Origin of the sequence: Bradyrhizobium shewense, from assembly GCF_900094605.1 — a bacterium.
Lineage (GTDB): Bacteria > Pseudomonadota > Alphaproteobacteria > Rhizobiales > Xanthobacteraceae > Bradyrhizobium > Bradyrhizobium shewense.
The window spans coordinates 764566-956776 of sequence record NZ_FMAI01000001.1; the positions used below are offsets into that span (position 1 = coordinate 764566).

Sequence of the window (192211 nt, forward strand, 5' to 3'; positions counted from 1 at the left end):
CTCGTCGCCGAGCGCGACGCGCGCGCCTGAGGCGACGACGACATGGTCGATCGCGACATCATCCCCTTCCGCGAGCAGCGGCAGCAGGCGCCTCGCCAGGGCCACCGCATGGGCGTGGACCGCCGCCGCGGACAGGCCGTCTCCGATCACGAGCGCAAGCCGGCATGGCGCCGAGGCCGCTCGCGCCAAAACCTCGGCCGAGCCGGGGTCGAGCCGTCGTCCCAGATCCGGCCGCCGCAGATAGTCCCTGCGATCGACCGCCTGGCTCCTCACCTCGGTGACGGCAAGGCCTAGCGCGCCGAGATCGGCGACCAGACGCGCTGCATCGAAGGCGGCATGCACGGCATCGCGGGCCCGGGCATGATCGAGCGTGAAATCGAGCAGCGCCTTGGTCGGCACGCTCGCGCCGCTGCGCCCGAGCGCCACGCGCGCGGGCGTGAACGCCCGCAGATCGAGGGTCGGACGGCGCGGCAGGGCCGGATCAGACATGTCGCATCATTCGGCGGGAACGGCGGCCTCGCGCAGCCGGATCGAGTAATTCGAGGCGTTCTGCCTGCCGCTGGAGGCCGCGCGCGCAAAGGTGATGAGGTGGTGCGCGATCAGGGTGCATCCGATCAGGCCTTCGACATCGCCGCGCTTGATGCGCCCCAGCGCGAACTTCCAGAACACGCGCTTGTAGTCGCCGAGCACGCCGACCTTCCAGAAGATGTTGCGCAGCATGACGAGACCACGCCTAATGTTGGCCCAGGTCTTCATCTCGTCCGGGGTCGGCACCTTGAGGCGGTGAACATAAACGTGGTCGCATTGATACTGGAAGCGCGCATAGACCTTCTCGGGCGCATACGCGACCGCCATGGCGTGCTTCCAGGACGCGACGACGTCGTCATAGGGCAGTAGGAAGTCGACGTTGGAATCGCGGCCGTCGTCTTCGACCAGGCGCCCCTCACGCTCCAGCCGGTCCCACAGCGGCGTCTTCGGCAGCGCCTGAAGCAGGTTGATCGTCAGCAGCGGAATCCGGGACTCCTCGACGAAGCCGAGCAGCGCCTCAGACGTATTCGGCTTGTCGGTGTCGAGTCCCATGATGATGCCGGAGACGACCTCCATGCCGTAGGAGTTGATGGTGCGCACGCCCTCCAGGATCGGGACCATCATGTTGTGGTCCTTCTGCATCGCCTTCAGCGCGTCGGGATCGGGCGTCTCGATTCCGCAGAAGATGGTGATGAAATAGGCCTCGCGCATCTTTTCGAGGATCTCGGGCCGCTTGGCGATGTTGAGCGTCGCCTCGCAGGCGAGCCGCACCACGTAGCCGGTCCGCTTCTGCCATTCGATCAGATGCGGCAGCAGGTCCATCGCCGCCTTACGGTTGCCGATGAAATTGTCGTCGACGAAATAGACCGTGTCGGTCATGCCGCATTCGCGCAGGCGGTCGAGCTCGGCGATGATCTGCTCCGGCGACTTGAGTCGCGGGTTGCGGCCGTAGAGGCCGGGGATATCGCAGAACTCGCACTGATAGGGACAGCCGCTGGAATACTGGATACTGCCGAGGAAGTATTTCTTCACGTCGGCAAGCTCGTAGGCCGGGATCGGAAACTCCGTCATCGGCACGCGGTCTTTGGTGGTCAGCACCACCTGGGCCTCGGGACGCGAGGTGTCGCGCGACAGGATCTCGATCAGCTGGTTGGTGGCATCGCCGAGCTCACCGACATGGAGATAGTCGAAGGACGGATAATAGTCGGGACAGGCGCTGACGGAGGGACCGCCGAGCGCGACCGGCAGATTGAATTCATGAGCGCGGCGGCAGATGTCGTTCATCTGCTGGCGCTGGATGTGCATGCCGCTGACGAAGACCGCCTCGGCCCACTCGAACTCTTCCCTGGTCGCGCGACGCAGGTTCTCGTCGACGAATTTGACCTGCCACTCCCGAGGCAGATAGGCCGCGAGCAGCAGCAGCCCCTGCGGCGGCATGAAGGCACGGACACCATCGGTCAGGGGATAGGAATGCTCGAACGTCCCGAACGATGAGGTGTAGCGCGGAAACACGCAGAGAATCCGCCGGGACGTTCCGTTACTTTCAGCTCGCATCAAAGCTCCCCCGCCACGCTCGACCTGGTTGCGGAAATAGCCAGCCAGACACATAGCGTAATGCCGTCGCCGGAATTTCTCAATATTGTGGCACAACCATAATTCGGAGAGGGACCAATGGTTTCCTGAAGGCCTTAGGGAGCTTCCAGCCTCAGGCGATCAGCCGCGAGGCAAAATCGGGCAGCAGGCCTGCATCGCCGGCAAGACGGAAATCGGCGCCCGTAATCCCTGCCTGCACCAGCCAGTCGTCGAATTCCGGCGCGCGGCACAGACCGAAGACGTCCCGGACATAGAGCGCGTCGTGAAAAGACGTCGACTGGTAGTTCAACATGACGTCGTCGGCGCCGGGGACACCCATGATGAAGGTGACGCCGGCGGCTGCGAGCAGCGTCAGCAGATTGTCCATGTCGTCCTGGTCCGCCTCGGCGTGGTTGGTGTAGCAGATGTCGATCCCGAGCGGCAGGCCGAGCAATTTGCCGCAGAAATGATCCTCCAGCCCGGCGCGGATGATTTCCTTGCCGTCATAGAGATATTCCGGGCCGATGAAGCCGACCACGCTGTTGACCAGCAGCGGGGCAAAGGCGCGGGCGACCGCATAGGCGCGCGCCTCGCAGGTCTGCTGGTCGACGCCGTGATGGGCGCCCGCCGACAGCGCCGAGCCCTGGCCGGTCTCGAAATACATCACGTTCTGCCCGACCGTGCCGCGCCCCTGCGACAACCCGGCCTGCTGCGCCTCCTTCAGGAGCGCAAGGTCGATGCCGAAACTGCGATTGGCGGCCTCGGTGCCGGCGACCGACTGGAAGACGAGGTCGACCGGCACGCCCTGCCCGATCAGCGACAGCGTCGTCGTGACATGGGTCAGCACGCAAGCTTGCGTCGGGATCTTCAGCCGCGTGATGATCTCGTCGAGCAGTCGCAGCAATTGCGCGATGACGGCCGGATCGTCGCTGGCGGGATTGATGCCGATGCAGGCATCGCCGGCACCTAGCAGGATGCCGTCGAGGATCGAAGCGGTGATGCCCCTGGCATCGTCGAACGGATGGTTGGGCTGCAGCCGCGTGCTCATCCGCCCCTTTAGGCCGATGGTGTTGCGGAAGGCGGTGGTGACCTCGCATTTCCGCGCCGCCAGAATCAGATCCTGATTGCGCATCAGCTTCGACACTGCGGCTGCCATCTCCGGCGTGATGCCGCCCGCCAGCTTGCGCAGGACCTCCGGCGTCGCCGCATCCGACAGCAGCCAATCGCGGAAGCCGCCGACCGTCAGGGACGCCACCGGCGCGAAGGCCTTCGCGTCATGGCTGTCGATGACGAGGCGGGTGACCTCGTCGGCCTCGTAGGGGATCACGGCTTCCTGCAGGAATTGGCCGAGCGGAACGTCTGCGAGCGCCATGCGCGCCGCGATCATCTGCTCGGCAGTGTCGGCGGCGATCCCGGCCAGCCGGTCGCCGGAGCGCGGCGGCGTCGCCCTGGCAAGGAGGTCGCGCAGGTCCGCGAAGGTGTGGGTCGTGGCGTCGATGGTATGGCGGTAGACCAAGGGTCTCTCCGGGGTGCGTCGGCCGGTGGCCGACCTAAGACTATCCTGAAACTCTACCTTCGGATCAAGACGCTGAAATAACTTGCCTTTCCTACGACCAAGGACGGAGGCAGCCAACGGCCGTGTTAACGCCGCATCCATCTTCGTTCTGCATAGTTTTGCATCAAATTCAAACCACCCCGCTCACCGGCCGCCTCAGGCCATTCCGGGCCCCCGAACACCATGACATCAGACCGATCTGGGAATGCCGCCAAGCTGGCCGGCCGTTTCACGCTTGCCACCAAGCTCTATGCGATCTTCGCGCTGTTCGCGCTGCTGACGGCCGCGATCGCGATGCTGTCCGACTACAACAGCCGCCGCGGCGCCGACCTGACCAGCGCGATCGAGACGGCGAACGCCGCCGCGCTGAACGTCGAGCGCGTCAACTCGTTCGTCTATGCGGTCGTGATGGAATCGCGCGGCGTCTACATGTCGACCGAGCCCGCCGTGGTGAAGAAATACGGCGAGGGCCTGCTCAAGTTCAACGCCCAGATCCTCGATGTCGTGAAGCGCTGGGAGACCATCGTCAAAGCCGACGATGCCGAGCAGTTCGCCACCTTCAAGAAGCGCATCGAGCAGTTCGTCGAGTTCCGCAAGGAGCTGGTGCGCCGCGGCGTCGAGATCAATGCGGCCGCGGGCCGGGAATGGGGCGACAACGATGCCAACCGCACCGTGCGCTCGGCGCTGAACAAGGATCTCGAGGCGCTGTCCAAGGTCTATGCCGAGCGCGCCAAACAGATCGCGCGTGAGACGGAGACCAATCGCACCCTCTCCTTCGTCCTGACGTGCCTCGGCGGCGTGGCGCTGGCCCTGGTCGTGATTGGCATCGTCATCATCGCCCGCTCGGTCGCCCGGCCGCTCGCCGCGATCACCGCGACCATCAAGCAGGTCGCCGACGGCACTGAGGATGTCGTGGTGCCGCACTCCGACCGCGCCGACGAGATCGGCGCACTGGCGCGCGCGATCCAGGTCTTCCAGGACGCCATGGGTCGCAACCGCAACCTCGCCTCGCAGGTCTCGCAGGGCTCCGCCGCGCGCGAGGAGCGCGCGCGCCACATCGAACAATCCGTCGAGGAGTTTCGCGGGGCGATCGGCGCGATCATGCGCGGCCTCAGCGACAACGCCTCTACCATGCGCGAGACCGCGCAGACCATCACGCGCGTCACCGCGGATGCCTCTAGCCGCGCCGGCACGGCGGCGAACGCCACCGAGCAGGCCTCGAACAACGTCACGGCGGTGGCGGGCGCGGCCGAGGAACTGTCGGCCTCGGTGGTGGAGATCGGCCGCCAGGTGCGGCAGAGCGCCGGCGCGGTCGAGCAGACCGGCCAGCGCACCGAGAAGTCGATCTCGGAGATCGAGAGCCTGGCCGCGGCGACGCAGCGCATCGACGGCGTGCTCAATCTGATCCAGGCGATCGCCGAGCAGACCAATCTGCTGGCGCTGAACGCGACCATCGAGGCCGCGCGCGCCGGCGACGCCGGCCGCGGCTTTGCCGTGGTCGCTCATGAAGTGAAGGCGCTCGCGGGCCAGACCGCCAAGGCCACCGCCGAGATCAGCGAGAACGTCTCGATGATCCAGGCCTCGACCCGCAACGCGGTCGATGCCGTGCGCGAGATCGGCAGCGCGGTGCGCGAGATCAACGAGGTCACCTCGGCGATCGCGGGCGCCATCGGCCAGCAGGACGCCGCCACGCGCGAGATCTCGTCCAACGCGCAAAGCGCGGCGCAGGGCAACGAGACGCTGGTCGCCAACATCACCTCGCTGCGCGATGCGATCGGCGAGACCGATACCGCCGCATCCTCGGTGTTGACGGCGGCGGGCAGCCTGACCGAGACGGCAGAAACGCTGTCGCGCGAAGTGGAGAAGTTCTTCCAGAACCTGCGCACAGGGTCGGCGGACGGCCGCATCGCCAAGGCGGGGTAACGGCGCGTCCACCGCTGCAGGGCCTTCGGTGGGGTCGCTCCGACAAAAAACTGAAAAACAACCCCATGCACAGTAGCCGGGGACAGCTGAATCAATGGCTTAGCTACCGGCGCAAAATCATTCTGATTTTACGAAATAGATTTGACTCGTCGGGCAAGACACCGGCATGATGTCATCATGGCGATGGCGGTCTGCTCGGGATCCTAGTCGCCCCACCCGGGGGCGTCCCGTTCGCCGCGCCCTCAGGCGCGCCGGACGTAACCATTGAAGCTGAGGAAAGCACCTATGGCGCCAGTTATCAGCGCTACCACGACGGTAGCGGCCCGGCCGCTGTAGACGGTCGAACCGATCGCCACCGCGACCTGCGGCAAGACGATACGCATGATGCCGCCGAGGGTCATCAGCCAGCCCATTACTGTGATGATCGAGCGCCAGTCCGCCTGCCATCTATTGTGCAGATTGATGATCGCGAGGCCCGCAAGCAACGACAGCAAGCCGGACAAATAGAACAGGATGCCCGTGTGGAGCGCCTCCACGATCATGCTTTGGTACATGCCGAGGTTGATCAGTATGCCGAGCGCGATCGCGACAAATGTTGGCCCCATCAGCCTGGCGAGAAATAGCGAGCGGTCCATTGTGCGTCTCCGCCGCGCGAGCTGCCCGACCAAGGGACAATTCGGTCATCGGGCAGGCGCGCTATGCGGCAACTCATTGTTGCCGAGTACCGGCTGGCCTGGTGCTCGGTCCAGTGGCGGATGCGGCCTTGCGAGGCCCATCGTACCGGGCGGCGTCTCGTTGCTCGCCGTCCTCGTGTCGACCCGATCAAGCGTCGTGACGAACGCCGCGAGTATTGCGACGATCACCGCAGCAGCGAAAAGAACGACTGAGGTGCGGTGGCTATTCCACTCGTTACTCATGAGGGGCCTCCACAACTAACAGAAACGTAATACGACTGGGATGGTTCCCAGCGCCGCTACCGCCGGGTGCCGCCATTATCCCCGTCCGCCCTGCCCTTGTGAGCGGACATGGACAGCCATGCTGAACTTGTCTCGCTTCGCCACGCCGAGCGTTCGCGACAGCTCACAGCATTTAACAACGCCTAACGAGCCATTGGCGAGCTTCCAGGCCATATTGCAGGGACAGACGAAGGACTATCCTGCCCCGCAGGCACCGATCGCCCGAAGCCAGGAGGCCATCCCATGCTGGTATCATCCAATTCGTCATCCGATTCCGGGATCATCATTGACAGAGATCGGCGCGCGCTTCTGAGCACCGCCGTGCTTGGAATTGCAGCAGCGATTTCCGCGAGCGTGTTCCCGGCGCACGAAGCGTCGGCGGCCGGCGAGAGCGCAATTCGCCCCTTCCGGATCGATGTCCCCGAGGCCGATCTCGTCGAGCTTCGCCGCCGCGTGCTGGCGACACGGTGGCCTGACCGCGAGACCGTTTCCGATCAGTCCCAGGGCATCCCGCTGGCGAAGCTCCAGACGCTCGTGCGCTATTGGGGCACGGGCTACGACTGGCGGAAGATCGAAGCAAAGATGAACGCGCTTCCCCAATTCGTCACGACGATCGACGGGATCGACATTCATTTCATTCATGTGCGCTCCAGGCACCCCAATGCGCTCCCTGTCATCATCACCCACGGCTGGCCGGGATCGGTGTTCGAGCAGCTCAAGGTGATCGATCCGCTCACGGATCCAACGGCCCATGGCGGGCGGCCTGAAGACGCGTTCGACGTGGTGATCCCCTCGATGCCCGGCTACGGATTCTCAGGCAAGCCGCTCGATACCGGCTGGGGTCCTGAGCACACGGCGCGCATCTGGGCAGAACTCATGAAGCGACTTGGTTACACCCATTACGTCGCCCAGGGCGGCGACTGGGGTTCGCCCGTCTCCAGCGCGATGGCGCGACTGGCGCCGGCAGGCCTGCTCGGCATTCACATCAATTTGCCGGCGATCGTGCCGCCCGAGATCGCCGCGATCCTCGCCGCCGGCGGGCCGGCCCCGGCGGGACTGTCCGAGAAGGAACGCACGGCGTTTGACGCATTCAGCGCGGCGGCCAGGATGGGCAACCGATCGTATGCGGTGATGATGGGAACAAGGCCGCAGACGGTCGGCTACGGCTTGACGGATTCTCCCGCGGGACTGGCGGCCTGGATGCTCGGTCATCCAGGCTTCTCGCATTGGAATTACGATGGCACCGACCCCGAGAAGTCCCGCGACGAGGTGCTGGACGACATCACGCTCTACTGGCTGACGAACAGCGCGGTTTCGTCGGCGCGACTTTACTGGGAATACAGCGGGCGCAGTCCCGCTCTCGCCGCCCCCGAGAAGACCGCGGAGATCTCGCTCCCGGTGGCCATCACCGTCTTTCCCGGCGAGAGCTATCAAGCCCCGGAGACGTGGGCCCGGCGCGCCTATCGCAACCTCACCTACTTCCATGAGGTCGACAAAGGCGGTCATTTTGCGGCTTGGGAGCAGCCCGAGCTTTTTTCGGCGGAGCTACGCGCCGCGTTCAAACCGCTTCGGCCCGCGATCTGACGCGCTCAGCGGCTCGACATGTCGATCAACGCATGACGAAGCCGCCGTCGACCGAGATGGACTGGCCGGTCACATAGCTCGCAGCATCGCTGCATAGCCACAGAACTGCATTCGCGATCTCCTCGGGACGCCCGACACGCCCCATCGGAATGCTTTTTTCCATGGCCTTGAGCGCATCGCCTTGCCCGTCGGTCACCATCTGGTCCACCATCGGCGTCCATATCAATCCCGGGCAAATGGCATTGACGCGGATGCCGCGCGTTCCATATTCGAGCGCTGCGCTCTTGGTGAACCCATGGATGCCGTGCTTGGCGGCGTGATAGATCCCGCGTTCAGCACCTCCGACGAGACCGCCGAGAGACGAGCAATTGACGATGGCGCCGCTGGCCTGCTTGCGCATGTGCTGCAATTCGAACTTCATGCAGCTCCATACGCCCTGCAGATTGACTCCCATGACACGGTCATAGTCCTCGCGAGTGGTGTCGGCTGTCTCCGCGAGCACATTCTGGACGCCGGCGTTGTTGTAGGCGGCATCGAGCCGACCGAAAGTCTCGACCGTCCTTGAGACCATGGCTTCGACCTCGGCATCATCGGCCACATTGCAACGGATGCCGATCGCCTTGTGACCTCGAGCATTGAGTTCGTCGGCGGCAGCGCGCGCCGCATTCTCGTTCCAGTCGGCTAGCGCGACAGACGCCCCCGATTCCGCAAAAGCTTTCGCGGCCGCGAGGCCGAGACCGGAAGCTGCGCCGGTCACCAAGGCGACCTTGCCTTCGAATGAAATGTTCATGTCACGATCTCCTTTATCAATAGACGCGTCGGGCTGCCGATCGGGAGCTGCAAAGCTGTCCCGATAGACAGCACCCTGCCCGCCGTCACACCGTCAGCAGCGTCTTGATCGCGCGGCGCTGGTCCATCGCCTTGTAACCTTCGGCGACCTGGTCGATCGGCAGCGTGAGGTCGAACACCCTGCCCGGCCGTATGCGTCCATTGAGGACGCGGTCCATGAGATCGGGCAGGAACCGCCGCACCGGGGCAGGACCGCCCATTATGCGGCGCTGGCCGAAGAACAAGGCCTGGCCGTCGAACGTCACACCGTGGGGAACACCGACATAGCCGATGCTGCCGCCGGGACGCGCGCATTCGAGGGCTTGCGACATCGCTTCCTGGGTGCCGACACATTCGAGCACCGAATCGGCGCCGATGCCTTGCGTCAGCTCCTTGACGCGCGCGATGCCTTCTGTGCCGCGCTCGACGACGATATCGGTCGCGCCGAACGCTTTGGCCAGATCCTGCCGCGTCTTGTGGCGGCTCATGGCGATGATGCGCGAGGCACCCATCTCTTTCGCCGCAAGCACGCCCATGAGGCCGACCGCGCCGTCACCGACCACCGCGACCACGGAGCCCTGTTTCACATTCGCAGCGTCGGCCGCGTACCAGCCGGTCCCGAGCACGTCGGAGGTCGCGAGCAGATGCGGGATGAGATCGCTGCCCGGCACTTCCCTGGTCGCGACAAGCGTGCCGTCCGCAAGGGGGACACGGGCGTAAGGCGCCTGCGCGCCCGACATAAACTCGCGCTTTTCGCATGACGATTGAAAGCCGAACTTGCAGTGCGGGCAAGTATTGTCCGACAGGCAGAACGAACCAACGACGAACTGGCCGGGCCTGACGGTCCGCACCGCACTGCCGATCTCGACGACCACGCCGCAATATTCGTGACCCATATGCGCAGGGCCGTCACTCGGCTGCAGGCCGCGATACGGCCAGAGATCGGAGCCGCAGATGCACGTCGCCGACAGCTTGATGATGGCGTCGGTCGGGCGGACGATTTTGGGATCGTCGACGGTTTCGTAACGGACATCGCCGGGTCCGTAGAGGATTGTCGCTTTCATTGCTTTTCTCCTTCGAGTCACAAAGCCGGACTCGCCGACACACAGGCCGCGCGTCGCGTCGAGGCACAAAGCGACAGCGCAAAGACCCCGCTCCAAGCGACCGCGGGGTGCGAAGCCCAGCCCGCGCGTTTACGACATCATCTAGGGTCCCGGGCGGCGGCCGATTAGTCGATATAATTTGCTTGCATTAATCGATACGGGCCATGAATAGTGGCGGCCATGGCAAGCTAGGATTTCAACGATTTGCTGGCTTTCGTGGCCGTCGCCCGCGAGCGCAGCTTCACCAAGGCCGCAGCGAAACTGGGCGTGGTGCAATCGACGCTCAGCCATACGATCAAGCGCCTGGAATCGCAGATGGGGCTGCGGCTGCTCACGCGCACGACCCGAAGCGTCGGCCTGACCGAGGCGGGCGAGCGCCTTCAAAAATCGGTGGCGCCCCGCATCGAAGAGATCGAGCGCGATATCGCCGCGCTGATGTCGCTGCGTGACAAGCCGTCGGGCACGATCCGGATTACGCTCTCGGACCATGCGCTGGACACGGTCGTCTGGCCGAAGCTGTCGCCCGTCCTGACGAAATACCCCGACCTCAAGGTCGAGTTCAGCCTCGACACGGCCTTCCGCAACATCGTCGAAGACGGCTTCGATGCGGGCATCCGCCTCGGCGAGAGCGTCGAGAAGGACATGATCGCGGTGCGCATCGGTCCGGACTGGCGGCTCGTCGCGGTCGCCTCGCCTGCCTATCTGAAGGAACATCCGAAACCAAGACATCCGCAGGACCTGCTGAGGCACGTCTGCATCAAGCGGCGCGCGGCCGCAGGCGGCCATTACGTGTGGGAGTTCGCCAGGAACGGTCCCGACCTCCGGGTGCGCGTCGAGGGACAACTGACCTTCAACGATTCCCGGGCGATGATCGACGCCGCCGTCAAAGGTTTCGGCATCGCCTATGTCCCCGAGGACATGGTGACACGGCACGTCCGATCCGGTGAGCTCGTCATCGTGCTCGACGACTGGTCGCCGAAATTCGACGGCTACTATATCTATTATCCGACCTCGCGGCAGAACTCGGCTGCATTCAAGGTGATCGTCGACGCGCTCCGCCATCGCGAAACGCGAGGAAGACGCGGCTAGTTTGCCTCGGCGGCTTCGGCGCGGCGGTCGTGCGCCCACCTTCGCGTTCCGCAAACAAACGATGCTTTCCGTATTTGAACGACACTGTCGCGCCAACTCGCGCTTATGGCATCACGCGAGCTTGTCGGCGGGCTATGTCGATCCACATCTGAGCGCACCGGCAGCGTGCTGCGCCGGCTGATGATGGAGATCGACCATGAACGGACCCAAAATTCTCGCTGCCGTCGCCGTGTTGTCGGGCCTGACCGCAGGTACCGCCTACGCCCAATCCGGCTTTGCAGGCAGCCATCCCGATACGTACGAGGCCGAGAACCCCAATCGCAACCTGGATGGTACGCTGACGCCCGCAGGCAGGCTGGGTCTCGAGCTGCCGGATGGCGCAGCGCCTGCGCAAGGCGCGGACAACGCCCTGGCCCGCATGGACGGCGCCGCTTCACGTTCCTGCGCGGAACGTTATCGATCCTACGATTCAGCAACGGGCACCTATCTCGGTCAGGACGGCATCCGCCGCGCTTGCAGATAGGGCGAGGCCGCACATCAACGGATCAAGCGCCGGTGGTCTATCCCATCACCCCGCCGCGCTTGATCAGCTCCTTGCCGACAGCGGCCAGATGCACCTGGTCCGGTCCGTCGCCGATGCGGATGAAGCGGGCGTAGACGTAAGCACGCGCCAGGAACGTATCCTGCGAGACGCCGGCGGCGCCGTGGATCTGGATCGCGCGGTCGATGACGCGGGCGGCCATGCTGGGCACCACGATCTTGGCCGCCGCGATCAGGTCGCGCGCGGCCTTGTTGCCTTCGCGGTCCATCTTGTCGGCGGCTTGCAGCGTCAGGAGCCGCGCCTGCGCGATCTCGCAGAACGAGTTTGCGATGTCCTCGCGCACGGAGCCCTGCTCGGCGAGCGGCCTGCCGAAGGCCACGCGGGAGACGGCGCGCTGGCACATCAATTCGAGCGCACGCTGGGCGCAGCCGATCAGCCGCATGCAATGGTGGATGCGGCCGGGCCCGAGCCGCCCCTGCGCGATCTCGAAGCCGCGGCCCTCGCCGAGCAGCATGTTTTCCGCGGGCACGCGGACGTTCTCGTAGACGATCTCGGGATGGCCGCTAGGGGCGTCGTCATAGCCATAGGTGAGCATGTCGCGGACGATGCGCACGCCCGGCGAGTTCCTGGGCACCAGGATCATGGATTGCTGGCGGTGGCGGTCGGGATCGTCGGGCGCGGTCTTGCCCATCACGATCAGGATCTCGCAATCCTCGTTCATCGCGCCTGAGGTGAACCACTTCCGGCCGTTGATGACGTAATCGTCCCCGTCGCGCTTGATGGCGCACTGGATGTTAGTGGCGTCGCTGGAGGCGACCTGCGGCTCGGTCATCGAGAAACCCGAGCGGATGCGCCCCTCCAGCAGCGGCTTCAGCCAGCGCTCCTGCTGTGCCGGCGTGCCGTAATTCGCCAGCACCTCCATGTTGCCGACATCGGGCGCGGAGCAGTTGAAGACCTCGGGCGCCCAGAGGATGCGGCCCATGATCTCCTTCACCGGCGCATAGTCGAGATTGGTCAGACCCGGGCCGTGCTCGCCGGAGAGAAACAGATTCCAGAGCCCCTGCTCCCGCGCCAGCCGCTTCAGGTCCTGCAGCACAGGCGGCGTCTTGTAGCGCGCGCCCTCCGGCTTCACCTGCTCGTAATAGAGCTCCTCGACCGGCTCGACATGTGTCCGCATGAACTGCCGAACGCGGTCCTGAAGCTCCAGCGAACGGGCGGAGTGTTGAAAGTCCATGGTGGGTCTCCTTCTTCCTTCTCCCCTTGTGGGAGAAGGTGGCGCGAAGCGCCGGATGAGGGGTTCTCTCCGCCGGCAACACCGTTCGTGAGGAGAGAGACCCCTCACCCGGCTGCGCTTCGCGCATGCACCCTCTCCCACAGGGGGAGAGGGTGCACCGCCTCCTCGCTCGCCCTCACGTCCCTTTCAGCAATTCGCTCGCGACCACCCAGTCGTTGCCGTCGAACTGCAGCATATAGCCATCCTTGATCGGGCGAAAATCCTGCGGCGTAGTGTTGAGCGTGATGCCGGGCATCAGCAGCGACAACGGCACGCTCTTCAGGTTCGCCGCCTGCGCCATGATGTTCTCGCGCGTCAGATTGTCCTTGCACTGCTTCAGCAGCACCACCAGCGCCTCGGCGACGGTGTAGCCGTAGAGGCCGGCGACGTTGTTGACGTCAGCATTGGGCAGGCGCTTCTTCATGAAATCGATATAGGCCGTCATCGCCGGATCGTTCTTCGGCGCTTCGACGAACGGCTTGAGCGCGCCGAGCGAGAGCACACCTTTGCCGGCCTCGAGGCCCGCAGGGACCATCACGGTAGCCTTGTTGGCGCAGCCGCTAGCGAGGAAGCGCGTGGGCTGCCAGCCGACCTCGTGGGCCTTGCGGATCGCCTGCGCGCAGGCGCGCGGCGTCACCGAATAGATCATGAAGACGTCGGCCTTGGTGTTCGCCAGCGTCAGCACTTGGGAATCGACGGTGGGATCCGCGACCTCGAAGCTCGAGGCCATCGCGATCGCCTTGTCGGCGTCGGCGCCGAGCGCCTCCTTGACGCCGCGCAGATATTCCTTGCCGGCATCGTCGTTCTGATAGAGCACGGCGAAGCGCGCATTCGGGTTCTTGGCGCGGGCATAGGCGACGTCGATCGCGGCCTCGCTGGTGTAGTTCGGCGCCCAGGGCAGCGCCATCGACCAGGGCATGTTGGCCGGATCGTTCCACTTCGAGGCCGAGCTGATCAAAAGCAGCTGCGGCACCTTGTTGCTGTTGAGGTATTTTGCGATCGCCGAACTCGGCGCCGTGCCCATGGTCGCGAAGATGAAGGCGACGCCGTCGCCTTCGACCAGCCGCCGCGCCGCCTCCATGGTCTTCGGCGGCGAGAACGCGTCGTCCAGCGAGATCAAATTGAGCTTGCGGCCGGCAACCCCTCCCTTCTCGTTGACCTCGTCGAAATAGGCCGCAATGACCCTGCCCGTGATGCTGAGGGGCGAGGCCGGCCCGCTATAGGGCATGGTGTTGCCGATCTTGATCTCGGTGTCGCTGACGCCGGGACCGTAGGATTTTTGCGCGGAGACGGATGTGGACAGGCAGGCGGCAGCGAGCGCTGCGGCCAGGGCCAAGGCGGCTTTCATGGTTTCTCCCCGGTGATCTCCGCGCGAGGCGGCCGCGCGGCGTGCTGCTTTTTGTCAGCGTGTCAGATCAGCGGAGTTCCGCAACATGGTCTTGCGTCGAGTTGCTGATGGCTTAGCCGCGCCGCTTCAAGCTGAAGCCCAGGCTGATCCAGCCCGCTCCCGCCATGATCAGATCGATGCCGAGGAACAGGCCGAGGATATAGACGCTGTTCACCGGCCAGCGTGCCACGATCAGCAGGCCGAGCAGCAGCGTGATGACGGCCGACAGCGCCACCCAGACCCACGGGCTCTCGCGCTTCATGCTGAAGGCGAGAAACAGCCTGACGGCGCCCGAGGCGATCAGCGAGGCGCCGAGAAACAGCGTCAGCAGGACCGCCGCGAACAGCGGATTCTCGAAGGTCAGGAAGCCCGCGATCACGTAGAGCACGCCGAGCAAGGCCCAGATCAGGAACTTGCCCCAGCTCTTCATCTGGAACGCGCCGATGATCTCGGTGACGCCCGCGACGATCATCATGGCGCCGACCACGATCACGCTCGCCACCGTCGCCATCACCATGCTGCCGAGTGCAATGAAGCCGGCGATGAGATAGACGACGCCGAGCGCGACGATCCAGCCCCATTTGGCATGCAGCGCCGCGATGCCGGAGCCGAGACTTGGGTGATGTGACGTATCCGAAGCACTGGTCATGACGGCCACTCCTGCTTGCGTAGCCCGGGGGCACGCGCCAGAATAGCACGCATCGTGCCGGGACGACAGCCAGCAGATCACCCGTACCGGCAGTAACATTGACGCAAATCAAGATCGACTGCGGCGCATCAGCCGCGCGAGCGCTCCATCTCGAGCTCGGCCTTGAGGTTGTCGAGATCGCGGTAGATCGACGCAACCGCCAGCACGCGGCCGTCCTTGCGGTACTTCAACAGGCAGTCCTTGCCTCCGATGCTGCCGTCGATCGCGATCTCGTCAAAGCTTTCGGCGTGGCCGACATAGTTGATCGGCACGTCGTAGTGCTGCGACCAGAAGAACGGCACCGCGTCGAAGCGCTCGCGCTTGCCGAGCATGTTGCGCGCCGCGGTCTGGCCCTGGCGTTCGGCAACGACCCAATGTTCGACGCGGATGTTTTGCCGGGAGTGCGGATCGGGCCAGCGCGCGATATCGCCGGCCGCGAAAATGCCGGCGACACTGGTTTCGAGATATTCGCTCACGCTGACACCGCGATCCGCCACAAGACCGGCGTGCTCGGCCAGCGCAAGGCGCGGCTTGACGCCGATGCCGACCACGACGAGGTCGGCTTCGATGACAGCTCCGCTCTTCAGCGTGGCGCGGCTGCCGTCGAGCTTTTCGACTGTGTCCCTGAGGTGAAAGATCACGCCGTTCTCTTCATGGAGCGACCGGACGAAGTCGCCCATCTCGGAGCCGAGCACCTTCTGCATCGGCCGCTCTTCCGGCGCGACCACGTGCACCTCGATCTTGCGTGCCCGCAGGGACGCCGCGACTTCGAGGCCGATGAAACTGGCGCCGATGACCAGAGCGCGCCCGGCACTCCCCGCGGCCTTGATGATGGCGCGGCTGTCGGCGACGGAGCGCAAGGTGTGGACATGCGGCTGGTCGGCGCCCGGGATCTGCAGTTTGACCGGCTCGGCGCCGGTCGCGAGCAGCAGCCGGTCGAACGGAAGCCTGTCGCCATTGCCGAGCGTGACGTTGCGCGTCTTCGCATCGATGGCGGAGACGCCGGTGTTGAGCCTGAGATCGATGCCCGCGTCCTGATAATAGTCCTCGCCCCGCAGCGGCAGCCAATCCTCCGGTGCGCTGCCCGCGAGATAATCCTTGGAGAGATTGGGCCGGTCGACCGGCATCGCGCCGTCATCGCTGAGCATGGTGATGGCGCCGGCAAAGCCCTCGCGCCGGAGCGTCTCGGCGGCCGCGAAGCCGGCTGCGCCGCCGCCGACGATGACGAATTTCTCCGGCGTCGGCGCGTTGCGATGAACGGCGAGCGGCTTTGGCGCCTCGCGCTTGCGCCGAACGATGATGTTGTCCCGATCGCGCGCGACCTCCCACACCGTCAGCGCATTCAATGCCGGCGGTCGCGTGGCTTCGCCCGTGCGCAAGGAGAAGCAGGCATGATGCCAGGGACAGCGGATGGTGTCGCCCACCACCAGGCCCTCGGCGAGCGGCCCATGGTAATGGCTGCAGGCCGGCTCGATCGCAAAAATCTCGCTGCCGGCCTGCACCAGCAGGACGTCTTCCTCGCCGACATGACCGAGCAGCTTGCCATCCCTGAACGCGGTCAGCGACACGCCTTTGCTCAGGTCGGGTCCGCTCGGCTTGTTGTTCTCGGTCATGGCGCCGTCTCCTTGAGCAGCCGCGGGTCAATCGTCCGAATTGGCGAGCCCCAACAGTTCCTGGCGCGTCAGCGCATTGTCGCGGAACACGCCCAGCATGCGGCTGGTGACGAGATCGGTCCCGGGCTTGTGCGCGCCGCGCGTGGTCATGCAGTGATGCGTCGCCTTGATGATGACGCCGACGCCTTCAGGCTTGAGCACGTCGTTGATGGTATTGGCGATCTGCGCGGTCATCTTCTCCTGGATCTGGAGGCGCTTGGCGTAGATGTCCACCACCCGCGCAAGCTTGCTGATGCCGACGACACGGCCCTGCGGGATGTAGGCGACCCAGGCGCGGCCGACGATCGGCGCGATGTGGTGCTCGCAATGGCTCTCGAAGCGAACGCCGCGCAGGACGATCATCTCGTCATAGCCTTCGATCTCCTCGAAGGTCTTTTGCAGGATTTCCGTCGGATCCTGCGCATAGCCGGAAAAATACTCTTCGAAGGCGCGTGCGACCCGGTCCGGCGTCTCGCGTAAACCGTCGCGCGCGGGATCGTCGCCGGCCCAGCGGATCATGGTCCGGATCGCCTGCTCGACCTCCGCCCTGTCGGGCCGTTCGACCGGCGCCTGCGCCACCGCGACACGTTCCAGCTTGCGCACTTGTGACGTCATCGAGATCCTCCCTGCAACGAGCCGCATATAGAAGCGGCTCCTCAGCTTGGACGGCTGCAATCGCAAAAGGTTCCCAGGATCAGGAAAAATCGGAGGTACCGCAGACAAGCCAGCCGGCCGGACGAGAAAGGGCCTTTATGAGGCGCCTTTCTGGACCTCGACCACCGCCTGCGCCCATTCGGCCGGGCGCTCCTGCGGCAGGTTGTGGCCGGCATCGATGAAGACGCGCCGCTCGAATGGGCCCTCGAATTTGCGCGCGTGATGGGCGGTGCCGGGATTGACGCCGTCGCTGTCGCCGTCGATCGCGATGGTCGGGACGCGGATCGGCGGCTGGCCCGCGAGCTTCGCCTCGATCGCGGCATAGGCGGGGTCGCCCTCGACCAGCGCGTAGCGGTGGCGGTAGGAGTGGATCACGACATCGACGAAGTCAGGATTGTCGAACGACACCGCGCTCCGTTCGAACGTCGTGTCGTCGAACGCCCATTTCGGTGACCACATCGCCCAGAGCTGGCGCGCAAAGCCGCGCCGGTTGCGCTCCAGCGCGCGGTGGCCGCGCTCATTGTGGAAGAGATATTGATACCAGAGCGCCGCCTCCTCCGGCGGCGAGGCCGGCTCCATGGCGCGGGCGATGTTCTGGATGTTGTAGGAATTGCCGGAGACGAGCCCGACCACGCGTTCCGGATAGAGCGCCGAGACCACGCAGGCCGCGCGCCCGCCCCAGTCATAGCCGCCGACGACGGCACGCTTGATGCCGAGCGCGTCCATGAAGGCCAGAAGATCGGCGCCGAGCGCCGCCTGCTCGCCGGAGCGCGGCGTCTTCGCGGAACGAAATCGCGTCGGTCCATAGCCGCGCAGCCAGGGCACCAGCACGCGCGCGCCGGCCTCGGCAATGATCGGGGCGGTCTCGGCATAGGCGTTCACGTCGTAGGGAAAGCCGTGGCCCATGATGCAGGGCCAGCCGTCGGGCGCGCCGTATTCGCGATAGGCGATGTCGAGGATGTCCGTGGTGATCGTTTTTTGTTGCATGATTGTTTCACGGATTGGGGATTTCGTAGCCCGGATGGAGCGTAGCGCAATCCGGGAACGCCAGCACCCGAGAATCCCGGATTTCGCTGCGCTCCATCCGGGCTACAGGAGGTCTACCTCTGCGGCCCCGACAGCGAGATGTCGCGCTCGGCGCGGAACACGTTGCTGTAGAGATTGGCGATCCACTGCCGGCCGATCTCGGTCTTGTTGAGATAGCCGATCTCGGTCTGGATGTGCGGTGCGACGCTATTCCAATAGAATTGTGGATAGCGGTTCACGATGTCGGCGGGCGAATCGTAGCCGAGCTGGCGGTTCATGCCGACCTCTTCGAACTCGTAATAGAGCGCGTTGGCCTTGCGCAGATAATTGGGATCGCCGAGCTGGCCGATGAAATCGGCGGCGCGCAGGATCGAGGCTTCGTCGTCATAGTCCTGGCCTTCGCGCGCCGGAAAGCGCGTCCCCTCGATGGCGCGGGCAACTCGCTCCGGATCGACTCCGGGAATATGCCGCAGCCGCCGGGTCACGTAGAGCTTCGAGCGATCGACGTGATACATCATCAGACTTGCATCCGATGCACCGCGCGGTAACGAGACCTTGGTGTCGGCCGCGTCGATGACGAAGCCGTCCGCATCGTCCTCCTCGAACAGCCCGCGCACATAGCCGATGTCGTGGGCGAGGCAGGCAATCAGGACATGGACATAATCCTCAGCCGACAGATGGGTATGAAGACTTCGGCCGCCGAGGATGGCCTGAGCTGCCAGCGTCACCAGCATCGTATGTTCGATGTTGTGGTAGAGCGCGTCGCTGTTGCCGATGCATTCCATCGCGGTGCGGGTCGCACTTTCGATGATGTTGGCAGAAGTCTCATCGTACCGGCGACGCATGAACTTACCGAGGAAGCCCTCGAGGGATTCAGCCGCCAGTCTCGGTAAGGTTATCATGGCTGCAGCCCCGTCCGCCGCTGGTGTCCCATGCCATCTCCCGACGTCTCATTCTTGTCCGCGACGCAAGGACCAGCATAGCCCATCTTGGGCCGGCTGACCAAACCCTTGGGAAAGCGATTACGGAAATATGTTACCGTTGTGCTATGCAAGATCACGGTTGCGGTGAAGAGGCGGCACACCCGGGCGGCGAGCCCGGCCGACGAGGCCGCGTTTATTCCACCATCACCACGTCCACGGCGACGCCGAGCTTCTGCTTGGGCGAGCCGACGATGATGCCGTCGACCGGCGAGACGTCGGAAAAGTCGCGCCCGACCGCAAGCACGATATGGTCGTTGGCAATCAGCAGATCGTTGGTCGGGTCGAAATCGACCCAGCCAAGCTCTGCCCCGCACCACAGCGACACCCAGGCATGGGTGGCATCGGCGCCTTGCAGGCGGGCCTGGCCCGGCGCCGGGATGGTGCGTAAGTAGCCGCTGACATAGGCCGCCGGCAGACCGAGCCCGCGCAGCCCTGCGATCATCACATGGGCAAAGTCCTGGCAGACGCCGTGTCGCTTGTCGAAGACCTCGTTCAGCGGCGTCGAGATCACCGTCGCCTTGGGGTCGTAGCGAAACTCGGTGCGAATGCGATGCATGAGATCGACCGCGCCCTCGAGGATGCCCGCGCCCGGCGCAAAGCTCATCCCCGCATAGGCGCTGACCGGACGCAGCACCGGCACCAGCGGGCTCGCGAAGACATAACCGACCGGCGAAGACGGCCCGAGGCTGGTCGCCTCGAAGGCGATGTCGCGGATGGTCTCCCAGCTTGGGCTGTCGGCATCGCGCGCCGGCGGCTTGCGTGACACGGAGACACGCGAACGCGAGTCGATGCGCAAATTGCGATGCGCGGCCTCGATCACGATGCTTTCGGTCAGCGTGCCGAAGAAATCGCGCCGGACGTTGCGCTCGGACGGCCGCGGACGGATCTCGACCTTGTGCGAGATCAGCTCCTGGCCGTTGCCGCTCCTCGGCTCCAGCCGCAGCGTGCAGCGGGCGAAGTTGACCGGATTCTCGTACTCGTAGGTGGTGACGTGACGGATGTCGTAGATCACGCCAGCCCCGTCAGCTTTTCCGGCCGGGCGGCATTGGGGCCGTGCGGGAAGTAGTGCTGACCGATCGCCTCGGCGAGGCTGAGCAGGTCCTGCTCGAGTGCGAACAGCGTCTTGACCTCGAGCTTCTCGGCTTCCGCGGTCGCAAGCATCGCCTGCATCGCCACCGCAAGGCGCTGCGGCTTCTCGATCAGGCCGTGCTCCTTCAGGCTGGGCAGCGCGGCGATGTGCTCGTTCAGCGTCGTCACCTGGAACGCCACCGAACGCGGATTGTAGCCGTCGAGCACGGCAAGGTCGCGCACCGGCGCCAGGATCGGCGCCAGCAGATAGCGCGAGCGGTAGGTGATCTGGCAATCCACCAGCGTCAGCAGGATGTCGAGATCCTCATCGCCAGCCTCGTCATAGGCGAACTGACGGGTGAAGCGCGTGGTGTTGATGGCGCGCTCGGTGCGGCGGCCGATGTCGAGAAAGCGCCAGCCGGCGGCGCGGTTCATGTTCTCCTGCGCCAGCCCTGCGAGGCTGGCGAGTTCCTGCAAGGTCAGCTCGGCCGCGCTCAGCACGCCGTCGTCGCCCTCGACCTGGTAGGCCAGGCGCTCGGCCATCTCGGTGATGACCTGCCAGGCATCGGGCGACAGCCGCTCGCGCAAGGAGGTCGCCGTGCGCTGCGCCGCGCGCACCAGCGACAGCGCCGAGCCGAAACGTTCCGCGCTCTGCAACGCTTCGGCGGTGATCCGCCAGGGCGCGGCGCGCGAAGTCTGCGAGATCGCGCCCCAGGCCACCAGCAGGCGCTGGATGCGTTCGCCCGATTGCAGCGAAGCCGCGGTGCCCTTGTTGGGCCCGCTCGGCGAGCCCAAAGCGCGCACCAGCCGCAGCGTCGCCTCGGCGCGTTCGAGATAGCGGCCGAGCCAGAACAGATTGTCGGCGGCGCGGCTCGGCAGCACGCCGGCGATACGGCGGATGCGGACCTTGTCGGTCGCCGGCAGCAGCGTCGCGGTGGAAACTTGCTTGTCGGAAACGACCCAGACGTCGGCGGCACGCGCGCCGTCGCCCATCGACACCGCGCGCGCATCCGCCTGCTCGGCGATGCGGCAGAAGCCGCCGGGCATGATGGCCCAGCCGTCGGGCGTCGCCGCCGCGAACACGCGCAGCACGAAGGGGCGCGGCGTGATCTGGCCCTGCTCCCACACCGGCATGGTCGACAGCCGCACCACCTCCTGGCCGACATAGTCCATGCCGCGCGCGGCGATGGCGTCGATCAGGCGCTGGCGGTCGCTCGTATCCAGCTCGCTCGCGAGCACCGGTCCCGCGCTGTCGAAACCGGGCACGCCGCGCCGATAGGCGCCTTCGATCGCGACCTCGTCGAGCCGCGACAGCACCTCCTCGCGCGCGCTGCGCTGGCCGCACCACCAGGTCGCGATATGCGGCATCTTCAGCTCTTCGCCGAGCAGGCGCCGGCTGAGCGCCGGCAGGAAGCCGAGCAGCGCCCGCGCCTCCAGCACGCCCGAGCCCGGCATGTTGGCGACGACGACGCCGTCCTTGCGCAGCACGTCGATCAGGCCGGGCACACCGAGATGCGAGGAGGCATCGAGCTCGAGCGGATCGAGCGAATTGGAATCGACCCGGCGCAAGAGCACGTCGAGCCGCTTGAGGCCCGCAACGGTGCGGATGTGGATGCGGTTGTCGCTGACCGCGAGATCGTCGCCCTCGACCAGCAGGAAGCCGAGATAGCGCGCCAGCGTCGCGTGCTCGAAATAGGTCTCGCTGAAGCTGCCGGGCGTCAGCACGCCGATCCTGGGCTCGTCGCGGTCGGCGCGCGCGCGAAGACTGTCGCGGAAGGCCTCGAAGAACGGCGCGACGCGCGGCACGTTCATCGACTTGTAGAGGTCGGAGAAGGCGCGCGAGAGCACCAGACGGTTCTCCAGCGCGTAGCCCGCGCCCGACGGCGCCTGGGTGCGGTCGCCGAGCACCCACCAGCGGCCATCGGGTCCGCGGCCGACATCGGCGGCATAGATCGACAGATAGCGCCCGCCCGGCGGCGGCACGCCGCAGACGGGACGGAGATATTCGGGACTGCCGGCGATCGCGGCCGCCGGCAGCGCGCCTTCCGCGACCAGCCGGCCCTCGCCATAGATGTCGGCCAGCACCAGCTCGAGCAGCTCGGCGCGCTGGGTGATGCCGGCGCAAAGCTGCTGCCAGTCGGCCTCGTCGATCAGGAGTGGCAGATGGCTGATCGACCACGGCCGGTCGGCGCTGTCGCCGGGCGCACGGTAGGTGACGCCGGCCTCGCGCAGATGGCGGTCGGCCATGCCGAAGCGACGCTCGATCTCGTCGGGCGCGAGCGCGCCGAAGGCATCGAAGAAGCGGCTCCAGACCGCGCGCGGGGCGCCGTCGGGCCCCAGGAACTCGTCGGGAATGCCGGGCAGGCGGCGATAGTCGCGGACCCATTGGGCAAGGCGGCGCTGGCCTTCACGCTGGCCTTGCGCCCTACCCGCCTTGTCCTGCTCGGCTGCGCCCTCGCTCATGCGCCTCTCCCTGCCCCACCATCATACTCATTGCAGGAGCGGGGTCCGCAAGTCGAGGGTCAGCGGAAACTCATTTGTGCGTTCCTCGGGCGGTGGCTGGACCGGCCCCGGCGTATGGCCGTGGTCCTGGAAGCGCGCCAGCCGCCGCGCCTCGGCCTCGTAGGTGTTGACCGGCTTGGTGTCGTAGCTGCGGCCGCCGGGATGGGCGACGTGGTAGACGCAGCCGCCGAGCGAGCGGCCGTTCCAGGTATCAATGAGATCAAAGGTCAGGGGCGCATGGACCGGGATGGTCGGGTGCAGGCCGGAGGCCGGCTGCCAGGCCTTGAAGCGGACCCCGGCGACAGCCTCGGCGGAGCGGCCGGTCGAGGTCATCGGCAGGCGGCGGCCGTTGCAGGTGACGATGTGGCGGCCCTCGACAAAACCCTCCGCCTTGACCTGAAGCCGCTCGACCGATGAATCGACATAGCGCACGGTGCCGCCGGCCGAGCCCTCCTCGCCGAGCACGTGCCAGGGCTCCAGCGCCTGACGCAGCTCCAGCGTCACGCCGCCATGATGGACGCGGCCGAAGGCGGGAAAGCGGAATTCGAGCTGGGCCAGATACCATTCCGGCTCGAACGGATAGCCGAACTGCTTCAGCTCAGTGAGAACGTCGAGAAAATCCTCCCAGATGAAGTGCGGCAGCATGAAGCGGTCGTGCAGCGCCGTGCCCCAGCGCACGAACTTGCCGGCCTGCGGCTCGCGCCACATCTTCGCGATCAACGCGCGGATCAAGAGCTGCTGCGCCAGCGACATGCGCGGATCGGGCGGCATTTCGAGCGCGCGGAATTCGACGAGGCCGAGCCGGCCGGTCGAGCCCTCCGGCGAATAGAGCTTGTCGATGCAGATCTCGGCGCGGTGGGTATTGCCGGTGATGTCGACCAGCAGATGCCGGAACAGCCGGTCGACCAGCCACAGCGGCGTCTGATAGCCCGGCGGCGGCACGTGCGAGAGCGCGATCTCGAGCTCGTAGATGCTGTCGTGGCGGGCCTCGTCGATGCGCGGCGCCTGGCTGGTCGGGCCGATGAACAGGCCGGAGAAGAAATAGGACAGCGACGGATGCCGCTGCCAGTACAAGACCAGACTCTTGAGCAGATCGGGCCGGCGCAGGAATGGCGAGTCCTGCGGCGAGGAGCCGCCGACCACGACGTGGTTGCCCCCGCCGGTGCCGGTGTGGCGGCCGTCGACCAGGAAGCGGTTGGCGCCGAGGCGAATCTTGGCGGCATCCTCATAGAGCCCGACGGTGATGTCGACCGCCTCACGCCAATTCTTTGCCGGCTGGACGTTGACCTCGATCACGCCGGGATCGGGCGTCACCTTGATGACCTCGACGCGCGGATCGAATGGCGGCGGATAGCCCTCGACATGGACCTGGAGCTGCATCTCCTCCGCTGTGGCTTCGAGCGCCGTGATCATTTCGAGATAATCCTCGATCCGCTCGACCGGCGGCATGAAGGCGCAGAGCACGCCGTCGCGGACTTCGATCGACAGCGCAGTACGCACCGGAACAGACGTGTTGAGATGCTCGGGCTCGACCCGCGGCGGCGATTCCGGGCGCGCCGGAAGGCTGAACACCGGCAGCTTGCCCCGCGCCTCCATCGGATCCCGCTCGATAATGTAGGGATATTGATCGGGCGGGACGTAGCCGAGCGAGCCGAGCGGCAAGCGCAGGCCCAGCGGGGAATCGCCGGGCATCAGGAACAGATGATTGCGCCGGAGAGCCCAACGCTCGCTGCGCCAGCGTGGCGGCGCGTTCCAGCGCTGCACCGGCAGCACGAAGCCGCGCGGCGTGTTGAGGCCGTCGTCGAACACGCGCGCCATCCGCGCGCGCGCTTCCGGATCGGACAATTTCGGGTCGGACGGATCGACGTTGACGGGCAGCTCGGCTTCCTTCTGGAGCCAGTAGGCAGTGTCCTCGTAAGCCGGGATGATGTAGCCGGGATCGAGCCCGAGCCGCGCCACCGTGCCCTCCATGAAGGCCTCAGCATCCTTCGTCTCGGCGCGCCGCGGATTCTCGATCTTGGCGATGAGGTCGGCGTTCTTCCAGATCGGCACGCCATCCTTGCGCCAATACAAGCCAAAGGCCCAGCGCGGCAAGGTTTCGCCGGGATACCATTTGCCCTGGCCGTAATGCAGAAGGCCGCCGGACGCGAAGCGCGTGCGCAGGCGGCGGATCAGATCGTCGCCCAGTGCGCGCTTGGTCGGGCCGACGGCCTCCGTATTCCACTCCGCAGCTTCCAGATCGTCGACCGAGACGAAGGTGGGCTCGCCCCCCATGGTGAGCCGCACGTCCTGCGCGGCGAGATCGCCGTCGACCTGCTCGCCGAGATCGTTGAGCCGCGCCCAGGATTCGTCGGAGAAAGGCTTGGTGATGCGCGGCGCTTCGCGGATGCGGCGGACGCTCATATCGAAGGCGAACTCGACCTCGGCAAAGCCGGCGCTGCCGGAAATCGGCGCAGCCGAGCGATAATGCGGCGTGGCGGCGACCGGGATGTGACCCTCGCCCGCGAGCATGCCGGAGGTCGCGTCAAAACCGATCCAGCCGGCGCCGGGCAGATAGACCTCAGCCCAGGCATGCAGGTCGGTGAAATCGTTCTCCACTTCCGGCGGACCCTCGATCGGGTCGATGTCGGGACGGATCTGGATGAGATAGCCGGAGACGAAACGCGCGGCGAGGCCGAGATGACGGAAGGTCTGGATCAGGAGCCAGGCGGAGTCGCGGCACGAGCCTGCGCCCGAGGCGAGCGTCTCCTCCGGCGTCTGCACGCCGGGCTCCATGCGGATGATGTAGCGGATCTTGTTCGAAAGCTCGCGGTTGAGATCGACCAGGTAGTTGACCGTGTTCGGAGCGTCCTGGGGGATCGAATCGAGATATTTCGCAAACAGGCGATCGGGCTTGATGGTCTCCAGATAAGGCGCCAGTTCGGTCTTCAGGTCGTTCGGATAGTCGAACGGAAAACTGTCGGCATAGGGCTCGACGAAGAAGTCGAACGGGTTGACCACGGTCATCTGCGCCGTGAAGTCGACCTCGATCTTCAATTCGGTCGTCTTCTCCGGGAAGACGTAGCGGGCGAGCCAGTTGCCTTGCGGATCCTGCTGCCAGTTCACGAAATGGTTGGATGGCGTGACCTTGAGCGAATAGCTCATGATCGGCGTGCGCGTATGCGGCGCCGGCCGCAGGCGGATGGTCTGCGGGCCGACATCGATCGGGCGATCGTATTTGTAGTGCGTGACGTGGTGTAATGCGACGTAGATCGACACGGGGTGCGATGCTCCAGCAGCTTTTTTGAGCAGAACACCTGATGTCAGCGCGATCAAGCACTAACAACGGGCAGACCGTGCCTAGGTAAGATGCGGGCCGAGTGCTTTCTTCCTTCTCCCCTTGTGGGAGAAGGTGGCGCGAAGCGCCGGATGAGGGGTATGTCTCCGCAAATCCGATGCAGGAGCGTCTCGACTTCGCCGTGGACGCGTTCGGAGGCGCTGTTGACGCGCTGCCTCGCGCGCGAAGCGCGGCTACATCGTCGCGCCGAGCACCCAGGGCGCGAACTCGGCACCTCCGAAATCAAAACTCTCGCTCTTGGTCGGCTGTCCCGAGGCTGTCTTGAGGATGAGATCGAAGATGCGCTGGCCGCATTGCTCGACGCTCTCCTCGCCTTCGAGGATGGTGCCGCAATTCACGTCCATGTCCTCTTCCATGCGCTTGTACATGGGCGTGTTGGTGGCGAGCTTGATCGAGGGAGCCGGCTTGCAGCCGAACACGCTGCCGCGGCCCGTGGTGAAGCAGACGAGATTGGCACCGCCGGCGACCTGCCCGGTTGCCGCAACAGGGTCGTAGCCGGGCGTGTCCATAAAGACAAAACCCTTCTTGGTGATGGGCTCGGCGTAACGCAGCACCTCGACGAGATTGGTGGTGCCGGCCTTCGCCATCGCGCCGAGCGACTTTTCCAGAATGGTGGTGAGGCCGCCGGCCTTGTTGCCGGGGCTCGGATTGGCGTTCATCTCGGCGCCTTCGCGCTCCGTGTATTCGTCCCACCAGCGCATCAGGTCGACCAGCTTCTCGCCGACCTCGCGGCTGACGGCGCGGCGCGTCAGCAGATGCTCGGCGCCATAGGTCTCCGGCGTCTCCGACAGGATCACGGTGCCGCCGTGACGCACGATGAGATCGCTGGCTGCGCCCAGCGCGGGATTGGCCGACACGCCAGAATAACCGTCGGAGCCGCCGCATTGCAGGGCGACGGTCAGTTCGCTTGCCGGCACCGTTACACGCTTGACCTTGTTGGCATCGGCCAGCGCCTCGCGCACGAAGGCAATGCCTGCCTCCACCGTCTTGCGGGTGCCGCCGACCTCCTGGATGTCCATCGCGCGCAGGCGTCCCGCGAGCTTCTGCTCCTCCATCAGACCACCGATCTGGTTCACCTCGCAGCCGAGGCCGAGCACGATGACGTGGGAGAAATTGACGTGGCGCGCATAGCCGCCGAGCGTGCGGCGGAGCAGCGCCAAGGGCTCGTTCTGCGTCATGCCGCAGCCGGTCTTGTGGGTCAGCGCGACCACGCCGTCGACATTGGGGAAGTCAGCGAGCGGATTGTCGCCGGTGAAGGGATTCTTCTTGAAGACGTCGGCGACGAGGCTTGCGACATGCGCACTGCAATTCACCGAGGTGAGGATGCCGATATAGTTGCGCGTGGCGACGCGGCCGTCCGGACGGCGGATGCCTTCGAAGGTCGCCGGCAGGTCGAAATTCGGCGTCGGCTTGACGTCGGCGCAATAGGCATAGTCTTTTGAAAAGTCGCCCATGCCGATGTTCTGCACGTGCACGTGCTGGCCCGGCGCGATCGGAATGGTCGCAAAGCCGATGATCTGGCCGTAGCGGATGACAGGCTCGCCCACCGCGATCGGCTTGATCGCGACCTTGTGCCCGGAGGGGATGCGCTCGACCGTGGTCACGCCGTCGGCAACGACGGTGCCGGGCGGCAGGCTGACGCGCGCGATCAGCACGCCATCATCGGGATGCAGGCGGATGACGGGGCTGATGGTCATGGCAGGTCTCCTTGGGCGAATAGTGAGTAGCGAGTGGCGAATGGAAAAAGGGGAGCAGCACCTATTCGCTACCCCCCATTCGCCATTCGGGAGTTCTTAGGCCTTCCCGCCCGAGTCCTTGCGGGTCGCGTTGACCTGCATCTTGGCGTAGGTCGTCATCAGGCCGACCTCGTTCGACAGCGTCACCAGCTTGAAGCCCATGTTGATGGCGCGCGCCGCGCCTTCGGCGCCGCTGCAATGGATGCCCGGGTTGAGGCCGCGCTTGCCGCATTCCTTGATGATCTTCTCATAGATCGCGAGGATCTCGGGCTCGCTGCGGTCGAGCTTGGGCTCAAGGCCGTAGGAGAAGCCGAGGTCGGACGGTCCGATATAGACGCCGTCGATGCCTTCGACGTCGAGGATCGCCTCCATGTTCTCGACCGCGGTCTTGGTCTCCATCATCGGCAGCAGGATGGTGTCGGCATTCGCGGTCTTCTGATACGAGCCCGCGGTGCCGTACATGCCGGCGCGGATCGGGCCGTTGGAGCGCACGCCCTGCGGCGGATATTTGGAATAGGAGACCAGGTTCCTGGCTTCCTGCGGCGTGTTCACCATCGGGCAGATCACGCCATAGGCGCCGCCGTCGAGCACCTTGCCAATGATGCCGGGCTCGTTCCAGGGCACGCGGACCATCGGGGTCACGGGGTGCTTGTCCATGGCCTGGAAGCACTGCACCATCGAGAGATAGTCCTGCACGCCATGCTGCATGTCGACGGTGACGCTGTCGAAGCCGCATTGCGCGATCATCTCGGCCGAGAAGCCGGAGGGTATAGCGAGCCACGCGTTGACCACGGCCTTGCCCGACTTCCAGATTTCCTTGACCTTGTTCGCCACGTTGCCTTCCTTCTTTGTTGTTTGGACCTTCGTCACCATGACGAGCGCCGCGACAGCACGACCCGCTGTTAGCGCGAACCGGAGCGCCGCGCTACGCTCGCAATGACGCAACGCCTATGCGCTCGCGCTGGATACTGACTTCGCTGACACCGACCTCGCAGGCGGCGCCCACTATTGCCGCCCGGGGTGTCATCCGGCAAGGGACGCCCTTTCGGGTCCGCGCTGTCACGATTTTCCGCCCCGGATCGCCCGGAATCGGCACCTCCCGATCCCCGCATCGGCCTGGCCGCGTGCATGGGCAGTTTAACCTCCCCGGCATCGACACGGCCAGCGTCAACCACCTTCGAATCGACGTCAAACCATCGCCCGACGCCCCCGGTTCCGGCCATCACGCGCTCACTCCTCCGCACTTGCCTCCTCGCTTGCGCCAAGCTCTGCAAGACTTTGTTCGAGCGCGCCGAGCATCTCCTGCAATTCGGCGAGCTTGCGTGCGCCGAAGCGTCGCGTGATCTCGGCATAGATCGCCTCCGATGTCGGCGCCACCGAGGCCATCAGCTTCACGCCCTCTTTCGAGATCGAGACCATGCTGCGGCGCTGGTCCGCCTTTGCCGTCTTGCGCTCGACCAGATTGCGCGCCTCGAGATCGCGCAGGATGCGCGACAGGCTCGGGCCGAGCAGGAACGCCGTGCGCGCGAGTTCCGTCACCTCGACCGCCTCGATCGCCGCCAGTGCACGCAGGATGCGCCATTGCTGCTCGGTCAAGCCGTGCTCGCGCAGCGAGGGACGAAACTGCCGCATCACCGCTTCGCGGGCCCGCAACAGCGACATCGGCAGCGAGCGGGAGAAATCGCGCATCGGCACCTGCCGGGCGGCAGGCGCGCTTCCGTTGGCTGGATCAGCCGGTCTCTTCACCATGATGCCCTTTCAAACCGCAAAACGTTTGCAGTGCAGCAAGCCGAAATTGTGTTTGACGCATTCACTTAACATGTTAAGTATCTCCCGGCACCCCAATTTGTAAGATCACAAATGGCGCTTTCCAACGACGATATCCAAGCTTGCGCGAGGCGTCTGCATCAGGCGGAGAAGACCCGCACGCAGATCCGGCAGCTGTCGCAGGATTTCCCTGGCATCACCATCACCGATGCCTACGCGATTCAGAAGGCCTGGGTCGACGTCAAGATCGCCGAGGGGCGCATCGTCAAGGGCCACAAGATCGGTCTGACCTCGAAGGCGATGCAGAGCGCGCTCAATATCGACGAGCCTGATTCCGGCGTGCTGCTCGACGACATGTTCTTCGCCGATGGCGGGATCATTCCGACCGAGCGCTTCATCGCCACGCGGGTCGAAGCCGAGCTCGCCTTCGTCATGAGCAAGCGGCTCGCAGGGCCGGACTGCACGCTGTTCGACGTGCTCAACGCCACCGACTTCGTGGTGCCGGCATTGGAGATTCTGGATACGCGGATCGAGCGCGTCGATCCCAAGACCAAGGCGACGCGAAAGATCTTCGATACCATCGCCGACAATGCGGCGAATGCCGGCATCGTGCTCGGCGGGCGGCCAATCCGCCCGCTCGACGCAGACCTACGCTGGATCGGCGCGCTGTGCTTTCGGAACGGCCAGCTCGAAGAGACCGGCCTTGCCGCCGGCGTGCTCAATCATCCGGCGACCGCCGTCGCCTGGCTCGCCAACAAGATCGCGCCGCTCGGCCTTGCGCTGGAGCCTGGACAGGTCGTGCTTGCGGGCTCCTTCATCCGTCCGATCGAGACCCGCAAGGGCGACACAATTCAAGCCGATTATGGCGCCTACGGCTCGGTCAGCTGCTACTTCGCTTAGGCGCATAAGAATACAGGGAGTGAAACCGCGATGCCGCATTTCACGGTTGAATATTCGGCCAATCTCGATGGCCGCCTCGATATCGCGGCGGTGTGCGAGATCGTGCGCAAGGCTGCGGTCGAGACCGGCATCTTCCCGCTCGGCGGCATCCGCGTCCGCGCCATCAGGTGCGAGCACTATGCGATCGCTGATAACAGGCAAGACTATGGCTTTCTCGACATGGTCCTGCGCATCGGCGAAGGCCGCGACCTTCCCACGCGCAAGAAAGCCGGCGAGCACGTCTTCCAGGCTCTCTCCCGCCATCTCGATCCCGTCTTCGCCACCAGCAAGTTCGCTCTGTCGTTCGACATGCAGATCAACGACAAGGACACCAGCTGGAAGCGCAACAACATCCACGACGCCCTGAAAGCGGAAGCCGCCCATGGATAAGCCCAGCCCGAAAGCCGATATATTCCAGGCCAACCGCGACCGCGTCGCGCCGCTGCTGAAGAAGCTGCGTGCCGACGGCATCGGTCACATGATCGACGGCAAGACCGTCGCCTCGATCTCCGGCGAGACGTTCGAGACGAAGTCGCCGGTCGACGGCACAACGCTCGCAAGCGTCGCGCGCGGCACTGCCGAAGACATCGACCGCGCCGCAACGGCCGCTTCGCTCGCCTTCAAGTCCTGGCGCGACATGGGCCCGGCGATGCGGAAGAAGCTGCTGCATCGTGTCGCCGACGCGATCGAGGACAACGCCGACGACATCGCGGTGCTCGAATGCATCGACACCGGCCAGGCCTACCGCTTCATGGCCAAGGCCGCGATCCGCGCCGCCGAGAATTTCCGCTTCTTCGCCGACAAATGCGCGGAGGCGCGCGACGGCCTCAACACGCCGAGTGACGAGCACTGGAACATCTCGACGCGCGTGCCGATCGGCCCGGTCGGCGTGATCACGCCGTGGAACACGCCGTTCATGCTCTCGACCTGGAAGATCGCCCCGGCGCTTGCCGCCGGCTGTACCGTCGTGCACAAGCCGGCGGAATGGTCGCCGGTCACCGCGGACATGCTCAGCAAGCTCGTCAAGCAGGCCGGCGTTCCCGACGGCGTGCTCAACACCGTCCACGGCTTTGGCGAAGAGGCCGGCAAGGCGCTGACCGAGCATCCCGCGATCAAGGCGATCGGCTTCGTCGGCGAGAGCGCGACGGGCTCGGCGATCATGGTGCAGGGCGCGCCGACGCTGAAGCGCGTGCATTTCGAGCTCGGCGGCAAGAACCCCGTGATCGTGTTCGACGACGCCGATCTCGACCGCGCGCTCGATGCCGTCGTGTTCATGATCTACTCGCTCAACGGCGAACGCTGCACGTCATCGAGCCGCCTCTTGGTTCAGGCCGGCATTGCGGACAAGTTCACGGAGAAGCTCGCCGCGCGCGTGAAGGCGCTGAAGGTCGGCCATCCCCTCGATCCCGCCACCGAGATCGGGCCGCTGATCCACGAGCGGCATCTGGCAAAAGTCTGCTCCTATTTCGACGTCGCGCGCCAGGACGGCGCTGTGATCGCTGTCGGCGGCAAGGCCCATGACGGCCCGGGCGGCGGACATTATGTCGAGCCCACCTTGGTCACCGGCGCGCACGGCAAGATGCGCGTGGCGCAGGAGGAGGTGTTCGGCCCGTTCCTCACCGTACTGCCCTTCAAGGACGAAGCTGAAGCCATCGAGATCGCCAATGATATCCGCTACGGCCTGACCGGTTATGTCTGGACCAACGATGTCGGCCGCGCACTACGTGTCGCCGACGCGCTGGAGGCCGGCATGATCTGGCTGAACTCGGAGAATGTCCGCCATTTGCCGACGCCGTTCGGCGGCATGAAAGCCTCCGGCATCGGCCGCGACGGCGGCGATTACTCGTTCGATTTCTACATGGAAACCAAGCACGTCTCGCTGGCGCGGGGCACGCACAAGATTCAGAAACTGGGAATTTAACGCTTCGTCGTTCCGGGGCGCGAAGCGAATCCGGAACCTCGAGATTCTCAGGTGCGCAATTGCGCACCATAGTTCGGCTCTTCGAGCCGCCCGGAATGACGACCGAGCCGAGGGGAAACGCAAATGCCCGTACCGCAACACATCTTCGAGCCGCCGTTCAACATCATCCGCTCCAGCCACGTGGTGCTTGACGTCACCGACCTGAAGCTGAGCCGCGAGTTCTACGAGACCATTGTCGGCCTGCATGTCGAGGACGCCGACGACAAGGTCGTGTACTTGCGCGCCGCCGAAGAGCATCAGCATCACTCCCTGGTGCTGCGGAAAGCAGCAGCGCCGGCGTGCGCGCGGCTCGGTTTCAAGCTCGGCAACGACGGGGATCTCGACAAGGCCGCCGCGTTCCTGTCCGAGAACGGCCTCGCCTACGCTTTCGTCGACCAGCCGTTCCAGGGCCGGACCCTGCAGTTCACAGATCCCTTCGGCTTCCAGATCGAGCTCTATGCGTCGATGGACCGCCGGCCGCATCTGCTCCGCCGCTACGATCTCTACCGGGGCTGCCATCCACAGCGGCTCGATCATTTCAACGTCTTCGCCGCCGAGGTGCAGGACACCGTCGAGTTCTACGCCCGGCTCGGCTTCCGTCTCACCGAATACGCCGAGGAGGATGGACCGAACGGCCGCATCGCCGCAGCCTGGATGCATCGCAAGGGCAATGTCCACGACTTCGCGATCACCAACGGCAAGGGCCCTCGCCTGCACCATTTCGCCTACTGGACGCCGACGGCGATGAACATCATCCATCTCTGCGACGTCATGGCGTCCCAAGGCTTCGTCAAGAACATCGAGCGCGGCCCCGGACGCCACGGCATCTCGAATGCATTCTTCCTCTATGTGCGCGATCCCGACGGACACCGGCTCGAGCTCTATACCAGCGACTATTTCACGGGGGATCACGACCACGAGCCGCTGCGCTGGTCGCTGCGCGATCCGCGCCGCCAGACGCTGTGGGGCGCACCCGCGCCGCGCTCCTGGTTCGAGCAGGGCTCGCTGTTTAGCGGGCAAGTCGTGCGCGAGCCGAAATTTGTCGCGGACGTGCTGGTGGCCGACTGATGAAACTTCCTCGCCTCGCCACCTATTCCGTCAAGGGCGATGTCAGCTACGGTGCTGTCCTGCAGGGCGGCATCGTCGATCTCTCCGCACGTTACGCAAAACACTATCCGACGCTGCGCGAGGTGATCGCGGCCGGAAAGCTCGCGAGCTTTGCCGAGGAAGCCGCCGGCCGCACGCCGGATCACGCGCTCGCCGACATCACCTGGCTGCCGCCGGTGCCCGCGCCGGAAAAGATTATCTGCATCGGCGTCAACTATCCCGACCGCAATGCTGAGTACAAGGATGGCCAGGACGCACCGAAATATCCGAGCATGTTCATGCGCTCGCCCCGCTCCTTCGTCGGCCACGACACGCCACTGGTGCGCCCGCGGGCGTCCGCGCAGCTCGATTATGAAGGCGAGATCGTGCTGGTGATCGGCAAGCACGGCCGGCATATTCCGGAAAGCGCTGCGCTCGATCATATCGCCGCGCTGACGCTGTGCAACGAAGGCTCGGTGCGCGACTGGCTGCGCCACGCCAAGTTCAACGTCACGCAGGGCAAGAACTTTGATTCCAGCGGCAGCCTCGGCCCATGGCTCGTGCCCTACGTGCAGGAATCGCAGATCGCCGACATCAGGCTGACCACGCATGTCAACGGCGAGCTCAGGCAGGACGATCGCACCAGCCGACTGATGTTCTCCTTCCGCTATCTCATCAACTATATCTCCACCTTCGCAACGCTCGTCCCCGGCGATATCATCGTCACGGGCACGCCGACCGGCGCCGGTGCCCGGTTCGATCCCCCGCGGTACCTGGAGCCCGGCGATGTCATCGAGGTCGCGGCCGAAAGCATCGGCAGCTTGCGAAATGGCGTCGTCGACGAAGCCTGAACAAGATTGGAATGATGCAATGACCACCCTCACCGGCGGCGAAGCGATCGTAAGCGGCCTGGTCGCCCACGGCGTCGACACCGTGTTCGGCCTGCCTGGTGCGCAGGTTTACGGCCTGTTCGACGCCTTCCATCAGGCCCAGCTCAAGGTGATCGGCGCGCGGCACGAACAGGCCTGCGGCTACATGGCGTTCGGCTATGCGCGATCCAGCGGCAAGCCCGGCGTGTTCAGCGTGGTGCCCGGCCCCGGCGTGCTCAATGCCAGTGCGGCGCTGCTCACCGCGTTGGGCTGCAACGAGCCGGTGCTGTGCGTCACCGGCCAGGTGCCGACGCAGTTTCTGGGCAAGGGCCGCGGCCATCTGCACGAGATGCCGGACCAGCTCGCGACCTTGCGCACCTATGTGAAATGGGCCGACCGGATCGAATACCCCGGCAATGCGCCGACGGTCGTCGCGCGCGCCTTCCAGGAGATGATGTCGGGACGGCGTGGCCCCGCCTCGGTCGAGATGCCCTGGGACGTCTTCACCCAGCGCGCGGACACCGCCGCTGCCCGGGTGTTGGAGCCGCTGTCCCCGCCGCAGCCCGATCCGGATCTCGTGAAGCAGGCCGCCGCGCTGATCGAGGCGAGCAAGGCGCCAATGATTTTCGTCGGCAGCGGCGCGATCGAGGCGGGCGAGGAGATCCTCGAGCTCGCTGAGATGATCGATGCGCCCGTGGTCGCCTTCCGCAGCGGCCGCGGCATCGTCTCCAACGCGCACGAGCTTGGGCTGACGATGGCAGCCGCCTACAAGCTGTGGCCGACGACCGATTTGATGATCGCAATCGGGACCCGCGCGGAGCTGCCGACATCGGGCTTCCGCTGGCCCTATCAACCGAAGGGGCTGAAATCCGTTCGGATCGACATCGACCCGACCGAGATGCGCCGGGTCCTCGCCGATGCTGCCATCGTCGCTGACGCCAAGGCCGGAACGGCCGATCTCGTCGCGGCCGTGAAGAAAGCCGGCTTTGCGCGGACCCGCGGCCGGCGGGAGGACATCCGCGAAGCGACCGCGACCGCGCAAGCCGAGATCCAGCGCATCCAGCCGCAGATGGCGTATCTCAACATCCTGCGCGAGGTGCTGCCGGCGAACGCGATCGTCACCGACGAATTGTCGCAAGTCGGCTTCGCCTCCTGGTACGGCCTTCCGATCTATCAGCCGCGCACCTTCATCACCTCGGGCTATCAGGGCACGCTCGGCTCGGGCTTCCCGACCGCGCTAGGTGCCAAGGTGGCGAACCCGGATAAGCCGGTGGTGGCAATCACCGGCGACGGCGGCTTCATGTTCGGCGTGCAGGAGCTGTCCACCGCCGTGCAGTTCAACATCGGCGTGGTGACGCTGGTGTTCAACAACAACGCCTATGGCAATGTCCGCCGCGACCAGCGCGAACGTTTCGACGGCCGCGTGGTGGCGTCCGACCTAGTCAATCCGGATTTCGTCAAGCTCGCGGAGTCCTTTGGCGTCGCGGCTGCGCGTGTCACGGCGTCCGATCAGTTCAAGGCCGTGCTGGAAAAGGCGCTGGCGCACGGCGGGCCATATCTAATTTCGGTGGAGGTGACACGCGATTCGGAAGTCAGTCCGTGGGCGTTCATTCACCCGCCGAAGCCGTGATGTCGTTCCGGGGCGGCTCGCAGAGCCGAACCCGGAACCTCGAGATTCCGGGTTCGCGCTAGTGCGCGCCCCGGAATGACGGGCCTCTATCCCGTCCTGCGAAACGTCAGATTGATCCGCTTCCGGCCCAGCAGCGCGTGCTCACCTTCCGCGAGCGGCGCGACGCCGTGATAGGCGAGCCTGCTGGCCCCACCCCAGACCACGACGTCGCCATGCACCAGGCGGAAGCGGCGCGGCTTGTCGGCGCGCGCCAGGCCACCGAACAGGAAGGTCGCGGGCAATCCGAGCGAGACCGAGACGATCGGCGCCGCATAATCCAGCTCGTCCTTGTCCTGATGCAGCGACAGCCGCGTGCCGGGCTCGTAGCGGTTGACGAGGCAGGCATCGGGCGCGAAGTTTTGAAAGCCGCCCTGCTCTGCTGCATGCAAAGCTAGATCACGCAACACCGGCGGCATCGCCGGCCATGGCGCGCCGGTGCGCGGGTCGATCGGATCGTAGCGATAGCCGGTGTGATCGGTGATCCAGCCACGCTCGCCGCAATTGGTCATCGCCACCGACATCAAATGGCCGCCGGGCGTGGTCATCCGGCGGAACGGCGATTGCGCCACGATGGCGCGCACGGCGGCGATCAGCTCGGTTTCGATCGGCTTGACGAAGCCGCGCAACAACACGGCACCGTCCGCGATCTCTTCGCGCGACGGCTGCGCTTCCGCAACGCTATCGAACAAATCAGCCGTCAACGCTCCGCTCATTTGGCATCGTGAAAAATTACACCCAGTGTGTGGCGCTGGCCGGACCTGATGCGGCTGACGCCATGGCGCAGATTAACGCGGTAAGTGCCGCGTGTCCCCTGCACCGGGCGGTGATGCACAGCGAAGGCGACGGCGTCACCCTGCGCCAGCGGCACCACCTCGGCCCGCGACTGCATGCGCGGCCGTTGCTCGGTCAGCACGAATTCGCCGCCGATGAAATCGCGGCCCGGCTCGGAGAGCAGGATCGCGACTTGCAGCGGGAACACGTGCTCGCCATAGAGGTCCTGATGCAGGCAGTTGTAATCGCCCGCCTCATATTGCAGCAGCAGCGGCGTCGCCCGCGCCTGCCCCGCCTCGTGGCAACGCTTCAGGAACGCGGCATGCGCGGTGGGATAGCGAATGTCGATCCCGATCGCCTCGTTCCAGCGATTGGCGACGCCTTGCAGATGCGCGTAGAGCGCCGGGCGCAGCTGCGCGATCAGATCCGGCAGCGGATAGGAGAAATATTTGTATTCGCCGCGGCCAAAGCCGTGGCGGCCCATGACGATGCGGCTGCGGAAGTGCGCGTCGTCCGGATAAAGTGTGGCGACGGCGCGGCACTGGTCCGGCGTGAGCAGGCCCTTGAGGACAGCGCAGCCCTGGGTGTCGAGTTCGCTGGTGATTTGCGGCCAGTCGAGGGCGTCGACGTGGGTCGTGAGATCGGGAGCGGATCGTTGGTCTGATTTTCGTGCGGTCATTGTCATAGCAATCACCTTTGCAGTCCGACGTTCACCCCGCCACCCGATTTCCGATGACTGTCTCCCGTCATTGCGAGCGAAACGAAGCAATCCAGGATCCCGCCACGGAACCAGTCTGGATTGCTTCGTCGCAGGAACTCCTCGCAATTGTGCGAGTGAAGAGCGACAGCGGAAGTCAAGCAGACCAGTTTCGTAGGGTGGGCAAAGGCGCTCTTGCGCCGTGCCCACGTCTTCGCAAGACGTGGGCACGGTTTCGCCGTCGCTCTTCGAGCTATGGCGGACAAGTCGCTTTGCCCACCCTACGGGACCCGTCGCTTATGGACCGACTATCCTCCACCCCCCACTGGGTGTGGAGCGAGTTAACCCCTCACCGGCAACGTCACCACATCGTAAGCGTGCTTGATCGTCCGCTTCAGCACGGGGTCTTCCAGCTCGAACTCGAACCGGTCGGCGGGGCGGATGCCGCCCTTGGCTGCGAACGTGCCACCGAACATGACGCAGCCGTCGGGGAATTTTCCTCCTTCGAAGCCGCGCGCGATCAGATCGTTCACCGGCAGCATCGCGTCCAGCGTGCCCTCCTGGTAGAGCACGCGCTCGCCCTTGATGGTGGCGTAGGAGCGCAGGATCATCCTGTCCCAGTGGCCGATGACGTCCTCGAGCTCCCACAGCGTCGCGGCGATCGGCTTGTCGCACATCTGCTTGGACACGGTGACGTTGTAGGCCTCGACCTTGCGGTCGGTGTGGTCGGAGCCGCAGCCGACGAAGATGCGGCCCTGCCAGCCGATCAGCACGAACTCGACCTCGCCGGAGGAGTCCCCGCCGGTGCATTCGATGCTGTCCTCCTGGGTCAGCCGCCGCGCCGAGGCACGGTAGTAGATCGGCGTCGAGGCCGGCGGGGCGATGCCCATCTCCTGCAGCTCGGCTATGTGCTTGTCGCGCGCGACGGGGTCGCGGCCGGTCCATCCGGCGATGACCATCTGGTCGATCGCGAGCGTCAGCGGCGTGGTGGTGTCCTGGGCATCGACAGTGAAAGTCAGGTCAAACACGAATGACGGCCTCCATGCCGGCAGCAAGTTCAAAGATACGATGGTCGGAGCCGCCCGCGCCCGCCAGCATCAGGCCGACGGGAACGTCGCCCTGGCGATGTGCGGGCAGCGAGATGGCGCAGCCGTCGATCATGTTGATCAGGGTGCAGTTGCGCAGTGCGCGGATGTTCTCGCGCGTGAATGCCTTGTCATCGGCAAGGTCGGCGATCTTCGGCGGCGTGTTGGGCGTGGTCGGCAGCACCAGCGCATCATAGGGCGCAATGCGCGCGTTGACGCGGGCGATCAGCGAGCGGCGCTCGTTGAGGAGATCGATGTAATCGGCCGCGCTCTGCGCTTCGCCGCGCATGATCCGTACGGAGACGCGGGGGTCATAGACATCGCCCTTGGAGGTGATGAGATAGCGGTGCCAGGCGTAGCTCTCGGATGCGGCAAAGCCGCCCTTGGCGTTCATCGGACCGATGTCGTGGAATTCGGCCATCTCGATGCGCTCGATGATGGCGCCATGATCGGAAAGCGTCCTCAGGGCGCGTTCGAACGTGCCGGCCACCTCAGCGTCGAGGTCGTCGAGCGCGATCGTGGTCGGCACCGCCAACCGCATGCCCTGGATCGGACGCGGCTTCAGCGGGGCGATCGGCTCGTTCGCGAGCACGGCGTCCAGTATGGCACAGCAACTGACTGATCGTGCCAGCGGCCCGATGCTGTCGAGCGAGAACGAGAGCGGCACGGAGCCATCGAGCGGGACGCGCCGCTGCGTCGGCTTGTAGCCGACGATGCCGTTATAGGCCGCCGGAATCCGGCAGGAGCCGCCGGTGTCGGTGCCGAGCGCGCCGTGTGCCATGCCATCGAGCACGGATACCGCCGCGCCCGAGGACGAGCCGCCGGGCACATGGCCCACGGCCCGGTTCCAGCCGCCCTTCGGCGTGCCGTAATGCGGATTGATGCCGATGCCGGAATAGGCGAACTCGGTCATGTTGGTGCGCCCGATCACGACGAAGCCGGCCCTGCGCAGCCGCGCCACCGTCGCCGCATCCTGCTCGGCCGGCGGCGAATCGTCGAGCGCGCGCGAGCCGGCGCGCGTCACCTGCCCCTTGATGTCGAACAGATCCTTGATCGAGATCGGGATGCCGGCATAGCGCGATGGCGCCGCCTTGGCCTTGCGCAAGCCGTCCATCGCGTCAGCCGCAGCGAGCGCGGCGTCCTTGTCGACACGGAGGAAGGTGCGCTGGCCCTCCCCGGCGGGATCGGCGATCCTGGCGATGCAGGCCTCGACCAGCTTGCGGGCGGTCGTGCGGCCGCTTTCGAGGTCTTCGGCGAGCTTCGCCAGCGTCGGAAATTCGGGCATGTCTGTCTCACGGAATATTGTCGCGCGCAATCTATAGCGCTGCCTCAGTTCGACACAAGCATTGTGCGCATGATGGCATGCATGCGTATTGCTGGACCGTTGACGCACCATGGTCGATTGTCGCATCAAGATCGAAACGGGCGGGCGTGAAGCCTGCCCTATCAAGATTTGCTTTCTGGGAGGGCGTTCCGACATGGCCGAACCGCAGCGCGCGCGACCGAAACCGACGCCGGAGACCCAGCATTTCTGGGACGGCACGAAGGCCGGCGAATTGCGCCTGCAGCGCTGCGACGCCTGCGCGCATGTCTACTTCCCGCCGCGCCCGTTCTGCCCGTCCTGCGCCTCGCGCAAGGTCAGCATCTTCAAGGCGAGCGGCAAGGGCTTCCTCTACAGCTACGTGATCAATCACCGTCCCGCCGCGCCCGGCTTCACGCCGCCTTACGCGATCGCCGTGGTCGAGCTCGCCGAGGGACCGCGAATGATGAGCAACATCATCGACTGTCCGCAAACGCCCGAGGCGCTCGAGCTCGACATGAAGCTCGAGGTCGCCTTCCAGGCGCTCGACGACAAGATCACCCTTCCCGTGTTTCGTCCGGCGAAGGGATAAGCCATGCGCAAAAACCAGGTTGCCGTCGTCGGCGCGGCCGAGACCACCGAGCTTGGCGTCATTCCGAACGCCTCGCAGCTCCAGCTGCACGCGGATGCCGCGCTCAATGCCATCGCCGATGCCGGACTGAAGCTCTCCGACATCGACGGCTTTGCCACCGCGGTCGAGACGCCGCAGCAGGTCTGCCACTATCTCGGCATCAAGCCGACCTGGGTGGATGGCACCTCGGTCGGCGGCTGCTCGTTCATGCTGCACGTTCGTCATGCCGCGGCGGCGATCGAGGCCGGGCTGTGCAAGACGGTGCTGATCACCCATGCCGAAAGCGGCAAGTCGATGATCGGCAAGGCGCCGCGCTCGATCCCCGCCGACAGCTTGCAGGGCCAGTTCGAGGCGCCCTACGGCGTCTACGGTCCGCCCAGCATGTTTCCGATCCCCGTGCTGCGCTTCATGAAGACCTACGGCATCACGCACGAGCAGCTCGCCTCCGTGGCGGTGGTGCAGCGGGAATGGGCCGCGAAGAATCCGCGCGCGATGATGAAGGACCCCATCACGGTCGCCGACGTCCTCAATTCGCGCATGATCGCCTATCCGTTTCGCCTGTTGCAGTGCTGCCTCGTCACCGACGGCGGCGGCGCGCTGATCATGACCTCGGCCGATCGCGCCAAGGATTTTCCGCGCAAGCCCGTCTACATCATGGGCACCGGCGAGAGCGTGGAGACGCCGATGGTCAGCCAGATGGAGACCTTCAACTCCTCGCGCGCGTTCAAGACCGCAGGCTCCCTCGCGTTCAAGGAGGCCGGCATCGCCCACAAGGACGTCGATCACCTCATGATCTACGATGCGTTCGCGCATCTGCCGCTGTTCGGTCTCGGCGATCTCGGCTTCATGCCGCATGAGGAGACGGGTAAGTTTATCGCGGACGGCAATACGCGTCCCGGCGGCAAGCTGCCGCTCAACACCAATGGCGGCGGCCTCTCGTACATGCACTCCGGGATGTACGGCATGTACGCGCTGCAGGAGAGCGTGCGCCAGATGCGCGGCATCGCGCCGGCGCAGGTCCCGAACGCGAAGATTTCGGTGTGCCATGGCGTCGGCGGCATGTTCGCGGCGAGTGGCACGATCGTGTTTACGAACGAGAGGTAGCGCACCGTCATTCCGGGGCGCGCGCAGCGCGAACTATGGTGCGCAATTGCGCACCTGAGAATCTCGAGATTCCGGGTCTGGTGCTTCGCACCATCCCGGAATGACGGGCACAACAGGAGGCACCCACATGAGCAAATCACTGCAAGACAAGGTCATCATCGTCACCGGCGCAGGCCGCGGCATCGGGCGCGAGATCGCGCTGCTCTGTGCTGCCGAAGGCGCCAAGGTCGTGGTCAACGATCCCGGTGGAGCCTCGGACGGCGCCGGTTCGAACGCGGCGCCTGCCGAGGAGGTGGTCGAGGAGATCAAGAAGCGTGGCGGCACCGCGGTCGCCAATTTCGAGTCGGTGGCCGAAGCCATCCCCGCCAGCAAGATCGTGAAGACCGCGACCGATCATTTCGGCCGGCTCGACGGTGTCGTCAACAATGCCGGCATCCTGCGCGACATGATCTTCCACAAGATGAGCGTGGAAGCGTTCGAGGCCGTCATCAAGGTGCATCTGATGGGCTCGTTCTATGTCAGCCACGCCGCCGCGCGGATCTTCCGCGAGCAGGAGTCGGGCTCCTTCGTGCACTTCACCTCGACCTCGGGCCTGATTGGCAATTTCGGCCAGGCCAATTACGCCGCCGCCAAGCTCGGCATCGTCGGCCTGTCCAAGTCCATCGCGCTCGACATGGGCCGCTTCAACGTCCGCTCCAACTGCGTCTCGCCGTTCGCCTGGACGCGCATGATCGGCACCATCCCGACCGAGACTGAGGCCGAGAAGGCGCGGGTCGAGAAGATCAAGCAGATGGGACCGGAGAAGATCGCCCCGCTCTGCGGCTATCTGATCTCCGATGCCGCCAAGGACGTCACCGGCCAGATCTTCGGCGTGCGCATGAACGAGATCTTCCTGTTCAGCCAGAACCGTCCGATCCGCTCGGTGCAGCGGAGCGAGGGCTGGACGCCGCAGTCGATCGCGGAACACGGCATGCCGGCGCTGAAGGGCTCGTTCTACAAGCTCGACCGTTCCGCCGACATCTTCACCTGGGATCCCGTCTAGCCGCATTTCCAGCATCCCTGCCCTGCGATCTCCGGTTGTCTTGGCCAGAGATCGCTCCGTTTTACGCCCGAATGCAGGCGAATGGTGTCCTCCCAACGAAACCTTGGGAGGAAACCATGACAAGAACACTGACCAAGTCCGACGATACCTCTGTAACGGGCGGCCTCGGCCGCCGCACCTTGCTCCAAGGCGCGGCGGCACTCGCCGCCTCCGCCATCCTCGCCTCGCGAGCCGACGCCCGCGACTTCGGCGCCAATGCCGAGCCGCAGCGCTACCCCGACCCCGACATCATCGCCATCGACCCCAAGCGCTTCAAGGCTAAGGTCGGCAACACCGCGATCAAGCGGCTCTACACCGGCTGCCTGTGGGCGGAAGGGCCGGCGTGGAATTCGCAGGGACAATATCTCGTCTGGAGCGACATCCCCGCCAACCGGCAGCTGCGTTATCTCGACGATGACGGCCATATCTCCGAGCAGTTCCACAAGCCGTCGAACGAGGCCAACGGCAATTCGTTCGACACCGAGGGCCGCCAGCTCAGTGCCGAGCGCACCCGCCTCGTCCGCTACGAGCACGACGGCTCGGTGACGGCGCTGGCCGAGCAGGCCGGTGGCAAGCCGCTCAACGGCCCGAACGATATGGTCGTGCATCCCAACGACAAGGCGATCTGGTTCACCGATCCCGGCTACGGCGCGATCAGCATCTACGAGGGTAAGCTCGCCAATACCGGCTCGCTGCAGCCGCACCAGAAGGAAGCCGTCTATCGCCTGGACACCCAGACCGGACAGGTTGCGAAGGTCGCGGACGAGCCGTTCAAGCCGAACGGCATCGCCTTCAGCCACGACTACAAGAAGCTCTATGTCTGCGACACCGGCATCACGCATTACCCTGAGGCCAAGAACGTGGTGTGGTCCTACGACATCGACGGCGCGAAACTGTCGAACCCGAAGAAGCTGATCGACATGACGCTCGACGGCAAGTCGGGCTTCCCCGACGGATTGCGCGTCGACACTGAGGGCAACATCTGGGTCGGCGCCGGCTGGGTCGGTCCCGGCTATGACGGCGTGCAGGTGTTCGCGCCGACCGACGGCGCGCGGATCGGCCAGATCCTCCTGCCCGAGACCTGCGCCAATGTCTGCTTCGGCGGCAAGAAGCGCAACCGCCTGTTCATGACCGCAAGCCAGTCGCTCTATGCGGTCTATGTGGAGACGCAAGGCGCGCATTTCTGTTGAGTGCCCCGCTCTCTCCTCGTCATGCCCGGGCTTGACCCGGGCATCCACGTCTGTCCGCGATTGCTGAAGCGCGTGGATGGCCGGGTCAAGCCCGGCCATGACGACCGAGGGTGTAGCCCCTACCCCGTATTCCTCAGCCCCGCCGAAATCCCGTTGATCGTCAATTGAATCCCGCGCAGCACCTGCTCGTCGGGGTTCTGCGCGCGGTGCTCCTTCAACAGCTCGACCTGCACGTGGTTGAGCGGATCGAGATAGGGGAAGCGGTGGCGCACCGAGCGCTCCAGCAGTGGATTGCCCTGCAGCAGCCGGTCCTGCCCCATGATGTCCAAAAGCGTCTCGATGCAGGAATGCCATTCGCGGCGGATGCGCCCAAAAATCTTCTCGCGCAACGCTTCGTCCGGCACCAGCTCGGCATAGCGCGAGGCGATCGCGATCGAGCTTTTGGCGAGCACCATGTCCATGTTCGAGAGCAGCATGCGGAAGAACGGCCATTCCCTGTAGAGCTCTTTCAGGAACGGCATGCCCTTGTCGGGATGCTCCGCGATCCACTGTTCGACCGCGCTGCCAAAACCGTACCAGCCCGGCAGCATCAGGCGGCACTGCGCCCAGGAGAACACCCACGGGATCGCGCGCAGATCCTCGATCGCACGGGTTTTCTTGCGCGAGGCCGGACGGCTGCCGATATTCAGCGTCGCGATCTCGTTGATGACGGTCGAGGCCCAGAAATAATCGACGAAGCCGTCGGTCTCGTAGACGAGGCCGCGATAGGCTTTGAAGGCGAGGTTCGACAATTCGTCCATCGCGGTCAGATATTCGCGGCGCGGCGCGCTCTGGCGCGGATTAAGCAGGCTCGCCTCCAGCGTTGCGGCGGCGAGGATCTCCAGATTGTTGCGGCCGACTTCGGCGTTGGAATATTTCGACGAGATGATCTCGCCCTGCTCGGTGATGCGGATCTGGCCGTTCACGGCGCCGCCGGGCTGCGCGATGATGGCGTCATAGCTCGGACCACCGCCGCGGCCGACCGAGCCGCCGCGGCCGTGGAACAGGCGCAGCCGCACGTGATGCCGCTCGAACACTTCGACGAGACCGATCTCGGCCTTGTAGAGCTCCCAGCCCGAGGTGACGAAGCCGCCGTCCTTGTTGCTGTCGGAATAGCCGAGCATGACCTCCTGCACGCTGCCGCGGCTGTCGACGAGGCGGCGGTAATCGTGCAGCGACAGCATGCGGTCCATGATGCCGCTGGAGGCCTGCAGATCCTCGATGGTCTCGAACAACGGCACGATGTTGATGGCGCTGCGGCCGGAGGGATGGACGAGGCCGACCTCTTTCAAGAGCACCGCGACCTCGAGCATGTCGGACATGCCCTTGCACATCGAGATGATGCATTGGGGAATGGCGTCCGAGCCGAACATCGCATGCGCTTCCGCGGCGGCATGGAAGACGTTGAGCTCGCCCATGGTCTCGTCGCTGTACTTGACGAAGGGCGAGACCAGCGCGCGCGTCGAGCGCAACTCGTTGGTGAGCAGCGAGATGCGCGCCTCCTCGCCGAGCGCGAGATAGGACATGCCGGGATTGGCGGCATCCATCAGCTCGGCGATGGTGCGTTCGTGCACCGCCGAGTTCTGACGGATGTCGAGCCGGGCGAGATGGAAGCCGAAGCAATCCACCGCGCGCCGGAGCAGCCGCAGCCGGCCGCGGGCGATGACGCGGGCATTGTTGGAGATCAGCGAACGGTGCAGCACATCGAGATCGGCCTGCAGCTCCTTCACGCTCGCATATGGCGCGCCCTTGCCGACCGGCCGGCGCGTGATCTCGACCGCGAGCTTTTCGGCCGTCGCGGTCAGACGCGCATAGATGCCGGAGACCGCCAGACGATAAGGCTCGCCGCTCCGGTGCGGCGAGGTATCCGGCGAGCGTTCCGCCAAGTTGCGCAGCTCTTCCGAGACGTCGGCGAGATGCGCCGCGATCGACAATTCCGAGCCGAGCACGTGCAGCTCGTTCAGATAGAACTGCATCACCCGGCTCGACTGCAGTCGCAGCGTGCCGCGCATCACGTCGGCGGTGACGAAGGGATTGCCGTCGCGGTCGCCGCCGATCCAGCTGCCCATGCGCAGGAACGAGGCGAGCTCCGAGGCGGCCTGCTCGCCGCCCTCCTCCAGCCGGTCTTCCAGCGCGTTGACCAGCCGCGGCACCTCGCGCAGGAAGGTGTAATCATAGAACGACAGGCCGTTGGCGACCTCGTCGAGCACGTTGAGCTTGGTCCGGCGGAGCAGATTGGTCTGCCACAGCGTCAGCACCTCGCGGCGAAGCTGCTCGTCACTGGCATCGGCCTCCTCCGCAGTCAGCGCGACGCGCTCGCGGCGGTCGAGCAGGCCGGCGACCTCCATCTCGCGATCCATGGTACTCTTGCGGCGGACTTCGGTCGGGTGCGCGGTCAGGACCGGGCTGACCAGCGCGGACTTGAAGAAGCTGCGCAAGGCGTCGGCACCGATGCCCGCCGCCTTGGCATGGGCCAGCGTCTCGGCCAGCACGCCGGTGCTCTTGCCTGCGCTGCGGGCGCGCATCTGGCGGATGTTGTTCTGGTCCTCGGCGATGTTGGCGAGGTGGGAGAAATAGCTGAAGGCGCGGACGATCCGCACGGTTTCCGACGTCGACATACCGTCGAGGATCTGCTCGAGCTCGCGGCGGGCGAGCCGGTCCTCGTCGCGGTGGAACCGGATCGAGGTCTGGCGGATGCGCTCGACCAGGTCGAACAATTCGGCGCCCTCTTGGTCCCGCACGGTGTCGCCGAGGATACGCCCGAGCAGGCGGATATCGTCCCGCAGGCGGGCTTCCGCTTCCGTCACCTGAACGTCCTCGGGACGGTTGGGGCGATGCTCAGTGGCGTCGGATGGTATGGTCTGGAGGGACATGGCTCGCTCCTCTTCAAGAGCTCCCTACGGCTCCTCAGTCTGGTGGAGTGTGCGATATTTTTCTACCGCAGTGCAAGACGAAGTTGGGGGCGGTGCAAACTGCCGGCCACGCTCGTGTCCCGGACGCGCTGCAACGCCCTTAGCGTTGCTGCGCAGAGCTGGGACCCAGAAAGCCACGACTTCCGTTGCCTTAGGTCTGGGCCCCGGCTCTGCAGCGCACCGCTGAACCGGACGATGCTTCGCATCGCCGGGAGAGCGCTGCGCTGCGTCCGGGGCACGAGAGCTCTCCCATTTATCTCTATAGACACGCCTTCGCCTTCCCGCGGCGTATTCCGCCCGAGCTTTGCTGTCCGTTTCGCCCTCATCGAAGAGAAAGGGCGCAGGGAAGGCCGGGCGCCGGCTGGCACCCAGGGTCCGCACGCGGAAGACGCACGCGGGGTGACCACAGGTGACGCCGGGACATCCCGGCCTTCCCTGCGCAATGGTTTTACGGCTTATGGCGCGCTCTCCCCGGGGAGCGATGCACTATTGCCCCCGTCGCCTTGCAGATCACCGATGCGCGCACCCGGTCGGGCCGCTCCATCACCGCAAGCCTTGACGCACAGACCCCGGGCGTCAGGACCACACGCTTTTGCCGTCCGCGGACGTCCCTCCCCGGACAGTGAAAGCTCGCGCGTGCTCGCTTCCAACGCCGTAAAGAAACGCTGTGACCGCGCCGTGTCGTGCCGCGGATCGCGATGGCTCACAGGGGTCGCCCGCCCTGCCATCCCGTCACGCGCCGGCGCTGCCGCGTCCATCGCATCCCGGCCTACGTATCGTGACGATCGCGAAACGTCCCTTTGACGGGCCGGAATGTCTTGCGGTTTACCCGAAAGAGCGAATTCGGTCAATCAGAATATTTTGCGACCCTGTCCCTTGACCTGCATGGGGCGTGTTTTGCCCGTCGGCACCGCGAGGGATTGGGGGCGAAGGCGGCTGAGCTGCGCGTAGAATGGGTAGAGCCCTTGCGAAACCCATCATGCCTCGTCAACGGTCGGGTTGATGGGTTTCGCTCGCGCTCTACCATCCTGCGAGCTCAATCTGTTCGCCGTCTCAATGGCTCTTGGTACAGCCGAATTTTGCAATCTTGGTACTGGTTTCATGACCGGGCGTAACGCATCTAACTGCTAGCACCACGACCGAAGCGATCCCGATCGGCTCAGTGGGAGCCCGGTCAATGCAGATCGCGGACACTTGCACTGTCTGGCAGTTTGTGGATAGCCGTCGCGCTCACGCTGACTGCAATCGTTGCATCAAGAGACAATGACTGAGGAGATGATCCAATGAAGGCGATCGTTGTAACGGAACAGGCCGCGGGAACGGCGGGGATGAAGCTGGTGGACCGGCCCGAGCCGCAGGCTGCGATAAACGACGTCGTGGTTCAGGTTCACGCGTCGGGATTTGTCCCGACTGAGCTGACGTGGCCTTCGACCTGGACTGATCGCCTCGATCGCAACCGAACACCATCGATCCCTGGACACGAGCTGGCCGGAATGGTCACTGCTCTTGGCTATGGAACGACAGGGCTGGTGTTAGGACAGCGGGTGTTCGGCCTGGCGGACTGGTATCGCGACGGCACGCTGGCCGAGTACGTGGCGATCGAGGCGCGCAATCTTGCGCCGCTGCCGGGCGACGTCGACTTCACAGTGGGGGCGAGCCTGCCGATCTCGGGGCTGACCGCATGGCAAGGGCTGTTCCAGCATGGCCGTCTCAAATCGGGGCAGAGCATCCTCGCACACGGCGCGGCCGGCGCGGTCGGATCGATGGTGACGCAACTCGCACGAGAGGCCGGCGCCTACGTCATCGGCACCGGACGCGCCGCCGACCGTCAAACGGTGCTCGACCTGGGCGCAAACGAGTTCGTCGACCTCGACAAAGCCTCGCTGCAAGACGTCGGCAAAGTCGATCTGGTGTTCGATGTCATCGGCGGTGACATACAGAAGCGGTCGGTAGAACGCATTCGAGCCGGAGGAACACTGGTGACCATCGTCGGGCCGGCCGAGGCGCGGCCCTCCGATGGATTGGCGGTCGACTTCGTCGTCGAGTCGGATCGCGCCCAACTCAGTGAGATCGTCCAGCGGGTGCGGGATGGACGACTGCGGACGAACATCGGCAAGGTCTCGACCTTCGACGATGCGGTCGCCGCCTTAAATCCGACCGGGCGACGCAAGGGAAATACGATCATTCGCATTCGTCCCTGAGGGAGCATGCTCATTGATGTCCGCAGCGCGAAGGATGAGGTGCACTTGCGAAACCCATCCTACGAGCCACGAGTTAGCCTCACGCCGGCACGATCACCTTGCCGATCGGCCAGAGCGCGATGCCTGCGAGCTTGAGATGGGCCCAGGCGAAGGGAATGCCGATGATCGTGATCGCGAGCGCCAGTGCGGTCAATAAGTGGCCGAGCGCCAGCCACCAGCCGGCGAGCACGAACCAGATGATGTTGCCGATCACCCCGAGTGGGCCGGTGCCGATGTCCTCAATACCGGTGACGTCGTAGCGGTTGACCGCACGCGAGCCGAACGGCAGCAGCGTGTAGACGGCTATGTTGAACGCCGCCCGCGCCCAGGGCAGGCCGAAGATGGTGACGGCCATGATGACCGCGGCGATCACCCAGCCGAACGCCATCCAGGCGCCGCCGAAGAGGATCCAGAGCAGGTTGAGCAGGATGGAAACGGGAGCCATGGGATGATCCGCAGGTGGATGGTCCCGTCCATATAGGCACGAAATCTGTCTCTGCTAAGACGGTAAGGTAGCCCGGATGGAGCGCCGCGCAATCCGGGATTCTGTCACAAGCACCGTCCCGGATTACGCTTGCGCTCCATCCAGGCTACGAACCGGCGGCTACGGGCGGCTACCGCCCCTCGAATTTCGGCTCGCGCTTTTCCATGAAGGCCTTCATGCCCTCGGCCATGTCCTGGGTTTTGAATAACGGCAGGAGCTGGAGATAGACGTGGTGGACATGGTCGTGGAAATTCTCGTTGAGACCCATCCGCATCATGCGCTTGGAGGCCTGCACCGCCAGCGGCGCGTTGGCGGCGATCTCGCGGGCGACCGCCGTGGCGCGGTTCATCAGCTCGGCATCCGGCACGACCTCGTTGGCGAGGCCCCATTCCAGGCACTCGCGCGCGCCGAGCGTGCGGCCGGTGAAGATCAGCTCGGAGGCCTTGGCCCAGCCGAGCATGCGCGGCAGCAGCCAGGTGCCGCCGGATTCCGGCACCACGCCGCGCTTGACGAAGGCGGCGGCGAGCTTTGCGGTTTCCGCCATGATGCGGATGTCGCAGCCGAGCGCGGTGTCCATGCCGTAGCCGGCGGCACCGCCGTTGACGGCGCAGATGGTCGGCTTGTCCATTGCCTGCAACACCGTCGGCGGCGTGTTGCGCAGATTAATCGTGGTCGGCGAGGACGCGGCGCTGAGGCCGTTGCCGTCGCGCTCCTTGCGCAAGTCGAGGCCCGCGCAGAACGCCCTGCCCTTGCCGGTGAGGATCACGACGCGGACGTCCTTGTCCTCGTTGGCTTCGGTCAGGAGCCGCGCCAGATCGTTGAGCATCGGGCCGGAGATCGTGTTCATCCGCTCCGGCGCGTTCAGCGTGATGGTCGCGATGTGATCGGCGACTGTGTAGAGGACTTCGTTCGCGGCGTCGCTCATGACAAATGTTTCCTTGTCCCTGATCTCGTAGGGTGGGCAAAGGCGCGTTTGCGCCGTACCCACGATCTGTCTCCGTAAGCGAATTTCGTGGGCACGCTTCGCTTTGCCCACCCTACAGGTCCTCGTCGAATTGTCAGATCTTCCGCCCCGCCTGCTCCCAATAGGGATCGCGCAGGCGGCGCTTGAAGATTTTGCCGGAGTCCTCGCGCGGCAGGCCGGTGCGGATCTCGATGTGCTTGGGCACTTTGTAGTCTGCCAGATGCGCCTTCAGCGCGGCGCGAACACCTGCGGCCTCGAGCATGACGCCTGCTTGCGGCTCCACCACCGCCATCAGCGCCTCGCCGAACTCGGCATCGGGGATGCCGAACACGGCGCAATCGTGCACGCCTGATACGGCGTGCAGCACGGACTCGATCTCGGCCGGATAGATGTTGACGCCGCCCGATATCACCATGTCGCGTTTGCGGTCGCAGATGAAGACATAACCGTCCGCGTCGATGTAACCGACATCGCCCGAGGTGATGAAGCCGTCGCGGTCGATCTCCGCGCGCTTCTCGGGCTTGTTGTGGTAGGTGAAATCGGCAAGCCCGGCCATACGGGAATAGATCTCGCCGATCTCGCCGACGCCGAGCACGCGGCCGTCCTCACCGAGGAAGCGCAGCTCCGCACCGGGCGAGATTTTGCCGACGGTGCCGGGCTTCTTCAGCGCGTCCTCGGAGGTCGCGAACGTCACCGCGCTGGATTCAGTCGATCCGTAGAATTCGTAGATCACCGGCCCCCACCATTCGATCATGGCGCGCTTGACGTCGGCCGGACAGGGCGCGGCGGCGTGAATGACGTGGCGCAGCGAGGAGACGTCGTACTTCTTGCGCACCGCCTCCGGCAGCTTCATCAAGCGGATGAACATTGTCGGCACCATGAAGATGGTGTCGATCCTGTAGCGTTCGATCACTTCCAGAAATTCTTCGGCTTCGAACCGCGGCATCAGCACCAGGGCGCCGCCGAGCGTTCCGGCGCGGATGCCGAACGAGTTCGGCGCGGAGTGATAGAGCGGCCCCGGCAGGATCGCGCGGGCGCCGGGCTTGAGGCCATAGATCATCGCGCGCATGCGCTCGCCAGCGGCCTGCTGCTCCGGCGTCGGCGCATTGCGCCGCACGCCCTTGGGATGACCTGTGGTGCCCGACGTATAGATCATGTTCATGGGCTGCGGCACGACCGGGCCATCATAGGGCTGGAATTGCGCGAGCCAGGATTCGAAATCGATGGCGAAGTCCGGCGTCTTCAGATGATCGGGATCGATCTTGTAGTTGGACAGGATCTCCGGCGGCGTCGGCACGCTGAGCACGGTGACGCCCTCAGGGATCGCATCGCGCAAGGCGTGCAGCATATCGGCATGTCCGATCAGGACGGCGGTGCCGGTGTCGTTCAGGATGTAGGTGATCTCTTCCGGCTTGAAGTGCCAGTTGATGGGAACGCCATAGGCCCCGAGGCGCATCGCGGCGTAGGCGGCCTCCAGGAAGGCGATGTCGTTGCGCATCAGCATGCAAACGCAATCACCTTGGCGGACGCCGATCTTGGCGAGGCCTGAGGCGATGCGGTCGGCGCGGGCTGCGACCTCAGTGTGGGTGCGGCGGCGCTCGCCGGAGACGATGCCGAGGAAGTGGGACGTTTCGCTCATTGTTGTTTTTCTTTGTTGTTTGACGACGATGTCAGTTTGTCGCCATCACCGGGCTCGTCCCGGTGATCCACGTTCTATTCGTCGCCTCGGCAAGAACGTGGATGGCCGGGACAGGCCCGGCCATGACGGAGAACGTTAGTCAACATACTTTGCCGCGCGCTTCTCCAGATTCGAGCGCACCGCTTCGGTCTGGTTCGCGCTGCCGATCAGCTTCTGCTGCTCCACCGACTCCGCCAACAATGCCGGACCCGGATCGACCGAGAGATTGTTAAGCAGTCGTTTTGCCGCGCGGACCGCATCGGGGCTCTTGCCGGCGATCTCGCGCGCGACTTCGAGCGCCGCGGCGCGCGGGTCGTCGCAGATGCGCGTGGCGAGGCCGTAACTCATCGCCTCCTGCGCGGAGAAGATGCGGCCGGTGTAGGTGAGATCGCGCAAAATGTCGTCGCGCACGAGGCTTGCAAGGATCGGCGTCCCCGCCATGTCAGGCACGAGACCCCATTTGATCTCCATGATCGACATCCGCGCGTCCGCGGAGAGGAAGCGCATGTCGGCGCCGAGCGAGAGCTGGAAGCCGCCGCCGAAGGCGACGCCGTGCACGGCCGCGATCACGGGAACCGGAAGCTGACGCCAACCCCACACCGCCTGCTGCGGAAAATTCGCCTGGCCGTGGGTCCGCTTGGTGAGATCGCGATTTTCGCCACCCGGAATTCCATTGCCGCCCTTCTCCTCCATGGCGGCAAAACGGCCCATGTCGAGACCGGCGCAGAAGGCGCGGCCTTCGCCTGACAGCACGACGACGCGCACGCTCTTGTCCTTCGAAAGCCGGTCGGTCGCGGCGACAAGGGCCTCGAACATCGCCTGATCCAGCGCGTTCATCTTGTCGGCGCGCATCAGGCGCACATCGGCGACGCCTTCCGAGATCGAGATCGAGACGCGCTCTTCCATGGATGAATTCTCCCCTAGTTCTTGCCTGTTCTTGTTCAGTGCCGCTTTACAGGAAGCCGGCGGCCGGATTTAGTCAATCGACCAATTAACTGACAATCCGTACGGGAGAAACAGCCATGTTCAAGGAAAATCTTCTGGCCGGACGGCGCATTCTCGTGACCGGCGGCGGTACTGGGCTCGGCAAGTCGATGGCGGCGCGCTTCCTCCAGCTCGGCGCCGAGTTGCATATCTGCGGCCGGCGCAAGATCGTCTGCGACGAGACCGCGACCGAGCTGATGGCCGAGTATGGCGGCCGCGTCACCAGTCACGGTGTCGACATCCGCAACGCGCTCGCGGTCGAGGAGATGGTGGAGACCATCTTCCGCGACGCGCCGCTGACCGACCTCATCAACAACGCCGCCGGCAATTTCATCTCGCGCAGCGAGGACCTGTCGCCGCGCGGCTTCGATGCCGTCGCCAACATCGTCATGCACGGAACGTTCTACGTGACCCAGGCGATCGGCAAGCGCTGGATCGCGGCCAGGCAACCCGGCAACGTGGTCTCGATCACCACGACCTGGGTGCGCAACGGCTCGCCCTACGTCGTGCCGTCGGCGATGAGCAAGTCGGCGATCCACGCCATGACGATGTCGCTCGCGGCCGAATGGGGCCGATACGGCATCCGCCTCAACACCATCGCGCCCGGCGAAATCCCGACCGAGGGCATGAGCAAGCGCATCAAGCCCGGTGACGAGGCTGGCGCGCGCACCAAGGCGATGAACCCGATGGGCCGCGTCGGCACAATGGAGGAATTGCAAAACGTCGCCGTGTTCCTGATCTCCGGCGGCTGCGACTGGATCAACGGCGAGACCATCGCCATGGACGGCGCGCAGGCGCTGGCTATGGGCGGCAATTTCTACCAGCTCCGCGACTGGAGCGACGACGACTGGAAAACCGCGCGCGAGAGCATCATGGTGCAGAACGAGAAGGACCGGGCGAAGCGGGGGTAGCACACTCTCGTGCCCCGGACGCAGCGCAGCGCGCCGCACTTGCGGCGTGGTGCGCTGCTGAGCCGGGGCCCAGAACGCTTCGGATAAAAGAGAAGAATGGGTCCCGGCTCTGCGCAGCAGCGCTATGCGCTGCAGCGCGTCCGGGACACCAACCGCCGTCTCCCACCTTGTCTTCCCCCGCGGATGACGCCACACTCCCGGGCATAAAAACAAGACGCCACGGGAGAAACATGTTCACACAGCCATTGGCAACTCTCGCCGACATGGTGCGCGAACGCGCCAAAAGTCGCGGCAACGCCATCGCCTACGAGTTCGAGGGCCGCCTCACCAGCTTTGCCGAATTCGACGCGAGGACCAACAAGGTCGCCAACGCGCTGATTGCGATGGGCGTGAAGAAGGGAGACCGCATCGCCTATCTCGGCAAGAACAGCGACCTCTATTTCGAGCTGCTGATGGGCGCGATGAAGGCCGGCGTCGTGACGGCGCCGGTGAACTGGCGGCTCGCGGGGCCCGAGGTCGCCTTCATCGTCGAAGATTGCAAAGCCGCGGTGCTGTTCGTCGGGCCGGAGTTCATCACGCAGGTCCGCCAGATCAGGGATCAGCTGCCGGGCGTGCGCACGGTTATCACCACGGAAGGCGGCGCGCCGGAATGGCAGGATTTTGCGGCCTGGCGCAATGCGCAGAGCGGCGACGATCCCGGGGTGCCGATCAACACGAAAGACATCGCGATCCAGCTCTACACATCGGGCACCACGGGCAAGCCGAAGGGCGCGATGCTGAGCCACGCCAACTTCCTCAACCTCGTGCAATCCGGCAATGCCGAGGACAAGCCGGAGTGGAACCGGTGGTCGACCGACGACGTCTCGCTGGTGGCGATGCCGGTCTTCCACATCGGCGGTTCCGGCTGGGGCGTGATGGGCCTCTATCACGGCGCCCGCGGCGTGATCGCGCGCGAGTTCGATCCGACCAAGGTTCTGGATTTCTTCGAGCTATCAGGCATCACAAAACTGTTCATGGTGCCGGCGGCGATGCAGTTCGTGGTGCGGCAGCCGCGTGCCAGGACGGTGGACTTTTCACGATTGAAATACATGCTCTATGGCGCCTCACCGATACCGGCGGCGCTGCTGAAGGAGTGCATCGAGGTCTTCAAATGCGGCTTCGTGCAGCTGTATGGGATGACCGAAACCACGGGCACCATCGTCGCGCTGCCGCCGGAGGATCACGTCGAGGGGCTGGAGCGGATGCGCTCGGCCGGCAAGGCGCTGCCGGGTATCGAGATCGCAATCCTCGACGTCGACGGCAAGCCGTTGCCGCCACGAGAGGTCGGCGAGATCGCGACGCGCTCGGGCTCCAACATGGCGGGCTACTGGAATTTGCCGGAGGCGACGGCGTCGACGCTGCGCAGCGACGGCTGGCTGCGCACCGGCGATGCCGGCTACATGGACGAGGACGGCTATCTCTACATCCACGACCGCATCAAGGACATGATCATCTCGGGCGGCGAGAACATCTACCCCGCCGAGGTCGAGAGCGCGCTGTGCGATCATCCTGACGTCGCCGAAGCCGCCGTGATCGGCGTGCCCGACGACAAATGGGGCGAGGCGGTGAAAGCGGTTGTGGTGATGAAGCCCGGCAAACAGGCGAGCGCCACCGACATCATCAACTTCACCCGGACGCGGATCGCCGGCTACAAGACGCCGAAGAGCGTGGAGTTCTTGCCGGCGCTGCCGCGGAATCCGAGCGGCAAGATCTTACGGCGGCAATTGCGGGAGCCGTATTGGGCGGGGAAGGACCGGCGGGTGAATTGATCCGCAGTGCCGTAGGGTGGGCAAAGGCGCGAAGCGCCGTGCCCACCATTCTTCAACAGTCGCGAGCGAGGTGGTGGGCACGCTTCCGCTTTGCCCACCCTACGAGAGCGGTGCAGGCCGCTAGTGCTTCCCCGGGCCCATATAGCCGAACAGGAACCCCGCGACCTTCCGCATCTGGATCTCTTCGCTGCCCTCCGTGATACGATAACGGCGGTGGTGGCGGTAGATGTGCTCGAACGGCTTGTGGCGCGAATAGCCCATGCCGCCATGGACCTGCATGGCGCGATCGGCGGATTCGCAGCAGAGGCGGTTTGCCCAGTAATTGCACATCGAGACGCGGTCCGAGAGCGTACGCTCGATCTGCTCCTCGGTGAGCTGATCCATCTCCCAGGCGGTCTTGCGGATCAGAAGGCGCAGCATCTCGGCCTGCGTCGCAAGCTCGACCAGTGGGAACTGGATCGCCTGGTTCTCGGCGAGCGCCCGGCCGAAAGGCTTTCGGTCGCGCGCGTATTTCACACTCTCGTTGATGCAATAGACCGCCGCGCCGAGCGAGCTCGCAGCCTGACGGATGCGGTTCTGATGGACAAAACACTGCGCCAGCGACAGGCCGCGGCCGACCTCGCCGAACAGCGCATCCTCAGGCACGAACACGTCGGTAAAGCTGACGCGGGGGTGGTCGGTCGGCATGTTGAAGGTCCACATGTATTCCTCGACCTTGACGCCATGGCTCTTGGCCGGAACCAGGAAGCAGGTGATGCCGCGGGCATCGCCGTCATTACCGCTGGTACGCGCGAACAGCGCACAATGCGTCGCGACGTGCATGCCTGTGGTCCACATCTTCTCGCCGTTGATGATCCAGCCCTTGACGTTGTCGCGGGTGGCCGGCACCGCGCGCGTCTCCATGTGGGTGGCGTCCGAGCCGTGATGCGGCTCGGTGAGACCGAAGGTGATGCGGTACTTGCCCTTGATCGAGCCGTCGATCATCGCCTTCTGGTCGTCGCGGCCGTAGCGGTCGAGCATGGTGACAACGGGGAAGTTTCCGACGACGGAGTGCTCGTTCTGCAGATCGTTGTGCAGGCCGAGACCCTTCGCGGCAAAGTGCTCGCGGATCACGGCCATCCAGAGGTTGGAGCCATCCTTGCCGCCATACTGCTTCGGCACCGGAAAGCGCAGGTGGCCGGCGGCGTCGGCGAGATCCTTGGCCTTGCGCAGCAACGCTTCCCATTCATGCCGCGGCAGGCCGCCATTCTCGAAATCGGTGCGCGCCCATTCGCGGCGGTGATCGAAGAAGCGGATGTTGTCGTCGGCCTCTTCCAGCGGCTTGATCTCGCGTTCGATGAAACGGTCGAGCTCTCCGAGATAGGCGACGAGATCGGCTGGCAATGAGAAATCCACAGGTTCTCTCCCGGATTGATTTTGTCGTTTTGCGTTAAGGCGCTAGGCGCGTTTTGCTTCGCACGATTAAGCGGAGAAGAGCGCGTGCAAGTCAAGCAAAGCGAGGCGTGTGAGGCACGCAAGGCGCACCAGCGCAATTCGATGGTGCTCCAGCGCCGACGCGCGGTACTATGCCGTCAATATTCCTTCACGAGAAAATGCGGGAGCGCGCGATGGAGCTGAAATTTGGTGGAACGCAAGGGGCCGATCACGATCGTCACGCTGTCGCGTCCCGAGGTCTACAACGCGCTGCACACCGATGCGCATTTCGAGCTGCAGAAGGTGTTCGACGATTTCTCGGCGGATGCCGAGCAGTGGGTCGCGATCGTCACGGGCGCCGGCGACAAGGCGTTCTGCGCCGGCAACGATCTGAAGTGGCAGGCGGCGGGAGGAAAACGCGGTTGGGACAAGGGCGGCTTTGCCGGCCTCACCGCGCGCTTCGACTGCGACAAGCCGATCATCGCGGCGGTGAACGGCGTCGCCATGGGCGGCGGCTTCGAGATCGCGCTCGCCTGCGACCTCATCATTGCCTCGGAGAATGCGACCTTCGCCCTGCCCGAGCCGCGCGTCGGCCTTGCCGCGCTCGCCGGCGGCCTGCACCGGTTGCCGCGGCAGATCGGGCTGAAGCGCGCCATGGGTATGATCCTCACCGCACGCCATGTCAGCGCCAAGGAAGGCCATGAGCTCGGCTTCGTCAACGAGGTGGTGCCGCAGGGCGAGGCGCTGTCGGGCGCGCTGCGCTGGGCGGACATGATCACCAAGAACTCGCCGATGTCGATCCGCGCCTCGAAGCAGGCCATCCAGAAGGGGCTCGGCGTCTCGCTGGAGCAGGCGATCGAGGAGCAACGGGATTATCCGGCGGTGAAGGCGATGGTGGCCTCGCAGGACTACATCGAGGGCCCGAAGGCGTTCTCGGAGAAGCGGCCGCCGAAATGGGTGGGGAAGTAGGCGGTCTTTCCGCCGTCATTGCGAGCGCAGCGAAGCAATCCAGAAATGCATCCGCGGAAAGGCTCTGGATTGCTTCGTCGCAAGAGCTCCTCGCAATGACGGGGAGAGGTCTAGCCGCCTCGCGACAGCTGCGTAGGATGGGTAGAGCGCAGCGAAACCCATCGATGGCAGAGCGAAACCTGAGATGATGGGTTTCGCTGCGCTCTACCCATCCTACGAATCGCGCCCCAGCTCCCTTTTGTACGACGCGTAGTTCGGCTGATCGACGGCGAGCTTGTCCATCGTGGTCGCCCACAGGTGCTCGGCTAGGCCCGGCGTTGCGAGGTCAACCTCGTCGTTGGCGATGCGCTCGGCGAGCGCGTGGTTGAGCTCGGTTACCGATCCGTCCATGCCGAGCAGCGCGCGCAGGCGCACCACTTCCGCAGCATCACTCCCCTCCTCCCGCGTCAGCTGCCGCGTCACGAGATCGAGGATGTTGACGGCCACCCGCAACTTGAAGGCCTGGTGGCCGGAGATCAGCGGCGTGATGTCATTGCGCAAGAAATCGGCGACCGATTTGGTCAGCTCGATCGGGGTCGGTTCGTCCTGCATGCGTCAGCTCCCGCGCGGCGCCAAGAGCCGCAATAGATCGATCTCGGTCTCGCTCGCACGGCGGCCGATCATGGCGCGTTCCATGGAATGGTCAGGGCCCTCGCGAAAGCGCTGCATCATGCCGCCGCACATGATGCCCCAGCGCAGCGTGCCCATGACTTCCCAGAATTTCACGCGCGCGGGATCGACCTGGCGGCCCGCGGCCTCATAACCCGCGAACAACTCCTCGCGCGAGCCAAAGCCGCCGACGGGCTTGTCGATTTCTCCGAACCGCCAGGAGTTGACGCAGACCCAGCCGAGATCCTCCATGGGATCGCCGAGATGGGCGAGCTCCCAGTCGAGCACCGCGCGCACGCCATCGCGGCCGATGATAAGATTGCCGTTGCGGAAATCGCCGTGCACCAGCGTCTCCTCGGCCGACGGACCCGGATCGTTGTCGCGCAGCCAGCGCAGCGCCAGCTCGAACACCGGCTTGGGCCAGTCCAGGCTGCGATAATCGCGCTCGAACTCGGAAATCTCCTGGGTCGCCGACCTGCTGCGAAGCTCAGGCAGCTTGTCCTTTGGCAGGCGATGCAGGCCCGCGAGAATGCCGCCGATCTGGCGCGCGAGATGCGGCCGCGCCGCCGCATATTCGTCATCGCGAAGAATCTTGCGCGCGATGGTCTCGCCCTCGACCCGCTGCATGATGAAGCCGGTGCCGAGACCATCCGCCGGCAGGAGCACATGCATCACGCGCGGCGACGGCACGCCGGCTTCATAAGCGAGCTGCATCAGCTGCGCTTCTGCGGCAAGGCCGGCCGCGCGCGTGGGCGCCGCGCCATAACCCTTCGGCGAGCGGCGCAAGATCGCGCCGATCACACAATCGGGATGCGTGATGTCGAAGCGCCAGGTTTCCTGACTGGCACCGCCCGACAGTTTGGCCGCGCCAGTGACGCCGGTCGCGCCCTTGCACCAGCGCCGGACGCTGCGGGAAAGCTCGGCCTCGATCATTTGCCTTTGAACTGCGCGGGCCGCTTTTCCAGGAACGCGCCGACGCCCTCGTGGAAATCCTGGGTGTCGCCGGCGCGGAGCTGGCACTGGAATTCGAGATTGAGCTGATCCTCGAAGGAATTTTCCGGGCTGTCCCAATAGAGCTTGCGGATCAGCGACAGCGCCACCGTCGGGCCGCTGGCGAGATCGCGCGCGAGCTTCATCGCCTCCTCCATCAGCACGCCGTCATCATAGACGCGGTTGACGAGGCCCCATTCCAGCGCCTTCTCGGCCGGCAGCCGCTCGCCCATCAACGACAATTCGATCGAGCGCGCGCGGCCGACGAGGCGTGGCAACAGCCAGGTCGAGCCGCAATCCGGCACGAGGCCGATGCGCCGAAAGGCCTGCAGGAAGTAGGAGGACCGCGCGCACAGGATCATGTCGCCGAGCAGCGCGAAGCTCATGCCGGCGCCCGCCGCCGGGCCGTTGACGGCGGTCACGATCGGGCAGTGCAGATTGCGGATGCGGCGCAGGAACGGATGAAATCCGGTCTCCAGCGTCAGGCCGGCCTTGGTCTTCTTCGACTGGTTGTTGCGGCCCTGGAGATTCGCACCGGTGCAGAAGGCGCGGCCCGCGCCGGTCAGCACCACGCAACGCACCTCGTCCTTCTTCTCCTCGATCGCATCGAGCGCCTCGGCAAGGCCACCCAGCATATCCACGGAGACCGCGTTCATCACCTCCTGATGGTCGAGCTTGAGGATCGCGACCGAGCCATCGAAATCGAGCGTGACGTGTTTGAACTGCATGGTTTCCTCGTGAGTTGCGGCCTGCGTCAGTTTCGCAGACCGGAATTACTTTTGCCGGGGCGCATATTTGATTTTTGGCGCGGTCTTGTCCATGGTGATCAGAGTATAGCAAGCAATCTTGCGCGCAGCGGCTGATGCGCCGCATACCCAAAAACAGGAAACGCGCCATGAACCTTTTCGACCTCTCCGGCCGCGTGGCCGTGATCACCGGCGGCAATGGCGGCATCGGCCTCGGCATCGCGCAGGCGCTCGCCGGCCAGGGCTGCAACGTCTCGATCTGGGGCCGCAATCCCGACAAGAACAAGGCTGCTACCGCGAGCATGGCGGCGCTATCAGGCAAGGTCGACAGCCGCGTCTGCGACGTCACCGATCCGGCCTCGGTCAACGCCGCGATGAAGGCCACGCTCGACACCTTCGGCAGGGTCGACGGCTGTTTCGCCAATGCCGGCATCGGCGGCGGCGGCCGGCGCTCCTTCATCGAGCGCACCGAGGAGGAATGGCGCACGATGTTTGCGACCAATCTCGACGGCGTGTTCCACGCCTTCCAGGCCGCGGCGAAGCATATGACCGACCGCGCCAATGCGGGCGATCCCTTCGGCCGGCTGGTCGCGACCTCGAGCCTCGCCTCGATCTTCGGCACCGCGCGCAACGAGCATTATGCCGCGACCAAGGCCGCGATCAACGCGCTGGTCCGCGCGCTCGGCGTCGAGCTCGCCCGCCACGGCGTCACCGCGAACGCGATCCTGCCTGGCTGGATCAAGAGCGACATGACCGCGGGCATCATGGCCAACGAGAAGTTCGTCGCCAACGTCATGCCCCGCATTCCGGTGCGCCGCTTCGGCGAGGCCAGCGATTTCGGCGGCATCGCGGTGTATCTGATGAGCAAGGCGTCGTCGTATCACACCGCCGACACCTTCGTGATCGACGGCGGCTATACGGCGTTTTGAGTCTCGTAGGGTGGGCAAAGGCGCTCTTGCGCCGTGCCCACGGTTAGCATTTTCGAATGTCGTGGTGGGCACGCTGCGCTTTGCCCACCCTACGGCTTCTCGTTTTGTCAGCGCAGAAGGGAATGGGCAAATGTTCTCACACATCATGATCGGCACCAACGATCTCGACAAGGCCAAGACGTTCTACGACGATTTGCTGAGCACGCTCGAAGTGCGGCCGGCCAGGGTCGACGGCCACCGCATCTTCTACATCACCAAGACCGGCGTGTTCTCGGTGTCGAAGCCGATCAACGGCGAGCCGGCGACGTGCGCGAATGGCGGCACCATCGGCTTTGCCTGCAATTCGCCGGAGCAAGTCGATGCGTGGCACGCGGCGGGCCTCGCGGCGGGCGCAAAAACGATCGAGGATCCGCCCGGCATCCGCCAGGGCCCGGGCGGCAAACTGTATCTCGCCTATTTGCGCGACCTCGACGGCAACAAGATCTGCGCGATGCATCGGATGCCGGCGTGATCTAGCCACACCCTCGATGTCATTCCCCGCGAAAGCGGGGAATCCAGTACGCCGCGGCTTTCTCGATTCAATCACTGCCGCCTCTGGGATACTGGATCGCCCGATCAAGTCGGGCGATGACGGCGGAGAGTGAGGCGCGCACCTGCCGCCTCGCCACCCCCATTCAAACAACATTTCAAACGCCCTCGCGATATTCCATCGCGTGGCATGGCTGCGCGTGAAAAATGCGCGCTCGCACTTTGGCCGCGCTGCGACTATTCTTGCGCCCAGAACGATCTCAGCGTCCCCGGGAGGAACAATGACAAAACACACTTATATTCCCCGCACCACCAACTACACCCTCAATCCCGGCGACGAGCTCAACGACCTCCGCATGTCGGACCAGGTCCGGCCGCTCTACGATCACGTCAAGAAGTTCATTCGCGACACCGTCGAGCCGATGTCGATCGAGTTCGCCAAGGCGGGCGAAGGCAAGGAGGATCGCTGGAGCTTCACGCCGAAGCAGCTCGAAGTGCTGGAAAAGGCCAAGAACAAGGCCAAGCAGGAAGGCCTCTGGAACTTCTTCCTGCCCGATGACGAGACCGGCCAGGGCCTGAAGAATCTCGACTACGCCTATATCGCCTCCGAGCTCGGCAAGAGCCCGCTGGCGTCCGAGAGCATGAACTGCTCGGCGCCTGATACCGGCAACATGGAGGTACTGGAGCGCGTCGGCACCAAGGAGCAGAAGGAGAAGTGGCTGAAGCCGCTGATGAACGGCGAGATCCGCTCGGCCTATGTCATGACAGAGCCGAACGTCGCTTCCTCCGACGCCAAGAACATCTCGACGACGGCCAAGCTCGTCGGCGACGAATGGGTGATCAACGGCGAGAAGTATTACATCTCCGGCGTCGGCGATCCCCGCTGCAAGATCCTGATCGTGATGGTGAAGACTAATCCGGATGCCGCGCCGAGCAAGCAGCAGTCGCAGATCCTCGTGCCGCGCGACACGCCCGGCGTCGAGGTGCTCGGGCCCATGTATGTGTTCGGCCAGGACCACGCCCCGCGCGGCCATATGCACATGCGCTTCAACAATGTCCGCGTCCCCAAGGAGAACATGCTGCTCGGCGAAGGCCGCGGCTTCGAGATCTCGCAGCTCCGCCTTGGCCCCGGCCGTATCCATCACTGCATGCGCACCATCGGCAAGGCCGAGAAGGCGCTCGACCTCATGGTGCAGCGTGGCCTCACCCGCGAAGCCTTCGGCAAGAAGATCGCCCATCTCGGTGGCAACATGCAGATCATCGCGCAGGCCCGCTGCGAGATCGAGGCCATGCGGCTGATGGTGCTGAAGGCGGCCAAGGCGATGGACGTGCTCGGCAACAAGGAGGCCCGCGTCTGGGTCTCCATGGTCAAGGCCATGGTGCCGGAGCGCGCCTGCAAGATCATCGACCAGGCGATCCAGATGCACGGCGCCACCGGCATCTCGCACTGGACCCCGCTGGCCGAGATGTACCAGGACGTTCGCCATCTGCGCTTTGCCGATGGCCCGGACGAGGTGCACTGGATGGTGGTCGGTCGCCACGAACTGAGCATGGCGTGACCAGATGCCGTAGGGTGGGCAAAGGCGTGCTCTTCGCGCGCCGTGCCCACGATTGCGGCTTATACGAGAGGTGGTGGGCACGCTTCGCTTTGCCCACCCTACGAAGATCGTAGGGCGGATTAGCGAAGCGTAATCCGCCGACTTTCGCGTGACGAAGATGGCGGATTACGCCTGCGGCTAATCCGCCCTACGCTTGGACTCGCGGAGAGTGAGCACCGCCTACGTCGCCGCCTCGACCTTGTCCTGCGTCTTCGTCTCGAAATCACCCGCATCATGCCGCTCGTGGAGCTGGCTGGCGGGATCGCCGGAGACGCGGTTGACCATGCGGCCGCGCTTCACGGCAGGGCGCTGCGCGATCTGGTCGGTCCAGCGCTGCACGTTCTTGTAATCCTGCACCGAGAGGAATTCGCCGGCGCCATAGACCAGCCCCTTGGCGAGCGCGCCGTACCAGGGCCACACCGCCATGTCGGCGATCGTAAACTCCTTGCCCGCGAGATATTCGTTGTCGGCAAGACGCCGGTCGAGCACGTCGAGCTGGCGCTTGGTCTCCATCGCGAAACGGTCGATGGCGTATTCGATCTTGGTCGGCGCATAGGCGTAGAAATGGCCAAAGCCGCCGCCGAGATAGGGTGCGCTGCCCATCTGCCAGAACAGCCAGGACATCGCTTCGGTGCGGCTCTTGATGTCCTTCGGCAGGAAGGCACCGAACTTTTCCGCGAGATAAAGCAGGATCGAGCCGGACTCGAACACCCGGATCGGCTCCGGACCGGAGCGATCCATCAGCGCGGGGATCTTGGAGTTCGGGTTGATGTCGACGAAGCCGCTGCCGAACTGGTCGCCGTTGCCAATTCTGATCAGCCAGGCGTCGTATTCGGCCCCCTTGTGGCCGAGCGCCAGAAGTTCCTCCAGCATCACCGTGACCTTCACCCCGTTCGGCGTCGCCAGCGAATAGAGCTGGAAGGGATGCTTGCCGATAGGCAGTTCCTTGTCGTGGGTAGGACCGGCAATCGGGCGGTTGATGCTGGCGAACTGCCCGCCATTTTGCTTGTTCCAGGTCCAGACTTTGGGCGGCACGTAGGCGGGAGTGTCGGTCATGCGAGGAGCTCCGGCGGAAAGATGCGCCTGCATTAATTAGACCCCGCTTGGCCGATGGCAAGCCCTCTGAGATGCATTGCCGGGCGGGGCGTCTCACCGTTTCGTCATGGCAAGCTCCCTCCCCGTCATTCCGGGGCGCCCGCAGGGCGAGCCAGGAATGACGGCGTCACCTGGGACGCCGCGGCCTGCGAGTAGAGCACGACGTCTACACACAAGATGCCTCGCCGAATCCGGCCTGTCATCGTCAGTGACGATCGGCTAGCGTCACCTTGCTTCGCGCGCGTAAGCAACGAGAACGCGAAGACCGCCTGGAGAGAGCCATGAAATCGCCGATCTGCGACATGCTGGGCATAGAGTTCCCGCTGCTGGCCTTCAGCCATTGCCGCGATGTCGTCGCTGCCGTCAGCCGCGCCGGCGGCTTCGGTGTGCTCGGCGCCACCGTGCACACGCCGGCTACGCTCGAACGCGAGCTGAAATGGATCGACGATCACGTCGACGGCAAGCCCTACGGCATCGACGTGCTGATCCCCGAAAACATCTCGACCTCGGGCGAAAAGGACGTCACCTGGAAGAGCCTGGAAGCGCGCGTGCCGCAGGAGCACCGCACCTACACGCGCGAGCTCCTGAAGAAATACGACATCGAGCTGACGACCACGGAGGTCGCAGCCGATCAGCCGCAGCCGTTCGACGGAAAGACGGCGCTGCAATTGCTCGAGGTGTCCTTCAATCATCCGATCCGCCTGATCGCCAATGCGCTGGGCGTGCCGCCGAAGGCGATGATCGAGATGGGCAAGAAGCACGGCGTGCCGGTCGCAGCGCTGGTCGGCGCCAAGGAGCACGCGCTCCGCCAGGTCGCGGCCGGCGTCGACATTCTCGTGGTGCAGGGCACCGAAGCCGGCGGCCATTGCGGCGAGGTCTCGACCATGGTGCTGGTGCCCGAGGTGATCAAGGCGATCAAGCCCATCCGCGACGTGCCGGTGCTGGCCGCCGGCGGCATCATGACGGGGCGGCAGATGGCGGCGTGCATGGCGATGGGCGCGGCCGGCGCCTGGACCGGCTCGGTGTGGCTGGCCACCGTCGAAGCCGAGACCACGGAGATCTTTCGCGAGAAGATGATCGCCGCCTCTTCCCGTGATGCAGTCCGCTCGAAAGGCCGCACCGGCAAGCCGGCGCGGCAGCTCCGCTCGGTCTGGACCGATGCCTGGGACCGTGCGCCGGACAGCCCTGGCGCACTGCCGATGCCGCTGCAAAGCGTCATCAGCCGCGATGCCTTCAACTCGATCGACCGCGCGGCGGCGGGCGGCAACGCCAAGGCGCGCGATCTCGTCAGCTATTTCGTCGGCCAGGGCGTCGGGCTGGTCGACAGCGTGAAGTCGGCGGGCGCGGTGGTGCAGGAGTTCAAGGAAGATTTCGCCGAAGCCGTCGAGCACATGAATGCGCTGGTGTCGGAGTGATTGCTCTTGGCCGGCATGTTGCTCGCGGCCCATCCTTCGAGGCTCGCGGCGCGATGCTAGCGCATCGTGCCACTCGCACCTCAGGATGACGCTGTATCCGTAGCCGTCATCCTGAGGTGGCCGCTTCTTCAGCGGCCCTCGAAGGACGACGGCGTGCCCCAAGATTTAAAATGAAAAGCAAGAAGAAATGACCAATATCCCCGAAGACCGCATCCCCGTCATCGTCGGCATCGGCGAGATCGTCGATCGCCCGAAAGACATCACCGAGGGCCTCGAGCCGCTCGATCTCTTGGAACAAGCGCTACGGCGCGCGGAGGCTGACGCCGGCGCAAAGTTGCTCGGCGAGGTGCAGTCGCTCGATGTCGTCAACTTCCTGAGCTGGCGCTACCGCGATCCGGAGAAGCTGTTGGCGCAGCGGCTCGGCATCACGCCTCCGCATTGCTATTACGGCCCGGTCGGCGGCGAGAGCCCGATCCGCTACATCCACGAAGCCGCCAAGCGCATCGCACGCGGCGAATGCACCGTGGCCGCGGTCTGCGGGGCCGAGGCGCAGTCGACTGCAACCAAGGCGGAGCGCGCCGGCGTCACGCTGCCGTGGACGCCGTTCGCCCATGATGTCGAGGAGCCCAAGCGCGGCGCGGCATTCCAGAAGCCGCTGGCGGTGAAGCTCGGCGTGTTCCGCCCCGTCACGGTCTATCCGTTCTACGAGGCCGCCTCCTCCGCGCATTGGGGCCAGACACCGCGCGAGGCGATGGCGGAATCAGGAACGCTGTGGTCGCGCTATTCGGAAGCCGCCGCGCAAAATCCCAATGCCTGGCTGAAGCGGCGTTATGCGCCCGACGAGATCACGACGCCGACCGCGGACAATCGGCTGATCGCCTGGCCTTACAACAAGCTGATGGTCGCCAACCCCAGCGTCAACATGGGCGGTGCGCTGCTGTTCACCAGCCTCGCCAGGGCGCGTGCGCTCGGTATCGCGGAGAGCAAGCTGGTCTATCCGCTCGGCGGCGCCTCGGCGGAGGAGCCACGCGACTATCTGTTGCGCGACCAGTTCTACGAGAGCCATCCGCAGAACGCGGTGCTGAAAGCGGTGGTGGACCTTGCCGGCGGCGACGGCAAAAACTTCGACGCGATCGAGCTCTATAGCTGCTTCCCCTGCGTGCCCAAGATGGCGCGGCGAACGCTGGGTCTCGGCGCCGACGTGCAGCCGACCGTGACCGGCGGCCTCACCTTCTTCGGCGCGCCGCTCAACACCTACATGACCCATGCGGCCTGCGCGATGGTGCGGCGTGTGCGTGACGGCGCAAAGCTTGGCCTGCTCTATGGCCAGGGCGGTTTCGTCACCAAGCATCACGCACTGGTGGTGGCGAAGGCGCCGCCGGGTGAGGCGCTGGCGCAGGAAACGAGTGTGCAGGGCGAGGCCGACCGCAGCAAGCGCGGGGTGCCGGAGTTCGTGACTGACGCCTCGGGCAAGGGCAAGGTCGAGAGCTTTACGGTGCTCTACGGCCGCGGCGGTGATGCCGAGCACGGCGTGGTGATGCTGCGGACGGAAGATGATAGGCGCACGCTGGCGCGAGTGCCGGCGAGCGATAGCGCGACGTTGGGACACTTGCTCGACATGGATCGCACGCCGATTGGCTCGCTCGGCGAGATCAAGATGGCGGGGGACGGCGTGCCGGAGTGGCGGGTGGCGTGATCTCGTAGGGTAGGCAAAGCGGAGCGTGCCCACCGTCTTCATGTAATCAAGAAAGATTGGTGGGCGCGGCGCAAGAGCGCCTTTGCCCACCCTACGAGAGCTGCGTCCGGGGCACGAGACCGCCCTACCCCTTCGGCGCCTGGTTCTCCGACGCCGTCGCCGGCTTGGCCTTGGCGCCAACCACGCGCACTGCATCGCCGTCGGAGAGGCCATCCGGCGGCGCCGTGATGACGCGATCATCCGCTGTAATGCCCGAGGCCAGCTCGATCTCGCGGCCGAGATCACGGGCGATGGTCACCGGCTTGAACAGGACCTTGTCATCAGTCCCGACCGTCGCCACCCGCAGGCCACTGCTGTTGAAGATCAGCGCGCTGGCGGGGATGCTGAGCGGCGCGGAATCGCGCTGGAGGTTGAGCTTCACGCTGGCATAGCCGCCGGGCATCAGCTCTCCGTTCGAATTGTCGAGCCCGAGCTGCATGCGCGTGGTGCCGGAGGCGACGTCGACGGCCTGCGAGGACGCCTCCACCGTCGCCTGGAAGGTCCGGTTCGGGTATTCCGGCAGCGCGATCGTCGCCTTGGCGCCGATCTTGATCGCCGGCACGTAGTTCTGGGGCACGTTGACATAGACGCGCAGCTTGGTGATGTCGGAGATCACGAACATCGCCGGGCCCGAGCCGCCACCGGCATTGATCAGCGCTCCGACATCGGTGTCGCGCGCGGTGACGACACCGTCGAACGGCGCGGTGATCTTCTTGTAGCCGGCCAGCGCTTCCAGCCGCTCGACATTGGCCTTGCCCGAATTGACGGCGGCATTCTTGTTGGAGAGATCTGCAGTGCGCTCGTCGATCTCCTGCGCCGAGACGAAGTTGGAGGCGACCAGCGTCTTGCGCCGGTTCAGCGTTGCTTCCGACAACCGGGCACTGGCCTGCTGGCTGGCGAGGTCGGCTCTCGCCTGAAGCAGTTGCTGATCGAGGTCCGGCGCCTCGATCTCGGCGATCGCCTGTCCGGCCTTGACGCGAGCACCGATATCGGCGCTCCAGCTCTTCAGATAGCCCGACACGCGCGCGAAAATCGGGGCGCGATAATAGGCTTCCAGCCGGCCCGGCAGATCGATGGTGGCGTTGAGCGCCTTGGCGCTGGGCTGGGTCACCGCGACGCTGGGAACGGCCTGATCGTCGGTCCATTCCCTCAACCTGGAGCCCTGCTCCTCACGGGCGCGAATCCCGGTGCCGACGACGAGGCCGGCCGCGATCAGCGCCACCACGCCGAAGATGCCCAGTTTCCGGTGCGAGACCGGGGAGCGGGGTTCAGTGGGCGACATGCGGGGTCTCCAATGGGGCGGCGGCTTTGGCGCCTTGCTTCTTGTGTACCATGCTGAACACCACGGGAACAAACATCAGCGTGGCGAAGGTTGCAAAGATCAGGCCGCCGATCACGGCGCGGCCGAGCGGCGCATTCTGCTCGCCGCCCTCGCCCAGCCCCAGCGCCATCGGCGCCATGCCGATGATCATGGCGAGCGCGGTCATCAGCACGGGACGGAACCGGACGAAGCCGGCTTCGAGCGCCGCGGCGACGGGATCACCGAGCTCCTCGTAGCGCTCGCGCGCGAAGGAGATCACCAGCACGCTGTTGGCGGTGGCAACGCCCATGCACATGATGGCGCCGGTGAGCGCGGGGACCGACAGCGTGGTCCCGGTCGCGAACAGCATCCAGACGATGCCGGCGAGCGCGGCCGGCAGAGCCGTGATGATCACGAACGGATCGGACCAGGACTGGAAGTTCACGACGATCAGAAAATAGATCAGCACGACGGCACCGAGCAGGCCGAACAAGAGGCCGGTGAAGGCGCTGTTCATGGTCTGCACCTGCCCGAGCAGCACCACGGAGGAGCCCTTCGGCACTTCCTTGGCGGTATCGGCGATCACCTTTCGGATATCGGCGGAGACCGCGCCGAGATCGCGGCCCGAGGTCGTCGCGAAGATCTGCACCATGGACTGGATATCGTATTGCGAGACCACCGCACTCGAGGCCGAGCGCTTGATGTCTGCGATGCCGCCGAGGATCGGCGACTGCGCATTGCCGGCCGCGGTGATCGGCAGCGTCTGCAGCGCGCTGAGCGAGTCGATCTGGTATTGCGGCGTCTGCATCACGATCGAATAGGACACGCCGTTGTCCGGGTTGAGATAGTAGGTCGGCGCCACCTGCGAGGAGCCGGCGAGATTGACCACGAGGCTGTTGGTGACGTCGCGCTCGGTCAGGCCGACATATTGCGCGCGGGTGCGGTCGACATCGATATTGAAGGTCGGCGCGTTCGGCGATTGCTGGATGCGGGCATCGGCAACGCCCGGAATCTTGCGCACCTTGGCCAGCAGGCTGTTGGCATAGGCGAAGTTGGCGGCGAGATTGGCGCCGCGGATCTGCAGGTCGATCGGCGCCGGCGCGCCGAAGTTCAGGATCTGGCTGACGATGTCAGCCGGGAGGAAAGCGAAGCTCACGCCGGGGAACAGCCGTGGCAATTGCTCACGCAGCACGCGCACATGCTCTTCGGTTGGCTTGTGACCTTCCCTGAGCTTGATCTGGATGTCGCCGTCCTGCGGGCCGATCACGCCGGTGTTGTTGTAGGTCATGTTGATCCCGGAGATCGGCATGCCGATGTTGTCGGTCATGGTCTCGATCTCGCCCGGGATCAGCTTGCGGACCGCCTTCTGCACGTCGGCGAGCTGGTTGGCGGTCTCCTCGACGCGGGTGCCGACCTGGGTGCGGACATGCATCAGGATGTTGCCGGCATCGACCGCGGGAAAGAAATTGCGACCGAGGAACGGCACCAGCGCGAAGGATACGCCGACCACACAGATAAAGCCGATCACGAACACCGCGCGGTGCGCCAGCGCCAGCCCGAGGAAGCCATGGTAGCCGCCGCGGATGCGCTCGAACCGTGCCTCGAAGCCGCGCTGAAACCAGACGAGCGGATTGCGCGATTTCGGCGGCCCGCCCTCGTGATGGACATGCGCCTGCAACAAATAGTTCGCCATGGTCGGCACCAGCGTGCGCGACAGGATGAACGACCAGATCATCGCGAACATCACCGCTTCCGCCATCGGCACGAACAGGAAGCGCGCGACGCCCGAGAGGAAGAACATCGGCACGAACACGATGCAGATGCAGAGCAGCGACACGAAGGCTGGCGTCACGATCTGGTTGGCGCCGTCGAGGATCGACTGCTCGACCGGCTTGCCCTGCTCCAGATGGTAATTGATGTTCTCGATCGTGACGGTAGCGTCGTCGACCAGGATGCCGACTGCGAGCGCAAGACCTCCGAGCGTCATGATGTTGAGCGTCTCGCCGATCGCCGAGAGCATGATGATGGCGCCCAGCACCGACAGCGGGATCGAGACCGCGATGATGATGGTCGAGCGCCAGCTGCCGAGGAACAGCAGGATCATGACACTGGTGAGCAGCGCCGCGATCACGCCCTCGACGGCGACGCCTTGAATTGCGCCGCGGACGAACACCGACTGGTCGCCGATGAAGCCGATCTTCAGCGCGTCCGGCAACTGGTCCTTGACCTCAATCACCTTCTGCTTGATGCCGGCGATGATGTCGAGCGTGGAGGTCGCGCCCGCCTTCAAGACCATCATCAGCACCGAGCGGTTGCCGTCGACATGGACGATGTTGGTCTGGGGCGGATTGCCGTCGCGCACGGTGGCGACGTCGCGCACATAGACCATCGCGCCGTTGACCGTCTTGATCGGGAGGTTGCCGAGCTCGTCGATCCTGAGCGGCGAGTTGTTGAGCTGGATGTTGTATTCGAACTGGCCGATCTTCTGCGTGCCGACCGGGGTGATCAGATTCTGGGCGGCGAGCGCGTTGGCGACGTCCTGGCCGGACAGGCCGCGAGCCTGCAGCGCGGTGGGATCGAGGTCGATCTGGACCTGGCGCTGCTTGCCGCCGAACGGATAGGGGATCGCTGCGCCGGGCACGGTGACCAGCGGCGTGCGCAGATTGTTGATGCCGATGTCGGCGAGGTTCTGCTCGGTGAGCCCGTCGCCCGACAGCGCCACCTGGATGATCGGCACGGTGGAGGCCGAGTAGTTCAAGATCAAGGGCGGCGTCGCGCCCGGCGGCATCTGCTTGATCAGCGTCTGCGAGATCGCGGTGACCTGCGCGTTGGCGGTGCGGATGTCGACGTTGGGCTGGAAGAAGATCTTGATGATGCCAAAGCCGTTATAGGAGTTGGCCGTGATGTGCTCGATGTCGTTGACCGTCGTCGTCAGCGCCCGCTGGAACGGCGTGGTGATGCGGCCGGACATCTGGTCGGGCGGCAGGCCGGTGTACTGCCAGACCACGCCGATGACGGGAATGCGGATGTCCGGGAAGATGTCAGTCGGGGTCCGCAGCGCCGCGAGCGGTCCGATGATCAGCAGCAGGAGCGCCAGCACGACGAACGTATAGGGCCGGCTCAGGGCAATACGGACCAGAGCAATCATGCGCCAGGCAAATCCGGGTCAGATGAGAATACGGAATCTGCCCCCACGGCGATCCCCCGTTTCCCTTTACCCGAGCACCGCCGGAAACGCTAATAACCAGAACTATCCTGCATTCACTTCCCTGCTACTGCACTGCGAAATCGACATCACAGCCATGCGGCCGGGCCCATGCGGCGCGGACGAGTTCAGGAACATGCCGATTTCGATGATGCCACAGGTCAAACAAAACGAGCGGCGCCTTTGGCGCCGCTCGTCGTTCGATAAACAGGTCGCGCGAGGATTTACGCCGCGCGGACGTTGGTCAGGAACTTGCTGACCTCATTCTTCAGCCGGCCCGAGTCGTTCGACAGCATTTGCGCCGCCGACAGCACCTGTGAGGAGGCCGTGCCGGTCTCGGTCGCGCCGCGCTGCACATCGGTGATGTTGGAGGAGACCTGCTGGGTGCCTTGCGCGGCCTGCTGCACGTTGCGGGCGATCTCCTGGGTCGCGGCGCCCTGCTCTTCCACCGCCGCTGCAATCGCCGACGAGATTTCCGAGAGGCGCTCGATGGTCGAGGAGATCTCCTTGATGGCGCCGACGGAGTCGTTGGTCGCCGCCTGGATGCCGGAGATCTGCTGGCCGATCTCACCGGTCGCCTTCGCGGTCTGCTCGGCGAGCGCCTTCACCTCGGAGGCCACTACCGCAAAGCCGCGGCCGGCTTCACCGGCACGTGCTGCCTCGATGGTGGCGTTCAGCGCCAGCAGGTTGGTCTGACCGGCGATGGTGTTGATCAGCTCGACGACATCGCCGATGCGGGACGCCGCCTTGGAAAGCTCGCTGACCCGCTCGGTGGTGGCACGGGCCTGGCCGACGGCGTCGCCCGCCATCCGCGCCGATTCCTGCACCTGACGGCTGATCTCGCCGACCGACGAGGCCATCTCCTCGGTGGCCGAGGCCACCGACTGCACGTTGGTCGAGGCTTCCTCCGAAGCGCTGGCAACGGTGGTCGCCAGCCTCTGGGAACGGTCGGCGGTCGAGGTCAGCGTCGAGGCGGAGGCCTCTAACTGGGTCGAAGCCGACGACACGGTCTGGACGATCTCGCCGATCATGGTTTCGAATTCGCGGGTGATGTTGTCGACGCGGCGGCCGCGCTCGATCTTGGCGTCGGCATCCGTGGCCGCAGCCTCGTCGGCGGCCTTCTTGGCGATCAGCGCCTCTTTGAAGATCTGGAGCACGTCGGCCATGGCGCCGATCTCGGTCTTCTCGCCCCGGTGCGGGACTTCGGCGGAGAGGTCGCCCTTGCCCAGCGCCTGCATCGGCTCGATGATCGAGTTGATGCCCTTCGAAACGTCCTGGACGAGATAGAAGCCGACGCCGATGCCGATGATGACGGCAGCGCCGAGAATGATCGAGACCAGCATGAAAGCATAGGAATAGCTGTCCGCAGCATCCTGAGCCGCCTGGTCGCCGCCCTTGGTGTTGAGCTCGATGTCCTTCATCAGGACCTCATCCGAGGCAAGACCGATCTTGTTGACCGTCTTGGTGTTCAGCTCCTGTGCTTCGTGCGGGACCTTGCCGGCCTCCTTGCGCGAGAGCGCCATCACCTCCTCGGTGCCCTTCTTGTAGTCGTCCCAGAGTTTTGCCCACTGGTTGTAGAGCGCCCGCTCCTCCGGCGAGGTGATCATCGTCTCATATCGACTACGAATCTTGGCCAGCGCCTCGATCACTGTCACAGCCGTTTTCTCGTTGGCGAGCTTCTCGTCCAGCGTTTCGGACAGCATGTGCTGGCGGACCACGTTGCGATAGGTGATGACGCTCGCCCGAAGCTCACCGAGCACCCGCACGCTGGGCATCCAGCTCGTGGTGATGTCGATCGTGTTGGCGTTCATCGACCGCATTTTCATGACGGCCAGGAGACCCATGCCGGCCATTGCGACCAGCAGGAACGCCACGACACTGATGATCTTGGCGCGGATGGAAATGGTGGCAAGCATAATCGGGTCTCTTTGTGCTGGCGCGGTGCGCGTCCGAAAGTTTTACGAATCAATTAAAGGGAGCAGCACCAACATCCAACACCAGAGCACCTGCGCAGATGTTAACTACGACTCCGTACGAGTACGGAGCCTCAAAGAGATGAACAGGCCGCTAAAAATGCTCTGCGCTCAGCGCATGAGCCTAAGCGCCTCGGAGAAAAATTCAGCGCCGCCGAAGTTTCCGGACTTCAGAGCGAGCAGCATGTTTTCTTGCGCGCCCACCGAGTGGAGCACCGGGACACCTGCTGCGATCTCTACTCCGACGAGAAATCCGGGGATCTTCAACCGATCGACCACCGCACCGGAAGTCTCGCCGCCGGCGACGATCAGTCGCCGCACGCCTGATTTTACGAGGTTTTCCGCGATGTCGGCCATGGTCTGCTCGATCGCGTGGCCGGCCGCGTCGCGACCGTGGCGCGCCTGCAGTGCGGCGACCTGATCGGGCGTCGCGCTCGAGGCGATCAGCACCGGACCCTCTGCAAGCCGCGGCCTCGCCCAATCCAGTGCGCGCTGTGCTTCGCCGCCCCCCGTAATGATACGGTCCGGATCGAGATGGTGCACCGGCATGACCCGTTCGGCGTTGGCGATCTGCTGAAGCGTTGCCTGAGAGCAGCTCCCGGCGAGGCAGGCCGCCGGTCCACCGACGGCAGTGCCGGTCTCGCCCTTCGCCCCGGCTGATTTGACTTTACCCGTCGACACCAGCGCACGCGCGAGCCCGAGGCCGATACCGGAGGCGCCGACCGACAGCCGATGTTCGGCGGCGACGAGGCCGATGGTCTCGAGGTCGCGGTCAAAGACCGCGTCGATGATGGCAGCGCCGATGCCCTTGCCCGCCAGCTCGGCCAGCCGTGCCCGCACGGCATCCGCGCCGCGCGTGACGGTGGCGAGGTCGACGAGACCGATCTGCGTCCTGCTCTGGCGCGCCAGCACGCGCACCAGGTTGGAATCGTGCATCGGGTTGAGCGGATGGTCCTTCAGCGGGCTCTCATTCAACGGCACCGCGCCGACGAAAAGGTTGCCCTGGTAGACGGTGCGGCCGGTCTCCGGGAAGGCCGGAGTCACCAGCACAGCACCCTCGCCGCCGTCGGCGCGCAGCGCGTCCATCACGGGGCCGATATTGCCGGCGTCGGTGGAATCGAAAGTCGAGCAGATCTTGAACAACACGTGGCCCGCGCCGCGGCCGCGCAGCCACTGATCCGCCGCACGCGAACGCGATACGGCAAGGCCGGCCTCGATCGAGCGGCTCTTCAGCGACACCACGACGGCATCGACCTCGGGCAGTGCGAGATCGTCCGCGGGGACGCCGATGGTCTGCACGGTGCGCAAGCCCGCGCGTGTCAGCGTGTTGGCGAGATCGGAAGCGCCGGTGTAGTCGTCGGCGATGCAGCCCAACGCAAGTGTCACGGCTTCACTCCAGCGTAAGGCTTGAACCAGGCAAGACCGTCGGTGGTCTTGCCGCGCGGATTGTACTCGCAGCCGACGAAGCCGGCATAGCCGAGGCGGTCGAGCTCTTCGAACAGGAACGGATAGTTCAGCTCCTCGCCGTCGGGCTCGTTGCGCGACGGAATACTGGCGATCTGGATGTGGCCGATGATCGGCATCATCTCGCGAAGCCGCATCGTCACGTCGCCATGAATGATCTGGCAGTGATAGATGTCGAATTGCAGCTTCAGGTTCGGGAGCCTCAGCTCCTGGATCAGGTCGCGCGCGAAGCCGAAATCGTTGAGAAAGTAGCCGGGCACGTTGCGCGCATTGATCGGCTCGAGCACGATATCGATACCGTGCGGGGCGAAGAACTCCGCAGCCCAAGCCACCGATTTGTAGAACGCCTCGATCGCGACGCGCTCGCCACGGTTGGCGATGCCGGCCATCAGGTGCAGGCGCTTGACGCCGGTCGCCTTGGCGTAAGGCAGCGCCGTCTCCAGGCCCGCCTTGAGATCGGAGAAGCGCGAGGGGAGCGCCGCAAAGCCCTTCTCGCCGGCGTTCCAGTCGCCCGGCGGCAGGTTGAACAGCGCCTGGGTCAGGCCGTTGCGCTTGAGGCGCTCGCCGACCGCCTCGGCGGGATGCTCATAGGGAAAGAGAAACTCGACCGCGGTGAAGCCGGCTGATGCGGCGGCATCGAAGCGATCGAGGAACGGCACCTCGGTGAACATCATCGAGAGATTGGCGGCAAAACGGGGCATTGGAGTCCTCTTCGTTACTTGTCGCCGGGCAGCTTGACGCCGGTGACCTGCGCATACATCCGCGCCACCGAGGCGTCGTCGTCCCGGCCCATGCCGGCGGCTGATGTCATCAGGAACATCTGGAGCGCGGCGGCGGAGACAGGCACGGGGAATCTTGCCGACCGCGCCATATCCTGGATGATGCCGAGATCTTTCACGAAAATCTCGACCGCGCTGCGCGGTGTGTAGTCGCCGTCCAGCACGTGCGGCATGCGGTTCTCGAACATCCAGGAATTGCCGGCCGAGGCCGTGATCACCTCATAGACCTTGCGGATGTCGAGGCCCTGCTTGGCGGCAAATGCCATCGCCTCCGAGGCGGCGGCGATGTGCACGCCGGCGAGCAGCTGGTTGATCATCTTAAAGGCGGCGCCCTGGCCGGCGGCATCGCCGAGCTCGTAGAGCTTCGCGGCCATGGCATCGAGCGCGGGCCGTGCCTTCGCGAACGCTGTGGGGCTGCCGGAGGCAAGGATCGTCAGCTCGCCTTGCGCGGCGCGCTGCGCCCCGCCGGAAATCGGTGCATCCAGATAATGCCGGCCGGTCGCCTCAAGCTGCTTGGCAAGGCGTCGCGCCACGTCGGGGTCCATCGTGGCGGAGGATACGAAGACGCTGCCTTCGGGCATGGTCTCGGCGGCACCATCCTTGCCGAACAGGACAGCTTCAGTCTGCGCGGCATTGACGACGACGCTGACGACGATGTCCGCGCCCTTGGCCGCCTCGGCCGGCGTTTTGGCACCCGCACCACCATCCTTGACGAAACGCGCCACCGCCTCGGCCGAAACGTCGCAACCGGTGACGGCGTGGCCGGCGCGCTTCAGCGAGGTCGCCATGCCAAACCCCATCGAGCCGAGCCCGATGACCGCGATGCGCTGATTTTGTGACGTGGAGGCGGACATGCAACTAACCCTTGCGAACGTTTCCCGGGCGGCCGGCTTTTGCGGCGGCTCGGCGAACCGATAACACGGCTTGGCCGCGCTGCCAAAGCGTGAGACAAGCGGGCATGACGGCCATGAGAACCGAAACGAGCAACGAGACAAGGCTGCGCGAGGATATCTGCCGCTTCGGACGGTCCCTGTTCGAGCGCGGGCTGACGCCCGGCTCCTCCGGCAATATCAGCGTCCGGCTGGACGGCGGCGGCTGGCTGGTGACGCCGACCAATGCCTCGCTCGGTTTCCTCGATCCTGCGAGGCTGTCGCGGCTCGACGAGCAGGGCCGGCTGGTGTCGGGCGATGCCCCGACCAAGGAAGTTCCGCTGCACACCGCGCTCTATGACACGCGCGGCAGTGCACGCGCCATCGTGCATCTGCATTCGACACACTCGGTCGCGCTCTCGATGCTGCCCGAGATCGACCCGCGCGCCGCGCTGCCGCCGATGACGGCCTATTATCTGATGAAATGCGGCGCCACCGCGCTCGTGCCGTACTACCGCCCCGGCGATCCCGCGGTCGCCGATGCGATCAAGGGCCTGGCGGGGAAATATTCATCGGTGCTGCTCGCCAATCACGGCCCGGTCGTTGCCGGCGACACGCTGGAAGCCGCGGTGTTCGCGACGGAGGAGCTGGAGGAAACGGCGAAGCTGTATCTGCTACTGCGCGGGATGAACCCGCGTTATCTGTCGCCGGAGCAGGTGACGGATCTGGTGAAGGTGTTCGGGGTGACGCTGCCGGAGCATGGGCACGACGATTGAGCCCCGCTCTAACCTCGTCATAGCGCAACGAGGCAAGAATCCCTCGCGGAAAGACTCTGGATTGCTTTGCTACGCTCGCAATGACGCAGGGTGTGGCGACGGAGTAGCCCGCATGAGCGGAGCGATATGCGGGACCAGCGGACCGGAATTGATTTGCATTGCCGGGATCGCGAGCACATGATCCCCCTGTAATTGACTGAAGGAGTTGTTTCATCGATCGCTGGGAGAATTGTCATGGATTTTAAAGTATCCTGCGCCTTCCTCTCTGCCGCCTGCTTTATTGTCTTGTCACTTTCCGCCAACGCCCAGACGTCCGGGCGCGGCGGCGTCCCCGATCTCAAGGTCGAGGCCAACTGCAAGGCAACTCAGGAGATCGACAAGTCGCTGACCGAGCCGCAGTCCTACGAGGCCTGCATGAGCGACGAGCAGACCGCACAGCAACAGCTCGCGTCCATCTGGACGACAACGCCGGAGACAATTCGCATCCAATGCTACACCGAGGCCTCCGCCGGTGGCATCGAAAGCTATGTCGACCTGCTCTCTTGCATTCAGATGAATGGCTTCGGGCAACCCTCGGCACCCGCGCCGACCCTGCGCGGCGCAAGCAAGAACCGGAACAAGAAACAATCAGGATAGGGATCGTAGCGAGCAGCTACAATCCGAGATACGCCTTCCTCACGTCGGGATTGCCCCTGATCTCAGCCGCAGGGCCCTGCATCAGCACGCGGCCGGTTTGCAGGATGTAGGCGCGGTCGGCAATCTCCAGGCACTCGGCCATGCGCTGCTCGACGATCAGAACGGTCATGCCGGCATCGCGGATGCGCTTCACGGCCTGAAAAATCTCGTCGACAAGCTTTGGCATGATGCCCTGCGAGGGCTCGTCCAGCATCAACAGACGCGGGCGCGTCATCAACGCGCGGCCGATCGCGAGCATCTGCTGCTCGCCGCCGGAGAGCGTTTCGGCGCGCTGCTCCAGGCGCTCGGCCAGGCGGGGAAACAACTGGAAAACGAGATCGAGCGGTCCCTCGCGGTTCGCGTCACCGCGGTAGAGATAGCTGCCGAGACGCAGATTGTCGCGCACGGACAGACGGGGGAACAGGCGGCGATTCTCCGGCACGTAGGCAATGCCGGTCGCGGTGATGTGGTGCTGCGCCATGCCGTCGAGGCGCTTGCCGTCGAAGGTCACCGTGCCGGAGCGCGGACGCTCGGCGCCGGCGATGGATTTGAGCAGCGTCGATTTGCCCGCGCCATTGGCGCCGGCAACGCAGACGATCTCACCCTTCTGAACCTCGATCGAGATCGCGGAGATCGCGACCAGGCCCTGATAGGCGGTCGTGACTTCACGCACCGACAGCATGACGATCTCCCAGATATGCGCTGATCACCTTGGGATCGCGAACGACATCGGCGGGTTTGCCCTCGACCAGCACCTTGCCGAGATCGAGCACGATGGCGCGGTCGACCAAGGGCATCACGATCTCCATGACATGCTCGACCATCAACACGGTGATGCCGGCATCGCGCACCTTGCGCACCAGCGCGACACCGGTCTGCGCCTCGGTCGGCGTCAGGCCGGTGAGGACTTCGTCGAGCAGTAGCAGTTTTGGCTCGGTCGCGAGCGCACGGGCGACTTCGAGACGGCGCTTCTCGGCGGGCACGAGGTCGCTGGCGAGCACGTCGGCGCGCGCGGCGAGGCCAGTGAACTCCAAGACCTCATGCGCCTTGCGACGGGCTTCGCGCATCACGGTGTTGCGCACCAGCGCACCGACGATGACGTTGTCGATGACCGTCATGGTCTCGAAGCTCTTGACCACCTGGAAGGTGCGCCCCACCCCGCGCTGGCAGCGTTCGGCCGCCGGCATGTGGGTGACGTCTTCGCCGTCGAATAGAATCGAGCCTTGCGTCGGTGGCAACACGCCGGCGATGAGATTGAACAGCGTGGACTTGCCGGCGCCGTTGGGGCCGATCAGGCCGACGATCTCGCCGCGGCCGACCGAGATCGAGACGTCGCTGTTGGCGACGAGGCCGCCGAACCGCTGCCAGACGCCGCGGGTTTCAAGAAGTGCGGTCATCGTGCGGCCCCCGTCTTCTTCGGGCGAGAGAACAGGCTGAGCAGCCCCCGCGGCAAGGCCAGCGAGATCAGGACGATCAGCGTGCCATAGACGATGAGGTCGACGCCGCGCCCCGAACCGCCGAACTTGAAGCGGGTCAGCTCCGTCAGCGGGATCAGAATGGCGGCGCCGAGCACCGGCCCCCACAGGGTGCCGATGCCACCGAGCACGGCGGGCAGCGCCATCAGCAGCGAAAACTGGAAGCCCATGACGCTTTCAGGATCGATGTAGGAGACGAACTGGGCGTAGAAGCTGCCACCCACGGCGACCAGGAAGGCGGAGACGGCGGCCGCGCCCATCTTGGAATTGAACACGTCGACACCGAGGCTCTCGGCCGCGTCCGGATTGTCCTTCACCGCACGCCACCAGAATCCCCATTTGGAGTTCTCCAGCCACCAGGTGACGAACCAGGCAAGGCAGCACAGCGCCAGCGCGAAATAGAAGTATGGCAGCTTGGTGCGCAGGAACTGGAATTTCAGCCAGCTGTCGCCGCGGATTGGAATGGTGATGCCCATCGCGGCGCCGGCCCATTCCCAGTTGTGGAACAGAAGCAAGCCGATCTCGGCGATGACGATGGTGGCGATCACGAAGTAATGGCCACGCAGGCGGAAGAAGGGATAACCGAGCCCCATCGCGATCAGCGCCGACACCACGCCGCCCGCCAGCATGCCGAACCAGGGCAGCACGCCGAACTTCGTGAACAGCAGCTCGGTGGTGTAGGCACCCAGGCCGAAATACAGCGCGTGCCCGAGCGAGATCTGCCCGCAATAGCCGGACAGGATGTTCCAGCTCTGCGACAGGCCCGCATACATCAGCGTCAGGATCAGGATGTTCTGGACGACGACGTCCTTCACGAACAACGGCGTCAGCGCGGCAATCACGGCGAGCACCGCGGCGATGATGAGGTCGCGGCGACGCCGCGCTGCAAAATCCTTGTCCATCAGATCGATCCGAACAGGCCGCGCGGCCGGATGAAGACGACCAGCAGATAGACCGCGTAGATGCCGACCGATTTCAGCGAGGGCGGCAGCACCAGCGCGGTGGTCGCTTCGACCAGGCCGACGATGATGCCGCCCGCAAAGGCGCCGAACACGCTGCCGAAGCCGCCGAGCGCCACCGTGACGTAGGCGATCAGCGCAAAGGACGCGCCGACATCGGGATAGATATAGAAGAAGCTTGCCATGATCGCTCCGGCGAGACCGACCAGCGCGGCACCAAGGCCCCAGCCGAACGCGAACACGCGGTTCTTGTCGATGCCGACCAGCGCGACCGCTCCGGGATCTTCGCGGGTGGCTTCCAGCGCGCGGCCGAAATCCGTGCGATGGATGAAGAAGTAGAGGCCGGCGAAGGCGAGGATCGAGACCAGCGCGCCAACCAGCTGCGGCTCCGGCAGGAAGATGCCGGCGACCGAGATGGTTTTGCCGCCGAGCCAGGATTGCGGAATGCTGCGATAATCAGGCGTGAAGAAGAACTGCGCCAGGCCCCGCATCACGATGGCAAGGCCGAAGGTGGTGAAGATCTGCACCATGCCGGCGTTGGCCTTGGCCCGCATGGCGAAGCGTACAATAAGTAAGTAGACCACCGCTCCGAAGATGAAGAGCGCCGCGGCGACCAACGGCGCCGACAGCAAGGGGTCGATCGCGAAGAACGCGAACAGGAAGAAGGACAGGTACATCGCGATCATCAGGAACTCGCCATGGGCGAAGTTCGTGACGTCCATCAGGCCGAAGATCAGCGCGAGGCCGACCGCGATCAGTCCGTACAGCAGCCCCATCAGGAGACCGCTGGCGAGACTTTGGATAATGGCTTGGGCTGTCAAAAGTCTGTCCCCCGAAATAGATCCTCATCCCGAGGAGCGCGCACAGGCGCGCGTCTCGAAGGATGGCCCAGCCCTCGTCCTTCGAGACGCGGGCTGCGCCCGCTTCTCAGGATGAGGGCGGGAGCTGCATCTGGCTCCCGCGTCCCAGTCTTACTTCATCGGCCAGACCGCCTCGGCGATCGCGGCCTGCGGCGGGAAGATGGTGACGAACTTGCCGCCGATATACTGCAGCAGCACCGGGTCGGCGTCGTTATTCTGGCCCATCTCGTCGAACTTGACGCGCTTCCAGGGCATGATGGTCTGCTCGCCCGGGATGTCAGTCGCTGCCAGCGCATCACGGATCTTCTCGCCGTCGGTCGACTTGGCGCGGCTGATGGCGTCGGCGAGAATGATCAGGCCCATGAACTGGCGCGAGGTGAGGTCGTTGAAGTCCTTGCCCGACCGCGTCTTGAACATCTCGTTGATCTTGCCGACCATCGGGCGCTTCTGCGCGAGATCGAGCGAGAAGGTGCCGCGCGAAATCACGCCTTCGAGCTTGTCGCCGACGGCATCATAGAGCGCCTTCTCGGAGAAGCCGGCGTCCTGCGCCACGATCGCGTTCGGCTTGTAGCCGAGCTCGGCCATGGTCTTGACCAGCAGAATGCCGTCGGTGGTATAGCTCGAGGGCATCAGCACGTCGGCATTCGCGGATTTGAGCTGCTGCACCTCGGCCGAGAGCGAGGGCGAGTTGGCGCGATACTTGATGTCGGTGACGATCTTGTAGGCGCGCTCGCCGGCGATCTTGGCCTGGGCGTTGCCGGAATCGGTGCCGAAGATCGTGTCCTCGTGAAACAGCGACAGCGTCTCGATCTTGGTGCCCTTCTTCTTCATGGCGTCGAAGAAGTCGAACATCGCGGCCGAATACATTTCGTCATGCGGCGCGGCACGGAAATAATACTTCAGACCGCGGCGGTGCAAGCTGGGCGAGGAGTTGTCGGCGGACACGAACGGGACCTGGTAGCGTTCGCAGATCTGGCTGACGGTGACGGCGACCGCGCTCTGATAGGTACCGATGATGGCGGAGACCTTTTCCTGCGTGATCAGGCGCTCGGCTTCGGCGCGGCCCTTCTGCGGATCGGCCTGGTGATCGGCGAACACGAGGCGGACCTTGGCGCCGCCGAGGCCCGGCAGGCCCTCGCCCTTCGCCAGCGGCAGGTCGAAATCGGTGTCCTTGTTGATGACCTCGAGCGCGGTCTCATAGGCCTTCTGCGCATCGACGCCTTGCTGCGCGCTGCCGCCGGAGAACGGATAGATGACGCCGATCACGACTTCCGAAGTCTGTGCGCGCGCCGCGAGCGGCACCAGTGCGGCAGTCGCGGTGGCTCCCAACAATACGTCGCGGCGAGTGATCGTCATGGCAAAGTCCCCTGTTACTGTATTTCGGCTGATCGAATGAAGCGATTGATGGATGCGGTAAAGCCCGAAGAAGCAGCAAGCGCTGCCCACTAAATCACGGCCATGGTCCTGTTCTTGAGATCCGTCACCAGCATCAGCCCGGGCGAATGCGTGATCGCGAACGGGAGCTTGGCGGCGTTGATCACCGATTGCGGCGTCACGCCGCAGGCCCAGAACACCGGGATCTCGTCGGCGGCAACCGGCACCGGATCGCCGTAGTCCGGCTTGGCGATGTCCTTGATGCCGATCAGATGCGGATGGCCGAGATGGACGGGCGCGCCGTGCACGGCGGGATAACGCGAGGTGATCTGCACCGCGCGGATCGCATCCGCCGGCTTGAACGGACGCATCGACACCACCATGGGACCGGCGAACGGACCGGCCTCGCCACAGGCGATGTTGGTACGATACATCGGCACGCGCACATTGCGCTCGATGTGCCGGATCGGCATGCCCTCGTCGAGCAAGGCTTCTTCGAACGAGAAGGAGCAGCCGAGCACGAAGGTCACGAGATCGTCGCGCCAGTAGCTGGTCACATCGGTCGGCTCGTCGACGACCTCGCCATCGCGCCAGACGCGGTAGCGCGGCACGTCGGTGCGGATGTCGAGATCGGCGCCGAGCGAAGGGATGTGCGGACTGCCGACATCGGACATGCCGATGATCGGGCACGGCTTCGGATTGAGCTGGCAAAAGCGATGAAAGGCGCTGGCATATTCCGCCGGCAGGATCGCCAGATTGCCCTGGACGAAGCCGGGGGCGACGCCGGCGGTGGAGGCGACCAGCCCTTGCCGGTAGGCAAGCCGCGCCTTGCGGCTCGGGAGGGCGTCGGGCGTTTCAGTTTGCTGCACTGCCACCAAAACAGTCATGTAATCGACCTGCCTATAAACTCGACAAAGACAGCCAACACCAAGCGTGCTATAAAGTCTAATCGTCCTTTCTAATCGATATCGATAAATCCATTTTATCGACGAGGAAAATCTTTCAATGCTGGACTTCAGGTCGATCGAGACTTTTCTCTGGGTCGTAAAGCTCGGCAGCTTCCGCGGCGCTGCAGCACGGCTCAATACGACCCAGCCGGCGATCTCCCAGCGCATCGCCCAGCTCGAGCGCGAGATGGGCGTCAAGCTCCTCAACCGCGACCACCGCGTCGCCTCGCCGACGCCGAGCGGCCGGCAGATGATGGTCTATGCGGAGAAGCTGATCGGCCTGCGCGCGCAGATGATGGCGGAGATCGGCGACCGTTCGGCGATGCGGGGCGTGATGCGGCTCGGCGTCGCCGAGACCATCGTGCACACCTGGCTGCCGCGCCTCGTGAAGAGCGTGAACCAGGTCTATCCGAACCTGTCGCTCGAGATCGAGGTCGACATCACGCCCAACCTCACCGCGCGCCTGCTCGCGCAGGAGATCGAGCTTGCCTTCGTGGTTGGACCGCTGTCGGCGTCCGGCGTGCACAATCGCGTGCTCGCCGATTATCCGATCGGCTTCCTCGCAAGCCCTTCGCTCGGCCTCGGCAAAGGCCGGGTGACACCGGCGGAGCTTGCGCGGTTTCCGATCATCACCTTCCCGCGCAAGACCAAGCCTTACGAGGTCGTGCGCGAGGTATTCGACCGGCCGGAGCTGCCGCCGATCCGGCTGCACGCATCCGCATCGCTCGCGACCGTCATCCACATGGCGGTCGAAGGCCTCGGCGTCGCCGTGATCCCCGACGCGATCGTCGAGAACGAACTCGCCGACGGGCGGCTGCAACTGCTCGACACCGATCTCGCGATCGCACCGCTGACGTTCACCGCGAGCTGGCTCGCCTCGCCCGACGTCGTCGCCGTGGAGCGCGTCGCTGAGCTTGCACGGCAGATTGCGCAGAGCAGCCTCGCAGTTGACGCGCCCGCGCTGGCGCGTCATTGAAAAAGGCGCCGGATTTCTACTGTCATTCCGGGGCTCGCGCAGCGAGAACCCGGAATCTCGAGATTTCCGGGTTCGGCTCTTCGAGCCGCCCCGGAATGACAGCGATCAATGGAAGAGACGCATGAGCCGAGCCGCCACCAATCTGCAAATCGATTCCGCCCGCCTCTGGGGCTCCATCCACGAGACCGCGCAATTCGGCGCGACGGCCAAAGGCGGCGTGCGGCGGCTGACGCTCAGCAACGAAGACAAGCAGGTGCGCGACTGGTTCCGTAGGGCATGCGAGGATGCCGGTCTCGAAGTGCACACCGACGCACTCGGCTCTCAGTTCGGCCTGCGCAAGGGCCGCGACATGTCGAAGCCGCCCGTCGGCATCGGCTCGCATCTCGATACCCAGCCGACCGGCGGCAAGTATGACGGCATTCTGGGCACGCTTGGCGCGCTGGAAGTGATCCGCACGCTGAACGATGCCGGCATCGAGACCGAAGCACCGATCTGCGTCGTCAACTGGACCAACGAGGAAGGCTCGCGCTTCGCACCCGCGATGATGGCCTCCGCCGCCTATGTCGGCGACTTCACCACCGACGACATTTTGTCGCGCAAGGACGCCGAGGGCACGACCGTCGGCCAGGCGCTGGACAGCATCGGCTATCGCGGCGACAAGCCGGTCGGCTTCCAGAAGCTCGGCTGCTTCGTCGAATTGCACATCGAGCAAGGCCCGATCCTGGAGGCCGAGGGCAAGACCATCGGCGTGGTCGATTCCGGTCAGGGCGTGCTGTGGTACGACGGCAAGATTTCCGGCTTCGAGAGCCATGCCGGATCGACGCCGATGCCGCTGCGGCGCGACGCGCTGGCGACGCTGTCGGAGATCGTGCTGGCGATGGAGTCCATCGCGAAGAAGCACGGACCGAACGCGGTCGGCACCATCGGCGAAGCCGTGATCGCAAACCCCTCGCGCAACGTCATTCCCGGCGAGATCGCCTTCACCATGGATTGCCGCAGCGCGGACGGCGCCATCATGGACGCGCTGGATCGCGATCTGCGCGCCGCGATTGCGGAGATCGCCGCGCGCCGCAGGGTCGAGGTCAAGATCGACCTGGTCTGGCGCAAGCCGCCGACGCATTTCGATCCCAAGCTGATCTCGGCGGTCGAGAACGCGGCAAAGACGCTCGGCTATTCCTCGCGCCGCATCACCTCCGGCGCCGGTCACGACGCCTGCAACCTCAACACGATCATGCCGGCGGCGATGGTGTTCGTGCCCTGCAAGGACGGCATCAGCCACAACGAGTTGGAGGATGCGACGCAGCCGGACTGCACTGCTGGCACCAACGTTCTCATGCATACCGTGCTGGCGATCGCCGGCGTCGCGTCCTGACCGGAGAGAGCCATGCGCGGAGTATTCGTCGACGCCAATGAAGCGCTTGCCGTGATCATGGAACGGCTGGAAAAGCCGGGGGATCCCAAGGTGCGGATCCACCGGGATCCCGACATCAAGCCCGAGCAATATCCTGAAATCCTCGACGGCGCCGAGATCGCGATCGTCGACCACACCGCGCTGCCGACTGAGGTGGCGAAGAAGTGCGCGGGGCTGAAGCACGTCGTGTTCCTCGGCACGGGTGCGCGCAGCTACATGAACCCGGAGGAGCTGGCTGAACTCGGCGTCTCCGTACATCTGATCAAGGGCTACGGGGACACCGCGGTCGCCGAATCCGCGATCGCGCTGATGTGGGCCTCGGCCCGCGTCATCGCCATGATGGATCGCGAAATGCGCGGCGGCAACTGGCTGCGCGAAGACGGCATGCAGCTCACCGGCAAGACGCTCGGCCTGATCGGCTTCGGCGGCATCGCCGCCGAGGTCGCGCGCATTGCGTCCGGCAGCGGCATGAAGGTGATCGCCTGGAATCGCTCGCCTAAGAACCATCCGGGCGTGGAATTCACCGATCTCGACAGCGTGCTGGCAAGGAGCGACGTCGTGTCGCTGCACCTGCTGCTCAACGACGAGACGCGCGGCATGATCACGCGCGAGAAGATCGCAAAAATGAAGCGTGGTGTCATCCTCATCAACACCGCCCGCGCCGCTGTCGTCGACGAGACCGCCATGATCGATGCGCTGAAGTCGGGCCACATCCGCCATGCCGGCCTCGACGTTTTCAACATCGAGCCGCTGCCCGGCGATCATCCGCTCACAAAGCTGCCGAACGTCACGCTGTCGGCGCATTCGGCGTTCCGCACGCCGGAGGCGAGCGAGAACCTGATTGGCGCGGCGTGGGAGCACTGCCGCCGGATCGTGAAAGGATAAGAGCAATAACAATGGCCGACTATCGCACCATCAAGGCAGAGCCGCTCACCAACGCCATCCGCGCTATCGTCAAGGCCGGCGGCTCCTCGGACCGCGAGGCCGAGCTGGTGTCCACCAATCTGGTCGAGGCCAATCTCAAAGGGCACGACTCCCACGGAGTCGGCATGATCCCGCGCTATGTCCAGAGCGTCGTCAATGGCGGCCTCGCTGTGAACGCGCACGTCAAGACCGTGCTCGACACCGGCCCGCTTCTCACCCTCGACGGCGTCACCGGCTACGGTCAGGTGATCGGCCATGAAGCGATGGAGCTGGCAGCCGAACGCGCCAAGCAGAACGGCGTGTGCCTCGTCGGCCTCTCCAACTCGCACCATATCGGCCGCATCGGCCACTGGGCCGAGCAGTGCATCGACCACGGGCTGGTCTCGATCCACTTCGTCAACGTGATCTCGCGCCCGATCGTGGCGCCCTGGGGCGGCAGCGATGCGCGCCACGGCACCAACCCGTTCTGCGTCGGCATCCCGCGCGCCGGCAAGGACCCGATCGTGCTCGACTTCGCCACCAGCAGGATCGCGCAGGGCAAGACCCGCGTCGCCCACAACAAGGGCGTCGCGCTGGAGCCAGGCACCATCATCGACAATGAAGGCAAGCCCACCACCAACCCGCGCTACACCGTGATCCCGCCGCATGGCGCGATCCTGCCGTTCGGCGAGCACAAGGGTTCGGGGCTCGCGCTGGTGTGCGAAATCCTCGGCGGCGCGCTCTCCGGCGGACAGGTGGTCAAGGGGCCGTCCGACGGCAAGTACAACGTCCTCAACGGCATGCTCTCGATCGTCATCGACCCGAACAAGCTCGGCACCGGCGAGAACCTGGCGAGCGAAGTCGAAAGCTTCGTCGCCTGGCACACCGGCTCGCCTCCCGGCCCCGGTGTGGAGAAGGTGAAGATCGCCGGCGAGCCTGAGCGCGAGACCAAGAAGAAGCGCCTCGCCGAAGGCATTCCGGTCGATCCGACCACCTGGCAGGAGATTCTCGCAGCCGGCCAGAAGTTCGGGCTGGACCAGGCGGCGATCGAGAAGATCGTGAGCTAACCGGACGCGCATCCTTCGGACTTGCCGCGGCTGAGTGCACTATCGCGCACCCGGGTCTGGACTAAAGCGCATTCATGGAGCGGATTTGAACCGGCCCGTGTCGTCTCGCGACAACGCGGATATCCCGGTCCACATCCGCCCCAGAGGTTCAAATGTTCTCCCGTCTCGCGAAGCTCGTGTCCGGCTCAAACGGGCCGTCGCCTGCAGCTGACTTCTACCTGCAACGGTTCGCGATCTATGAGAGCGAGCTTGGCGAGCCCGAGCACAGCTTCACGGACAGCGCCGAGCGCCGCATCGATATCCACGCCTTTGGCCGCGATTTCGTGCCGGTATGTCAGGAAGGTTCTGATGAAGGCTATGTGCTTCTGACCAACGGCATGAGCCAGCAGCGGATGCATGGGTCACATGGCGACGCCAAGCCGCGTGCCGAGCTGATGTGGTACGTCCGCGAGCCGACCGAGGAGATCTGCGCCAATCTGCGCTGGCTCGCGAATCTGCCATTCATCGACAAGACCTGGTTCGGCTTCGGTCATCGCGTCGCGCTGCCGATGCCGCCGGTTGCGGGCACGGACTTCGAGACGTTTTTGTTTCTGACGCCGATCATCGGCCCCGATAAGGAGATCGCCGAGGCGCTGGAGATCGCGGGCGATCCCGTGGAGGTCCTGACCGTGAACCTGATCTCGCATCAGGAGCTCGCGCTGATCAAGTCCAGAGGGCTTGATCCGTTTCTCGATCTGCTCGATGAGAACGACTATCCGCCGATCTTCGATCCGGCGCGGAAGTCGTATGTGTAGGGCGCTCTTCCTTCGCCCCTTGTGGGAGAAGGTGGCGCGAAGCGCCGGATGAGGGGTTCTATCGGCGCGCTGTTCCGTGAATGAAGGCCTGTCTCCGCGGAGACAGACCCCTCACCCGTCTTCGATGCTTCGCATCGAAGCCACCCTCTCCCACAAGGGGAGAGGGTAAAGAGCCTCAATCCACCATATCCGCGACGGCCTTGCCGCAGGCCGTGGTGTCGGCGTTGCCGCCGAGGTCCTTGGTGCGGAGCGTGCGTTCGGCCAGCGTGCGCTCGATCGCCTCGACGATCGATTGGCCGGCTTCCTTCTCGCCGAAATGCTCGAGCATCATGGCGCCCGACCAGATCGCGCCGATCGGGTTGGCGATGCCTTGGCCGGCGATATCAGGCGCCGAGCCGTGCACCGGCTCGAACACCGAGGGGAAATCGCCCTCGGGGTTGATGTTGCCTGACGGCGCGATGCCGATCGTGCCGGTGCAGGCCGGGCCGAGGTCGGAGAGGATGTCGCCGAACAAATTGGAGCCGACCACGACGTCGAACCAATCCGGATGCAGCACGAAGTTCGCGGTGAGAATGTCGATGTGGTACTTGTCCCACTTCACGCCCGGAAACTTCTTGGCCATCGCCTCCACGCGCTCGTCCCAATAGGGCATGGTGATGGAGATGCCGTTGGACTTGGTCGCGGACGTCAAATGCTTCTTCGGCCGCGACTGCGCGAGCTCGAAGGCGAACTTCAGGATACGGTCGACGCCGGTGCGGGTCATCACCGTCTGCTGGGTGACGAACTCGCGGTCGGTGTCCGGGAACATGCGGCCACCGACGGAGGAATATTCACCTTCGGTGTTCTCGCGCACCACCCAGAAATCGATATCGCCGGGCTTGCGGCCCGCCAGCGGCGACGGCACGCCGGGCATCAGCCGCACCGGGCGCAGGTTCACATACTGGTCGAACTCCCTGCGGAATTTGATCAGCGAGCCCCACAGCGAGACGTGGTCCGGAATCTTGGCCGGCCAGCCGACCGCCCCGAAATAGATCGCGTCGTGCTTGCCGATCTTGTCCTTCCAGTCATCGGGCATCATCTGGCCGTGCTTCTCGTAATAGTCCCACGACGAGAAGTCGAAATGGTCGAAATGCAGGGAGACCCCGTGCTTCTTCGCCGCCGCCTCCAGGACGCGCAGGCCCTCCGGCATCACTTCCTTGCCGATGCCGTCGCCGGGAATGACCGCGATCCGGTATTGTTTCTTGCTCATCGAGAACGTCCTTGGTTGGTCCGGCAGTCGCCGCCTTTTGACCGCATTGCAATGGACCAAACGCAGCGGCAGTGCAACGCTGCACTGCAATGTTGACCATGGCGCGGCCAAGCGCCTACTGATCTCATCCAGTTCCCACCGAGCGAGTAACCTCATGGATCTGCATCTGCGTGGCAAGCGCGTCCTGATCACGGGCGCGTCCAAGGGCATTGGCGCCGCCGCTGCCGAAGCGTTTGCCGAGGAAGGCGCGCACCTCCTGCTCGCCGCCCGCAACGGCGACCAGCTCAAGGCGCTGGCCGAGCGCCTGCGTTCCGCCCACCAGATCGATGCCGCAACGAGCATCGTCGATCTTCGCAAGGCCGAGGATCTGGCGCGGCTCGCGAAGGAAGCGGCCGACATCGACGTGCTCGTCAACAATGCGGGCGACATCCCCGGCGGCTCGATCGACAAGATCGACGAGGCGACCTGGCGTCACGCCTGGGAATTGAAAGTGTTCGGCTATATCAACCTGACGCGGCAGATCTACGCGCAGATGAAGGCGAAGGGCGGCGGCGTCATCGTCAACGACATCGGCGCGGCCGGCGAAAAGTTCGACGCCAACTACATCTGCGGCAGCGCCGGTAATGCCGCGCTGATGGCCTTCACCCGCGCACTCGGGGGAAAAAGTCTCGCCGACAACATCCGCGTGGTCGGCATCAATCCCGGGCCTGTCGGCACCGACCGTCACGTCACCCTGCTCAAGACGCGGGCAAAGCACCAGTTCGGCGACGAGAGCCGGTACAAGGAATTCCAGAAGAGCCTGCCGCTCGGGCGCCCTGCGCATGCGCGCGAGATCGGCGATCTCATGGCGTTCCTGGCGTCGGACCGCGCCGGGTATACGTCGGGCGTGATCTACACCGTGGATGGCGGCATCAGCGCTGGCTGGGGCTAATTGCCGGGATGTTTTAGGCACCGTCGTTCCGGGGCGATGCGAAGCATCGAACTACGGTGCGCCCCGGAATGACAATCAAGAGGTAGGAGTAAAGTAATTGTCTCAAGACCTGATCCGTGAAACCGCCTGCGCCGTCGTCGACAAGCTGCGGTCCGGCGATGTCTCGCCGCTCGAGCTCCTGGATGTCGTGGAGAAGCGCATCGGTGAGGTCGACGGCAAGGTGAACGCGCTGCCGACCCTGTGTTTCGAGCGCGCGCGGGACAGCGCCAAGGCGCTGATGCGGAAGCCGGCCGGCGCGCGGGGGCTGCTCGCGGGCCTGCCAGTGCCGATCAAGGACCTGACCGACGTTGCAGGCGTGTTGAACACGCAGGGCTCGCCAATCTTCAAGGACAACATCCCCGCCAAGTCCGACCTCATGGTCGAGAACCTCGAAGCCAATGGCGCGGTGGTCTACGCCAAATCCAACACGCCGGAATTCGGCGCCGGCGCCAACACCTTCAACGAGGTGTTCGGCGCGACCCTCAATCCCTGGGATACTTCAAAATCCGCGGCGGGCTCTTCCGGTGGCGCGGCCGTGGCGCTGGCCACCGGTATGGCCTGGCTGGCGCAGGGCTCCGACATGGGCGGCAGCTTGCGCAGCCCCGCGGCTTTCTGCGGCGTCGTCGGCATGCGCCCGAGCATCGGCCGCGTCGCGCATACCCCCAAATCCGGCATCGATCGCAATCTCGGCGTGGTCGGCCCGATGGCGCGTAACGTCGAGGATCTCGCGCTGCTGCTGGATGCGATGAGCGGCGACTACGCGGACGATCCGCTTTCGCTGCCGGCGCCCACGACCTCGTTCCTGTCGGCGGCTCAGGCCGGCAAGAAGCCGAAGCGCATCGCCTATTCGCCCGATCTCGGCATCACGCCCGTCGATCCCGAGGTGAAGGCGATCACGCGCAAGGCGGCGGAGCGCTTTGCCGAGGCCGGCGCCATCGTCGAGGAGGCGCATCCGGACTGGCGCGAGGCGCATGAATGCTTCCACGTGCTGCGCGCCTTCGATTTCGCGATCACCAAGGCCAATCTGCTGCGCACCAAGCGCGACCTGCTCAAGCCCGAGGTGATCTGGAACATCGAAGAAGGCCTCAAGCTCACGGTCGAGCAGCTCGAACGCGCCGAGGCCCAGCGCGTCGGCATGACTGCGCGGGCGGTCGAATTCTTCAAGACCTACGATTTGTTGCTGACACCCACCACGATCGTGCCGCCCTTCCCGATCGAGCACCGCTACGTCGCCGAATGCGCCGGCAAGAGATTCGACAATTACGTCGAGTGGCTCGGCATCGTCTACGCCATCACGCTCGCCTGCTGCCCCTCGCTGTCGCTGCCGTGCGGCTTCACGGCGTCGGGCCTGCCGGTCGGCGTGCAGGTCGTCGGCGCACCAAGGGGCGATGCGCAGGTGCTCGCGGGCGCGAAGGTGCTGGAGGATATTTTGGGCCTGCGCGGCACGACGCCGATCGATCCGAAGGTGCGGAAGTAATCCCACTCTACACCGCGCGCTCCGTAGCACCCTCTCCCCTTGTGGGAGAGGGTGGCTCGCCGCATAGCGGCGAGACGGGTGAGGGGTATCTCTCCACAAGGGCCTCCCTCACCGTCTGAATTCGACGATAGAACCCCTCATCCGGCGCTTTGCGCCACCTTCTCCCACAAGGGGAGAAGGAAGATCACCTCCCGCTCGCCGCCTCCAGGCCGCGGCTGTACCGCGACATTGCAAAGCAGAACATAAAGTAGATCGCGGCGACGAAGATGTAGACTTCGACCGAGAACTGCTGCCACGCCGGATCGATGATCGCCGTCTTCGCCGTCGTCAGCAGATCGAAGATGCCGATGATCAGGACGAGGCTGGTGTCCTTGAAGAAGGCGATGAAGGTATTGACCAGCGGCGGGATGACGTGGCGGATCGCCTGCGGCAGAACGATCAACCGGTTCTTGCGCCAGTAGGACAGCCCGAGCGCATCGGCAGCTTCATATTGCCCGCGCGGCACGGCCTGAAGGCCGCCGCGGATGACTTCGGCGAGATAGGCCCCCGCAAACAGGATGATCGCGATCTGTGCGCGGAGCAGCTTGTCGATATTGAATCCACTGGGCATGAACAGCGGAAACATCACGCTTGCCATGAACAGCAGGCTCACCAGCGGCACGCCGCGGATCAGCTCGACATAGAGCACGCTGAGCGAACGGATCGCCGGCAGCTTTGAGCGCCGGCCGAGCGCGACGAGAATGCCGAGCGGAAACCCGAATGCAAGGCCGAACGTCGCGAGGATCAGGGTCACCGGGAGGCCGCCCCAGCGATCCTGCGAAACGAAGGAAAGCCCGAGCACGCCGCCCCACATCAGCATGCTGATGAGCGCGAGTGCGCCGACCCAGAGAAGGACCAGCTCGCGCCGCCACAGGGCGCGGCGGGTGGAGAGGTAGAACAGCGCGATGAACAGCAGCACCGACAGCGCCGGCCGCCACTGTTCGTCGAACGGATAGGTGCCGAACAGGATGAAGCGGTACTTTTCGGGAATGATCGCCCAGCAGGCGCCGAGGCCACGCACCGCGCGGCAGGCACTGGAATCGTTCGCCGGGGTCAGCCACACGGCATTGGCGATGCCCCACTGCACGAAGCTGAAGATGCCCTTGGCGAGCACCGCCAGCAGCACGACAGTGAGGATGCCGTTCGGGATCGACGAGAACAGATTGGCGCGCAGCCAGCGCAGCGCCGGATTTCCCGTCTGCGGGCGGCGGGCGGCGCGCGGCACTTCCGGCATGTCGGCGATCGCGGTCATGTTCAGCGCTCCACCAGCGCAATGCGCGCATTGTACCAGTTCATGAAGAAGCTGATGGAAAGGCTGATGGTCAGGAACACCGCCATGATCAGCGCGATCGCCTCGATCGCCTGCCCGGTCTGGTTCAGCGTGGTGTTGGCGATCGAGACCACGTCCTGGTAGCCGATCGCGACCGCGAGCGAGGAGTTCTTGGTCAGGTTGAGATACTGGCTTGTCATCGGCGGCACGATGACACGCAGCGCCTGCGGCAGGATGATCTGTCGCAGCATGAAGCTGCGGCGCAGGCCAAGCGCGTTGGCGGCATCCCACTGTCCGCGCGGCAGGGACTGGATGCCGCTGCGCACGATCTCGGCAATGAAGGCCGAGGTGTAGGTGACGAGTGCGATCAGCAGCGCGAAATATTCCGGGGCAAGCGTCAGCCCGCCGACGAAGTTGAAGCCGCGCAGCTCCGGCCACTCGATTGTCCATGACACGCGAAGCAGTACGGACACCAGCACGGGCAACGCGAGGATGAAGCTCACCGCAAAGGGCCATACCGGCCGCGGTTTGCCGTCGCGCATCTGCTGCACGATCAGCCATCGCCGGATGAGATAGACCACGGCAAGGCCGAACACCGCCGTGCCGAGCACCCAAAGCTGCGGCGGGCCAAGCGGAATGGCCGGCAGGATCAGGCCGCGATTGGACAGGAACATGCCCTCGACCGGCCGCCATGCCGCGCGCGCGGCCGGCAGCGCCTGCATCAGCACGTACCAGAACAGGAGTTGAAGCAGCAGCGGGATGTCGCGGAGCGTTTCGACATAGACGGCGGCGAGGCGCGACAGCAGCCAGTTGGCCGACAGTCGCGAGATGCCGATCAGCGTGCCCAGGATGGTCGCGAGCACGATGCCGATCACGGCGACGCGCAAGGTGTTGCCGACGCCGACAACGAAGGCCCAGAGATACGTGTCTCTCGGGTTATAGGCGAGCAGACTGTCGGCGATGGGCATGCCGGCCTCGCGGCCGAGGAAGGCAAAGCCGGTCGTGATGCGGCGCGCCGAGAGGTTGGTGACGGTGTTGGACCAGAGAAAGCCGATGACTGCGAGCGCAATCCCGACCACCAGCACCTGCCAGAACAGGCCCTGCAGCTCGCGGCGTCCCCATGCCCCGAACAGGCGGCGGCGCGGTGGCGGTCTCGGCGTGTCCGATGTCACGGCACAAAAACCCTTCTCGAGAGGCAGCGATTTCCGGCGGCGCACGTCAACTGTTGCACCAATCTATATTTCGTGCAACAAATGTTTCATGGCCGAGCCCGCGAAATCCTCGCCGCTGAGCGAACTGCGCATTGCATTGCCATCGCTGCCGATGCGGCTGCAGGAAGTCGGGCGCTTCGTCGCCGCCAACGATTACGACGCCACCACCCGTTCGATGCGCGACCTCGCGGCCGAAGCTGGCGCCGATCCCGCCGCGTTCACGCGGCTCGCCAAGGCGATCGGTTATTCGGGCTGGGACGAATTGCGCGCGGCGCTGACCGAGGCGCGGCGTCCGTCGCAGACCTCGCCCTTCTCCGGCCGCGCCAGAGGCCGCCGGCCCGGCCCGAATGCCGATGTCGCGCTCGTCACCGACAAGCTCGAGGCCGAGGCCGCCGGCCTTCCGCGCATCCCGGCTCAGCCGATTGCGGAGGCCGCACGCTCCCTGCATGAGGCCAAGCGGATCTGGATCGCAGGCTATCGCAGCTGCCGCAGCGTTGCCGAACTCCTGAACTACGAGTTGCGGCTGTTCCGCCCCGAGCAGGTGCAGCTCGTCGGCGTGTCCGGCCCCGACGATCTCGATCTCGGCGCCTTCCGCCCCGGCGAGGCCGTCATCGTCATCGGCTTCCTGCCGTACACGCACGCGAGTGTCCGCGTCGCGCAAGCCGCCCACCACAGCGGCGCAACGCTGATTGCCATCGCGGACAGCCTCTCTGCGCCGATGGCCGAGGGCGCCGACCACGTGCTGCTGTTCGAGGCGGCCTCCTCTCCCGGCTTCTTCCCGAGTCTCACCGGCGCGATCGCGATCGCGCAGTCGCTCGCTGCGGTGACGTTCTCGCTCGGCGGCATGGCCGCGAAGAAGCGCCTGGAGCATACCGAGACGCGGCTCACTGCTGCCTCCATCTACGTCTCAGAGAAAGGTTGACCCATGGCCGCTCGCACCAGCCGCGTGCTGCACCGCTCGTTGCGCGAGACGCCGCCCAAGGCGATCGGCGGCGAAGGCGTCTATCTCTTCGCCGAGGATGGGCGGCGCATCATCGACGCCTCCGGCGGCGCGGCGGTCTCCTGCCTCGGCCATCAACATCCACGCGTGATCGCGGCGATGGCAAAGCAGGCCTCGACGCTGGCCTATGCGCACACCGCTTTTTTCTCGTCCGAGCCGGCCGAAGCCCTCGCCGACACACTGGTCGGCCATGAACCTGGCGGCCTCGCTTATGCCTACTTCGTCAGCGGCGGGTCCGAGGCGATCGAAGCGAGCATCAAGCTCGCGCGGCAATATTTCATCGAGCGCGGCGAGCCGCAGCGGCAACATTTCATCGCACGGCGGCAGAGCTACCACGGCAACACGCTGGGCGCCCTCGCCGCCGGCGGCAATGCCTGGCGACGCGCGCCCTATGCGCCGCTGCTCTCGGCCGCCTTCAGCCATGTGACGCCGGCGTTTGCCTATCACGAGAAGCACGACGGCGAATCCGACGCGCAGTTCGTGGCGCGCTTGGCGGCGGAGCTCGAAGCGGAATTTCAGCGGCTCGGTCCCAACACGGTCGCGGCGTTCCTCGCCGAGCCCGTGGTCGGCGCCACCGCCGGCGCGGTGACGGCACCGGACGGCTACTTCAGGGCGGTGCGCGAGATCTGCGACCGGTACGGTGCACTGCTCATCCTCGACGAGGTCATGTGCGGCATGGGCCGCACCGGCACCACGCATGCCTGGGAGCAGGAAGGCATCGCGCCCGACATCCAGGCGATCGCAAAAGGGCTCGGCGGCGGCTACCAGCCGATCGGGGCGATGCTCGCGAGCGGCAAGATCATCGACACCATCCGCGCCGGCTCGGGCGCCTTTCAGCACGGCCACACTTATCTGGCACATCCCCTCGCCTGCGCCGCCGCACTGGCGGTGCAGGAGGTGATCCGCGAGGACGGCCTGCTCGAGCGCGTGAAGGAGCGCGGCAAGCAGCTCGAACAGCGCCTGACCGAGCGCTTCGGCAATCACCGCCATGTCGGCGATATCAGGGGCCGTGGCATGTTCTGGGCGATCGAGCTCGTCGCCGATCGCGCCAGCCGCGCCTCGTTCGATCCCGCGCTCAAGCTCAATCAGAAGATCAAGGCGGAGGCCTTCGCCAATGGGCTCGGCTGCTATCCCGGCGGCGGCACCGTGGACGGCGTGCGCGGCGACCACGTGTTGCTGGCGCCGCCCTATATCGCCTCCGCAGAGGAGATCGACCTGATCGTCGACAAGCTCGGCACGGCCGTCGATAACGTATTGCGTAGTGTCAATCACTGAGGGGAGTAGCATGATGAGGAAAGTGGTTATCGCGGCGAGCGTGCTCGCTGCATCGACGGTTGTCGCATCCGCCGCGACGCTCGATACGGTGAAGAGCCGCGGCACGCTGGTGTGCGGCGTCAGCGCCGGCTTTGCCGGCTTCTCCGCGCCCGACTCGCAAGGCAATTACAAAGGTCTCGACGTCGATTATTGCCGCGCGCTCGCGGCCGGCGTGCTCGGTGATGCCAGCAAGGTGCGCTACGTCTCGCTGACCGCGCAGAACCGCTTCACCGCCCTGCAATCGGGCGAGATCGACGTGCTCTACCGCAACTCGACGCAGACCTATCTGCGCGGTGTGACGCTCGGCCTGCGCCAGGGTCCGATCAACTTCTACGACGGCCAGGGCTTTGTCGTGAAGAAGGACCTGGGCGTCAAGGACATCAAGGACCTCAAAGGCGCCACCGTCTGCGTGGCGCAAGGCACCACGCACGAGGTGACGCTAGGCGATTACGGCCGCGCCAATGGCATCGACTGGAAGCCGCTGGTGTTCGACCGCGTCGACACCATGTACCAGACCTTCTTCGGCGGCCGCTGCGATGCCATGACCCAGGATGCCTCCGCGCTCGCCGGCGCCGTGACCACCGCGGCGCCGAATCCGGCCGATTACGTCGTGCTGCCGCAGACCATCAGCAAGGAGCCGCTTGGGCCCTTCACCCGCAACGGCGACGAGGTCTGGAGCGACATCATCACCTGGCTGCATTACGGCCTGATCGAGGCCGAGGAGCTCGGCGTGACGCAGGCCAATGTCGACGAGATGGCGAAGTCGCAGACGCCCGCGATCCAGCGCCTGCTGGGCGCCTCCGGCGACCTCGGCTCGCGGCTCGGGCTCGACAACAAATGGCTGGTCACCGCGATCAAGGTCACCGGAAATTACGGCGAGATCTACGAGCGCAATGTCGGCAAGGCGAGCCCGCTCAAGCTCGATCGCGGCCTCAACGGCCTCTGGAGCAAGGGCGGCTTGATGTACGCGGTGCCGTTCAAGTAAACGACTGCCGTGTCCCGGACGCGCTGCAGCGTGCAACGCTACAGCGCAGAGCCGGGACCCAGCGGCCACAATGGGCCCCGGCTCTGCAGCGCAATACTGCGCATTGCGCTGCGTCCGGGGCACGAGACCCATGGATAGCCACCTTAGATGACGACGTCCCCTCGCATCGCCCTGATCCACGCCCTCAAGCATTCCATCGCCCCGATCGAAGCGGCGTTCGCCAAGGCCTGGCCGGAGGCGCGGCTGATGAACCTGCTTGATGACAGCCTCTCGGCGGATCTTGCCCGGGACGGCGCGCTCAACGATGCCATGACCGAGCGCTTCCTCGCACTCGGCGATTATGCGGCGGCGACCGGGGCGAACGGGATCCTGTTCACCTGCTCGGCCTTCGGCCCCTGTATCGAGGCGGTCGCACGCGCGCATGCGCCGATGCCGGTGCTCAAGCCGAACGAAGCGATGATCGCGCGGGCGGTGACGATGGGCACACGGATCGGCCTGTTGTCCACCTTTCCGCCGACCCTTGTGTCGATGCCGCCGGAGTTTCCGGCCTCCGTCCAAATCGTGCCGAAGCTTGCCGAAGGGGCCCTGACGGCGCTCGACCGCGGCGACCGCGCCACCCACGACCGGCTGATCGTCGAAGCGTCTAAGGACCTGCGCGATTGCGACGTCATCGCGCTGGCGCAGTTCAGCATCGCAGCAACGGCACCGCTGGTCTCAGAAGCCACTGGCCGTCCCGTCGTGACCACACCTGACAGCGCGGTCGACAAGCTGATGACACTGCTGAAAGCGAAGGCTTAGGCACCTGTCGCTTTTCGACGCCGCTCGCCCTTGATCGCAGCCGCGAGCGCGGCCTTCGTTTCGCTGACGAAATCCTCGACCAGATCCTCGCGGGTGGTATGGGCGGCCTCACCGGTGAACAGGCCCTGCTCGGCCAGCATCACCACGCCGTGCAATGCCGCCCAGATCTTGAGCGCCTGGCGTTCGCGCAAATAGCCGACGGCAGGCACTTCCAGAGCTTCGATCACGAGCGAGAAGGTCTCGCGCGTGGCCTCGTGCAGCTCGCTTCCCTTGGCGGCGCATGCCACGGTGCGGGACGCGAACATCAGGCGGTAGATGCCGTTGCGGCGCAGGCCGAACTCGAGTGTCGCCTGCGCCAGCCGCGACAGCTTGGATTGCTTCGACGGCCTCGCCATGGCCTCACGCAAGATCGCGCTGAGCTGCCGGAACGCATCCGCCGTCACCGCTGCAAGCAGCGCCTCGCGGTCGGCAAAATGGCGGTAGGGCGCCGGCTGTGACACGCCGAGCTGCTTTGCCAGCGCCTTGATGCTGATGGCCTCGGCGCCGCCCTGTTCCGCCTCGCGCAGCGCCGCCTTGATCAGGGCATCGCGAAGATCGCCATGGTGGTAGGTGTTCGCAGGCTTGCGGGCGAGTTGTGAGCGCATGGTGTGGCGAACCTATAAGTTTGCGCTTGACAGGGAAAGCCTGCCGCGAATGTAATAGCATATAACTTAAAGCCCACGGCAAATGCCGCGGATAAAATCGACATGAGGAACGCGCCGCCCTGCGGGCCCCGCGCATACGACCGAGGATGCCGCCATGACAGAGCGACTGAGGGTTCACGTGGATCCCGACAAATGCCAGGGCCACGCGCGCTGCAAGGCACTCGCGCCGGAACTTTTCGAGCTGGACGAATACGGCAACGCCCACGAAGCCGGCGACGGCACGGTCCCGCCGGGGCTCGAGGACAAGGCGTGGCTTGCCAAATCCAACTGCCCGGAAATCGCGATCGATGTGATCGAGGAGTAGCGCGGCCCCTGCCGCCCCGCGTCCTTTCAGCGAACACGAGCCAAGGGATTCCCAGCCATGTCCGACGCCAGTCCGCCCGCCGCCCATCCGCCCGTCACCGACTGGGTCCATGATTTCGACCATACCGATCCGCAATGGACGGAGGATCCCTTCCCGATCTGGGACGAGCTGCGCGCAGCGAGCCCGGTCGTGCACACCGAGCGGTTCCTCGGCTGCTACATGCCGACGACTTATGAGGCCGTGCGCGAGATCGCCAACGACACCGAGCATTTCTCCTCGCGCCGCATCATCGTGCGCGACGTCCGTCCCGAGGTCGCGAGGAACGCCGCCCCGCCGATCACCTCAGATCCGCCCGTGCACAAGCCCGCCAAGCAGCTGTTGCTGCCGCCCTTCACGCCGGACGCGATGAAGAAGCTGGAACCGCGGATGCGCGCGATCTGCAACGAGCTGATCGACGGCTTCATCGCCGATGGCAAGGTCGACGCCGCCGCACGCTACGCCAAATATATCCCGGTTCGGGCCATCGCACATATGCTCGGCATCCCCGAGAGCGACAGCGATCTCTTCATCAACTGGATCCACATGATCCTCGAGCTCGGCATCAAGGACGAGAGCAAGCTGCTGCAGGCCGTGCAGGAGATGAGTGCCTATTTCAGCGCGCATATCGAGGCGCGCAAGGACAAGCCGACCGACGATCTCATCTCCTACCTGATGAACGCCAAGGACAAGGAGGGCAACCCGCTCGAAGACTCGCACGTCCTGGGCTCGCTGCGCCTGCTCCTGATCGCCGGCATCGACACCACCTGGAGCGCGATCGGTTCCTCGCTCTGGCACCTCGCGAAGACGCCGGGCGACCGCGAGCGACTGATCGCCGAGCCAGGACTGATCCCGACCGCAGTTGAGGAGCTGCTGCGCGCCTATTCTCCGGTGACGATGGCCCGCGAGGTGGTCAAGGAGACCACGATCTCGGGCTGCCCGGTCAAGGCGGGCAACATGGTGCTGCTGTCCTTCCCGGCCGCAAATCGCGACCCCAAGATGTTTCCCGACGCTGACAAAGTCGTGATCGACCGTCGCGAAAACCGGCACGCCGCCTTCGGCCTCGGCATTCACCGCTGCGTCGGTTCCAACCTGGCGCGCATGGAGATGCAGGTTGCGCTGGAGGAATGGCTGAAACGCATCCCAGATTTCCAGCTCGATCCGGCAGGCGCCGTGACCTGGTCACAGGGCACGGTGCGGGGGCCCCGCCAGTTGCCATTCTTGCTCGGAAAGGCGATGTAGGCCTTTCCAGACAACGGAGAGGCCGGGCGTGACTGAACAAGCAATCGAGCCGGCCTCCGACCACATCGACATCGCCGACGCCAAGCGGCGGATCAAGGCGATCTTCATCGGCTCCATCGGCAATCTGGTCGAGTGGTACGATTTCTACGCCTATACGGCGTTCGCGCTCTATTTCGCTCCCGCCTTCTTCCCCGGCAACGACCCCGTCGTGCAGCAATTGAACGTCGCCGTCGTCTTCGCGGCGACGTTCCTGATGCGGCCGCTGGGCGGCTGGTTCTTCGGCTATCTCGCCGACCATTTCGGACGGCGCATCTCGCTCACGCTCTCTGTCGTCTTCATGTGCTTCGGCTCGTTGATCATCGCGCTGACGCCGACCTATGCCACGATCGGATTCGCCGCGCCGGTCATCCTGGCGCTTGCACGCGTCATCGAGGGCCTGAGCCTCGGCGGCGAATACGGCGCCAGCGCCACCTATCTCAGCGAGGTCGCCGATCCCAAGCACCGCGGCTTCTATTCAAGCTTTCAATACGTCACCCTGATCGGCGGCCAGCTCACCGCGATCATCGTGCTGCTGCTCCTGCAAAAGGTCTTCCTCACCCCACAGGAGCTGAAGGACTGGGGATGGCGTATCCCCTTCGCGATCGGCGCAGCGCTCGCGATCTTCGCAGCGGTGATGCGGCGCGGCCTGCACGAGACGGAGGCGTTCGAGGAAGCCAAGAAGGTGGTGAAGCCGAGCGGTTCGATCACCAATTTGCTGCGTTATCCGCGCGAGCTCCTACTCGTGGTCGGCCTCACCGCCGGTGGCACCGCGGCGTTCTACACCTTCACCACCTACATGCAGACCTTCGTCAAGCTTTCGGTCGGGCTGACCGAGGACCAGACCACTTTCGTGATCTTCGGCACCTTGGTCTTCGCGACCATCCTCCAGCCGATCTACGGCGCGATCTCCGACAAGATCGGACGCAAGCCGCTCTTGATCTTCTTCGGTGTCGCCGGCACGCTCGCGACCGTGCCGCTGTTGATGACCCTGAAGGAGACCAAGTCGCCCTTCGTCGCGTTTGTCCTGATCTGCTGTGCCTGGCTGTTCGTCGCCGGTTACACCTCGATCAACGCCGTGGTGAAGGCCGAGCTGTTCCCGACCAATGTCCGCGCGCTCGGCGTCGGCCTGCCCTATGCCATCACGGTGTCGGTCTTCGGCGGCACCGCGCCGGCGATCGCGCTCTATTTCAAGAGCATCGGGCACGAGGAATGGTTCTACTTCTACCTCAGCGGCATCATCTGCCTGTCCCTGGTGATCTATGCTACCATGCGCGACACCAAGCACACTTCGGCAATGCATCGGCACGAGTAGACCATGGCTGACGAGACGCCATCCGACAGCAAGCTGACGCGCACCAAGGAGAAATGGGCGCGCGAGGGCCGCTTCCTCACAGGGAAGATCACGCGGCCGGAGGACCAACGGCTGCCGCCCGGCCAGCACCTCACCAAGGACTGGCCTGTGCTCGATCTCGGAGTCGTGCCGCCGGTGTCACGCGAGCGCTGGCGGCTCGACGTCTATGGCGCGATCGAGAGCCCCGTGTTCTGGACCTTCGACGAATTCATTGCGCAGAAGCAGGCGCGGTTCACCTCCGACATCCATTGCGTCACCACCTGGTCGCGCTACGACAATGAGTGGGACGGGCTTGCCACGCGCGAGCTGCTCGCGGCCTGCCAGCCGCGCGAGGATGCACGCTTCGTGACGCTGCATTCCCATGACGGCTACACCACCAACCTGGCGCTGGAAGACTTTGCCGCCGAGGATGCGCTGCTCGCCCATAGCTGGTCCGGCCAGCCGCTGACGGAGGAGCATGGCGGCCCGGTGCGGCTGGTCGTGCCGCATCTCTATTTCTGGAAGAGCGCGAAATGGCTCCAGGCCATCGAATTCCTGACCGAGGACGCGCCGGGCTTCTGGGAAGTCCGCGGCTATCATAATCGCGGCGACCCCTGGGCCGAGCAACGCTATTCCGACGATTAGAATTCAAGCAGGAACGAAGGGAAGCCCATGTCGACGGAGCGCTTTCAATTCACGGGCGAAGGCGGCCATCAGCTTGCCGCCGCGCTGGAGTTGCCGGACGGCGAGCCCGCGGCCTACGCGCTGTTTGCACACTGCTTCACTTGCGGCAAGGATACGCTCGCCGCCAAGCGCATCTCGGTCGCGCTGGCAGCCAAGGGCATCGCGGTCCTGCGCTTCGACTTCACCGGGCTCGGCTCGAGCGAAGGCGATTTCGCCAATTCGACGTTTTCGTCCAACGTCGCCGATCTCGTCCGCGCAGCCGACCATTTGCGCAACGCCCGCAAGGCGCCGTCGCTCCTGATCGGCCACAGCCTCGGCGGCGCCGCGATCCTCGCAGCGGCTGGAAAGATTCCCGAGGCCAAGGCTGTTGTGACCATCGCGGCGCCATCCGATCCGGCGCACGTGACCGGCCTCTTCAGGGAGCATCTCGACACCATCCGCGCGCAGGGCGAGGTCGAGGTCTCGCTCGCAGGACGCCCGTTCCGGATCAAGCGCGAGTTCCTCGAGGACATCGCCGAGCACGAGCTGATGAAGGACATCACAGGGCTGCACAAGGCGCTGCTGGTGATGCACTCGCCGGTCGACGACACCGTTGGCATCGACAATGCGACCAAGATCTTCGTTGCGGCCAGGCACCCCAAGAGTTTCGTCTCGCTCGACCATGCCGATCATCTGCTCGCCAAGCCCGCCGACGCGCTCTATGCGGCCGATCTGATCGCGGCCTGGTCGAGCCGCTACATCGACACGGCAAAGCCCGCGAAGGCGATGGATCTGCCCGAGGCGCCGCGCCAGGTCGTGGTGCAGGAGACCCGCAAGAGCAAGTTCAACCAGATCGTCACGGTCGGACCACATCGTCTGGTGGCGGACGAACCGGTCGCCGCCGGCGGCGAGGATGCCGGTCCTGGGCCCTATGATTTCCTGCTCGCTGGCCTCGGCGCCTGTACCTCCATGACCATGCGTCTTTATGCCGACCGCAAATCGCTGCCGCTCGGCCGCGTCACCGTCAGATTGAAGCATTCCAAGATCTACGCCAAAGACTGCGCGGAGTGCGAGACGCGCGACGGCATGCTCGACCAGATCGAACGGGACATCGCGATGGATGGCGCGCTCGATGCCGAGCAGCGCAAGAAGCTGATGGAGATCGCGGACAAGTGCCCGGTGCACCGGACATTGACGTCGGAGATCCGCATCGTGACGAAGGCCGTGGACTAGCGCGACTGCGCTAGAAGCACGATGCCATCGTCCGCAATGCCGCGCTGATCTCGTTTTCGTGCCAGGCCGCAAAGCCGAGCAGCAGGCCATGATCGCGCGGCCGGTCCAGCGCCAAGCCGGACAGCGCCCGCGTTTCAACGCCCGCGGCAGCCAGCCGCTTGACCGCCGCCCGATCGGCGGTGCCGCGTTTGAGACGGGCGACGAGCTGGATGCCGCCCGCGGGCACTTCGATCGAGAGCATCTCGCCCAGATGGAGCTCCAGTCCTGCAACGAGGTGATCGCGGCGCGCGTGATAGAGCCGGCGCATCCGGCGCAGATGCGCGAGGAAATGCCCGCCGGCGATGAACTCGGCCAGCGCTTCCTGGATGTGGCTGGACGCGATCAGCCCGATGTGCCGCTGCGCGATCTCGAAGGTGCTGACCAGCGCCGGCGGCACGACGAGATAGCCGAGCCGGATATCCGACGTCATCACCTTCGAGAAGGTACCGACGTAGAACACGCGGCCATGGGCATCGAGCCCTTGCAAGGCCGGCACCGGCCGGCTGTCATAGTGGAATTCGCCGTCGTAATCGTCCTCCGCGATCCAGCTCTTGCCGGGCCTGCACACACCAAGAAATTCGGTGCGGCGCGCCAGCGACATCAGCCGTCCGGTGGGATGCTGGTGCGATGGCGTCATGAAGATCAATTTCGGGGCCGCGAGACCCGGCATCCGCTGCATGCCCTGCGCGTCCAGCCTCATGCCGATCACGTGCGCGCCGGAGGCGCGGAGGGCTGCGGCCGCGCCGGGATAGCCGGGATCCTCGACCCAGACCTCGTCGCCGGGGGAGATGAGAACAGCCGCGATCAAGGTCAGCGCGGCCTGCGCGCTCGGCAGGATCATGATCTGCTCTGGCGTGGCGCGAACGCCTCTGCTCGCGGCCAGATAATGCGCGAGCGCCTCGCGCAGGCGCGTTCGGTTGACCGGTCCGAGTTCGCGTTTGGCCGCACGCACGGCGCTGCGGCGCAGGCAGCGAGCCCAGATCTCGTTCGGAAACTCCCGCGCATCTCCAAGCCCTGGCCGCAACGGTCTGAGCGGCACCTGATAGGACATCGGCCAGTCGGTCTGCTTGAGCTGCGAGGCCCAGGGTGAAAGCCGCAGCTTGCCGGAGCGCACGCGCGCCGCAACGGCATCCGCTCCTTGACGTCGTTCGCCGCCGTCGACGGTGACCACCGGACGGCGGCCGTGCGACGCCGCGAGATATCCCTCCGCGGCGAGCTGCTCGAACGCATAGGTGACGGTGTTGCGGGAAACGCCAAGATCGCTGGCGAGCCGGCGGCTCGATGGCAGCGCGCGGCCTTTGCCGAGGCGGCCGGTTGCGATCAAGCCTCGGAGCTGGCTCGTCAGTTGAGCCACCAGCCCGTCGTCGCCGGCCCGCTTCAGGTCGATCAGGGCCGAGATCATCGTTTCTGAAACTGGCACCTTGTTCCTTTCTGATCTGGCGCTTTTATGGGTACCAGCGCGGATGCTATCTGCCGGACCGGACTGCTTCAAGGATGTTGCGATGAACTCCCTGTCACCCCGCGCGGCCGTCGGCCTGTTCCTCATCGTCGTGCTGGCCTGGGGCGTGAACTGGTCGGTGACGAAGCAATTGGTGCAGCTCGTCCCGCCGCTGTGGAGCTCGGCGATCCGGAGTTGGATCGCGCTGGCAGGATTGTTTGTGATCCTCGGGCTGAGCAACAATCTCGTGATTCCGGAGCGGCGCGACGTGCCGGTGGTCCTCAGCGTCGCGCTGCTGCACATGACGCTCTTCTCCATTCTGGTCGCGGCCGGCCTGCGCTTCCTGCCCGCGAGCAAGGGCATCGTGCTCGGCTACACCACGCCGCTCTGGGTCGCGATTGCGGCACCTTTGCTCGGGAAGGACACCCTGACCGCACCCAAGCTTGCCGGCGCCGTGCTTGGACTGCTCGGCCTTGCAGTGATCCTGAATCCGTCTTCAATCGACTGGAGCAATGCCAACGTCGTGCTCGGCGCCGGCATGGTCATCCTGGCCGCGATCTCCTGGGCAGCGAATATCATCTATGTCCGCGCGCATCGCTGGATCGCCTCCCCGCTCCAGCTCCTGTTCTGGCAGGTGCTCGTGGCCACGGTCGTGCTCTCGACCCTGGCGATGGTCATCGATGGGCTGCCGCACGTGGAATGGTCGTGGAGGCTGGCTATGCTTTTCCTGTACTCCGGCCTGATCGGAAGCGCGCTGGCCTATTGGGCGATGTCGATGGTCAACAAGAGCATCTCGGCGCTAACGACGTCGCTTGGCACAACCGGGACGCCGCTCGTCGGCATCGCGAGTGCTGCGATCCTGCTGGGCGAGCCCCTGGACTTGAGCCTCGCTGTCGCGGCCGGATTGATCGTCACCGGCATCGGACTTGCGACGCTCGGCGACCGGCTGTTGCGCAGTCAGGCCACCGCGAGCGGTTGAACCCGCAGCGCGCCACGCAAACCTGCGGTCGTGCCGAGCAGGATGCCGGCGAGCGCGACGAACGAGCCCAGCGCCAGCGTCGACACGCCCGTGAGCCCCTGCCCGATCGAACAGCCGAACGCCATCACGCCGCCGATGCCCATCAGCGCGGCGCCGCTGCCCGAGCGCAGCATGTGGCGCGGCGAGGAATAGCCTTCAAGCTTGAAGCGGCCTGTGGCGAGTGCGGTGATCAGGCTGCCGGCGAAGACGCCGGCAACCGTCGCAATGCCGAAATTGAGCGTCAGGCCGGTCGAGAGCATGGCGTATTGCAGCGCGTCTGCGATCGGCGCGATGAAGGTGAGCGAGGTCACCGGCACCGGATTGAAGTCGTCGGCACCGAGATAGCCGGTGACGAACCAACCGGCGGCGACGAGCAGGCCGACGACGACGCCCGCCGCGATCTGGCCCGGCGAGCGCCGGAACATCGGATGCGCGAAGGCAAACAGGATCAGCGCGACGACGATCACGGCCGCCGCCAGCGCACGCGAGAGCGCTTCACCGGGGCCAAGCGATGCCAGCAACGAAGGCAGCGAATTGACATTGACGGTGGTTTGCGAGGCCTGAACCAGCGCGATGCGAGCCGGCGCGATCAACCCCTTGAGGGTCATTTGCGCAGCGATGGCGAGCACGATCACGACGACGAAGGAGCGGAGATTGCCGCGGCCGAGCAGCACCAGGGCGCGCGAGCCGCAGCCGTTCGACAGCACCATGCCGTAACCAAACAGCAGGCCGCCGAGGAACAGCACCGGCACCGAGAACGTTTGCTGCAGGTAGATCGACTTGCCCAGATCGGCCATGCCGTTGCCGGCAAGGAACTGGCTGGCGGCGATCGCGACGGCGATCGCCAGCGCATAGGTCCGCACCAGCCGCCCGTCTCCTTCCGCGAGCCAGCCGCGCATGCTGCTCATCAGGCAGAAGCCGCTGAGCAGGCCGACGGCGCCGTAGACAAGGCCGATGGCAAGGCCAACGAAGATGACGATTGCTGCGGACGAGTCCATGATTACGGCTTCAGGACCACGCGATCCCGCGAGGAGCCGGCGACCGCGACATACGCCTCCTTGGCGCGCTCCAGCGGATAGACGGCATTCGCCTTGACCGGAAACGGTTTCAGCTGCCCGCTCGCAAAGCCCGGGCCGAGGTCGCGCAGCACCGCGCCTGTCGCTGCCGAGGGGAGGCCGAGCGTGTCGATGCCGACATAGGTGTGCTGGCCCCGATAGAATTCGAGGATGTTGAACTGCACGATCCGATCGATCGCGGCGATCAGGATCTGACGGCCACGCAATGCGAGCGACTTGTGCGCGGCCTGGAAGTAGGGATCGCCGACGGTATTGAAGACGATGTCGGCTCCCTTGCCGCCGGTCAATTCGCGCACGCGCGTGGCGACGTCCGTCGCGGAGGCGTCGACCACCTCGATGGGGGCGTTGGTGTGGCCTTCGTAAGCTTCCGCCTTGCGCACCACGCCGATGACGCGCGCGCCCTGCCAGGTCGCGATCTGCACTGCGGCTTGGCCGACCTTGCCATTGACGCCGAACACCAAAACGGTCTCACCGTTCTTCGGCACGCCCGCGCGGCGAAAGCCTTCCATCGCGGTGACGAAGGGCACGCCGATGCCAGCGGCCTCCTCCCAGGACACCGTCTTTGGCTTATCGACGACGGCGTCAGCTTCGACCACGAGATGGGTTGCGTGGGTGCCGTCGCGGCGGATGCCGAGATCGCCGGAGGAGCCGAACACCTCGCGGCCGACCGTGCCGGCCGGTCCGTCGATCACCACGCCGGAATAGTCGCGGCCCGGCGTGCGCGGGAACACGGCATAGGGCATCAAGCCGGTCGCGGCCTTCACGTCGGAGGGATTGACGGCGGCAGCCTTGACCTCGATCAGGAGATCGTTCGGACCGCGCGTCAGCGTGTGACGCTCGACCACCGGCGCAACCGCGGCGGCGTTCTCGGCCTTGGCATTGAGGCGCACGCAGCGCGCTTCGATGGTTTTGGTATCGGCTGGCGACATGAAAGACCCGCGATTTCTCGCCGGCCTTGTCGCCTTTGGGGCCGGTCAAGTCAATCGGTCAAGTCAGTCCTTCAAGTCAATCCTTGGGCCGCTTGTCGTAGAGGCGCTTGGCCTTGCCGAGCGAGCGTTCCAGCGTGGCGGGCGCGACCACCTGCACCCTGGAGGTGATGCCGATGGTGTTCTTGATGTGGGTCGAAATCCGGTCGGCATGGTCGAGAAGACCGCGGCCGTCCCAGCTTTCGGATCGCGCCTCCGCGATGATGGTGAGCTCGTCCATACGGCCTTCGCGGGTGAGTTCCAGGATGAAGTGCCCACCGCACCAGTCGGTCGCGAGCAGCACCTCCTCGATCTGGGTCGGGAACAGATTGACACCGCGCAGGATGATCATGTCGTCCGAGCGGCCCGTCACCTTCTCCATCCGCCGCATGCCCGGCCGCGCCGTGCCCGGCAGCAGCCGCGTCAGGTCGCGGGTGCGATAGCGGATCACCGGAAAAGCTTCCTTGGTGAGTGAGGTGAAGACCAATTCGCCCTTCTCCCCGTCGGGCAGTACCGCGCCCGTTTCAGGATCAATCACTTCGGGATAAAAATGATCCTCCCAGATGTGCAGGCCATCCTTGGTCTCGATGCATTCCTGGGCGACGCCGGGGCCGATCACTTCGGACAGACCGTAGATGTCGGTCGCGTCCATGTCGAAGGCCTCTTCGATCTCACCGCGCATCGCATTGGTCCAGGGCTCGGCCCCGAAGATGCCGACCTTGAGCGAGCACTGGCGCGGGTCGAGCTTCTGACGCTTGAACTCGTCCAGGATCGCCAGCATGTAGCTCGGCGTCACCGTGATGATGTCGGGCCGGAAATCGTTGATCAGCTGCACCTGCCGCTCGGTCATGCCGCCCGAGATTGGCACCACGGTGCAGCCGAGTTTTTCGGCACCGTAGTGCACGCCAAGGCCGCCGGTGAAGAGGCCGTAGCCATATGCATTGTGGATGATCATGCCGGTACGGCCGCCGGCCGCGCGGATCGAGCGCGCCATCACGTCCGACCAGGTGTCGATGTCTCCTTGCGTATACCCCACCACGATCGGCTTGCCGGTCGTGCCGGAGGAGGCATGCACGCGCACCAGCTTTTCGCGCGGCACGGCGAACATGTTGAAGGGATAGTTGTCGCGCAGATCCGTCTTCACCGTGAACGGGAATTTCGCGAGATCGGAGAGCTCGCGAAAATCGGACGGATGTACGCCGGCCTCGTCGAAGGCCTTGCGATAATGCGCGACGTTGTCATAGGCGTGCTTCAGCGACCAGGACAGCCGCTGCTTCTGCAGCGCCATGATCTCATCGCGCGAGGCACGCTCATGCGCGTCCATCTCGGCGCTATAGGCGCTGCCACCTTCCTTGAGTCTCGTCAGAGCCATCCTCGTTTCCCATCATTGATTAGTTTTTTCTTGATCGATTATTGGTCCTGCGTCGGCAGCCACGTGCCGGGAATGACGCGCGAGTGCCCGCGGAATTCGGCGATAACGGCATCGCCTGCGGTAACTCGCACGTCATAGATACCGGAGCGGCCGCCGCGCGTGATCTCGCGCGCCTTCGCAACAAGATGGTCGCCGAGCTCGCCCGGCTTGATGAAGGTGATCTGCCCCTGTGCGGCGACCACGCGTTCGTTGTGCGAGTTGCAGGCAAAGGCGAAGGCGGAATCGGCGAGTGTGAAGATGAAGCCGCCATGGGCAATGCGCTGGCCGTTGACCATGTCCGGCCGCACCGTCATCGCGAGCGTCGCGAAGCCGGGGCCAATCTCGACGATCTCCATGCCGAGCCCTTTGGAGGCATCGTCCTCCGCCCACATCGCCTCGGCGCAGGCGCGGGAAATATCCTCGGGCGACAGGGCAGCTTTGACGTTCACGCGCTTCTCCCGGCCAGATGGTTGACCATGATGTTCTGCTGGTTGGCCAAAACTGTCAAATAATGCGACGCATTTGCATTGTCGGGTTCTGATGCGCCCGGTCAGACATGGTCATAATCGACCACGACGCGCTCCGACGACGGCTTGGCCTGGCACGTCAGAACGAAGCCCGCCTTCAGCTCCCAGGGCTCCAGCGAATAGTTGATGTCCATCGGCGCCTCACCTTCGACCAGCTTGGCGCGGCAGGTCGAGCACATGCCGCCCTTGCAGGCGAAGGGCAGATCGACGCCGGCGCGCAACGCGGCATCGAGGATCGCCTCGTCCTCGGCAACCGGCACGTCGCGACGCTTGCCATCGATGATCAGCGAGGCGATCGCCTTCGGCGGCGCGTCGGGAGCCACCACCTTCTTCGGCCGCGGCTTGCCGCCGAACTCGGAGACGAAGCGCTCGACGTGGATGCGCTCTTCCGCGATGCCGAGCTCGCGGCAGGTGGTCTCGATGTCCTCGCTCATGCCAAGAGGGCCACAGATGTAGAGATGATCGACGCTAGCCGCCGGCACCAGCGAGCGCAGCAGCACCCTCACCTTGTCGCCGTCGAGCCGGCCATGCAGGATCGGGATGTCCTGCTCTTCGCCGGAGATAACGTGGAAGATGGAGAGGCGGTCGATGAAGCGGTCCTTGAGCTCCTCGAGCGCCTCGAGAAACATGATGTTGTCGGTCGTGCGGTTTCCGTAGAACAGGAAGAAGCGGCTGTCCGGCTCGCGCGCGAGCACGCCCCTCACGATCGACAGGATCGGCGTGATGCCGGAGCCCGCAGCGAAGCCGACATGAATGCGTGCGCTATCCGCCGGCGGGACTGCACCGAAGCGCCCGGTCGGCGTCATCACGTCGAGCTGGTCGCCGCATTTCAGCTCGTCCGCCGCCCAGTTCGAAAACGCGCCGCCGTCGATCTTCTTCACGGCGATACGAATCTCGCCGTCATCAGGGCCGGAGCAGATCGAATAGGAGCGGCGCACCTCCTCTCCCTCCAGCGTGGTGCGGAGCGTGAGGTACTGGCCGGGCGTGAAGGCGTAGTCGCGAGCGAGTTCGGCGGGAATGGTGAAGGTCATCGAGATGGCGTCCGACGCCTCGCGGCGGAGGTCGTTGACGGCGAGGCGATGGAAGCGAGGCGCGGCGGCTGACATGGTCAATGACACTTGAAATAATCGAAGGGTTCGCGGCAAGACTTGCAGCGCCACAGCGCCTTGCAGGAGGTCGAGCCGAATTCAGACAGCAGCTCGGTATTTTCCGAGCCGCATTGCGGGCAGGCCACTGCCTGCTCACCAAACAGCGTCCGGCGCGAGCTTGAAGCCTGCGGCGGCGCGATGCCGTAGGCGCGCAGCTTTTGGCGGCCCTCCTCGCTCATCCAGTCGGTGGTCCAGGCTGGCGACAGCACGGTGCGGACTTTTGACCGGCGAAAACCGGCGCGCTCCAGCGCCAGCTCGACTTCCAGCGCGATCATGTTCATCGCCGGACAGCCGGAATAGGTCGGGGTGATCGCGACCTCGACGTGATCGCCGTCGAGCGCAACCTCGCGCAGCACGCCGAGGTCGGCGATGGTCAGCACCGGAATTTCGGGATCGACCACGCTCGCCGCAGCGTCCCAGGCGCGCCGGCGCAGCTCGCTGTCACGGTCGAGCAGGCTCACCATGTCAGCCCCGGAAAGGTGCGCTGCATCGATTGCAGCTCGGACAGGAGATGGCCGAGATGTTCGCTGTGCCGGCCCACGCGGCCGCCTTGCTGCATCCAGTCATTCTGCGGCAAGACCAGCGTGGCTTCACTGGCGACATCGGAAAGCGTCTGCAACCAGCGACCACGCAAGGTGCCGGGATCGATCGCGATACCGGCATGGATCAGCACGCGCTCGCCGTCGTCGACGGCAAACATCTCGCCGGTAAAGGCCCAGAGATGATCGATCGCGGCTTGCGCGCGGGCGTGGCTCTCATCGGTGCCGTCGCCCAGCCGGATGATCCATTCGGATGCGTGGCGCAGATGATAAGCGCTCTCTTTCTCCGACTTGGCGGCAATCGCGGCCAGCGTCGTGTCGCACGAATTCATCATCGCGCGCCAGTAGAGGTCGGCAAACGCGGAATAGAAGAACTGCCGCACCAGCGTCTGGGCAAAATCGCCGTTCGGCTGCTCGACCAGAAGGAGGTTTCGGTACTGCCTGACGTCGCGCAGATAAGCGAGCTTGTCCTCGTCGTTGTTCTTGCCTTCGGCCTTGGCGGCATAGCTGTAAAGCTCGCGCGCCTGACCAATGAGGTCGAGCGCGATGTTGGAGAGCGCCATGTCCTCTTCCAGCATCGGTGCGTGCCCGCACCATTCCGACAGCCTGTGGCCGAGGATCAGCGCATCGTCGGCACGGCGTAACGCGTAGAGCACCAGCGGCGTTTCGGAGACCTCGATGTTGGCGGTCGCCATCACATGTGTCCCACTTCCTCGGGCACCTCGTAAAAGGTCGGATGCCGGTAGATCTTCGATTCCGCCGGCTCGAACATCATGCCTTTTTCGGTGGGATCGCTCGCGGTGATCGCGGTCGACGGCACGACCCAGATCGACAGGCCCTCGCCGCGGCGGGTGTAGATGTCGCGGGCGGCTTGCAGCGCCATGGTGGCATCGCTCGCATGCAGCGATCCCACATGCTTGTGCGCGAGCCCGTTGCGGCTGCGAATGAAGACTTCCCACAGCGGCGTGTTCGGCGTGGCCATATTGATCTCCCTACTCGGCGGCTTGCGCAGTCTGGCGATGCGCACGTTTGGCGGCATAGCTAGCTGCGGCTTCGCGTACCCAGGCCCCCTCCGCATGCGCCTTGCGACGCGCGGCTATGCGGTCGCGATTGCACGGGCCGTTGCCGGCGAGCACCTGCTTGAACTCGGTCCAGTCGATCTCGCTGTAACGCCAGTGCCCGTCGGCATCCTGCGTCATGCCGGGATCGGGGATGGTGAGGCCGAGATATTGCGCCTGCGGCACAGTGGCATCGACGAACTTCTGGCGCAGCTCGTCGTTGGAGAAGCGTTTGATCTTCCACTTGGTCGAGGTGTCGCTATGCTGGCTCGTGCTATCGGGCGGGCCGAACATCATCAGCACCGGCCACCACCAGCGGTTCAGCGCATCCTGCGCCATCGCCTTCTGCTCCTCGGAGCCGCGGCACAGCGTCAGCATGATCTCGTAGCCCTGACGCTGATGGAACGACTCCTCCTTGCAGACCCGGATCATCGCGCGCGCATATGGTCCGTAGGAGCAGCGGCACAGCGGGATCTGGTTCATGATCGCGGCGCCGTCGACCAGCCAGCCGATGGTGCCGATATCAGCCCAGGTCAGCGTCGGATAGTTGAAAATCGAGGAGTACTTGGCTTTGCCCGCGAGCATGGCATCGACCAGCTCTTCCCGCGAGGTGCCGAGCGTCTCGGCCGCGGCATAGAGATAGAGCCCATGGCCGCACTCGTCCTGCACCTTGGCGAGCAGCGCGGCCTTGCGGCGCAGGCTCGGCGCGCGGGTGATCCAGTTGCCCTCCGGCAGCATGCCGACGATTTCGGAATGGGCGTGCTGAGAGATCTGGCGCGTCAGCGTCTTGCGATAGGCCGCCGGCATCCAGTCGTTCGGCTCGATGCGCTCCTCCGCATCGATGCGGGCCTGGAACTGCGCAGCTCGGCCTGCGTCCTCAAGACCGCGGTCGTCGGTCTCGGCCGTATTCAGCGCCTGGGTATACATGCGCATCCTCCCGATTTATTGGGAAGCAATATATAACAAAAATCACGCCATGCAAGATATTTCTGTAACATAAAACTCAGGCCCCGAACCTCCTTTCCAGCAGCTTTCGCGCCGGCGGCAGTGGCCCCTTCTCGTTGGTTCCATGTCCATCAAGCCATTGTTCGGAGGAGGCAAGCAGCGCGCGATAGATTTCGCCGCACAGGTCCCGTGCGGCCCTGCCCGGCCAGTTCGTCGGCAGCAGGCTTTCGGGCAATAGCGGATCGCGCAGCACGACGCGGCGATAGTAGTGGATCAGAAGGATGCGCGCGGTAAACGCGTCGGCCTCGGACAGATCGGCGCCGCGGCCGATCGCGGCGCGCAACGGCTCGAACGTCTTCATGAATTTCAGATAGGCATCCGCGGTGCGATCCAGCGGCCAGCTTGCGCTGAGCAGGCGACGCCCGCTGTCATCCTCAGCCGAGACTTCGAGACGGATCGCGCCCGAGGCTTCATCCGGCACCGGCAGGCCCGACGGCGCGACCCAGACCCCCGGCAGCGGACTGCCGAAGCCGGCGTTACGGAGCGCTTCGCGCGAGACGTCGCGATCTCCGCCATTGCCGATCAGGAGCAGCTCGAAGCGTCCGGTCCAGTCGGATGGCGGCGGATCGTAGATGTGGCGCGTCGCGGCCTCGAACGTCTGGCGCCCCTTCTCGGCCAGCCGATAGAAGCTGTTGCGGCCGACCTTCTCGCGCGTCAGCCAGCCATCGGCGGCAAGCCGCGACATTGCGGTGCGGACAACCCCGCTGTCGATGTCCAGACTCTCGAAGAATTCCAGCAGCGTGCCGAGCCACACCACACCGCCGCGCGGCACGATGGCATCGCCGAACACGGTGATGACGATGGAACCGGTGCGCGACGGTTCACGCTTGAGCTGGTCGATGATGCGGGACAACGGATGCGCCATGCGCGAGGCATAGCGCGTTTGATGCGGGCGCGACAATGGACGGGAGCGACGCTCTTTCTCCCTCTCCCCGTTCTTACGGGGCCGCGACGAGCTTCGCTCGCGCTGAGAGGGTCGGGGTGAGGGGCTGCATCCACAAACTCAGAGGCGGACGGGCTCGCGGAGAGCCCCCCTCACCCGGATTGCATCTCCGATGCAATCCGGCCTCTCCCGCACGCGGGCAGAGGCGAAGAGACTACCTGTGCGGATCGGGATAGGCCAAGCTGCGCCAACCGCTACGGTCGAACGGCCGCCACTGGCCTTCCTTCTGTGCGAGCCGGTCGGCGACCGCGTAGACCACGGCCGGATGATGGCCCATGCCGCAATGGCTGCTCTCGACCTCGATGCTCTCGGTCTGTGCGCCCGACTTCTCCATGCAGCCCTGCCAGGCGCAGACGCCGTCGGTGCGGCTGAAGATGGCGGTGGTCGGCACCGGCGGTGGCACCGCGAGCTCGCCGCCGAACCGCGGATCGACCTCGTCGGACTTCCGCCCGCTCGCCCATTCATAGACGCGCCAGGCATTGGTCGAGCGGGGATTGCCGGCAAAAGGACTGCCGAGCGTGATCACCTGCCGCACGCGCTCGGGCATCATCTTGGCGAGCTGGCGCGCATAGAGGCCGCCAAGGCTCCAGCCGACCAGGCTGATCTTGCGGCCATGGGTGTCGCTGAGCTCCTCGACCAGATCGACCATCGCATGCTGCACGCCCTCGCGCAGGCCATAGTTGCGGCCCTGGCGCCAGCCGCTTACCGCATAGCCCTTGCTGGTCAGAAACGTCCGCAACGCACGCGTGGATGCATCCGAGGCCACGAGGCCCGGCAGCACCAGCACCGGATGCCCATCGCCGCGCGGCGCAAGGCTCAGCAGCGGCAGCGCGCCGAGAAATGCGCCGAACTCGTGGATCGCGCGCCCTTCCAGAAACATCAGTGTTCTCGACGGCGGACGCAGCGTCTGGGCAGTAGCGGTCATCAATGTTTCCCCTGAGAAGACGCCGGGCGCGATGCCGGCAAATGGGCATGAATTCCAATACGCCGGCTTCTTGATCGTTCCGCAGCGCAACATGAATCAGCTAGGCGGCCGGTTCCCGACATTCAAGCGGGAGAGTCGCGGCGCGACAATAGGCCCGCGCGTTAATGCTAACGGCCGTGACGCAAAAGTCACAGCAATCGGAGCAGGAATTCTACGGAGTAGAGCGCGAGCCCGGCGAGCCCACCGATCAGCGAACCGTTGAAACGGATGTATTGCAGGTCGCGCCCGATGTTGATTTCGATCAGCGAAATCAACTGCGCCATATCCCATGCCTTGACCTGGTCGGAGATGAAGATGGAGACGCCGCTCTTTTGGTCGGCGACGAAGCTGCGCAACACCGTCACCAGACCCTTGTTGATCTCGCCGCGCAGCTCGGCATCGCCAGCAAGGGCTTCTCCAGCAGCGGCGAACATGCCGGCGAGGTGATGCTGAAGCACCTGTGTCTCACCGCTCGCGCTGCGTTCGATGAACGAGCGCGTGTTGGCCCAGACGGTGCGGGCGAGATCGGCGAGCTCCGGCCGCGCAAGCAGATCGCGCTTCAGGCCGTCGATCCGGTCGATATAGGCCTGGTCGGTGCCGAGCCGGTCGACGAAGCTCAGCACCATGCGGTCGAACTCGCCGCGGAACGGATGTTTGGGATCGCTGCGCACTTCATTGAAGAAGGCGGTGGCGGACGCCACGATCTTGTTCACCAGAAACTTGTCCGCGCGATAGAGCCGCAGCAGGGTCGGCAGTTCCGCGCGCACCTTCTCGCGGATCATCCCCATCGTCTCTTTCTGGTTCAGCGTCTCGTGCATCACGCGCAGGAGATCGTCGAACAGGATCTGATGGCGCCCCTCCGCCACGAAGCCGCGCAGCGTACCGGCGGCAAGCGGCGCAAGATCTATTGCCTCCAGCTGCGATGACATACGGCGGATGATGAAGGTCATCAGCCCCGAGCTCTCCGTCGCCGAGACGGCCTCCGGCAACAGGCGGAGCGCGAAGCGCGCGAGATCGTCGCTGCGCTTGCGGTCGCGGAGCCAGTCGGCAACGAAGGAGCCGAAATCGATCTCCTTCAGCTTGGCCTCGACCGGACCGGCCTCGAGGAAATGCACCTGAATGAATTCGCCGAGCTTGTCGGCGATCCGCGCCTGGTTGCTCTGGATGATCGCAGTATGCGGGATCGGCAGGCCAAGCGGCCGCTTGAACAGCGCGACCACGGCATACCAGTCGGCGAGGCCGCCGATGGTCGCGGCTTCCGCGAAGGCGGCGATGAAGCCGAACACGGGATGCACCGGCAGCAGCCATTTCGCGACGATGAAGAGCAGAAGCGTCGCGGCCAAGACCAGTGTCGCCAGCTCTTTCACACGGCGCAGCTCGGCCGCACGTTCGGCATCGCCGGGGGTGTCGAAGGAGAAGGTGGCGGGTGCATTCATGACGGATGGGAGATTACGTCATTCCGGGGCGATGCGAAGCATCGAACTCTGGTGCGCTCTTGCGCACCAGAGTTCGCCCTTCGGGCGCCCCGGAATGACGGTCAGTCACAATGACGGCAGCGTAGAAACAAAAGGCCCGCCGGAGCGGGCCTCAAATTTCAGTTTCGCTCAGGGCGCCGGATCAGGCGGTCTTGTTGTAGACCTTGGCAAAATTGTCCTGAGCGGACTTCGCACCGTTGGCGGCGAGCTGGCCGAAATAGTCGGCGGTCGCCTTGGCACGCGAGACGAACACTTCGCCGCGGGCGCGGAGCAGGCTCGACTGGATCTCGACGGCTTCGCTGACCGACTTGGCGGAAGCAAGCTTGTCGATGCCGGCGAAGAACGCCTGGGCGTCGTCGTAGATCGCCTGCTGGATGTTGCGGCTGATCTTGCCGGCCTCAGTGACGGACTCGGTCACTGCGCTCTCGACGGCGGCGGTCACGCGCTCGGAGCCAGCGAACACCTCGGCAGCACGGTCCTTGGCGGTGTTGGCGGACTTCTTGACGAACTCGCGGGCGGCCTCGGGAACTTCCAGGTTCTGGATGTTCTTGAAAGCGTCCTTGAAGCCTTCGAAAGTGGTGTTGGTCTCGGTGGTCATGGGGTTCTCTCCATCCTCATTGTTTGAGCTATGGGCTCACCCCGTCCGCATTGGCCCGAGGCACGGCTTATATGGCATAGTTAATTGTGCGATGCAATATTCTTGTTGCACTGCGATATCACGAAACTGTGAACAGCCTTAACAGAAGGCAATATGATGCCTCCCTGGCCAAACAGGTTCCCGGAAAGCGGTTGGGACCTCTCCCCGGTGCTGGACGGCGGTCCTAGTGCTGGACGGCGCCTGGCAGCCCGTAGGCCTCCATCTGGGCCTGGACCTGCGCGATGTTGTGGCCGAGCACAACGATGTCGTGGGTCTTGCCGTCGACGTCCCGGACATGGTCGCGCAGCAGCGCCTCGGCCTTGAAACCGAGGCTCTCGAACACGGCGATCGCGGCCTGCTGGTCGACCGTCATCTGGACCGAGAGTTTTTCCAGGCCCGCGCCGAGCGCGAGCGCGAAGGTCTCCTGCGACAGCGCCCGCCCTACCCCCTTCCCGCGAACGTCGAGCGAGACCACCATGCGGATCTCGCCGACATGGGGCGACCAGGAATGCGGATCGCGCACCAGCGTGCCGCAGCCGACGACCTTGCCGTCCCTGACCGCAAGCAGGCTCGTAATCGCGCCACGCTCGATCTCCTTGACCCAGGCCGACAGCACCTTCGGCTCGCTGATGTTGCGCGGCAGAAACAACAGGTCGTGGGTCGGCAGGCCTTTGCCGAAGGCGAGCACCGCGGCTTCATCCGCGGGCGACATCAGGCGAATCTCGATATCGCCGGCGTCGGTCTTGACGTGGCGCGGATAGGAACGCTGCTCGCTCATGTCGATCTCTTCCCTAGCCAGGAATCCAGTTTCGGCCATAGCCGCTTCACGGCGTTGGCTCCCGCGACGAGCGAGACGTGACCGCCCTTCAGCATCACCTCTTCCTTGTCCGCAGATCCAATCTTCGCGATCAGGTGCTTGGCGGCGTCATACGGCACGATGTGATCATGCTCGGCGACCGCATGCAGAATCGGCACCTTGATGTTGTCGAGCTTCGCAGGCCGGCCGCCGACCGACATGGTGTCGTTGAACAGCTTGTTGTCCCACATCAGGTCTTTGGTGATGGCGCGGAAATACTCGCCCGCCAGCGGCAGCGTGTCGGTCGCCCAACGGTCGAACATGCGGTAGGACTTGACGAACTCGTCGTTCCAGATGTTTTCCCAGAGCTGGATCTGGCTCACCGTGCGCGAGGCCGGACGCAGCATCTCGAACGAGGACAGGATCATCTCCGGCGGCACGTTGCCGACACTGTCGACGAGTCGGTCGACGTCGAAATAGCGACGGTCGGAGAAATTCGAGAACAGCTTCATCTCGCGGAAGTCAATCGGCGTGGTGAAGCAGATCAAGTTCTTCATCGGCCCATCCTTGTGGATCGCGCCGTAGAGCAGTGACAGCACGCCGCCGAAGCAATAGCCGATGACGGAGACGTCCTGCTCGCCGGAATCCGCCTGTACGCGGCGGACGCAGTCCGGGATGAAGTCGAGGACATAGTCTTCCATCCGCAAGGTCTTCTCCTCCGGCCGGGGCGCGCTCCAGTCGAGCATATAAACGTCGTAACCACGCTTGAGCAGGAATTCGATAAAACTCTGGCCGGGGACGAGGTCGAGGATGTAGCCGCGGTTGGTGGTGGCCATCACGATCAGCACCGGCACGCGGTAGATCTCGTCCGACATCGGCCGATAATGATAGAGATTCATGGTGCCGCGTGAATGCAGCACGTCCTTGGGCGTCGATCCAAGTGATGGACCCGAGGTCGAGAAATATTCGACGCCCTTGATGCTGCGCTGGATGGCGCGCTGCACCTCGCTCTGGATGCGTTCCGGGATAGATGCGAAATCAAGTCCGGGAGCTGCATTCATGCCTGCTCTCCGCCCTCAGACGGCGGACGCTTGGTGCGCGGCGGCCGCAATGCGGAATCGGCCCCCTGAGACACGCCGGCACTTGCAGCCATCTGGCTCAGCAGCGACTTGATCTCACCGATCTGGCCTTCGATAGCTTGCAGCCTTTCGGCAAGGCCTGTGACCTGTTCCCGGCTCGGCAGGTTCATGGAGACCAGGTACTTCTCCATGAGTTCGCCGAGCTGCTTCTGAGCACCTGCAGCAACTCCCCCCGCGCGGTTCATCGCCTGCGAAAACTCGGGCGACGACATGGCCTGGTTGGCGAAGGAGTTGAACCCCTTCTCCATCTCACCAACCATCTTTTGCCACATGGCGACCGGGTCATTGGTCTTGTCGGTCATCGGCGTCCTCCAGATGTCGAGAGCTTCGATGCCCTTCTTTTTTCGCCATACCACACCGTTGCGCCGTGCCGGTCAACCGGCAAGCAGCGGCTCGGTGCCGCGCGCGGCTTTCATTGCAACGGGAAACCGTGCGATACACAATCGAGCAAAAGCCAAGGGAAAGCGCCCGTGAACGCCCATCAGCCGCCTCAGACCGTCCGCGCCAACGGCATCGACATCTGCTACGAGATCTTCGGCAGCGACAATGCCGAACCGCTGCTGCTGATCATGGGGCTCGGAGCGCAGATGATCCATTGGGACGATGCGTTCTGTGAGCAGCTTGCCGCGCGCGGCTTCCGCGTGATCCGCTTCGACAATCGCGACATCGGCAAGTCGAGCCATCTGACGGGCGGCAAGCGGTTGACGCCACTCGAGCTACTGAAGCTGCGCTTCTTCAAGATTCCCGTCGCGGCAACCTACAGGCTGATCGACATGGCGAAAGACACGGTCGGGCTGATGGATGCGCTCGGCATCAAATCGGCGCATCTTGTCGGTGCCTCCATGGGCGGCATGATCGCGCAGGAGGTCACGCTGTCGTTCCCGCAGCGCGTGCGCTCGCTGACCTCGATCATGTCGACGACGGGCAGTCCGCGCGTGCCGCCGCCGACGCGCGAGGCCGCCGCAATGCTGATGGCGCCGCCACCGCGCAGCAAGGAGGAGTTCATCGTCCGCTACGGCCAGACCTGGAAGGTGTTGCGCGCCGGACATTTTCCGGAGGAGGAAGCGCTCGATCCCGAACGTGCCGAGCGCGTGTTCGCGCGCGGGCTCAATCCGGCCGGCGTCGGCCGCCAGCTCCGCGCCGTGCTGGCGTCGGGCAGCCGCAAGGAGCGGCTGCATGCCGTGCAGACGCCGACGCTCGTGATCCACGGCACCGTCGATCCCCTGGTCCGTCCCGAGGGCGGCAAGGACACTGCCGAGTCAATTCCGGGCGCAAAACTGCTGATGATCGACGGCATGGGCCACGCGCTGCCAATGCGGTTCTGGCCTGAGATCATCGGCGCCATCGACAAGCACGCGCATGGCGCGGCGGCGCAGGCGGCTTAACTCTTCTTCGCCATCCAGATTACGTGGCGCGCGCCGCCGCCTCTGCCGGTGGCGCGGACGGCGACTTCATTGACGCCGAAGCCCGCGCGCTTAAGGCGCTTGGTGAAGGCGGGATTGGGTCCCGACGACCAGACGGCGAGCACGCCGCCCGGCCGCAGTGCTGTCTTCGCCGCCGCCAACCCACTTGCGCTGTAAAGCGCGTCATTGCCCTTCCGGGTCAGTCCTTCGGGGCCATTGTCGACGTCGAGCAGTATAGCGTCGAAGGCCGCGCTCTTGGCACGGATGACTTCACCAACATCGGTTTCCCGGATGCTGACCCTGGCATCATCGAGGCTGTCGCCGAACACCTCCGCCATCGGACCTCGCGCCCACGTGACCACCGCGGGGACCAGCTCGGAGACCACGATCTTCGACTTGGCTCCAAGCACGGTAAGCGCCGCACGCAGCGTAAAGCCCATGCCCAATCCGCCGATCAGGACAACGGGCTTGGCGACCGTCTCGATCTGCTTCGCCGCGAGCGTTGCGAGCGCGGCTTCCGAGCCCGACAGGCGGTTGTTCATCAGCTCGTTGGTGCCGAGCTTGATGGAAAACTCCTTGCCCCGCCGCATCAGGCGAAGCTCTTCGTCGGAGCCGGGGATTTTGGCGGTGTCGATTTTTTCCCAGGGAATCATCCCTGATGTTTAGCATGAATAATTCATAGCCCGGGTGAGCGAAGCGATACCCGGGACCGCTCGTGCCGCGAGATCCCGGGTATCGCTTCGCTCATCCGGGCTACAAGGGTGATCTCTGCCTACCCTCCCGCCCAGACGTCCAGCACATAGCGGTTCTTCGTCCCCATCTCCTCGATCCAGCGCGCACTGACGGCCGCGTCGCTGCCGCTCTTCTCGCGGTGGATCGCGACCAATGCCGCCTTCACGTCCGGCTCCATCTTGCCGCCGTCGCCGCAGATATAGATGATCGCGCCCTGCTCGATCAGCGGCCAGACCTTGTCCTTCTGCGCGGCGAGCAGGTGCTGCACATAGGTCTTCGGTCCGTCCGCGCGCGAGAACGCAGTGAAGAGTTCCATGATGCCGCTCGCCGCCAACGCCTTCAGCTCGTCCCCGTAGAGAAAATCCTGGTCAGGATGACGACAGCCGAAGAACAGCATCGCGGGTCCGAGGCTGGCGCCCTTCGCCTTGCGCGCGGCGCGTTCCTGAAGGAAGCCGCGGAACGGCGCGAGGCCCGTGCCGGGGCCGATCATGATGATGGGCACCGAGGGATCGTCGGGAAGCCGGAAGCCGGCCTTGGTCTCGCGTACGGTGGCGTAGATCGCATCGCCCGCGCGACGGTTGCCGAGATAGTTCGAGCAGATACCCTTGTAGGTGCCGCGGCCGGAGGCGGCCGGCCCTTCGACCACGCCGACCGTGACACTGCAGTGCGCCGGGTCGACCGACGGCGAGGACGAGATTGAGTAATAGCGCGGCGCCAGCAACGAGAGCATTTCGAGATAGACGTGGAACGGCAATTCGCAGGCCGGATATTCGAGCAGCAGGTCGAACACTGATTTGCGCCTGGCCAGGATCTCGCTGCGGTAACGCTCGAGCGGCTCAGCCTCCTCGCCGACGAAGGCGAGCAGCTTCGGCTTGGTGACCGGACAGCGGGTGTGCTCGGCCATGATCTGGATCTGCTTCCGCGTCGCGACCTGCTGCAGCTCGACGAATTCGCTGAGCAGGCGGCCGACGGACACGGCATCCCCCACCGGCAATTGCGCGCGGCGGCCCTCGGCGACCTGAAGCCTGATCTGGTCGGCAGGCAGGAAGCCGAAGCGGCGGGCGACCGAATCCACCAGCGTCGGATCGTTGCGCGGCACGACGCTTAGGTGATCGCCGACGCGGTAAGTGACGTTGGACGGCAGCTGCACCTCGATGTGGCGCGTCGAACGCTCGGAGGGATTGGAGCCGCCCTTGTTCTGAAGCTCGTCATTGACCAGCACCTTCATCGCAACAGCACCGCCCTGGGCGACGATGGTGTTGACCGCGCTCACCGCGACCGGCTCGATCGCATAGAGCGGATCGTCCTCGGCGGTGCGGGTGAAATTCCAGTCAATGCCGAATTCCTTGGTTGCGACCTGGGCCGCCGCCGGGAACCATTTCTGGAATTGGCCGTCGAGATCGCTGCGCGCATCGCCCTCGCCGCGCGGATAGACCGCGCGCGCGCCATGCGCCGACAACTGCTCGTCGATCAGGCGCGGCACCGATTGATAGGTCGCGGCCCAGTCGCTGTTGCCGCAGCCGAACACGGCGTAACGCACGCCGGAGAAGGCATCCTTCGGCAGATCGCCGCCGAGCCATTTGACGAACTGCGTCGCGTTATCAGGCGGCGCGCCGTTGTAGGAGGCGCAAATGATCAGAACGCCGCCCTCCTGCGGCAACTTGCCGACGTAATCGTCGAGCGGGCCGAGATGCACGGCAAAGCCATTGATCTCGGCGAGATCAGCCATGCGCGTCGCGAGCTCCTCGGCGGTGCCGAGATTGGAGCCGTAAAGCACCAGCATCGGCGTGTTATGGCCGGGCCGGGCCGTCGGGTGGCGCGGCGCCTTCGGCGCTGAAGTAGCGGCCGCGACTGGCCCGCCATAGGCGCCACGCTCGCGATCGGCGCGCGGGCGCACCTTGATCTTGAAGCCTTCCGGCTTCATCGTCAGGGTTTCCTTTAAATGCATCTGGTAGCGCTGGTGATCGACCAGCTTGAAGCGCTGCAGGATCATGCCGAGCGCGAGCGCGGCCTCGTGCATGGCAAAGCCGCGGCCGATGCAGGCGCGCTGGCCGTTGCCGAACGGCTTCCAGGCATTGACCGGCCGCTTGGCTTCCGCCTCACGGCTGAAATTCTCGGGATCGAACGCATCCGGATTTGGCCCCCAGACGCTGGGATCGCGATGCAGCGCGGTCACCAGGATGGTGGTGAAGGTGCCCTTGCGGAGCTTGTACTTGCCGCCGCCGAGCGTCTCGTCCTTGAGCGGCGAGATGCCATAGGCCGGCGCCGGCGGCCACAGCCGCAGCGCCTCTTTCAGAATCTGCGTGATGTAGGTGAGCTGCGTCACCTGCTGGTAGGTCGGCTTCGCGTTGACGTCGGGGCCGAAGACACGATCGACCTCGTCATAGGCCTTCTTCAGGATCTCCGGATGCTTGAGCAGCGCATAGAGCGTGTAGGACAACAGGCCGCTGGTGGTCTCGTGGCCCGCGATCAGGAAGGTGTTGATCTGGTAGCGGATGTTGACGTCGTCGAGCTGCTCGCCGGTCGAACGATCGACGCCGGTCATCATCGCGGCGAGCATGTCCTTCTTGTCGTCGATCCCCTCGGCGCTCTTGCGGCGCTCGGCAATGATCTCGTCGACCATCTTGTTCATGAAGGCGACGTCTTCGGCGAGCGTCTTGCGCCGCTTCTGCATCCAGATCTGCTCGAACGGCAGGCCGCGGGTCATCATGATGGTTTCGAGCGAGCGCACCAGCGACTCGACGAAAGGATGGTAGTCGCGCCGGTAGAACGAATTGAAACGGTACTCGAAGCCGCACAGGCCGATCGTGTCCAGCGTCAGCGCCGTCATGTCGTGGACGACGTCGATCTCGTCGTCGGCGTTGAGCCGCTCCCATTTCTGGACGAGCTGCTCGGCGATATCGACCATGCTCGGATGATAGGACTGCATGGCTCGGTTGCCGAACGGCTGGAGCAGGATGTTGTGCGCCTTGCTCCAGTTCGGCTCGCGGGTGTCGGCCGTGAACAGCCCGTCCCCGCCGACCGCGCGTACGCGCCGCAATGCACCGCGCACCGTCTTGTCGAAGCGCTTCTCGTCGGACAGTTCATCGACGAGATCGTGGCCCGAGACGACCACGATCGGCGAGCCCATCATGTCGAGCCAGAAGATCGGACCGAGCTCCTTGGCGAGCCGCGTCAAATGCTGCACGGGGGCGGCCGAGTCCAGCGACAGCATGTTGCCGACCACCGGCTTGGTCGGCGGATGCGGAATCGGATCCAGACGGTTCTTGGATGACATTGACGTGCGTTTCCCCCTCAGTAACCCTCGTCATTGCGAGGAGCCCTTGCGACGAAGCAATCCAGATTGCCTCTGCGGATACATTTCTGGATTGCTTCGCTCCGCTCGCAATGACGAGCGCTAGCCAAACCGCCTTCTACGCCATTCGATCAGCTTGGCGCTGACCTCTTCCGGCTTCTCCTGCTGCGTCCAATGGCCGCTGTCCTTCACCAGATACTTCTCGAGATCGGGGATCAGCTTGTCCATGCCGTCGGCGGAAGACGGCGGCAACACCGCGTCGTTCTCGGCCATGATCATCAGCGACGGCACCCGCACCGTATGATCGAGCCCTTCGGCGCGCGTCCAGTTGCGCGACATGTTGCGGTACCAGTTGATGCCGCCGGTAAAGCCGGTCCTGGTGAAATTGTCGACGAACACCTTCTTCTCTTCCGGCGACAGGATCGGCGTACGCGGATCATGCTTTGCGTCATAGCTGGCGATCATCTGCGGAAACGCCAGATTGACCCGCGGAGAAGCGCCGACGCCGGCAACCACCTCCTCTGCCGGCGCGTCGGCCGGGCGCGGCGCCGGCTTGCGCATGAACGCGTCAAAAGTCTGTTCGACGCGACTTCCGAAAATCCTGTCGGGCTCACGCGCCGGGTCCTGGAACTGCACGATGTACATCTTGTCGCCGAAGCGCGCGCGCAAGAGCTCGATCGGATCAGCCCAGGCACGGTTGGTATGCGGCGTGTTGATGCCGACCACGCCAGCCACCCGGTCGATGTGCCGCAACGGCATCTGCCAGACGATGAAGCCGCCCCAGTCGTGACCGACGAAGACTGCCTTGTCGATCTGCAAATGGTCGAGCAGCCCGACGAGATCACCGGTCAGGTGCTCGATGTCGTAATCCTCGACCGCCTCGGGCCGGTCGGTCGCGCCATAGCCGCGTTGGTCGGGCGCGATCACGCGGATGCCGGCCTCGCTCAGCGCCTTGATTTGGTGACGCCAGGAGAAGGCGAGCTCGGGCCAGCCGTGGCACAGCACGATCGGCGGCGTGTCCGTGATCGGGCCCGCCTCGTAATAGCCCATGCGGATTCCGTTCGTCTGGACGAACTTGAGCTGTGGCATTTCAATCATCGAACCATTCCTACTCAGCGGCACCCTTGATGTCGGTCGCCGGCGGCGCGTAGGCCGCCTCCAAAGCGGCGAACTCCTCCGGCAGCATGTCGCACATCACCTGCACATGCGGAATGATGTTGGCGCCGACGATGAAGCCGAAATCGAGCTGGTCGCGATAGCTCTGCACGGTGATGTTGAGCGCCTGCCCGTGCGTCGAGATCGACACCGGGAAGATGTGCAATAGCTCCGCACCGGCGGCGTAAAGAGTCTGCCGCGGCCCGGGCACGTTGGACACGGTGATGTTGGCGGCCGGCGGCAGCACGTCCGACAGGTTCGAGCGGCTGTAGAGCAGCGCCAGGATCTGCACCATGATCGGCGCGCCCAGCATCGAGATGTTGGAGACCTGGGGCATCAGTGCGCGCAAGGGGTGCGACATCTCCTTGGACTTGGTCGATTGCGCGATGATGGCTTCCAGCCGCGCCTTGGGATCGTCGATGTTGGTCGCGATGGCGCAGATCATGCCGAACACCTGGTTGTTGGCCTCGGTGTTGCCCTCCTCGCGCAGCGAGATCGGCACCGCCGCGGTCAGCGATTTCGCAGGCAGCGTGCTGTACTCCTTCAGGTAACGCCGGACCACGCCGGAGGCGAGCGCCAGCACGACGTCGTTGAGCTTGCCGCCGGCCTGCTTGGCCAGCGCCTTGGCCCGCGACAGCGGGATCGACACGCCGGCGAAGCTCCGCTCCGAGGAGATGGTCTTGTTGAGCATGGTCGGCGGCGACACCATGCTGGCGAGACTCTCGCGCGACTTGGGATCGGCAACCTTGCCAAGCACCTCGGAGACGCTCTTGACCATGGTCGGGATATTGCCCGCGAAGCGCACCGCGCTCTCGATCTGATACATCGCGTTGTCGAACAGAATCGAGCCGATGTCGCTCTTGCCAGTGCGCGGCAGTTGCAGGTTCTGGGCGGCCTTGCCGGCGTCGAGCGGCTGGTTAAACAGCTGCTGGTAGGAATCGAGCAGGTTCGCCGCGATGTCGCGCGGCTCCTGTCCGGGCTTGCTGCCAACCGCCGGCGGATCGACCTTCCGCGGGATCGGCGAGATGTCGTAGATCATGTTGGTCAGCGCCGCACCAGCACCGCCGTCGATGGCGGCATGGTGCATCTTCGAATAGAGCCCGACCTCGTTGTTCTTCATGCCCTCGAACACGTAGAACTCCCAAAGCGGGCGAGCGCGGTTCAAGAGCTTGGCGTGCATCCAGCCGACGATGCGCTCCAGCGTGGCGCGGTCGCGCGGCTGCGGCAGGCTGGCGCGGAAGATGTGGCGGTCGATGTCGAACTGATCGTCCTCGACCCAGGAGGGGTGATCGATGTCGAGCGGCGCCTTCTCCAGCCGCGCTTTCAGGATCGGCGCGATGTGCAGGCGCGAGACGATCATCGCCTTGAAGTCTTCGAAGAAGTCGCCCTTGTAGTCGTCAGGCAAGCGAAAGATCGCCATGCTCCCGACATGCATCGGCATTTCCGGCGTTTCCAGATAGAGAAACGACGCGTCCAGCGACGACAGCTTCTTACCGTCAGCCATAGTTCCCTCCCGCAAGATTTGACGGGCGCCTTGGCCAGCGCTTCTCGTCAGGCCGATACTGCCTGTTCCGGCGGGGCATATGCAATGGCAAACGGCCCTGCCCGGTCAAATGGCGAGAATTCCCCCTCCGGTTGCGCCAGCCGGTCGGCCACGGCCCACAATGCCGCGGGGTTCACCCCCAGCCCGATATGGCTCGCCAGATACACCTCGATGTTCTCGGCGCGGTCGGAGGGACGGAGCAGACAGGTCCGCCAGTTCACGACACCGTCGGCCCGCGAATAGATCGACGTCGCCGGCACCGGCAGATCGCCGGCGATCGCCTCGCGCAGTTCGGCGAAATCTTCGACCCGTTCGCCGGACAGCGCCTCGTAGAGCCGCGTGGCGTTAGTCGCCCGCACGTCATTGGCAAAAGGGCTGCCGAGCGTGATGACATAACGGACCATGTCGGGCGCCTGGAGCGCGAGATCGCGAGCATAAACGCCGCCAAGGCTCCATCCGACCAGGCTGACCTTGCGTCCGCTCGCAGCATGGATTTCGGCCAGACGCGCGCGCAGCGACTCCCGCATCCGCCCCAGCCCGCCGAGATTGCGGCCCATCCGCCAGGCATGTGCCTCATAGCCGAGCTCGCTGAGATAGCGCCGGATCGGGGCCATCGAGAGGTCACTGGCCAGAAAGCCCGGCAGCGCCAGCACCGGATGACCGTCACTCCTAGGCGCGCGCATCAGGACTGGCGACAGCAGCAGGCTCGCAAGAATTCGAACAGGCCGCGCGCCTCCGCAAGCAGTAGGGCGAGGCTCGGCGGACGAAGCCCGCCCGGCGCCTGCCGCCCGTCCGGCCCGGACGGCATTATTTCTTCTTGTCGCTGCTGCGCGTGCCGCCGAGGCCCGCCATCGTGACGAACATGTCCTGAAACCGCTCGGCGATCTTGGGATCGAAGGTGAACCAGCTCTGGATCAGCGATTCCGGCGAGACCTTCTCGATGTTGCTGAGCACCTGCTGCTGCAGCTTGTCCATCACCGCCGTCTGCATCGGCCCCACGTCAGGCAGACCGAAGAACTGGCGGGCCTCGAGGGGGGTGCAGTCGATTTCGATATTAACTTTCATGTCCCCTCCGGATGAGATTCGAGTGGCCTGTCGGCAGTATCGCCGCGAGTTGTGGTGCGACGCAAGCGACCTGATGCCGGCGCGACATGCCCCGTCCCGCAATCGGCCGATATAGTCAACCAAAGTCGAAAGACGCGGTCCTCCATGCCAGGCGGCACGGTCAGCATTGCTGCACAGCGGTGCAACTTGGCGCGTTCCTTGCTGGAATGGCGCTTGCACCGGTCGAGAACTCTGGGCAACATGGATCAATCAGCCCTGCCGAACAATCAAAAATCATCGGCAGGGCAGAGTGGAGAGGGTCAAGAATGTCAGTCGGTCGAAGTCTGTTTGCGGCGACGCTCGCCGGTACGCTTGCGTTGACGGTCGCGCCGGCGTCGAGCCAGACGCTGCGTTATGCCAACCAGGGTGACCTGAAATCCCTTGATCCCTATACGCTCAACGAAAGCACCACCCACGCCCATCTCGGTCACGTCTATCAAGGCCTCACCGCGCGCGACAAGGACCTCAAGATCATTCCGGCGCTGGCGGAAAGTTGGGAAACTCCGGAGCCGACCCGCTGGCGCTTCCATTTGCGCAAGGGCGTGAAATTCCACAACGGCGACCCCTTCACCGCCGACGACGTCGTATTCTCCGCCGATCGCGTCCGCAAGAAAGGGTCCAATATGCAGACCCGCCTTGCGCCCGACGTCAAGGTCGTGAAGGTCGACGACTACACCGTCGACTTCATCCTGCCTTCGCCCAATCCCATCCTGCATAACTCGTGGGATGTCTGGTACATCATGGACAAGAAATGGGCCGAGGAGAACAACGTCGTCGATCCGACGCCGGTGGCGGCGACCACGCCGAGCTACGCCTCGCTCCACGAGAACGGCACCGGTCCGTTCACCATCGAAAGCCATCAGCCCGGCGTGAAGACGGTTTTCAAGGCCAACCCCAACTACTGGGGCAAGGTCGAGGGTAACCTGAAGGAGATCGTCTTCACCCCGATCGCTTCGGACGCCACCCGTGTCGCTGCGCTGCTCTCGGGCGAAGTCGACGTCATCGAGCCGGTGCCGATCCAGGACATCTCCCGCGTCGATTCCAGCCCCAACGCCCAGGTGCTGAAGGGGCCGGAGCTGCGCACCATCTTCATCGGCTTCGATCAGACCCGCGACGAGCTGCTCTATTCCAACATCAAGGGCAAGAACCCATTCAAGGACGTCCGCGTCCGCGAGGCCTTCTACAAGGCGATCGACATCGAGCTGATCAAGAAGCGCGTGATGCGCGAGCTGTCGACGCCATCGGCGCTGATGATCGCTCCGGAATTGTTCGCACTGTCGAAGGAGTTCACGCGGCCAAAATTCGACCCTGATGGAGCCAAGAAGCTCCTGACCGAAGCCGGCTATCCCGACGGCTTCGAGGTCACGATGGATTGTCCGAACGACCGATACGTCAACGACGCCGCGATCTGCCAGGCCGTCGTCGGCATGCTTGCCCGCATCGGCGTCAAGATCAACCTGCTGGCGCAGCCGAAGGCGCAGTACTTCGCCAAGGTGTTGAAGCAGGGCGGCTACCAGACCTCGTTCTACCTCCTGGGCTGGACGCCGAGCACGATGGACTCCCACAACGTGCTCTACGACATCATGGGCTGCCGCGACGATGCGAAATCCTCACGCGGCGAGGCCAATCTCGGCGGCTACTGCAACAAGGAGTTCGACGCCATCACCGACAAGGTGCTGGTCGAAACCGATACTGCCAAGCGCAACCAGCTGATCAAGCAGGCTTACGAAATCGGCAACAAGGACTGGTCCTACATCCCGCTGCACCAGCAGGCGCTGGCCTGGGGCGTGTCGAAGAAGGTCAACCTGCCGCAGCGCGCCGACAATCTGGTTATGTTCCATTGGGCGACCAAGAAGGAATAGCACCAGTTGAACACGAGGTCCCGGCGGCGTCAGGCATCCGGGACCTTTCCTTTTCCGGCTGACAAAGACGTCGACCGCACGCACACCCAAGGATAGTGGAAGGCATGCTCGCTTTCACTCTTCGCCGCGCCGTTCAGGCCATCGGCGTCATGTTCGCCGTCGGCATCATCGCCTTCTCGATGTTCCGTTTCGCCGGCGACCCCGTCAATCAGATCGTCTCGATCGACACGTCGGCGGCCGAACGCGAAGCCGTGCGCAAGTCGCTCGGCCTCGACGATCCCGTGCCGGTGCAGTTCGTGCGTTATTTCGCCGACGCCGCGCAATTCAAGTTCGGCGTCTCCTACCAGTTCCGCCAGCCGGTCTCGACCCTGTTGATGGAACGTATGCCGGCCACGCTGGAACTTGCGATCTGCGCCACCGTATTTGCGATGGTGTTCGGCATCCTGATGGGCGTCTATTCGGCGCTGAGGCGCGACACCGTGCTCGCCAAATTATTCCAGGCGGTTTCGCTGATCGGCATCTCGTTGCCGACTTTCCTGATCGGCATTCTCCTGATCTATCTATTCGCGGTGACATTGGGCTGGTTGCCCTCGTTCGGCCGCGGCGAGGTGGTCAAGCTCGGCTGGTGGAGCACAGGCCTGCTCACGCTGTCGGGACTGAAGGCATTGATCATGCCCTCGATCACGCTCGGCCTGTTCCAGATGACCCTGATCATGCGGCTGGTGCGCGCGGAGATGCTGGAAGTGCTGCGAACCGACTATATCCGCTTCGCCCGCGCCCGCGGGCTGACCACCCGCGCCATCCATTTCGGCCACGCGCTGAAGAACACGCTCATTCCCGTCATCACCGTGGCCGGACTTCAGTTTGGCTCGGTTATTGCATTTTCGATCATCACCGAAACCGTGTTCCAGTGGCCGGGCATGGGACTGCTGTTCGTGCAGGCCGTGCAAAACGTCGATATCCCGATCATGGCGGCCTATCTGCTGATGGTCTCGCTGATCTTCGTCACCATCAATCTGGTGGTCGACATTCTCTACACCGTGGTCGATCCGCGCCTGCGCGCGACCGTCGGCCGCGCTACATAAGGCCCCTGCATGTCCGACGCCGTCGCCTCCAATTCCGACAAGCAGAGCGCGCCGCCCGCGCATGCCGGTCGCAGCTGGCTCAGCCGCGCGCTCGACAGCGACATCTTCTACTCATTCCGCCGTTCCAAGCTGACCATGGTGGCGGCGGCCATTACCGTGCTGCTTTTCCTGCTCGCGATCTTTGCATCCGCGCTCGCGGTGCAGAACCCATTCGATCCGGCGCAGCTCCAGTTGATGAACTCGCGCATCTCGCCGCTCTGGACCGCCGACGGCCAGAGCCCGTTCCTGCTCGGCACCGACGAGCAGGGCCGCGACGTGTTCTCCGCCATTCTCTACGGGATGCGCATCTCGCTCGCCGTCGGCGTGGCCGGCGTGATCTTCGCCGGCGCGCTCGGCATCGCGCTCGGCCTGATCGCCGGCTATTTCGGCGGCGCGATCGATGGCGTGATCATGCGGATCGCCGACGTGCAACTGACCTTTCCCGCTATTCTGATCGCACTGCTGGTCAATGGCATCGCGAAATCGATCCTCGGCAACCGCCTTGATGCCACCAGCATGCTCGTGGTGCTGGTGATCTCGATCGGCCTCAGTTTCTGGGTCGGATATGCAAGGACGGTGCGCGGCTCCGTGATGGTCGAGAAGAACAAGGACTACGTGGCCGCCGCGCAGCTGATCGGCCTGCCCGCGCCAAAGATCATGCTGCGGCACGTGCTGCCGAACACGATGGGCCCGATCCTTGTGATCGCTACCATCAACCTCGCGCTGGCCATCATCACCGAGGCAACGCTGTCCTTCCTCGGCGTCGGCCTGCCCGACACCATGCCCTCGCTGGGCACGCTGATCCGCATCGGCAACAATTATCTGTTCGCGGGCGAATGGTGGATCGTCGCTTTCCCCGGCCTCGCGCTGGCCGGGCTGATCCTGTCGATCAACCTGCTCGGCGACTGGCTGCGCGACGCGCTCAACCCGAAGCTCCGATGAGCAAAACCTCGACAAGAGCGCCTCACGCATGACCGAGCCCATCCTCTCCGTCCGCAACCTTCAGGTGGAGTTCGCCTCCCGCCGCGGCACGCTGCGCGCCATCGACGGCGTCTCCTTCGACATCGCCAAGGGCGAAGTGCTGGGCGTGGTCGGCGAATCCGGCGCCGGCAAATCCGTCACCGGCCTCGCCGTGATCGGCCTGATCGACCCGCCCGGCCGCATCGCCGGCGGCGAGGTTCGCCTGGCCGGCCTGCGCATCGACAATCTGCCGCCGGAGGAGATGCGCCGCATCCGTGGCAAACGGATCGGCATGATCTTCCAGGACCCCCTCACCTCGCTCAATCCGCTCTACCGGGTCGGTGACCAGATCATCGAGACGATCCGAACCCACCTGAACCTATCCGAGACGGCCGCCCGCCGACGCGCCATCGACCTGCTTGCCGAGGTCGGCATTCCCGCGCCGGAAAAGCGCATCGACGGCTATCCGCACGAATTCTCCGGCGGCATGCGTCAGCGCGTCGTGATTGCGCTCGCGATCTGCGCCGAGCCCGAGCTGATCATCGCGGACGAGCCGACCACCGCGCTCGACGTCTCCGTGCAGGCACAGATCATCTCGCTGATCAAGCGGCTTGGCCGCGACCACGGCACCGCCGTGATGCTGGTGACGCACGACATGGGCGTGATCGCGGAGACCTCCGACCGCGTCGCCGTGATGTACGCCGGCCGTGTCGCCGAGATCGGTCCGGTGCAGGATGTCGTCAGAAATCCGCTGCATCCCTATGCCAAGGGCTTGATGGGCGCGATCCCGACGCTGGCCGGCGACGACAAGCGTCTCATGCAGATCCCCGGCTCGATGCCGCGGCTGTCGGCGATCCCGCGCGGCTGCTCGTTCAACCCGCGCTGCGCGTTCGCGTTCGACCGTTGTCGCGTTGATCGACCGGAGCCGCTGCCGCGCGGTGCGCAATCGGTCGCCTGCCATCTCTATGACAGCGTGCCGGCGGAGAGCGCGGCATGAGCGCTTCCTTCGTCCAGGCCACAAATCTGCGCCGGGTGTTCGACGTCTCGAAGCCCTGGCTCAACCGCGTGCTCGAAGGCGGGCATCTCGAATATCTCAAGGCGGTCGATCACGTCACCTTCGACATCAGGAAGGGCGAGACCTTTGCGCTGGTCGGCGAGTCCGGCTCGGGCAAGACCACGGTGGCGCGGATGGTCGTCGGCCTGTTGCCGCCAAGCTCGGGCGACGTGCTGATCGACGGCGTCTCGATGACGGATCCGCGGCAGGCGCCGGCGCGCCGAAAGCTGCGCCGCCGCATCCAGATGATCTTCCAGGATCCCTATGCGAGCCTGAACCCGCGCTTCCGGGTGGATGCCATCATCTCCGAGCCGATCCGCGCTTTCGACCTGATCCAGGGCGAGCGCGACATCCAGGCCCGCGTCGGCGAGTTGCTCAGCCTCGTCGGCTTGCATCCCGACGACCGGCTGAAGTTTCCGCACGAGTTCTCCGGCGGCCAGCGCCAGCGCATCGCGATCGCCCGGGCGCTCGCATCGGATGCCGAGTTCATCGTCTGCGACGAGCCGACTTCGGCGCTCGACGTTTCCGTACAGGCGCAGATCCTGAACCTGATGCGCGACCTGCAGGACAAGTTCGGCCTGACCTACATGTTCATCAGCCACAACCTTGCCGTGGTCCGCCACATGGCGAGCCGCGTCGGCGTGATGTATCTCGGCCGCATCGTCGAGATCGCGGAGGGGCGCGAGCTGTTCGCCCGTCCGCGTATGCCCTACACCAAGATGCTGCTGGGCGCCGTGCCCGACCTCGCCATGAGCGGCCGCCAGCGCATTCCGGTGAAAGGCGAGATCCCGAACCCGATCAATCCGCCGCCCGGCTGCGCCTTCAATCCCCGCTGCCCGCTGGCGTTCGATCTCTGCCGCAAGGAAACGCCGGAACTGATTGACGGCGTCGCCTGCCACGCCGTCAACACCGCGCCGGTCCCGGCGTGACGCGCGCGTGCCATGCTGGCAGCCCATTGGCGGCGCGGCATCGCCTGTGATCAATTGCGCGCGTCGCAAATGAGGTAATCCATGGCCAGCAATGTCAATCCCGATCCGTTCACGACCCGCCCCGAGATCGAGGGCACGTTCGGGGTCGTCGCCACAACGCACTGGATCGCGACCGCCGTCGGCATGGCCATCCTGGAAAAGGGCGGCAATGCCTTCGACGCCGGTGTCGCCACCGCCTTCACGCTGCAGGTTGTCGAGCCGCATCTCAACGGCCCCGGCGGCGACGTGCCGATCATCGTCCATGACGTCAAGCGCGGCCGCACCGAGGTGATCTGCGGCCAGGGCCCGGCACCGGCACGCGCCACCATCGCGCATTACAAGAGCGAAGGCCTCGACATGGTGCCCGGCACCGGCCTGCTCGCGGCCTGCGTCCCCGGCACCTTCGAATCCTGGATGATGCTGTTGCGCGACTATGGCACGATGCGCGTGCGCGACGTGCTGGAGCCCGCTATCTCCTACGCGCGCGACGGCTATCCGCTGGTCGAGCGCGCCTGCGCCACGATCCAGACCGTCGAGCAGCTATTCCGCAAGCATTGGCCAACGTCGGCCGCCGTCTACCTGCCGAACGGCGAGGTGCCGAAGCCCGGCACACTCTTTACCAACAAGACGCTGGCCGCGACCTACGCACGAATTCTCAGCGAAGCCGAGAGCGGCGGCGGTGGCCGCGACGCCGAGATCGAGTGCGCGCGCAAAGCCTGGTCGCAAGGCTTCGTCGCGGAAGCCATCGACAAATTCTGCCGCACCCAGGAGGTGATGGACGTCAGCGGCTCGCCGCATCGCGGCGTGCTCTCTGCCGACGACATGGCGCGCTGGCAGCCTACGGTCGAGGCGCCGCTCACCTACGACTATGGCCGCTATACCGTCTGCAAGGCCGGCGTCTGGAGCCAGGGTCCGGTGACGCTGCAACAGCTCGCGCTGCTGAAGGGCTTTGCCCTCGACGGGCTCGACCCGACCGGGCCTGAGTTCATCCACCTCCAGATCGAATGCGCAAAACTCGCCTTTGCCGACCGCGAGAAATTCTACGGCGACCCCAAGTTCAGCGAGATCCCGATCGCGACGCTGCTATCGGACGCCTATAACGACGAACGTCGTAAGCTGGTTACCGAGAAGGCTTCGCTCGATCTCCGGCCCGGCGCGATCGAGGGCTTTGGCGGCGTCGTCAAGCTGCGCCGCGCTGAAGGCCAGCGCGAGGCCGTTGGCGCGCTCGGCGCCGGTGAACCAACCGTGGGGCGCTTCGGCGAGGTGCGCGGCGACACCGTGCATTTCGACATTATCGACAAAGCCGGCAACATGGTGTCCTCGACGCCGTCGGGCGGCTGGCTGCAATCCTCGCCCATCATTCCCGAGCTCGGCTTCTGTCTCGGCAGCCGCGCCCAGATGTTCGATTTGGAGGAGAACCAACCCAGTTCGCTCGCACCGGGCAAGCGGCCGCGCACAACGCTGTCGCCGACCATGGCGCTGCGCGACGGCGATCCTTACCTCGCCTGGGGTTCGCCCGGCGGCGACCAGCAGGACCAGTGGATCACCCAATTCTTCCTGCGCCACGTCCATTGCAATCTCAATCTCCAGGAAGCGATCGACGCGCCGGCCTGGCATTCCGAGCATTTTCCGATCTCGTTCTGGCCGCGTACCGCGCGCCCCGGCGTGCTCGTGGTGGAGAATCGCGTACCCAAGGCGACGATCGAGAACCTTCGTGAGCGCGGACACATCGTGGAAGTCGGCCCCGACTGGTCCGAAGGCCGCCTCACCGCGGCCTCGCGCGTGGGTCGGCGCCGGCGCGCCGCCGCCAATCCGCGCGGCATGCAAGGTTACGCCGCGGGACGCTGAAGGCAGCACATGACCTGGTCGATCATCGCGCGAGACCCTTCCACCGGCCAGTTCGGCATCGCTGTTGCGACACGCTTCTTCGCCGTCGGCGCACGCGTGCCGTATATCGCGGCCGGCGTCGGCGCCATCGCGACGCAGGCCTTCGTCAATCCCTACTACGGCATCGACGGCGTCAAGCTGTTGCGGGAAGGCCTCAATGCGCGCGACGTGCTGGCCGCGCTACTCGCGACCGACGATGGCCGCGAGAGCCGTCAGATCCACATCATGGATGCAAGCGGCGAGATCGCCGCACATACCGGACGCGACTGCGTCGACTGGTGCGGGCACATCGCAGGCAGCGGCTTCTCCATCGCCGGGAACATGCTGGCCGGCGCCGACGTGCTCGACGAGACCGCAAAGACCTATATCGCCAACGACAGCCTGCCCTTCCCGCGCCGCCTGCTTGTGGCGATGCGCGCAGGGGAGGCCGCCGGCGGCGACAAGCGCGGCAAGCAGTCCGCCGCGCTGTTGATCCACGGCGAGGAGGAATGGCCGGCACTGGACATTCGCGCCGACGATCATCCCGATCCGCTCGGCGAGCTCGAACGGCTCGAACACGTCAGCCACGAGCTCTGGGTGCATTTTCGCGATTCCATGCCGACGCGACGGAACCCGGCCGGCAACACCGACCGCAGCGTCGTCGACGCCAGCATCCAAGCAGCGCGCGCAAGGCAATCATGAGCGCGGCTCCTCTCATCGAGATCAAGGATCTGCGCATCTGCTTTCACGGCGACGACGGCCGCATCACCCACGCGGTCGACAGTGTCGACCTCAGTGTCGCCAACGGCGCGACGCTCGGCCTCGTCGGCGAATCCGGCTGCGGCAAGAGCGTGACGTCGCTGGCCATCATGGGCCTGCTGCCGAAACAAAGCGCGGAGATATCGGGCGCGATCCGCTTCGACGGCCTCGACCTCCTGCAGACTCCGGACCAGACCCTGCGCAATCTGCGCGGCAACCGGCTCGCGATGATCTTCCAGGAGCCGATGACCTCGCTCAATCCGAGCTTCACCATCGGCGACCAGATCATCGAGACCATTTTGCGCCACCGCGGCGGCTCGCGGAAAAGCGCGCGCGAGCGGGCGATCGAGCTGCTGCGCCGGGTCCACATCCCCTCGCCCGAGCGGCGCGTCGACGAATATCCGCACAAGCTCTCCGGCGGCATGCGCCAGCGCGTGATGATCGCGATGGCGCTGGCCTGCGACCCGCGCCTGCTGATCGCCGATGAGCCGACCACTGCGCTCGACGTCACCTTGCAGGCGCAAATCCTGGAGCTGATGCGGGAGTTGAAAGCGGCAAGCGGCGCCGCCATCATCCTGATCACCCACGATCTCGGCGTCGTCGCCGAGGTCTGCGACGAGGTCGCGGTGATGTATGCCGGCGAGATCGTCGAGCGCGCGCCGGTGGACGAATTGTTCTCGGCGCCACAGCACCCCTACACCGTCGGCCTGCTCGGCTCGATCCCGCGGCTCGACCATCGGGCCGAACAGCTTGCGACGATCGAGGGTATGGTGCCGAACATGGCGCAGCCGCCGGCAGGCTGCCGCTTCGCCGCGCGCTGCCCGTTCGTGCTGGATGCCTGCACCACGGCGCCGCCACCGCTGATCGAAGTCAGCCCCGGCCACCTCTCGCGCTGCATCCGCGCGCCGCTCGAACGCCTGGTGTCGTGATGGCGCTGCTCGAGGTCGATGGCCTAGTCAAGCATTTCGTCGCCGAGCGCTCGCTGTTCGGCCGGGCACTGGCGCACGTCAAGGCGGTCGATGGCGTCAGCTTCTCGCTCGAGGCCGGCAAGACGCTGGCCCTGGTCGGCGAATCCGGTTGCGGCAAATCCACCGTCAGCCGCCTCGTGCTGCGGCTGATCGAGCCGGACTCAGGCACGGTCCGGTTCGACGGCCGCGACCTGCTTGCGCTCGATCCCAATGCGCTCCGGGCCTTCCGCCGCGAGGCGCAAATCATCTTTCAGGACCCCTATGCCTCGCTCAATCCGCGCATGACGGCCGGCCAGATCCTGACCGAACCGCTGGCACTGCACGATCTCGTGCCGCCTGCGCAGCGGCGCGCGCGCGTCGCGGAACTGCTGCGGCTGGTCGGACTGGAGCCGCGGCTGGCGCGGCGCTATCCGCATGAATTCTCCGGCGGCCAGCGCCAGCGCATCGCCATTGCTCGCGCGCTCGCGGTCGAGCCGAAGCTGATCATCTGCGACGAGCCGGTCTCGGCGCTGGACGTCTCGATCCGCTCGCAGATCCTCAATCTGCTGCGCGAGCTCCAGGACCGGCTCGGCCTCGCCTATATTTTCGTCTCGCACGACCTCGCCGTGGTCAAGCACATCGCCGACCACGTCGCGGTGATGAATCTCGGCCAGATCGTCGAGACGGCGGAGGCGGACGCGCTGTTCGCCTCGCCGCGCCATCCCTATAGCCGGGCGCTGCTGTCCGCGATTCCGCTGCCGCAGCCGAAGGCGAAGCGCACGACCGTCCTGCTGGAGGGCGAGATCCCGAGCGCGCTCAATCCGCCCGCTGGCTGCCGCTTCCACACCCGCTGCCCGTTCGTGATCGAGCGCTGCCGCAACGAGGCGCCGGCGCTCTTGGCCGACGGCTCGGGCCACGCCACCGCCTGTCACCGCACGGCGGAGCTGCCGTCTGCCGACGCCATCCTGCCGGCGGCCGGCGGGTTTTCGCCGGCGCTTGCAAAATTGGTCGCCGCCTTCAGCCAAAAGACGGAAGGCGCTGCCACCGCCGGGGTTGGTATACAAGGCACCGCGCCCACAACGACATAGCCGAAGCAATGGGGATTGTCCGATGAAGATGTTTCGCCTGGCCGCAACGGCCGCCGCTGTCCTGCTGTCGCTTGGAGCCGCGCAGGCCCAGACCACGCTGCGCATCGGCCTCGCCGAGGATCCTGATATCCTCGATCCCACGATGGCGCGCACCTATGTCGGCCGCATCGTATTCTCCGCCTTCTGCGACAAGCTGTTCGACATCGACGAGAAGCTCAACATCGTGCCTCAGCTCGCGCTGTCGAGCGAAACCGCCGACGACGGCAAGGCGCTGGTCATCAAGCTCCGGCCCGGCGTGAAATTCCACGACGGCGAGCCATTCGACGCCGAAGCCGCAAAGTTCTCGCTGGAACGGCATCTGACGTTCCCCGGATCCTTCCGCAAGCCCGAGCTTGCCTCGGTCGATCACATCGACATCGTCGATCCCCTCACGGTCAAGCTGGTGCTGAAGTCGCCGTTCTCGCCGCTGCTCGCTCAGCTCACCGACCGCGCCGGGATGATGGTGTCGCCGAAGGCGGCGAAAGAAGCCGGCGACAAGTTCGGCCTGCGCCCGGTCTGCGCCGGCCCGTATAAATTCGTCGAGCGCGTGCAGCAGGACCGCATCGTGTTCGAAAAGTTCGCGGACTATTGGAACAAGGACAATGTCTTTATCGACAAGATCGTGTTCCAGCCGATCGTCGATGCCACCGTGCGGCTTGCGAACTTGAAATCCGGCGGCCTCGATCTGATCGAGCGCGTGCTCGCCACCGATCTGAAGGAGGTGCGCGCGGATTCACGGCTGAAGGTCGCGACCGCCATCGAGCTCGGCTATCAGGGCGTCACGCTCAATATCGGCAAGGACAAGGCCAAGGGGCCGCTCAGCCAGTCCGCCAAGGTGCGGCAGGCGCTCGACCTTGCGATCGACCGCGACGCCATCAACCAGGTCGTGTTCAACGGCGAGTTTCAGGTCGGCAATCAATGGGTCAATCCTGATCATCCATACTATCAAAAATCCCTTCCGGTCCGTCCCCGCAACGTCGAGAAGGCCAAGGCACTGCTGAAGGAGGCCGGCGTAACGCCGCCGGTCAGCGTCGATTTCCTTGTGCCCAAGGGCGCGGAGACCGAGACGCCGGCCCAGGTAATCCAGTCGATGGCGGCCGAGGCCGGGTTCGACATGAAGATCCGTGTCACCGAATTCGCGACCGGACTGAAGCAGGCCGAGGCCGGCGATTACCAGGCCTATATGCTTGCCTGGAGCGGGCGCGTCGATCCCGACGGCAACACCTTTGTATTCCTGCACAGCGGTGCGCCGCAGAATTACGGCGCGTGGAACAACCCGCAGGCCGACAAGGCGCTGGAGGACGCGCGATCGGTCACCGATCCCACCAAGCGCAAGGCCAGCTATGAGGCCTTGGCCAAGCTGGTCCAGGACGAGGAGCCGCTGCTGTACCTCTACCACCGCCGCATCATCATCGCGCACACGACCAAGCTCGAAGGCTACAAGCAGATGCCCGACGGCCTCGTGCGCGTGATCGGGCTCAAGCTGAAGTGACGCCGCCAGAATGCTGAACTTCCTCGCCCGCCGCCTTACGCAGATCGTGCCGACGCTGTTCTTCGTCTCGGTGCTGATCTTCTCGCTGCAGCAATTGCTGCCGGGCGATCCCGCACTGGTGATGGCGGGCGAAGAGCGCGATCCCGCCGTGATCGAGCAGATCCGTCATCAGTACCGGCTCGATCAGCCGGTCCCGGTGCAGTACGCCTACTGGATCAAGGGCGTGCTCTCAGGCGATTTCGGAGAGTCGCTGCGCAACAAGATGCCGGTGCGCGAGCTGATCGCTCAGAAGCTGCCGGTGACGCTGCAGCTCGGCGGCATGGCGATCGTGATCGCGTTCCTGATCGGCATCCCCGCCGGCATCGTCGCCGCCGTGAAGAAGGGCTCGGCCTGGGACTACGGCGCGAACCTGTTTGCGCTGTGGGGCATCTCGACGCCGAACTTCTGGCTCGGGATCATGCTGATCTTCCTGTTCTCGATCGAGCTCGGCTGGCTGCCGGCGTCCGGCTACGTGCCGCTCACCGAGAACTGGCGCGCGAGCCTGGCGGCCACCATCATGCCGGCTTTCGTGCTCGGCAATGCCATTGCCGCGGTCCTGATGCGGCATACCCGCAGCGCCATGCTGCAGGTGCTGGAAAGCGACTACGTCCGCACCGCCCGGGCCAAGGGACTGTTGGAGCGCTCGGTGATCCTGAAGCACGCCATGCGCAATGCGCTGACGCCCGTCATCACGCTCGGCGCACTCGAGCTCGGCACGCTATTGTCAGGTGCAGTCTTGACCGAGCAGATCTTCTCCATCCCCGGCTTCGGCAAGCTGATCGTGGATGCCGTCTTCAACCGCGACTACGCCGTGGTGCAAGGCGTCGTGCTGGTGACGGCCACGATCTATATCACGCTGAATCTCGTTGCCGACATCGCCTATATCCTCGTCAATCCGCGGCTGCGGGGTTAGAGCATGACCGACGCCGCGCTGCCGGGCCCTCTCACGCAAGCCGACGAGCTGGATAGCCCGGCCCGCCGCGCGCGCCGGCGGCTGTTCAAGCGCAAGGCGGCGATATTCGGGCTCGTCGTGCTCACGATGTTCATCGTGCTCGCAATGCTGGCCCCGCTGATCGTGCCCTATGATCCCATCGCGACGAGCTGGAGCCTGGTGCGCAAGCCGCCCACCGCGGCGCACTGGTTCGGCACCGATGAGCTCGGCCGCGACATCTTCAGCCGGATCGTCTACGGCGCGCGGGCTTCGCTGCTCGCGGGCCTCATCTCGGTTGCGATCGCGCTCGGCATCGGCGTGCCGCTCGGCCTCGTCGCCGGTTATCGCGGCGGCTTCGTCGATGCACTGATCAGCCGGATCACGGATGCGATGCTGGCCTGCCCGTTCCTGATCCTGGCGATCGCGCTGGCGGCGTTCCTCGGGCCGAGCCTCGGCAATGCCATGATTGCGATCGGCATCTCCGCAACACCGATCTTCATCCGCCTGACCCGCGGCCAGGTGCTCGTCGTCAAGGCCGAGGACTATGTCGAGGCCGCGCGCGCGCTCGGCAATCCGCCATGGCGGATCGCGCTGTCGCATATCCTGCCGAACATCCTGCCCGCGCTGCTGGTGCAGGCGACACTGTCGATTGCCGCCGCCATCATCGCCGAAGCCGCGCTGTCGTTCCTCGGCCTCGGCCAGCAGCCGCCGGCGCCGTCCTGGGGCAGCATGCTCAATGCCGCGCAACGCTTCCTGACCCAGGCGCCGTGGATGGCGATCTGGCCAGGGCTTGCGATCTTCCTCGTGGTGCTGTCGCTGAACCTGCTCGGCGACGGCCTGCGCGACGCGCTCGATCCAAGGCAGCGCTGAGATCTGAAGAAAGAGACCTCGCCTGGCGCGCCGACGGCGGTAGCGTTCCCTCCCCCACAAGGGGGAAAGGAACGGAGAGAGCGTTGCCGTCAGAAAGTCTAGATCACCACTTCCCGCAACACCCGGCGGCAATCCATCTCATATTCGAGATCGACGACGGGCGGGCGGGCGAAATGCCAGGTCAGACCGGAGCGCAACGCGCCGCGGCGAACCAGTTCGTCGACGAGTGCGTGGTGGAAGTCGTGCACGGAGTAGGCCTGCACCGCGGTGGTGTCGCTCCAGCCGAAGCCGAAGGCTGCCATCCGGCTTTCCATCTGCGACGTCGTCGTGAAGCGCACCTTCTCCCGCAGCCCCTCCGGGCTGAGGTCGCGGTAGCGCACGGTGCGCTCGACATAGGTGCCGCTGCCCTCGCGCGCCTCGGCACCGCCTGATATCACGAAGGACGGCGCTTTCGAGCGGGTCGGACGCGTGAACGAGAACGCATAGAACGACGGCTCGGACGGCGGATCGATCTCGGGACAGACATTGCTGCGCGCCACCGGATTGGTGGTGCCGTCGAAGATGCCCCATTCGGACAGCGTCTTCACATAGTGCAGGTTGAAGGCGCGAAAGCCTTCTTCGCTGAAGGCCGCCGGTGAACGCAGCTCGCAGGCGCAGAACGCCGTCAGCGGACGCCCTGCCTCCTGGATGAATTTCGCCGCCAGCGCAAACCCTTCCGCGAGCGGGACCACACGGTCGAAGCGGACGCGTTCGATTTCGTGGCCGTCGTCCGCGGCCGCGCCCGCCGAATACTGGAACACGGACGGAATGAAACGATAATTGCCAGCGGAGAAGTCACGCATCATGTCGAACCCCTATTCCAGTTGCATGCGAATGCCCTTGGCGCCGTTGAGCAGGCGCTTCAGGTGAAAGCCGGCCAGAGAATCGTCGGCGTGCATGCCGACCAGCGCGGCAAAGGCCGGCATGGCTGCGGCATCGCCGGCCTCCATCTTGGCGAAGGCCTCCGAATATAGCGCCGTTTCCGGCGCTTCGAACTTGCCCGGTGGCAGCGGCTCGAAGGCGCGCAACGGCTCGCTGCGCCCGCGCAGCATCAGTTCACCCACGGGGCGGCCTTGAAAATTCTCGGCCGCCTCGGCGACGCTGGCGCTGACGCAAATGCGGGTGCCCAGATGCTTGTTGGCGGCCTCCAGCCGCGCCGCAATGTTGATGGAGTCCCCATAGGCGGTGTAGTCGAAGAAGCGATTGCCACCGAAATTGCCGACCAGCGCGGGACCGGCGTGAATGCCGATGCGGGTGGCACCGAAGGTCACGCCCATGGCGCTCTGGCGCGCGCGAAAGTCCTGCGCCCAGGCATCGAGCTCATGGGCGCAGGCGACCGCACGCGTGGCATAATCCGGCTGATCGCCGGGCGCGTTGAAGAGCACCTGGATCGCGTCGCCGATGATCTTCGCGACCGTGCCCTCATGGTCGAAGACGATTTCGGTCATGCCGCCGACATACTCGTTGAGCAACTTACCCAACGTCTCGGGTGGCGCGCTCTCGACCAACGAGGTGAAGCCGGTAATATCGGTGAAGATGGTGGCGACATCGCGCCACTGTACTTCGATGCCCTCGCCGTCGCCGCTGGCGGCCAAACGCTTGGCAAGCTCGGGCGAGAAATGGCGTGACAGCGCGGCGTGGGCGCGCTCGGCTTCCATCTGGCGCCGCCGCACCTCGCGCAGCATCTCGATATGGCGGATGGTCTTCCCGATCGTGGCCTCCAGATCGGCGAAGTCGATCGGCTTGGTCAGGAAGTCGAACGCGCCGCGGTTCATGGCGGTGCGGATATTGCTCATGTCGCCATAGGCAGAGACGATGATGGTCGACTTCTTGTCCTCGGCCTCCTGGAGTTTCGCGAGCAGCGATAGCCCGTCCATCCTGGGCATGTTGATATCGGAGACCACCATGTCGACCTGCGGATTCTGCTCGAGCGAGGCCAGCGCCTCGAGACCGTCGCGAGCGAATATGATGGCGACCTGTCCGTCGCGGATCTGCCTGCGAAATTTTTGCAGGACCAGCGCTTCGAGATCCGGCTCGTCGTCGACGAAGAGGATGGTCGCGCTCATGCGGCTTGCTCGAGCCTCGTGTCGATCTCCTGCCGCAGCAGCGCGAAGTCGATCGGCTTGGTGAGGAGCCCAACGGCGCCGCGCTCGATCGCCTTCCGCCGCGTCTCGGCGTCGCCATAGGCCGTGATCATGATGACGGGAACGTCCGGATGCGCGGCACGCACCTTCGGCAGCATGTCCAGCCCGCTCATGCCCGGCATGTTGATGTCGGACAGGATCAGGATCAACGAGGGATCGCGAACCTCGGCGGCCCGCTTCAGCGCATCGGGCGCGGAGGAGGCGAATTCCATCTGGAAGCGGCCGGCGCGCAGCTCGCGCCGGAATTGCTGCCGGAACAGCGCCTCGACGTCGGGCTCGTCGTCGACGACCAGGATGTAAACGTTCACGACTTGCCTCCGGAAGTGCCGTCCGCCGCCATCGTGCGCGGCAGGGTGATGATGAACTCGGTGAATACACCTTGTGTGGTGTTCACGTCGATGGTGCCGCCGTGCTGCTTCACGACGATATCGTGGCTCATGGACAGGCCGAGCCCGGTGCCCTCGCCTACGGGCTTGGTGGTGAAGAAGGGATTGAACATCTTCTCCTTCACCTCGGGCGGAATTCCCGTGCCATTGTCACGGATCCGGATCTCGACCCCGCCGCCGAGATCCTTGGTTGCCGCGCTCAAGGTCGGCTCGAAGGCCTCACCCCCGCTCTCCTTGCGTTTGGCGGTGGCATAGAAGCCGTTCGAGATCAGGTTGAGCAAGACGCGCGTGATCTCCTGCGGATAGATGTCGACCATGCCGGCAGCGGGATCGAACGAGCGCTGGAGCGTGACGTTGAAGGAGGGACGTTCTGCGCGCGCACCGTGATAGGCGAGATTGAGGCTCTCCTCCACGACCGCATTGATGTCGACCGCCCGATGCTCGCCGGAGCCCTCGCGCGAATGCAGCAGCATGTTCCTGACGATGGAATCGGCGCGCTTGCCGTGCTGCACCACCTTCTCGAGATTGCTCCTGAGCATGCCGGTCAGCTCGCCGACCTCCTCCCTGGTCTTGTCGTCGAGCGCAGCCGATTGCAAGGCCTCCTTGAGCTCGTCAATCAGCTCGGTGGAGACCGCGGAGAAATTGTTGACGAAGTTGAGCGGATTCTTGATCTCGTGCGCGATGCCGGCGGTGAGCTGACCGAGCGAGGCAAGCTTCTCGGTCTGGATCAGACGATCCTGGGCGGCGCGCAGCTCGCTCAGGGATTGGGACAGTGCCTCGGTGCGCTCACGCAACTCTCGAAGCAGCCGCGTGTTCTCGATGGCGATGACCGCTTGCCTGGTGAAGTTTTCGACCAGCGCGATCTGCTTGTCCGTGAAGAGCCGTACCTCCTTTCGAAAGATCGTAATCGCGCCGATCAATTGATCTTCCTTAAGCATGGGGACGACCATGAGCGTGCGGGCTCCGGCAACCTCCACCATCGGAATGACATTGGGAACGCGAGCCAGGTAAGCCGGGCTCTCCCTAAGGTCGGAAACCTGCGAAGACTTGCGTGTCTTGACGACAGTTTCAAGCGAGGTGCCGGGATAAGGACGCATCGGTGTGCGTCGCCTGAAATCAGAGAACTCGGACGGGAGGTTGTAGTCCGCAGCCAGATTGAACTCTTCACCATCCCAAAAATTCATCGTTCCAAAGGACGCGCCGCACACGCGCGTGGCATTCTCCAACATTTTGCGAAACACCGGCTCCAGCTCGCCCGGCGAGGAGCTGATCACCTCCAGCACTTCGGACGTTGCGGTCTGCTGTTCCAGCGATTCCCGCAATTCCGCAGTGCGCTGCTCGACCTTGTTTTCGAGGTTGGCATAGGATTCCTGCAAGCGCGCGCCCATGTCGTTGAACTGGTCGGCGAGCCCTTCGAGCTCGTCGCCCGTCCGGATCGAGATGCGCTGGGAGAAGTCGCCACCGCCGATCCGTTCGGCGCCGCTGCGCAGCGCCTGGATCGGCCCGACCATGCGGCGCGCCAAAAATATCCCCGCAAGCACCGCGAAGATCGACGCCGCGAGCAGCACGATCGCAAGCCGCTGCAGCGAGGCGTAGAGCGAGGCATAGGCCTCTTCGACCGGCAGCTCGACGAACATGGTCCAGTGCAGCGGCTCGATCGGCGCCGATGCGGTCAAGACCTTCTGGCCCTGGATGTTGCGCGCTTCCTCGAGCGCGTTCGGCATGGTGCCGCCGGCGGCCTGCGCGGCGCGCACCTGCGCGAGGCCGGACATGTCGGTGTTGCGCAGTACGAGACTGATATCGGGATGCGCGATCAGGCGCCCTTCCGGGCCGACCACATAGGCATGCCCGTGCTGGCCGACCTTGATCTGCGAGACCACGTCCCAGATCAGCTTGAGATTGACCTCGGCAATGCTGACGCCGGCATCCCTGCGCGCGCCGGCCAGCGCCAGCGTCATGTAGGGTTCGGACTCCCGGCGGAAATAGACCGGGCCGTAATAGACCTTGTGCGCGACCGCCTCGGTGAACTTCGGATCATTGGATAGGTCGATCCCGCTCTCGATCGCGTCCATCGCCAGCCGCGAGACCCGCAACCGTTCCTTGCCGGTCGAGTCCACCTGGGCAAGCTCGGTAATCCCGGGCACCTGGCGCAGCAGCCGCAGCGCGTCGAACCGGCGCTGCTCGATCGAGCCCGCCGACCACGACAGTTGCGTCGTCCATCCGAGCTGGCTCTCGATCTCCTTGACGAACTGGCCGATCTTGGCCGCGGCCGCCTCGGCCTGCTCATGCTGGACCCGGATCAACGAAGCCTTGTGCTCGCGATAATAGAAGAAGACCTCGAACAGGCCGTTGGCCAGCAGCGCGATGGCGACGACAGCCACGAACAGCGCGACATATTTGGTGAACAGCCGGGTCCTGATCCCCCGCCCCGCGGCCGCGCCGGAGGCAGCGCCAGCCGTAGCCGCGCTCGGCAGCGTCCTGGCTTGCGGGGCGTCGGGATGAAGGGAAAGGCTCATGCCCCCAAATCTAGCAAGAAGGCGGCACCTTGTCTTTCGCTAGCACGGGGCAAGGCCCTGTCCATTGGACCCCGCGCCAGCGCCCCCGGGCACAACGAAAAAGGCGGCAGCGGATTGACCGCTGCCGCCCTCTGGTTCGCTTGCTAGTTAACGGCGTCAGGTCGGCCGCAGCGCCTTGGAGCCGAGGTCGAGCTCGTTGACCTGCTTGTTCCGCTCGGAATCGGCCGCCGCGCGATGGTCGGTCGCCAGCACCACGTAGACCGCGGGCAGCACGAACAGCGTGAACAGCGTGCCGATCGACATGCCGGCGACGACGACCAGGCCGATCGAGAAGCGGCTGGCCGCGCCCGCGCCGGTCGCGGTCAGCAGCGGGATCAGGCCAGTCACCATCGCGGCCGTCGTCATCAGGATCGGCCGCAGGCGGATGCGGGCCGACATTTCGATGGCGGAGCGGCGGTCGAGCCGCTCGTTGACCTGGAGCTCGTTGGCGAACTCCACCATCAGGATGCCGTGCTTGGTGATCAGGCCGACCAGGGTGAGCAGACCGACCTGGGTGTAGATGTTCATGGTCGCCACGCCGAAGAACAGCGGGATCAGCGCACCGACGATCGCCATCGGCACCGAGATCATGATCACCAAGGGGTCACGCAAGCTCTCGAACTGCGCGGCCAGCACCAGGAAGATGATGATCAGCGCGAAGCCAAAGGTGATCGCAAGCTGATTGCCTTCCTGCACGTACTGCCTGGAGTCGGCGAGATAGTCGTGGCTGAAACCTTGCGGCAGCTTCTTGGCCTCGCTTTCGAGGAAGTCGACCGCCGCACCGACGGTCACGCCGGGCATCGGCACGGCCGAGAACGTCGCCGAATTGAGCTGATTGTAGTGCGTCAGCGAGTTCGGATCGGTCTTGGTCTCGATCGACACCACCGTCGACAGCGGAAGCTGTTGGCCGGTGTTGGTCGTCACATAGAAGCCACCGAGCGATTCCGGCGAGAGCCGCTTGGCGCGCGGAACCTGCGGGATCACCTGGTAGGACCGGCCCTCCAGATTGAAGCGATTGACGTAGTTGCCACCCAGCAGGACCGCGAGCGTGGCGCCGAGGTTCTGCATGTTGACGCCGAGATCCTGTGCCTTGGTGCGGTCGATCGTCACCTTCACGTTCGGCTGGTTGTAGGCAAGATCGCTGTCGGAGACGATGAACATGCCGCTCTTGCGCGCAGCGTCCTTCAGCTTCTCCATCTGCTCATAGACCGTCTGGAACCCGGCGGTGGAATTGATCACCATCTGCACCGGAAGACCGCCCGGCCCGCCCGGCAGCGGCGGCAGGTTGAATGCGAAGGCCTGCACGCCCTCGATCTTGGAGAGCTCGGCCTGCACCAGCGGCTTCAACTGGATCGACGAGCGCTTGCGCTCCTCCCAGGGCTTGAGCAGCATGCCGGCGATGCCGCCCTGCGGGCCGTTGATGCCGTTCAGCACGAAACGCAGATCGGTCTCGGGGAATTTCGAAAATTCGTGGTCGAGCTTGTCGCCGTAGAAATCGACATAGTCGATGTTGGCGTATTTCGGCGCCTTGGTCACCGCGAACACGATGCCCTGGTCTTCCTCAGGCGCCAGCTCCTTCGACGTGTGCATGTAGAGGAAGCCGACGAGTCCGAGGATCGTCACCGCGAACAGCCCCGTGATCGCCTTGTAGTCAAGCGAGCGGTCGAGCCTGCGGCCATACCAGCGTGTCAGCGCACCGAACACCTTGTTGACGGCCTTGGCGAAGCGGCCCTCTTCGGTGTTCTTCAGCAGCACCGAGCACATCATCGGCGACAATGTCAGCGCGATCACGCCCGACACGATCACCGAGCCCGCCAGCGTGAATGCGAATTCGCGGAACAGCGAACCGGTGAGGCCGCCAAGGAAGCCGATCGGCGCGTACACCGCGGCGAGCGTGATGGTCATCGAGATGACCGGGCCGACGATTTCACGCGCGCCTTGCAGCGACGCCTGGACCGGCGTCTTGCCCTCCTCCAGATGGCGATGGATGTTTTCCACCACGACGATGGCGTCGTCGACCACGAGGCCGATCGCGAGCACCATCGCAAGCAGGGTCAAAAGGTTGAAGCTGAATCCCAGCGCCAGCATCAGGGTGCAGACGCCGATCATCGACAGCGGGATGGTGACGACGGGAATGATGACCGACCGCAGCGACGCCAGGAACAGGAAGATCACCACGATCACGATGATCACGGCTTCGCCGAGCGTCTTCTCCACCTCATCGATCGAGGATTGGATGAACTTGGTCGAGTCGTAGGCGACCTTCATCTTCATCGACGGCGGCAGATTGCGCTCGAGCTCGGGGAACAGCGCGCGCACGCCCTTGACCAGTGTCAGCGGGTTGCCCTGTGGGGTTGCCTGCACACCGATGAAGATCGCGTGCTCGCCGTTGAAGGCGACGCTCGCGTCCGTGCTTTGGGCGGCAAGCTCGACGGTGCCGATGTCCTCCATCCGCACGAAGCCGCCGTCCTTGGCCTTGACGATCATCTTCTTGAACTGGTTGACGTCGGTCAGGCCCGTGTTCGTCGAGACGTTCGAGACGATGAGATAGCCCTTGGTCTGGCCCGCCGCGGACTGGAAGTTGTTGGCGGTGATCGCCGCAGCGACGTCAGCCGGCGACACGTTGCGGCCGGCCATCTTCTCGGGATCGAGCCACAGCCGCATCGCGAAGGTCTGGCCGCCGAGAATGTCGGCGGAAGCCACGCCGTCGACGGTCGACAGCACCGGCTGCACCACGCGCGTCAGATAATCCGAGATCGCCGAGCCCGAGAGCTCCTCGGACGAGAAGCCGAGATACATCACGGCCGTGGTCTGGCCCGTGGTCTTGGTGACGATCGGGTCGTTGGATTCCTTCGGGATCAGGTATTTGACCGAATTCGTCTTCGCCAGCACCTCGGTGAGAGCCTGGTTCGGATCGAAGTTCAGCTTGATGTAGACCTGGATCGTCGAGGTGCCGAGCACCGAGGACGAGGTGATGTAGTCGACGCCCTCGGCGGACGCGACCGCCTGCTCGATCGGCGTCGTGATGAAGCCCTGGATCAGGTCTGCGGACGCGCCGGGATAGACGGTCGTGATGTTGATGACCGTGTTCGACAGCTTGGGATATTGCCGGATCGGCAGCACCATCGCCGCGCGCAGGCCGATCAGCAGGATCAACAGGCTGACGACGACCGACAGGACCGGGCGTTTGATGAAAATGTCGGTAAAGCGCATCGCGGCGATCTCGATTTATATGTCTCAAGAAAAGTGATCCGGCCGAGCCGGATCACTTGAGTGTCAATGGATCAGTAGCGCGGCGGCTGCGCCGGGATCTGCGGAGCCGGGTCGGTCGAAATCGACACCGCCGCGCCCGATTGCAGCTTGAGCTGGCCAACGGCGACGACCTTGTCGCCCGCCTTCACGCCCTTGATGATTTCGACGCGACCTTCGACCCGGTTGCCGGTCTGCACGAAGGTGCGCACCGCGGACAGGCTGGTCTTGCCGTCGGCTTCCTTCTTCTCCGTGATCACGAACACCGAGTCGCCGTACAGTGTGTAGTCGACCGCCGTCTCTGGAACGGTGATCACGGCCGGCTTGTCCGGCAGCACCACCGTGGTGGTCACGAACATGCCGGGCTTCAGGATCTTCTCCGGATTGGCGATCGTCGCCTGCACGCGGATATTGCGGGTGTCGGTCGAGATTTGCGGTTCGATCGTGGTGATCTTGCCTTCGAAGATGCGGCCCGGATAGGCATCGACCTTCAACTTGACCGTCTGGCCGACCTTGAGGTTGCCGGAATCCTTTTCCGTCACGGTGAAGTTGGCCCACAGCTCCGACAGATCGGTCAACGACACGATCGCCGTACCCGCCGTCAGATACTGACCAACCTCGACCTTGCGGACGCCGAGATCGCCGGAGAACGGTGCGCGCACCAGCTTCTGCGAGATCAGCGCCTCGGTCTTGGCGATGCCGGCCTGCGCCTGGTCGTAGGCGGCCTGCGCGTTATCGACGGTCGCCTGCGGACCGAACTGGCGCGAGGCCAGCTGCTTGGCGCGATCGAGTGACAGCTGTGCCACGGTCGCCTGGGCCTTGTAATTGGCAAGATCGCCCTGCTCCGGCGCGTCGAACAGCTGGACCAGCGGCGTGCCGGCTTCGACCCGCGTGCCCGGCGCGAACTTGATCTCGGTGACGCGGCCGTTGACGTCGGCGCTGACGTCGACCTGGTGCACGGCGACGAGGCCGCCGACCGCGGTGAGCAAGTTCGGCACCACCTCGGACTTGGCCTCCGCCGCGCTGACCGCGGTCGGCGGGGGCTTGTTGTTGGCGAAGAACTGCTTGATCATCTGGCCGCGGAAATAATTGAACCAGACGAGGCCGCCGACCAGCACCGCCAGGAGCGTGCCGACGATGATGAACCAGAGCACCGGCCGGACCGGACGCTTGGGAGCCTTGTTGTCGATCGGTTCGCCCGAAATCTTGTGTTCGGTTACGATGTTCATGTCATGCACTTTCTGCAATCGCCGCCTTGCCGGCATCCGCGGCCTGATTGTGGCCCAGATGCGAAGCAATTGCGGCGTCGTTAAGTCCGATACCCCTCAGGAGAAACTCACACAGCTGCCGCTCGAGGTCTTCAGCCTTGCCGTAAGCGAGGCAAGGCGTGGCCGGCAGCCTGGTCAGCGCCGCAGTCATCACCGAGTGATGCGCAAACCAGAACAGATTGAGCGGATCGCCGCTGCATAGCCGCGCGTCCCCGGCGGCAACGGCACGTTCGAGCGAGGAGACGAAGATCGCCCCGATCAGCGTCTCGATCTTGGCATACAGCAAACGGGCGAATTCGCCATCATCCAAATGGCTGGTGGCCATCAGCCGCAGGCGCTGGGCCTCTTCCTGATCGGGACCATCCGCGATGTGCAGGAAATGCTCGACCATGCCGCGGATCACCTCGACCAGCGTGGCGGTCGAAGGCTCCCGCTCGAGAAGCTCGGTGAGTGCCGGGTCCGCCTCGCATTCGTCGCTGAGGATTTCGGCGTAGAGGGCCGCCTTGGACGGGAAATGCTTGAACAGCAACGCCTCGGAAATGGCAGCGGCGGCCGCCACGCTCTTGGTCGTGGTGCCGGTATAGCCATGTCGGGCAAAGCAGCGTTTCGCGGCTCCGAGGATCAATTGACGCCTCAGGTCGCTCGTCATACGCAATGAGCTCATGCTAGTGAGTAAGCACTCACCCACGCAAAAGTCAAGCACTATGTTGCATCGCAACCTGAGTGCGTCGTTAATTCAGTGGAAATTGGCCCCGCCTGCACGGCTTCCGTGCAGGACCTGGGCGCCGGTGGGAATGGACAGGCCCGCCCTAGATCGGCTGGAAGCCGAGGTCGCCGCGGATCCGGTTGACGATGTAAGTCCCGTCCCGAATTGGCAGAATCCGCTCCAGGCTGGCGCTGTCGATCTTCATATTGGCAAAGCGTGGCCCCGCAGAGACGTCGTGGACGGCTTTGGCGAAGGCCTCGACCTCGGCCATGGTCGTGACCGCCCGGCTATCCCCGATGCCGCAGGCCCTGGCGACGCCGACGAGGTCCGCGGCGGCCGAGGTGTGGCTGGTCTGGCCGCCCGTTTCGCCATAGGCCTCGTTGTCGAGCACCGCGATCGAGAGGTTGGACGGTTTTTGCAGGCCGATCGTGGCAAGGCTGCCCATGCCCATCAGCATCTCGCCGTCGCCGGTGATGACCAGCACCGGCAGTTTTGGCTGCGCCAGGGCGAGGCCGAGCCCGATCATCGCGGCGCCGCCCATGCCACCCCAAAGGTAGAAATTGCGGGCGTGGTCGCCGGCCGCGCACATGTCGTTGGTCGAGGCCCCGAGGCCGCCGATCGCGACGACGTCCTTGCGGTTCGCGAGCAACGTGGACACCACCTGCCGGCGGTCGAGGAGATTGGCCTTGCTCATTTGGTGAAAACCTTGGCGCCGATCAGGCGCTGCGACAGAAGGACGGCGGTGGGCGTCAGCGCGTTGTAGGCTTGCGACGCAGCGGCTTCGAGGACGGCCGGCACCTCGGCTGCGTTCGAGGCCCGCAGCACCTGGACACCCGACAGTTCGAACACGCCCTGCGTGGTCGATCCCATCGGCACCTGCCACGGATTGAACTCGCCCCACTCGCCGCGCATGGTCACCAGCGTCAGGAACGGGAAGCGCAGGATCGGGATCAGCGACAGCATGTTGATGCAATTGCCGACGCCGCTCGACTGCATCAGCAAGACGCCGCGCTGTCCGCCGGCCCAGGCGCCGGCAAGAAGCGCCACGCCCTCCTCCTCCGTCGTGAGCGGAATGCCGCGCATGGTGGAGGAGGCCAGCACGCGCTGGATCAGCCTCGAATGGCCGGCATCCGGCACGTAAGGCACCTGCCTGATATCGAAGCGTTGCAAGGTCGCGAAAATATCGTCGGGCCAATTCGGCACCGTGTCGGCAGCGTCAGCGCGTGCGTGCATTTTCCTGTCCGGTCGGCTAGCAAGGTGCACAGACTGTAGACGCATGCATGCGCCGACCAGAACAACAAAAACGGCATAACGGCTTTAACCGGCGAGTATAACGGGATGAACGCAGATGCGAAGGCGCTGGCGGCAAGCTTCGACCTCGAGAAGCTGACGCCGGAGTTTTACGACGACCCTTACCCGACCTATCGTGCACTGCGGGAGAACGAGCCGGTCAAGCGCCTGCCGAACGGCACCGTGTTCCTGACCCGTTATGACGATCTCGTCACCACCTACAAGAACACCAAGTCGTTCAGCTCGGACAAGAAGCGCGAGTTCGCGCCGAAATACGGCGACACCCCGCTCTACGAGCATCACACCACCAGCCTCGTCTTCAACGATCCGCCGGCGCATACCCGCGTGCGCCGCCTGATCATGGGCGCGCTGTCGCCGCGGGCGATCGCCGGCATGGAGTCTGACATCGTCAAGCTGGTGGACGGCTTGCTCGACGCCGTCGCGGCCAAAGGGGCTTGCGAGCTGATCGAGGATTTCGCGGCGTCCATTCCCATCGAGGTGATCGGCAATCTGCTCGACGTCCCTCATGAGGAACGCGGACCGCTGCGCGACTGGTCGCTGGCGATCCTTGGTGCGCTCGAACCTGTGGTGTCGCCCGAGGTCGCCGCGCGCGGCAACAAGGCGGTGACGGATTTTCTCAGCTATCTCCAGACGCTGGTGGCACGCCGGCGCGACAAGCCGGGCAATCCCGAGCGCGATGTGCTGACGCGCCTGATCCAGGGTGAGGAGAATGGCGAGCGGCTGACCGAGAAGGAACTGCTGCACAATTGCATCTTCCTGCTCAATGCCGGCCACGAGACCACCACCAATCTGATCGGCAACGGCCTCGTCGCGCTCGACCGCAATCGCGACCAGAAGCAGCGGCTGATCGGCAATCCCGACATGATCAAGACCGCCGTCGAAGAGATGCTGCGCTACGAGAGCTCCAACCAGCTCGGCAACCGCATGACCACGGAAAAGGTCGAGCTCGGCGGCGTCATGCTCGATGCCGGCACGTCGGTGACCCTGTGCATTGGCGCGGCCAACCGCGATCCCGCGCAGTTTCCGGACCCCGAAAGCTTCGACATCGCCCGCACACCGAACCGGCATCTCGCCTTCGCCACCGGCGCGCATCAATGCGCCGGCATGGCGCTGGCGCGGCTGGAGGGCGCGATTGCGATCTCGCGCTTCCTGGCGCGCTTCCCGAACTATGCCGTGAGCGGCCAGCCGGTGCGGGGCGGACGGGTGCGGTTTCGGGGCTTCTTGAGCGTGCCGTGTGCGCTTCGCTGAGGGCTCGACACCAAAAACTGCGAAAACAACCCCATGCACAGTAGAGAACCCTCTGATACTTTTGGCAAATCAGATCGGGCTACACCATCGGACGCATGAAGACTTCCAAGGTGGCAAGTTGATACCCAGATCAAGCTGAGGCCGCCGGTGCAGTCGGTTGGTACCGCCGCGCGCAGCAATGGAGTGACGACAGATGAGCTCGTCGGTCATTGATTTCGTCGCAACGGAAGCACGCTTTGGGGCCCATAATTACGAGCCGATCGGGGTCGTCCTGTCGCGCGGCGAAGGTGTCTGGGTCTGGGATACCGAGGGCAACCGCTATCTCGATTGCCTCTCGGCCTATTCGGCGGTCAGCCAGGGCCACTGCCACCCCAAGATCCTGGCGGCGATGGTGGAACAGGCGCACAGGCTGACGCTCACCTCGCGCGCTTTCCACAACGACCAGCTCGCCCCCTTCTACGAAGAGATCGCGGCACTGACCGGGTCCCACAAGGTGCTGCCGATGAACAGCGGCGCCGAGGCGGCCGAAAGCGCGATCAAGTCGGTGCGCAAATGGGGCTACGAGGTGAAGGGCGTTCCGGACGGCCAGGCCGAGATCATCGTCTGTGCCAATAATTTCCACGGACGCACGCTGGGCATCGTCGGCTTTTCAACCGACCCCGACACACGCACACATTTCGGGCCGTTCGCGCCGGGCTTCAAGATCATCCCGTTCGGCGACGCCGCGGCACTGGCGGAGGCAATCACCCCATACACGGTCGCCTTTCTGGTCGAGCCGATCCAGGGCGAAGCCGGTGTCATCCTTCCTCCAGCCGGCTATTTCACTGAGGTGCGGGAGCTCTGCACCACCAACAATTTGATGCTGGTGCTCGATGAGATCCAGACCGGGCTCGGCCGCACCGGCAAGCTTCTCGCTGAACAGCACGAGGGAATCGAGGCGGACGTGACGCTGCTCGGCAAGGCCTTGTCCGGCGGCTTCTATCCGGTGTCGGCCGTGCTCTCGAACAACGACGTGCTCGGGACATTGAGGCCCGGCCAGCACGGTTCGACGTTCGGCGGCAATCCGCTTGCTTGCGCGGTGGCGCGCGCGGCGCTACGCGTGCTGACCGAGGAAGGCATGATCGAGAACGCGGCCAGGCAGGGCGCGCGCTTTCTGGAAGGTTTGAAAGACATTCGTGCCAACACGATCCGCGAGGTGCGCGGACGCGGCTTGATGCTGGCGGTCGAACTGCATCCCGAGGCTGGCCGCGCCCGCCGCTACTGCGAGGCGCTTCAGGGCATGGGCATCCTCGCCAAGGATACTCACGAGCAAACGATCCGCATCGCTCCGCCGCTGGTGATCACAAGCGACCAGGTCGACTGGGCGCTGGAGCGGCTCGCCACCGCCCTGACGCAGGATTTCTCCTGAGCGGCCTGCGTCGGAAGATCGCAATGCCGGCCGCGGCCAACGGCGAGTTAGCGGCCCGGCCAGAACCGGACTCGTGCAGCGCAGCAAATAGTGCCGCATGGTCATAAGGCAAAACTCTGCATGATCCCGGCAACCGGATGAACGGGGTGCGTGGAACCTATCGGAGCGACGGACGTTTGTGTCCGCGAATGAGCAGCGCCGTCCCCGGCGCAGCAAGCGCCGAGGCCGGAGGCGCTGAGCTGCGCTGATCGGAGAAATGCTCATGAGACTCACTCTTTCAGTCATCAAAGCTGACGTTGGCTCCATTGGCGGCCATACGAAACCGTCTTCACGCATGATCGCGGCTGTCGAGGGCGAGGTTGCCAAGGCGATCTGCAATGGTCTGCTGATCGACGGCTTCGTCTGCCACACCGGCGACGACATTGCGATCATCATGACGCACACACGGGGCGAAGGAAGCTCCGAGGTCCATCAACTCGCCTGGAAGACGTTCCTCGCGGCCACCTCGGTCGCGAAAACCTCCGGGCTCTATGGCGCTGGCCAGGATCTTCTCGCCGACGCGCCTTCCGGGAACATTCGCGGCGCCGGCCCGGGCGTCGCCGAGCTCAGCTTCGACCACATCCTCTCCGGCGTGCGACCCGCGGAGTCCTTCATGGTGTTCGCGGCCGACAAATGCGGCCCCGGTGCCTACAACCTGCCGCTCTATCTCGCCTTTGCCGACCCCATGTACTGCGCTGGGCTGATGCTGCCTCCGATGATCAAGGGATTCCGTTTCCACATCATCGACATGGACAACACAGCCGGCGACAGCCTACTCGAGCTCGACGCACCCGCCGACAGCTACCACATTGCCGCCCTGCTTCGCGACAACGAGCGCTTCGGCATCGATCGCATCATTTCTCGAACCCATGGCGAGGTCGTCGTGGCCGTTTCGGCACAGCGCCTCCACGCGATCGCGGGCAAGTACACCGGCAAGGATGATCCAGTCGCGATCGTCAGGAACCAGGGGATTTTCCCAGCTCCGGAGGAAATAATCTCGCCGTTCGCCAAAGCGCACTTCGTGGGCGGCGATGCACGCGGCTCGCATGTGATGCCGCTCATGCCGGTGCCACTTAACACGCCCGTTACCGGCATGTACTGCCTGCCGATCGTTTCTTGCGTCGGCTTTTCGATCGACAGGGAAGGCCGCTTTGCCGAGTCCTACACCGATTTCTTCGACAACCCGGCATGGGATGAGGTCCGCCGGCGCGCCCAGCGCAAGGCCATCGAGATGCGCAGCCAAGGCTGGTCTGGCGCCGCCATGCTACCCTATTCCGAACTGGAATATGGCGGCTTCCGCGACACCGTGTCCGGACTGCTGAAGCGTTTTCGACTGCGCGACGAGCGCAAGCCGGAAGCGGCCGAGTAGCGACCGCCTCCAATCAGAAACCGGAGCGACGTTCACCGTTCAATCGACAGATGCAGGCGCTATGACGACATGCCGATCCGGGAGGTGGATATGGCCAAAAAACGCATCGGCATTCTCACGGGCGGCGGCGACGTCGCCGGCCTCAATGCAGTCATCAAGAGCGTGACTTATCGCGGCAGTGAGGACGACATCGAGGTTGTCGGCCTGCGCCGTGGTTGGGAGGCCCTCACGCACCTGAACCTCGACGACCCGAACAGCAGGTCCCACTACGTCATCCCGCTGAACCGTGAAAACACTCGAACCATCGACCGGCGCGGCGGCACCGTGCTGCACTCGAGCCGCGTCAATCCCTCCAAAATAAAGAAGCTGCCCGATCATCTCGTCGGCAATGATGTTCCGGTCTCGCTGAGCACCAACGGCGGCATCGCGACAAAGACGTGGGACCTCACCAGCCGGGTGCTCGCCAACCTTTCGGGACTTGGCATCGAACACCTGATCGCCATCGGCGGCGACGACACGCTCAGTTATGCGGCCAAGCTCAACGAACTCGGCGTCAAGATCATCGCCATCCCAAAGACGATGGATAATGACGTCCACAACACCGAGTACTGCATCGGCTTCTCGACCGCGATCACCCGCGCCAGCGATGCCATCCAGCGGCAGCGCACCACCGTCGGCTCGCATGAGCGAATTGGCATTTTCCGCGTCTTTGGCCGCGATGCCGGATTTACGGCACTCTACACCGCCTATGCGACCTCGATACGATGCGTCATACCGGAGTATAAGGTCGACCTCGACAAGCTGATCCAGTTGCTCATCGAGGACAAGCGCGCCAATCCAAGCAACTACGCGCTGATCGTGCTCAGCGAGGGAGCTCAGTGGGAAGGCTTCAAGCTGCGGGAATACGGCGAGCCTGACGCCTACGGTCACCGCAAGAAGGCCAACGTGGCGGAATCGCTTGCCGATGAGATCAAGCAGCGCACCGGCGAGGAGACGATCACCTCCGATCTCACCTACGATTTGCGATCGGGCGATCCGGACTTCATCGACAAGCTTGTGGCCCTGACTTTCGGTAACATGGCCTACGATGCCATGCTGGAAAGCAAGACCGGCCTCATGTCGGCGCTGGTCGAGGGCCGCTACGACCTCGTGCCCATCCCTGACGCCAAGCTCGGTCCGCGCAAATTGGACGTTGCGAGCAGCTACAACACGGAGCGCTACCGCCCCATCTACGCCAACAAGCAGGGGCTGCCGATCTTTCTCAACCGTGCGTCTTAGGGTGCCGGACCGGGCGAGCCAGCAGCAAGTCCGACCAATGTCCGTGAAATCGACTGGGCGCTGGAGCGGCTCGCTACCATCCTGACGCAGGATTTCTCCTGAGCGGCCTGCGTCGGAAGATCGCAATGCCGGCCGCGGCCAGCAACGAACGATTCCGCCAGCTGCGCGTTGAACGTCGTGGGCGATTACGAGCTGGGAGCGACAATCATGCTTCCGCATGGCGCTTGCCTTACGGCTGCTTTAGTTGGTGTCTCGATGCTGGCGACGAGCGTCGGCGCGTTCGCCCAAGGACCCGGCCAGGGACATGGAAGGGGCGGACCTGCCGGTCCAGCCGCAGCGCCGGCAGCACGGCCAGCAGCACCACCGGCCATGGCCCGTCCGGCGGCGCCGCCAGCCATGGCACGTCCCGCCGCCCCGGCGTTCCATCCACCGGCCATGCCGCAGCGACCGGCCATGGCGCCGCACCGCCCGGCGCCCCACATCGCCGCACCGCCGCCGCGTCCGGCCCCCCGCTTTGCAGCACCACCGCCGCGAGCAGCCCCGCACGTGGCGGCGCCGCGACCTGAAATCCACCGGGCGCCGGCAGCACCACAACGTCCGGCGATGGCGCCGCGGCCGACGCCGCATATCGCCGCCCCCTCGCGCCCAAGCGCGCCACCGGGTGTGACCGCGCGGCCGTCGCGACAGGAGGGGATAGAGCAGCGCGCGCAGCAACATCAGCAGCAGATCCAGCAGCGACAGCAAATCGTGCAGCAGCGGCAGCGCGAGATGCTTACACGTCAGAGCTCGGAGCGGCAGAGCCGCATCGATCGGATGCAACAGCGCGTGCAGCAATTGCAGTCGCAGAAGCCGGAAGGCGTGCGGGCCCAACGTGCACAGGAGCGGACGCTGCAGACGCAGAACCGCCTGCTCCAGCGCGAACAGGGCATGCAGCAGCGCGATCAGGCGCGCCTGCAGCGGTTGGGCCCCGAGTCCACCACAGTTGGGCGAGCCGCCACTGCCGCCGCCGTACAGGCGGCCCAGCGCGGGCGATTTGCCGAGCGCTTCCGCGAGCAGGCCCCTGCGCAAGCCCAGGCAGCGCTCACCACCCGCCAGAGCGGCTGGGCTCCCCGGCAGGCCTGGCGACACCGCCATCCCGCGGTGTTCGTGGCGTGGCTTGGGCCCGTGTTCTGGCCTTACGCTTATTCCGACATTTTCAACTACACGTTCTGGTCCTATGGCTACGAACCCGGTTATTGGGCATACGCCTATGACGACTTCGTCGACACCGTGTTCTGGGGTGGCGACGGCCCCTATTCCGCCTATGCCAGCACCAACCCTTATGACTATCCGCAAGCCGGTGGCAGCAGCCGCGCCCGTCCGCGCGCGAGCGTGAGCCCGCAAACGCTACAGCAATTGTGCGGCACACCGGACAAGGGCGTCACCGCCTGGCCGCTTGCCGATATCGCGAAAGCGGTGCGGCCGGCGCCGGAGCAACGCGCACTGCTCGACGAATTGAAGACCGCGGCGGCCAACGCTGCCGGCGTGTTCAAGGACTCCTGCGCGGAGACTTATGCATTGACTCCCCCTGGTCGCTTGCGCGCGATGATGAACCGCATCAGCGCGACGCTGGAAGCCGTCAAGATCGTGCGACCGGCACTGGAGAATTTCTACAACTCGCTCAGTGACGAGCAGCAGGCCAGCTTCAATGCGCTCGGTCCGAATGTCGGCGAACGCTCGCCGCAGCAGCAAGCCAACGTCGAGGGCTGCGGCGATCCGAAATCCGGCCTGACTCAACTGCCGATCCAAAGGATCGAGGCTGTGCTCCACCCAGCCGGCAAGCAGAAGGAGGCGCTCGACCGCCTCAGTGAAGCGACAGCCAAAGGCGTTGAAGGCCTGCAAGCGGCTTGCCCGAACGATGTGCCGCTGACGCCGGTCGGACGGCTGGAGGCGATGCAGCACCGGCTCGAGGCGATGCTGACGGCCGCCAAGCTGGTAGAGCCTGCGCTGGACGAGTTCTATGCCACGCTGAGCAGCGAGCAGAAGGCGCGCTTCAACACGCTGCAACAGGTCGCGGGGCCGTGAGGACGGCATCGCGTTCTCTCGTTGCAATTTGCGCCGCGGTCGAACGAAGCGGGGTGACGTAATCGTCCTGCTTCGCCTCGTTTCCGACCTCACGAGGAAATCGTCTTCCGCCCAGCCTAGTTCGCGCTTGGGATCGCGTTGCATTGCTCGAAGTGAGAAGACAACTCGAGATTAGCCAGATGATCCCAGTATTCCGCTTCTGCGAGCAGCTTCCATTTGTTCATGCTGTTGTACGCGGCCTGTTGGCGGCACAGTGAGCTCATCGCACGCAAACGCTGCACCTTATCCACTGCGACCCTCCTTCACGCTTGCTTGTTTGCAAGCGCATTTGTGTTGTCACAGCTTCGCAGATCGAATTGACGAGTGATAGTCCGGTGTTTGACGGTGAATCAATGATAGCGCAATCGTCCGACTTTTCAGCGGATGGCCGTGCCCGGCAAATTCGATCGCAAAACTAGTTTGGGCCCGGCGCATTGAATTGCAGATCGTCCTTGGCGGTCTTTCGCCGCAATAAAGCACGCCGGCCTTCGGCAAAGCTCGCCAGCCTTGTCACGCTGATCACGGCAATGGCCCCGACGGTTGCACGTCGGGGCCATTCAAGATCAACAGGCATGGGTACATCCGCCGTCCCTGCTGATCGTTGATGCCACTGATTACCGCATCCGATCTGGCACAGACTGTGGCGAGGCTGCGGCATCGGCATGATGACATTCTGCCTGAAAGCTGATGGTAGTCCACCACATCTTTGGTGGTACTCCGACCAGCTCGCTGCTTCGCCAGCCCGAACTTGCGCTGGACGAGTTCTATGCGACGCCGAACAGCGAGCCGAAGGCTCGCTTCAACACGCTGCAACAGCTCGCAAGCAGGGGCCGCACTCGTGGTAACTCTACACCACCGCCTTATGCCGCGCGATGCAGGTCTGCAGCACCTCGTCCATCGGCTTGCCCCACCAATCGTGGGAGAAGATCTCGATCTCGGAATAGCCGGCGAACCCCTGCGCTTCGACCTCTTCACGCACCGATTTGATGTCGATGACCCCGTCGCCCATCATGCCGCGGTCGTTGAGGATGTCTTTTGTCGGCACCAGCCAGTCGCAGACGTGGAAGGCGAGCAGGCGATCCTTGCCGGCGCGCGCGATCTGGCTCATCAGCTCCGGGTCCCACCAGATGTGATAGACGTCGAGCGCGACGCCGAGCATGCCGCTGCGAGCAGGATCGAGCCGGTCGCAGATATCGAGCGCCTGCTTCGTGGTGTTCACACAGGCGCGGTCAGCCGCATAGGCCGGATGTAGCGGCTCGATGGCCAGCGGCAGGTTTGCCTGCTTGGCATAGTCGAGCATATCGGCGAGAGCCTCCTCGACCTGCCCGCGCGCCGTCACGATATCCTTCGAGGCCTCGCTGCCCGGCCTGGAATATTGCGGCAGGCCACCGACGACGAGGACGATGCAGGGCGCGCCCAGCGCCTTGGCTTCGTCGACGCAGCGCCTGTTGTCGTCGCGCACCTCGCCTCTGCGCGATGCGTCCGAGGTGAACATGCCGCCGCGGCAATAGCCTGAGAGCTCGACGCCGGCATCGCGCACCGCGCGCGCGGCGCGCTCGAGACCGACGGATGCGACCTGGTCGCGCCAGGGGTCGATGGCGCGGATGCCTTGCTTTGCACAGGCGTTGATGATCTCGACGAGGTCACCCTGCTTGCGGACGGTCGCCGTGTTGAGCGACAGCCAGCGATGGTCGGACGAAAAATCGCGCATCAGGATTCGATACCGTGGGTGGCGAGCACGGTCTTCATCCGCTGCGTCGCGAGTTCAGGGTTGGCGAGCAGGCCGGCCTTGTCGGCCAGACGGAACAGCTCGGCCAGATGCAACGTGGAGCGCGTGCTCTCCTGCCCCCCAACCATGGTGAAATGGTCCTGGTGGCCATTGAGATACGCCATGAACACCACGCCGGTCTTGTAGAACCGCGTCGGCGCCTTGAAGATGTGACGCGACAGCGGCACTGTCGGCCCCAGCACGTCGTGGAATCCGGCTTCGTCGCCGGCCGCCAGCCGTGACAGTGCGTAGGATGCCGCCGGCGCAATGGCGTCAAAAATGCCAAGCAGCGCGTGTGAAAAACCCTGCTCGTCGCCGGCGATCAGCTCCGCATAATTGAAGTCATCGCCGGTGTACATCTTGATGCGCTTGTCGAGGCGCCGGCGCATGTCGATCTCGCGCTGCTTGTCGAGCAGCGAGACTTTTACGCCATCGACCTTGGCGGCATTGCCGTTGATGATGGCGACCGCGGTGTCCATCGCCTTGTCGATATCCCCGGTGCCCCAATAGCCCGCCAGCGCCGGATCGAACATGTCGCCGAGCCAGTGGATGATCACGGGCTCGCGGACCTGCGACAGCACGCGATCATAGACCTTGGCGTAGTCATCGGCGTTGCGGCCGAGTTTCGCCAGCGCGCGCGATGCCATCAGGATGATGCGGCCACCGACCTTCTCCACCGCCGAGATCTGCTCCTCATAGGCGCGGATCACGTCGTCGAGGCTCCTGGCATCCTCGACCGCGAGATGGTCCGTGCCGGCGCCGGAGAACACCAGCGCGTTGCGGCGCTTGGCGGCGGCGACCGAGCGCGTAATCAGCTCCAGCGAAGTCGGCCAGTCCAGCCCCATGCCGCGCTGAGCGGTGTCCATGGCTTCGGCAACGCCAAGACCGAGGTCCCAGACGTGCTCGCGGAAGGCGATGGTCTTGTCCCAGTCGACGGCAGCCGACAGCCAGGGATCGTTGTCCGCGAAGGGATCGACGACCGTGTGCACGGCCGAGAAGGCTATGCGGTTCAGCGGTCCTTCGAGCTTTGCGGGAAACGTACGGGAGGCTGCGAGCCGGTAGGTCTCGATCGACCGGTCGGCCTTCGGCAGCTTCAGCGACAATGACGATATCGGCTGGACGGGCTTGTTCATACGTCCCTCCTCAGGCCTTGATCGGCGCGACGTCGATCCAGCGCCGCTCCTTCCAGCTCTTGAGCGCACATTCGGCGAGCTGCACGCCCTTGACGCCTTCCAACAGCGTGAACTTGTAGGGCGCTTCCTCGTAGACGTGGCGGATGAACATCTCCCACTGCTCCTTGAAGCCGTTGTCGTAGCTGACGTTGTCGGGCACCCTCTGCCAGTCGCCGTAGAAATCGTGCAGCCGCTTCTCGTCGGGATTCCAGACCGGCCTCGGGGTCGCCTGACGCGCCTGGATCATGCAGTCGCTGAGCCCCGCGACTGCCGAGCCATGCGTGCCGTCGACCTGGAAGGTGACGAGGTCGTCGCGATAGACGCGCGTCACCCAGGACATGTTGATGTGCGCGATGACACCGCCTTCGAGCTGGAAGGTCGCATAGGCGGAATCATCCGCGGTCGCCTTGTACTTCTTGCCCTGCTCGTCGAAACGCTCGGGGATGTCGGTGTTGCCGATGCAGCTCACGCTCTGCACATTGCCGAAGAGGTTGTCGAGCACGTAGCGCCAGTGGCAAACCATATCCAGAATGATGCCGCCTCCGTCTTCGTCGCGGTAGTTCCAGGACGGCCGCTGCGCTTCCTGCCAACCACCTTCAAACACCCAATAGCCGAACTCGCCGCGCACCGAGAGGATGCGGCCGAAGAAGCCGCTATCGCGCAGGAAGGCGATCTTCTTCAGGCCGGGCAGGAACAGCTTGTCCTGCACCGTGCCGTGCTTGACGCCCTTGGCATTGGCGAGCTTGACGACTTCGAGCGCCTCCTCGAAATTCGTCGCGATCGGCTTCTCGCAATAGACGTGCTTGCCGGCGTTGATGGCCTGGGTCAGCAGGCCGGGGCGGGCCTGCGTGGTCGCGGCATCGAAGAACATGGTGTCGTTCTTCTCGGCGAGCGCCGCATCGAGATCGGTGGTCCAGCGTGTAATGTTGTAGCGCTTGGCGAGCGCCTCGACCTTCTCGGCACTGCGGCCAACCAGGATCGGATCTGGCATCACGCGGTCGCCGTTCTTCAGCCGTACACCGCCCTGCTCCCGGATCGCGACGATCGAGCGGATCAGATGCTGGTTGAGCCCCATGCGGCCGGTGACGCCGTTCATGATGAGGCCGAGGCGTTGGGTGGTCATGTCAAATGCTCCTGAAGTGTTCTTGGCTGTTCGAGCGGGCGGAGCGCCGACCAGTCCGGATGGACCGACGTCGCAAAGCCCACCGTGTTGAGCGATCCCGTCAGGAGATCGCCGTCGTGAATGGAGAGGCGAATGCCCTGCCCGGTATCGGCATAGAGATCGGGATGCGCCGCGGCGAAGGCCCGCGCTTCAGTGGCGGGCGTCTCGCCAAAGCCGTCGACATAATGATGGCCGTTGCGTTCGGCATGGGTGACGCCGATGAAGGCGCCGAGCGCGAGGTCCTGCTGCACGGCGAGGCCGGCCTGGCAGGTGAGGTCCTCGCCGGTGACGAAAAACCTCTCGCCGTCCGCGCTCCACTTCGCGGCGCGCGTCGCGTTGATGATGGACTTGTAGAGTCCCTTGCAGGATTTCGAGGAAATGCCGCAATAGCCGAGCGCCCGCGCTGCCGGGAACGCATCGTAGGAATCATCGGCCTCGTCGATGATGAAACCGTGCGCGACCAATGCGCCAAGCGGCGATTGCCTCGTGATGTCGCGCGGCATCGGCTGCTCGACATAGAGCAAGCGCGTGGCGATCGGGCGTAGCGCTGCGTCGTGATCGAGCCGGCCCATCAGCGCCCGCAACGCAGCGAGGTCGGCATATTGCTCGTTGGCGTCGAGCGTCACCTTGTAGTCGTGTCCCAGCGTAGCGAGCTCCTTGCCGATGCGGGCGAGCCGCGCCGCGTCGGCTGCGGGATCGCCCGACAGCTTCAGCTTGAAGTATCTCGCACCGGAGTTCTCGCGGGCATCGGCGACGCCGCCCTCGCCTTCGACGGCATCATCAAGGCCTACGGTATGCCTGATGGCAACACGCTCCAGCGGTACCCGGCCGGAGAGAAAGGTGGTGATGTCCAATCCCACGAGGTCAGGCGAGAGTCGCGCATCGATGCCGGCTATGTTGCCGGCCATTCCATCGAAGAAGCTGGTTTCGGCGGCGCGCAGCAACGCATCGAGGATGGCCTTGTCGATCTCCGCCGGACCGTAAGCCGCGGCAAGCGGCGGAATGTTCTTTTTCGCACACGTCGCGACCTGCGCACCGAGGCACGAGGCATGCAGATCGAACGCGGTCTGGTATCCGGTGCGCGCCAGATAGAGCCCCCGCGCAATCTCGAGCGATCGTCGCAGCCCATCCACCGTCTGCGCCGGTGAGAGCTCCGGCCGCTTGTCAAACCACTTTGGCACCAGCAGCTCGGCACTGGCACCGACCGCAACGCCCCTGCCCTCGACCTCGATCTCGGCGCGCACGAACAGCTGCGGCGTCGCGTTGATCGTGATCGCGCCGAAGCGGAACGGCCGCGCGAACTGCACGGGACGTTCGAAGAAGGCGATGTCTCGCAGCTTCAAGCGGGGTGACATAGTGCTAGTTGGTCCCGACGATTTCGCCACGGCGGCGGTGCACCTCTCCCGCTTGCGGGAGAGGTCGGCGCAACGCGTCGGGTGAGGGTTTTCTCCTCTTAGGGGTCCTCGCGAGCGGAGACACCCCCTCCCCACCCCTCCCCCGCAAGCGGGAGAGGGAGCGCACCATCGTCGTGGTTGCAGCCGAGATCAATCGCATTGCCTCAGTCCAATGCCCCTTGCGAGAAGAAATGCTTGCGGATGCGCTGCACGAGTTCGGTGAAAACCGGGTCGGCCATTACGTCGAGCGAGCGCGGGCGCGGCAGCGGTACGTCGTAGATCGCGGCGATTGCGCCGGGGCGCTCGGTCATGACCAGCACGCGGTCGGCCAGGAACACGGCCTCCGGAATCGAATGCGTGATCAGCAGCACCGTCTTCCTGGTCTCGCGCTGGATCCGCATCAGCTCGACATTCATGCGCTCCCGCGTCAGCGCATCGAGCGCGCCAAACGGCTCGTCCATCAGCATGATCTTGGGATCGTGCACCAGTGCGCGACAGATCGAGGCGCGCTGCTGCATGCCGCCGGAGAGCTGCCACGGCAGCTTCTTCTCGAAGCCTTCGAGGCCGACCAGCTTCAGCAGCGCCTTGGCGCGGGGAAGATATTTGTCCCGGGGCAGCCGCTTCATGTCGATCGGCAGCATGACGTTGGACAGGATGTTGCGCCAGGGCAGCAGCAACGCGTTCTGGAAGACGATGCCGACATTGCCGTGCGGCGTCGTCACCTTCTCGCCCTCGACCAGGATCTCGCCTGATGTCGGCGGCAGCAAGCCGGAGATCAGCTTGAGCAGCGTGGACTTGCCGCAGCCGGATGGCCCGACCACGACGAAGAACTCGCCGTCGTTGATGTGGAAGTCGAGCGGACGCAGCGACGGCACATCGCCATCGCGCGTCCGGTAGGTCTTCGACACGCCGGACAGTTTGATGCCCGAGGCATCGCCCGCGGCCCGGTCGCTCACCAGTCTCAGATGGGCGGCCGGCTGGACATCGATTGGTTTGGTCGCAGGGTTCATCGCAGCGCTCTCCCCCCGTCGTCCCTGCGAACGCAGGGACCCATACGCCGCGCCGGCGCGTCCGGGCACGCGGAGTGAGACCTTTCGTAACAATCGAGGCCGGTGGTAATGGGTCCCTGCGTTCGCAGGGACGACGGCGGATATTGATCGCTCACGAGCCACTCTTCGGCAGATAGTCGTTGGTGTAGAAGGCTTTCGGGTTGTCCTTGGCCTTGGCATCCAGTCCGCCATATTCGACCATCAGATTGACGGAGTCCGTCATGTTCTGGTCCGTGACCTGGAACGGCCGCTTGCTCTTGGTCTCCGCGGTCCGGTACAGCGGAATGGTCAGCTCAAAACCCTGCGTCAGCGTGTCGATCTTGCCGCCCTTGGAGTTGGCATCGAGGATCGACTGCGCGGCGGCCTTCGGCTCCTTCTCGGCGGCTTCGACCGCCTTGGTCGTCGCCGACATAAAGCGGCGAACGAGATCGGCATTGGCCTTCACATAGTCGGCATTGGCAATGATGCCCGAGGAGACCATGTTGATGCCGTAGTCGGCAAACTTGATCGGGTAGACGTCTTTGCCGGTGGCGTCCTTGATCTTCATCGACTGATCCATGACATAGCCGAGCAGCAGATCAGCCTGGCCGTTGATGACCGCGTTGAGCTTGGTCTGGCCGTCGCCGGCAACGGTCTGGAAGTCGCTCTCCTTCAGACCCGTCTTCTTCAGGAACAGCGGCCAGATCTGGGTCATGGAATCGGCCGGCGTGATCGCCACCGTCTTGCCCTTGATGTCTTCGGGCTTTTTGATGTTCTTGTCAGCAAAACCCATGGCGGACATCGGTGAGGTCTGCAGCAGCACACCGGTCGCAACCACGGGCGCGCCCTTGATCGCGGCGCGCATCATGGTGGGAACGTCGACATAGCCGAAATCGGCGGTCTTGGCAGCGACGGCTTGCGTGGTCGCAGCCGAGCCGCGGCCTTCCTGGATTTCGAGCTCGATGCCTTCGGCGGCGTAGATGCCCTTGGCCTTGCCGTAATAGAACGGCGCATGCTCGCCGTAGACGTACCAGTTCAACATCAGCACGACCTTGTCGGCCGCTTGCACCGGCATGGCCGCAAACACCATCAGCACCGCTGAGACAGCCCCAATCAACCGCTTCATCGTCACTCTCCCTTGCCGTTGTTGTTTCGGCCGTTGGTGGCCGTTTGTGCTAGTTAAGAAGCGAAAATCACGTCCTCGCGCTGGCTGACATGCCAGGGAATGACCAGCTTCTCGATCCGGTCCACGATCCAGAACAGGATCACGCCGAGCAGCGCGAGAATGACGAGGGCCGCGAACATGGTCGGCAGGTCGAAGGTGCCGATCGAGCGCTGCATCACGTAGCCGATGCCGGAATTGGACCCCACGAACTCGCCGACGACGGCGCCGACCACCGCGAGCGTCACCGACACTTTGAGACCCGAGAAGATCGCAGGCAACGCGTGCGGCAGATTCACCGCACAAAACACCTGGAAGCGGCTGCCCTGCATCGCGCGGGCGAGATCGACCATGTCAGGATCGACCGATTTGAAGCCCTGCACGGCCGAGACCACCACCGGGAAGAAGCCGAGCAGGAACGCCGAGATCACCTTTGGAATGATGCCGAAGCCGAACCAAACCACGAACAGCGGCGCAATCGCGATCTTGGGCACGGATTGCGAGAACACCAGCAGCGGATAGACGTAGCTCTCCACCGTCTTCGAGCCTGCGATCAGCATCGCGACGGGAATGCCGAACAGCGCCGACAGCGCGAAACCGCAGACCGTCGCATAGGTCGTCGGCCAGGACTGGCGCAGCAATTCCGGCCAGTCGGTACGCAGCACCGCGACGACGTCGAGAGGCGACGGGATCTGGTAGGCGGGGATCCTGAACAGCCGGATGGCAAGATCCCAGGCAACGACGATGAAGACGAGGAACAAGAACGGCCGAACCCAGGCCGCATTCAGCACCTTGGACACCGCACCTTGCGGCTTCAGCTCAGCCAATTTTCACTCCCGGCATTCTTCTTCGTTGTGGCGAGAAATTAACCCGTTGGATAAATACTGTCCAGAGCTTTCCCTGTGACGTTTTGCGGCGGGTTCCGGATGGTTTTGGCGTCATCGGGATCGAAGAGCGCGCCCAATCCTCGGTGTCATTCCCCGCGAAAGCGGGGAATCCAGTACGCCACGGCCTCTCCGTGTCCCCCTCACCGTCTCTAGAATACTGATCGCCCGCCTGCGCGGGCGATGACACTGAGATTGTGGAAACGGACGGGCCGTCTACCAGCGCGCTGTACGCCGCTACACCGTCTGCGCCACCGCGGCGCGCGACTTCGGCGCCTTCGCGATCTCGAACAAGGCCACGGACTGCCCGGTCAGCGCGGCCAGGACCAGGCCGACCATGTGCGCCAACCGCTCGTCCTTGGCCTTTTTGTCCAGGAGGTCGCGGCCGAAGATCACGCTGAGCGTCGCCGAGTTCGAGAGGTAGAAGAAGCAGAGCCCTGCGATCGAGATGTAGAGCTGCACCGGATCGACCGCGACCTGGAAGTCGCCGCTGTCGACGCCGCGTCGCACCACGGTGCGGATCATCTCGACGAAGGGCGAGTGCATCGACTTGACCTTGGTCGATTTCTTCAGGTGCTTTGCGCGCGCGAGGTTCTCGGTCTGGAGCAGCGACAGGAATTCGGGATTGCGCAGGAAGTAGTTCCAGGTGAACTCGATCAGCCGCCTGATGGCCTCGGGCGGATCGAGATGCTCGAGATCGAGCCCGCGCTCCTCGCTGCGGATCTTGTCATAGGCGCCTTCGAGCACGGCAAGGTAAAGCTCGTCCTTGTTGCCGACGTGGTAGTAGAGCATGCGCTTGTTGGCGCCGGCCTTGGCCGCAATGCGGTCGACGCGCGCGCCGGCGAGCCCGTGAGCGGAAAACTCCTGCTTGGCGGCTTCGAGAATGCGCAGCCGCATCCCCTCGGGATCGCGCTGCCATTTCAGAGTTCGCTTTGCCTTCGCCAAACCGGGTGCTCGCTGGGTGCTGTCGGTACGCGTGTAACACGCGGGCAGCCCGCCGCATAGTTTTCGCGACAGTGAAAGCCAAGCAAACCGGTTTCGTAGGGTGGGCAAAGGCGCTCTTGCGCCGTGCCCACGTCTTCTCATCGAGCAGCCAAGACGTGGGCACGCTTCGCTTTGCCCACCCTACGAGAGTCTTCGAGTGGAAAGACCGCTTTCACTCCACCGGCTTGGGCGAGCGCTCCAGCAGAACCGTCTGAATGCCGCAGGTGCCGTTCCGCACCGTCATGATTCGCGTGCCCGGCTTGCGGCCGTTGCGAACCTCGGTGACGTCGAGGCCGGCGGCGATCAGGCGGGCGCGCGTGGCGTCGATGTCGGCGACCCGCCAGCTCAGGCCCCAGAGCCGGTCATGCGCAAGGTCACCGCCGGCGACCGGCCGGCGGACCACCTCGACGATCAGATCGCCGCAGCGGAAGAACATCAGCTGGCCCCAATCCTGGTGCGAGCGGTCGAGCGCCAAATCGAGCCCGAGCCGTGCGCCATAGAGCGCGGCAGCGCGTTCGGAATCCTCGGTGGTGACCACGACATGGTCGAGTGCGTCGATCGGCGCGATGTCGGTCGCGGGGGAGAGCGGACGCTCGTCGGCCAGTTCGAGGAAGAACATGCGCACGCCGCGCGTGAGTTCCGTGGCGGCGCGCGTGCGCTTCCAGTGCAGGACGGCGCCCGACTCGTCGTCGCTGCTTTCGACCTCGGCAACCGGATCCGGGCTCAAGGCCACCCGCTGCAGCCGCCGGTGCATCCTGCTCATGTCTGCGACACGAAAGCACAGGCTGGCGAGCACGCCCTCCTGGTCGTCGAGCAGCGCGCGCATGCGATCGGCCGTCACGCTGAAACCGCTCGGCGCCATCAATTCAATCGTCATGTTCTCGAGGGTGAACAGCACGCGGTCGGCACCCTCGCCGGAGTTCTGCCAGGCCGGCGCGCGGGCGAGCAGCGTTTGGTAGGCCGCCTTGGCTGCACCGATATCCCTGACCAGAGCGACGACGTGATCGAGGCCGGTGATCATATGTCCCCCTTTTGATCGACTCATTTATTGACTTGGAACCAATGCGCCGAAACACGGCGTTTGTCCGGGCTTGGCATTGCCCGGTGATGGTCGTATTCCGGCCTCATGCTGACCTCAAGCGCTTGGGGCGGCAGATTTGCGAATAATTTCAGCGATCCCTGAGCGGAACCGGTGCTACAGTAAGCGCGCCGGCCTGGACCACAAAGCGCATGACGGACAAGCAATGCAGGCTCTCTTCATCGGACAGACCTATATCGACGTCGTCTTCATCACGGACCACATGCCGACCGGGGACGAGAAGCACGTGGCCTCGGACTACGCGGTCTCCTTCGGCGGCAACGCGGTGACGGCGGCGTTCTGCTGCGCCAAGCTCGGCATCGTGCCGGATCTTATCGCCACCGCGGCCAATGACTGGCTGGGACGCATGTTCCAGGACATGTGCGCGAAATACGCGATCTCGCTGCACGGGCGGAAGGTCAACCAGTCCTCGCTCTCCTTCATCATGCCCAAGGACGGCAAGCGCGCCATCGTCCGCTGCCGCGACGACGAGCACATCCATCCCTTTCCGATGCTCAATCTCGGCGGCTGCCGCGCGCTGCATGTCGACGGCCACCAACCGGACGCCGCGATCCACTACGCAAAAGTCTGCCGCGAGGCCGGCATCCTGACCTCGCTCGACGGCGGCGGCCTCCGCACCAACACGCATGAGCTGCTGGAATATATCGACGTCGCCATCGTCGCCGAACGCCTGTGCGAGCAGATGGACCTGACGCCGGAGAAGATGCTCGACTATCTCAAGAGCCGCGGCTGCAGGATCGGCGGCATCACCATGGGCGAGAAAGGCCTGCTCTGGTACAACGAGACAGGCGCGGTCGAGATCATGCCGGCGATGCCAATCCCGCGCGAGCGCGTGATCGACACCAATGGCGCCGGCGACGTGTTCCACGGCGCCTATGTCTATTCCTACCTCGCCCATCCCGGCAAAAGCTGGCGCGAGCACTTCGATTTTGCCCGGGCCGCCTCGACCTTCAAGATCCAGCGCCTCGGCAACGAGGCCGGCTTGCCGACGCTGGTCGATATCGCCAAGGTCCGGCACGAGTTCGAGGTCAGGGTTTAGATCCAGATGGGGCGCGTTTTCGTCGCCGGCAGCATCAACATGGATGTGGTGGCGACCGCCGATCGCCACCCGCGCGTCGGCGAGACCGTCGCCGGCCGCGAGGTGCTGTATTTTCCAGGCGGCAAGGGGGCGAACCAGGCGGTGGCCGCGTCACGGCTTGGAGCGAAGACCACGTTGATCGGGCGATTGGGGAAGGATTCATTTGGCGCTGAGCTGAAGACGTTCCTCGGCGCGCAGGGTATCGACCTCGGCTCGGTGCGCGACGCCGACACGCACACCGGCACTGCGATCATCACGGTCGCGGCCTCCGATAACACCATCGTCGTCATTCCCGGCAGCAATGCGCAGGTCGGCGCGGATGATGTCGCGGACGTGCCGCTGGCGAAGGGCGATGTCGCGGTCAGCCAGTTCGAGATCCCGCTGCCGACGATCGCCGCGTTCTTCCGGCGCGCGCGCGAGGCCGGCGTCATGACCGTGCTCAACCCGGCGCCGGCGCAAAAGATGTCCGGTGAGCTGCTCGCGCTGGTCGACATCCTCGTCCTGAACGAGACCGAACTCGGCTTCCTTGCCGGAGTGGAGCTTACGGACGCCGACGAGACCGCAAAGATCATCGACGTCGCGCGAAAACTTCAGGCGCGCGCGGACCAGACCATCTGCATCACACTCGGCAAGCGCGGCGTGCTCGCGCTTGCGGGGCGCGAAGAGGTCGCCGTGCCCGGGCATGCCGTGAAGGCGGTCGATACCACCGGTGCCGGCGATTGTTTTGTCGGCGCGCTCGCCGCGCAACTGGCTGACGGTGTGCCCTTGCGCGCCGCCCTCGCCTTCGCCAACGCCGCCGCCTCGATCAGCGTGCAACGCATGGGCGCGGGGCCGTCGATGCCGACGGCCACGGAAGTGGCGGCGGTGCTCCGCGCTGGCTGATCACGCCAGCGCGCTCTTCAGATCGAAGCTCTCATCCGCGGCCTGCGCCGGCGTGATCGAGCGATGCATGCCCTGCAGCCTGCGGCCGAACATGTGGTCGCCGGCGCGGTTGATCGATTCGATGCCGAGCAGCGTCTCACCCTTGTAGCAGAACGCGGAAAACGCCTTGTTCGCGGCGCTGCCACGCAGCACGACGCGGTCGTAGCCGGTGGTGAGGCCTGAGATCTGGAGCTTGTCGTCGCCCTGGTCGCTCCAGAACCAGGGGTGGCTGTCGTACGGTTTCCTGTCGCCGGTCAGCCGCGCGGCGAGGCAGCGGGCGTGGTCGGTTGCGTTCTGCACCGATTCCAGCCGCAGCGAGCCGCCGAAGCGAGGGCTTGCGAAAAGTGCGCAATCGCCGATCGCGGAGATGTCAGGGTCAGCCGTCGACAGATATTCGTCGACGATGATGCCAGCGGCGACCGGCAGCCCGGCCTCAGCTGCAAGCTCAATGTTCGGCAGCACGCCGACGCCGACCACGACGAGGTCGGCGGGCAGATGCCGTCCGTCGCTCAGGGAGACCCCGGTGACCTTGCCGCCTTCTGCCTCGATCGAGGTCGCCTGTACGCCGAGATGGACCCGGATACCGGCCTCGCGATGGCGTTCCTGAAAATACTCCGACACCTCCGCCGTCACCGCCCGCGCCATCACGCGCGGGGCGAGTTCGAGCACGTCGACCTCGAGGCCCTTGATCCGGGCGGTGGCCGCGAATTCGAGACCAATGAAGCCGGCGCCGATTACCACGACCCGTGACTTCGAGGGCATGATCGCACGCAGCGCATCGCTCTCGTCGAGGATGCGCAAATATTTCACGTCGGGCAGATTGGCATTGGGCAGGTCGAGCAGCCGGTTGCGCGCGCCGGTCGCCAGCACGAGGTGAGCGTAGGCCAGCGTCTCGCCCGAGGCGAGCAGCACCTTGTGGCCGGCGCGATCGATCGACACTGCGCGGCCCGCGATCAGCTCGATCTTCTGGTCCTGATAAAATTTCTCCGGCCGGAACATCAGGCTCTCCGGCCCGGCCGAGCCCTTGATATAGGCCTTGGACAAAGGCGGCCGCTGATAGGGCAGATGCGCCTCGTCATTGATCAGGCAAATGCGCTGCGAAAAGCCCGCCTGGCGCAGCGATGCCGCGACCTGATAGCCGCCATGGCCGGCACCGACGATGATCACCGGACCGTCGCTCATTGGACAGCCCATTTCCGGAAGACACGAGCGTGACCCATGTCGTCTCCTCTCTCGCTGATTTTGATTGCTGGCCTTACGAGGAGCCGGCGCTCGTGTCCGTCCCTTGGCGAAGGCGGCCCCATTTGAGCCTATCGTTTCGCCCCGCGCAAGGGCGGCGGTCGGGGATTGTCACTCCTCCGCTTCTGCGATTTAGTCGCACGAACCACCTCATGCCGGGGATATTCCAGATGCCAGCTCCCATCTCCCTGCCCGATGATCCCGCCCTGCTGCGGATCGACGGCCCGATCGCGACCATCACGCTCAACCGTCCCGCCGCGTTCAACTCCATCAATCTTGCCATCGCGCAGAAGCTCGAGCAGCTCGCGGCCTATATCGAAGCCGATGACGACATCAGGGTCGTCGTGCTCGAAGGCGAAGGCCGTGCGTTCTCGGCCGGCGGCGATCTGCAGACGATTGGCGCCGCCGCCGAAGCGGGCACGGTGACGCCCGTGGTCGGCGAGCTCTTGAAGCATTATCACGCCTTCATCGAGATCGTCAGGCGCATGCCAAAGATCTCGCTGTCGAGCGTCCACGGCTCGGCCGCCGGCGCTGGCATGGGCCTTGCCTTCGTCACCGATCTCTGCATCGCCGCTGATGACGCCAAGTTCACGCCCGCCTATGCCAAGATCGGAGTGTCGCCGGACGGCGGCTCGACGGTCGGCATTGTCGGCACGGTCGGCTCCCGCCGCGCGCTGCAGATCTTCCTGTCCGAGGACAATTTTACCGCGCAGCAGGCCTATGAATGGGGCCTCGTCGCCAAGACGGTTCCGGCCGCCGAACTGAAGGCGGCCACGCGAAAACTCGCCGAACGTCTCGCGCAGAATCCGCCGGCCGCAATCGCCGGCACCAAATCGCTGGTCTACCAGGCCGCCACCACACCTGTGAAACAGCAGCTCGATGCCGAGGAGCACAAGATCATCATGGCGATGAACACGGACGAATTTCGAAGCGCCGTGAAGAAGTTCACGAGCAAGTCGAAGTGACGACGCCAGCGCGTACGTTCTACGGCCTCCGTCACGGCGCGACCGACTGGAATCGCGAGGGACGATTCCAGGGGCGGACCGACAATCCGCTGAACGAGGACGGCCTGCGGCAGGCGCACGAGGCCGTGGACATGCTGCGCGGCGCAGGCATCAGCCGTATCGTCGCAAGTCCCTTGGCCCGCGCGGCGCGAACGGCCGAGATCATCGCGGCCGCAATCTCGGTGCCGCTGGCGATTGACGACGGCATCATCGAGTTCGACTTCGGGAGCTTTGAAGGCCTGCCCGTTCGCGACCTCATGATCAAGCACGGGGTCACGTCCGCGACGGGCCTCGTCTCGATCCTGCCGGCCGACGGCGAGAGCTGGGACGCCATGACGGAACGGTCGCTGGCTTGCGTCTCCGCGTGGCTCGACCGTCATCCCGGCGACGATCTCCTGTTCGTCTGCCATGACGCGGTGATGCAGGGGATGGCCAACGCGCTGTCCGGCAGCTACTTCAAGAACAGCCACGGCACGCCGTTTCGCTACGTCTGCGACGGCGCGCATTGGCGGGTCGAGCAAGTCGTTACTTTGGACAGATATAGCCCGTCCCCGCCGGCGACTTGAAGCAGCCGACCGATTCCGGCAGCACCTTCTGCGGCAGCCACAGCACCACGCTCGGGAAGTAGATCGCGAATGCGATCGTTCCCAGGAACACCAGATAGATCGGCAACGCAGCGCGTAGCGCTTTCGCGAAACTTATGCCGACGAATTTCGACGCCATCAGCAGCACCAGCCCGTAAGGCGGCGTGATCAGGCCGAAGGCGAGCGTGGCGATCAGCACCACGCCCATATGGACGCTATTGATGTCACCCGCCTCCGTCAGTGTGTTGACCAGCGGCATGAAGATGATGATGGTCGGCACCGGTTCGATGAAGTCGCCGACCACGGTGAAGAGCAGCACCATCAGCAGCATGATCAGATGCGGATCGTTACCTGCCATCGACGTGATGATTTCGGCGATGTAGCTCGCACCCCTGAGATAAGCGAGCATCCAGCCGAAGGCATTGGCTGCGCCGATGGTGACCAGCGGCAGCGAAAAGATCAGTCCGGCAATGCAGAAATCGTAAGGGATATTCTTGATGTGCCCGCGATTGAGCGCGGGGATCACGACCAGGACGATCCAGACCACGGCGACCACGCCGGCTTCCGTCGGCGTGAACCAGCCGGTCAGGATGCCGCCGAGCAGGATCACCGGGATCATCATCGGCAGCGCCGCATCGCCGGCGGCGAACACTACCTGCCGAAGCGGCGCGCGCGGCTTGCGCAGGCCCGAGGGGCCGAAGAAGTAGCAATAAAGCATCAGACCGAAGCCGATCATCAGGCCGGGCACCACGCCCGCCATGAACAGGCCCGCGATCGAGACGTTGCCGACCGCGCCATAGACCACGGCGGTAATGCTCGGCGGCACAAGCGCGGCGATAGTGGAGGCCGAGGCGATGATGGCGGCGATGAAGGCCGGATCATAGCCTTCGCGCTTCATCGGGCCGCCGAGCGCGCGGCTCATCACTGCGACGTCGGCGGTGGTCGAGCCCGACATCTCCGAGAAGAACATGCTGAAGACGACGACGACCTGCGACAGCCCGCCCCTGATATGCCCGACCAGCGACACCGAGAGGTTGGCTATTCGCACCACCACGTTGGCCGAGCTCATGAGCTCGCCGACCAGCAGGAAGAACGGGATCGCCAGCAGCGCCTCGGAATCGACGCCGTCAAAGATCTTCTGGATGATGGCGGCGAGCGAAACGTCGGACAGGAGCGCGCCGATGAAGACGCCGGCCATCAGCGAGAACGGCACGGGCACGCCGAGATAGCCGAACGACAGGAAGCAGATCGTCATCAACGCCAGAACAACAGGTGCGCTCATAGCTGCGCCCTCGCCTGCGCGTCGGTGACGATGGGCGTTCCATCCTCCTCTGGCGGCTCGGGATGGTCGAAGCCGTTGCGCAGGCCGTTGACCAGCTGCTCGATGGTGAACAGGCCGATCAGCACGCCCGACAGCGGGATGATCGCGTAGAGCGAGGCGATCGGCGTACCCGACGGCAGGCGAAAGCTGCCGAAGCCGCGCAGGTAATTCTGATAGCCGTACCAGATCAGGCAGAAGGCGACGCCGAGCACGACGAGGCGAATGATCAGCTCGACGATCAGCCGCGAGGTGCCGTGCAAGGCCTCGGAGATCGCGGTGAGATAGAGGTGGTCGTTGCGGCGCGTCGCAGCGGCCGTGCCGACGAAGATCGCGTAGATGAAAAGCGTCGAGGTGACCTCCTGGAGCCACAGCCAGGGATGACCGATGGTCCGGGTGACGATGTCGGCGGTGACCGACAGCGAGAAGCCGAAGCAGAGCACGCCGCAGAGGATCATCAGCGCGAACTCAAGCCAGTCGAGCCAGCGCCATTTCAGGTGGCGTTGGCGATGCACAAGCAGTTTGTCGGCGATGGCCATAGTTGCTCCCGGCTGCAGCTTTCCGTCATGGCCGGGCTTGTCCCGGCCATCCACGCTCTTGGCGCGGCTCGAAGGGCAGAACGTGGATGCCCGGGACGCCTAGCGCGAAGACGCGCTTCGCGCTTCTGCCCGGGGCATGACGACCTCGCGAGCGGTCAGTTAATCGACCGGATCAGATCCTTGACCTTCTCGGCGTGCGGGCCGAGCTCCTTGGCGAGCTTGTCGAGATAGGGATCGGCGACCGTCGTGAAGGTCTTCTTGTCGACGTTGTCGACGATCTTCACGCCCATCTTCTTCAGCTTTTCGGCCGCGGTGCGCTCCAGCTCGAACGCCTTCGCCGGCTCTTTGGTGCTGATCTCGTTGGCCGCGGTCTGCACCCAGCCCTTTTGCTCGGCCGAGAGGCTTTGCCAGAGCTTGTCAGAGATGAACACCAGCGCGTTGTTGGCCTCGTGCTCGGTGATGTTGAGGACCGGCGCGACCTCGTAATGCTTGTTGACGAGGTAGACGTTGATGCTGTTCTCGGCGACGTCGACGACGCCGGTCTGAAGGCTCGTGTAGACGCTGCCGAACGGCATGTGCACGGTCTGGGCACCGTAGGCCGGGAACATGGTGTCCTCGGTCGCGGTCGCCTGCACGCGGATCTTGGCACCCTTGATGTCGCCGACGTTATGGATCTCCTTCTTGGAGTACATGTGGCGCACGCCCTGCGATCCGGTCGCTATCACGTGCAGGCCCTGGGTGGTCTCGTCGATCATGGCCTTGAGCGCTTCGAACACGCGGGGATCTGCGAGGCCCTTAACCACGTGGTTCTCGTCGCGGAACAGATAGTGCAGCGACATCACACCGGCTTGCGGCGAGATCGTCGCGGTGTTCGCGGAGGAGATAATGGAGAATTCGACGTCTCCGGCTTTCACGAGCTGGAGCACTTGCGGCTCCTGCCCGAGCTGCGCGCCCGGATACTGGTCGATGATCATGGTGCCTTTGCTCAACTCCTTGAGCTTTTCGGCAAAGATGTCGCCCGCGATGGAATAGCCGGTGTTGCGCGGCTGGTCGTAGGCGAATCGATAATGCTTCACCTCCTGCGCCCCCGCCCCGGTCACGAACAGCACGGCGGCCGCAGCCGCCAACCCACGCATGGATCGTGCAATCATCGTTTCCCCCTGTGTTATGCCCGCCGCTTGTGCGGTCTGAGCGCTCGTCGTTCGGTCAGCTTGTCTCGGTCTTCCCAGTCCTCTGCATGAAATCGAAGTCGCAGCCCTCGTCGGCCTGCATGATGGTCTCGTTGAACAGCCAGGCATAGCCGCGCCGCGCTTCATCGGGCGCAGCCGCCGGCTTCAATGCAGCGCGCCGGCGCTCCAGCTCGGCCGCGTCGACCAGTAGCTCGATGCTGCGCTTGGCCACATCGAGGCTGATCTTGTCGCCGTTTTTCACCAGCGCCAGCGGCCCGCCGACGGCGGATTCCGGGGTGATGTGCAGAACGATGGTGCCGAACGCGGTGCCGCTCATGCGCGCATCCGAAATGCGCACCATGTCCTTGGTGCCGCCGCGCGCGAGCTTCTTCGGGATTGGCAGATAGCCCGCCTCCGGCATGCCCGGCGCGCCCTTCGGGCCGGCATTGCGCAGCACCAGCACGTCGTCGGCGGTCACGTCGAGATCGGGATCGTCGACCCGCAAGGTCATGTCCTCGACGGATTCGAACACGACGGCCCGCCCGGTATGCTTCAACAGCTTCGGGCTCGCGGCCGATTGCTTGATCACCGCACCGCGCGGCGCGAGATTGCCGTGCAGGACGGCGAGGCCGCCTTCCGTCTTGATCGGATTGTCGCGCGGACGGATCGCATCCTGTCCCGGCACGTCCTCCGCATTGGCGACGACGTCGCGCAGCGTCTGGCCCGAGATGGTCTTGGCGTCGAGATCGACGAGGTCGCCGAGCTGCGCCAGCAGCTTCGGCACGCCACCGGCGTGGTGGAAGTGCTCCATATAGTGCTCGCCGGACGGCTTGAGATCGACCAGCACCGGAACCTCGCGGCCAATCTGGTCGAACACTTCGAGATCGAGCCGATGCGGCGAGCGATGCGCCATCGCAGTCAGATGGATCAGGCCGTTGGTCGAGCCGCCAATCGCCTGAAGCACGACCTGCGCGTTCTTGAAAGACGCGGGTGTTAGAAGCTCGCTCGGCTTCGGCCCCTTGGTTTTGGCCATTTCGGCGGCAACCTTGCCGCTCGCTTCCGCCAAACGAAAACGTTCGGCATGCGGCGCCGGGATCGTCGCGCTCATCGGCAGCGACAGGCCCATGGCTTCGATCATGCAGGCCATGGTCGAGGCCGTGCCCATCACCATGCAGGTGCCGACCGACGGCGCGAGGCGGCCGTTCACTGCTTCGATTTCGACATCGTCGATTTCGCCGGCGCGATACTTGCCCCAGAGACGGCGGCAATCGGTGCAGGCGCCCAGCACCTCGCCCTTGTGATGGCCGACCACCATCGGCCCGACCGGAATGACCACGGTCGGCAGGTCGGCGCTGATCGCGGCCATCACCTGCGCCGGAAGCGTCTTGTCGCAGCCGCCGATCACGATCACCGAATCCATCGGCTGGGCCCGGATCATCTCCTCGGTGTCCATCGCCATCAGGTTGCGCAGATACATCGAGGTCGGATGCGCAAAGCTCTCGGCAATCGAGATGGTCGGGAACACGAACGGCATCGCGCCCGACAGCATCACGCCGCGTTTGGCGGCTTCGATGATCTGCGGGACGTTGCCGTGGCAGGGATTGTAGTCGCTATAGGTGTTGGTGATGCCGACGATCGGGCGCTCCAGCGCGTCGTCGGAATAGCCCATGGCCTTGATGAACGCCTTGCGCAGGAACAGCGAGAAGCCGGCATCGCCATAGCTCGTCAGACCCTTGCGCAACCCACCCGTCATCATGCCACTCCTCAAGTTGCCATTGTGGTACAGCCTGAACCTCGATTGTCAATAAGCTTGGTCCATATTGTCGCATTTTCCGCCCATAGGCGCCCTCTTCGGCACAAATTATTGACAATCCGTCCCTTCCCTGCTCCACAGGGCGAGCCGGCCAGACGCCGGGAGGCCGAAGGCATGTCCGACATTGGCACCGCAGACTGCACGCCGGTCCGGCGCGACGATCCGGACGACGTCGTCGCGCGGCTGGAGGAGGACATCATCTTCGGTCGCCTGCCGCCGGGCGCGCGCCTGACTGAAGACGCGCTGATGTCGCGCTACGGCACCTCCCGCCACTTCGTGCGCCAAGCCTTGGTGGATGCGGAGCGGCGCGGCATCGTCCGCCGCGAGAAGAACGTCGGCGCCACCGTGCGGTTCTACTCGGCCGAGGAGGTCCGGCAGATCTACGAAGTCCGGGAGATGCTGACGCGGCAGGCCGCGCTGATGATCCCGCTGCCCGCGCCGCGAGTGCTGATCGACGAGCTCTCCGCGCTGCAACGGCAATATTGCGCGAGAGCCGATGCGCAGGATCTGCGCGGCATCCACGAAGCCAATGACGCTTTCCACCTCGCGCTGTTCTCGGCCTGCGGCAATCCCTATCTGGTCGGCTCGCTCCAGGACTACATGAACCTGACCCTGCCGATGCGCGCGAAGAACCTCGCCGACCGCGAGGGGCTCGCGCAATCGCGGCGGCAGCATGAGATGATGATCGAGCTACTCAGGGGACGCGACAGCTGGGCACTGGCGCAGCTGTGTGTGGATCATATGCAGTTCAGCAAGAAGGACTATCTGGCGCGGATTGCGGACGAGGCCAGGCGTTAGTCGGCAAACTTCTGCTGCAGGCATCCATCACGGAACGCCGGTGCCCCGGGCGCGTTGGAAGGCCAAGCATAAGGCTCGGTCTTGGTTCGGATGCCGCGGGTGGCAGTTTCTCGCAGCATGTCACGCCCAAGGGAGGACTGACCGAGCAGGTTGAACAATGAGGGTCTGCGGAGCGATGCGGACCGGTTTGTTCATCGCATTGATTGCGGCGGCCTGGCTCGGCGGACAGGTCCAGGATTCTTTCGCGCAAAAGCGGCCGTCGGCTTCTCCGAGCGAATCCACGAAGGTGTCTCCGAGAAAGGAAGGCACCCCCAAGAAGGAAACGGGACGACCTGCGGACCCGTTTACGGTGGGATTTGTAACCGGTTCGCCGCAATGCACTGAATTCGCGATCGCTCAGGACATTGCGACCACGCTCGCCGGCGGTCAGGAGACCGGTCCTCATGGCCAAGTCGCATTGCGGGTCCTGCCCATCGTGGGAGACGGCGGTGTCCGCAACGTCCTTGATGTGCTCACCCTCGCAGGTGCCGACGTGGCGATTTCGCCCGTCGTCCTCGTCGACCGGCTCCGGGAGACAAGGACCTTCGGGGATATTTCTGACAGGCTGACCTACATTGCCCCGCTCCATATCGAAGAGTTCCATCTTCTCGCACGGGCGGAAATCGGCAGCCTGACGGAGCTTTCGGGAAAGAGGGTCAATCTCGGGGACGACGGCAGTGCCGGCGCCATTCTCGGCCGCGAAGTGTTGAACCGTCTGGGCGTCAAGATCATGGAGTCGAACCTGGGACCGGAGGCCGCGCTGGATGGTCTGAGGAAGGGAGATCTCTCTGCCGCTCTGCTGGTCTCAGGAAAACCGCTCAGCTTCCTGACGCAGGTCTCGCAACTCGATGGTATTCACCTCCTGCCGATCCCCTACTTCAAGGAGCTGCTGCAACAAGATTATCTGCCATCGACGTTCCGTCACAAGGATTACCCGAATCTGATCGCCGTCGAAGCGAGCGTTGACACGATCGCGATCAAATCCGCCCTCTTCGCCTACAACTGGCCGAGCGGCAACGAGCGATTTCGGTTGCTGGAGTTCTTCGTCCAGACATTGTTCACGCGCTTTCCCGAATTTCTCGGCGATGCCCATCATCCTAAGTGGCGCGAAGTAAACCTGGCCGCACAACTCCCCGGATGGCGACGATTCCGACCGGCAGAGCGCTGGCTCCAGCAGCAATCGGGAGGGGAAGCCGCGCTTCGCAAGGCGTTCGGCCGGTTCATCGAGGGAAAGCCAACGGCCGATCTACCTGATCGCGAAGAACTGTTTCGGGATTTCCTGCGCTGGAGAGAACGCAATCCGGCCAAGTGAGCAGACTTGGGCAAACAAACCTCGGGAGGTATCGATGCGCAAAACCGTGGTGGGCGCAGCCCTTGTTGCGTTGCTCGCCTTGATCGCCGATGTGAGGCGCCCCGCCGCCCAATTTGCTCCCTTCTGGCCACAAGCGCCGCAGCTGCTCCCGGGCACAGCGCCACCGGCCGACGAGGTCGAAAAAACCAGGACGGCCCCTCACCGAAAGAAGGCACATAGAAAGCACAAAGTCGTTCGTCCACCGCCAAACCAGCGGGAGGTCGCGGAAAAAAACGGATACCAGCGGGTCAGCGATCTCGTGAACTTTCCGAAGTTCTTTCCGGGCCTCGGCATCATATTCGTCAAGCCCGACACCTTGCCGCTGGGGCCGTTCCTGACCTTCGATCGCAGGGACCGTCTGGTCGCGACCGTCTACATGGTCCCGAACAAGGACATCGACGATCACAAAAGTTTGGAGGGGGCGGGGTCAGCAGGACCAGTTGACCACGTCAGCTTCTACTTCAACCCAGGTCACCCCGGCGTGGATGTGCCGCACTACCATGTGGTGCTCTGGCACGTGACCAAGAAACAGGAAGCGCGCGTTGCCAAGTGACGTACGACAGGTCATGTGATCATCACTGACGATGTCAGTACCGCCTCAGCAGGCCACGCTCCACGCTGGTCTCGCCATAATCGGCGCAGGCCCTTTTCGGGTTTTGGATCAGGTCCGTTCGGACCCGCCTGAACGTTTTGCGGGCCGCGTCGGACACTTCGGGACGGAATTTGCGGGGATCGTAGCTCTCGCCGTCGCGGGCCTTGATGGCCGCGGCATAGGCGTCGATCATGGCCATCGCGACGTCGGGACTGCCGAGCAGCCGGGCGCCGAGTTGAACGCTGCCGCTGCCATCGACCTCGTAACCGTCGCATCGCTGTTCGAGCACCACGGATGCGGTGACGAGTTGATCGAGGAACGCCGCCTCGGCGTCGCTGAGCGCTGCGGCTCGCGCTGAACTAGACACTGTCATCGCGAACACCGCGATGACTGGCAATTTGATTTGCATTGTCGTGGGTCTCGCTGGCGATGGCCGAACTATGATCGTACAGATCGAGAACCAGACGATGAGAGCAAGGTTGATCTAGATCAACGGACCGTCATGCCCGGGCTTGTCCCGCCGGCGCGGCCGAAGCCGCTTCGGCGACGCGAGGCCCGGGCACCCACGTTCTTTGGGCCGCGTGGCAAGGCGTAGATGGCCGGGACAAGCCCGGCCATGACGACAGGCCCTACCGCGTCTTCCAATCAATGATCCGGTCCGGATCCGCATCGAACTCCATGCTGCAGAACGTGCCGCCCTGGAAATAATCCCCGACCGGATCCGGCTTCAGCTTGGCCTGCTCGGCCAACGCGTGCGCGACGTGATCCTCTGAGCGGCCGGTGGGGCGATAGCCGAATTCGTAGGCGCGGTGGTTGTCCCACCAGGCGCGCTCGTTGAGGGATGCACCGTAGAAGATTTCGAAATGGATGTCGGGATGCTCGAGCCCGATGCGGCAGAGCTGCACGAGGTCGTCGGGCTTGAGCCAGATCGAGAGCCGGCGCTGATCGAGCGGCATGTCGCCGAAATTGCCGATGCGCAGGCACGTCACCTTCATCCCGTGCTTGTCGGCGTAGAGCGCGCCGACAGCCTCGCCGAACACCTTGCTGACGCCGTAGCGCCCGTCGGGACGCGGGGTGACGTCGGTGCCGATCTTGTGGTGGCGCGGATAGAACCCGACGGCGTGGTTCGACGAGGCGAACACCACGCGCTTGACGCCCTTGCGGTAGGCCGCCTCGAACAGATTATAGCCACCGATGATGTTGGCTTGGAGGATCTGATCCCAGCTGCCTTCGACCGAATAGCCGCCGAAATGAATGATGCCGTCGACGCCCTCGCAGATCGCCTCGCACTGCGCGAGATCGGCGAGGTCCGCCGCCTTGAACTTCTCGTTCGCGCCGAGATCGGCGGGCGGCTTGATGTCGGACAGCAGGAGATCCGAATAGATCGGCGGCAGCAGTCTTCGCAGGCTCGTGCCGATTCCGCCCGAAGCTCCCGTCATCAAAATACGCGGCATGTCTTCCCTCGCCTGTGGTGACCGATTTGCGGTCACATGTCTCTAATGATAGCAGGATTGTCCAGAGGGAACGAAACGAGAGAACCGACATGAATGAGGCATCGTCCCACACCCAGGAGCGGCCAGGCTGGCGGCCGGCGACGTATTACCCCGACCCGGCCATTCGTGCACTCGATCCCCGCTTCGAAAAATACTGGCTGAAACTGTCGGCGGTGGAACGGCTGGCGACCGGCCTGCGCTGGGCCGAGGGTCCGGTGTGGTTCGGCGACGGGCGCTATCTCCTGTGCAGCGACATCCCGAACCAGCGCATCATCAAATGGGAGGAAGAGACCGGCGCGGTCTCCGTGTTCCGCAAGCCCTCCAATTTCGCCAACGGCAACACGCGCGACCGCCAGGGCCGGCTCGTCACCTGCGAGCATGGCGGGCGGCGCGTGGTGCGCACCGAATACGACGGCAGCATCACCGTGCTGATGGATCAATTCAACGGCAAGCGGTTGAACTCGCCGAACGATGTCGTTGTTAAATCGGACGGCTCGATCTGGTTCACCGATCCGACCTTCGGCCTGCTCGGCAATTATGAGGGCTACAAGGCCGAGCCCGAGATCGACCCGAACGTCTACCGGCTTGATCCCGCGACCGGCAAGGCGACCATCGTCGCAGAGGGCGTGCTCGGGCCGAACGGGCTGTGCTTCTCGCCGGACGAGAAGACCCTCTATGTCGTGGAATCCCGCGGCGTGCCGAACCGAAAAATCCTCGCCTATGACGTCTCGGCTGACGGCACCACAATTTCCAACAAGCGCGTCCACATCGATGCAGGTCCTGGCACGCCGGACGGCATGCGCTGCGACATCGACGGCAATCTCTGGTGCGGCTGGGGCATGGGCGATCCCGAGCTCGACGGCGTCGTGGTGTTCGCGCCCGACGGCGTCATGATCGGCCGCATCGCGCTGCCCGAACGCTGCGCCAATCTCTGCTTCGGCGGCGTCAAGCGCAACCGCCTGTTCATGGCGGCGAGCCAGTCGATCTACGCGTTGTATGTGAATACACAGGGTGCGCTCGGCGGCTAGCGCCGCACTCGTAGGGTGGGCAAAGCGAAGCGTGCCCACCACTGCTCGCTTGTGGCGTGATGGTGGGCACGTCGCTTCGCTCCTTTGCCCACCCTACGGCACCTCGCCGTGTCGCGACACGCCGCCCAAAACAAAAACGCCGGAGCGGTTGCCCGCTCCGGCGCTTTGTTTGTTCAGTCGCGGAAACCTACGCCGCGTTGAAGCCGGCGACGGCCTTCACTTCGAGGAAATCCTCGAGGCCGTACTTGCCCCACTCGCGGCCGTTGCCCGACTGCTTGTAGCCACCGAACGGCGCGGTGCGATCGTTGGGCACGCCCTGGAGGTTGACGTTGCCGGCGCGGATCTGGCGGCCGACGCGCTTGGCGTCCTCGACCGAGGCGCCCGTGACATAGCCGGCGAGGCCATACGGCGTGTCGTTGGCGATCTGCACGGCTTCCGCTTCGTCCTTGGCGCCGATGATGGTCAGCACCGGTCCGAAGATCTCCTCGCGCGCGATCGTCATGTCAGGGGTGACGTCGGCGAAGATGGTCGGACGGACATAGAAGCCCTTGTTGACGCCTTCGGGCAGGCCCGGGCCGCCGGCGACGAGCGTTGCGCCCTCGTCGATGCCCTTCTTGATCAGGCCTTGGATCTTGTCCCACTGGCCGCGGTTGACGACGGGGCCGATGGTGGTGCCCTCGGCGCGGGGATCACCGGCCTTGGTCTTGTCGGCGACGGCCTTCGCGATCGCGGCGACGTCCTTCATCTTGGACAGCGGCACGATCATGCGCGAGGGCGCGTTGCAGGACTGGCCGGAATTGTTGAACATGTGCATCACGCCGCCGGTCACCGCCTTCGTGAGGTCGGCGCCTTCGAGGATGACATTCGGCGACTTGCCGCCGAGCTCCTGGCTAACGCGCTTCACGGTCGGCGCGGCGCGCTTGGCCACGTCGATGCCGGCGCGGGTCGAGCCGGTGAAGGAGATCATGTCGATGTCGGGGTGCTCGCTCATGGCGGCGCCGACCTCGGGGCCGAGGCCGTTGACGAGGTTGAACACGCCCTTGGGCACGCCGGCTTCATGGAGGATCTCCGCGAAGATCAGCGCCGAGGTCGGGGTGAACTCCGACGGCTTCAGGATCATGGTGCAGCCGGCGGCGAGCGCGGGCGCGACTTTGCAGGCGATCTGGTTGAGCGGCCAGTTCCAGGGCGTGATCATGCCGACCACGCCGATCGGCTCGCGCAGCACCATGGCGGTGCCGACCGGCTCCTCGAAATGATAGTTCTTGAGCACGTCGAGCGTGGTCATGAGATGGCCGAGGCCGGCGCCGGCCTGGAGCTTCTCCGCCATCGGCAGCGGGGCGCCCATCTCGTCGGAGACGGCGGCGCCGATCTCCTTGAGGCGGCCCTTGTAGACCTCGATGACCTTGGTGAGCAGCGCGACGCGCTCATCACGGCTGGTCTGGGAGAAGGTTGCGAAGGCGCGCTTGGCGGCGGCAACCGCCTTGTCCACGTCGGCCTTGGAGCCCAGAGCAACCTCGTACATCGCCTCTTCCGTCGCGGGATTGACCACGGCGGTGGACTTCTTGACGGCGGGATCGACCCAGGCGCCGTCGATGTAGAATTGCATGCGATTGACCATCGTTAACCTCTTCTTGGGGGCATGTGGGGGCGTTTCGGCAGGCATCCTTGCACGAAAGCGCCGGCAATTGAACCCGCCATATGCGGGGCCAGCGTTGCGGCGGACGCGCGGAATATGGGACGCGATTTAAAGCGAGGCAAGCGGCCTGGGTCCCGGCTCTGCGTCGCGACATTTCATGTCGCGCCTTGTCCGGGACACGAGATTGGAGTGAGTCCAACCAGGCTCGTGCCCCGGACGCGGCGCAGCCCTACTTCAGCGGTGCGTTGCAGAGCCGGCAACTGTTATTGGGGGCCGGCCTTCAGGTACGGTTTCCTGTCGCGCATCATAGCGTTAAGGACCGTTAGCAGCTTCCTGGCAACGGCAATGAGGGCGAGCTTGGCCGGTTTGCCGACCTGTCGCAATCTTTCATAGAAGGCCTTGAACGGATCGGCCCGTCGAACCGCGTTGAGAGCAGCCATGTAGAGAGCGTCGCGAACGCGCTTTCGACCGCCGGCGATCTTGCGTTTGCCACGGAAGGCGCCGCTGTCGACGTTGAAGGGGGCAAGGCCGGCGAGCGCCGCGATCTGCTTGG

167 protein-coding genes and 1 pseudogene (1 of these 168 cut by a window edge) are annotated in these 192211 nt (G+C 64.7%); 68 read left to right on the forward strand and 100 right to left on the reverse strand.

Going from position 1 to position 192211, the window contains the following annotated elements:
* From eutC to GA0061098_RS03305, 3 genes are all read right to left on the reverse strand, one after another.
* Positions 1-489: the 5' portion of an ethanolamine ammonia-lyase subunit EutC gene (eutC, locus tag GA0061098_RS03295; protein WP_091953374.1), read on the reverse strand. The gene continues 297 nt to the left of window position 1, outside the view; the window shows 489 of its 786 coding nt (coding positions 1-489); it begins with the start codon at positions 487-489; its stop codon lies beyond the left edge, outside the window.
* Between the two features lie 6 nt (positions 490-495).
* Entirely contained in the window at positions 496-2082 is a 1587-nt protein-coding gene (locus GA0061098_RS03300) for a B12-binding domain-containing radical SAM protein (RefSeq protein WP_165637118.1), read from the reverse strand.
* A 151-nt stretch (positions 2083-2233) separates the two neighbouring features.
* Positions 2234-3616 carry an ethanolamine ammonia-lyase subunit EutB gene (locus GA0061098_RS03305; RefSeq protein WP_091953380.1) on the reverse strand — a complete coding sequence of 461 codons (1383 nt, stop codon included), beginning with the start codon at positions 3614-3616 and terminating at the stop codon, positions 2234-2236.
* A gap of 222 nt (positions 3617-3838) precedes the next feature.
* Here GA0061098_RS03305 and GA0061098_RS03310 point away from each other — a divergent pair, with 222 nt between their 5' ends.
* The gene (locus GA0061098_RS03310; RefSeq protein ID WP_091953383.1) at positions 3839-5578 is read left to right on the forward strand and encodes a methyl-accepting chemotaxis protein; all 1740 of its coding nucleotides are present in this window, start codon (positions 3839-3841) and stop codon (positions 5576-5578) included.
* A 242-nt stretch (positions 5579-5820) separates the two neighbouring features.
* On the opposite strand, the gene GA0061098_RS03315 is transcribed toward GA0061098_RS03310, so the two are convergent.
* Positions 5821-6213, reverse strand: coding sequence for a hypothetical protein (locus GA0061098_RS03315; protein ID WP_018315684.1), 393 nt, complete (start codon positions 6211-6213; stop codon positions 5821-5823).
* Between the two features lie 564 nt (positions 6214-6777).
* Between GA0061098_RS03315 and GA0061098_RS03320 the strand changes: the two genes are divergently transcribed.
* The gene (locus tag GA0061098_RS03320) at positions 6778-8118 is read left to right on the forward strand and encodes an epoxide hydrolase family protein (protein WP_091953386.1); all 1341 of its coding nucleotides are present in this window, start codon (positions 6778-6780) and stop codon (positions 8116-8118) included.
* 25 nt (positions 8119-8143) lie between these two features.
* On the opposite strand, the gene GA0061098_RS03325 is transcribed toward GA0061098_RS03320, so the two are convergent.
* Both GA0061098_RS03325 and GA0061098_RS03330 read right to left on the reverse strand, forming a co-directional pair.
* Entirely contained in the window at positions 8144-8908 is a 765-nt protein-coding gene (locus GA0061098_RS03325) for an SDR family NAD(P)-dependent oxidoreductase (RefSeq protein WP_091953388.1), read from the reverse strand.
* An 85-nt stretch (positions 8909-8993) separates the two neighbouring features.
* The gene (locus GA0061098_RS03330) at positions 8994-10010 is read right to left on the reverse strand and encodes a zinc-dependent alcohol dehydrogenase family protein (RefSeq protein WP_091953391.1); all 1017 of its coding nucleotides are present in this window, start codon (positions 10008-10010) and stop codon (positions 8994-8996) included.
* A 243-nt stretch (positions 10011-10253) separates the two neighbouring features.
* Here GA0061098_RS03330 and GA0061098_RS03335 point away from each other — a divergent pair, with 243 nt between their 5' ends.
* Positions 10254-11138, forward strand: coding sequence for a LysR family transcriptional regulator (locus GA0061098_RS03335; protein ID WP_245323143.1), 885 nt, complete (start codon positions 10254-10256; stop codon positions 11136-11138).
* 196 nt (positions 11139-11334) lie between these two features.
* On the forward strand, positions 11335-11661 hold the full coding sequence (locus GA0061098_RS03340) for a BA14K family protein (protein ID WP_091953394.1): 327 nt from the start codon (positions 11335-11337) through the stop codon (positions 11659-11661).
* 37 nt (positions 11662-11698) lie between these two features.
* On the opposite strand, the gene GA0061098_RS03345 is transcribed toward GA0061098_RS03340, so the two are convergent.
* The 13 genes from GA0061098_RS03345 to hpaR form a co-directional block, all read right to left on the reverse strand.
* A complete protein-coding gene (locus GA0061098_RS03345; protein WP_091953396.1) occupies positions 11699-12913 on the reverse strand; it encodes an acyl-CoA dehydrogenase family protein in 1215 nt (404 codons plus the stop codon).
* A gap of 175 nt (positions 12914-13088) precedes the next feature.
* On the reverse strand, positions 13089-14300 hold the full coding sequence (locus GA0061098_RS03350) for an ABC transporter substrate-binding protein (protein ID WP_091953399.1): 1212 nt from the start codon (positions 14298-14300) through the stop codon (positions 13089-13091).
* Between the two features lie 112 nt (positions 14301-14412).
* Entirely contained in the window at positions 14413-14988 is a 576-nt protein-coding gene (locus GA0061098_RS03355) for an HdeD family acid-resistance protein (RefSeq protein ID WP_026201537.1), read from the reverse strand.
* A 128-nt stretch (positions 14989-15116) separates the two neighbouring features.
* Positions 15117-16640, reverse strand: coding sequence for an FAD-dependent oxidoreductase (locus tag GA0061098_RS03360; RefSeq protein WP_091953401.1), 1524 nt, complete (start codon positions 16638-16640; stop codon positions 15117-15119).
* 27 nt (positions 16641-16667) lie between these two features.
* The gene (gene folE, locus GA0061098_RS03365) at positions 16668-17294 is read right to left on the reverse strand and encodes a GTP cyclohydrolase I FolE (protein WP_091953935.1); all 627 of its coding nucleotides are present in this window, start codon (positions 17292-17294) and stop codon (positions 16668-16670) included.
* A 135-nt stretch (positions 17295-17429) separates the two neighbouring features.
* Complete coding sequence (locus GA0061098_RS03370) at positions 17430-18320, reverse strand: alpha/beta fold hydrolase (protein ID WP_091953403.1); 891 nt, start codon at positions 18318-18320, stop codon at positions 17430-17432.
* A 113-nt stretch (positions 18321-18433) separates the two neighbouring features.
* Complete coding sequence (locus GA0061098_RS03375) at positions 18434-19261, reverse strand: HD domain-containing protein (protein WP_091953406.1); 828 nt, start codon at positions 19259-19261, stop codon at positions 18434-18436.
* Between the two features lie 214 nt (positions 19262-19475).
* Entirely contained in the window at positions 19476-20354 is an 879-nt protein-coding gene (locus tag GA0061098_RS03380) for a transglutaminase family protein (protein WP_091953409.1), read from the reverse strand.
* Positions 20351-22873, reverse strand: a complete 2523-nt coding sequence (locus GA0061098_RS03385) for a circularly permuted type 2 ATP-grasp protein (protein ID WP_091953411.1) — start codon at positions 22871-22873, stop codon at positions 20351-20353. Before GA0061098_RS03385 ends, GA0061098_RS03380 begins: the two co-directional genes overlap by 4 nt.
* A 27-nt stretch (positions 22874-22900) precedes the next feature.
* On the reverse strand, positions 22901-26170 hold the full coding sequence (locus GA0061098_RS03390) for a transglutaminase family protein (RefSeq protein ID WP_091953413.1): 3270 nt from the start codon (positions 26168-26170) through the stop codon (positions 22901-22903).
* Positions 26171-26422: 252 nt separating this feature from the next.
* Positions 26423-27946 (reverse strand): UxaA family hydrolase, encoded by a 1524-nt coding sequence (locus tag GA0061098_RS03395; RefSeq protein WP_091953416.1) that lies wholly within the window; start codon positions 27944-27946, stop codon positions 26423-26425.
* 96 nt (positions 27947-28042) lie between these two features.
* Positions 28043-28819: an HpcH/HpaI aldolase family protein gene (locus GA0061098_RS03400; RefSeq protein WP_008549964.1), complete on the reverse strand. Its 777-nt coding sequence runs from the start codon at positions 28817-28819 to the stop codon at positions 28043-28045.
* 396 nt (positions 28820-29215) lie between these two features.
* Positions 29216-29734 carry a homoprotocatechuate degradation operon regulator HpaR gene (hpaR, locus tag GA0061098_RS03410; RefSeq protein ID WP_091953421.1) on the reverse strand — a complete coding sequence of 173 codons (519 nt, stop codon included), beginning with the start codon at positions 29732-29734 and terminating at the stop codon, positions 29216-29218.
* A gap of 111 nt (positions 29735-29845) precedes the next feature.
* Here hpaR and hpaH point away from each other — a divergent pair, with 111 nt between their 5' ends.
* The 6 genes from hpaH to GA0061098_RS03440 all read left to right on the forward strand — a co-directional run bounded on the left by hpaH (position 29846) and on the right by GA0061098_RS03440 (position 36236).
* A complete protein-coding gene (hpaH, locus tag GA0061098_RS03415; protein ID WP_091953424.1) occupies positions 29846-30652 on the forward strand; it encodes a 2-oxo-hept-4-ene-1,7-dioate hydratase in 807 nt (268 codons plus the stop codon).
* A 30-nt stretch (positions 30653-30682) separates the two neighbouring features.
* Positions 30683-31081, forward strand: coding sequence for a 5-carboxymethyl-2-hydroxymuconate Delta-isomerase (locus GA0061098_RS03420; RefSeq protein ID WP_091953427.1), 399 nt, complete (start codon positions 30683-30685; stop codon positions 31079-31081).
* Complete coding sequence (gene hpaE, locus GA0061098_RS03425) at positions 31074-32612, forward strand: 5-carboxymethyl-2-hydroxymuconate semialdehyde dehydrogenase (RefSeq protein ID WP_091953429.1); 1539 nt, start codon at positions 31074-31076, stop codon at positions 32610-32612. The genes GA0061098_RS03420 and hpaE overlap by 8 nt, the downstream gene beginning before the upstream one ends.
* A 123-nt stretch (positions 32613-32735) precedes the next feature.
* A complete protein-coding gene (gene hpaD, locus GA0061098_RS03430; RefSeq protein ID WP_091953432.1) occupies positions 32736-33719 on the forward strand; it encodes a 3,4-dihydroxyphenylacetate 2,3-dioxygenase in 984 nt (327 codons plus the stop codon).
* Positions 33719-34588, forward strand: coding sequence for a fumarylacetoacetate hydrolase family protein (locus GA0061098_RS03435; RefSeq protein ID WP_091953435.1), 870 nt, complete (start codon positions 33719-33721; stop codon positions 34586-34588). The genes hpaD and GA0061098_RS03435 overlap by 1 nt, the downstream gene beginning before the upstream one ends.
* Before the next feature lie 19 nt (positions 34589-34607).
* Positions 34608-36236 (forward strand): thiamine pyrophosphate-dependent enzyme, encoded by a 1629-nt coding sequence (locus tag GA0061098_RS03440; protein ID WP_091953437.1) that lies wholly within the window; start codon positions 34608-34610, stop codon positions 36234-36236.
* 86 nt (positions 36237-36322) lie between these two features.
* Here GA0061098_RS03440 and alkB read toward each other — a convergent pair whose 3' ends face one another.
* From alkB to GA0061098_RS03460, 4 genes are all read right to left on the reverse strand, one after another.
* A complete protein-coding gene (alkB, locus tag GA0061098_RS03445; RefSeq protein ID WP_091953938.1) occupies positions 36323-36976 on the reverse strand; it encodes a DNA oxidative demethylase AlkB in 654 nt (217 codons plus the stop codon).
* Positions 36977-36984: 8 nt separating this feature from the next.
* Positions 36985-37731 (reverse strand): 2OG-Fe(II) oxygenase, encoded by a 747-nt coding sequence (locus GA0061098_RS03450; protein ID WP_091953441.1) that lies wholly within the window; start codon positions 37729-37731, stop codon positions 36985-36987.
* Positions 37732-38084: 353 nt separating this feature from the next.
* Positions 38085-38771 (reverse strand): DUF2848 domain-containing protein, encoded by a 687-nt coding sequence (locus GA0061098_RS03455; RefSeq protein ID WP_091953444.1) that lies wholly within the window; start codon positions 38769-38771, stop codon positions 38085-38087.
* Positions 38764-40113, reverse strand: a complete 1350-nt coding sequence (locus GA0061098_RS03460; RefSeq protein WP_091953447.1) for an amidase — start codon at positions 40111-40113, stop codon at positions 38764-38766. Before GA0061098_RS03460 ends, GA0061098_RS03455 begins: the two co-directional genes overlap by 8 nt.
* Before the next feature lie 193 nt (positions 40114-40306).
* Here GA0061098_RS03460 and GA0061098_RS03465 point away from each other — a divergent pair, with 193 nt between their 5' ends.
* From GA0061098_RS03465 to GA0061098_RS03480, 4 genes are all read left to right on the forward strand, one after another.
* The gene (locus tag GA0061098_RS03465) at positions 40307-40720 is read left to right on the forward strand and encodes a Zn-ribbon domain-containing OB-fold protein (RefSeq protein WP_038957112.1); all 414 of its coding nucleotides are present in this window, start codon (positions 40307-40309) and stop codon (positions 40718-40720) included.
* A gap of 3 nt (positions 40721-40723) precedes the next feature.
* Positions 40724-41863: a thiolase C-terminal domain-containing protein gene (locus tag GA0061098_RS03470; protein ID WP_091953450.1), complete on the forward strand. Its 1140-nt coding sequence runs from the start codon at positions 40724-40726 to the stop codon at positions 41861-41863.
* 127 nt (positions 41864-41990) lie between these two features.
* On the forward strand, positions 41991-42905 hold the full coding sequence (locus GA0061098_RS03475; RefSeq protein ID WP_091953453.1) for an SDR family oxidoreductase: 915 nt from the start codon (positions 41991-41993) through the stop codon (positions 42903-42905).
* Positions 42906-43021: 116 nt separating this feature from the next.
* Positions 43022-44134 carry an SMP-30/gluconolactonase/LRE family protein gene (locus tag GA0061098_RS03480; protein ID WP_091953456.1) on the forward strand — a complete coding sequence of 371 codons (1113 nt, stop codon included), beginning with the start codon at positions 43022-43024 and terminating at the stop codon, positions 44132-44134.
* A gap of 119 nt (positions 44135-44253) precedes the next feature.
* Here the strand turns inward: GA0061098_RS03480 and ppc are convergent, their stop codons facing one another.
* Positions 44254-47046 carry a phosphoenolpyruvate carboxylase gene (gene ppc, locus GA0061098_RS03485; RefSeq protein ID WP_091953459.1) on the reverse strand — a complete coding sequence of 931 codons (2793 nt, stop codon included), beginning with the start codon at positions 47044-47046 and terminating at the stop codon, positions 44254-44256.
* Between the two features lie 1322 nt (positions 47047-48368).
* On the opposite strand from ppc, the gene GA0061098_RS03490 reads away from it, so the two are divergent.
* Positions 48369-49286 (forward strand): NADP-dependent oxidoreductase, encoded by a 918-nt coding sequence (locus tag GA0061098_RS03490; RefSeq protein WP_091953462.1) that lies wholly within the window; start codon positions 48369-48371, stop codon positions 49284-49286.
* A gap of 79 nt (positions 49287-49365) precedes the next feature.
* Here GA0061098_RS03490 and GA0061098_RS03495 read toward each other — a convergent pair whose 3' ends face one another.
* The 4 genes from GA0061098_RS03495 to GA0061098_RS03510 all read right to left on the reverse strand — a co-directional run bounded on the left by GA0061098_RS03495 (position 49366) and on the right by GA0061098_RS03510 (position 53357).
* Positions 49366-49770, reverse strand: a complete 405-nt coding sequence (locus GA0061098_RS03495) for a YccF domain-containing protein (protein WP_091953465.1) — start codon at positions 49768-49770, stop codon at positions 49366-49368.
* A gap of 169 nt (positions 49771-49939) precedes the next feature.
* Positions 49940-50734: an enoyl-CoA hydratase/isomerase family protein gene (locus GA0061098_RS03500; RefSeq protein ID WP_165637119.1), complete on the reverse strand. Its 795-nt coding sequence runs from the start codon at positions 50732-50734 to the stop codon at positions 49940-49942.
* A gap of 133 nt (positions 50735-50867) precedes the next feature.
* Positions 50868-52412, reverse strand: coding sequence for an acyl-CoA synthetase (locus tag GA0061098_RS03505; protein ID WP_091953468.1), 1545 nt, complete (start codon positions 52410-52412; stop codon positions 50868-50870).
* A 135-nt stretch (positions 52413-52547) separates the two neighbouring features.
* On the reverse strand, positions 52548-53357 hold the full coding sequence (locus GA0061098_RS03510; RefSeq protein ID WP_091953471.1) for a crotonase/enoyl-CoA hydratase family protein: 810 nt from the start codon (positions 53355-53357) through the stop codon (positions 52548-52550).
* Between the two features lie 116 nt (positions 53358-53473).
* Here GA0061098_RS03510 and GA0061098_RS03515 point away from each other — a divergent pair, with 116 nt between their 5' ends.
* Positions 53474-54346, forward strand: coding sequence for an SDR family oxidoreductase (locus tag GA0061098_RS03515; RefSeq protein ID WP_091953474.1), 873 nt, complete (start codon positions 53474-53476; stop codon positions 54344-54346).
* A 230-nt stretch (positions 54347-54576) separates the two neighbouring features.
* On the forward strand, positions 54577-56154 hold the full coding sequence (locus GA0061098_RS03520) for a fatty acid--CoA ligase (RefSeq protein WP_091953476.1): 1578 nt from the start codon (positions 54577-54579) through the stop codon (positions 56152-56154).
* Positions 56155-56274: 120 nt separating this feature from the next.
* On the opposite strand, the gene GA0061098_RS03525 is transcribed toward GA0061098_RS03520, so the two are convergent.
* On the reverse strand, positions 56275-57549 hold the full coding sequence (locus GA0061098_RS03525) for an acyl-CoA dehydrogenase family protein (protein ID WP_091953479.1): 1275 nt from the start codon (positions 57547-57549) through the stop codon (positions 56275-56277).
* Positions 57550-57774: 225 nt separating this feature from the next.
* On the opposite strand from GA0061098_RS03525, the gene GA0061098_RS03530 reads away from it, so the two are divergent.
* On the forward strand, positions 57775-58536 hold the full coding sequence (locus GA0061098_RS03530) for an enoyl-CoA hydratase-related protein (protein WP_091953483.1): 762 nt from the start codon (positions 57775-57777) through the stop codon (positions 58534-58536).
* A 213-nt stretch (positions 58537-58749) separates the two neighbouring features.
* On the opposite strand, the gene GA0061098_RS03535 is transcribed toward GA0061098_RS03530, so the two are convergent.
* Genes GA0061098_RS03535 through GA0061098_RS03545 form a run of 3 tightly spaced genes read right to left on the reverse strand, consistent with a single transcriptional unit; the run spans position 58750 to position 60902 of the window.
* Positions 58750-59127, reverse strand: a complete 378-nt coding sequence (locus GA0061098_RS03535) for a DUF6285 domain-containing protein (RefSeq protein WP_091953486.1) — start codon at positions 59125-59127, stop codon at positions 58750-58752.
* 3 nt (positions 59128-59130) lie between these two features.
* Positions 59131-60117, reverse strand: coding sequence for a phosphotransferase family protein (locus GA0061098_RS03540; protein ID WP_091953489.1), 987 nt, complete (start codon positions 60115-60117; stop codon positions 59131-59133).
* Complete coding sequence (locus GA0061098_RS03545; protein WP_091953492.1) at positions 60114-60902, reverse strand: enoyl-CoA hydratase/isomerase; 789 nt, start codon at positions 60900-60902, stop codon at positions 60114-60116. Before GA0061098_RS03545 ends, GA0061098_RS03540 begins: the two co-directional genes overlap by 4 nt.
* 167 nt (positions 60903-61069) lie before the next feature.
* Between GA0061098_RS03545 and GA0061098_RS03550 the strand changes: the two genes are divergently transcribed.
* The 3 genes from GA0061098_RS03550 to GA0061098_RS03560 all read left to right on the forward strand — a co-directional run bounded on the left by GA0061098_RS03550 (position 61070) and on the right by GA0061098_RS03560 (position 63936).
* On the forward strand, positions 61070-61849 hold the full coding sequence (locus GA0061098_RS03550) for an SDR family NAD(P)-dependent oxidoreductase (protein WP_165637120.1): 780 nt from the start codon (positions 61070-61072) through the stop codon (positions 61847-61849).
* 130 nt (positions 61850-61979) lie between these two features.
* Complete coding sequence (locus GA0061098_RS03555; protein ID WP_165637121.1) at positions 61980-62360, forward strand: VOC family protein; 381 nt, start codon at positions 61980-61982, stop codon at positions 62358-62360.
* A 298-nt stretch (positions 62361-62658) separates the two neighbouring features.
* Positions 62659-63936 carry an acyl-CoA dehydrogenase family protein gene (locus tag GA0061098_RS03560; protein ID WP_091953501.1) on the forward strand — a complete coding sequence of 426 codons (1278 nt, stop codon included), beginning with the start codon at positions 62659-62661 and terminating at the stop codon, positions 63934-63936.
* A 219-nt stretch (positions 63937-64155) separates the two neighbouring features.
* Here GA0061098_RS03560 and yghU read toward each other — a convergent pair whose 3' ends face one another.
* Positions 64156-65031, reverse strand: coding sequence for a glutathione-dependent disulfide-bond oxidoreductase (gene yghU / locus GA0061098_RS03565; RefSeq protein WP_091953504.1), 876 nt, complete (start codon positions 65029-65031; stop codon positions 64156-64158).
* Positions 65032-65351: 320 nt separating this feature from the next.
* Here yghU and GA0061098_RS03570 point away from each other — a divergent pair, with 320 nt between their 5' ends.
* A complete protein-coding gene (locus GA0061098_RS03570; protein WP_091953506.1) occupies positions 65352-66485 on the forward strand; it encodes a nitronate monooxygenase in 1134 nt (377 codons plus the stop codon).
* Positions 66486-66672: 187 nt separating this feature from the next.
* Positions 66673-68181: an acetyl-CoA acetyltransferase gene (locus tag GA0061098_RS03575; RefSeq protein ID WP_091953509.1), complete on the forward strand. Its 1509-nt coding sequence runs from the start codon at positions 66673-66675 to the stop codon at positions 68179-68181.
* Positions 68182-68305: 124 nt separating this feature from the next.
* Here the strand turns inward: GA0061098_RS03575 and GA0061098_RS03580 are convergent, their stop codons facing one another.
* The 6 genes from GA0061098_RS03580 to ltnD form a co-directional block, all read right to left on the reverse strand.
* Positions 68306-69502 (reverse strand): efflux RND transporter periplasmic adaptor subunit, encoded by a 1197-nt coding sequence (locus tag GA0061098_RS03580; protein WP_091953513.1) that lies wholly within the window; start codon positions 69500-69502, stop codon positions 68306-68308.
* Positions 69489-72668, reverse strand: a complete 3180-nt coding sequence (locus GA0061098_RS03585; protein ID WP_091953516.1) for an efflux RND transporter permease subunit — start codon at positions 72666-72668, stop codon at positions 69489-69491. The genes GA0061098_RS03580 and GA0061098_RS03585 overlap by 14 nt, the downstream gene beginning before the upstream one ends.
* Before the next feature lie 281 nt (positions 72669-72949).
* Positions 72950-74641 carry a methyl-accepting chemotaxis protein gene (locus GA0061098_RS03590; RefSeq protein WP_091953519.1) on the reverse strand — a complete coding sequence of 564 codons (1692 nt, stop codon included), beginning with the start codon at positions 74639-74641 and terminating at the stop codon, positions 72950-72952.
* A 168-nt stretch (positions 74642-74809) separates the two neighbouring features.
* On the reverse strand, positions 74810-76084 hold the full coding sequence (gene otnK / locus GA0061098_RS03595; protein ID WP_091953522.1) for a 3-oxo-tetronate kinase: 1275 nt from the start codon (positions 76082-76084) through the stop codon (positions 74810-74812).
* Positions 76081-76863, reverse strand: a complete 783-nt coding sequence (gene otnI, locus GA0061098_RS03600; protein ID WP_091953525.1) for a 2-oxo-tetronate isomerase — start codon at positions 76861-76863, stop codon at positions 76081-76083. Before otnI ends, otnK begins: the two co-directional genes overlap by 4 nt.
* Before the next feature lie 14 nt (positions 76864-76877).
* On the reverse strand, positions 76878-77795 hold the full coding sequence (ltnD, locus tag GA0061098_RS03605; RefSeq protein WP_018315624.1) for an L-threonate dehydrogenase: 918 nt from the start codon (positions 77793-77795) through the stop codon (positions 76878-76880).
* 104 nt (positions 77796-77899) lie between these two features.
* On the opposite strand from ltnD, the gene otnC reads away from it, so the two are divergent.
* Positions 77900-78586 (forward strand): 3-oxo-tetronate 4-phosphate decarboxylase, encoded by a 687-nt coding sequence (otnC, locus tag GA0061098_RS03610; protein ID WP_165637122.1) that lies wholly within the window; start codon positions 77900-77902, stop codon positions 78584-78586.
* A 234-nt stretch (positions 78587-78820) separates the two neighbouring features.
* Positions 78821-79222: a hypothetical protein gene (locus tag GA0061098_RS03615; protein WP_091953530.1), complete on the forward strand. Its 402-nt coding sequence runs from the start codon at positions 78821-78823 to the stop codon at positions 79220-79222.
* A gap of 16 nt (positions 79223-79238) precedes the next feature.
* On the opposite strand, the gene GA0061098_RS03620 is transcribed toward GA0061098_RS03615, so the two are convergent.
* The 6 genes from GA0061098_RS03620 to GA0061098_RS03645 all read right to left on the reverse strand — a co-directional run bounded on the left by GA0061098_RS03620 (position 79239) and on the right by GA0061098_RS03645 (position 84816).
* Positions 79239-79943 carry an ABC transporter ATP-binding protein gene (locus GA0061098_RS03620; protein WP_028143388.1) on the reverse strand — a complete coding sequence of 235 codons (705 nt, stop codon included), beginning with the start codon at positions 79941-79943 and terminating at the stop codon, positions 79239-79241.
* Positions 79927-80658, reverse strand: a complete 732-nt coding sequence (locus GA0061098_RS03625) for an ABC transporter ATP-binding protein (RefSeq protein ID WP_018315620.1) — start codon at positions 80656-80658, stop codon at positions 79927-79929. The genes GA0061098_RS03620 and GA0061098_RS03625 overlap by 17 nt, the downstream gene beginning before the upstream one ends.
* On the reverse strand, positions 80655-81638 hold the full coding sequence (locus GA0061098_RS03630) for a branched-chain amino acid ABC transporter permease (RefSeq protein WP_091953533.1): 984 nt from the start codon (positions 81636-81638) through the stop codon (positions 80655-80657). Before GA0061098_RS03630 ends, GA0061098_RS03625 begins: the two co-directional genes overlap by 4 nt.
* Positions 81638-82471: a branched-chain amino acid ABC transporter permease gene (locus GA0061098_RS03635; RefSeq protein WP_240536472.1), complete on the reverse strand. Its 834-nt coding sequence runs from the start codon at positions 82469-82471 to the stop codon at positions 81638-81640. Before GA0061098_RS03635 ends, GA0061098_RS03630 begins: the two co-directional genes overlap by 1 nt.
* A 195-nt stretch (positions 82472-82666) precedes the next feature.
* Entirely contained in the window at positions 82667-83911 is a 1245-nt protein-coding gene (locus tag GA0061098_RS03640; protein ID WP_026201530.1) for an ABC transporter substrate-binding protein, read from the reverse strand.
* 89 nt (positions 83912-84000) lie between these two features.
* Positions 84001-84816 (reverse strand): putative hydro-lyase, encoded by an 816-nt coding sequence (locus GA0061098_RS03645; RefSeq protein ID WP_091953538.1) that lies wholly within the window; start codon positions 84814-84816, stop codon positions 84001-84003.
* Between the two features lie 118 nt (positions 84817-84934).
* Here GA0061098_RS03645 and GA0061098_RS03650 point away from each other — a divergent pair, with 118 nt between their 5' ends.
* The 5 genes from GA0061098_RS03650 to GA0061098_RS03670 all read left to right on the forward strand — a co-directional run bounded on the left by GA0061098_RS03650 (position 84935) and on the right by GA0061098_RS03670 (position 90027).
* Complete coding sequence (locus GA0061098_RS03650; protein ID WP_018315615.1) at positions 84935-85852, forward strand: LysR family transcriptional regulator; 918 nt, start codon at positions 84935-84937, stop codon at positions 85850-85852.
* A gap of 121 nt (positions 85853-85973) precedes the next feature.
* On the forward strand, positions 85974-87224 hold the full coding sequence (locus tag GA0061098_RS03655; protein ID WP_091953541.1) for a Zn-dependent hydrolase: 1251 nt from the start codon (positions 85974-85976) through the stop codon (positions 87222-87224).
* Positions 87225-87236: 12 nt separating this feature from the next.
* Positions 87237-88148: an NAD(P)-dependent oxidoreductase gene (locus GA0061098_RS03660; RefSeq protein ID WP_091953544.1), complete on the forward strand. Its 912-nt coding sequence runs from the start codon at positions 87237-87239 to the stop codon at positions 88146-88148.
* Positions 88149-88159: 11 nt separating this feature from the next.
* Entirely contained in the window at positions 88160-89233 is a 1074-nt protein-coding gene (locus GA0061098_RS03665; RefSeq protein ID WP_091953547.1) for a malate/lactate/ureidoglycolate dehydrogenase, read from the forward strand.
* Between the two features lie 152 nt (positions 89234-89385).
* Entirely contained in the window at positions 89386-90027 is a 642-nt protein-coding gene (locus tag GA0061098_RS03670; protein ID WP_091953550.1) for a suppressor of fused domain protein, read from the forward strand.
* 175 nt (positions 90028-90202) lie between these two features.
* On the opposite strand, the gene GA0061098_RS03675 is transcribed toward GA0061098_RS03670, so the two are convergent.
* Positions 90203-91276: a tartrate dehydrogenase gene (locus GA0061098_RS03675; RefSeq protein WP_091953553.1), complete on the reverse strand. Its 1074-nt coding sequence runs from the start codon at positions 91274-91276 to the stop codon at positions 90203-90205.
* Positions 91277-91430: 154 nt separating this feature from the next.
* On the opposite strand from GA0061098_RS03675, the gene GA0061098_RS03680 reads away from it, so the two are divergent.
* Both GA0061098_RS03680 and GA0061098_RS03685 read left to right on the forward strand, forming a co-directional pair.
* Positions 91431-92207 carry an SDR family oxidoreductase gene (locus GA0061098_RS03680; protein WP_091953556.1) on the forward strand — a complete coding sequence of 259 codons (777 nt, stop codon included), beginning with the start codon at positions 91431-91433 and terminating at the stop codon, positions 92205-92207.
* A 97-nt stretch (positions 92208-92304) separates the two neighbouring features.
* On the forward strand, positions 92305-93723 hold the full coding sequence (locus tag GA0061098_RS03685) for an amidase (RefSeq protein WP_091953559.1): 1419 nt from the start codon (positions 92305-92307) through the stop codon (positions 93721-93723).
* 184 nt (positions 93724-93907) lie between these two features.
* On the opposite strand, the gene GA0061098_RS03690 is transcribed toward GA0061098_RS03685, so the two are convergent.
* Positions 93908-95014, reverse strand: a complete 1107-nt coding sequence (locus tag GA0061098_RS03690; RefSeq protein ID WP_091953562.1) for an amino acid ABC transporter permease — start codon at positions 95012-95014, stop codon at positions 93908-93910.
* A 2-nt stretch (positions 95015-95016) separates the two neighbouring features.
* Entirely contained in the window at positions 95017-96204 is a 1188-nt protein-coding gene (locus tag GA0061098_RS03695; protein WP_091953944.1) for an amino acid ABC transporter permease, read from the reverse strand.
* 88 nt (positions 96205-96292) lie between these two features.
* Here GA0061098_RS03695 and GA0061098_RS03700 point away from each other — a divergent pair, with 88 nt between their 5' ends.
* The 4 genes from GA0061098_RS03700 to GA0061098_RS03715 all read left to right on the forward strand — a co-directional run bounded on the left by GA0061098_RS03700 (position 96293) and on the right by GA0061098_RS03715 (position 100340).
* Positions 96293-97165: a MurR/RpiR family transcriptional regulator gene (locus GA0061098_RS03700; protein WP_091953565.1), complete on the forward strand. Its 873-nt coding sequence runs from the start codon at positions 96293-96295 to the stop codon at positions 97163-97165.
* A 3-nt stretch (positions 97166-97168) separates the two neighbouring features.
* Complete coding sequence (locus GA0061098_RS03705; protein WP_091953568.1) at positions 97169-98518, forward strand: aspartate aminotransferase family protein; 1350 nt, start codon at positions 97169-97171, stop codon at positions 98516-98518.
* A 10-nt stretch (positions 98519-98528) separates the two neighbouring features.
* A complete protein-coding gene (locus tag GA0061098_RS03710) occupies positions 98529-99542 on the forward strand; it encodes an amino acid ABC transporter substrate-binding protein (protein WP_091953571.1) in 1014 nt (337 codons plus the stop codon).
* A gap of 147 nt (positions 99543-99689) precedes the next feature.
* Positions 99690-100340 (forward strand): aspartate/glutamate racemase family protein, encoded by a 651-nt coding sequence (locus tag GA0061098_RS03715; protein WP_091953574.1) that lies wholly within the window; start codon positions 99690-99692, stop codon positions 100338-100340.
* Here GA0061098_RS03715 and GA0061098_RS03720 read toward each other — a convergent pair.
* Positions 100337-100984, reverse strand: a complete 648-nt coding sequence (locus GA0061098_RS03720; RefSeq protein ID WP_091953577.1) for a TetR/AcrR family transcriptional regulator — start codon at positions 100982-100984, stop codon at positions 100337-100339. The genes GA0061098_RS03715 and GA0061098_RS03720 overlap by 4 nt on opposite strands.
* Before the next feature lie 154 nt (positions 100985-101138).
* Here GA0061098_RS03720 and GA0061098_RS03725 point away from each other — a divergent pair, with 154 nt between their 5' ends.
* The 5 genes from GA0061098_RS03725 to GA0061098_RS03745 are packed head-to-tail and all read left to right on the forward strand — an operon-like array spanning position 101139 to position 105891.
* The gene (locus GA0061098_RS03725) at positions 101139-101348 is read left to right on the forward strand and encodes a ferredoxin (RefSeq protein ID WP_007607931.1); all 210 of its coding nucleotides are present in this window, start codon (positions 101139-101141) and stop codon (positions 101346-101348) included.
* A gap of 57 nt (positions 101349-101405) precedes the next feature.
* Positions 101406-102626, forward strand: coding sequence for a cytochrome P450 (locus tag GA0061098_RS03730; RefSeq protein ID WP_091953580.1), 1221 nt, complete (start codon positions 101406-101408; stop codon positions 102624-102626).
* A 28-nt stretch (positions 102627-102654) separates the two neighbouring features.
* Positions 102655-103977, forward strand: a complete 1323-nt coding sequence (locus GA0061098_RS03735) for an MFS transporter (RefSeq protein ID WP_091953582.1) — start codon at positions 102655-102657, stop codon at positions 103975-103977.
* A 3-nt stretch (positions 103978-103980) separates the two neighbouring features.
* Positions 103981-104640 (forward strand): sulfite oxidase-like oxidoreductase, encoded by a 660-nt coding sequence (locus GA0061098_RS03740; protein WP_091953585.1) that lies wholly within the window; start codon positions 103981-103983, stop codon positions 104638-104640.
* A gap of 27 nt (positions 104641-104667) precedes the next feature.
* Entirely contained in the window at positions 104668-105891 is a 1224-nt protein-coding gene (locus tag GA0061098_RS03745) for a bifunctional alpha/beta hydrolase/OsmC family protein (protein WP_091953588.1), read from the forward strand.
* Between the two features lie 10 nt (positions 105892-105901).
* On the opposite strand, the gene pdxR is transcribed toward GA0061098_RS03745, so the two are convergent.
* Positions 105902-107332 carry a MocR-like pyridoxine biosynthesis transcription factor PdxR gene (gene pdxR, locus GA0061098_RS03750; protein ID WP_208610619.1) on the reverse strand — a complete coding sequence of 477 codons (1431 nt, stop codon included), beginning with the start codon at positions 107330-107332 and terminating at the stop codon, positions 105902-105904.
* Between the two features lie 100 nt (positions 107333-107432).
* Between pdxR and GA0061098_RS03755 the strand changes: the two genes are divergently transcribed.
* Entirely contained in the window at positions 107433-108347 is a 915-nt protein-coding gene (locus GA0061098_RS03755; protein ID WP_091953594.1) for a DMT family transporter, read from the forward strand.
* On the opposite strand, the gene GA0061098_RS03760 is transcribed toward GA0061098_RS03755, so the two are convergent.
* The 16 genes from GA0061098_RS03760 to GA0061098_RS03835 all read right to left on the reverse strand — a co-directional run bounded on the left by GA0061098_RS03760 (position 108326) and on the right by GA0061098_RS03835 (position 122371).
* Positions 108326-109384, reverse strand: a complete 1059-nt coding sequence (locus tag GA0061098_RS03760) for a YeeE/YedE family protein (protein WP_091953597.1) — start codon at positions 109382-109384, stop codon at positions 108326-108328. The two genes, GA0061098_RS03755 and GA0061098_RS03760, sit on opposite strands and share 22 nt — an antisense overlap.
* 2 nt (positions 109385-109386) lie before the next feature.
* Complete coding sequence (locus tag GA0061098_RS03765) at positions 109387-110391, reverse strand: quinone oxidoreductase family protein (RefSeq protein WP_091953600.1); 1005 nt, start codon at positions 110389-110391, stop codon at positions 109387-109389.
* Between the two features lie 76 nt (positions 110392-110467).
* Entirely contained in the window at positions 110468-111799 is a 1332-nt protein-coding gene (paaK, locus tag GA0061098_RS03770) for a phenylacetate--CoA ligase PaaK (protein WP_091953603.1), read from the reverse strand.
* Between the two features lie 38 nt (positions 111800-111837).
* Complete coding sequence (gene paaI / locus GA0061098_RS03775) at positions 111838-112287, reverse strand: hydroxyphenylacetyl-CoA thioesterase PaaI (RefSeq protein WP_091953606.1); 450 nt, start codon at positions 112285-112287, stop codon at positions 111838-111840.
* A gap of 101 nt (positions 112288-112388) precedes the next feature.
* Positions 112389-113471: a 1,2-phenylacetyl-CoA epoxidase subunit PaaE gene (gene paaE / locus GA0061098_RS03780; protein WP_091953609.1), complete on the reverse strand. Its 1083-nt coding sequence runs from the start codon at positions 113469-113471 to the stop codon at positions 112389-112391.
* Between the two features lie 2 nt (positions 113472-113473).
* Positions 113474-113977, reverse strand: coding sequence for a 1,2-phenylacetyl-CoA epoxidase subunit PaaD (gene paaD, locus GA0061098_RS03785; RefSeq protein ID WP_091953612.1), 504 nt, complete (start codon positions 113975-113977; stop codon positions 113474-113476).
* The gene (gene paaC, locus GA0061098_RS03790) at positions 113971-114747 is read right to left on the reverse strand and encodes a 1,2-phenylacetyl-CoA epoxidase subunit PaaC (RefSeq protein ID WP_165637124.1); all 777 of its coding nucleotides are present in this window, start codon (positions 114745-114747) and stop codon (positions 113971-113973) included. Before paaC ends, paaD begins: the two co-directional genes overlap by 7 nt.
* The gene (gene paaB, locus GA0061098_RS03795; protein WP_091953618.1) at positions 114747-115034 is read right to left on the reverse strand and encodes a 1,2-phenylacetyl-CoA epoxidase subunit PaaB; all 288 of its coding nucleotides are present in this window, start codon (positions 115032-115034) and stop codon (positions 114747-114749) included. The genes paaC and paaB overlap by 1 nt, the downstream gene beginning before the upstream one ends.
* 10 nt (positions 115035-115044) lie before the next feature.
* Positions 115045-116037 carry a 1,2-phenylacetyl-CoA epoxidase subunit PaaA gene (gene paaA, locus GA0061098_RS03800; protein WP_165637125.1) on the reverse strand — a complete coding sequence of 331 codons (993 nt, stop codon included), beginning with the start codon at positions 116035-116037 and terminating at the stop codon, positions 115045-115047.
* Between the two features lie 76 nt (positions 116038-116113).
* A complete protein-coding gene (gene paaX, locus GA0061098_RS03805; protein ID WP_091953623.1) occupies positions 116114-116980 on the reverse strand; it encodes a phenylacetic acid degradation operon negative regulatory protein PaaX in 867 nt (288 codons plus the stop codon).
* Positions 116981-117212: 232 nt separating this feature from the next.
* Positions 117213-117983 carry an esterase/lipase family protein gene (locus GA0061098_RS03810; RefSeq protein ID WP_165637126.1) on the reverse strand — a complete coding sequence of 257 codons (771 nt, stop codon included), beginning with the start codon at positions 117981-117983 and terminating at the stop codon, positions 117213-117215.
* A gap of 188 nt (positions 117984-118171) precedes the next feature.
* On the reverse strand, positions 118172-119458 hold the full coding sequence (locus tag GA0061098_RS03815; RefSeq protein ID WP_091953629.1) for a DUF445 domain-containing protein: 1287 nt from the start codon (positions 119456-119458) through the stop codon (positions 118172-118174).
* 181 nt (positions 119459-119639) lie between these two features.
* Positions 119640-120095 carry a phasin gene (locus tag GA0061098_RS03820; RefSeq protein WP_091953631.1) on the reverse strand — a complete coding sequence of 152 codons (456 nt, stop codon included), beginning with the start codon at positions 120093-120095 and terminating at the stop codon, positions 119640-119642.
* A 223-nt stretch (positions 120096-120318) separates the two neighbouring features.
* The gene (locus GA0061098_RS03825; RefSeq protein WP_161966493.1) at positions 120319-120912 is read right to left on the reverse strand and encodes a GNAT family N-acetyltransferase; all 594 of its coding nucleotides are present in this window, start codon (positions 120910-120912) and stop codon (positions 120319-120321) included.
* The gene (locus GA0061098_RS03830; protein WP_091953633.1) at positions 120909-121991 is read right to left on the reverse strand and encodes a PHA/PHB synthase family protein; all 1083 of its coding nucleotides are present in this window, start codon (positions 121989-121991) and stop codon (positions 120909-120911) included. Before GA0061098_RS03830 ends, GA0061098_RS03825 begins: the two co-directional genes overlap by 4 nt.
* Positions 121988-122371: a hypothetical protein gene (locus GA0061098_RS03835; RefSeq protein WP_026201523.1), complete on the reverse strand. Its 384-nt coding sequence runs from the start codon at positions 122369-122371 to the stop codon at positions 121988-121990. Before GA0061098_RS03835 ends, GA0061098_RS03830 begins: the two co-directional genes overlap by 4 nt.
* Before the next feature lie 168 nt (positions 122372-122539).
* Between GA0061098_RS03835 and GA0061098_RS03840 the strand changes: the two genes are divergently transcribed.
* A complete protein-coding gene (locus tag GA0061098_RS03840; protein ID WP_091953636.1) occupies positions 122540-123454 on the forward strand; it encodes an alpha/beta fold hydrolase in 915 nt (304 codons plus the stop codon).
* Here GA0061098_RS03840 and GA0061098_RS03845 read toward each other — a convergent pair.
* From GA0061098_RS03845 to GA0061098_RS03870, 6 genes and pseudogenes are all read right to left on the reverse strand, one after another.
* The gene (locus GA0061098_RS03845) at positions 123451-124125 is read right to left on the reverse strand and encodes a spermidine synthase (RefSeq protein WP_091953638.1); all 675 of its coding nucleotides are present in this window, start codon (positions 124123-124125) and stop codon (positions 123451-123453) included. The genes GA0061098_RS03840 and GA0061098_RS03845 overlap by 4 nt on opposite strands.
* Positions 124126-124244: 119 nt before the next feature.
* Complete coding sequence (locus GA0061098_RS03850; RefSeq protein WP_091953640.1) at positions 124245-127481, reverse strand: bifunctional cytochrome P450/NADPH--P450 reductase; 3237 nt, start codon at positions 127479-127481, stop codon at positions 124245-124247.
* Between the two features lie 120 nt (positions 127482-127601).
* Positions 127602-128597, reverse strand: coding sequence for an alpha/beta fold hydrolase (locus GA0061098_RS03855; protein WP_091953642.1), 996 nt, complete (start codon positions 128595-128597; stop codon positions 127602-127604).
* Positions 128598-128607: 10 nt separating this feature from the next.
* Positions 128608-130158, reverse strand: a complete 1551-nt coding sequence (locus GA0061098_RS03860; protein WP_091953644.1) for a WS/DGAT/MGAT family O-acyltransferase — start codon at positions 130156-130158, stop codon at positions 128608-128610.
* A 47-nt stretch (positions 130159-130205) separates the two neighbouring features.
* Positions 130206-131005 (reverse strand): annotated as a pseudogene (locus GA0061098_RS03865) (esterase/lipase family protein).
* A complete protein-coding gene (locus tag GA0061098_RS03870; RefSeq protein ID WP_028135213.1) occupies positions 131005-131262 on the reverse strand; it encodes a DUF6489 family protein in 258 nt (85 codons plus the stop codon). Before GA0061098_RS03870 ends, GA0061098_RS03865 begins: the two are co-directional and overlap by 1 nt.
* 305 nt (positions 131263-131567) lie before the next feature.
* On the opposite strand from GA0061098_RS03870, the gene GA0061098_RS03875 reads away from it, so the two are divergent.
* The 12 genes from GA0061098_RS03875 to GA0061098_RS03930 all read left to right on the forward strand — a co-directional run bounded on the left by GA0061098_RS03875 (position 131568) and on the right by GA0061098_RS03930 (position 145300).
* Positions 131568-133163 carry an ABC transporter substrate-binding protein gene (locus GA0061098_RS03875; RefSeq protein WP_091953646.1) on the forward strand — a complete coding sequence of 532 codons (1596 nt, stop codon included), beginning with the start codon at positions 131568-131570 and terminating at the stop codon, positions 133161-133163.
* 104 nt (positions 133164-133267) lie between these two features.
* Positions 133268-134248, forward strand: coding sequence for an ABC transporter permease (locus GA0061098_RS03880; RefSeq protein WP_026201522.1), 981 nt, complete (start codon positions 133268-133270; stop codon positions 134246-134248).
* Between the two features lie 9 nt (positions 134249-134257).
* Positions 134258-135229 carry an ABC transporter permease gene (locus GA0061098_RS03885; protein WP_091953649.1) on the forward strand — a complete coding sequence of 324 codons (972 nt, stop codon included), beginning with the start codon at positions 134258-134260 and terminating at the stop codon, positions 135227-135229.
* Between the two features lie 28 nt (positions 135230-135257).
* Complete coding sequence (locus GA0061098_RS03890) at positions 135258-136244, forward strand: ABC transporter ATP-binding protein (RefSeq protein WP_028143437.1); 987 nt, start codon at positions 135258-135260, stop codon at positions 136242-136244.
* Positions 136241-137230, forward strand: a complete 990-nt coding sequence (locus GA0061098_RS03895) for an ABC transporter ATP-binding protein (protein WP_091953652.1) — start codon at positions 136241-136243, stop codon at positions 137228-137230. The genes GA0061098_RS03890 and GA0061098_RS03895 overlap by 4 nt, the downstream gene beginning before the upstream one ends.
* Before the next feature lie 81 nt (positions 137231-137311).
* Positions 137312-139117, forward strand: coding sequence for a gamma-glutamyltransferase family protein (locus GA0061098_RS03900; protein WP_091953655.1), 1806 nt, complete (start codon positions 137312-137314; stop codon positions 139115-139117).
* Between the two features lie 9 nt (positions 139118-139126).
* A complete protein-coding gene (locus tag GA0061098_RS03905; protein WP_091953658.1) occupies positions 139127-139837 on the forward strand; it encodes a DUF1028 domain-containing protein in 711 nt (236 codons plus the stop codon).
* The gene (locus tag GA0061098_RS03910) at positions 139834-140823 is read left to right on the forward strand and encodes an ABC transporter ATP-binding protein (protein ID WP_091953661.1); all 990 of its coding nucleotides are present in this window, start codon (positions 139834-139836) and stop codon (positions 140821-140823) included. The genes GA0061098_RS03905 and GA0061098_RS03910 overlap by 4 nt, the downstream gene beginning before the upstream one ends.
* Positions 140823-141929 carry an ABC transporter ATP-binding protein gene (locus tag GA0061098_RS03915; protein ID WP_165637127.1) on the forward strand — a complete coding sequence of 369 codons (1107 nt, stop codon included), beginning with the start codon at positions 140823-140825 and terminating at the stop codon, positions 141927-141929. The genes GA0061098_RS03910 and GA0061098_RS03915 overlap by 1 nt, the downstream gene beginning before the upstream one ends.
* 22 nt (positions 141930-141951) lie before the next feature.
* A complete protein-coding gene (locus GA0061098_RS03920; RefSeq protein ID WP_091953667.1) occupies positions 141952-143460 on the forward strand; it encodes an ABC transporter substrate-binding protein in 1509 nt (502 codons plus the stop codon).
* A gap of 10 nt (positions 143461-143470) precedes the next feature.
* On the forward strand, positions 143471-144412 hold the full coding sequence (locus tag GA0061098_RS03925) for an ABC transporter permease (RefSeq protein ID WP_091953670.1): 942 nt from the start codon (positions 143471-143473) through the stop codon (positions 144410-144412).
* Between the two features lie 3 nt (positions 144413-144415).
* Entirely contained in the window at positions 144416-145300 is an 885-nt protein-coding gene (locus tag GA0061098_RS03930) for an ABC transporter permease (protein ID WP_091953673.1), read from the forward strand.
* A 98-nt stretch (positions 145301-145398) separates the two neighbouring features.
* Here the strand turns inward: GA0061098_RS03930 and cnbZ are convergent, their stop codons facing one another.
* The 9 genes from cnbZ to GA0061098_RS03975 form a co-directional block, all read right to left on the reverse strand.
* The gene (gene cnbZ, locus GA0061098_RS03935; protein ID WP_091953676.1) at positions 145399-146145 is read right to left on the reverse strand and encodes a 2-amino-5-chloromuconate deaminase CnbZ; all 747 of its coding nucleotides are present in this window, start codon (positions 146143-146145) and stop codon (positions 145399-145401) included.
* A 9-nt stretch (positions 146146-146154) separates the two neighbouring features.
* The gene (locus tag GA0061098_RS03940; RefSeq protein WP_091953678.1) at positions 146155-147405 is read right to left on the reverse strand and encodes an adenylate/guanylate cyclase domain-containing protein; all 1251 of its coding nucleotides are present in this window, start codon (positions 147403-147405) and stop codon (positions 146155-146157) included.
* Complete coding sequence (locus GA0061098_RS03945) at positions 147402-147791, reverse strand: response regulator (protein WP_018315558.1); 390 nt, start codon at positions 147789-147791, stop codon at positions 147402-147404. The genes GA0061098_RS03940 and GA0061098_RS03945 overlap by 4 nt, the downstream gene beginning before the upstream one ends.
* The gene (locus GA0061098_RS03950) at positions 147788-150385 is read right to left on the reverse strand and encodes an ATP-binding protein (RefSeq protein ID WP_091953681.1); all 2598 of its coding nucleotides are present in this window, start codon (positions 150383-150385) and stop codon (positions 147788-147790) included. Before GA0061098_RS03950 ends, GA0061098_RS03945 begins: the two co-directional genes overlap by 4 nt.
* Positions 150386-150541: 156 nt before the next feature.
* Complete coding sequence (locus tag GA0061098_RS03955) at positions 150542-153637, reverse strand: MexW/MexI family multidrug efflux RND transporter permease subunit (protein WP_038972774.1); 3096 nt, start codon at positions 153635-153637, stop codon at positions 150542-150544.
* 71 nt (positions 153638-153708) lie between these two features.
* The gene (locus GA0061098_RS03960; protein WP_165637128.1) at positions 153709-154902 is read right to left on the reverse strand and encodes an efflux RND transporter periplasmic adaptor subunit; all 1194 of its coding nucleotides are present in this window, start codon (positions 154900-154902) and stop codon (positions 153709-153711) included.
* A 1-nt stretch (position 154903) separates the two neighbouring features.
* Entirely contained in the window at positions 154904-155590 is a 687-nt protein-coding gene (locus tag GA0061098_RS03965) for a TetR/AcrR family transcriptional regulator (RefSeq protein WP_028143451.1), read from the reverse strand.
* Between the two features lie 160 nt (positions 155591-155750).
* Positions 155751-156341 carry a thiamine pyrophosphate-dependent enzyme gene (locus GA0061098_RS03970; RefSeq protein WP_091953686.1) on the reverse strand — a complete coding sequence of 197 codons (591 nt, stop codon included), beginning with the start codon at positions 156339-156341 and terminating at the stop codon, positions 155751-155753.
* Positions 156338-156880 (reverse strand): phosphonopyruvate decarboxylase, encoded by a 543-nt coding sequence (locus GA0061098_RS03975; protein ID WP_165637129.1) that lies wholly within the window; start codon positions 156878-156880, stop codon positions 156338-156340. The genes GA0061098_RS03970 and GA0061098_RS03975 overlap by 4 nt, the downstream gene beginning before the upstream one ends.
* Positions 156881-156985: 105 nt before the next feature.
* Here GA0061098_RS03975 and GA0061098_RS03980 point away from each other — a divergent pair, with 105 nt between their 5' ends.
* The 5 genes from GA0061098_RS03980 (at position 156986) to GA0061098_RS04000 (ending at position 164364) form a co-directional block, all read left to right on the forward strand.
* Positions 156986-158206: a cytochrome P450 gene (locus GA0061098_RS03980; RefSeq protein ID WP_091953691.1), complete on the forward strand. Its 1221-nt coding sequence runs from the start codon at positions 156986-156988 to the stop codon at positions 158204-158206.
* A gap of 193 nt (positions 158207-158399) precedes the next feature.
* Positions 158400-159614, forward strand: a complete 1215-nt coding sequence (gene rocD, locus GA0061098_RS03985; protein ID WP_091953695.1) for an ornithine--oxo-acid transaminase — start codon at positions 158400-158402, stop codon at positions 159612-159614.
* Between the two features lie 262 nt (positions 159615-159876).
* Positions 159877-161022: a fructose-1,6-bisphosphatase gene (locus tag GA0061098_RS03990; RefSeq protein ID WP_091953947.1), complete on the forward strand. Its 1146-nt coding sequence runs from the start codon at positions 159877-159879 to the stop codon at positions 161020-161022.
* 90 nt (positions 161023-161112) lie between these two features.
* A complete protein-coding gene (locus GA0061098_RS03995) occupies positions 161113-162300 on the forward strand; it encodes a 6-phosphofructokinase (RefSeq protein ID WP_165637130.1) in 1188 nt (395 codons plus the stop codon).
* 396 nt (positions 162301-162696) lie between these two features.
* Positions 162697-164364 (forward strand): Spy/CpxP family protein refolding chaperone, encoded by a 1668-nt coding sequence (locus GA0061098_RS04000; protein ID WP_245323150.1) that lies wholly within the window; start codon positions 162697-162699, stop codon positions 164362-164364.
* Between the two features lie 116 nt (positions 164365-164480).
* Here GA0061098_RS04000 and GA0061098_RS44725 read toward each other — a convergent pair whose 3' ends face one another.
* From GA0061098_RS44725 to GA0061098_RS04050, 10 genes are all read right to left on the reverse strand, one after another.
* Positions 164481-164654, reverse strand: a complete 174-nt coding sequence (locus GA0061098_RS44725) for a hypothetical protein (protein ID WP_165637131.1) — start codon at positions 164652-164654, stop codon at positions 164481-164483.
* Between the two features lie 596 nt (positions 164655-165250).
* Positions 165251-166114, reverse strand: coding sequence for a sugar phosphate isomerase/epimerase family protein (locus tag GA0061098_RS04010; RefSeq protein ID WP_091953705.1), 864 nt, complete (start codon positions 166112-166114; stop codon positions 165251-165253).
* A complete protein-coding gene (locus tag GA0061098_RS04015) occupies positions 166114-167304 on the reverse strand; it encodes a dihydrodipicolinate synthase family protein (protein WP_091953708.1) in 1191 nt (396 codons plus the stop codon). Before GA0061098_RS04015 ends, GA0061098_RS04010 begins: the two co-directional genes overlap by 1 nt.
* Positions 167305-167314: 10 nt before the next feature.
* Positions 167315-168466, reverse strand: coding sequence for a Gfo/Idh/MocA family protein (locus GA0061098_RS04020; protein WP_091953711.1), 1152 nt, complete (start codon positions 168464-168466; stop codon positions 167315-167317).
* Positions 168463-169860: an enolase-like domain-containing protein gene (locus GA0061098_RS04025; protein ID WP_091953713.1), complete on the reverse strand. Its 1398-nt coding sequence runs from the start codon at positions 169858-169860 to the stop codon at positions 168463-168465. Before GA0061098_RS04025 ends, GA0061098_RS04020 begins: the two co-directional genes overlap by 4 nt.
* Before the next feature lie 203 nt (positions 169861-170063).
* Complete coding sequence (locus GA0061098_RS04030) at positions 170064-170909, reverse strand: ABC transporter ATP-binding protein (RefSeq protein WP_018322821.1); 846 nt, start codon at positions 170907-170909, stop codon at positions 170064-170066.
* A gap of 151 nt (positions 170910-171060) precedes the next feature.
* Complete coding sequence (locus GA0061098_RS04035) at positions 171061-172053, reverse strand: ABC transporter substrate-binding protein (RefSeq protein ID WP_165637132.1); 993 nt, start codon at positions 172051-172053, stop codon at positions 171061-171063.
* Positions 172054-172106: 53 nt separating this feature from the next.
* Positions 172107-172916, reverse strand: a complete 810-nt coding sequence (locus tag GA0061098_RS04040) for an ABC transporter permease (RefSeq protein WP_091953718.1) — start codon at positions 172914-172916, stop codon at positions 172107-172109.
* 294 nt (positions 172917-173210) lie between these two features.
* The gene (locus GA0061098_RS04045; RefSeq protein WP_181956880.1) at positions 173211-173918 is read right to left on the reverse strand and encodes a TetR/AcrR family transcriptional regulator; all 708 of its coding nucleotides are present in this window, start codon (positions 173916-173918) and stop codon (positions 173211-173213) included.
* Positions 173919-174129: 211 nt separating this feature from the next.
* On the reverse strand, positions 174130-174978 hold the full coding sequence (locus GA0061098_RS04050; protein ID WP_091953724.1) for a VOC family protein: 849 nt from the start codon (positions 174976-174978) through the stop codon (positions 174130-174132).
* 223 nt (positions 174979-175201) lie between these two features.
* Between GA0061098_RS04050 and GA0061098_RS04055 the strand changes: the two genes are divergently transcribed.
* Together GA0061098_RS04055 and rbsK are read left to right on the forward strand one after the other, a co-directional pair.
* Positions 175202-176095 (forward strand): sugar kinase, encoded by an 894-nt coding sequence (locus tag GA0061098_RS04055; protein WP_091953727.1) that lies wholly within the window; start codon positions 175202-175204, stop codon positions 176093-176095.
* Between the two features lie 6 nt (positions 176096-176101).
* A complete protein-coding gene (rbsK, locus tag GA0061098_RS04060) occupies positions 176102-177016 on the forward strand; it encodes a ribokinase (RefSeq protein WP_091953730.1) in 915 nt (304 codons plus the stop codon).
* Here the strand turns inward: rbsK and GA0061098_RS04065 are convergent, their stop codons facing one another.
* On the reverse strand, positions 177017-178237 hold the full coding sequence (locus tag GA0061098_RS04065) for an NAD(P)/FAD-dependent oxidoreductase (protein WP_091953733.1): 1221 nt from the start codon (positions 178235-178237) through the stop codon (positions 177017-177019).
* A 227-nt stretch (positions 178238-178464) separates the two neighbouring features.
* Between GA0061098_RS04065 and GA0061098_RS04070 the strand changes: the two genes are divergently transcribed.
* Both GA0061098_RS04070 and GA0061098_RS04075 read left to right on the forward strand, forming a co-directional pair.
* Complete coding sequence (locus tag GA0061098_RS04070; RefSeq protein ID WP_165637133.1) at positions 178465-179259, forward strand: enoyl-CoA hydratase/isomerase family protein; 795 nt, start codon at positions 178465-178467, stop codon at positions 179257-179259.
* Entirely contained in the window at positions 179256-179864 is a 609-nt protein-coding gene (locus GA0061098_RS04075; protein WP_091953736.1) for a histidine phosphatase family protein, read from the forward strand. Before GA0061098_RS04070 ends, GA0061098_RS04075 begins: the two co-directional genes overlap by 4 nt.
* Here GA0061098_RS04075 and GA0061098_RS04080 read toward each other — a convergent pair.
* From GA0061098_RS04080 to GA0061098_RS04095, 4 genes are all read right to left on the reverse strand, one after another.
* Positions 179824-181164, reverse strand: coding sequence for a TRAP transporter large permease (locus GA0061098_RS04080; protein WP_091953739.1), 1341 nt, complete (start codon positions 181162-181164; stop codon positions 179824-179826). The genes GA0061098_RS04075 and GA0061098_RS04080 overlap by 41 nt on opposite strands.
* Entirely contained in the window at positions 181161-181739 is a 579-nt protein-coding gene (locus GA0061098_RS04085; protein ID WP_091953741.1) for a TRAP transporter small permease, read from the reverse strand. Before GA0061098_RS04085 ends, GA0061098_RS04080 begins: the two co-directional genes overlap by 4 nt.
* A 155-nt stretch (positions 181740-181894) precedes the next feature.
* Complete coding sequence (locus tag GA0061098_RS04090) at positions 181895-182890, reverse strand: TRAP transporter substrate-binding protein (protein ID WP_091953743.1); 996 nt, start codon at positions 182888-182890, stop codon at positions 181895-181897.
* Between the two features lie 55 nt (positions 182891-182945).
* Entirely contained in the window at positions 182946-184661 is a 1716-nt protein-coding gene (locus GA0061098_RS04095; RefSeq protein WP_165637134.1) for an IlvD/Edd family dehydratase, read from the reverse strand.
* Positions 184662-184835: 174 nt separating this feature from the next.
* Between GA0061098_RS04095 and GA0061098_RS04100 the strand changes: the two genes are divergently transcribed.
* From GA0061098_RS04100 to GA0061098_RS04110, 3 genes are all read left to right on the forward strand, one after another.
* The gene (locus GA0061098_RS04100) at positions 184836-185519 is read left to right on the forward strand and encodes a GntR family transcriptional regulator (RefSeq protein WP_091953749.1); all 684 of its coding nucleotides are present in this window, start codon (positions 184836-184838) and stop codon (positions 185517-185519) included.
* 175 nt (positions 185520-185694) lie between these two features.
* A complete protein-coding gene (locus GA0061098_RS04105; RefSeq protein WP_091953752.1) occupies positions 185695-186870 on the forward strand; it encodes a TAXI family TRAP transporter solute-binding subunit in 1176 nt (391 codons plus the stop codon).
* 34 nt (positions 186871-186904) lie between these two features.
* Positions 186905-187462, forward strand: a complete 558-nt coding sequence (locus tag GA0061098_RS04110) for a hypothetical protein (RefSeq protein WP_091953754.1) — start codon at positions 186905-186907, stop codon at positions 187460-187462.
* Between the two features lie 34 nt (positions 187463-187496).
* Here GA0061098_RS04110 and GA0061098_RS04115 read toward each other — a convergent pair whose 3' ends face one another.
* Complete coding sequence (locus GA0061098_RS04115) at positions 187497-187910, reverse strand: hypothetical protein (RefSeq protein WP_091953757.1); 414 nt, start codon at positions 187908-187910, stop codon at positions 187497-187499.
* 220 nt (positions 187911-188130) lie between these two features.
* Entirely contained in the window at positions 188131-188955 is an 825-nt protein-coding gene (locus tag GA0061098_RS04120) for an NAD-dependent epimerase/dehydratase family protein (protein ID WP_091953760.1), read from the reverse strand.
* An 89-nt stretch (positions 188956-189044) separates the two neighbouring features.
* On the opposite strand from GA0061098_RS04120, the gene GA0061098_RS04125 reads away from it, so the two are divergent.
* On the forward strand, positions 189045-190022 hold the full coding sequence (locus tag GA0061098_RS04125; RefSeq protein ID WP_091953763.1) for an SMP-30/gluconolactonase/LRE family protein: 978 nt from the start codon (positions 189045-189047) through the stop codon (positions 190020-190022).
* A gap of 187 nt (positions 190023-190209) precedes the next feature.
* Here GA0061098_RS04125 and GA0061098_RS04130 read toward each other — a convergent pair whose 3' ends face one another.
* Together GA0061098_RS04130 and GA0061098_RS04135 are read right to left on the reverse strand one after the other, a co-directional pair.
* Positions 190210-191640: an aldehyde dehydrogenase family protein gene (locus GA0061098_RS04130; RefSeq protein WP_028144301.1), complete on the reverse strand. Its 1431-nt coding sequence runs from the start codon at positions 191638-191640 to the stop codon at positions 190210-190212.
* 281 nt (positions 191641-191921) lie between these two features.
* A partial coding sequence (locus GA0061098_RS04135; RefSeq protein ID WP_129590805.1) for a transposase occupies positions 191922-192211 on the reverse strand: 290 nt, incomplete at its 5' end.

What these genes read in the sequence shown, in the direction of transcription:
- GA0061098_RS03670 (WP_091953550.1), top strand. Translation starts at nt 89,386, where the DNA reads ATGTTCTCCCGTCTCGCGAAGCTCGTGTCCGGCTCAAACGGGCCGTCG.
- GA0061098_RS03900 (WP_091953655.1), top strand. Translation starts at nt 137,312, where the DNA reads ATGGCCAGCAATGTCAATCCCGATCCGTTCACGACCCGCCCCGAGATC.
- GA0061098_RS03730 (WP_091953580.1), top strand. Translation starts at nt 101,406, where the DNA reads ATGTCCGACGCCAGTCCGCCCGCCGCCCATCCGCCCGTCACCGACTGG.
- GA0061098_RS03880 (WP_026201522.1), top strand. Translation starts at nt 133,268, where the DNA reads ATGCTCGCTTTCACTCTTCGCCGCGCCGTTCAGGCCATCGGCGTCATG.
- ltnD (WP_018315624.1), bottom strand. Translation starts at nt 77,795, where the DNA reads ATGTCCGCCTCCACGTCACAAAATCAGCGCATCGCGGTCATCGGGCTC.
- GA0061098_RS04090 (WP_091953743.1), bottom strand. Translation starts at nt 182,890, where the DNA reads ATGATTGCACGATCCATGCGTGGGTTGGCGGCTGCGGCCGCCGTGCTG.
- GA0061098_RS03745 (WP_091953588.1), top strand. Translation starts at nt 104,668, where the DNA reads ATGTCGACGGAGCGCTTTCAATTCACGGGCGAAGGCGGCCATCAGCTT.
- paaC (WP_165637124.1), bottom strand. Translation starts at nt 114,747, where the DNA reads ATGGCGACCGCCAACATCGAGGTCTCCGAAACGCCGCTGGTGCTCTAC.
- GA0061098_RS03665 (WP_091953547.1), top strand. Translation starts at nt 88,160, where the DNA reads ATGGCCGACTATCGCACCATCAAGGCAGAGCCGCTCACCAACGCCATC.
- GA0061098_RS03495 (WP_091953465.1), bottom strand. Translation starts at nt 49,770, where the DNA reads ATGGCTCCCGTTTCCATCCTGCTCAACCTGCTCTGGATCCTCTTCGGC.
- GA0061098_RS03420 (WP_091953427.1), top strand. Translation starts at nt 30,683, where the DNA reads ATGCCGCATTTCACGGTTGAATATTCGGCCAATCTCGATGGCCGCCTC.
- GA0061098_RS03760 (WP_091953597.1), bottom strand. Translation starts at nt 109,384, where the DNA reads ATGGACTCGTCCGCAGCAATCGTCATCTTCGTTGGCCTTGCCATCGGC.
- GA0061098_RS04130 (WP_028144301.1), bottom strand. Translation starts at nt 191,640, where the DNA reads ATGGTCAATCGCATGCAATTCTACATCGACGGCGCCTGGGTCGATCCC.
- GA0061098_RS03300 (WP_165637118.1), bottom strand. Translation starts at nt 2,082, where the DNA reads ATGCGAGCTGAAAGTAACGGAACGTCCCGGCGGATTCTCTGCGTGTTT.
- GA0061098_RS03720 (WP_091953577.1), bottom strand. Translation starts at nt 100,984, where the DNA reads ATGCGCTCACAACTCGCCCGCAAGCCTGCGAACACCTACCACCATGGC.
- hpaH (WP_091953424.1), top strand. Translation starts at nt 29,846, where the DNA reads ATGGCGCTTTCCAACGACGATATCCAAGCTTGCGCGAGGCGTCTGCAT.
- GA0061098_RS04070 (WP_165637133.1), top strand. Translation starts at nt 178,465, where the DNA reads ATGCCAGCTCCCATCTCCCTGCCCGATGATCCCGCCCTGCTGCGGATC.
- GA0061098_RS03705 (WP_091953568.1), top strand. Translation starts at nt 97,169, where the DNA reads ATGGCCGCTCGCACCAGCCGCGTGCTGCACCGCTCGTTGCGCGAGACG.
- GA0061098_RS04105 (WP_091953752.1), top strand. Translation starts at nt 185,695, where the DNA reads ATGCGGACCGGTTTGTTCATCGCATTGATTGCGGCGGCCTGGCTCGGC.
- GA0061098_RS03575 (WP_091953509.1), top strand. Translation starts at nt 66,673, where the DNA reads ATGACCAATATCCCCGAAGACCGCATCCCCGTCATCGTCGGCATCGGC.
- GA0061098_RS03755 (WP_091953594.1), top strand. Translation starts at nt 107,433, where the DNA reads ATGAACTCCCTGTCACCCCGCGCGGCCGTCGGCCTGTTCCTCATCGTC.
- GA0061098_RS03820 (WP_091953631.1), bottom strand. Translation starts at nt 120,095, where the DNA reads ATGACCACCGAGACCAACACCACTTTCGAAGGCTTCAAGGACGCTTTC.
- GA0061098_RS04110 (WP_091953754.1), top strand. Translation starts at nt 186,905, where the DNA reads ATGCGCAAAACCGTGGTGGGCGCAGCCCTTGTTGCGTTGCTCGCCTTG.
- GA0061098_RS03315 (WP_018315684.1), bottom strand. Translation starts at nt 6,213, where the DNA reads ATGGACCGCTCGCTATTTCTCGCCAGGCTGATGGGGCCAACATTTGTC.
- otnI (WP_091953525.1), bottom strand. Translation starts at nt 76,863, where the DNA reads ATGCCCCGTTTTGCCGCCAATCTCTCGATGATGTTCACCGAGGTGCCG.
- GA0061098_RS03505 (WP_091953468.1), bottom strand. Translation starts at nt 52,412, where the DNA reads ATGAGCGAAACGTCCCACTTCCTCGGCATCGTCTCCGGCGAGCGCCGC.
- GA0061098_RS03925 (WP_091953670.1), top strand. Translation starts at nt 143,471, where the DNA reads ATGCTGAACTTCCTCGCCCGCCGCCTTACGCAGATCGTGCCGACGCTG.
- GA0061098_RS04050 (WP_091953724.1), bottom strand. Translation starts at nt 174,978, where the DNA reads ATGATCACCGGCCTCGATCACGTCGTCGCTCTGGTCAGGGATATCGGT.
- GA0061098_RS03470 (WP_091953450.1), top strand. Translation starts at nt 40,724, where the DNA reads ATGCGCAAAAACCAGGTTGCCGTCGTCGGCGCGGCCGAGACCACCGAG.
- GA0061098_RS03990 (WP_091953947.1), top strand. Translation starts at nt 159,877, where the DNA reads ATGAGACTCACTCTTTCAGTCATCAAAGCTGACGTTGGCTCCATTGGC.
- GA0061098_RS03870 (WP_028135213.1), bottom strand. Translation starts at nt 131,262, where the DNA reads ATGAAAGTTAATATCGAAATCGACTGCACCCCCCTCGAGGCCCGCCAG.
- GA0061098_RS03630 (WP_091953533.1), bottom strand. Translation starts at nt 81,638, where the DNA reads ATGGACAAGGATTTTGCAGCGCGGCGTCGCCGCGACCTCATCATCGCC.
- folE (WP_091953935.1), bottom strand. Translation starts at nt 17,294, where the DNA reads ATGACGTCACAAGTGCGCAAGCTGGAACGTGTCGCGGTGGCGCAGGCG.
- GA0061098_RS03845 (WP_091953638.1), bottom strand. Translation starts at nt 124,125, where the DNA reads ATGATTCCCTGGGAAAAAATCGACACCGCCAAAATCCCCGGCTCCGAC.
- GA0061098_RS04035 (WP_165637132.1), bottom strand. Translation starts at nt 172,053, where the DNA reads ATGAAGCGGTTGATTGGGGCTGTCTCAGCGGTGCTGATGGTGTTTGCG.
- GA0061098_RS04080 (WP_091953739.1), bottom strand. Translation starts at nt 181,164, where the DNA reads ATGAGCGCACCTGTTGTTCTGGCGTTGATGACGATCTGCTTCCTGTCG.
- GA0061098_RS03835 (WP_026201523.1), bottom strand. Translation starts at nt 122,371, where the DNA reads ATGACCGACAAGACCAATGACCCGGTCGCCATGTGGCAAAAGATGGTT.
- GA0061098_RS03680 (WP_091953556.1), top strand. Translation starts at nt 91,431, where the DNA reads ATGGATCTGCATCTGCGTGGCAAGCGCGTCCTGATCACGGGCGCGTCC.
- GA0061098_RS03545 (WP_091953492.1), bottom strand. Translation starts at nt 60,902, where the DNA reads ATGCAGTTCAAACACGTCACGCTCGATTTCGATGGCTCGGTCGCGATC.
- GA0061098_RS03340 (WP_091953394.1), top strand. Translation starts at nt 11,335, where the DNA reads ATGAACGGACCCAAAATTCTCGCTGCCGTCGCCGTGTTGTCGGGCCTG.
- GA0061098_RS03435 (WP_091953435.1), top strand. Translation starts at nt 33,719, where the DNA reads ATGAAACTTCCTCGCCTCGCCACCTATTCCGTCAAGGGCGATGTCAGC.
- GA0061098_RS03615 (WP_091953530.1), top strand. Translation starts at nt 78,821, where the DNA reads ATGGATTTTAAAGTATCCTGCGCCTTCCTCTCTGCCGCCTGCTTTATT.
- GA0061098_RS03890 (WP_028143437.1), top strand. Translation starts at nt 135,258, where the DNA reads ATGACCGAGCCCATCCTCTCCGTCCGCAACCTTCAGGTGGAGTTCGCC.
- GA0061098_RS03550 (WP_165637120.1), top strand. Translation starts at nt 61,070, where the DNA reads ATGAACCTTTTCGACCTCTCCGGCCGCGTGGCCGTGATCACCGGCGGC.
- GA0061098_RS03510 (WP_091953471.1), bottom strand. Translation starts at nt 53,357, where the DNA reads ATGGAAGAGCGCGTCTCGATCTCGATCTCGGAAGGCGTCGCCGATGTG.
- GA0061098_RS04100 (WP_091953749.1), top strand. Translation starts at nt 184,836, where the DNA reads ATGTCCGACATTGGCACCGCAGACTGCACGCCGGTCCGGCGCGACGAT.
- GA0061098_RS03515 (WP_091953474.1), top strand. Translation starts at nt 53,474, where the DNA reads ATGTTCAAGGAAAATCTTCTGGCCGGACGGCGCATTCTCGTGACCGGC.
- GA0061098_RS03860 (WP_091953644.1), bottom strand. Translation starts at nt 130,158, where the DNA reads ATGGCTGACGGTAAGAAGCTGTCGTCGCTGGACGCGTCGTTTCTCTAT.
- GA0061098_RS03360 (WP_091953401.1), bottom strand. Translation starts at nt 16,640, where the DNA reads ATGACCGAGAACAACAAGCCGAGCGGACCCGACCTGAGCAAAGGCGTG.
- GA0061098_RS03825 (WP_161966493.1), bottom strand. Translation starts at nt 120,912, where the DNA reads ATGAGCGAGCAGCGTTCCTATCCGCGCCACGTCAAGACCGACGCCGGC.
- rbsK (WP_091953730.1), top strand. Translation starts at nt 176,102, where the DNA reads ATGGGGCGCGTTTTCGTCGCCGGCAGCATCAACATGGATGTGGTGGCG.
- hpaE (WP_091953429.1), top strand. Translation starts at nt 31,074, where the DNA reads ATGGATAAGCCCAGCCCGAAAGCCGATATATTCCAGGCCAACCGCGAC.
- GA0061098_RS04065 (WP_091953733.1), bottom strand. Translation starts at nt 178,237, where the DNA reads ATGAGCGACGGTCCGGTGATCATCGTCGGTGCCGGCCATGGCGGCTAT.
- paaK (WP_091953603.1), bottom strand. Translation starts at nt 111,799, where the DNA reads ATGGCTCTGACGAGACTCAAGGAAGGTGGCAGCGCCTATAGCGCCGAG.
- ppc (WP_091953459.1), bottom strand. Translation starts at nt 47,046, where the DNA reads ATGTCCCTCCAGACCATACCATCCGACGCCACTGAGCATCGCCCCAAC.
- GA0061098_RS03555 (WP_165637121.1), top strand. Translation starts at nt 61,980, where the DNA reads ATGTTCTCACACATCATGATCGGCACCAACGATCTCGACAAGGCCAAG.
- GA0061098_RS03540 (WP_091953489.1), bottom strand. Translation starts at nt 60,117, where the DNA reads ATGATCGAGGCCGAGCTTTCCCGCAGCGTCCGGCGCTGGTGCAAGGGC.
- hpaD (WP_091953432.1), top strand. Translation starts at nt 32,736, where the DNA reads ATGCCCGTACCGCAACACATCTTCGAGCCGCCGTTCAACATCATCCGC.
- GA0061098_RS03980 (WP_091953691.1), top strand. Translation starts at nt 156,986, where the DNA reads ATGAACGCAGATGCGAAGGCGCTGGCGGCAAGCTTCGACCTCGAGAAG.
- GA0061098_RS04010 (WP_091953705.1), bottom strand. Translation starts at nt 166,114, where the DNA reads ATGCGCGATTTTTCGTCCGACCATCGCTGGCTGTCGCTCAACACGGCG.
- GA0061098_RS03700 (WP_091953565.1), top strand. Translation starts at nt 96,293, where the DNA reads ATGGCCGAGCCCGCGAAATCCTCGCCGCTGAGCGAACTGCGCATTGCA.
- GA0061098_RS03920 (WP_091953667.1), top strand. Translation starts at nt 141,952, where the DNA reads ATGAAGATGTTTCGCCTGGCCGCAACGGCCGCCGCTGTCCTGCTGTCG.
- GA0061098_RS03815 (WP_091953629.1), bottom strand. Translation starts at nt 119,458, where the DNA reads ATGAATGCACCCGCCACCTTCTCCTTCGACACCCCCGGCGATGCCGAA.
- GA0061098_RS03330 (WP_091953391.1), bottom strand. Translation starts at nt 10,010, where the DNA reads ATGAAAGCGACAATCCTCTACGGACCCGGCGATGTCCGTTACGAAACC.
- GA0061098_RS03345 (WP_091953396.1), bottom strand. Translation starts at nt 12,913, where the DNA reads ATGGACTTTCAACACTCCGCCCGTTCGCTGGAGCTTCAGGACCGCGTT.
- GA0061098_RS03465 (WP_038957112.1), top strand. Translation starts at nt 40,307, where the DNA reads ATGGCCGAACCGCAGCGCGCGCGACCGAAACCGACGCCGGAGACCCAG.
- GA0061098_RS03910 (WP_091953661.1), top strand. Translation starts at nt 139,834, where the DNA reads ATGAGCGCGGCTCCTCTCATCGAGATCAAGGATCTGCGCATCTGCTTT.
- GA0061098_RS03480 (WP_091953456.1), top strand. Translation starts at nt 43,022, where the DNA reads ATGACAAGAACACTGACCAAGTCCGACGATACCTCTGTAACGGGCGGC.
- GA0061098_RS03585 (WP_091953516.1), bottom strand. Translation starts at nt 72,668, where the DNA reads ATGATTGCTCTGGTCCGTATTGCCCTGAGCCGGCCCTATACGTTCGTC.
- GA0061098_RS03325 (WP_091953388.1), bottom strand. Translation starts at nt 8,908, where the DNA reads ATGAACATTTCATTCGAAGGCAAGGTCGCCTTGGTGACCGGCGCAGCT.
- paaX (WP_091953623.1), bottom strand. Translation starts at nt 116,980, where the DNA reads ATGGCGCATCCGTTGTCCCGCATCATCGACCAGCTCAAGCGTGAACCG.
- GA0061098_RS03715 (WP_091953574.1), top strand. Translation starts at nt 99,690, where the DNA reads ATGACGACGTCCCCTCGCATCGCCCTGATCCACGCCCTCAAGCATTCC.
- GA0061098_RS03640 (WP_026201530.1), bottom strand. Translation starts at nt 83,911, where the DNA reads ATGACGATCACTCGCCGCGACGTATTGTTGGGAGCCACCGCGACTGCC.
- GA0061098_RS03320 (WP_091953386.1), top strand. Translation starts at nt 6,778, where the DNA reads ATGCTGGTATCATCCAATTCGTCATCCGATTCCGGGATCATCATTGAC.
- GA0061098_RS03655 (WP_091953541.1), top strand. Translation starts at nt 85,974, where the DNA reads ATGAGCCGAGCCGCCACCAATCTGCAAATCGATTCCGCCCGCCTCTGG.
- hpaR (WP_091953421.1), bottom strand. Translation starts at nt 29,734, where the DNA reads ATGGTGAAGAGACCGGCTGATCCAGCCAACGGAAGCGCGCCTGCCGCC.
- paaA (WP_165637125.1), bottom strand. Translation starts at nt 116,037, where the DNA reads ATGTATACCCAGGCGCTGAATACGGCCGAGACCGACGACCGCGGTCTT.
- GA0061098_RS03810 (WP_165637126.1), bottom strand. Translation starts at nt 117,983, where the DNA reads ATGACCGCTACTGCCCAGACGCTGCGTCCGCCGTCGAGAACACTGATG.
- GA0061098_RS03490 (WP_091953462.1), top strand. Translation starts at nt 48,369, where the DNA reads ATGAAGGCGATCGTTGTAACGGAACAGGCCGCGGGAACGGCGGGGATG.
- GA0061098_RS03350 (WP_091953399.1), bottom strand. Translation starts at nt 14,300, where the DNA reads ATGAAAGCCGCCTTGGCCCTGGCCGCAGCGCTCGCTGCCGCCTGCCTG.
- GA0061098_RS03500 (WP_165637119.1), bottom strand. Translation starts at nt 50,734, where the DNA reads ATGAGCGACGCCGCGAACGAAGTCCTCTACACAGTCGCCGATCACATC.
- GA0061098_RS03765 (WP_091953600.1), bottom strand. Translation starts at nt 110,391, where the DNA reads ATGTCGCCAGCCGATACCAAAACCATCGAAGCGCGCTGCGTGCGCCTC.
- GA0061098_RS04020 (WP_091953711.1), bottom strand. Translation starts at nt 168,466, where the DNA reads ATGACCACCCAACGCCTCGGCCTCATCATGAACGGCGTCACCGGCCGC.
- GA0061098_RS03855 (WP_091953642.1), bottom strand. Translation starts at nt 128,597, where the DNA reads ATGATTGAAATGCCACAGCTCAAGTTCGTCCAGACGAACGGAATCCGC.
- GA0061098_RS03450 (WP_091953441.1), bottom strand. Translation starts at nt 37,731, where the DNA reads ATGACAATGACCGCACGAAAATCAGACCAACGATCCGCTCCCGATCTC.
- yghU (WP_091953504.1), bottom strand. Translation starts at nt 65,031, where the DNA reads ATGACCGACACTCCCGCCTACGTGCCGCCCAAAGTCTGGACCTGGAAC.
- pdxR (WP_208610619.1), bottom strand. Translation starts at nt 107,332, where the DNA reads ATGATCTCGGCCCTGATCGACCTGAAGCGGGCCGGCGACGACGGGCTG.
- GA0061098_RS03710 (WP_091953571.1), top strand. Translation starts at nt 98,529, where the DNA reads ATGATGAGGAAAGTGGTTATCGCGGCGAGCGTGCTCGCTGCATCGACG.
- GA0061098_RS04085 (WP_091953741.1), bottom strand. Translation starts at nt 181,739, where the DNA reads ATGGCCATCGCCGACAAACTGCTTGTGCATCGCCAACGCCACCTGAAA.
- GA0061098_RS04095 (WP_165637134.1), bottom strand. Translation starts at nt 184,661, where the DNA reads ATGACGGGTGGGTTGCGCAAGGGTCTGACGAGCTATGGCGATGCCGGC.
- GA0061098_RS03915 (WP_165637127.1), top strand. Translation starts at nt 140,823, where the DNA reads ATGGCGCTGCTCGAGGTCGATGGCCTAGTCAAGCATTTCGTCGCCGAG.
- GA0061098_RS04015 (WP_091953708.1), bottom strand. Translation starts at nt 167,304, where the DNA reads ATGAACAAGCCCGTCCAGCCGATATCGTCATTGTCGCTGAAGCTGCCG.
- GA0061098_RS04025 (WP_091953713.1), bottom strand. Translation starts at nt 169,860, where the DNA reads ATGTCACCCCGCTTGAAGCTGCGAGACATCGCCTTCTTCGAACGTCCC.
- GA0061098_RS03690 (WP_091953562.1), bottom strand. Translation starts at nt 95,014, where the DNA reads ATGACCGCGATCGCCGACATGCCGGAAGTGCCGCGCGCCGCCCGCCGC.
- GA0061098_RS03970 (WP_091953686.1), bottom strand. Translation starts at nt 156,341, where the DNA reads ATGAGCAAGGCCAATCTCCTCGACCGCCGGCAGGTGGTGTCCACGTTG.
- GA0061098_RS04125 (WP_091953763.1), top strand. Translation starts at nt 189,045, where the DNA reads ATGAATGAGGCATCGTCCCACACCCAGGAGCGGCCAGGCTGGCGGCCG.
- GA0061098_RS03930 (WP_091953673.1), top strand. Translation starts at nt 144,416, where the DNA reads ATGACCGACGCCGCGCTGCCGGGCCCTCTCACGCAAGCCGACGAGCTG.
- GA0061098_RS03725 (WP_007607931.1), top strand. Translation starts at nt 101,139, where the DNA reads ATGACAGAGCGACTGAGGGTTCACGTGGATCCCGACAAATGCCAGGGC.
- GA0061098_RS03740 (WP_091953585.1), top strand. Translation starts at nt 103,981, where the DNA reads ATGGCTGACGAGACGCCATCCGACAGCAAGCTGACGCGCACCAAGGAG.
- GA0061098_RS03965 (WP_028143451.1), bottom strand. Translation starts at nt 155,590, where the DNA reads ATGACGAGCGACCTGAGGCGTCAATTGATCCTCGGAGCCGCGAAACGC.
- GA0061098_RS03905 (WP_091953658.1), top strand. Translation starts at nt 139,127, where the DNA reads ATGACCTGGTCGATCATCGCGCGAGACCCTTCCACCGGCCAGTTCGGC.
- GA0061098_RS03625 (WP_018315620.1), bottom strand. Translation starts at nt 80,658, where the DNA reads ATGACCGCACTTCTTGAAACCCGCGGCGTCTGGCAGCGGTTCGGCGGC.
- GA0061098_RS04115 (WP_091953757.1), bottom strand. Translation starts at nt 187,910, where the DNA reads ATGCAAATCAAATTGCCAGTCATCGCGGTGTTCGCGATGACAGTGTCT.
- GA0061098_RS03590 (WP_091953519.1), bottom strand. Translation starts at nt 74,641, where the DNA reads ATGCTTGCCACCATTTCCATCCGCGCCAAGATCATCAGTGTCGTGGCG.
- GA0061098_RS04055 (WP_091953727.1), top strand. Translation starts at nt 175,202, where the DNA reads ATGCAGGCTCTCTTCATCGGACAGACCTATATCGACGTCGTCTTCATC.
- GA0061098_RS03370 (WP_091953403.1), bottom strand. Translation starts at nt 18,320, where the DNA reads ATGCAACAAAAAACGATCACCACGGACATCCTCGACATCGCCTATCGC.
- otnC (WP_165637122.1), top strand. Translation starts at nt 77,900, where the DNA reads ATGACGGCCATGAGAACCGAAACGAGCAACGAGACAAGGCTGCGCGAG.
- GA0061098_RS04000 (WP_245323150.1), top strand. Translation starts at nt 162,697, where the DNA reads ATGGCACGTCCCGCCGCCCCGGCGTTCCATCCACCGGCCATGCCGCAG.
- GA0061098_RS03660 (WP_091953544.1), top strand. Translation starts at nt 87,237, where the DNA reads ATGCGCGGAGTATTCGTCGACGCCAATGAAGCGCTTGCCGTGATCATG.
- GA0061098_RS03895 (WP_091953652.1), top strand. Translation starts at nt 136,241, where the DNA reads ATGAGCGCTTCCTTCGTCCAGGCCACAAATCTGCGCCGGGTGTTCGAC.
- GA0061098_RS03395 (WP_091953416.1), bottom strand. Translation starts at nt 27,946, where the DNA reads ATGACCATCAGCCCCGTCATCCGCCTGCATCCCGATGATGGCGTGCTG.
- GA0061098_RS03475 (WP_091953453.1), top strand. Translation starts at nt 41,991, where the DNA reads ATGAGCAAATCACTGCAAGACAAGGTCATCATCGTCACCGGCGCAGGC.
- GA0061098_RS03310 (WP_091953383.1), top strand. Translation starts at nt 3,839, where the DNA reads ATGACATCAGACCGATCTGGGAATGCCGCCAAGCTGGCCGGCCGTTTC.
- GA0061098_RS03850 (WP_091953640.1), bottom strand. Translation starts at nt 127,481, where the DNA reads ATGTCATCCAAGAACCGTCTGGATCCGATTCCGCATCCGCCGACCAAG.
- rocD (WP_091953695.1), top strand. Translation starts at nt 158,400, where the DNA reads ATGAGCTCGTCGGTCATTGATTTCGTCGCAACGGAAGCACGCTTTGGG.
- GA0061098_RS03580 (WP_091953513.1), bottom strand. Translation starts at nt 69,502, where the DNA reads ATGTCGCCCACTGAACCCCGCTCCCCGGTCTCGCACCGGAAACTGGGC.
- GA0061098_RS03885 (WP_091953649.1), top strand. Translation starts at nt 134,258, where the DNA reads ATGTCCGACGCCGTCGCCTCCAATTCCGACAAGCAGAGCGCGCCGCCC.
- GA0061098_RS03460 (WP_091953447.1), bottom strand. Translation starts at nt 40,113, where the DNA reads ATGCCCGAATTTCCGACGCTGGCGAAGCTCGCCGAAGACCTCGAAAGC.
- GA0061098_RS03650 (WP_018315615.1), top strand. Translation starts at nt 84,935, where the DNA reads ATGCTGGACTTCAGGTCGATCGAGACTTTTCTCTGGGTCGTAAAGCTC.
- GA0061098_RS03975 (WP_165637129.1), bottom strand. Translation starts at nt 156,880, where the DNA reads ATGCACGCACGCGCTGACGCTGCCGACACGGTGCCGAATTGGCCCGAC.
- paaD (WP_091953612.1), bottom strand. Translation starts at nt 113,977, where the DNA reads ATGGTGAGCCTGCTCGACCGTGACAGCGAGCTGCGCCGGCGCGCCTGG.
- GA0061098_RS03950 (WP_091953681.1), bottom strand. Translation starts at nt 150,385, where the DNA reads ATGAGCCTTTCCCTTCATCCCGACGCCCCGCAAGCCAGGACGCTGCCG.
- GA0061098_RS04120 (WP_091953760.1), bottom strand. Translation starts at nt 188,955, where the DNA reads ATGCCGCGTATTTTGATGACGGGAGCTTCGGGCGGAATCGGCACGAGC.
- cnbZ (WP_091953676.1), bottom strand. Translation starts at nt 146,145, where the DNA reads ATGATGCGTGACTTCTCCGCTGGCAATTATCGTTTCATTCCGTCCGTG.
- GA0061098_RS03535 (WP_091953486.1), bottom strand. Translation starts at nt 59,127, where the DNA reads ATGCAGGACGAACCGACCCCGATCGAGCTGACCAAATCGGTCGCCGAT.
- GA0061098_RS03440 (WP_091953437.1), top strand. Translation starts at nt 34,608, where the DNA reads ATGACCACCCTCACCGGCGGCGAAGCGATCGTAAGCGGCCTGGTCGCC.
- GA0061098_RS03560 (WP_091953501.1), top strand. Translation starts at nt 62,659, where the DNA reads ATGACAAAACACACTTATATTCCCCGCACCACCAACTACACCCTCAAT.
- paaB (WP_091953618.1), bottom strand. Translation starts at nt 115,034, where the DNA reads ATGGCCACGCCGAACACGCCGCTGTGGGAAGTCTTCATTCGCAGCCGC.
- GA0061098_RS03675 (WP_091953553.1), bottom strand. Translation starts at nt 91,276, where the DNA reads ATGAGCAAGAAACAATACCGGATCGCGGTCATTCCCGGCGACGGCATC.
- GA0061098_RS03520 (WP_091953476.1), top strand. Translation starts at nt 54,577, where the DNA reads ATGTTCACACAGCCATTGGCAACTCTCGCCGACATGGTGCGCGAACGC.
- GA0061098_RS03385 (WP_091953411.1), bottom strand. Translation starts at nt 22,873, where the DNA reads ATGAGCGAGGGCGCAGCCGAGCAGGACAAGGCGGGTAGGGCGCAAGGC.
- GA0061098_RS03830 (WP_091953633.1), bottom strand. Translation starts at nt 121,991, where the DNA reads ATGAATGCAGCTCCCGGACTTGATTTCGCATCTATCCCGGAACGCATC.
- GA0061098_RS03960 (WP_165637128.1), bottom strand. Translation starts at nt 154,902, where the DNA reads ATGAACATCGTAACCGAACACAAGATTTCGGGCGAACCGATCGACAAC.
- GA0061098_RS03955 (WP_038972774.1), bottom strand. Translation starts at nt 153,637, where the DNA reads ATGCGCTTTACCGACATTTTCATCAAACGCCCGGTCCTGTCGGTCGTC.
- paaE (WP_091953609.1), bottom strand. Translation starts at nt 113,471, where the DNA reads ATGTCAGCCGCCGCGCCTCGCTTCCATCGCCTCGCCGTCAACGACCTC.
- GA0061098_RS03570 (WP_091953506.1), top strand. Translation starts at nt 65,352, where the DNA reads ATGAAATCGCCGATCTGCGACATGCTGGGCATAGAGTTCCCGCTGCTG.
- GA0061098_RS03635 (WP_240536472.1), bottom strand. Translation starts at nt 82,471, where the DNA reads ATGGGGCTGCTGTACGGACTGATCGCGGTCGGCCTCGCGCTGATCTTC.
- GA0061098_RS04030 (WP_018322821.1), bottom strand. Translation starts at nt 170,909, where the DNA reads ATGAACCCTGCGACCAAACCAATCGATGTCCAGCCGGCCGCCCATCTG.
- GA0061098_RS03355 (WP_026201537.1), bottom strand. Translation starts at nt 14,988, where the DNA reads ATGACCAGTGCTTCGGATACGTCACATCACCCAAGTCTCGGCTCCGGC.
- GA0061098_RS03875 (WP_091953646.1), top strand. Translation starts at nt 131,568, where the DNA reads ATGTCAGTCGGTCGAAGTCTGTTTGCGGCGACGCTCGCCGGTACGCTT.
- GA0061098_RS03645 (WP_091953538.1), bottom strand. Translation starts at nt 84,816, where the DNA reads ATGACTGTTTTGGTGGCAGTGCAGCAAACTGAAACGCCCGACGCCCTC.
- GA0061098_RS03940 (WP_091953678.1), bottom strand. Translation starts at nt 147,405, where the DNA reads ATGAGCGCGACCATCCTCTTCGTCGACGACGAGCCGGATCTCGAAGCG.
- GA0061098_RS03995 (WP_165637130.1), top strand. Translation starts at nt 161,113, where the DNA reads ATGGCCAAAAAACGCATCGGCATTCTCACGGGCGGCGGCGACGTCGCC.
- GA0061098_RS03620 (WP_028143388.1), bottom strand. Translation starts at nt 79,943, where the DNA reads ATGCTGTCGGTGCGTGAAGTCACGACCGCCTATCAGGGCCTGGTCGCG.
- GA0061098_RS03375 (WP_091953406.1), bottom strand. Translation starts at nt 19,261, where the DNA reads ATGATAACCTTACCGAGACTGGCGGCTGAATCCCTCGAGGGCTTCCTC.